The following is a 230,686-nucleotide window of genomic DNA, read 5'->3' on the forward strand; positions in this document are numbered from 1 at the left end:
TCCCAAATTACGCCATATTTAATGACTTCAGCAAGTCCACCGAGCAATTCCTGGTCATCAAGTGTCTGCAACACCTCAATGTCTATATACACTGCTCTTGGCTGATAAAAAGCACCTACGAGATTTTTCCCCTCCGGAAGATCTACACCAGTCTTGCCGCCAACAGAGCTATCCACCTGGGAAAGCAGGGTTGTAGGAATCTGAATAAAAGGAATCCCTCGCATGTAGGCCGAGGCGAGAAATCCTGCGATATCACCGGTCACACCACCGCCCAACGCGATAATCGCATCATGCCGATCATATCCTGCCCGAGCAAGCTGACTGGCAAGATCAGTCACGGTAGCCATGGTCTTGTTCTCCTCTCCAGCAACAAAGGTGAACATCCTGGCGCTGATACCGGCGCTATCGAGAATATTCAGCAAGCGCTCGCCATAGAGCTTTGCTACATTGCTGTCACTGACCACTGCATACCTGTTGCCGATTCTACTTTTTGACAGTTCAGCACCAACTCTATCGAGACATCCCGGTTCTATATGGATGGGGTAACTCCGATCTCCGAGCCCCACACGCAACTCAGCCATACAATTTTCCTCATATTCCCTGGCACCCAACTACCACGGTAACCAGATATAAAAACAGACGACGGATGGACTAAAAAAAAAGAGATTCAGTCTACACCCATGAATAATGGTAGCCATTAGTTATTACATCAATCTTCTTTTACCAATACAACAACAAGAGCCTGAGGTTAAAGATGATCAGCGACAAAACCTTACCCTTTTTGACAGCAAAAAAAAAGGAGATACCACCCGGCTGGGCAGCATCTCCTTTATACTACAAGATGAAGTACTAATTACATAGCGTCGCCAGAGGCTGCACCCTGCATCTTCACTTCAACTTTCTCGGTCAGACCCTCGTAGTAAGCGCGGAGGTGTACGAGAACTTCGTCACGACCAAAGTGGTCAACGATCTCAGCACCATCAGAAAGAGCTTTACGGAGTTTGGTACCAGAAAGAATAACGCGGGACTCTTTGTCATGGTTACAGGTACGGAGAGAAGCCATACCATCACACTTGTGACAGTAGAAGGTCCAGTCGATCTTCATTGGCTTACACAGCAGATCTTTGGCAGCATCACCGGTGGTCGGGATGCGATCAAATATTTCCTGAGCCTCGAACAGACCGTAGAAGTCACCAACACCTGCGTGGTCACGACCGATCAGCATGTTGTTAACACCGTAGTTCTGACGGAAGGTAGCATGGAGCAGACCTTCGCGAGGACCGGCGTAACGCATATCCAGTGGGTAACCAGCAGAGATTACGTTCTCTTTAACAAAGTAGTTCTCGATCAGGATGTCGATAGCCTTAACACGAACAGGTGCAGGGATATCGCCTGGCTTGAGGTTACCGATCAGGGAGTGAATCAGAACACCGTCACATACCTCAACAGCGATCTTGCAGAGGTACTCATGGGAACGATGCATTGGGTTACGGAGCTGCAGAGAAGCAACGTTAGCCCAACCACGCTCTTCGAACATTGCACGGGTCTCAGCTGGGGTCAGGTATACGCCTGGGTACTCTGCAGGATACTCGCCCTGGGAGAGAACTTTAACAGGACCAGCAAGGTTGAATTCTTTCTGAGCCATTACCATGATAACGCCAGGATGATCTTCAGGTGCGATCTCCCAGAACTTACCATCTACAGACTCTTCGCCTTCACCCATGAATACTTTCTCACATTCCCACTTCTTGTCAGCTTCTGTCATCTCGAACTTCTCGTTGACAGTCATGGTAGCGAAAACTTCACCATCTTTAACGAGTGCGATCTCAGAACCTTCAGCGATGTCGGCAGCATCAGCAGCGCTTACATCAAGAGTAATCGGTACAGGCCAGAAGGTGCCATCAGCCATCTGAAAGCTCTCACATACGCCCTTCCAATCAGCTTTAGTCATGAAACCATCCAGAGGGGAAAAACCACCAATACCCATCATGATCAGGTCGCCTTTGGCACGATCAGAAATCTCTACCTGCTTCAGGCCAGCAGCTTTTGCTTTCTCTGCTTCGAGTTCTGCGCCTTCGAGGAGGCAGCATACAAGACCTTTTCCGCCGTGTGGTGCAACTAATTTAGACATAGAGTTCCTCTTTTATAAAGTTTTTAGATATATAAAAAACTATTGTGCCCCAACCTTTGAGACACAATGAACTGAACTACTATTCTTCGTATAACCTCAATGAACTGAACTGCTATTCATTTATAAGGGATTATTTATAATTTGGTCAGCGTAAAAGTCAAGCGAAAAGCGAGTGTTGGATCTTCACGCTACTCGACAGGCACAACCAGTTGACTCGACGTTACAAATTTTGCTCGGCGATCAGCGGCTTCAGAGCAGTTCCATACTCATCAAACCACTACGGGGGAAAACATAAACCATGTTTTTTAACATGAAGACGGATAAATAGAAGTCGCAAAGAGGGCTCCCCCGACATTTTACACTTCAACCATGGTAATTATTCTATTTCAAAAAAAGAAATTTCAATTTCTAACAATTATCAAAATCTGTTTGCAAGGCAGGAAAGTAATGGTAAGCATCTCAGGTTGCCCTGAACATTCTCAGCCTGAGCGCGTTGGTTACCACAGAAACAGAACTCATAGCCATGGCAGCCCCTGCAATCATAGGGTTGAGAGCCGGTCCCCCAAATATATAGAGTAATCCTGCAGCAATCGGAATCCCTGTGACATTGAAGGCAAATGCCCAAAACAGGTTCTGCCTGATGTTGTTCATCACAGCCCTGGAAAGTAATAGGGCTGTTCTCACTCCTTGCAAATCTCCCTTCATCAGCACGATATCACCTGATTCAATGGCGATATCTATGCCTGTTCCCATGGCTATCCCGACATCGGCCTGGGCCAGTGCAGGCGCATCATTGATGCCATCGCCTACCATGGCGACTTTCATGCCCCGCTTTTGCAGATCCTGTACAGCTATAGATTTCTGGTCCGGTAATACTCCTGCTATAACTTCATCAATGCCGACTTTACCGGCAATATTCTTTGCGGTTTTCAACTGATCACCAGTTAGCATGACGACACGTTTATTCAACGCCCGTAGCGCTTCGACAGTTTTTGCACTTTCAGTTTTCAACTGATCTGCGACTGCCACAACTCCGGCGAATTTTTCATTTATACTGATATATAGTACTGTTGCACCAGATTCCTCCAGCGAATGAATTTCCGTATCAAAACTCTCTACACGGGTAAGCCGCTCCCTTAAGAATTCCTTATTACCAATCAGGACCTTGTGTGATTCCTCATCAATTACAACTTCAGCACTAATACCTCGACCCTGGAATGGGGTAAAGGAGGCAGGTTGAACCAAATCAATACCGGTATCTCCTGCTTTTCTTACGATAGCAGCAGCTAAGGGGTGCTCTGACATCTGCTCGGCTGAAGCTACAAGGCGAATAAGTGTGCCCGCCGGCATTCCTGACACAGGTAATATCTCTGATACTTCAGGCTTTCCTTCTGTTAAAGTGCCTGTCTTATCAAAAACAACAGTATCAATTTTTTCTGCTCTCTCCAGGGCAGCGCCGCTTTTTACCAGTACCCCAAGTTGAGCCCCCCTGCCCATTCCGACCATGAGTGAGGTCGGAGTCGCAAGCCCCATGGCACATGGGCAGGCAATTACCAGTACGGCAATAAAAAAACGTAACGCTTGAGAGAAGTCGACACCGCCTATGAAATACCAGCTAAGCCCGGTTATAAGCGCAAATATCATAACCACTGGCACGAAATAGAGGCTTATCCTATCCGCCATGCTGGCGATGGGGGCTTTCGTCCCCTGGGCATCCCGTACCAGACGAACGATTCTGGCAAGCATAGTGCCCTCTCCGGTTTCTTCACATCGCAACTGCAAGACACCTGTGGTATTTAACGTACCTCCGAAAACCTTGCTATCGAGGGCTTTAGTTACTGGCATGGGCTCACCTGTGAGCATCGATTCATCGACCTTGCTCTTACCAACCACTACAGTGCCATCAACCGGAATTCTCTCACCAGGTTTAACGAGGAGTACATCCCCGGGCTCGATCTCTTCAGCGGCTATTGTCCTGTATTTGCCATCAATAATCAGGGTGGCATTTTCTGGAGTCAGCTCAAGAAGTTGACGAATCGCATCGGAAGTGTGCGACTTGGATCTGTTTTCAAGATATTTACCTAAAGATACCAGAGTCAGTAAAATACCAGCTGATTCAAAATAGAGATCCATCGCCCGGGCCACGGCATCTATGCCTAGGCAAATCTCTATAAAATTCCAGATTGAATATATTAGAGCTGCACCGGTGCCAACTGCGATAAGCGAATCCATATTCGGAACTTTACGTAAAAGAGCGGGAATACCTGTGAAATAGAAATTTCTGCCCAGCCAAACGATTGGCATAACCAGCAGCAGCTGAATAAGTGCGAAATTTACAGGTGATACCTGGGGAGCAATGATGGACGGCAGCCGCAACCCGACCATTTCTCCCATGGAGATACAGAGTAAAGGAATTGCAAAAGCGAACATCATAATCAGCCGTCTTTTCATTTGGCTGAGTTGAGCTATCATCTCTTTGCGCTTTGTCTCATCAGACAATGAACCTGAGCTGACGATTTCAGCAGAAAAGCCTAATTTCTCAATAGCTTCCCGGATTGAGCGCACCTTAACCTTATTGCGATCCAATTCAACCTTTGCCGTTTCTGTTGCGAGATTTACGGCAATTGACGTTACTCCTGGGATTTGGCCCACAACTTTTTCAATTCTGCTTGAGCAAGCTGCGCAGTGCATGCCACCAATCTGCAGCAGGAGATTATCAGCTGTTTCCAGTGGAGCATCAGCCAATTGAAACCCAAGGGAAGCCACCCGCTCTTTCACATCATCGAACGCAAGTTCACTTTCATTCCAGCGCAGATCCAGTGTCTCTTCTGCGAGGTTTACTACAGCGCTATCAACTCCAGGCAAGCCACCGACTACACGCTCTATTCGACTTGAGCATGCCGCACAATGCATTCCCTGCACCGGCACCTTGATATGTCTCAACTGCATGCCTGAACTCATCTCACTCATAAAACCACCTGAATAACTATTCTCTTGATTTCTAAATTTCCAATCATTATGCTTCCCTTACCATCCTACATTGTAGGAATTAAAACATAATTCAATTTATCGAGGTGAACAATGTCTACCGTTAAAATTAAGGGAATGAGTTGTAACCACTGCGTCAACTCTGTTCGAGAAGCTCTGGCTAAAATTCCTGATATCAAGGATATAACCATTGACCTTGAAGCAGGCGAAGCAAAATATGCAGGAGAAGTCGATCCAGAGAGCGTAAAGCAAGCTATTGCCGCTATTGGCTTTGAGGTTGTTGATTAATTCACCTATCGTGGCCAGGACTCTCTGAAGCCGGCAAAGTAGATCCCGGCTTCAGAAGCCACTCTGTCATTTGAACTTGAGCAACAACCTTTCAACCGAAAACATGCTCCAGTAATCCAATATTGCTATTAATTTTTTTTACATCCCCACCCCGCCACTGACATATATCGTCACCAGACCTCTTGAATTTTTATCTTCTCCGCATCGTACAAAAACACCGTTTTCTTTTTAACTCCGGTGTTTTGTCCATAATCATGCGGGATTCACTGATATTCTATCCAGGTATGGAATTTGCTCATTAAGAATAAATTCCATTTCAACCCTAACAGTGATGCCATGAAGATATTAGATTTTTTCATTGTCCCAAATCGGAAGTCTCAACATGAAGATGGATACACACTCATTGAAGTGCTCATGACCATTGCCATCTTCACTGTCCTTGTATCAATTGCCGTCCCAAGCTTTCTCCATTGGATGCCAGGCATCCGGTTGAAAGATGCATCCACCGCATTGCTCTCAGACATGTATCGTGCCAAGGCTGAGGCCATAAAAAGAAACCAGAACGTAGTCGTTCAGTTCTCAACCGTTAATTGCTCCCCTTCAGTTCCAGGCGGCCAGGGAAACTATCTGATATTTATTGATGAAAATGACAACAGCACCCTTGACGCTTCCGAAACCACCCTGCTCCAGAGATTCATGCCTGACGAGGTAGCGCTTTGTTCTGAAGATGAGACTTTTGGCGGTAACACCGGTTTTACCTCCCGAGGCTTTCCAATTGCTCTGAACACGGGTGATATTGTCCTGAAAAATACAGATGATCGGTCACATAAGGTCTCCCTTAATGCTGCCGGTAATATTTCACTTAATTAATCAGCCGGTAAAATGAGTACTCTAAAATCAATCAATAGATATCAGTCAACTGCACAGGATGGTTTCACTCTGGTCGAGCTGTTGATAGCTATGGTCGTATCTTCATTTGTGATCGCTGCAATCTATTCAGCCTACCAGGTTCAACAGCGCCAGTATACCAATCAGACTCAGGTTGTTGAGATGCAGCAAAATCTCCGCGCCGCAATGCTCTTCATGGCTTCCGAAATCCGAATGGCAGGTTACGACCCACAGGGAACTGCCGGCGCAGGTTTTATCGAAGCAAGAACCAACAGAGTTCAGTTCACCAAAGACACAGTGAACAATTCCGGCACAACTATGAGAGGCGATGGTGCACTCACTGGAACAATGGAAAACGTCTATTTCGGTTTCATACCTGCAGATGATACAGATAGTAACGGTATCATAGCGGATGGTGGTGCAGCGAAACTGGTTCTGAGTCAGGATAACGGTACCAACTATGAGGCAATTGCCGATAACATCTCAGCTATCGAGTTCAGCTATACCATGGTCGATGGTACGATCTCCACGGCCCCAACAGATTTGTCAAAAATTGCCTCAGTTACTGTTTCTATTCTCGCCCGCGCCAAAAATCCCGATCTTAAGTTCACTAACAACATCAGCTACACCACGGGCAGCGGAAATTCATGGGGCCCGTACAATGATAACTTTCGCCGCCGTCTCTTAATTTCCAATATCACATGTAGAAATATGGGATTGTAACAATGCTTTTTTTTCTCTCTGACACCAAGTCAACAATGGATCAGGAGGGTTTTACACTCATCGAAACCCTGGTTGCAATGGCTGTGCTGGTCATTGGCATATTTTCGCTCTATTCACTGCAAACAACCTCCGTGATTTACAACGCCAAAGCCAGCGGCATAACCACCTCATCCAACTGGGCTTCGGACCGCATTGAGCAACTCATAGCTCTGGATTATGAGCATAACGATCTGCTTGACGGCAACAACAACGGAGTGGGCGGTTTGAATGACCGTGGGACCGCAGCAGATGGGACTGCAGCTTCACCAGATGGTTATTACACCATCTCCTGGAACGTTGCCGATTATCTCACCCCAAACCCAAATGATTCTTCAGCTTCAACTCTCAAAACTATTAGGGTCATTGTCGAGCGAAACGAGTTTGGCAATAACCAGTCTGTTGTTTTCAACTACTACAAGCAGAAGATCTTCTGATTCCATGAAAATTTCTATCTATTCCAAACAACTTCTCAATCGTTCATCAGACGGCTACATCCTCATTGCTGCGCTCATGATCTTACTGGTGCTGACTCTCATCGGCATTGCCGGCAACCGCAATACCACAACTGAATTGCAGGTAGCTGCCAATGATAAGGTCCATAGACAGACCTTTTATACCGCTGATGGCGGCACAGAATACGCCTCAGAACTTCTGGAACAAAATATCGGTTGTATCGGTTTTACCAGCAATGGCACTTCAACCAATTGGCTCGATGATTCCAGTGGGCCTCTCGTCGTTGATAACTATATAGCTGTTGAAAACAGTTCGTTAAACTTCTGGCAAAACTCTATCGGCACCTGGTCTGACACGGGCTCTGATTACCCGAGTGATGACGACAGGGACCTCTTCTTCCCACCTGACTACTCCGAAGGAGAGCCACACACAAATATCACCATAGAGGGTCGTTCTGATCTCACCGCCGGCAGCTCCATTATTATGGCGGCCGGCTATCTCGGTCTGGGCCGCAGCATGAGCTCAGGCGGGGTCACCCTCGAGTACGAAATCTACGCAAAACATATAGGCCAAAACAACAGTGAGAGCCTTATCCGGGTCGAGTGGCGGCATGTTGTTGGCCGTGAAGATCCATTCTGCACATACGATTGATATTATTGCATATAATTATATATAACGTTTTTATCTCGGAGGATTCAGTATGAATCACTTATTCAGGAGAAAAGCTGCAGCATGTCATCTTCTATTGCTTGCTTCAATCACCTTTACGCCTCTATCTCTGAACGCTTCGGTCTGTGGTGATGGTCTTGGAATGCCACCTTTTCTTTCTTCAGGAGCGAAGCCAAACCTGATGCTTGCCATTGACAACTCGGGAAGCATGCTGGATCTGGCCTATGTCAATAACGTTGGTGAATGCTATGACAATGGTTTCGATGCAACACAGACCTACACCGGCCTTTATGAACCGAACACATGGTATGAATATGTACCGGGCCAGCCTCATTGGGTAAGTGGTACTTCATACACGGGAAACGACATAGTTTATTCTGACGGCGCGTTTTTTATTGCTAATTTAGTACATAAAGACCCAGATACCGGCCTACCACTTCCCTCAACAGGCATTTCTATCAGTGAAGACGGTTCAGTGTACTGGCTGCCATTGCACTCAATAGCAGATTGGGAAAATGGCACATCATATGACAATGGCAGCTTCGTTCGCTACGAGGATCAACTCTATTACACCACCAATGGTGGCACAGCCAACGGCACAACGATTGCTGACGATACTGGCGTAACCTGGGAACCCAGAGATCACACCTGGTTGCCACAGACACCTTACCTGGCGAATGATATCGTTTCCTATAATGGCAAACTTTATCGCGCCACCAGTGGAGGAACTTCATCTGCTACTTCTCTCCATGACGACAGTGGCCTTACTTGGGACAGACTGAGCGAAGGCCATTTTGAAGAGACAAATTTTGCCAGCATAAATGAGGCAACCACACATTTCAGTACATCTGCCGGGAATGCCTATAGCAATGAGCATCTACTTGTTCATATTACTGAAGTGGAGGATGACGAAACATCTACATTACATCAATCAGGGGTCACCGCTTTTACTGCCACCGGTAATTTTCTCAATTGGGCATCTTCCTCTAAATTTGATATCCAGAAAAAAATTCTTACTGGCGGCAAGTTCGATCAAGATGAAGAGTTTCTTGTTAGTGAAGGCCGGGGCTGCTCATCTAGAGGTTTTCTTAAAGAAATACCAGTGACCGGCCCGACAGGTACCAACTCTGTCATTACTTTTTCAATCTCTGGATTTAACGACGACAGCTGGATCGATACCACAGACGATACGACCAGAATTGCAATTCTGGGAATCTCTACAGAGGGGTTTATAGGTTCTGAACGGCAGCAGGCATGTAAGAACGCCGTGGATGAAATCAGTAAGGGAGCAGATGCCTCACAGGGCCAAACAAGTCAATATATTGACACATGTCTGGCTTATGATTCCCAAAACGGCATACTTGCTGCCTCAAATGCAGCATACAACCACTCGATCCACGCTTGCTGGTCCGCAGTAAAAAAAAGTTACACAGCTCCAAGTGACTTTGGCAACCTCAGCGAAATTTATAATGCCTGTGACGGCATTTATGCAAATGGTGTAACTCCACCAACAATCAGCCATTCAGACAGCGGCTATATGTGCTACGGCGTTTATAACGAATCGACAATTGATACCGCACGCAAAGGGTACGTCGGCCGCTGCTATGAACCGGAAATTGGTGAGGGTTGTTCAAAAAAAGCATGCACCTCAAGCGATGACAACGTTGATGGCAATCCTGCTATAAAATGCTTTGAAAACGTACTCTATGAATGTACAGGCAACTACCAGGCGAATAAAGACGCCTGCAACAAAGAATGGGCCGTCATCTGGGTCGACGATTCCGGGAATTCCTGTACACCAACCTCATCACAACCTGCTCAATGGACTGACGACTTTAACCCTAACTCTGCCGATGAGTGCGTTCAGGAAGCAATGTGGGATTACTGTCAATCCATTACTTTACCAGAGGTTATCGACCCGTCTGATGAAATTTTCAACAGCGGAGAAACATGGGGATTACCTGGTTCACTGGTTGACTCTGGCGTTATAGCTATGTTCGGAACTGATAGCCCGCTCATCGTTATGAAGGGTTATTTCAAGAAGACAGAAAAGCCAGAAGGGCTTTTGCATGAGGTCGCTGGAGATCTGCGTCTTGGCGCTATGGCCTTTGCTGATAATGGTGCCTTAACTGAATGTGAAATTGCCAATAATGCAATCTCCACAGACCCGAATAAACTCACCGACCCGATTATCAAATATTGTCCAGCGGAAAACAGAGACGGTGCAGAAATAATTGCCCGGATAAACGACGGGGACACTATATCCATCTCGACAGGCAACAAACACGTTGAGGATCTATCCACTGCCATTAACAATATCAAAGCTACTGCCTGGACGCCATTGGCTGAAGGCATTTACAATGCTTTGGGATATTACGGTCAGAACGATTCCTTTCGCCTGGATGCCAGAGATTTTCTTCTTGAGACTGAAGATTCAGCCTGGGAAGATCCTGTGCAGTATTGGTGTCAGGAAAACTATGTCCTGTTTATAACCGAGGGCGCTTCAACAGCTGATATCCATAACGATGTTGCTGGCCTTGTAAATACAATGCCAGCAACCTTTGCCAATGCAGGTTACTCTGTAGCAAACGATGGCGAGTGCACAAGTGGGCAGCTCTATGGTTCGACCTATCTTGACGATGTCGTTTATTACGGCAAGAATGCGCCGGTCACCTCTCTCTACACCACCCCGGCCGAGAGCCCGGGGCAATTAGCCAGCGACGACGGCATACTGTATGACAAGCGTAATGTTACCTCATACTTCGTTGTGGCCGGTGTACCTCGTGATGATGATTCGAAAAATGATTGTAATCCTGCAGTGCTTATGCAGAAAGCTGCCGATAATGCAGGTACGACCCTGTACACCGGGGAAGACCCTGGAATGCTTGAGTCGAACTTAAGGACAGCGCTATCAGACATTCTCTTCCGCGCCTCGGCAGGTTCTGCCGCATCGGTTATCTCCAGTTCCCGAAGTGGTGAAGGTGGCGTTTACCAGGCTATTTTCTGGCCGAAAATTGATCGTGGCATCGGTAAAGAACCTCTTGTCTGGGTTGGTGATGTTCACGCATTCTTTATCGATTCCAAAGGTAATCTCTGGGATGACTACAGTGGCAACTCCACGACTCAGGGAGAGTTGTGGACTGAGGATACCAATGGTAACGGAAAAATCGACACCGGTGAGGACAGTAATAACAATGGTGTCCTCGATGGTGACAGAAGGGTTGTGACATATTTTGATGAGACATCACACTCGACTAAAATATGTTTTAACCGGGATGTTATAGACACAGGTGTCTGCAGTCAATCCGACTATTTTCAGACCAATGACACTTCCATCGACCTCCGCGACTTTAAACATTATCTCTGGTCCGCCAAAGACCGCCTTGCCGCTATTCCAGATAGCAACATCCTAGAAAATCGTGAATTTCTGCCGGATGGCACCTGGGACTTCACCGGTGGATACCCATACCGTTATGTCTTCACCTGGAACGATATCAACAATGATGGCATCGTCGACAATTATGAAGTCCTATCGTTTGACAGAGATACCATCAAAAGAGCGGAATCAGATTGGCTTGAATGGTATACAACACATAAAGGTCGCGGATCACTGCAAAGCGACTTCGGTGTAACTTCTGTTGAAGAATTGCAGGATGTTGTCGCCTGGATTCGTGGCTATGACGAGTATGTCGAACTTGCCGATGGTACCTACGAGACAAAATATCGCTGCCGCCAATATCCGGACTGTGATTACACTACGCTCAATCGCGAAACATGGCGTCTTGGTGATGTCATTCATTCAACACCTACTCTGGTTGGAAGACCGTCGGAGGGATACCACTACATCTACAATGATCCGGATTATGCCGACTTTTATAAGAAGTACAATAATCGTCGCCATATGATCTATTTCGGCGCCAATGATGGTATGCTCCACGCGGTTAACGGCGGGTTCTACGATTCAGGTTTAAACAGGTTCCTGCCCTGTCGACCCGATAGCGATCAGCGAAATTCATCTGGAGAATGTATCGCCACAACAGCATACGGCTCCAACTCTACCACTGCGTACCCTGAATTAGGCGATGAGATGTGGGCCTATGTGCCGTACAACCTGCAACCTCACCTGCAATGCCTGACTTCTCCGGAATATGAACATAAGTATTACGTGGATGCGCCTCCGAGAATTTTCGATGTTCGAATATTCCCTGATGATGACATACATCCTAATGGCTGGGGTACCATTCTCGTTGGCCATATGCGTTTCGGGGGTGCACCTCAGATAGCTGATAACTCTACGGTCATCAATGAGAACCGTGAGTTCGTTTCTGCCTATTTTGTCCTGGATATCACAGACCCTGAACGTCAACCGACTCTTCTCGGTGAGATGACCATGACCACTGAAAAATTAGCAGATGGCACTGACAAATACGCGCGACTCGGTTATACAACCGCAATGCCTTCTATTGTGGTAATGCGTGACGACAGCGGCAATTCAGAGTGGTTCCTTGTTCTGGGAAATGGCCCGACAACAATCAAAGGGCAGAATGATCAGCAGGGTAAAATTGCCATCTATCCGCTCAACGCGCTTACAGGCGTTAACTGGAAGACAGGCAACGGCACTGTAGTCCCATCCAGCATAAAGCCTTTCAGGATTCCAAACGCTCTGCCCTCTTCTTCAGCCACTATTCCTTATGCCGGAAGATTTATGATTGATGCAGACAGTAGCGGGGGGATCGAAAGTTTTGTAGGAGATATTGTCACAGTCGACTACGACCTGAGTTCGAACGGTTCTACAGGTAAAGGTATAGCCTACAAATCTGATGCGGCCTACTTCGGCACCACCGATGGATCTGACTTCACCGGTACCAAACCGACATGGGACGGCGGAGGCAGGCTCTTCAGGCTTGTTACCAAAAGCTTTGATACTGTAACTGGCAAACAGGCATACACCTACCCGGATCAGTGGGAAATTAAAAAACTTATAGATACTGAGGCTCCTATAACCGCTGCCCCAAATATCGGTTTTGACCCTGAAAACTTCTGGATCTACTTTGGTACCGGTCGGTTCTATTCCCCTGAAGACAAATCTGATGCGACGACCCAACGTTTTTTTGGCATACGGGAGCCAAGGGATCAAAACTGCGATATGACCTGGGGAGAGGTTAACTGGTTAAATAATGGCTCTGCGATTGCCCCTAATCCCGCCGCCATCCAGGGAGACCAGGGGCTTTACCGCTCTGACCTCATGAAAGTTCTCCTGAGTGGGACCGGAGGGTTTTATGGTAAGAGCAGCTTGATCTACTGTGAAAATGAAGACGGCACAACATGCATTCCGCCGGGACTGAGTAAGACATACAGCCTTAACGGCAGTTCTAAAACATACTATTCCTATGGAGAAATGGAGCAATACATCAGAGGCGAGAGGTGTGGGGGCACTAATAACGATTCGATCGGTATCGACGGTTGGTATCGCGAGTTGACAGAGCCACGCGAGCGTTCACTGGGTATGCCTACCCTTCTCGGTGGTCTTACTACTTTTACAACCTATCAGCCCTTTGCAGATATTTGCCAGGCTGAAGGTGTAAGTTCCCTGTATGGTGTCTATTATCTCACAGGTACAGCATGGTATGAAAATGTCTTTGGTACCGATAGCGATCAAGAGAGCAACGATGTCGTTCGCGATAAACTCGACCTCGGTCGTGGTCAGGCAATGACCCCCAGTTTGCATGTCGGCTCAGGTGGTGATGACGCCAACGCCTATATTCAGACCAGTACAGGTGAAATTATTCAGGTCGGACAACAGAACCTGCCATTGAATAATTTCAAGAGTGGCCGATCAACATGGACTGACCAGTAAAAGAGCAATCTCATACATTTCCAAACCCCAATGTGCTTGGTGCACATTGGGGTTTTCTTTTTTCAAAAAAAACCTTTCACCATCTTACAACGCTCAGCCTGGTTATTAAGCTATTTAACAGCCCGGGCCTGCAATTGACAATTTCCGTCATCTTATTCATGCTGAATTTCTGTCCAGCCCTCTATTCACTCATACACTCACAATACCTAATCCATTACAATCACCAACTCAAATAACTCTTTTACAGGTCAGGCACGTTCATTGCTGGCTCAATATATCAGCTTTCCAACTTCTGCTTGAGGGAGCTTACCATGATCCGGCAACTCACTTATCACACATTCCCAGTACGACCAGATCCCTCAAACTGATGTCGTGAAATAAAATCGGACACATTTCTTAAGCTGTTTTTTTTAACTCCAGCTCTTTCTCGAAATCATTTGGCCTAAGATAGCCCAAATAAAAGTGGCATCTTTTGCTGTTATAAAACATCTCGATATAATCAATCACGTCCTGCTTGACCTCCTCTCTGAACTTATAGGATGATCCAATACTCGCTCAGTTATCAGACTCGCAAAGAAACTCTCTTCAACTGAATTATCCCAACAAAATCGATAACAACAGCAAGACACTTCATTTGGATCCGACTCGAATGATCAAAACGAACAAGGGGAAAGGGATAAGCTTGATCTGGATAAAATACAGGTGCAATTATCAAGGTGGGACAGGATGAACCTGCCCCTAAAGAACTTCAAGAGTGGCAGGACAAACTGGAAAATGCATTAAATCATTCTTAAGCTTTCAGCAACCTATCACTATTCATTATCCGGGCGGGTTGCTGAACTGAATTTCCCGCATACTCTGTTGAACCTGGTGACCCCCTGCTTTTCTACGTTCGTATTTAGTTATTGTAACGAGTTTTGCTCTTTAAATTTTGCCTCTTGATAATCGTGAAAGATTCAAGCTAAAATCCATACTCCTTGATCTTGCTTAACAAAGAGGGGTAACTCATTTCCAGCAACTCTGCGGCCTTTCGCTTATTTCCTCCTGTTTTTTCGAGTACCCTTCGAATATAAATCATTTCAACTTCCTTTTTGGCACTCTTTAGAGAAAAGCTCTCACCATGAGCTGTTGTCACTGACACCTCCTGGCTTCCCGGCCGTAAAGCATCTGGCAATTCCGCTTCAGTAATTGAATTCGTTTCTGCAAGTATTACGGCTCGCTCTATCACATTCTCCAGCTCCCTGACGTTGCCAGGCCAATCATGATGTAAGAGTAATGAGCCTGCTCCGGCAGACATTCCCTCTATTTCGCGACCGATATAATTACTCTTCTTGCGGATAAGATGGTCGCAGAGCTTATGAATATCGCTCTTCCTCTCCCGTAGTGGAGGAAGCTCCAGTCGTATAACATTCAGCCTATAATAGAGATCTTCTCTAAACCTGTTATCAGCAATCTCCTTTTCAAGATTTCTGGAAGTTGCGGCGATGATTCGGACATCTACAGACAAGGGATGATTTGCCCCGATCGGTCTAATTTCACCTTCTTGCAAAACACGCAAAAGTTTTACCTGCATTGCGTATGGGAGTTCTGCAATTTCATCAAGAAATAAAGAACTGCCGTCAGCTTCAAGAATGAGACCGTTCTTCTTGCTCTCTGCACCGGTAAAGGCACCTTTTTCATAACCGAACAACTCTGCCTCAAGAAGATTCTCAGGAATGCTTCCGCAGTTGATGGCAAAAAATTCATTACGGCTACGATTTGAATACTTATGGATCCCCCTGGCGAGCAATTCCTTACCTGTGCCTGATTCTCCCGTAATAAGAACGGTAGCATCATGCCCAGCAACTTTCTTTGCCAGATTGAATAGCTCTCGCATAACCTCTGAATCCCCAACCATACCGAAAAACCCATCCTCAGCCCTTATCGATGTCAACTCCTCCCGCAGTTGCAGATTTTCCCTTTTAAGCTGCTCCCGCTCTTCCGCTTTTTTGAGCGTTAGCAAAACTTCATCAACCTTGAAAGGCTTGGAGATGTAATCGTAGGCACCCTTTTTCATAGCTTCAAGAGCGAGTTCTACCGTACCGTAGGCCGACATCATGATCACGGTTGTGTCTTTCAGGAATTTGCGACCTTGCTGTAAAAATTCCATACCCGACAGCACCGGCATACGAATATCACAAAGGGCAAAGTCAAAATGCTCCTGCTGAACTTTTTCCAGTGCTTCTCGTCCATCCTGAGCCTGAAAGATCTGGTAGCCACTTCTCGAGAGCAGGGACTGCAGCATATGCCGCATGTTCTCTTCATCATCAATTATCAAAAGTTTATATCCCATGCCGCTCCCGTTCGTATTAGACATCCCGTGTTACCATTGTAATATCATCTTCAGGAACATATGCCGGCTCATATGCAGGAAAGGTTATCACAAATTCTGCACCAGCTCCTCTTTGACTGGCAACCCTTATAGTTCCGCCAAATGAAAGGATTATTCTGTTTGCAACCGCCATCCCCAGTCCGGTTCCCTGGCCAGGCTCTTTCGTGGTAAAGAACGGTTCGAATATTAGTTCAAGGTTTTCTTCATCGATACCGATGCCACTATCCCTGATGGTAAGAAGTATATCTTTCCGGGTATCTTTCTCCCTAAAAACCGGGTGAATTGTCACTTCAATTATTCTATGCTCTTCATTTTTCTCCGCAATCGCATCAATACTATTGAGGAGAAAGTTCATCAACAGCTGCTGGATTTTATCCCTGTCTGCCCATATGGTGCATTTTTCTCCTGGAAATTCTGTTTTTACTGAAATGCAGTTCCTGGTGATAGGAAGTTGGAGCAGATCTAGAGATTTCTTTATGGACTCAGCTAAATCGACAGGCTCCTGATTACTGGCACTACTACGTGCCATCTCCAGTAACTGCTTTAAAAGAGTATCAATGCGGAGCAGCTCATCAAGCCCTCTCTTTATGAATTGCCTTCTTTCACCATCGCTCACATCATCTCTTTCAATCAGTTCAAGATACCCCTGAACAATTGCCACGGGGTTGCCAATCTCATGGGCGAGACCGGCAGACAATCGCCCCAGTGAAGCAAGTTTTTCAGCATGAACAATTTCGTCCCGGGCGTCCCTGAGCCTGGCATTTGCTTCTTTGAGAGAACCAACTGACCCACGCAACTGATCACGGTCTTTTTCGATTTTCCTCACCATATTCTGCATTGCTCTGGACAACTGACCAAACTCATTCGGAGAGTACTCCGAAAATAAACCAACCCCCTCCGACAGGTGATAGTTGTCTGCCTGCAGCATGAGCTTATCCACGGGGTCGAGAAGTACCTTTCTCATGCGGAAAAACACCAAAGTCGCTAGAATTATCGCATTGAGCAATATGTAGACACAGATCATCGCCTGCTTTGATATCATGGCGTCTACTATCGACCTAGTACTGAGTAATATGCCGATACCCCCTTGTACTCTATCCTGGCTCTGAAATGGCACCGCTACAGCGATAAACATCGGCTGAATCACAAATACCGAACTCGTTTTCTCAATTCTTTCTACTACTGTTTTTTCATTCTTCACAGCCAACTGAACTGCTGACCGCAACGACTCATCGTACATAGTAGACTGTAAATTGCCCGTTTGTGACATTTCCTCCCTAAGCACCTCAACGACAATCTGCTTTACCGATACATCCAAAACATTCCTAACCACTCTACTTAGCTTAATATCGTAATCGTTCGGCAGAACATTCCCGGCATGTACTTCGAGCCTAGATGCCTGTTCCAGAATTTTGACGGTTGTCTCTATTTTCTGCTGAACCTGACTTTTATACCACAATGCTGAGACAACGATATTTGTCAGGAGCATGGCAATCAGAAGCGCAGTGAAGACTGATACCGCAATATGGCTTTTAAGATTTCTGGGATACATGGTTGTATTTTACACTTTTAAAGGCTTATGAAGTCTTTTCCTGCAAATTCGAAAAGAATCACTTTTTTACTATTCATTTCGGCCTACCATACCCTGACCGTACCATAAAGCAACATACAGGCCGATAACCTCACCAAAGTTTTACCTGAGCTCTCTAAAATTTTCTCTCTCAACAGCCCTCAATATGAAGCTGGACAGAGTAGTGCCTGTAATATGTAGGAGCCGGATCATTTTGGCAATATACACCACGCCCCCCTTGATCACCTTCATCATTCTCCCGTTATTCCCCCCGCCATTTTTAGACATTAAATTTCTTATTCCCCCTAATCTCCGGCTTGAAAAGGTGAGGCGACAGGCGTGAAGTGTTAGACGTGAACGATTGACACGTGACCAATCCCCGCATTAATTCTGCGATCGGCTTTTAGAGAAGTGCTTTTCTAGCTTTGAGTTCTTACCCCTTATCACCTTTCTCCTTACGCCTCTCTCCTTGAAGCTGAGCTTTAGTGATAGCCAGTCTAAATAGAAAATGTCATTACCATGCACGGCCCTCTTCCTCCTTAAATAATAGCCCAGAGGCTATTTAAGAATAAAGAGTACACTAGGACATACCCTATCATTTCAGTACCCTCACGCCAGCACTGCTGACAACGTCACAGCACATTGATATTATGTTGTTTTTTCTTTACCATCACACACAACTGGAGTACATTCCTTGTGTATTCAACATGTTCTGTAATATTGTAAGATTATCATATTACATTTTCAGACATGTAGAATCACGCGAGGCAGCAGTTATATTATTAACGAAGACCAAAGTGCGATATGATCACTATTATTTCTACCCTGACAATAACCAAAAAACTGCATATATTCGTCCTGCTAACCCTGCTTCTCCCTGTCAATGTTTACGCTGCCCAATGCAGTGATTACTTCGCAATTCCTCCTTTTCTTATCTCTTCAGTCAAACCCAATGTCGTATTCATGTTGGATAGTTCTGGCAGCATGAAAGAACCCCAATATCCTGGTGGCTATAGCAAAGACTGCACAGGCAATTGCATTGGCGACGACTTTGACCCTGCTAAAGAATACTTCGGCCTTTTTAGAAATGACCAAACTTACAGCTACGATTCAACAATACCCGTAGACACGACTGAACTAACCGGGGCTACAGCCAACTACGATGTCATTGTCGATACCTCGAGCACAGGTGCCTTTTATCAAGAAAACTGCGCCATCACACAGGGTGTTGAATGCTGGTCCGGCAACTTCCTGAACTGGTTGACCACAAGAAAAATTGACGTCGCACGTAAAGTCCTGACTGGTGGCAAAGTTGAAAACAGGGCAGGTTTTGATTATATGGGAACCATTCCCTCCTCGTTCGACAGTACCACCTTCAAAATCGTCGGACACAATGAACCGTCCGACCATAGTATTTTTAAATATTCAGCCAGCTCTGAGAATTACTCCCCCTACCCGAACTCCACCATTTTTCAAACCATGAGTCCGGCACATGCCGGTGAGATAAAAGCAAGCTACGACCCCTATGCCAAACTCGTTGCTGGCAGCAGGCTGATCCTCAACTCCGCCGGGGAGGTAATCGGTGAATATGGGCTCATCGAGGATCTCCATGACGTGCCTGTCACCGTCAATTTCCAGGCCAATTACCTAAGCCCGCCAGTCATTATAGCCAAAACCCCAAGCGACAACGGCAGCGATCCATCAATCGTGCAAATTATCCTTAACAATCCCGCCCAGCCTGATTCCAGCGAGAACACCTCATCCTTTAAAATACGTATCCAGGAATGGGGTCAGGGGGAACATATCAAAGGGGAGAAGGTAGCCTACCTTGCAATACGTAAGGGAGCACATCTTCTGTCAGGAGATAGGGGCCCCCTCCGACTCGTAGCCGGTTCTCAGCAGATCAACCACATTGACAGCTGGCAGAAGATCGAGACAAGCGGCTTCACCAACCAACCTGTTGTGTTCACCTCCATAGTCACGGCAGAAACAAGCAATCCTGTTACCACACGGGTACAGAACGTTTTGCCCGAAGGATTCGAAACGCTCCTTCAAACCAATGCACTCAACCAGAAGCATAATCAGGCTGAGATGGTTCACTTTCTTGCTATTGAGGATGGCACCTTCCACGCAGGTGATGCCACATTCATGATCAGCTCTATCGGCAATATAAGTGGAACAAATCATAGCCTCTGGCTCGGCAGCCAGAGCCCGGAGCTGTTTATCGCGGATATGCAGACGTCCAACGACAACAGCACCGCAAGCCTGCGCTACCAGCTAAATCCTGACGATTCAATCGATCTACACGTCGAGAATGCAGACGGCTCAATCACTCATAGTTCTGAAACTTCAGGATTTATCGCAATCGATCAATCACATCAGGAGTATAATATTGCAGTCATCGTTGACGAAGAGCCTCAGGGGTTAATCCAGAAACTCGCCGACAACAGTAGTGATGAAGCTAAAATCAGGGCAGGATTGAGCTTCTTTCGCTACCACAAAGACGAAAATATTTATGAAGGGGAATGGGCACACGGCGGCACACTGAATCTGGCAATCCCTAAAAATCCTTTCGTTAAACACACCAATGACACTGGCGGTTTCAGATACATCAACACCCCTGTAACTTCACCGGCTGAGGATCTTGTCGATGCCATCGAGCATTATCCGCTGGTATGGGGAACAACTCCTCTTGCAGAAAACCTCTTTTCCTTGGGGCAGTACTTTGCGCAAGAGCAGAGTCCCTACTACATTGATAAACCCGCCATTGCCAATGACATCATCTACGAGGCAATTGATAGTTGGGACCCATACGCCTATGAACAGGGTGACGGTAGCTACAATATAGTCCGATGCGCAAAATCCTACGTAATAATACTCACCGACGGCCATCCCTCAAAAGATGACTATATCCCACCAATGTTCCTAGACTCTTTCGGCAATACTCAGCCCATAATAGACAGCGACGGGGACAATAACATTGGAGACGGCAGCGATGCAGCTGATGAATCCAACATTTACCAGGATAACCTTGACGATATCGCCTATTTTCTGCGCTGGGACGATTCCTCAGGCCAGAAGGAAAACCGCGACCTACGGTTTGATGCCGACCTTGATGGAGATCAGTATATCACCACGTATTCTGTAACTTTCGGCAGCAACACGCCTCCCCAGATTCTGCAGGACGCTGCCGCTAACGGCGGCGGCCAGTCATACTCCGCAAGTAGCGGCGATGAGCTCGCCAATGTTCTGACCAAAGCCGTCAGCGATATCCTGGCACGCACTTCAGCCGGTACCGCAGTCTCGGTGCTGAGCGAGCGTGCCGCATCCGGGGCTTTGATATCACAGGCGCTATTCTTTCCGGAAAAACAGTTTGCAGACAACTCCAGTCTGCACAATGTCCAATGGCTCAGTAATCTTAGCGGCTACTGGCATTACCGTTCTGATAGTGTTTCCAGCATACGTGAAAATACAACTGATACTATTCATCTCGACCCCATAACCAATGACACGTATTTCGCGCTGGATATCATCGATGACATGGCAATCGAGTTCGTACTTTCTAATGACGGAACACTTGTAATAGAGCGTTACAACCCAATTTCCACCATGGGCAACGACTATGGAGACAAAGACCCGAACTCAGCTCCCGGCAACACCCCGGGTCCATACGATGTGCTTACTGCGGTAGATCAGGTTCAACGCATTTTCGACACCGGTGAAATCCTCAGCCTTGAAACCATCGAACCTGACTTGAGCGATATTCTGGGTGGAGGACGACTGATATTCGGTGTTGACCGAAATGGTACACAGACCGAATTTCTTCAGAGCAACAGAGCTGACTTTGCGGAAATGTTCAAACTCGGTACTGAAAGCACCCCGTCATGCCTTGGCGATCCGTTAGCACCTGAGACAGTTGACAACCTTATATCATACATACGAGGTGCCAGTGACAATTTCACCGTAAATGGTGCTGCCACGCAATGCCGTTCCAGACGTTTTCGAGGTGACTCATCACTTACGGCAACCAGTGACGAAATATGGAAGCTCGGGGACATCATTAATTCCACTCCGAGAATCGTCGATTACCCGGATTACTCGGTGCTCTACACAGGTGCCAATGATGGAATGCTCCATGCCTTTAAAATTGGAAAACTGCGTAAAGATATGGTCCAGGCTAATCAGGCCATTGCCCTCTGTAATAACAACGATGATGGCTTCGGATGTCTGAATGACGAAATTGGTGAAGAATTATGGAGCTTCATTCCCCAGAATGTCATGCCCTATCTTCAGTTTCTTGCAGACCCTGATTACGAACATATTTATACCGTTGATCAATCTCCATATGTGATCACCACTGCCGATAAGAAAATACTCATCGGCGGGATGCGATTCGGCGGTGCTGTCGGCTGCACTGATGGCACAGGCTGGTGCGGAGACACCACCGGTACCATAGGTAACGACAACGATAGTAATCCGTATCAGGCTATTCCGCCCGAAGCTACCATAATTGAAATGCAGGATCCTAATGGTCAGTTCATCACAGTTCCAGCTGGCGGAACAAATATCTATTCTCCTGCTTTACCTGGCAATCTTGGCCTTTCTTCATATTTCGCCATCGATATCACGGATGCCAATGATCCGAAGTTCCTCTGGGAGTTCACAGACCCGAAACTTGGATACAGCTACTCCGGCCCAGCTTATATAAAAAGAGGTTCCAAACACTACGTACTTTTTCTCTCCGGTCCCCTCAATTCCAATGGCCGCGCCACTGACGGTCAGGAACTTTCTGTTTTTATTCTTCAATTAAAAGATGACTTCAGCTTTGATCAACTCCATACCATAACCGCTACGGATAACCCAAACTTTCAACACCTGAACAAAGCTTTCGGCGGACGCCTGTTCACTAACGGAGTGGATTATAACGGTGACGACAATACCGACGCGGTCTTTTTCGGTGTAAACTGGATCACGTCCGGAGATTGGAAAGGAAACGTCTTCCTAGTCGCACCTGATGATGGCGACCCTTCTCAGTGGGATATCCAGCAGGTACTCAACCAGGCAATCGCCCCCATCACCGCCGCCATCGGCTACGGCTACTGTAACAAGAAAAACTATATATACTTCGGAACCGGCCGCTGGTTCTACAGGGACGACATGGCTGGTGGTCAAAACGATACCAACAGCCTTCTGGGCGTACAGATAGACAATTGCCTTCAGGATTATATAGACGGTGTCAATAATCCCAACTGCTTATTCAACAATTCACATAGCACCCAAAGCGGCTCAGATGTCTGCGGTGATAGACTCTCCGGTGCGCTGACCTGGAATTACAATGAACTTGATACTGCAGATGGCATCTACAACAGGGAGCGTACCATTACCGACCCTACTATTATTGATGATTTCGTCATATTCACCACAATGAAACCCTACGCCAACTCCTGCTATTTCGGCGGTGTCACACGCCTTTATGGCTTCAACTGTGAAACGGGGCACGACATGTGGCACGATTGCACCTCCACACCAGTGAGTCCGCCAGCTGCATCAGCCCTGCTGCAGCCAAGTGGCGGCAACATTATAAATATTGAACTCACTGAAGAAAATTTCATCGATGGTGACGATGACCCGGATACCCTCAAGGTTAGAACAGACACCCACGAAGGAACACCTCCGGAAGATGCTACCGAAACAAACAAGGATTCTGGGTATAAAGGAGAACTATTGCTATGGATAGAACGTTAAAAAAAAAGGTAGCGATACGTGGCAATAAGGGTTTCACCCTGATCGAATTACTGACCGTCATTGCTATGATCGGCATAATTGCCGTCATCGCCATACACAAGTTCAACCGTATATCCGAAGCCGCCTCAATCTCTGAGGATATGCATAAAATCTCAGTCTATTTCAAGGAAAAACGGTTGAAAGCTTTTACCGAAAAGACTGAACTACAGATCAGTATCAACAGCGCCGGTGATGAACTGAAATCAGAGCTCATTGACTCAGCCGGAAATGTCACAGCCCTGGATGGAAAACTATTCCTCGGCAACCCGATCCGACCAGCCAACGAAGTGTACAAAATAAATACCAGAGGGCTGGTTTACGATGCCGAAAATATTTATCTCGCCACCAGCACCACAATCACTCTTGAAACATGTCTGGCCATAAACGATACCCGCATCGTTATCGGCAAGGCCGGAAAAGATGGAGGTGGAAATGATATCTGCAACCCGCTCTGAAAACGGCTTCACCTTACTCGAATCAGTAATAGCCTTATTTTTACTTACCATAATGATGCTCTGGACCATGCAATGCATGATCACCGCATATTCCGTTTCGAGCAGAAACCAACTGCGGGACGAAGCGGTTCGGATCGTCAACGAGCGATTGGCCGATGCCCGTAACATCCCATTCAGTAATACTGCGCTGCAGGAAACAGAAGTAACCCTCAACAGGCAAATACGTAACTACAGCCACGCCTACGCTGTGAAGGAAGTATACCAGACCATTGTCAATGGTACCGCAAGCTCCTTGACAGTAAAAGCCACCTGGACCCATAAAGGCACACAGTACAGTCATAGCGCAACTACCATTATAGGCGATATATGAAAATCAACCACAGGGCTTTCACCATTGTCGAGCTGCTCATTTCCATGCTGGTTATGAGCTTAGTGATGGCAATCACCTATCCACCCTTTATCAAACTGCTTACGTCAACGAAAGTCGAAGCTTCCACGGCCGAAAGCCATATGGACAAAATTACCTCGCTGGAGTTGATGCGACTCGACCTTGAACACGCCTTTTTCGGGATAGGCACAAATGAAACCAATACTCCCCTTATCTGGGACAATACCAATAAAGTACTCACCATTCATTCAACCCTGAACAATTCAAACTCCGAGACTCTAGGCTGGCTTATTTTCGATTGCGATGCAAACACGACTCAACTGAGCAGTGTGGTTGTCGAAGATCAGCGCTCAAGTTCCAACACCTGCATGATGATTCTTGACGATGAGAGAAAATATGAAAAACTGACCCGGCTGTCAGCATCCTGTTCCGGAGCAGGTGATCCCGGATGTTGCCCTGGGAAGGGGATATACATGGGAATGCAGGTCAAAAACAGTACCGATTTAACATGCAGTTCTCTCAGGTCTACTGCTATCAGTTATAAAATGAGTACTTCTTCAACACCAGACTATTGCGCAAATCACACCAGCAGCATGCTTCGTGCAGTCAACAGCGGCAGCGGCGACCCGCTCTTAAACTGTGTGGCCGATTTCACTGTACGATTCGATCTGGATACTAACGGTAATGGCCAGATTGATCAGGCTTTCACGGATACTGCTCCGACCAGCACATCGGATATTCTCGATCGTGTGAAAAATATCCATGTATACATGCTGGCCCAGATCGGTAAAAAAGATAAAAACCTCCATTCCCAAAATGATTATTCCGACGGACTGGTAACCCTTTCGGCCGGAAGCATTACAGATTACGAGCAGTATAGATGGAAGCTTATCCGTATCAGCGGCAAACCAATGAACTGGTAGGAGACACTATGCATTGTATAAAAGATGATCGCGGATTTGCGCTGATCTCAATATTACTGATCGGATTTATCTCCATGGTGCTTATTTCAACACTGTTCTACACTTTAGTTGGTCATACTAAAATGTCAGGCAAAGACAAACGTTACTTGGCAGAGTTGGAGGTCGCAAAAGGCGCCAGTCATTATATCATGGCGGAAATGAGAAACGATAACCTCACCTGCAACAACTCCGATTGCAGCTCTGGTAATAATCAAATCGATATCGATAATAACGTCTGTACTGCCTTGGCAAAGCAAAATTGTGACGGCATAACCGCTACTCTTCTCTCCCGCACTGAGTTCCGTGAAGACCCAAACGCGGATCTAGAATTTGTATACTCTGCAAGGGTTACCTCGACCTCAGCCCCCAACCCGGAAAAGGCGGAAGTGGAATTTGTCTACCGGGTCTGGTAAGCGGTCGGATGACGTGGTCAAGTAAAAATAGACACTTAGCTCAGGCTACCTTTTACAACCCCATCATTTTTTTTTAAAATCATTTTGCCAAAGATAGCCAAGATACGAATGCCGCCTCCTGCTGTCATAAAACATCTCAAGGAATCGACGATATCTATTTTGGCTGTTTATCTGGTCGCGTAGGGGGAACCAAATCCTCTTTCTTTCTTCAAACTCCTGAGGAAACTTTCAGCAACACTGTTGACGCTCCCAGCAATTGCCTTTATTATTCATGCTGTTTGTCATCTGGTTCTCTTTGACACTGACTGCCACGATCTGAATAAAAAATAAGGTCTGGTGATAGCCTGCGACGCCAGATCGCCATTCGCAATGCATTAATAACAAGGTCTTTTATCATGCGACTTTTCAGTGACCAGCCCACAAGCTTCTGGGAATATAAGTCCATTTAAACGGTGAGATACAGTCAGCGCTCTGTAGTCCAAATGTATGCGGTATCAGAGCGATAAGCAGTGTCAGCTTGTGATACAACAAAATTGCGATCAAACACATTTGGTGCAACAGGAAGCTTATATGCGCTGTCTGTTGTAGCTTGGAATTTCTTTTTCTGCTTTGTCGCCACATTTACTAATTACATCAGGCTAGCAGCTTTGACACGAACACATGATATTCGCCGTGCCCCATATTCTCCCCTGACTTCTTTATGTATCTTTTTTTATCTTGGGAATCTGACACTCACGTTTTTTTGCTCGCTCGGTCTCATCTCTGGAAATCCAAGAGTACAACCCACTACGACTTACGTTCATTACTTGGCATAAGCAGGGAAATTGAAAATAGCTTCTTCTCGGTATCAATAAACTGATACCTCACCCCTGTTGTTTTAACTACTTGAACTCAGAGCTGCCTTTTTTTATATGTCCCGTTCCATCTTGAACTGCTTGTTATCTCTATTTTTAGGCGTTTTAATTCAGCTTCCCTGGCAGCCATGCTCCCAAGTAGGGTTGATTCATCTTCAGACTGCTCCGATTCCTTCTTCCAACGACCAGGCAGATTTGCATTTACTTCAAGATTTCATGCGGCTTCAGCTATGAAATAGCCCTGATCTGTGACAAATATCACAGTTGCTTCGTGGAATTCGTTTGTGCGGTTACGGGGTTTTCAGTTGGTTATGAGTTACCTCCTCAAGAAGTGTTATTTCACTCTTAAGAAAGTGTCCATCGAAATCCTACTACATCATTTCTCACTCACATTGACACAGGATGAAAATATAGCAGTTCACATGGGTAAAGAATATCTATAACGAGAAATCAATTCTGTTGTGTTCATTGCTCGTCAACAATGCTCTTTTTTATTGTTATGTTTTTTTGATTGTGTTTTGTTAACGAAAAAATAATTCATAGAATGAATTTAAAACATTTTAGATTATAACCCACGACCGAACACTCCTTTTTGTGGTTAGGCCCTACCCGGGATATTCGATTGAGCGATTCAAACCTCCAAGCACATTTGCAATCAATTATGATCCTGTACTATGTACAATTATTATGCAAAACCCCTTATTTCAATGGGCCATAACCATTTCACTGTTAGCACTGCCAATGAAATACAATACGCTCGCTATAAATTTCATGACAATAGGTCATGACCTAATATACCTAACGATAAACGACAATGATCTGTGACAAATAACAACACAACATACAACAATAATGACATTTTTTGTCACTTAAAGTATTCTTTGTCACTTGAAAAGACTTTTAATATGATGTAGATACACGATTATCAGTACACTTACATAATTCTAGATCATTTAATTTTAACAGGCACACTACCTGCATATCAGAGCTTATTGAAGTGCGTTTAATACGCATATCCCTAATCTCATAACAACCCAAAATAAGGAGAGAGGTAAACGTTATGATGAGACTTATCGGAAGCCAGTTAAAGAGAGCAAAAGGCGAGAAAGGATTCACCCTGATCGAGCTCATGATCGTTGTTGCCATTATCGGTATTCTGGCGGCAATTGCTATTCCTCAGTTCGCACAGTATCGGGTGCGCGCCCAAAATAAAGCTGCCCAGAGTGATGTGAGAAACCTCGGTACTGAGTTGCACGCTTTTTATTCCGATTTCCAGGAATACCCTAACTAATAAACCCAAGCGTAAGGCGGCATCTAACCGTTAGGACTGAGCTCTCTTATTCACAGTGATTTTTTCAGGAGAAAAAAAAATGAAAAAAACCATTCTAGCCTTAACCGGCTTAGCTATTTTCAGCTTCATGATCGCTTCCAGTGCCAATGCATCTTCCGTATCTGGCTCTGATGGTGCAGCAGTAACAATTACCGCCACCAGTGTTACAGGTGCAACCAGCCTTGTGTTTCAACCATCTGCCAAGGTGAATATGAATGGCGCCACAGCTGCTACAGCTTTTGGCATCAACGCTTGGCATACTGGTTCCGCAGGCAAGGAAAAAGGCCAGAGATACGCAATGGCATCCGATAGCAGCCAAATCTTCTGGCAGGATATTTCATCCACAGGTACTCCAGGCGCCGTAGCCGGGACCAATGCATCAGCCTACAGTAACTGGAACACCATGTAAGTTGTAATTCTTATTTTTTTTTGTTAGCAATAGGCTCTTCCTGTACTTTTACATGAAGAGCCTATTGCTTTTCTGCATTGCATAGAACACATGAGATTGCTTATGCGCAAACCATAACCCAAAACAGTTCCAATTTTTTTAAGCTTATGTCGCCTACACTATCTTGCCAGAATATTTGCAAATCTTACCCAACTGGGATTCTCGGTCGCAAGAGTAAACACGCACTAAAAGGAGTGAGTTTTGACGTTAGTGAGAACGAGGTTTTCGGCATCATCGGTTTAAATGGTGCAGGCAAATCATCTATCATTAAAATACTAATGGGGCTCACTCAGGCCGATGAAGGTATCGCGCTGTTGAACGGTCAAGCTTCCAAAAACACAACTGGAAAACGTTCTCTGGGTTACCTCCCAGAGAATCCCTGCCTTTACCCTAATCTCACCCTTAAAGAGCACTTAAACTTCGCCTGCCAGGTTGGTGAAATCAAAGCCTCCGAGAGAGGCGAGAGGATTAAACGAGCAATCAGTCAAGTAGACCTTCACAATGTTGAAAACACCCCTATAAGGCAATTTTCGAAAGGTATGACGCAGCGTGCAGCCCTTGCTTATGCCCTTATTCATACCCCTTCGATACTTATCCTTGATGAGCCAATGTCTGGATTGGACCCCCTTGGTAGACAACTCATCATAAAAATAATCGAGGAGTGTAAAAATAGAGGTACAACCATCTTATTTTGCTCTCACATACTCACTGATGTCGAAAGGATCTGTGATCGAATAGGAATTATGCACCAAGGCAAACTTATGTCAACCACTACCCCCCTACAACTAAGCGAGTTTAAGACAGACAACTCAACGGGTATTGCCAGAACTCCACTTGAAATGTATTTCCTTAAAACAATTGGTAGAGGGGAATTGTGATTAAAATATGGTCTATAGCTATTATAACCTTTAAAGAAGGTCTTCGCCAAAGATTGCTCTATGGCGTAATTGTTGCCTCCCTGCTTCTCATATTTGTATCGGTCTTCATAAGCGGTCTATTCATGAGAGACATCCTGAAGGTTCTTCTAGATTTGTGCCTGTCAGCGATTAGCGTAGGCGGCCTGCTTGTCCCGTTTTTTCTGGCTATAAACCTGCTTGCAGGTGATATAGATAAGCGCACCATCTACACTCTGCTTTCCCGCAACATATCTCGCCCACAGTACATTCTGGGTAAATACCTTGGGCTGGCCATGATCACCGCAACTGTTATGGCAACACTACTTGTGGCTACACTTATTGCACAACACATTGCGACATTTATTTATCCAGATTATTTCTTTACCAAATATACGATCAGACCGGTGCTCATCTCTACTGCGATGTCCTACCTCGGCATCATGGTCTTTACTAGCACCGTTATACTTTGGTGCACTATTACAACCAGCTCATTTTTAGCAACGCTTTTAACATTGAGTACCTATCTCATAGGGCACACAGCAGAGGATATGGTACGCTTTATGATCATGAGAAATACGGCAGAGTCATTCACCCCTGCTATTGAGTATACTGTAAAAGCAGCACTATATATCTTTCCGAACCTAGCATCTTTTGACTTGAAACTGCTATCCGCACACAGCCTGGCTCTACCTTTTGATGAGATCAGCCTCCTCGTTCTCTATGCATCAGCGTATATTTCTATCATGCTTATTCTGGCTATCAGATTTTTTCAACGTCGCGATCTACCATGAATTTTATACGCTGTATTGCCTTAATTGCCCCATTTGCTGTTCTGAGCATTTTTAGTAGCAATCTGCTTTATGACATCCACACTGAAGACAGATATGTTGGCATCAGTCGCTTCTCCCAATTACCACCCACCATCACCAAAGCATCTGTATTAGAATTCCATGGCATTTCTGCAGATTACATGATGCTTAATCTGCTAACATTTCTTGGTGAGAAAATACTCAATCAGGAAAGCGTTGACGACAATGAGTGGCCCGGTATCTATAGTGGTCTACAACAGATTACTCATTTAGATGAACGATTTTTAGACCCATATGTTTTAGCCGCGATGACCCTACCTTGGGAGGCAGGGATGATAGAGGAAACCAATTCACTCTTGAAAAAAGCCTCCGACCTCGACCTAGATGATTATAGGCCGGACTTTTTTCTATGGTATAATTATTTCCATTTCCTTAAAGATCCTAAAACAGCAGGTATATACCTCAAGAAGGCCGCCGGTAAACCTAACGCCCCATCTTATTTCTCCCAGCTCGCCGCGCGAATGGATCTGTACAGCGGTGACTTGCAAGCAGGAATCATCTATCTCCAGGAGGCCTTAAAAGACGCACAAGACCCGTCCATTCGTAGATACCTTGAAACGCGAATAGACGCTATGCAAAGAATCGCCTTCTTGGAGACAAAGATTCAGCAATTTCGTAAAATTCACAACCGCCAACCTCTTAACCTTAACGATCTAATACGAACTGGCATAATTAAATCGATTCCCACAGATCCATTTGGAGGAGATTTCTATATTATGGAAAATGGGAGAGTGTATTCAACTTCTAAACTTGTATTCGTACGCGACTAGAAGTCTTGTCACTTAATCGACTACTTTTCTACTTAGCTCCTCATTAATGCGTAAAAAATTGGCTCGATACATTTCGTTTTGAGGGTTTATGCGCATTGCGTTTTCAAAAGCCTCTACAGCTTCGGCTTTACGACTTTGCTCCATTAAAAGTATTCCAAAATTGTTATATGTATCCGCGATATACTTAGAGGCCCCGAGCACTTTCAAGTATTGTTGTTCTGCTTCTTCCATTTTTCCCTCCCGAAAAAGCGAGTTACCATAATCATAGTACAGAGGTAGTTGCAATTTTTTGCGTTTAGATGCTTGCTCGAAATGCCATAGAGCCTTATTCATATTATTCTCGTGCTTATATAACAACGCAAGATTTGCATGAACTACCATTGATTCTGAATCTATTTCAAGGGCTTTGAGATAATATTTTTTTGCCTCAATGAGATTCCCTGATCTAGTATTAGCCTCTCCCAGATCTAGCAGAAGCTGCTTGTCTTCCGCATTTATGGACTCTGCCTTTTTCAATTCAGCTAATGCATCTTCTACGTTGTTCATTCTAAGAAGACTATTCCCATAGTACTTAAGTGCCTGGAATTGATTACCATCAATAGCAAGAACCTGAACAAATTCATCAGCGGCATCATCAAACAGACCTTCTTCGATGAGCAAGATCCCTAACTCAATCCTTGCAACTACAAAATTCCTTTTTAGGCGGATTGCTTCTCTATAGTAAAATTCAGCTTTCTCTGTATCACCCTTCTTTTTCCAAGCCCTTGCGAATCCACGAAATGTATTGGCTTCTTTGTCATTTAGATTAATGGCAATTTCATATTTGGATATTGCTTCATCTAACCTACCTGCTTCGGAGTAATAGTATCCAACATTTGCATGAACTCTCCATTTTTCAGGGCTTTTTGTTGCAGCATCTTCCCATAGCGACACATTGCTTTGCCAAATCTTATTTCTCTCATATGTCCAAACCCCAGAAATTATTAACAAGAAGATTATAATTAAAATAGTCTTACTTTTAGCAACGAACCGTGATATCACGCCAACCAAAGCAATAGAACAGATCATTGATGGCAAATATGTTCTGTGCTCGAAGACTAGTTCAAGGCAGATTACAGTAGACTCTATAACAAGGTTACCCAAAAACCAAATTATGGCGAATGAGAGTAATCTCTCTTTGCGGGCAGTGAAGACGGTTAGACACAATAATGCCAATATACCGACAAGACCCATCAATGTAGAAGCAGGCTCAAACAAAGAGGTTGAAATACTGACATGGTGATCAAGGTTTAATCTATCAGGGTGAGGATAGATAAGAAGCGACAAGTATATGAAAACCACCCTAAACTGAGTAATCAAGCGCTCTACTGAGGTAAAATCTCTTCCAGGACAATCATTAAAGAAAAGTTTAAGAGGATTACCACCAGCATAAAATATAATTATTGTTCCAAAACAAATCACTGCGACCAAAAGCGGGACCGATTTTTTCTTGATCCACTCTAACTTGCCATCCTGGAAAAAGTACCATTCATATAAGAAAATAAATACCGGTAGCATTACAGCATTCTCTTTAGAACCGACGGCAAGTGCTCCACTAACCAGCGATCCCAAAAAGCAAACGATAGCATTTCGTTTTTTGTCTTCAGTCGAACTCAATTGCTTCTTACGACCTGAAGCATATAGCAAAATAGAAAGAATGAAAAACATTGCTGCCATGCTGTTCATTCTTTGGACAATATAGGTCACAGACTGCGTGCCAAGTGGATGGGCCAGCCAAAGCAGAGCCCCGAATAAGGCTATAATCTGCGGGTTCCGGTATAAAGAGTTATTAGCAGGTAACCTTAGTGTAAGGTATCCAAACAAGTATAGGAAATAGCCTCCAAGACAATGTATTCCTATATTCACAAGGTGATAACCTTGTACACGATATTCACCGAAAAAATAGTTGAGAGCAAAACTTAAGTTAGAAATAGGTCGCCCTTTAAGCAATCCTTCTGTTAGCGCTTTCTTAACATCAGGCAGATCAAAAGAATTTAACTGGAGTGCTGGAACTGCAATATTATCGATATCATCGAATTGGAATGGAACACTTAATGAGTTAGAATAAATACCAAAACTGATCGAAAATATAATGAAGAACACAGTACTGTTTGACAGAGTGAAAGCTTTACAGCCGCCATAAGTTTTCATTTTATCATGCTTTTCAAAAACCATTTTAAAAGACAAATCCTGATCATTATTAATTAAAAAAGACTTAATAAACCTGTCGTCATCGGCTAAGCACTTAACAGAAGAAAATGTTTCACGTGGTCTACAAAACGTACTAAAATGGCTTCTAATACAGTTTAAACACCTCAGAGTAAACTACTCTAACTGGACGACAATTATAAGATATTAACATCCTTTATCTTTCTGAACTCTTCCTCTCTTCTCTACACTTACTCAGCCACCCAGATTCACAAATCCCCTACAACTAGGGTTATTGAGCCGAACATTGATTAACCATGAAGTGGTCCCGGTTCGTTGGACAGGATGGTGGCATGATTAAGGTGGAATCTCTGTTGTAGGTCATGCCGCCATTGGAAGATGAGTTGTGACACTGCGACCATCATAATACACTTCCATTGGACGTTTCCCATCAAAAAACGAATGTGGTCTCTGGTAGTTATAAAAACGAAAATAATCTTTTAGGCCCTCCCTCAACTCTGAACCCGTTTCAAATCCTTGCAAATATACGCACTCCCATTTCACAGAGCGCCAGAGTCGTTCTATGAAAACGTTATCCATCCAACGCCCTTTGCCGTCCATAGAGATGCTGACACCAGCTGTTTTAGAGCATTGGTAAAATCAAAACTGGTAAATTGAACGCCCTGGTCAGTGTTGAAGATTTCGGGCACTCCATAAAGGTTGATGGCATCCTCCAGGGCAGCAACACAAAAGTCACAATCCATGGTGTTTGAAAGCCGCCAGGCCAGTACATCCCGACTATGCCAATCCATAATAGCCACGAGATAAAGATGACCTCGCGGCATTGGAATATACGTGATGTCAGCACACCACACTTGATTCGGCCTATCAATATCCATACCTCGCAACAGGCATGGATATTTCTTGTGAGATGGGTGAGCCGTGCTGGTTCGTGGTTTTTGATATAGAGCAACAAGACCCATTTGGCGCATAAGCTGTTCAACCTGCGTCGTCCAACGGAGTAACCGAGATTACGCAGGTGGCGTCTCATTTGCCGTGTCCCGTAAAAAGGTGTTTCAAGGAACTGGGAATCTATTTCTCGGATCAATTCCAGATTTGCTGCATTTTCCCCTTTGGGCTTGTAGTAGAATGTAGACCGTTTGAGACCGAGCAATTCACATTGCCGACAGATGCTCAGGTGACCTTGCTCCTTTACGTCCAACAACCGCCTTCGTTCAGTGGTCAGCGACGAGCGAAGGCTCGTTGTAAAAAATCATTTTCAACCGCGAGTTGGCCGATCTTGGCATGAAGATCTTTGATCTCTGAGTCATGGTCAACCTGCTTCTCCTTTTTCTTGCGTGAGAACGAGTCGACTATCCCTTCCTGAGCCTGTTTTTTCCACTTGGTGATCATGTTTGCATAAACACGGTAATTCATGGGCAGTTCGGCTAGTGTAGATTCCCCGGTCAATGCTTCAAGGGCGACTTTGGCTTTAAATTCTGCAGAAAATTTCCTTCTTTTGGTCACGAATGAAGTCCTCTCTATTATTTTGACTCCACCTTAACGACCTGTCCAGTTTTCCGCACCCACTTCTCTGTGTAAGAGTGTGCCATGGCTCGGATCTCCTTGTTGTTGTTACGTTTTTCGCACATTCATTATAACACAAGAAGCTATCCGAGCCTTTTTTTATCCGTAATTACGTCATTATTTATGAGACAGCAGTGAGCGCACCCACTTCTAATCATCCGTATCTTTTCTTTCCTGGTAACCACCGACATCCTTTACGATCAAAAATGCCATCAAAAATGCCGAGCATGAAAGCTTTACTTTGCAACAACCGATCCTCCCCCTTTACAAAAGTTGCCAACCACCGTACGAAGGTACCAGGGATGGTTTCCAGCCAAAGTCGATTACCGTAGTGTTTTTTCGCTATAAGGATTCGATTTCTTACATCGTAATACCTCTTCCAGGGCGGAAGACTGAGAGAATAGATCTTTCTTCCTAAGATGTTTATACAAGTCCTTACCGGCAAAGGATGCCCTATTATTGATTCTTTAACCAGAAATAGTTCGCGCTCTTGCTGTCTCGCTCTGGCACAATATTCAGCGTCATCTCCGCTAATAAAAAAACTTCGATCAGGAAGCCCAATTTCGCGCACTAGGGATGTGTGGATGAAAAACCCAAGAAAAGGAATGTTTTTGACCGATATTATGGATGGTAACTGATTGTGAAGTAGGATAGTATTGCTATTTTTATCTCTATTTTGAATTTCGGTAGGCCAACAGAGAGTTTGGTGTGGCGGAATTTCATCCACAGCGACGGAACCGTATATTGCTAACGTATCTTCGGCTTGCTGAACAAGATGTTCAAGGGCAAATTGGTCTGCAACAGCATCATCATCAAGAAGCCACAACCAACCTGGTTGCTCATAACTTAGTATTTTGACACCTTCATGGAAACCTCCTGCACCTCCAATATTTTGAGGGAGCCTGACATAACGAATAATATCTAGGTCGATGAAACCTTGATGAATGAGCGCTTTATAGGTTCCATCCGTAGAGCAATTATCAACAATGAGTATGCAATGAAGTGGAATGGATTGGTGAAGCAGGGCTTCCAGACATCGAACAAGAAGATCCTTTCGATTGTAGGTGACAACTATAGCAGTAATTGGCTCAGACACTATATTCTCTCTTGAGCTTTTTTACCAGACCAAGGGCTGCGGCCACTGCCTGATCCATATTGTAATAACGATATTGAGCGAGCCTGCCAATAAAACTGACCCTCTTCTCTTTATTGGCTAGCCGTTCATACTTTTTATAGAGAATATTGTTTTCTGGACGAGGGATCGGATAGTATGGATCGCCATTAGCTTGAGGATACTCACGGCAGATGGAGGTCCCACTACAAATTTGTCCAGTAAGATGTTTGAACTCAGTTATACGTGTATAATCATGTTCATTCGGATAGTTGATAACACCGACCGGTTGATATTGATCTAGCCCAGAAAAGTGATCATGCTCAAAACGTAAAGATCGATATGGGAGTTTGCCATAACAGTAATCGTAAAAGCGATCAATAGGACCGGTATATATGATATGTTTCGCTCGAATCTTTTCTTTTATATTGAAAAAATCAACACCAGGTTCAAATCGGATGTTTTTATGATCTAATAGGTTTTCAAAAAGTCTTGAATATCCTTCAAGAGGCATGACCTGGTATTTGTCGGTGAAATAACGGTCTTCACTATTAGCTCTTACCGGAATACGTGATGTAACTGAAGCACATAGCTGGGATGGATCCAAACCCCACTGTTTTATTGTATAGTTTTTAAAAAACTTGTTGTAGAGGTCACGCCCCACAGTGCCCACAATGACATCTTCACTATTTTTGAATTCTTTCTTTTCCTCACGCACCGTGGCAAAATATTCTTCCACCCCATCTTCGTCCAGATCAAGTTTGTAAAGTTTATTTACTGTAATCCTGTTAATGGGAATTGGATACAATACATTCTGTATAGAAGTTCTTACCCTATGTTCATACGGTCTCCACTTAGTAAAGTTTGAGAGATAATCATATACTTCTCTTACTTTTGTGTGGAAAATATGTGGACCGTATGGATGTATTAGTACGCCATTTGTGTCATACTCGTCATATGCATTTCCTGCGGCATGGGACAATCGATCTACGATAATAACTTTGTATCCAGCGAATGCCAGGCACTCAGCTACAACGCTTCCTGAAAAGCCTGCACCAGCAATAAGAAAATCGGGCCTCATAAACATGCTTTTTAAATTTATTTAGGAGTATTTTTCAGATAGATCATCGTTATCTATCCTGTCATGAATTAACAATGAAAGCTAGATTCAAGTAATCAGTGCAACACTCTTACCTATAAAAAAGCTTCCAGAGGAGTTAGTCCCCCAAGTACCTTTCTCAGCGTTAGGTTTAACAATAAATTCCTATCCTCTATTTCCTGCTCTGACAGAACCGAAATATCAAACCCTTTAGGCCAGAAACGTCGAATCCTGCCATTTGTATTTTCGTTGGTGCCTCGCTGCCAACTGGCATGTGGTTTCGCAAAATAGATATCAGCATTTGTTGCCGCTGCAACCTCGGCATGAGCAGCGAATTCCGAACCGTTGTCTAAAGTAACTGTCCTCACCAAGGGGACTTTATTCAGCAAGCCTGTCATCGCAGAAGCGACTTGCTCCTTGGTTTTTCTGGCAATACGTTTAACAAGGGTAAACCTACTCATCCTGTCAACGAGCGTTACCAGATACCCATTGAGGGCATGTACCGTGTCACCTTCCCAGTCGCCAACACGGTTGCACTCATCCACTATTGTCGGCCTTTCAGATATATCCCTACGATTCGGGATCAACGAGGCTCCTGCCAGGTTTATTCTCTTTCCTCCTTTCCAACGTCTCTTGCCGAACCTCGGCAGCCGCCTGAACAAAGTACCACCACGAGCCTTATCCTCTTTGATCCTCGTATATAATGTGCTGTGACATAAGGCCTGTTCAGGAGGCAGTTCTATTTGCATTCTGTAGCTAATCGTTTCAGGTGACCATCCCAACGACAAGGATTCACTGATGATGTGGTTTGTCTCAGTAGATCTCTTGTGCTTTTTCTGAGCTTCAGTTCTTCTTGCTTTACTCAGATTTTGTGCAATGTCAGGATCATATCCGGTGGAGCCGGAATTTCGTTTAAGCTCCCTGCTGATTGTGCTGAAGCTGACTCCAACTACTTCAGCAATGGCTCTAATGCTCACCCTGGCTTTACGTAACCCTGAAATCCGGTATCTTTGTTCCTGAGTGAGTTGTCGATAGGGTTTATATTGTTTCATACAGTGCAGGCCTTGGTTAAGTGTAGGAGCTGACACCATACCGTAACACACGCACTTTTCCATCTTCAGTCTGTCGCACTTATTGTACTAATCCAGCTCTCGTATAATACCGCCCTACTCATGAAGCATAAAATTCAACAGGTCATGAATGAGTGCGGCAATTCACAACCGCTCTCAGCTACCCCTGCACAACTTGATGATGCCTATTGGGGTGCAAAAAAACGCGATGGCCGCAGAGGGCGTGGAGCCCACGGGTAAAATCCCTCTTGTTGCTGCTGTTTCCAATAATGAGCACGGTCACCCCATACATATGCACTTTAGCCAGGTTGCCTCATTTTCTAAAGAAGCAATTATTGACTGGGCATCCAAGCACCTTTGTAATGATTGCAATACTGTTACAGATGGCCTGATTGGCTTTGAAGGCCTTGAGTATTCAGGATTTCCTCACAAAATAGTCATCACAGGTGGTGGCCCTGAAAGCGTTCAAATTGCCGATTTCAATTGAGTAAATACTATTATCAGTAACGTAAAGTTCATTACATGGAACATTCCACTTTATCAGTAAAAAGCATCTTGGACGCTACCTCGCCAAGTTTTGTTATCGTTTCAATCCAAGGTTTGACCTGAGACAGTTGATACCCAGATTTACTTACGTTGCTTTAAGAACTCTACCTATGCCACAAAAGCTCTTGAAAGTGGCTGAGCATTGTTGGTAATCAGATTGAATTTTGTTTAAAACGTTTAACATGGTGGCCTGATGGTGTTGGAAAAAGGGTAGTTACTACAATACCTTAAAATGGTAGTCACTTCCTCAAGATTAAGTTAATCCATCTTTGGTTTATGTATAATAGTTCACAGAATAAGATTATAGCACTACGTATAAAATGCGATTTTATATTATATAAAATACTTTGAGAATAAAGTCTGCTTTTTCGACCGTTTTTTGCGAGTAGGGTAAACCTGTGTTTTCTGGTTTGGTATGCTTTCATAATGTCAAGACTTTCCTCATCAAGAAATGGAAATAGAGTCTTGAAAAGCAATTTGCGCTCTTCTTGTAATTTAATTATGTCTGTATTGGATATTCCATTAACTCGGAAATATAGCAAGGCAGTGTCAACATGTTCAAAACTTATATTTTTTTTATATAACCTTATTACAAATTCGTAATCAGCGAGAATTCTATACCTTTCATTATAGATCCCGTAGTTTTCATAAATTTTCCTAGGTACAAGCATGGTCTCATGCCTTAGCGGCATCCCTCTAGTATAAATTCCGTCGTTAAGCCAGGGTTTTATTTCATAAGTAGCCTTACCGGTCTCTCCTATCGCTAATGCATTTGCATGGATTATTGAACAAGAAGTGGTTTTGCTCGCGGCGGCAATTAGTAGCGAAACGGTCTCTTTATGATACCAATCATCGGAGTTAAGCAATAATACATACTCACCCTTGGAAAGTTTTATACCTTTATTCATAGCATTGTAGATGCCTGTATCTTGCTCAGAAATAAATTGGTCGACATGCTCCATATTGTTATTTATTATCTCTACAGTGCCGTCATTTGATTCACCATCAATTATTATGTATTCGATATTAGGATAGGTTTGCTCTGCAACTGATTTAATGCATTGCTCTATGGTATTTGCTCTGTTATAAACAACAGTAATAATTGAAACAAGTGGAAGTTTATATTTTTTTTTGTTCATCATGGATCACGAAATATTATTAACCTAAACTAATACCTTGTTAACAAATCAGGGCGCTTTTGATATTTCATTATAAAGTTGAATGTAATCCGTGCAGCGTTTTTTTGGGGAATGTATTCTCAAAGCGTCAGATCGTACTTGCTTTGACATATTAACTTGATCTTGGTTGAGAGTCCATAAGATTCCTTTTGCAAGATCCTCTGAGGAAAATGGCTCAGCCAAGTACCCAGTCCTTTTGTGTGTAATCATGTCAGGCATACCACCTATATTAAAACCAACGCATGGAATACCGCATGCCATAGCTTCCTTTACAACATTTGGCAGATTGTCAGCTAGCGTAGGTAATACTAAAATATCTGCAGAATTGTATCCGGCACAAATGGAAACATTATCTCTGAGTCTTCCGAGAAAGTTAACCGGATAACCGGCAATTGAGTGTTTTTTTGGTCCGTAGGACCCCATAACTAAAAGCTCAATATCATGTTTATTTTCTTTTGATTGGATAAGCTTAAGGGCATCAATCAGATAGGAAAAACCTTTTCTTTTGTCATGGGTGGAGTTGATTCCACTAAATAGTATGAGCTTTTTGTTTAGCGGAAGACTGAATAGGTTCCTTGCCTCTTTACGTTTTATACTTTTAAAATGGTTAAAATTAATAGGGTTAGCAATGTTTTTGATTCTATAATTGTTGAACAACACACTTTCCTTAGCACACTTGGCAAGCCATTTACTTGGAGTCACAATGGTCAATGTTTTGTTACTCCAGCATCGCTTTTTGTGCAACATAACATATTTCTCTAGATCCAATCCATGCTGATTAGGATTTGCCGGAATTTTGTTATTATGATAGGTATATCTATTGATTTGATCTGGCAATACATAATGTGAAACTCCAGAGAAGGCCCACATGTCTGGTAGTTTCCATACGACAGGGGCATGTATTTTGGATATCTCAGCGATGCTTATTGTGTTGTTATTTATCCAGTGAAGTTGAACGATATCCGGTTTAAGCTTGTTGATCTGTTTGTGTGTTCCTGTGGGGAAAATATTTAGGGAGCGAAAACCAACATCTGGAGACTTGTCTAGCTTTAGAATCCATTTAGTCAAGTATGAATATAAATAGATAAGCAACCTATTGAAAATAGGCAGCCTAATCACTCTTGGGTCATTGGTATTTTTTCGATACACAAGGAGGTAGCTATTAATATTATTGTCTACCATGGTTCTGTGAAGCCTAAAAGCACCGATAGCACCACCTTCAAACGAATCTGAAAAACAAACATGAAGAATTTTTAATGACATGATAATGTTATAGAGTTGTGAGTGGGAAGATCAGGATAAATGTTGAAAGTATAACTCATTACATAAATACAACTTGGTTAAAATAATTTATTAATTATTCTTTTTATTAATAAATTAAGAAGTTCTTTCAAAGAAATATTATTCTTACTGTTGTGGTGATATTTGTACATTTTCAATTCATTCCTTTGAGTATCTAATTGTTTTTCTAGAAGTTCTACATTCTTCTGTAATCTCAAATTGTCATATAGGCTGTTTTTTGTGTGATCCAGTAGATTCCTAAGGGAATAGGTATCATCATATATAGCTTCAATACAACTAGTCGGCATGTTTTGAGTTAAGGCAAATTGAGCAAGCCTGTAATCATACCCAGCTGCGGCAAATTCTTTTTCTCCAATTAATTGAAGGTAATCCCAGAGCACTCTCCACTGTTGATAACTTAGTGAACTTGATTCCCATCCATTAGGACTTTCTTGGTTGATCCGGCCCGATAATATTTTGTCACTTTTATCGCCAAAAAGAAAGGTTGAAGAATTGTTGTAACTGAGCATATTATTATCATAATCAACCGCAATAAAAGAAGATAACCTTTTAAACTCTTTCTTCGGATTTAATAATAGGTCTTCGTATTTAATGGAAAGTAATTGATTGGATTTTGGGGCTTTATTTAAAAGAAATAGTCCATCAAGTAGATCGTGCCTAAAGTCTGAAAGTCTAAACCATGATTCTTGTGTCCAAGTGGTATATATTGAGTGCAAAATGGATAATGGATTTCTTCTTAGTAAAATTATCTTCGATTTAGGAAAAATCTCTAAAAGTTCATTAATTATAAAATAATATCTAGGGGTTTTGTCTAAGAATATTCTCTTATCATTATTGATTAAATTCTGACCATAAATTTCCAGACATAATTGTTTAATTTTTTGAACATATAGCTTTCTACCCTTTGGGATAGAATTGAGAAATTCTCTCACTGCAATATACTCACTTTTTTTATCATATTCAGAGAATATACCCTTGTCCTTCAGTGTATAGGCAAGGCTCAACATAAACCAAGGTTCAGACAATGTTAATATCTCAGGATGTGAACCAAGTATTTTCTGAACAAATGTTGAACCACTTCTGGGTTGAGATATTAGAAATATTAAATTCTGTTCTTGCATTTTTTGGGTAGCGCTAGTCTAAGTTAGAATATAAATTATTAAGAACATTTCCTTTTAGTTTTTCCTTAAAATGAGAATGATGATCCTAATTTTATGTTTGATATATTTAGGAAATATTGGCTGTATTGTTGACGGAGGCTATTCGCTGCAAAACATATAATACTCAGGTGCTTAATTCATTATCCAAGAACCATTTGTAGGTATTTTCTAGCCCTTTCTGCAGATCAATTTGTGGTGTGAATCTTAATATCCGATTAGCTTTCGAATAGCTTGCGTAATTTCTTTCTACTTCTCCTGCTCTTGCATTAAGAAACTTTATATTATATTCCTTTCTATTGGCTATTCCATTGATAGTTTTCGCTAATTTAACTATTGTTGTTTCCTTACCAGAACCAAGATGAAAGATGTCATTTTGATAAAAATTATTTTCTATTGCAGCCTGTATGCCGTCACAGAGGTCACTGACATGAAGATAATCACGAGAAGATGAACCATCGCCATATACAATTAATGGTTTATTCGAATGAGCACGTTTTATATATTCAGTAACCACACCTTTTTTATGACCGCTGTATGGCCCGTAAATGTTTGCAAATCTGAGACATACGCTTGTTAGACCATACGAAGCCGCATAGGCATTACAATATGCCTCACCGCATAACTTACTAACACCGTATGGTGAGATTGGTTTAGGCAATGATGTTTCATTAACTGGTGGAGAAGTTGATCCCATTAGAGCTCCTCCCGTGGATGCGAATATGAATTTTTTAACTTTTGCATTTCTAGAGGCCTCCAGAGCCGACAATGTTCCAGCAGCATTAATCTCAAAGTTAGTTACAGGGTCACTTACAGATTCAACGACTGATCCGAAAGCAGCAAGGTGAACGACAACCTCTACGCCTAATGCAACTTTTCCTAACTTTTCTGTGTTCCTGATATCGCCCTCTATTAGACTTACTCCTTTTGGAATGTAGTTAGAATTGCCCCTGCACAGATTATCATAAACAATTACCTCATGTTTATTTATAAGTTTTCGTATAAGGTTTGCTCCGATAAATCCAGCTCCTCCTGTAATTAATACCTTCATAATGTTTTCTCAGTTTTGAAGTTTCGAGTTCTTTTGACATTCTTTATTCCAATAAGAAACACATGGAATTTTATCAATATTACAGCGTGAAGAATATCTTTTAGCTATATCCACTATTTCTTCAAGAAGGCCATCGGCCAAAGTTACTGGTTTCAGTCCATGACTTAGAAATTGATCATTTTTAACGTATAAATTATTCTCGTCATCTTCATTACGTGGGTTTGGAATGTATTGTATTTTTGCATTACTTAACGAAGCCACCACATTTGCTAGATCCCTAATTCTATGGGTCTCAGTCATTTGATTATAGATTTTTACCCGCTCTCCCAGCATCGGTGGATTCTCTAGTGCGATCTTTATGCACCTTACTGTATCTTGAATATTTATAAATGCCCTTGTCTGGCCACCTGTACCATGGATAGTGAGAGGGTAACCAATGGCGGCTTGCATTAAAAAACGATTTAGTACAGTGCCATAATCTCCGTCATAATCAAAACGGTTGATCAATGACTCATGAATTCGTGTCTCCTCTGTTTGCGTGCCCCAAACTATTCCTTGATGTAAATCTGTTATTCTTATTTGATCATTTTTATTGTAGTATCCAAAAATTAATTGATCTTGGGTCTTGGTTAGATGATAGACACTTCCTGGGTTGGCCGGGTAAAGAATTTCTTGTTCATAAAGATTGCCGTTTTCGGCTTCCAGCTTAACATTTAAGTAGCCTTCAGGTATTTTCATACCTACGGTTCCATAACCATACACTCCCATTGTGCCAAGATGAACGACGTGAATATCTAAGTTTGCTTCAACAATAGCTGCTAGAAGGTTATGGGTAGCGTTAATATTGTTTGAAATGGTATAGCGTTTATGCCAACTACTCTTCATGGAATAAGGAGCAGCTCTTTGTTCGGCAAAGTGGATTACTGCATCTGGCTTATATTGGATGATGGCAGTTAGCAACCTGTGGTAATGCCTGGATACATCAATATTTAAAAATCTTAATTCCCTGCCAGTTAGTTTGTGCCAGGTCTCAATACGCTCTCCCATGGGTCGGATCGGGGTCAAGCTTGAAGCCTCCAGCTCATTGTCGATGTTTCTGCGCGATAAGTTGTCGATTATTAGTATCTCATGACCTGCAGCGCTGAGATGTAGACTGGTAGGCCAACCGCAAAATCCATCGCCTCCTAATATGATAACTTTCATCTTTCATCCTCAATAAATAAATTAGCTTGTGACTTACCATTCGTTTTATTGTTAAAGAGTACATTGATTGTCTGGCATAGGCCTAAGGCAACATGACGCAGTTTGAGATTCGTAGCTATTCAGCATGGTTATACTATGTCAGCTAAGAAATTTACGTCTGAATAACACTCAGTAGAAGCACATAGAATTTCAAATAACTCTAAGTCAATATAAATGACTTATAAAGATAAGAAAGTAAAGACTTTTTCTCATAAGTATTTAAAGGAAGACACTTGAACAAATCTTGCATCTCTAATCTTCTAGAGTTATTAATTTCTTTTAAATCTCTGATACAATTAATAAGTGGTGCGGATAGATTATCCGTCCTGTCAAGGGTTGAGATAACTCGTCTAGTGTATAATCTACTCTCAATAGAATACGACATTTTCATAGAATCGTATTTTTCCAATATATTTCTTATGCAATTCTCTGCGAGTTCATTAAGTAACTCCAAACCTTCAGTGTTAACGTTTCGGTTTATAAACTGTGATGTCCTTATAGCTCCGTCTGCCAAAGCGAGCATGCCCTCTGTGCATTCAATTACCTTTCTAACATTATTGCCATACTTCCCGTGATATTTTTTTAAGTGAACTAAAACATCAAAACCATACGCTCCTTCTTTATTTTTATTTATTCCTTTGCTCGACTGATGCCTTCTGTAGTAACAGTACTTTTTATTACAACTATGGAAGCTAAAACCAGCTCCAAGAACTCCGAGCCAAAAGTCATAATCTTCGCATCCGTGATATTCTTCAGCAAATCCTCCGATTTCAAAGAATGCTTCTCGCGGGATAAGGAAAGAGTGTGGAGGGGCGATATTAAGCCGACAAAGATGAAGGTGAAGATTTAATGCAGGGAGGTTCCAACTACCTGTAAACATCGGTTTACCACTACAGTGCAACGAAGTAAAGAGGCGGGTTGGGCTAACGGATATAGCCCGATCTTCCAATTTTTCAAGGTGCTCAAATTTAATTGATAAGTAATCATTAGGAATGAGATCATCAGCATCAAGGAACAAAAGGTATTTCCCCTTACTATTAAATGCACCATTGTTTCTCGCAGAAGATACTCCAGCATTTGCTTGATAAATATAACCAACAGTTCTGTTGTATTTATTTATAATCGCTTCAGTTTCATCCGTTGAACCGTCATTTACAACAATTATTTCACAGTTGACATTTCGCTGGCTTAATACACTACGAAGGCAACTTTCTATATAATGGCTATAATTATAGGTTGGTATTATTACTGAGATATCATACTTTTTTTTTGCCATATTGTCACTGTTGAGAAAAAAGAATTGAGAAGTGGGTTTGTTTTCCTTTCTAAAAATCTAGTAATTTATTATTGTCCATCTTCCTAATATTTGAGGAATACTTCCTGCAGAAAACGCCCCAGTCACTGTCAATTTTGTATAGTTCATATATTTTGCAAGAATTTCACCAAACCCGTCTCCTTGAATTGCAATTGATAGCCAATAAACACCTGGGCCTAGTGTAAATTTTCCGAGGTCTACAGTTATGTCTATCTTATTTCCGTTATTCGTGATGGATATGTCGCTAAATTGTGAAACACATTGTGAAACTATACGCATGTCAAGTGAAAAAAAATTAAATGAAATGCAAGGGCTTTTATATTTACTATCGACAGTAAGGTTGCAGTGTATTTTTAAATTACTACCATATACTATTGATTGAGTGAGCGTATTATCATCAGATAGGAAATGTGCGAAGTTAACTCTGGCCTTACCAGTATCTATGAATTGATAATAATCATCTTTGATCATGGAGTTGGAATACAACTCTATTCCTTTGGAAACATCTCTCCCTATATATTTCACTCCTTCATGGTCGATAAATAGAACTTGATCGCAGATTCGAGATATTTGCGGCATGGAGTGAGATACAAAAATAACCGCAGTAGAGGGTAGCATTTTGTATATAGCGTTAAAGCATTTTGCTTGAAATGATATATCACCCACTGCCAACACTTCATCAAGTATGAGGACATCCGGCCTTAAGTGGATCGCGATAGAAAAGCCTAACCTAACATGCATACCAGAGCTATAATTGCGCACCGGGCTGTCCATAAAGTCTTCAAGCTCAGAAAATTCGACAATTGAATTGTATTTTTCTTTTATTTGACTTTTGCTAAAGCCCAATATAGCTCCAGCAGCATAGACATTTTCTCGACCACTGAGAACGGGGCTGAATCCAGCTCCAAGAGCGATAAGGGCTCCTACCTGTCCCTTTATTGTTATTACTCCACCGTCAGGGCGGATCAATCCGTTAAGCAAGCGGAGCAGTGTCGATTTGCCGGCCCCATTAGGTCCAATTAGACCTAAGCACTCACCTCGTTTTAGTGTAAAACTTATATCATTCAGGGCCCAAAATTCTCCTTTACGTAATTTTCTAGCTAGTTGGTTATTAAGGCCACAAAATTCTCTTGCTAGATCTATAAGCCCATACCAAAGAGACGTTTTAAGGTTTCGGCAAAATTTTTTTGATAACCGATCAACGTAAATCAGTGTTTCTTTCATGTCGTTAGGAGCTTATTCTTTCAATGATAATTGGCATAGAAATTCGATAAAGGTACCAAGAGAGCAAAAGGAGTATAGAGATACACACAATGATGACAAGAAATATTGTGATATTTTGCGGAAAAACACCTGTCAAAAAGTCTCTTGCTGTAGTTATAAGGCAAGTTAATGGGTTTAAAATAAAAAGTTTTTTTGCCCACCCATCTGCAGGTATTGGATAAACTACTGGTGAAATGTACATTAGAAATTGCATAACTACCGGAACTCCCTTTCCAACATCTTTATAGAGCATCCCTATAGGAGTTAGTATGAGACCAAATCCGGTACCTGCTAAAATAAGTGAGCAAATAGCAAAAGGGTAAAATACAATGGTATATTCAATGGAAATTCCAACAATTAACAATCCACCTAATATTATAATAGATTTGATGGTGGCATTGAAGAGTGTTTTATAAATCCCAGCAAGGATAAGGGATTCTTTGGGAAAGTTGATTTTAGCTAACATTGATCTCGCGGCATTGGCTTGCATCAATGGAGCGTTGACAGATTCCATAAAAATGGCCCAGAGAGTGGTGCCAGTAAGGATATAAACCGGATAAGGAATTGAAGTATCTTGAATATTCGTTATTCCTGCCTGCTTAATGAATAACCACACTGCAGTATTAGCCAACGGGAAAAGAAATGCCCATAGAATTCCAAGCATTGCTTGGCGATATTGGGATTTAATATCTCTAACTGCTAATTGCATTCCGAGTTCATGCCCGGCAAGCAGATCCTGAAACATAACCCCTATGAGTTTTCCTGGTTTCCGTAGTTTTGTGCTCGCCTTGTAGGTAATCGTCTTTATTTCAGTCATTGAATTATACTAATGGTGGTGTTTTGCGAGGAGTTAATTTTAGGATGGCTTCATTCGTCCACTTGGGAGAGAAAAAAGTGGTTCCAGTTCATTAGAATGGATCGTGGCATGCATAAGGTGGGGTCTTACTTTTCTACTCATGCCACGACTGCAAATTAAGATGTGCTACCAAGCCCATCATAATACTCTTCCATTGGACGCTTCCCATTAAAAAATGAATGTGGCCTCCGGTGTTTATGTAAGTAAAAAAAACCTTGAGTCATTTTCTGAGTTCTGAGCAGGTCACAACTTCCTGCAAATATAGACATTCCCACTTCACAGAGCGCCAGAGGCGGGCAATAAAAATATTATCCACCCAACGTCCCTTCCCATCCATCTAAAATCGGATGCCAATTGATCTTAGTACGCTAATAAATTCAAAGCTGGTGAATTGACCTCCGTGATCAGTATTAAAAATCTCTGGAACACCGCACCGATTAATGGCATCTCCCAAGACAGCAACACAAAAATCATTGCTCATGGTGTTTTAAAGACGCCACGCCAGGAACGGCCGAGCTATGCCAATCCATAATGGCCACGCGGTACAAATGGCCTCGTGGCAGGTGGATGCAGGTTATTTCGGCACACCACACCTGATTGGGCCTCTTGGTTTGCATGCCTCTCAGCAGGCAGGGGTGTTTCTTGTGGGCCAGGTACCCGGTGCTGGTTCGTGGCTTTTGACAAAATGCTACCGGACCAATATTGCACATAAGTCGCCGTACTCTGTGCCTTCCAACAGAATTAACGAGATTTCGTACATGGAGCCTCATCTGCCTCGTCCCGAAGATAGGCGTTTCCAGAAATTGTGCATCTAGTAACTTAATTAACTTCTGGTTCTCAGGCCTTTCTCCTTTCGGTTAATAGTAAAATGTTGAACGCTTGAGCCCGAATAATTCGCATTGCCTTGTTATTGGCAACTTACAATGTTTTCATAGGACCAACATCTCCCTTCGTTCTGTGGTCAGCGACAAGCGAAGGCTCTTTGTAAAAAATCGTTCTCTATCGTGAGTTGCGCAATCTTGGCATGGAGGCCCTTATTCCCAGATGCGTGATCGGTTTGGCGCTCTTTCTTCATACAGGAGAACGAATCGACCATTCCCTCCTGAGCCTGCGTTTTTCCATTAAGTGATCATATTTGCGTGAACCCCGTACCTGATAGAGAGTTCAGCGAGCGTGTAATCCCCCTCCGTAATAGCTTCGAGGGCAACCGTTGCTTTTAACTCCGCAGAATATTTCCTTCTCTTGGTCATGTGCGAAGTCTTTTTTAATGTTTTGCCTCCACCTTAACGACCTGTCCGGATTTCGGCACCCAATTCTTCCTGTTGCCACAAGACAAATTGAGGCCTGTTTTCAAGGACTGTGCATATTTTTTGATATTCTTCTTGGTTGAGGATTAATGTTCTAATTTTTCGATCAATATATCTTTCCGCCTTTTGTGTCAGATCTTGAAGATTGCTTTGATCAATGTCCCCAATTAGAAGCAAGTCTATAATTCCTGTATCCCTTCCAATTGCATAGTCATCTACTAGTATTGCTTTTTCTAGCTTCCCAAGACGCTTGATTATGGATTCAAGAATTTTATCCATCCCCAATGCTTTTTTCACCATCGAGTGGAGTTCTAAAAAAACAGGATGCTGCTGGTTTGCAGAAAATAAAACTTGACGCCCATTTTTTCTGCTAATCAAAAGGTCTGCATCTCTAAGTTGGTCCAGTTCTTCCTTGATATGACTGGGGGATGCATTAAACTCACCTGCAAGTTCACGCAGGTAAGCGCTCCCTTCAGGATTGAGGAATAGTCGCATCAAGATTCGAATGCGTATTTTTGAAGTGATGAGGCCAGAGAAAAGAGATGACATAGCTTTAATATTCTATTTTATTGTTCTGTTTTTTAGAGCAATATTCATTGATTCCAGCTGATTGTCAAGAGGGATAGCGTAACTCGACTAAAAAAAATTGACACTCAGTAAAGGAAGACGTGAGAAGTGGTCCCGTTTCGTTGGACATGATTGGGGCATGATTAAGGTGGAGCCTTACTTTAGTGTTGCAAGATCAACTTTAAACGGCTTAAACAATTTTTTTACACCTTTTTAGGCAAGAGTGTTGCACTTATTACTTGAATCTAGCTTTCAAGGTTATTAAAGCGACTCATTGCCTACTCTTTTCGAATCAGTTTTGTAGCCAACATCGTTGGATGTTATAGCAATGAATCATTCACACGGTAAAGCCTATGAACTCTGACCTTGGCCCTAAGGCCAAGGGTTTCTACATCCGTCTAAAAACTCTGGCCAATCTATGAAACTAACCTTTTTATGCAAACGCCACTACATGAACCATGATGTAATTCTTGATAAATATGGTCGGCTTTACCAGATTCCCTATGAGCTTTCTCTGCTCAAACACGATGTATTTGGCTATTGCCTGAATTACAGGCGTTTAACCAATAACAGTATGCCTCAAAGGGCAACAGGCCTTAAAAATGATTTGCTACGCTGGGAATCCTTATATGCAGGCTTATTCGGGATTAGAGTCCCCTTATATATCAACCGACTCATTTCTGAATTTCAACAGCAGAGGCCGGATGCAATCATTGCCAGCTCTGATGTATTGCATGCGATACTGGCGCATAACATATCACGTCGTACCAAGGTGCCCTTCTTTTTAGATCTGTATGACAATTATGAAAGTTTTGGAATGTGCAAAATACCTGGATTGCGTTGGGCTTATCGTAGAGCGTTGCGTGCTTGCGACGGGATTTTTACTGTAAGTTCTACACTCCATGATTTTATTAGCACCATATCACCCAATACCCCTGTACACACAATTGAGAGCACTATCTCAGCAGGATGTTTCCAGCCTGATAATAAACTCCTATGCCGTCAGAGACTGGGGTTGCCTTTGAATGCAAAACTCATAGGGACCGCCGGAGCCTTATCAACCAATCGGGGAACAGAATATTTGTATGACGCCTTTAAGGTTCTGAGGCAACAGGCAAATGATGTATACTTGGTCCTAGCCGGTCCTACAGGCGACAATCCACCACCCCGAGATCCTAATATTTTATATTTGGGAGAACTACCCCATGAGTCGATTCCATCATTTTTCAATGCACTGGATGTAGCCGTCATCTGCATGAAAAATGACAATTTCGGCAAGTATGCTTTTCCGCAAAAAGCATATGAGATCCTCTCATGTGAGGTTCCAGTTGTATGTGCCAGAATTGGGGCAATCTCGGCGCTTTTAAAGGAACACCCCCAATGCCTTTACGAACCAGATAGCTCTAGGAGTTTAGCTGAAAAAATAACCCTGCAACTATCAAATCCGTTCATTCCCGAGATTCTAATACCAACATGGGCTCAACAGGCAGAAAAGATAGCAAATACGATACAAGCTTCAATTGAACGCTAATTTGCTCCCTGTTAAGCACGGTTAAAAATTTCTTCATACTTGTCTTTGACAATAGACCAGTCAAAATTTTGAATACACCTCTCTGTGGCTGCTTTAATAGTTTTGGCCATCTGGTCGGGGTTCTCAAAGGCGTTCAAAATTTTTTCGGCAATATCAGATGCAGATCTTTCCTTAACTATTAGCCCGGTTATCCCATTTTCGACTATATCTCTAATACCTCCATTGTCGGTCGTTATTAACAAACAACCACACATACTTGCTTCCACTACTGTAAGGCCAAGCCCCTCTGAAAGTGACGGAGTTATAAAAATAGAATGGTCACAATAGATGGAAGGCAGCTTTTTGTTCTCAATTGCCCCAAGAAAAACGACATTTTTCTGAAGCTTCAAGCTAACAGTGAGATCTTTTAAATTTTCCTCATCCTCTCCCGAACCGACAATAGTCAGTGTGCACTCAGGCTTTTTATGAACAATTTTTGTCATCGCCTGAATGAGATATCCAATCCCTTTCTTTTCTGTCAACCTTCCTACATAAAGTAATTTTGGATCAAACTTACATCCCTTGTCGCATCTGAACAGATCTTTATCTACTCCCATAGGAACAACTGTTACCTCGGTCGCCAAAGTAGTCTTCCGTGAGACTTCTATCGCTAGGGCACTACTTACAGCTATAGTAGCCTTTGAATTGTTGATGACCCACCTTCTCAATTTATCGAATAAAGGACCTGTAAGACCAAACACATCTGTACCATGCGCGGTTACGACAGAGCTAGATTTACCAATCTTGGAAGCTATTACTCCTATAATACCGTTAGGAATCAGCCAATGTGAATGAATAATCCTAGGAGATACTTGTCTGCTAAGCTTTAAAGCAGCGAAAAAAGAACCTAACAAAAGAAAAGGGACCAGAAGCCAATACATCTTATTCTGCTTGAGCGTTGGCAGTATTCCAGTCGATCCGGCAAGTTTCTCAAGTCTGGCAAAAAAGTATCGGAACCTATGGACATGAACCCCATCAATGCATTGATAACGCTTAGCTTGGGGGTACATAGGAGTGGTTACATGCACCTCATAGTCTTCAGTCAACCGCCGACATAATTCGAAGACAAAGGGCGGATCGGTATCATGTTCCCATCGTGGGAAAGTGGTAGTAATTACAACGATTGTCGGTTTCATTAATGGGAAGAGGAATTAAGAATGGCTGCTAAATCAGCAAAGAATATGTACCAGTGCGTTATTTTACCCGGTCATAGCGCATCTGGGTTATCTGCTCAGACACCAGGCCAATCATGAAAATGATCACAGAAGTGCTGAAAAGAAGTGCGGACATGTTAGTGAATCGGGATTGGGTTACATAGGTGTAGAGATAATACCCCAACCCTGTTGAAAATAGAGCACAACTGAGTGGCAAAAAGAGCCTCATCGGTGAGAAAAGTGTTGCGATCTTGAATATAATAAGAAGAAAACGGATACCATCCTCAATCAAGCGTATCTTGCTCTTGCCCACCCTCTTTTTACTTACGATTGGTACGTACTTTAGACTGCGTCCCATTCTCAGGTATGCCATCGTCAAGGTCGTCGGATAAGAGAAGGTGTTTGGCAACAGGTAGATGAAATCTGCTACAACTCTTCTCCTGACCAAACGAAAGCCTGATGTGAGATCTTCGATTCTGAACTTGGTTACATATGACGCAATCTTGTTATAAAACGTATTCGCCAAATCTCTATGCAGCGAGGTTTTCGATTTCTTGCTTCTGGCACCGACAACAAGATCATATCGCTCTTTATGTTCAAGCAGCAGTTTAATATCTTCGGGATTATGCTGACCGTCAGCATCCATCATCACTATCCATTCGCCTTTGGCAACACGTAATCCACTCTTTATTGCCGCACCATTACCTATGTTATATGGGTGTGGCCAAACATTGGCTCCCGCATCCATTGCTTCCTGCACGGTCTTATCGGTCGAACCATCGTCAACAACCAGTATTTCAAAATCCGGGTACAATTCTCTTACCCTGCGTACTGTTCTCCCTATGCTCTTTTCCTCATTGTAGGCAGGCATAAGGACGGTTACTTCTACTCCACTAGCTTTATCCACGGAAACAACTCTCTTTGTAGTTCTTCAACTATTCAATTAGTTCTAACTAGAAAAACTCACTAGCCTCTGTCAGCCCGACGGATTACCTCGCAGAGTTCATCAGCAATAGTGTCGATCTCAGTTTCATCCTGGCCCTCGACCATTACCCGGATTAAAGGTTCGGTGCCGGATGGACGCACCAGAATGCGACCGCTTTTTCCCAGTTTTTGCTCAAGCTTTTTCAAAGTTTGGGGGAAATCCGGAATGGTATCAACCGGAATCTTTGAAGACATCCGGACATTTTTCAGGGTTTGGGGAAAACACTCCATGACGTTGGCCAGCTCTGAGAGCGTCTTTTTGCGCTTTTTCATGATCGCCAGCAGCTGCAGGCCCGCCAGGATGCCATCACCGGTGGTGATATGATCGAGGAAAACCAGATGACCGGATTGCTCACCACCGAAAGAGTATCCCTTCTTCCTCATACACTCGACCACATATCTGTCACCCACGTCTGTACGCACAAGATTACCGCCCATACGCTCCATGGCGACTTCAAGGCCCATATTAGACATGCTGGTAGCAACCAGGGTCTTCTTCTTCAGCTTACGCTGCTTCATCAGCTCCTGGGCGCATATAGCCATGATGTGATCCCCGTCCACGATTTCGCCATGCTCGTCGCAGACTATCAACCTGTCACCGTCGCCGTCAAAGGCCAGGCCGATATCGGCACCGAGATCCTTTACCTTCCTGGCCATCAACTGCGGATGAAGCGCACCACAGTCCTTGTTGATGTTGGTGCCATCCGGGTCTACACCCAACTTGGTCACCTTGGCCCCGAGTTCACTGAAGACGTATGGCGCCACACCATAGGTCGCCCCGTTGGCGCAATCGATGACTATATGAAAACCATCAAGAGTATACTTTTTAGGAAAGGCGTTCTTTAGAAAGACAATATATCTGCCCTTGGCATCATCGATCCGGCTGGCCTTGCCAACCTCGTCCGCCACCGGCCTCAGCGCTGCCATTTTCTGTGAAAAGATCAAATCCTCGATATCGAGCTCAACCTGATCGGGCAGTTTGAAACCGTCACTGGAGAAGATCTTGATCCCGTTATCCTGAAACGGGTTATGGGATGCGGAAATGACCACACCTGCATTGGCACGCATGGAGGTGGTGATAAAAGATATACCCGGGGTTGGCAGCGGGCCCACCAATAAGGCATCCACTCCCATGGAACAAATACCTGCAGTAAGGGCATTCTCCAGCATATAACAGGAGAGCCTGGTGTCTTTACCAATGATAATCCGGTTACCTTTGGCTTTATCTTTTACTATGAAGGCAATCGCCCGACCAACCTGCATGGCGATTTCAATGGTCATGGGATAAATATTGGCAACTCCGCGTATACCGTCAGTTCCGAATAGTTTTCTCATTACTCTTTTACCAGGATTTTCTTTCTATCTGCGGTAATATGTAAAACGCCATCTATTTTTTTATAATAGCTACCGTTTTCTTCACCCTCAATAATCTCTTCTTCAAGCATTTCCGCGGCGTCACTGTCATCTGAGGCACTACCTTTCTCTGCTTCGATTACCTCTTCAGTCTCTTCTTCGCCTTCTATAGAACCCTCAGGGTCTGTAATCTCGTCTTCCTTTTTAATCAAAGTAACTGATTCGGGCCTAACTGAAAGGACCTGAATTGGCAGTTGGACATCCTGTCTTGGCACAGCTATCACAGGTAACTCACCGTCATCAGCAGAATCCCCTACAGCCGTTACCGAAAAGAGCTGTTGCAAATCGGCATTTTTCCTCATCAACAATACCGGAACATTAGCCAGTATTTCCACCTGCTTTGGCTCAACTTCCCGTAGCTCACCCCCAACATAGCCTATTACAGCAACTTTGCTGATTCGTTTCTGGACCATTCGGGGTTTAATAGTGATATCAGCCGTGACCGACGTCTCACCGATAAGATCAACTATCGCAGGATCGAGATCGAGAGGAACCTGCACCTGCCTTGAGGCAGACATACCACTTACATCAATTATATCTGTGAGCAAGGCATCTGCATGGGAAAGAACGGTTTCAGGCCCGGTAATGGTAATATTATCGGGATTCATCTGCATTTGCACCAGGTCATAGCCTGCCGCCACATCCCCGGTGGTTACCGGCATGATCTTAAAGGACTTCTGAATAAGCTTATCGAGTGAGAGAATTACTGTAGAAGGCTGAATCCTTAAAACCGTCACCCCCCTGGGAACCCGGATGGCTTTATTATCATTTTCGATGACATTGGTTCCGGGAGTCGCATTAGAGAGGTTTATCTGCCTGGTAACGGACTGATTTTCCATATCTTTCAAAACAGATCTCGGTCCACTTACGGTTACTTCTATCTCCTTTTTAAACTGATTGGAGATAACCAGGTCCCGTGGCATATTGATTATTTCAATCGGAACCTGGATATTTTTATCAACGATATCCTCTCCCCCGACGAAATACCACAACACGGTCGCCAGCATCAATGACGCGAACTTCAGCACCCAGTCCCTGGTACCGATCCGCTGCAGGCGTCGCAGTGAAAAAAGATCTCTTATGAATTGGATAAAACTTTTCAAAACCACGTTTTCCATGAATTAATATTCCCTTCCTTGGGAATAAAGATCGCTCTCAAGCTGTTGCTCAGACTGATTTCATCGCTAACCGTCGTCAATGCTCCGTGACGGACCACTGAGATTTCCTGAGTCTCCTCGGAAACAACCAGCACCACGGCATCAGTCTCCTCCGATATACCTATGGCAGCCCTGTGCCGTGTACCATATTTCTTATTGATGTAAGGATTTTGGGTAAGTGGCAGGATGCAGCCCGCAGATTGCACTTTACCTTTATGAATAATCACGCCGCCATCATGCAAAGGTGAGACAGGCATAAAGATCGATATCAGCAACTCCTTGCTCAGCTTTGCATTCAGATCAAAGCCCGATTCGACATAATCCTGAAGCCCTGTCTCCCTTTCAATGACGATCAGTGCACCTATCCGTCGTTTTGAAAGGTAAAACACAGAGCGGATAATTTCATCCAGATCCTTATCGGCCACATCCATTGTCTTTTGAAACGGGGACTTGCCCACCTGGGTGAGAGCTCGACGGATATCTTGCTGAAACACGATGATAACGATTAACAGGATGGAACTGAGAAAGGTCTGCATCAGCCACATCAACGCGGAAAGATCGAAAATCTTTGCCAGAAAATAGACGATGGTGAGAATGCCAAGCCCGAGCACCATCTGCACCGAACGGGTGCCGCGTATGATTGAAATGAGCTGGTGAATAATAAAGGCAACGACTAGAATATCGAGAAGATCTTGCCAGCGGAAATAACTAGGAACTTCAATCATTGAACGTTAGTCTTCGTATTATCGTGAAATTATCGGTTTGAGAGTGCCCAACATCAGTGATGCAATGGAAATCACACACTAAAGATTTACTTATACCATATTGTTAATCTACAGGGTAACAACTTATTTTGCCAAACATATTGCAGCCGTCTCGAAACTTTTCGACAATTCTTCTCACAATTCTCAATTATACAAATCCAAGCACTCTCCACTGCATCTTTTATACAGGATTGCCTGTCAGATTAAATACATTATTTCTCCTGCCTTCCCCTCCTGTGTCTGGTAACAAATTATTTACAATTATTTTGATTTTGATGTATTTTCATACTTGAAAAATGCCTAAACTCCAGGCATATCTTGTCACCTGCAACGAATGGTGATACTCTCTTCTGACCTTGCAGCAACTTCGGTTATCTTGAGCAGGTCGGAAAGGTAACCTCACAGTATTATTAATTTAAAACAACGAAAACATCATCTATGTCTGATCGTTTTGGCAGTATTCCTATAGAACCGGAACCAACTGGGCTCACTCCTTCGTCACGAGCGTCGAAAAAGCCGCGTCAGCGAAAAAAACTTTCGGCCCCGGCTGAAAAACTCAAAAAGCCAGGTGCGCGAAAAGAGGAGCCCAAACGTAAGCTGCCAAAATTGTTGGTAACCACTATCGTGGCTATCTGCATTTTCTGCAGCTACCTTGCTGCTGGCTTCTGGGGTGTTCCTAAATATATTCGCGGCTCCGCAGCAGTTAAATTCCACCAAAAAACCGGAATGCTCATAGACTTTGAGCAGGTTGCATTCAATCCACTTTCATTTGTCCTCGACCTTTCAGGAATAGATGTGATTGATGGGGGTATACACACTGCAGGCGATGACAACAAACCTCTCTTGACCGTATCTTCCTTTTCTGCAACTCTTGTCCCTCTGCAATTACTTCGAGGAGAACTTGTCACCACCAGTCTTGCCATAGATAATCTGGATTTACATCTTGTTCGCCACATCGATGGAAATTATAATATTTCTCCACCGAAAGCCAATAATGAATTAGAAACTACTGAGGAAATTCTAGATTTCTCTGATCTGCCTTTTCGCTTTTCTCTAAATAATATATCCGTACAACATTCTCGTATTTTATTTGAAGATAAGCCGAAAAAAGGTTCCCATGTAATTGAAAATATCGACCTCACTCTTCCGAATCTTTCTAATTTTTCTTTTGCTGCCAAAGAATATATCCGGCCGAGTTTTCACGCAGTTGTTAACGGTAGCCCGATAGAGATGACCGGACAGGCAATTATCAGTGGTGATGACACCTCTGAAATGCATACCAATCTCGAATGTAATTTCGCAGATATCGACTTGCCGCTTTATCTCGGCTATTTACCGATAGAGCTACCTTTCGACATCGCACAAGGCAGAGCCGACGCATCACTCAACCTCACATTTTCCCCAACAGCAAAAGATAACAAGCTGCTGGTCAACTTCTCAATTCAGGCAGAAGACACCTCTATAATCAGCAAAGATCAGAGCTATAGCCTTGTCATTCCATCCAGTAAGCTTGAAGGTGGTATTCAACCAATTACAGGGGACACCCACCTGAAAAACGTTGTTTTGCGCCAACCTGAGCTTCGTTTGAAGAGTTCTGTTACCATTGAGGACGCGGTTGCAGCTATCAGCGCAGTAAGTAATGTGAAACAAGACGCCCCTGCCACCTACCCCGCTACACAAAGCAAACTCGATATAGACCTGTTGCTCGCCGACAGTGGCAGCCTGTTATTTTTAGATAATAACAATAAGCCGCTGGCAAAATCCTGGACGGGCGTTCAAGTCAGCCTGAAAGATTATTCCAACACCGCCCCAATCACAGAAACAAATACAGCTTCTTCTTTTCGCTTAATGGCCGAAGGAAGTGATAAGAAAAGCTCTTTCAAATGGCAGGGCAAACTTAATCATGCCAATTTCCCTGATGGTCAGCTCCACCTCACCGGTGTTCATGCCCCCTGGATCTTGAATATGCTCGGCCTGAATACAATTGGCGCACACCAAGGCACCGCTGACACCCAGGCTCATATCAGTTTCAGCAAGGGACTGGAAGAAAAGGACAAACCTCGCCTGCAAATAGCGGACGCCTCTCTTACCCTGCGCGATTTTAGCGCAAAACAAGGTAAGACTGTCTGGTACTCAAGCCCTGATACCCAAATTACGGGCTTTAGTAAAGATGGTAGCCGTATTTCCCTTGGCTCCATAGTCACTCAAGACGGCTCCGTGCATATCAATACCAGGAAGCTGCCGGCTATTATTTCATCTCTCGACAGGAAAGAAACTGCAACATCGCTGGATGCGCTGGACTTCAGCGGCTCCATAGTTGTCGAAAACGGCAGCTCCAGCCAACCGCAGCTCCAATTCAGCGACGCCAGGCTGCAGACCATACGACTCTCTCAAGACGCTGGTGGCGAAACCCGGGATAACAGCAATTTTACCGCCAAACTGAAAGGCGGCGGTCATATCCAGGCTAAAGGTCACGTTCAACTACAACCATTTTCAGCCAGGTACACTACTCAATTCGGCGATCTGCCCAGCACAAGTATTCTACCCTGGTTTGGCAATGGCAGCTTTGTGAACAATATTAATGCGATGGTGAGTGGTGCAGGCGAATTGCAGTTGCCCAAAACTCATTTCAATGGCCAGCTCAGCCTTGACCGGGGTTCACTCGGAACCAAAGATTCCAGGAAATTCAGCTGGGATAAAGCGCAATTTGAAAAGTTCCAATACCATGCCTCACCTCTTAAGATCTCCGCGGCAGAGCTTTTTGTCGACGGTCCCGAATTTTCTCTTACCCAGAGTTATGGTGACAAGCAATCTCTGGCACGACTTCATTCCTATATACAGTCAGATATAGCCAAACCACTCTACAAAGCTGCCGGCAAACAAAAGGACGCTCTCCAGATAGGAAAAATCAGGGTGGCAGATGCAAAAGTCAGCTACGCCGACACCAGACTCTCTCCAGTCTGGAAGGGCGAGTTTTCTGCCGTCAACGGTACAATTCAGGCCATCAACAGTGGCCGCAATGGTAAACCTTCCCTTTTCAGCTTTTCTGGCAAGCTCGATTCCATCCCATTTAAACATGAAGGGGCACTTGCACTCTTTGCTTCTGCCATGAACGGTGACAGCACCTTCTCTATCGCTGATTTACCACTCCCATCGTTTCATGAGCAAATTTCCAACCAGATCGACATTGATACCAGCAGCGGCCTGGTCAATGTAACTGAGACAACAACCTGGAAAAACGGTACCATGGAGCAGAAAAGCGAGATGATCTTCCGTGATGTTGAACCTCTTTCGGAGATTGCCGATTCCGCCCTTACCCTGGCTTTGATTTCCAACGATGAAAACCAGTTCACCCTTACTGCGGAAAACTCACAGCCAGACAGCTCCAAACCACTCAACCTGTATTCAGATGCTGTATTCTCGTTAAAGAGGATGATGGTGAAGGCGTCTGTCTCGCCTCTGCTTCTTGCTTCAGGTAACTTCTCGGACCTTGTCGGCAACGAACATGCCGATTTTCTACCAGGGGAAATAATTCTCTCCGGGCAGGGGCGCGAATCCCTTACACGCTTCAGTAACCTTCTTGCCTCTCACCCCTACATTGGTATCACTGTGACCGGAGTTGCAGACCCGAATGTTGACGGCAAAGAACTCAAAGAAGCCCTGGAAAAATTAGAAAGTCAGAGGGTAGCCGAAGAAAATCGCAAACGCAGTGAACAGCTCGACAGGGAAACGGAAGAGTACCTGAGAAAAGCAGCCGAAGCCCGAATTGCTGCCGGGAACACTGGTCAGGTGATTGAAGAGGACCTGCCTGTGCATCTGTTTTCCAAATACGCGCCTATTGAGCCTGAGCCAATAGTCATTGACGAGTCAATGTTGAGACAACTCGCAGACCAGAGAGCCAAGGTCATAGCAACCTTTTTCGTGGAAAACCTTGCCCTTGATGAAAGCAGAATAAAGATAAACAATCAGTCTCAGATATCGCAGAACGAGATTTTACCTGGTAATAGAGTACAATTCTCCATTGAACCGTATACCCAACAAAAAAGCAGGCAATAATTCTACATTAAAAAAAACCACTCACTACAAAGACAATGCCGAAAGAGAACTTCGAATTACTGGTAAAGCAAACGAGGACGCACAGAAGGTTTAAGCAAGACCAGGCAATTACAACAAACCAGTTGGAATCGCTCATCAAGTTAGCCCGACTTTCGGGGTCTGCCAGAAATTGCCAGCCATGGCAATACGCTCTGGTAAACGACCCCGCACTGTGTGACAAGATATTCCCTCACCTCGGCTGGGCTGGGTACTTAAGCGAGTGGAAAGGACCGGCATCAGGAGAACGGCCTGCGGCATATATCCTATGCCTGCTCAACCAGAACTGGCTGAAAGGCACAGACAAGGAAGCCCACTTCGACCTTGGTATAGCGTCTCAGAACATGCTGCTCGGCGCAACAAGCCAACAACTTTCCGGCTGCAGAATCGGCGCATTTTCACCCAAACTTGCTGACCTTTTCACCCTGCCCGATCATCTCAAGCTGGAGTTGGTTATCGCCCTCGGTGCCCCTGCCGAAAATGTTGTTCTCGAAGAGATGGCTTCACCTGATCAGGTGAAGTATTGGCGCGATGAAAATCAGGTACACCATGTTCCCAAGCGTCCAATTTCTGAAATTATCGTTAATGTAGACCTGAGATAACTCCTACAGGAGTGAGTACGCAGTCACGACAGGGTGTGCCATGAATTTCCTTGATTCTCATTTTGAAAAAGTTCTGGAACTTTTGGCCGCCCTGTCCATATGCACTTTCCTGGTCAGCATAATTCTTATCCCCATTCTCGTCGCCCGCCTGCCCAGAGAGTATTTTCATCGGGATTACTCCCACAAACACACCCTCGCCCAACGTTTCACACTATGGCAGGCGCTTAGGCGACTGCTGCGTAATTTCATCGGATTACTGCTACTGTTGGCCGGTATTGTAATGCTTTTCCTGCCGGGACAGGGGCTCATTACCATTATCATTGGCATTGCCCTGATGGACTTTCCGTATAAAAAACAGCTTATCTATACGTTAACCCGCGCAAAAGCGGTGCAAAAAAGCTTGAACTGGCTGCGGAAAAAGGCCAGGAAAGAACCATTTATCTGGTAATGTCTATCTCAAGTCAGTAACCGGGACGTTGCTGACAAGGGGCGTTCCGTCTTGCTTTGACAGAGGCCTAAATGGTTTGTACAAGGGATCTCCCACCAGCACCATCTGCCACGAGATAAAAGGGAGGGAGACAAGGTAGGTCTCTCCGAGATTCATGTAGCCCTCTGTAAGTATTTTAAAAAACAGTTCAGGGAGTGGAAAGGCCTGTATATACGGCTCTGCCACCGGTCCTAAAGTCGCGGCCACACCACGCGTCAACATCTGCAAACACCACACATTGCGCTCTGTTCTCCTCAGCGTTGTGCACTCGCCTGAAGCCATATGGTAGCCGACCGCACCGCGAGACCAGGTAAAACTGTCTACATAGTTACTTAAAGAGTACCAACCGCAATATAATGCTGCGTCAGGGGCAGTCCCTGGAGCAAACAACTCTTCATTAGTATCCAGAGTAACCGGCATCCGCTTTTCGACTATCTTTGCTGCTTCGTGGAGAGAATTGTCCCACCTGCCATAGGCTTTTCGATTTTTCTGTTTTGGCAGACTTGCCCACCTTGCATCAAAATATGCACGTCCCTCCAACCCGGTCTGCTCGACTGCGAGTACATCATCGATGATACGCAGTACAGTCCTCTTATCAGGCCCGTCCAACCTGGCGACCAACAGTACATCATCTGTGGTGTATTGCAGTTCCTTGCTGTTGAATCCTACATAATATGGATTCTTGATCCAGCTGGAAAGCTTATAACTTTCAACTTTGGCAAGCATGAGTTCTGAATCGACTGACGCTCTTTTATCTGCACCCGTCAGGCGCTTGACTCTTTCCCTGAGCTGCTTTTTGTGCTCCTTTGATGCGGTTTTCTGCAGCTCTCTCAGTTCCTTGACAAGTGCCTTGCTCTTTTCATCAATAGCAGGTTGTTGAACCTTAAGGGGAACTCCGTAAATAAGGACTATGCCATATATGTCCGAACGACCTTTGAGGCTGGCTATTTTTTCAATTACAGGTTTTCGCAGTTTCTGTTCATACTCACCCCTTTTCATCGACTCGCCAACACCAAGCGATACGGCAAGCAAGTTATACCGGGGAATATTGCGCATTTTTATATAGTATTCAGCTATTTCCTCTGAACCGGCCATCCTTTCATTGAATACCACCAGCAGCTCCCCGGCCGAAACTGCATGGCCTGCACCGGGAGACGCCAGCAAAAATATATGGATTAGAATTCCGTAAAATATTTTCTTTTCGAAAAACATTGTCCCTACTCGCCGAAATTGTAATTGATCTTCGAACCAGGTACCACAGCCAACAAAATAATAGCTCCTATTCAATGTTATCTGAGCTATACTATCAAATATCCATCCACCGAGCAGTAAACATTTGTCGTCCTGTTTTTTATCTAAGTAATTACATGTGGTTGTTACATCGTGAATTACTCATTCCAACCAGAAGACATGCTCCTGAATAGACTCAAAGATTTGCTTCACCAGGCCTCGGAAATGGTGCTGCTCATAGAAGGGTTACAAGCTGTCAGATATATGAACGAGAGTGCGCGAGTATATTTTGGTGGGATGCAAGCCTTCAGCCAGGCCCGACCTGTCTCAGCATCGGAGCCAGCCTCCGCAATCAACCAGGCCCTTTACCAATACAGGAAAAGCAGGTACCAGCAATGTCAGATTCGGGTTGAACACAACGAAAGTTTTCTGGAATTCCATTTCGCTCCAATTTGTTATCCTGTAATTCTTCGTAGCAGCAGTGCAATCATGAGCACTGCAGGCGTACAGAAAAACTCTTTCCACTGGCTCATTGTCAAGGATGTCAACCAGCCTGTCTCTGACATCCTCCGAAGGGCCCTAAGTCTTCCAAATCTCCACTGCCAACATGACGACGCGCACAAACCGTGTGCACCAATCTCTGGCATTGGTAATCACACACATAAAATGGTTGGTTTAACTCCTCAAATGATTGAACTCCACGACCTCATCCTGCAGGTTGCACCCACCGATACAACAGTTCTCATCACTGGCGAATCCGGCACTGGTAAAGAGATTGTTGCCGACCTGCTTCAGGAGCTCAGCAGCAGAGAGAAGAAACCCTACCTGAAAATTAATTGTAACGCCTTCAACGATTCTATTCTTGAAAGTGAATTATTCGGTCACGAGAAAGGTGCTTTCACAGGCGCTGAAAGCCGAAAAAAAGGAAAATTTGAAATTGTTGACGATGGCACAATCTTTCTTGATGAGATAGGTGACATCAGCCCAAGAATGCAATCTTCACTGCTGCGCGTTCTCCAGGATGGCGAAATTATCAGGGTAGGAGGCAACCACCCGATCAAGATAAATATCCGTATTATCGCTGCCACCAACACCGACCTGGCTACTGCGATTCAGCGTGAAAAGTTTCGGCTTGATCTCTTCTACCGCTTGAATATCATTCATATCCCGGTCCCGCCTCTGCGGGAAAGAAAAGATGACATCAGGGAACTGACTTTTCACTTTATCAGAAAATTTGAAACAGTTTTCAATAAACAGCTGGACTCCATTTCGGAATCGGCGCTGAGCTCGCTCATGAACCACGATTGGCCAGGAAATGTGCGAGAGCTGGAAAATCTTATTCAACGCGCAGTACTCATCGCCAAGACGAATGAAATCGTTGAAAAGGAACTCGTTTTTACACCCTACCCGCGCGCTCCGGCCAGGAGCCCCCCTCGCCCATTGCCACGCCTCTCAAACAAGTCCCTGAAATCGATGCTGTCTGAGTTCGAGCGAGATATCATTTTACAGGCGCTCAGGGAAAGCAGAGGCAACGTAGCCGCAGCAGCAGAATCTTTACAACTTGGCAAAACCTCTCTTTATGAGAAGATGAAACGTTTTGGCATTTCTTCAAAAGATATCTTCTGCCCTGTCAACTCTTCGCTTCCCTCGCAAACTTCCGGCAAAACCGGTTAGCCATTATCATCTTACGCCTTTTTATCAGCGTACCCTCTCGCGAGCCAGACCAGAAACAATACCGGGATCCCCATACAGGCAGTAATCAGAAAGAATGTCTCATAACCAAAAGCTTCGGCAATTGTTCCGGAATAACCACCGATAGCCTTTGGGAACAGCAACATTACTGATGAAAATATCGCATATTGCATGGCAGTGAAGGAGACACTGGTCAGCGATGACAGAAATGCCACAAAGGCGGTGGTAGCGATACCACCACTCAGATTATCGGCCATAATCACCACCGTGAGCAGCGTAAGATCTGCACCGGCCTTGGCAAGAGTCATAAACAGCAGATTGGTTGCGGCTGACAGTAAGGCACCAAGAAAGAGGATCTTTATGACTCCGTACCTGACTGTGAGTACCCCACCCAGAATACCGCCCGCAATGGTCATAAACAACCCGAAAGTCTTAGAAATATTGGCTATGTCGATGGTAGAAAAGCCGAGTTCGAGGTAAAAGACATTGGCAACGACCCCCATCACGACATCTGAAATCCGGTAACAGCCAATAAGCATGAGTAGCAACACTGCTGCCTTCACTTCATAACGGTTAAAGAAGTCAAGCACCGGTCGCACATAGACATTGCGGACTATTCCCCACTCAACCAGCTTAAACGATACCATCACCCTGCAGATCAGGCCGGCAACTGTCACTGAAGAAAGAAATCGCAGTACCTCGACGACAAAACCAATCATCAGGCCGGTAACGGGAAAGTAGTCGAGTACGATATCCTTGAGAGCAGCACTTAATGAACCACTGTAAAAAAAAGACAGGGCAAAAGTGGCTGTCGCGACTCCAAAAAGAAGCACTATCCGCAAATATTGTCCGGTTGAATACTCACTGTATTTTCTGCTCTTACTTTGGCTGGGTTCTGAAATACAAAGAGTCGTGATAACCCCCGTCAACATTATCAGCCCCATAATCAGATAGGTGTTTTTCCAGGCCGAATAGAGGTAGATCCCTTTGCTGCTGCCAAGCCATCCGGCAAGATAGAGAGAACCGGCCCCGGATACCAGCATGCCTATCCGGTATCCGGCAATATAGGTTGATGCCAGCAACGCCTGCATGGATTCGACGCTACTCTCAATCCTGTACGCATCTATCACGATGTCCTGGGTTGCTGCTGAGAACCCCAGCATCACCGCTGCCAATGCCATAACGGTCAAACCTGAAGAATGTGCCACGGGGTTGGTCAGTCCCATCCACATGATGGCCGCCGCGACCAACACCTGGGAAAAAAGCAACCATCCTCGTCTACGCCCCAGCAAGCGTGTAAGAACCGGTAGCGGCAGCAGATCGACAAGCGGTGCCCAGATAAATTTAAAGGAATAACCAAGAGCCGCCCAACTGAAAAACGTAACACTGGCCTTACTTACGCCCGCCTGGGTGAGCCAGGCAGAAAGTGACGAAAAAATAAGGTACAAAGGTAATCCGGAAGAAAAACCTAGAAACAGCATAGTAACTACTTTAGGGTGGGTACACGCTACAAAGGTTTCGCGCCAGCTTAGATTTTCACCATTTCCCAGGCTCATTCTTGTCTTTTCCTTGTATTACGATTATGGTGACAATTTTCTCTGCAAGGACAATTAAGTAGCAAGCCCAAAGTGGTAAATCGGGAACTGAATCATCAGCTGTAAGCTATCATGATTTCACGAAATCGACACTGCTGTTCTTGCATCTGAATATCGGTGCAATATAATAATTGATGCGGGTTAATCCGGATTACTTAATAAACGATTTCAGAACTGTCCAGAGGCAGTTCCACTTAATATGACTATTCGAATCTACAATACACTCACCGGCAAGAAAGAGCCCCTTGAAACAATTGAACCAAATCACGTAAAGCTCTACGTTTGCGGCATCACGTCCTATGACTACTGCCATATAGGTCATGCTCGCTCTTCACTTGCCTTTGACATGATTGTCAAATATCTGCGGTCCCGTGACTACAAAGTTACCTACATTCGTAACTTTACAGATATTGATGACAAGATTATCAAAAGAGCAAACGAGCAGAATACTACCTCCGAAGAGTTGGCGAACCGTTTTATCGACGAGTTCTATGTTGATATGGATCAACTCGGCATCGACAGGCCCACCATGGAGCCCAAGGCAACCGAGCATATCCAGGAGATGGTTGAACTGATATCTGAGTTGATAGACAAGGGCATCGCCTACCAGGCTGGCAACGACGTTTATTTCGCCGTTGAAAAATTTGCGGAATATGGAAAGCTCTCCCACCGCAACCTCGAAGATATGCAGGCCGGCGCCCGTATTTCTATCAATGAGCTCAAACACAACCCCATGGACTTCGTGCTCTGGAAAGGTTCTAAGCCGGGTGAGCCAAAATGGGAAAGCCCCTGGGGGGATGGACGACCGGGTTGGCACATCGAATGCTCTGCCATGAGCAGAAAGTATCTCGGCGAGACGTTCGACATCCATGGTGGTGGTAAAGACCTTATCTTTCCACATCATGAAAATGAACTCGCCCAAAGTGAAGCTGCAAACTGCTGTGCTTTTGTCAAAACCTGGATTCACCATGGGTTTGTAACTATTCGTGATGAAAAGATGTCAAAGTCGCTGAATAACTTTTTGACAATTCGCGACCTGCTGGCCCATTATCATCCGGAAATACTCCGTTTCTTTGTCTTCTCTACCCATTATCGCAACCCTCTGGATTTTTCAGAGACAGCGATGCAGGATGCAACCGCAGGGCTTGAGCGTCTTTATACCTGTGTCCGCATGATTGACGAGCTTGAAGGAGAAGGCAGCACAGAGACAGAGCCGATTGCCAGTGATAAAGATATCAATAAGCTGCAATCCATGGAAAAACGTTTCCAGCAGGCCATGGACAACGACTTCAATACTGCACAGGGACAATCTATCCTGTTTGACTCGGTTAAAATCCTGAACCGCATTGCGGCAGCCCTTCCTGACACTCCAGCAGCCTCTGATCTCACGCTACTGAGGGAGAGCCGCGAAGTAATGAAAAAGCTTGCCGGAATTATGGGTCTTCTCACAGAAGACGCTGCGAGCTTTATCAACAACCAGAAACAAAAAATGCTCGCTGGTATCGATATCGACGAAGCAACTATTCTCCAGCTCATCAAAGAGCGTTATACTGCTAGGAAAGAGAAAAACTGGAGCCGCAGTGACGAAATACGAGATGAGTTGCTGGCACACAATATTGAACTTAAAGACGGACCTGAAGGTACCACCTGGACCGTTCGCCGTAACTAATCTTGCAGTTCACCCTTCTCCCTGCAAATTACGGGGAGGAGGGGCTGCCACTACCCGTACCTCCCCACTTTTGCCCATTGCGCCTCCATAACCTTTTCCCTCAGGGGGGATAATATGATCAGACAACCCATTGTCGCAGGTCGTTTTTACCCTGGAAGCCGCTCTCAGCTCTCCGGAATGGTTGATGATCTTCTTCTTTCGGCCCCGGACCGGGAAAAATATACTGCCATAGCTGCAGTATCTCCCCATGCAGGCTATATTTATTCCGGTTCTGTTGCCGCCGAGACTCTTAAGGCTATCGAAATACCAGAGACCGTTATCATACTGGGCCTGAACCACCATGGTACCGGAGATCGTGCAGCACTCTCCAGATCGGTCTGGGACATGCCCATGGGACGCGTCCCTGTAGATGATCAACTCGCCGATCTACTGGTCGGGCCAGGCAGTCCGATAACAAACGATGAAGCAGCGCATGGTCCTGAGCATTCTGTTGAAGTGCAGATTCCCTTTCTGCAGGCACTGCAACCCAATCTTAAAATAGTCCCGATAGTGCTCTCCCACTTTTCATACGAACTCTGTACCCGTGTGGCAGAAACTCTGGTAGAGGCCATTCAGGCAGTAGATAAAAAAGTGCTCATTGTAGCCTCCAGCGATATGAGCCACTACGAATCAAGACAACAGGCAAGTGCCAAGGATAAACTCGCCTTACAGCAGATTGAGGATTTGAACCCTCTGGGGTTATATAATACTGTTCATAGCAACAATATTACAATGTGCGGCATTATCCCTGTGACAGTTGCCCTCATTGCTTCGAAAAAGCTTGGAGCTACAGGAGCAAAGGTGCTCCGCTATACCGACTCAGGTGCGGTATCAGGTGATACGGAAAGTGTCGTCGGTTACGCCGGGATTGTAATTTCTTAAGAGAAAGTGAAGTTTTTATCAGCTTTTTCCTTGACACCAAAACCGTTTTTTTCTATAAATCACCGGACCTGAGCACGGCACTATTCACTACTGGGGGATGGTCTAATGGCAAGACAGCGGACTCTGACTCCGCTTATCAAGGTTCGAATCCTTGTCCCCCAGCCAGCTTGATCTAAATGATCAGCTTGTTGAGTTAATAAATGTGAGTGTGATACCATTTCTGTAAAGGAAAGGATCAGGTGTAAAAACGAAATCCCTTGGGGGATGGTCTAATGGCAAGACAGCGGACTCTGACTCCGCTTATCGGGGTTCGACTCCCTGTCCCCCAGCCAGAATATAAAAGCACCTACCGAGAAATCGGTAGGTGCTTTTTTTGTTTGCACCTCTGACGCAGTGGCTATAGAGATGTCGAAATCAATATTTCCGTGCTTCTTCAAACAACTATGAAGAACATGAAATATACAAAAAATGCCTTAAAGTAATGACCAGGTACCACATCGTATGGTAAAAGATCGGTAGTACGTAATTCGAAGCTCCCACCACCAATGCTTCACTTCTACGACGTTTCCCAAGACTACATAGAGTCACTTCTGTTTGGTCATGACTTGAATAGTCTGTCAATTTTTCTATTATTTAAACAAATACGAAGTTATGCGACCCAAAGATCATGATGTATTAATCCTCGATGGTGCCTGCGGGACCAATTTACAGGAGATGGATATTCCTGATTCCGCATGGGATGGCCGGGAAGGATGCAATGAAATCCTCAACCTCACTTCACCTGAGACAATAACCTCCCTGCATCGCGGTTTTGTTGATGCCGGTGCCATGGTGCTGGAAACCAACACTTTTGGCGCCAATCGGATTGTTCTTGAAGAATATGGACTGGAAGACCAGGTAGAGGCGATCAATATAGCCGGAGTTGAAAATGCCCGAAAAGCAATTAACGGCAAACCAAACACCTACATTGGCGGCTCGGTGGGACCGGGTACCAAACTCCCTTCTCTCGGCCATATCAGTGTAGATGTTATGGCTGCGGCTTACAGGGAGCAGTTTCAGGCACTGGTGCGGGCAGGCGTGGACCTGTTGATTATAGAGACATGCCAGGATCTGCTACAGATTAAAACTGCAATGACCACCTGTTTTGAAGTTCTGGAAGAGGCCGGCAAAGATTTGCCGGTTATGGCCTCAGTGACCATCGAACGCTCCGGCACCATGCTGGTCGGCTCCGATATTGCCACCGCGGCGGTAACCTTCGAGCCTTTTCCAATCTTCTCTTTCGGCTTGAACTGTGCCACCGGTCCAACAGATATGGAGTCTCATATCCGCTACCTCTCCCAGAACTGGCCTAAACGAATTTCCTGTGTTCCCAATCAGGGCATGCCCGAAGTAGTCAATGGCAAAACATGTTACCCCATGTCACCTGAAGAGTACGGAAGAGAGATGACACGATTTATCAACGAATATGGCGTAAGCGTGGTCGGCGGCTGCTGCGGGACAACACCCGACCATACCCGACAGCTTGTGAAATCACTTTCCGGAGTTAAACCTGCAACCAGAGAGGTGATATCATGAAGCCATCCGTTTCAAGCCTTTACCAGGCTGTAGAGCTGCAACAGGAAATACCGCCGCTGCTCATCGGGGAGCGAGCCAACTCCAATGGCTCAAAAAAGTTCCGCGAATTGTTGCTCGAAGACGATTATCAGGCTTGCCTGAAAATTGCCCTGGACCAGGAACCCAAAGGCGCCCACATCATTGATCTCTGTACCGCCTATGCAGGTCGTGATGAACTCAAGGATCTGACCACACTGGTACAAATGTGCGCCAAATCCCTGAAAGCGCCTCTGATGATCGACTCAACAACACCGGAATGCATTGAGGCATGCCTGAAGCTCTATCCGGGACGCGCCATAATCAACTCAATCAATCTCGAAGATGGCGGAATTAATATTCGCAGGGTGTGTAAGGCAGCAAAGAAATACGGCGCTGCAGTGGTTGCGCTGACGATCGATGAAAACGGTATGGCCATGACCGCCGATGAAAAAGTTGCAATCGCCAAAGCCATACATGCTATCGCTGTGGATGAGTGTGGACTGCGCCCATCGGACATTCTCTTTGACTGTCTTACCTTTACGGTCGGCTCCGGTGATGAAAAGCTCCGTGATGCTGCCATTCAGACCATAGACGGTATTCGCAGAATCAAAGAAGAGCTACCCGGTTGCCTGACAGTGCTTGGGCTCAGCAATATCTCATTCGGTCTCCCGCCGAAAGCCAGGCGGGTCTTGAACAGCGTTTTTCTCCATGAAGCAGTCAATGGAGGCCTGGATGCGGCAATCGTCGATGCGGCCAAGATCATACCGCTGGCCCGAATTTCTGAAGAAGATAAGCTGGTCTGCCTTGATCTTTTATACGACAGAAACAGGGACGAGGAAAAAAATCCACTAATGCGGCTCATCGATTATTTCAGCGACAAAGCCGATAGTGATGATGATGACTCCACGACCGAGACCCTTATTCCAGAAGAACAATTATTTAAACAACTTGTCAATGGCGACAAGGATGGACTTGAAGATCTTCTTTCCATTCTGAGGGAGCGGCACGCGCCTCTCGAGATTATCAATCAGATACTCGTTCCTGCCATGCGCCATGTCGGTGAACTGTTCGGTAAAGGAGAAATCCTGCTGCCTTTTGTCCTGCAATCCGCAGAGGTAATGAAAGCGTCTGTCACCAGACTTGAGCCCTTTATGGAGAAAAACGATGGCAGCAACGCCACCAGAGTTCTCCTGGCTACAGTCCAGGGAGATGTGCACGATATCGGCAAGAACCTGGTCGACATCATCCTCTCCAATAACGGTTATAAAGTCTATAATATCGGTATCAAAGTACCGGTTGAGACGATAATCCAAAAAGCCATAGAGTACGACGTAGACGTTATCGGGCTGAGTGGTCTACTGGTTAAATCCGCCATCGCCATGCAGGAATCGATGTCACAATACCGTGATGCCGGTCTCGATATCCCAATCCTTCTAGGCGGAGCCGCCCTGACGCCGAAGTTTGTCGCAGAGTCCTGCGCACCGAACTACCCGGGACCCGTGGTCTACTGTGCCGATGCATTTGCCGGCTTGAAAGCGGTCAGAGAACATGAGGAAGGCTCGCTTGTCTCCACAGTGCATAATGAAGTCACAGCAATACAGGCTCTGAAGCCTGGCATAAAAGATTCAAGCATCGACAAAACCAACCCGGTTCCCATCGCTCCTTTTACCGGCCAGAAATATGTGGTGGATGTGGACCCCGAAAAACTCTTCCCTTACATCAATAAACAGGCACTTTTTCGTGGTCGCTGGGGATATAGACGTAGAAAAATGTCTGCCGAAGAGTATCAGCAACTCATTGAAACCAAAGCTCAACCGATTTATGAAGAATTACAACATCGGACACTGGCAGAAAAGCTGATCAGCCCCAAGGTAACGTATGGCTATTTCCCCTGTTACTCTGAAGGGAATTCCCTCTTTGTCGAAGCCGACAACACCTTGCACCACTTTAGCTTTCCCCGTCAGGCAGAAGCGCCACATCTCTGCATTGCAGATTATTTTAAGACCAGGGAAGAAGGTGGTGATATAGCCGGGTTCTTTTTGGTCACCATCGGCGACAGAATGGGACTTGAAACCGCAAAACTGTATCAGGACAATGCCTATCATGATTACCTGATGCTCCATGGTTTCAGCGTCGAAATAACTGATGCCCTGGCAGAATACTGGCACACCATTATGCGAAAGGACCTTGGAATCGGTCAAGGTGAAATACCGTCCCGCGGATTAACCTGCCAGGATTATCAGGGTTCACGCTATGCCTTCGGCTACCCATCCTGCCCGGATCTGGATGTCCATAAGCCGCTTTTCGACTTTTTAAAGCCTGAGGCAATCGGAGTATCTTTGACTGAAAATATGCAGATGGTGCCGGAGCAGACAACCTCTGCCATCGTTGTGCATCATCCCCAGGCCAAATACTTCGCCGTATAATCTGATTAAATTTTGTGAAAGTCCGATCTTCTTCCTGGTGGATCGGACTTTTTCAAACCTGCTATCCGGATAATTGATACTCTGAATTAAACGTATAGAATATCGGAATAATCGAAAATCCTGCTCGATACATCTGCGTAGAATGGGGGTATATTTATGGTCCCGTCTGTGGTGATCATATGAACCCCATTCCCCGAGGGAAAAGTTTGACCCTCTTGATTGAACAATGATTACTCATTACTTGATATTGCAGGCCTAATGCTATTCTTCCAGGCTGTGCCTGGAAATATCTCCTCCATTCCTAATGCAGTTGTAGCTCTCTTACCCCAATCTCCCTATCAATTTTTCTTTATAGTCCCCTAGGGAACCTGTCGGACTATTGCGAGCATTATCCTTCCTCGGAAAACGATGAGTTGGCTGGAAAGGGTTTAGCCCGACAAGACTCCTGGATCTTCAACATGACGAGTGGAGGCAAGAGCTGTGGCTGATTGGCAGGTATATATCTATAGCCAGGAGCATCTGCCAATAATATCAGTCTGTAATTGGCGGCGGACATCAAAGACTTTTCAGGGATTATCGCTGAAACTACATATTCGCGTTGTAAAACCAGCAAGTACTTTAGATACTAAACAACAACCTATTGGCTAAAATTCATTTCTGCAACAGTTGAAAATCGTCCTTTCATAAGACGCGAACATGAATAAACCCATCCCTAAAAACGCTGCGATCAAAATTCAACAACTTAAGAAGAGAATAGAAATTCTTGATCGAAAATACCGGGGCAATGCCAGAAAAAATCTGGAAAAATATCGTCGTGTAATAGAGGCCACCTCCGAGGGATTTGTTGAACTAGACCTGAAATTCAGGATTATCGATCATAATGCTAAGATGATCGAATTATCAGGACTACGTCGCGAAGACCTGCTGCTTAGCCCTTTTGAAAAGCTCTATGACAAAAAGACGGTTCATGTCCATTTTGCCAGTAATGACCACTTAAATTTCGAGGCGCACCTTCAAAGCAGATCAGGCAGGAATTTTCCCGTTTTATTCAAGAGAAGCTGTCTTCGTGATAAACACGGCCGCCCAGACGGCTATCTTGTCTTACTTACTGAGCTCACCGAACTGAAAAACGCCCAGGAAGACCTGAAACTTGCTGAAACACGATACAGGGATATCTACCAAAATGCGGTGCAGGGGATGTATCAATGCACATTGGGAGGGACAATCTATAGCATTAATCCTTCATTCTCCAAAATTTTCGGTTATGAGCATCCGGCCCATCTGTTGCGTGAGGTTGTCAATATTTCATCTCTTTACAAGAATCAGAATGATCGACAGGATTATTTAACCACTTTAGAAAGAGATCGAACGATCACCAACTATGAAATTGAGATGGTTGGCAAAAATGGCCAATCAATCTGGGTATTGGTGAACGCAAGATTGACCAAAGAAGCAGATGGAACGTCCCTGATAGAAGGCATACTCATAGATAACACCCAGAAACGCATGGCCGAAGATAAACTACGGCGGAGCAGAGAGCGATTTCGATACCTGGCCGACCACGATAACCTTACAGGTCTTTTCAACACCCGCTATCTCTACAGGGCACTTGAAAAACTGATCATCGATAGCAACGAGAGAAAGGAACCTTTCTCACTTGTGTTCCTTGATATGGACAACTTCAAACACGTGGTTGATACATATGGCCACCTGAATGGCAGCCAGGCACTGAAGGAGGTCGCGGAAACCCTGCGTGAGGGTCTGGCGGAACACTTTTTTGGCGTTGCCTATGGTGGAGACGAGTTTGTGTTGGTACTCCCCCAGTCAAACAAAGAGCAAGCCCTTGAACATGTTCGGAAAATCAGGAAAATGATGAAAGACACCATCTACCTGAGCAGTAAACAGCTACAGCTGCGGATGTCCGCCAGTTTCGGTGTGGCAACCTACCCCGATGACGCGGCTGATGTCCAGGAGCTGCTGGCACTTGCCGACAAAGCGATGTTCCATGTAAAGTCGAGCGGTAAAGACGCAGTGGGAACTTCTGACGCAGTTGAGTAATCTGAACTCCTGCAATTAAATAGCTCTACTGATTAAACGGCCCTCTCCCAGGCAAATGGCATTGAAAGTACATAGCCTGGACCTGTCAAAACGACAGTCCACACGAATCTGTATTTAAACAAATCCTGGCAAAATTAGGCTGATTGCCGTAAAACTTACCGGGACACAAGGGATGGCCTGGCCGGTTATTCCTTAGATGATCGCGCCTCTGCCGCTCTCACATGACGAATTGGCCTTCTTCATCCGGCAGAGGCGCCACTTTTCAATACTACAGATCGAGGGATGGAGAACATGTCTTCACAGCGACCAGCAGGGAAGAGTAATGAAAATCAGACGGTATCAGACGAGACAATTCTTAAAATAGCCAAGGAAATCTCAATCAAGTTCATCGAAGTCGGTCGCGTCGTTCCTTCGACATTCGACGAAAGCTTTCGCAATATCTACAACTCCATAGAATCTACAGTCAGGAAGAAGTAAGCATGGCAGATCTTGATCCACAACTCAATTACGCACCGGAGGACATCCGGCATATACATATAATGGGCGTTTGCGGCACTGGCATGGCCGCCCTTGCCGGAATGTTGCAACAAAGCGGATATACAGTTACCGGCAGTGACAGCCATGTCTATCCTCCCATGTCGGATTTTCTCAAAAAATTGCAGATCCCAGTCTGTGACGGGTATTCAGCTCAAAATCTCGACTCAAACCCCGACCTGGTAATCGTTGGCAATGTTATTACCCGGGTAAACGAGGAAGCACAAAGACTTGGTGAATTGCCAATCCCTTATCTTTCTTTTCCGCAGGCACTATCCCATTTTTACATTAATAACCGCACCTCGCTGGTTATATCCGGTACACATGGCAAAACCACCACCTGCTCGCTACTTGCCACAGCACTGCACCGGGCTGAGCTTGACCCGACATTTATGATCGGTGGGATAATTCGTGAATTTGGTGGCAACTTCAGGATTGGCGAGGGCGACTATTTTGTTGCTGAAGGAGACGAGTATGACACCGCCTTCTTCAACAAGGTATCTAAATTTCTTCATTATCAGCCTAAAATAGCTGTCATTACCTCCATCGAATTTGATCATGCAGATATCTTCAACGATCTTGACGCCATCAAGGATTCCTTCCGGCAATTTGTCAGCCTGCTACCCGAAGACGGTCTGCTGATTGCCAACTGGGATGATGAAAATGTTCGGGATGTTGTGGCTGGAGCAAAATGCCAGGTGCAGAAATACGGCCTTGATGAAAGCTATCACTGGTCATTGGCAGATGTAACTGTAAAAGACGGCCTGACCCATTTTGCCGCCTTGCACCAGGGCAAACCATATGGAGAACTTGCAGTTAAATTGCCCGGTCGCCATAATGCGCTCAACAGCCTGGCGGTAACTGCCATTCTCCATCATCTCGGGGTTGATGCCAAAACGATTTGTGCAGGGCTCAGCTCATTCGGCGGGGTCAAACGGCGTCAGGAAGTTCGCGGGATCGAGGCCGGCGTGACAGTGATTGACGATTTTGCCCACCACCCCACTGCTGTAAAGGAAACTCTTGCAGCTCTTCGGCTCGCCTATCCCGAGCAACGACTTGTCGTGGTTTTCGAGCCCCGGACAAACACTTCAAGAAGAGCCATTTTTCAGACAGATTATGTGCAGGCGTTTGATGCAGCCGATGCGATCTGTATCAGAGAGCCAGTGCCGCTGACCAATATCAACGAGGGCGAACATTTCTCCTCCGCACAGCTGGCAGATGATCTCTGCAAGCAACGAGGCCTGGTAGCCACCTCCTTTACCGATACCGAGGCGATACTTGAATATCTCGATAATCAGGTGGAGTCCGGAGATGTGGTAGCGATACTGTCAAATGGTGGCTTTGACAACATCCACATAAAATTGCTGGATATTTTGAAAAACAAAAACCTGTAATTCAGCCTGAAAATAATAAAGGGGAGTGCGTACCACAGTACACCTCCCCTTTATTCACTTTTGACGGATCAAGCAATTTATTCGCTCAGTCGATCAACTCCCCCAACCTGTCACGCAGCTCTTCCACCAGTTGTGCATAGTCCGTATCTTCATTCAGGGCTTTACCCTGAACTTCAACTTCCTTTGCCAACTCTACACAATCGTCCAGCCCAAGGTTTAAAAATGCACCTTTAATGGTATGGGCTGAGCTGCCTAAAAGTGCAAGATCGCCTGCGGCAAGAGCCTGCTGCAATTTTTCCATGTGCGACCCCAGAGTTTTTACGAACTCAGGAAGCATCTGATCAATCTGCTCCCTGGGAAGCTGAAACTTACCTGAGAGGTGATTGCGAATCTGATCTAATCGCTGCTGTCTGGAAATTGAAATAGGTCCCATATGACTATCGGCTCAATCTGACTGGTCGATGGACATTTGCTAATGAGGGAGTAAAAACTCATGCAGATGCTCAACCAGCCTCTCTCGTAAAATGGGTTTCATCAAATAGGCCTGACACCGTCCAAGCGTAAAAGCATTCATGATGCTCTGCGGATCATCCAGAGCGGTGGTCATGAAAACCTTGGCAGACTCTTCTTCGACAATGTTCTGTTCATGCTCAATACGCCTCAGCCAATTAAGCACTTCATGTCCGTCCATGCCTGGCATCATAATATCCAGGCAAACAAGATCATATCTCTCGTTTTTCTTATACTTCTCGGTAAGCATATGCAACGCTGCATGCCCATCCGCCACTGCATCACACACTGCATACGGTGCTAAGTATTCAGACAACAAGGTACGACTTATGTAATCGTCTTCTACAATTAACGCTTTCATTTTTGTTGACACCACAATCGACCCCTTCTACGACATCACTATTGCATTTACGCGTCGCACTGCGTATAAGATATACCAATGATTTACACATATTCAAACAAAAAGCTCACTCAGAGTAGCGATTCCCTATCCGAGGTATGCCGCCTTTACTAATCCAACAAGTCGAAGAGTTTTGCAGGGAAAATTTCAATTTTCAACCTGACGACAAGATTATTGTCGCTATTTCGGGCGGTATTGATTCCACCGCTCTACTTCACCTGCTTCATGAATCACGTTTTCAGCTTCGCCTCATGGCTGTCTATGTCGACCATGGTCTTCGCCCGCATGAAACAGATGCTGAAATAGAGTTCGTACAGCAATGTGCAGAGCACCTTGCCATCCCCTTCATAGCCAGGCGGGTAAATGTCGGAGCTCTCCAGAAAGAGCGTAAATGCTCACCAGAAGAAGCCGCCAGAATTGCCCGTTACAACGAACTTGAATTATTGCGACAGCAATACACTGCCGACTATATAGCCGTAGCCCACACTGCCGACGACCAGGCTGAGGAAATACTCATTCGTCTTATCCGCGGTACAGGCCTCAAGGGACTATCCGGCATGACTCCTGTAAACGGACATATTATTCGACCTCTGCTTGCCCGGACCAAGAGTTCACTGGCTGCCTATCTCAAAGAAACAAACTTTGGCTTTTGCCATGACTCATCCAATGATGAGCGAACCTTTCTACGTAACAAGGTTCGACTGGATCTGCTGCCACTTCTTGAAAAAGATTTCAACCCCTCCATCCGCAATACCCTGTTACAGACTGCAGAGATCCTCCAACAGGATGAAGCCCTGTTGGCACAAATCAGTGATGAGCATTTTCAACAACTCGCTGTCTTGAATCGGGACGGGGCTGACAATCTGCAACATCTTGATCTGAGCCTGTCAGGGTCGAGAGCAGAGCACCCGGCTATCCTCAGGAGAATACTCGAATTAAGTTGCTGGAAGATCGGCAACAGGCCTACTTTTCGTACCATTGCCCAACTTCAGGCCCTTATCGATAAAGGGGTTAACGGCTCACAGCTTCACCTGTCCCATGGACTTCGGGTACATCTTGTCGATGATGCCATCCGTTTTTTCTACCCGTCAGGAAAAAAGAGTTACAGGGGGAATGGCATGTCGACACCGGCAACCTTTGAGCATACGTTTGACGGCCCCTCTTGTCTGCATCTGCCCGAACTGGGCCTGGAAATATCGCTTGAGATACTCGACAGACAAAACTGCTATCTCAGCCAACCCGCTACCCTGTTTGCCGATGCGGATGAGCTGACCTTTCCGCTAACTCTACGCTCAGCGCATCCCGGCGAAAGATTCCGCCCTCTCGGCAGTCCCGGTAAGAAAAAAGTTACCCGGATTCTCAGCGATATGAAAATCCGGGCAGAAAAACGTGCTAACTATCCTGTGCTGACCTGCGGTGATCACCTGATTGCCATTGTCGGAGCGAAACTCTCAGATGAATATAAGCTTACTCCCGCAACTCAGAAGGTTTTGGCAATCAGCTACCACACAAAACCATGATTACGCTTTTTTACGCAGAATACGCTTGTCGCCAACTCTGATGGTGAGCTTGATACGATCAAGATATTCAAGAATCGGGATGGAGAACTTACGGGTCAAGCCGGTAAGATTTTTAAAGCCGGGGGCATCAATCTCGCCTTCTTTTTTCATAACTTCGGTGACTTGTGCCACCAACTTGTCAATCAACCCTTTATCATAATAGAGGGTCTCACTGATTTTAACCAGCTTCCCTTCCCGCAGCAGTACATCGAGTACCTGCTTGACCATCTTTTCTGAATACTCAGAGAATTTCTCCATAGTGTCGCGCACCGTGGGAGTTGAAAGACCACTGGTCACATACCAGGCGAGCAACTCTTGCTGAAGCTCTTCCTCATCCGCCTTCAGTGCTACTTCGTGCCCGGCCAGATGCAGCATAGACTCTTCCTGTACCACTTCGTTTTTACGAAGCAGTTCATTCAAACAGTACGTAAACACCTTCTGGTCAATTGATTTACCTAGTGACAGACGCAACTCTTCCCGCACCAAGCCGACCTGCAAGGGGTGGGAAGCGTGATATTTTTTGAGTGACTCCAGGATTTCGAGTTTGGTTTTCTCCGCAATCTCCACATCCACATAGCGCTGACTGGCCGAGTCGACCACCACCATTTTTTTAGTGGAGATCGGGTCATTCAGGGCTTTTTTCAAGTGCTTGCCAAAAAGCCCCAGACGGATTGCCAGATCATCAAAAGTAAGTCCGTGCGCGCCACTCTCTTTCAAAAACATCAGGGTACGATCTTCAAGGCTCCCTTCCATCAGGATCTGAAACACTTCCTGATTGTAGGTTCGATCCGACTCTGTGAGACGTTTTCTTTTCCGCGGCGAGACATTACCGATTATCTCACCACCACCAATTGTTGCCACAGGTGAGTAGCTTCTCACTACGAAGTGATCACCACTCCACACAGCAATAGGTTTTTCCAGCAGAATCTGCACCCCAACCTCCTGGCCCGGCTCTAACTCATCACGATCAAGCAACGAAATACGACCTAAAATCTCGGCAGTCCCAAGGTGTACGCGAACCCTGCTACGATGCTTCAACGCTTTTTCATTAGATCCAAGATACAGAAATCTGCAATCGAGCATGTAGTTTTCCTGCAAGGAGCCTGGCGTGGCGATCACCATACCGCGCTCCACCGTGGCCGTATCGACACCCTGCAGATTAATGGCGGTCCGGTGACCGGCCTCGACGGTTTCCACCGCCGCTGAATGCACCTGGATACCACGCACCTTCGCGACCTGATCTGTCGGATAAATGCGCAGATCTTCACCTACACTCACCCGGCCGGAGATGGATGTACCGGTGACTACGGCACCAAACCCTTTCATGGCAAAAATTCTATCCACCGGCAAACGAAACGGACCGAAGACTTCCTTGAACTGGTGCTGACGAACAAACTCATCCAGGGTGTTCAGTACAATGTCTATGCCTTCCCCGGTTATAGAGGAAACGGGTATAATTGGGGCTTCCTCTAAAAAGGAGTCCTCGCAGAACTCCCTGATCTCCTCTTCAACCATTTCCAGCCAGTCTTCATCCACCATATCCTTCTTGGTGAGGATGATCATGCCCTGCTTTACACCGAGAAGACGGCAAATTTCGAAATGCTCAACGGTTTGCGGCATGATGCCTTCATCCGCAGCAATAATGAATGCTACAAGGTCCATACCGGTCGCCCCGGCGACCATATTTTTCACAAATTTCTCATGCCCCGGAACGTCGACAATACCAAGCCTGTGACCGCATGGCAGATCGAGGTGAGCAAAACCAAGCTCAATTGTGATTCCTCTTTTCTTCTCCTCTTTAAGACGATCTGTCTCAATTCCAGTCAGGGCACGAATAAGGCTGGTTTTGCCATGATCGACATGGCCGGCTGTTCCAAGTACAATTTCACGCATGGGGCAGTATCAGGGGCTTTTATTGTTATTTTACGGGTTAAAGAAATGGGTTTCCGTTTTTTTCCTGGCCAATAGTGGATTGACTGCCACCATAGCCATGTCCCGGCCACACAACAGTGTCTTCAGGCAGTACCAGTAACCGCTTGCGAATGGATTCGATAAGTTCCTTATGAGAACCGCCAGGGAAGTCTGTTCTGCCAAGTCCCCCGACAAACAAGGTGTCACCAGTAATAAGATTATCACCGTTCAGTAAACACATTCCACCTGGAGTATGCCCGGGCGTGTGAATGACCTGCATCTCCTCATCACCGATGGTAATCATATCTCCGTCTTCAACTTCAACATCAGCAGGAGGCGAGGCTTCGAGCCCTAACATAGAGAAATAACCTGCCACTTCGGCTTTACCGAAAAACTCCGAATCCGCTTTGTGCATCACAATTTCAGCACCTGTTGCTTCTTTCAGGGCTCTGTTGCCACAAACATGATCGGGGTGGCCATGGGTAGCAATAATATATTGCAGAGACAACCCAGTCGCTTTGAGCTCGGCAAGAATCTGATCAACATCACCACCCGGGTCTATGACTGCAGCTTTTTTCGTTGCCGGGCAAGCAGCGATATAACAGCATACCCCCATCGAACCAACAATAATTTGCTGTATTTGAAGCACGCTCACTAACCTCTTAATAGTAATTTATAGCTTCGGGGGTATTATGACCACACTGCTCATAACAACCCCGTTTCAATACTGACCTCAGGAACCGCAGTCGCAACCGCAACCAGCCATAGGTAAAATGACAGGTGCTGCCACCGGTGGTAAACGTAGCTCAACGGCATCAACAACCTTGCCGAATGCTACAATCGCAGGGCTATCACCTTCAGAAGAGAGGTATGGTGTACCATCATCACCTGCCATAACCACTTTGGGATCCATTGGGACCCTGCCAAGAAATGGCAGCTCAAATTCGCGGGCAATTTCCTCGCCACCACCTGATTTGAAAATATCCACGGTCTCATTACAGTGAGGACAGACAAAACCGGACATATTTTCCACCACACCGGCAACATCAAGATTTACCACTTTACAGAAATTAATAGATTTACGAACATCTGCAAGAGCTACTTTCTGAGGGGTGGTTACAACCACAGCTTTCAGATTTGGAATAGTCTGGGCAACTGAAAGTGGCTCATCGCCGGTTCCTGGAGGTGCATCAATAACAAGATAGTCCAGCTCACCCCAATCCATATCAGAGATAAATTGTCTGATCGCCTGGATTTTGATGGGACCCCGCCAGATGATTGCCTCATCTCTGTCCTTCATCATGTACTCTAATGAAACCACCTTGAGGTTGTCGTTATAATTGAGCGGTGGCACCAGATCGTTCTTTGATTTCGGAGGTTGAAGGTTTCCTTTGAGATCGAGCATCCGCACCACATCCGGACCGTGCAGATCCACATCCATCAAGCCAACCTTGTGACCTCGGTTCGCTAAAGCCAGGGCAAGGTTGACCGAAACGGTGGATTTACCCACCCCGCCCTTACCACTCATAACCAGTATCTTATTCTTGATCTTACCAAGTGATGTGGTGATGGCATTCTCCTGCTGGGCCATTGCCGCCTGCTGTGATTCTTTACTACTGCCACAACCTGCGGTGCTGCTGGAACAGGAACTACTTCCACATGAATCTGACATTATACGACCTCCAGGTATTCCAGGCCAACGTGAACATGCTTAAAAATACTCTATGCTGTTCTGGTGGGTTCTACATGGAAATCACGTTGTAGCCCCTCTTGCAAAACAACCGGAATAGCTCAATGTTCAAACAGGTCTGGAGAAATAAATGATATGTGTTTCAGGGCCATAGCCCATGTTCTACAGGGCCGGTTTGCACGGCCCACTCTACAGTAATGCTGTTGTCCGGAAATGCAAATGAAATCCTCCTGATCCGGGATCTATTTTTCGACACTCCTAACATTTCTCAATCAAGCCCGGGACCTTTTCTGCGCTTTTTGTTGCGCAATTCTGGCTGAGTCCGTATTATGAGAGATTGACTTTAACCTAAATAATCTTGAAATTTTTCCTTTATTTCAAAAATCTGGCAGGAATAGCTATGCTAAGCTGGTTTAAAAAGAAATTCACTAAACAAGAAGCTAAAAAACCAAGTGAGGATCAGAAAATCCCGGTCGCGCCACGCGAAATGGGAGAAACTACTCCTCAATTGGACGAAGATACCATAACCCAGGTTGAAGAATCAGTCTCTACTGCCGAACCCGTAGAGGTAGAGGAACCTATCGATAGTTCTGCTGATTCCGATACAGATCTCGTTGAACGCAAAATCACATCGCAAGATGAGCTGGAGATATCAGACAACCAGACTATTGAACTTAAAGATTCTATTGAACAGCCTACAGAGCCTGAAAGCAGCGAAATCGCAGCTTCAGAAACTCCTGCAGAAGCTGAGATTGTGGACCAACCTGATGAGCTCCCAGTTAGCACAGAACAGGCTCAGGAAGTTGAGCGTGATCTGCCAGAGCCCGAGACTGAGGTCAAATCACCGCTTGAAGTACTCGGAGAACCTGCAACCAAGCCAAAAGAGAAAGGCTTCTTCTCAAAACTTTCTGATCGTCTCACCAGGACCCGCGAGAACTTCACCTATCAACTTGATTCCCTCTTTCTTGGCAAGAAGCTGATCGATGCTGATCTTCTCGATGACCTCGAGGAACTACTCATCACCGCAGACCTTGGTGTTTCAACTACCCAGGAGATTCTTGATTATGCCAGAAAAAAGGTGAAAAGAGACGCTCTCTCGGACCCTGCAGCCCTTAAAGATATCATCAAAGAGAAATTAAAGTCATTTATCGTCGATTATCAATCTGATGCCGCACTGGTTATGCCGGACAAGGGGCCTTTTGTCATTATGGTAGTTGGGGTCAACGGTGTAGGCAAAACCACCACCATTGGTAAAATCGCTCACAAATTCAAGCAATCCAAGCAGTCAGTACTGCTCGTCGCAGCCGATACCTTCCGTGCTGCAGCCAGCTCTCAGTTAAAAATATGGGGAGAGCGGAACAACGTACCTGTTATCGCCCAGCACGAAGGTGCGGATCCTTCATCTGTAGTATATGACGGTATCGCTCACGCGACGGCCAAGGGATATGATGTCGTTCTGGTTGATACCGCCGGCAGATTGCATACCCAGACTAACCTGATGGAAGAGCTTAAGAAAATCAAAAGGGTCATGGCTAAGCAGCTCAAAGGTGCGCCACACGAAGTTATGCTGGTAGTTGATGCCACCACCGGCCAGAACGGTATCTCCCAGGCAAAGCTTTTCGACGCCGCAGTAGATCTGACAGGGATAACACTGACTAAACTGGACGGTACCGCTAAAGGCGGTATTGTGGCTAATATCTGTAAAGAACTAAAAACTCCTATCCGTTTTATCGGTGTTGGCGAACAACTTGAGGATCTCAGGGATTTTGATCCTGATGAATTCATCGAGGCCCTCTTCGCCGGCAAGGAAGTTTCATAAAGCTAAGGAAAACCAACAATGCAATATCAACGTCGGCAGCAACCTGGATGCGGTGGCTGCCTGCTCATTATACTGCTCATAGTCTTCGTCACAGGGGGAGCTCCTGCACTCATCAACTTTATGGGCGCCCTGTTTTTCTCAGGCATAGCTGGTGTCTTAATTTTTCTCGCTCTTTTCTGGGGCTTTTCATTCTGGGTAAAAAGAAAGGTTGCCACCTACGAGCAATCCCAGACCGAGAGCCATAACCGCTTCGTCTGGCTGCTTGTTCATATTCTGGTACACATCGCCCGCATAGACGGCCAGATTACTCGCGATGAAGTTCAGACCATTCAAAGATTCTTCCAGCATAATCTGCGCTATAACCAGACGAAGATGCTCTGGCTGAAAGAGCTAATTAAACAGGCGACAGCCTCTGAAGTCTCTCTGCAGGCACTGTTGCATGAATTTAAGAGCAACTTCGCCTATGAGCCCCGGCTTATACTGCTGGAGCTTGTCTATCAAGTGCTCTACACCAAATCTACTGTACCTGAGAGTGAACTCAAAATCGCCCGGGACATTGCAGCATTTCTTGATATTTCAGTATATGACCAGCGTACCATAGAGGCTAAATATAAGTATCGAAGCCACCAGCAAACTGCCAGAACCATAGACAGAGCTGCCCAATACTATGCCGTTCTGGGTCTTGAACCTGAGGCATCTGAGGATGAAATCAAAAAAGCCTACAGAAAACTCAGTATGAAATATCACCCTGATAAGGTCCGCCACCTTGGTGATGAATTCAGAAATGTTGCGGAAGAGAAAATGAAAGAGATCAATGCCGCCTATGATTTCTTTAAAAAGCAGTAAAGTGGTCACAGGCAAAGGTAGCACCCCGTGATAAAACGATGTGAAAAACCCGGTACTTCCCTTACAGGTGCTACCGGTTTTTTTTTAGAATTTCACTGTAAGGAGAATACGAAATGTCCATTTCTTTGAAAATGAAAGGATTTGCCGAAAAATCCTCGTGGATCAGAAAGATGTTTGAAGAAGGCGCACGACTCAAAGCTGAATTCGGTGCTGAAAACGTTTTCGATTTCAGTCTGGGAAATCCTGATGCTCCACCACCCGCAGAGTTTTACGACGTTATTCAGCGAAGAGCAGCGGACACCAGCCCCGGCGTTCACTCTTATATGCCCAACAACGGCTATCCCTTTGTACGGGAAGCTATCGCTGCCAAGATGAGTAAAGAGCAGCAGGTCACCATTGACCCTGCCGATATGCTTATGACCTGCGGTGCCGCTGGTGGCTTGAACGTGGTTATGAAGGCCCTGCTGAACCCCGGCGAAGAGGTGATCATCCTGGCACCATTTTTTGTCGAATACCATTTCTATGTCGACAATCATGGTGGGGTTACCAAAATCGTTGAAACCGATGAGGAATTCAACCTTGACCTGAAGGCGATCGAAGAAGCTATTACCGAAAAGACCAAAGCGATTATCATCAACTCGCCAAATAATCCCACCGGCCAGGTTTATTCGCAGGAAGCACTTAAAGAACTCGGTCTGCTGCTGGATCAAGCCGGCAAAAAATTCGGCACCACCATTTATATGCTTTCTGATGAGCCATATCGCAAAATCATTTTCGATGGTCTCAGCGTACCTTCCATTTTTGCCGCCTACCGCAACAGCATAATCGTTTCCAGCTACTCTAAAGACCTGTCACTGCCGGGTGAACGAATCGGCTACCTCGCCGTCCACCCTGAGGCAGAAGAAAAAGCATTGCTGGTAGGTGCCCTGAACCTTGCGAATAGAATCCTCGGCTTCGTCAACGCCCCGGCCCTGATGCAACGGGTTGTAGCTGAACTCCAGGAGGCGTCAGTCGATAACTCCATCTACTCAAGAAGACGCGACTTGTTCTGCAAGATACTCGATGATGCCGGCTTCGAGTACCTCCCGCCAAAAGGCGCCTTCTATATATTCCCCAAGACTCCGATTGAGGACGACGCAAAATTTTGTGCGATCCTGCAGGAGGAGAAGATTCTGGCAGTTCCTGGAAGAGGTTTCGGTAAACCAGGCTTTATGCGTCTCGCATTCTGCGTTCCGGATGAGGTGATTGCCAATTCAGCCGAAGCATTCAAGCGAGCCATGGCTAAAGCTCAATCTCTGTAATTCGTAAATAGAGTTACCTGAAAAAAAAGAGAACACCCCAATGGCTGATGCCATTGGGGTGTTTTGGGTAACAGACATAATCCTTGCAGTTTTTACTGAATATCGTCTAAAAACCGCAGATACTCCCTATTCGCCAGCAACAACTCTCTGCCGGCCTCAATTGCTCCATCAACCTGTTTACCCGTTAAAGAAAAGGTTGTCGGTATCTGATTGAGAAAAAAGCGCTGTTCCTCATCCGTAACCTGATTAAAATCCAGCTCGACAAAGTAGTGTTCCACCTCCCGAGTCTCGTCCGAAAGCTCTTGCGCCCAATCCTGCAGCGCAGTGTTCAACAAATCCATAGTTGCTGCATTATAGCGGTGTAACTGAATATCTGTAACAGCACCCATAAATTGCTCAACTCCAGGAGGACTTTTGCTCTGTTCTAATTCGTACTGGGGTCTGGTAGAGGCATTGACCGATATAACAAGAAGTTTTGAGGCAACTGGAGCCCCTCTTATTTCGCCGAACAACTCGCGGATTCCTCCGGCAGCATCGACGGTTTCATACAGCGCCAGCAGACCAAGGTTATCAGTTATTCCACCATCCACCAAATGTATGTAGGGACGTTGCTTTTTATCAGCATAGCTTGACAGGCCGTCAAGTAAATGCCTGGTCTGATGACTCTGCCCTGTGTGATCAGCAACTGCCTGGATGAAGGGTGATGGTGGCGGACAATCCTGATAATTTTTCAGAACTACCGGATTAAAAAGTACAGGAACCGCACTTGAAGCTGTTACGGCTCTGGCAACCGGATAGGAACTGATATCAGAGCAAAGCAGCGAAAAATAGTTTTGGGTGAACGCAAATCGAATGCCAGCGCCGAGGTCCGAGGAATTTATGATGATAAAGGGGCCGTCAGCACGATTTAAATCCGCAAAGGTCGCTCCATCAAAAAGCACCTTTTCGTAATAACTAATCGCTGTCTCAGTACGACCATGCTCGGAGAACCAGCTCCTTGGACTTAAAATCCTTGATAGGAGTTCGGAAGCAACATCTCTGCGTAAAAATCGTTTCTCGTAATCGGAAAAAATCCGATCCCCATGGAGACCGAAGTAGGCCGCGGTAAAGCTGCCGCCTGAAACAGATGTTATCACATCCACCTCATCCAGTAAGCGGCCTGCCCTGCCCTCTATCATCAGGTCAGTGTCACGTAATGCCTCCAGGACACCATAGGACATTGCTGCAGCCCGGCTGCCACCTCCTGAAAAAGCCAGAATGACAGCGAAATCATCCTGCGTCGAATTATTCCCTATCCGTCCAAAACCATACGACTCTTTCTCCCCGTATGTCGGCAACCCGGCAATATTACTTATTTTACCTTGAGTTGCGCATCCGGAGAGAAACAATAGAACAACCAGCAGCCAATAGTGCATGAGCTGATACCTGTTGAGTCCATTGATGGCAAGGTTCGATATCACAAAAGTGATTATTTTTTCTTACCACCTGATTTTTCTTTAAAAATCAGCTGAATGGGAACCTTGTCCAAGCCAAGTCCGTCACGAAACTTGTTGGAAAGATATCGCTGGTACGAGAAATGCACACCTTTGGCGCTATTGCTCATAACGACAAATTTTGGCGGTCTGGTGCCAACCTGTGAGGTGTAGAAGAATTTGAGGCGCTTATTTTTGTAAATAGGCGGCGTATGTGCTTCCGTGGCTTCCTGCAATAACTTGTTCAAAGCAGCGGTTGGGAATTTTGCCTTGTATTGACGGTACACAGCACCAATCACCGGAAAGAGACGCTTCACGCCAAAGCCGGTCATGGCGGATACCTTCAAAAGCGGGGCAAATCCCACGAAAGGTAATTGTCTGCCGATCTCTGCCAAGAGGTGATCCTGACGCTTCTTGTCATCCTTGATCAGATCCCATTTATTAACGAGAATAATGAGACCCCGGCCATGATCGAGCGCATAACCGATAACCTTGGTATCCTGCTCGGTGATTCCTTCATCGGCATCAATCAGGATAACCGCTACGTCACATTTTTCCAGTGAAGCCAGCGATTTGAGAATACTGAATTTCTCAAGCTTATCCTTGGTCTTGCCTTTCCTGCGGATTCCTGCGGTATCGATCAGCAAATAGCTGAATTTACCGTGGGTAAGTATGGTATCGACAGAATCACGGGTGGTACCGGAAATCTCTGAAACCACCATTCGCTCCTCACCGACAATCCGATTGATCATCGATGATTTGCCTACGTTGGGGCGACCAAAAAACGCGACCTTGATAGTATCATCCGGTAGTTCCGGCCCACTATCACCTTCGTCGATGGTCTTAACCAGACCATCCATCAGGTCGTTAAAACCATAGGCATGCTCTGCAGATAACGGCCAGATCGTCTCTATACCCAACTCATAGAATTGGGAGAGAATCTCCATTTCCTGCTTGGGAGTATCGATCTTATTGACTACGTGGTAGATCGGCTTGTCGATTCTACGCAGCAGTTCAACAACTTCGTAATCCGCAGGGGTAAGTCCTTGTTTACCATCCATGAGAAAGATTATGATATCAGCTTCCTCAATGGCAGCCAGCGCTTGCTCGCGGATATGGTTTACCAGCAAGTCTTCGGGGTTGTCATCGATACCACCGGTATCGACTAGAATAAATGTTCGATCTCCCCAGACTACCCGTTCATAATGGCGGTCACGGGTAACACCCGGTGTGGGATCGACGATTGCATTGCGAGATTTGGTAACCCTGTTGAACATGGTCGATTTACCCACATTCGGGCGACCTATCAGGGCTATGATTGGACATGTTGGATTTGCCATAATTTATATTCCTTTGTTGAAGCAAAGGGTGGTTGTAACCGATAGTAAGAAACTTTGCATCCTTTTCCCGCAAAATCAGGCAAAACAGGCCAGAATCAACGACAGGCCACGACTCTTGCCATTTTCTTTTCTGCCATACAACCAGTTAAGGCTTTTGTTTTTTAATTACCCGTGAAATCAGTCGTGGTATTGAAATAATTTCTAAGAATCCAGCCATAAACATGCGACACTAAAACATCAATAAGGAATAATCACTGTTCAGAGAGAATATCACGTGCCTTCTTGAGCACCCCGGCAAGAACTGTACACACTGGTGTATCAGAAACAGCCATCTGCTCAGCAACCAGTATTGTCAGAGATCGTACTGCAGGCTCAATATAATCCTTAAAAAACAGCTTGCCACGCACATTACTTAAGAATGCAAATGCACCTATAATCTGAAGGTTGCGCTGTATAGCAAGTAATAAATATTGCCGATAAAATTCATCTTTGCTAATTCCACTCATTCCACTGAGCTGGAGATGGTAATAGTCAAACAATTCTCTCTGGAACCAATTCGGCAGGTCAACATAGGGATCGATCAACAATGATGCAAGATCATAACCCAACGGCCCGAACCTACCTCCCTGGTAATCGATTATGCGCGCATCACCGTTGGTTATCATCACATTTCTTGACTGGAAATCCCGGTGCAACAAATAGTCTATCGGAATTCCTGAGACGTGTTCTGCAAGCATCCCAAATTCATCAATAAGACCATCGGGCACTTCCTGTTTCAATAAGCCCTGCCAGAACGCACGAAGAAAATAACCTGACTCCCGCTCGAGCATAAGCTCACGGTCATATCTTGGAGTATCCCAACACCAATCCTGGCAAAAGCCGCGAACGCCCTCACACTGCAGGGTAAGAAGCTGCTCTATGGTTTTCCGGTAGTACTCACGGGCAGTAGCCGCATCCTGATCGTTGTTGAGATCCAACCGCATTATCAGGCTTTGGAGATGGACATCCCCAAGATCTTCATAAACCAGCAGGTAATACCGGGGATCAAAGCCACATATTTCCGGCACGGAAACCCCTACCTGCTGCAGATGAGAACCAATCTTCCAACTCGAAACCGCCTCGGCACATTCTTTCTCACCAGCATCTTTTGCCGGTGCAACAGCGACATATCGATGTCCTGCACCAGATTCGACTCTCCAGAACCTGCGGATCGAGCCGTCACTGCTCATCGCCTTGACACGGACTTCAGCCTTACTGGTTCCCTGCTTTTCTAAAAGCAGTTTTTCGATAGCGTCGTGCATTTTATCAGAATATTTCAATATCGAACCTGCCTCTGGTCATCCCTTTCACTCATCTTCGATGCTGCTGCCAACTTATAAGCCATCCGGACTAATCGATATAAGCTCATTGTCGGCGATGTGTCCAATGGGTAACTCCACCCCGTCCCAGACAACTGTACGAGACAGCTTCACATCCTGAATCTTCGCTGCACCAAGTGCACACCAGTCAGCGAGCTTATTTTCTCCAACGACAGTCAGCTTGTCACTCACCAGAAAAGCATTGTCATCCTGATATTCAAAGTCCTGCCAGCGGGGGATCTTGCCGGTCAGTAATCCTTCATGCAGTTCCAGATAATCGTCAGGGGTGCCCATATCAGTCCAGAAACAGTCATCGGCGCGGAATACGCCAAGCTGCACCCGTTGTTCAAGCAGTTTCCGATAATGACCGATTATGCAACTGTTCGCACCATCAGGCAGCGATTCGAGAATAGACGGATCCAACACCTGCAGACCGGTAAACGCCAGTTTTTTACCCGCTGCATCGGCTGCAAAGCTTTTAACACAACCACCTGCGACAGTAACCTTATTGAACCTGCTGCAATTATGCATGGCCATGGTCACTGAACAATCATTCCCAGCGTGTTCCTTCATCACCTGACGATAGTCGATAGTGTGATAGATATCACCATTGGTAACCAGAAGGGGCTCATCAGCCATATGTTTCAGTGCGTAGCGCAAGCCACCGCCAGTTCCGAGAATGGTCTCTTCCGATTGAACCACAACCCCTTCAAAACCGGCCAACGCAGACTCAATCTGATTTCGCAGATGATGGCAATTAACAATAATGCGGGAAAAACCAAACCGCTGCAATCGCCTGATTGTGAGCAACAGCAACGGTTGGTTCAGAATTGGGAAGAGTGGTTTGGGCTTTACCCTGGTATGGGGTAGTAGCCGGGTGCCAAAACCGGCTGCGAGGATCATTGCCTGCACGGGGACCTCCAATTCAGCGTAAAATCAGCCCAATAAGTTGAACAACACATCTAGAACAGCAGCGTGCCGTCAGGCTGTTCCGTCACTCCAACAACTATGATGCCTGCATCGTTCGCAGCGCGAACCATTGCCTCACGATCAAACAACAGTGCCTGGCCAGCTTCTACAGCCAACACAGACCCCTTAACACTATGTAATGACTCAATGGTCTGAATACCGGTCGCCGGCAAATCAAAACGAAAATCCTGATCCGGCTTTTTGACTTTGACAACGACAGCTTTTTCTTTTGCCAACGCACCACCACGTTTAATTGCCGCGTCGGTGCCTTCGATAGCCTCAACAGCAACCACTGTGAGATCGCGAACCACTACACATTGACCGATATCAAGCCTGCCAATCGCCCTGGCATGCTGCCAGCCAAATTCGATGTCCCGGCGCTGCTGTTTGGAGGGCTTTTTTCTGGTCAGTACTCCGTGAGGAAACAGCAAATGTTCAAGATACATGGTCGATTCACGGACCTTGATACCATCCTTTTCAAGAACAGCAGCTATCGCGCGCAAGATGGCATCATCCTGCTTGGAATCAATCTTGTTCCAGAGGGTAAGAGCCTTCAGGTCCGGCATGATATCCCGAAATATCTGGGTCTTGGTGATTGTTCCAAGAAATACCGTTTCAGCGACACCATGGGACTTGAACCAGGAAATCAACTTGCCCAGCTGTCCAAGTTTTATCCAACAGACATCATCCGCTGCATCCGCTACCCGCTGGTCCGTCTCATTTTTATGGGCAATAACCATCACCCGGCGACCTGCCTTCCGGGCCGCCTCGATAAAAAGCAGAGGAAACTGTCCTCCACCGGCGATTATACCAATAGTATTTGGATCGATTGCCATATTACCCATCAATTTTCAGTACGTCGTACAACACCACGCTTAGAACTCTCGAAAAATTCGATAAGCTGGGCAACTTCATCGCAATCGGTAATTTCTATTTTTGCCTGTTCCAGCGCATCTTTTAGTAACAGATCCGGTGATCTGAAGATGATTCTGAAGGCTGTATCCAGCTTGCTGATTGTTTCTTTGCTAAAACCGTTTCTCTTGAGACCTATTTTATTCAAGCCGGAGATTCTGGTTCTGTTTCTGGTGCCGGCAATAATCACAAATGGTGCGACATCCAGGCTGATACCTGATACACCGCCAATGTAACTGAATGAACCGATACGGCAGAACTGGTGTATCGCAACAAGGCCACCGATAGAGGCGCGATCTCCCACTTCAACATGACCTGCCAGGGTGGCCACGTTGGCAAGAATGATATTGTTGCCAAGTTTACAGTCATGGGCGATATGCGTATATGCCATGAGCAAGTTGGAGTTGCCGATAATGGTTTTTCCCGGGCCTTGCGGTGTTCCTCTATGAATAGAAGCATACTCACGAATCTGGTTATCGTCTCCGACAATCAGTTCGGTGGGTTCCCCTTTGTAGCTGAGATCCTGCGGAGCACCTCCCACCTTGGCGAAAGAGCTTATAAGGTTCCTCTTCCCTATAGTTGTGGGGCCCGAGATAACGGCGTGGGGCTCTACCGTGGTTCCTTCATCTATGCAGACTCCGGCTTCAATTACGGCATAAGGGCCCACAACTACAGAACTATCGAGTTCAGCTTTGGGGTCAACAACTGCTGTTGGATGGATATTCATAATGTACCAAGTTTAAAATGTTTTGTTTTTTCAACAACAAACATGAATTTTTCTGCTGCCAATAAATCACATCAAAGTCCGAAGGTCTACAATTTCTTAATATAACACTGATCGTACCGATGGCCATCTACCCACGCAGATCATGACTTTTCGGCAATAGGGTAAATGGCCATCAATCTCTTTTCAGTGCTACCTGGAGACTAAGAGTAGGACGCCATCATTTCGGCTTCGGCAACCAAAGCGTCATCTACATACGCCTTGGCTTCCATAACCATGATGTTTCTTTTCTTTTTCAGAAGTTTTACTTTATATATCAACTGATCTCCTGGAACTACCGGCTTTCTGAAACGTGCTTTGTCTATTCCGGCAAAAAAGATCAGCTTGTTGCCTATGGCATCCTGATCGGCATAAAAAGTCATAATACAGCCAACCTGGGCAAGACCTTCAAGGATGAGTACACCCGGCATAACCGGCTTACCTGGGAAATGTCCCTGGAAGAACTGTTCGTTGATGGTCACGTTTTTCAGCGCTGTGACTTCCTCACCAACTTTCATATCCAGAACCCTGTCCACCAGAAGAAACGGATACCTGTGAGGTACCAGATCCATAATGCCTACAATATCTATATTTTCCGGAGCGGGGATCTCGCTCATACTCTCTCTCCTTTATCTAATTTCATTTCTCATTTTTTGATATGTCTTCCTGTAAAGCGGCAACTGCTTTTTTCAGCTTCCGCACATCGCTGTTCAGTTCAGGAAGTTTATTATAAACCATTATCGATTTTGCCCAGGATTTAATGGGCAATGCCGGCCAGCCACCTACTTTGGCGCCTTTAGGCAGTGAGTGATGAACTCCACCGCCAGCCGCAACCATTACCTGGTCATCCAGGTGAATATGCCCGTTTACACCTACTTGACCTGCCAGTACCACATTCCTCCCTAGAGAACATGAACCGGCTAGTCCTACTTGCGAAATTATCAGAGAATTTGGACCAATAACCACATTATGACCAACCTGCACCAGGTTATCGATCTTCACTCCCGACTGAATCCAGGTTTCGCCAAAAGCTGCCCGGTCTATACAGGTATTAGCACCGATCTCGACATCATCATCAATACGGACAATACCAACCTGGGGACGTTTTACATGATTGCCCATGGCGTCCGTTGCATAGCCATAGCCATCACTGCCGATCACAGTACCGGAATGAATAATTACCCGGTTACCGAGAATACACCCATGGGCTATGGTAACATTCGCCTTCAATATAGTGTCATCACCAATCGCAACATCATCACCGATCACTGTGCCGGCCTCAATAGTCACCCGTTCGCCAAGCCTGACCCTCTTGCCAAGTACAACCATTGGCCCGATACTCACCTCTTCAGGTACTTCGCACTCATCATCCACAAAGGCTTTCGGATGGATGCCTTTGGCCACAAATGGTTCAGCCAGAATATGATTATGGATTATGGCGGAGGCCAGATACGGGTCTTCAACCCGTATGGTTGGCATCTCAAGGCTTTGCTCCACATCCAACGGCACTATTGAAGCCGTCGCCTTACTGCCCTCAAGCCGGGCAAGTTCAGTGGCCTTGACCAGAAAGGTCAGATCGCCCTGCTCTGCCGCTTCCAGAGAGGCCAGATTGGAAATAGTAACCTCACCATCACCAACCAACTCTCCACCAACCAGCTCTGCCACTTGTGCCAACGGTATATTTTTCTTAATCATATTCACCTTCAGGTTGCCTGGGTATTCTTCATTTGAAGTATGGATAATCTCGTCGCCAAGATTTTTTTATGTAGATACGAAGCTCAGTCTAGTACAGAAAGTATTTCTGGCGCATCTCATCGTACTGAGTCAGTTCCTGTCGCCACTCTGCTTCGATCTCCAACAAGGCTTTATCCGTTTCCAGTGCTCTTCTCACAGCCTGACTGCCGATAATCAAATCCATTGGCAATCGTGTAAACTCATACTCATACGGTGGTTCTTTGTAAGAGAAACTTTCAGGATAAAGCCCAAACGAGGCCTGTAACAGGGCCAGACTTGTTCTATAAGGCAGAAAAGCAGAAGGATCTGTAATGTGTATCTGAAAACCGCTGCATACCTGCCTGGCGAACTTACCAGAAGTTGGTTCAAAAGCGAGTTCCCTGAGATAGCAGCCAGGCAGCGGAATATCCTTAACTGCATCCAGCATTTCACCACATTTCCAGAACGGTGCGCCAACGAGTTCAAAGGGGAGCGTCGTGCCACGCCCTTCCGAAACATTGGTACCCTCCCAGATTACCTGACCTGGATAAACCAACGCGGTCTCCGGCGTCGGCATATTCGGTGATGGAAATACCCATGGGAAGCCTGTGTCACGGAAGAACATATCCCGCTTCCAACCGTCCATGGCGATCACTTCCAGATCAGCGCCTAAGGAAAACTCCTGGTTCATCATCAGGGCCAGTTCGCCAAAAGTGAGGCCATGCCGCATGGGGATGGGATACAACCCCACGAATGATGCCCATTCGGGCTCAAGGATATTGCCCTCGACAGCTTTCCCGCCAACCGGATTCGGTCTATCGAGCACCACAACCTTTTTACCCAGTTTAGCCGCCCATTCAAGGCAATAGGCCATGGTATACATGAAAGTGTAGACCCTGGTTCCCACATCAACGATATCGATGAGCAGCACATCTATTTGCGCGTACTGCTCTTCGTTCGGTTCCCGGCTGTCGCCATAAAGGCTATACACCATCAGACCCGTCGCAGGGTCCACCTGATGACCTGACTCGATCATGTTATCCTGCTTCTCAGCAAAAAAACCGTGCTGGGGCGAGAACAGGCAGGTCATCTGCCCCGGGAAGGCCTTTTGTAGATGAAATCTACTGTGAACCAGATCCGATGCGGTGGACGCCTGATTGGATAACAGTCCGATTCTCGCCTTCTTCAGCCATTCAGGCGGACTTTCGATAATTTTTTCTAGACCTATCTGCACCATTGGGGAAAAATTCCAGCTCCGATTATTTTAAGATATGAATAACTCAGTGTAAAAAAGCAGTATAATAATTGCGCTTGCTTCAAATGTCAAAACGTTGTGAGGTTTACAGCCAATACGCAATACAGATCTCGAGGTGAAAATCGCCTCTTCAAACGACAAGAGGCGAAGTGTACTCACCCCGCCTCTTGTCATATTTGGCCCGAAAGGCCATTTATCCGAGACCGCTTACTCCACGGTCACACTCTTTGCGAGGTTTCTCGGCTGATCTACATCGCAACCCCGCCGATTGGCAATCTCATAACTCAGCAACTGGGCCGGTATGGTGTAGAGCAGCGGGTTCATCTCCTCATGGACTTCTGGCATATAAATCACATCATCGGTGATGTTTTTCAGATGGTCATCACCTTCTGTGCCGATCAGGATCAGACGCCCCTGCCGCGCCTTGATCTCTTCGACATTTGAGATGCTCTTTTGATATACGGCATCTTTGGGAACAAGGGCCAGAATCGGCATATCCTTGTCGATCAGCGCTATTGGCCCATGCTTAAGCTCTCCTGATGCATACCCTTCGGCATGAATGTATGATAACTCTTTGAGTTTCAATGCACCTTCAAGCGCGATCGGATAACTCAAGCCCCGGCCTACAAAGAGAAAGTCACGTGCGTCATAAAAGGTCTCGATAAGCTCTGCGATCTGGTTCTGCATTTTTTTGAGATCACGGCCAATCACCGCAGCCACGTCGATGAGAGCCCTGCCGAGTTCGAGGCTTTTCTCGAGACTGACGGTACCTTTCAGCTGACCCAGTTGCAGAGTAAGCAGGAATAATGCCGCCAGCTGGGCAGTGAAAGCCTTGGTGGAAGCAACACCAATCTCAGGGCCTGCATGGGTATACACAGTGCCGTCCGCCTCACGCGTCATGGTGGAGCCAACAACATTGCAGATGGTGATAACCTTTGAACCAAGTTGTTTGGCTATCCTGATGCCGGCCAGGGTGTCTGCCGTCTCACCCGACTGGGAGATAGAGATAGTCATCACACGTTCATCGATAACCAGATCCCTGTACCTGAATTCGCTGGCAATATCCACATCGACAGGGATACGGGCATATTTCTCTATCCAGTATTTGGCAACCAGTGCAGCGTGCCAGGAAGTTCCGCAGGCAACCAGAAAGATCCTGTCGATCTTGGTCACATCCTCACTGGTCAGGTTCACCTCAGGGATAAATACTTCGCCGGTTTCAGGGTTAATCCTGCCGCTCAGGGTGTTGGTGATAGCCTGCGGTTGCTCATATATCTCTTTCAACATGAAATGCTTGTATCCGGCTTTTTCCGCCATAGCCGCATTCCACTCGATGATCTTAACCTCTTTCTCTACTTCAGCGCCGGTTTCCAGTGAACTGACTGCATAGCTGGAGGCGGTGATTACTGCCATTTCCATATCTTCCAGAAAGACTACCTTATTGGTATACGGCAGCAGCGCAGGGATATCCGAGGCCATCAGCATACCATTGTCTTCACTCACGCCAAGTACCAGCGGGCTCTGATTTCTGGCGGCAATCAAGGTGCCTGGTTGCTTGGCCCAGAGAACACCGAGCGCAAAGGAACCGTCCACAAGCTTCAAGGCAGCCTTTACAGCTTCGACTAAATCATCTTTTAAATGTTCTTCTATGAGGTGAGCAAGAACTTCTGTGTCTGTCTCGGAGCTGAAAACATGCCCCTTGCTCTTCAGGTCTTCGCGCAGGGAATGATAGTTTTCAATTATTCCGTTATGAACCACGACGAGGTCACCACTGCAATCACTATGCGGATGGGCGTTCTCCTCTGTTGGTGCTCCATGGGTCGCCCAACGGGTATGTCCGAGCCCTATATGCGCCTTGGCAATAATTGCATCATCAATCCGATTCTCGAGATTTACCAGCTTTCCTTCAGCGCGGTGTTTAATCAGTTTGCCGTCTTGAAGATAGACAACGCCTGCTGAGTCATAGCCTCTGTACTCCAGCCGCCTTAACCCCTCAAGGATAACTGGAACTACACGCTTAGGCCCTGTATATCCAACAATTCCGCACATACTATCTCCTTGTGATCTATTCTAAGGTCTTGTTTCGATACCGATTTTTCGAATTTCAGCCTGACAGGCTGATACAATAGACTACCATGATCTTTTTATGCAAGGCACGGTTTTTCTTTCCAGCAGGACTAAAACGCGCTAATGTGTTAATTTTATCTACGTCGTTCCGACGAATACAATTTACCCGCTAAGACAATTCAAACGAAGGATTCCCATCCCCATGACTGACAGACAGCGTCTAAAAGAGATATTACTGGAAAAATCATACCGTAAAGGAACTTTTACCCTCACCTCCGGCAAAACATCAGATTTTTATATTGATGGCAAGCAGACCACGCTCAGTGCCGAAGGTGCCTACCTGTGCGGTAAGCTGTTAATGGAACTCGTCTACAACAGCGGCGAAAACATAGAAGCAATTGGCGGCATGACCCTTGGTGCAGATCCGCTTGTAACCGCCGCATCTGTAGTGAGTTTTCTGGAAGAAAAGCCAATTCCCGCTTTTATCGTAAGAAAAGAAGCTAAAGGACACGGTACCGGCAATTACATCGAGGGTCTCAATAATATGCCAGAAGGCTGTACTGTAGCCCTGGTGGAAGATGTGGTAACCACAGGCGGCACCCTTATAAAAGTAATTGAGCGTGTTGAAGCTCAGGGCTTTAAAGTAGGGTTGGTCGCGACAGTCGTTGAACGCCAGGAAGGTGGCGTTGAAGTGCTGGAAAAAGCAGGATATCGCCTCGAATCCATTTTCACTAAAGAGGAGCTGCTGAGCTAAAGCCAAATGAAATGCCGTAAGTGTTCAGCAAAACTGGAAGTACACCGTATGTGCCGCAGAGTGCGGATGCGGTGTACAGGCTGCAAAACAGAATACCAAATCCATGAAGTAGCCAGCGATCTCGATGAAGAGACAGAAGAGCTGCTGGCCCGCTACACCTCGATCGTCTACGATTGAGCCCCCGCCCGGCAAGTCATCTGCCACTTTAAGCCCCTTTGGGGTCTTCCCAGGCAGATGACTTCAAACCTTTTCAATTTTCGCATACGCACTTTTTTTATCTCCCCGGGTATGTGGTCTCAAAGGCATTTTCTCTTCCTGCAATTCACCTCTATTTATTTGATATAAAAAACGATTGCGTTAAGACAGACAACAGACCATAATGGTTGTCAGGATTCAACTTTTCTTTATCTGTAAACAGTCTGCAACATCAAAGGCAATTCATTGTAATCGCTTGCAAAAACGGCAACACATTTCTGCAGGCAGAATATCAAGGTTATAGATAGAAGTGAAAAAGAGTCAGCCTAATACAGCACATCAGGCCACCAAAGAGACAATGAAGGCCTACGTGAACGAGGATGGTCACACAACTTTAGTTTGCCCTGAATGCAATGCAGTCAAATCAGTATCTGCAGAGCAGTACAGAGGATGGCTTCATAACCTTAAAGTCCGCTGCAACTGCTCCCATGTCTTTGTGGTCAACCTCGATTTTCGACAAACATTCAGACGGGAGACGAATCTCTTTGGCTCATACAGCCTCCTTCCTCCTGCCTCAGGCAATGGAGAAGCCCAAATCAAAAATCTCTCCCTTAATGGTTCCAGTTTCCTTATTTCCAATGGAATGAGAGGCCTTGAGGTCGGTAGCCGGGGTCGCCTCGATTTCACATTGGACGACAAAAAGAAAACCAGGCTCATCCGGGAATTTGTCGTCCAGCATCTCGAGGGCAACGCTGTAGGCTGCAGATTCAGAAAAGACCAGGCCTTTGAAAAAGAGCTTGGCTTCTATCTTCGATTTGGCCCGTAACCCTGTAGCCCCTTGCCCATCATCCGCTCTGCCTCCTGCAGGAACGGGGCGAGCGTCTCTGATTGGATAGCACTCACCAGCACACCTTCGCGCTCACACTCCGTCCGTATCATCTCCGGGTTCTCAACCCGATCCAACTTGTTGAACACTTTGAGGATTGGAATAGAATTCAGCTCCAGTTCACTAAGCAGGCTCTCAACGACCCTGACGTGCTCATGATAATTGGGGTTGGATACATCAATAACGTGTACCAGCAGATCTGCTTCCTGCAACTCCTCCAGGGTAGCCATAAATGCCTGAATCAGATCCTCGGGAAGATTGCGGATAAAGCCCACAGTGTCAGTAATGATCACCTCCATGTCGGTGGGAAAGCGCAATCTACGACTGGTGGGATCGAGAGTGGCAAAGAGTTTATTCTCGGCCAGGATATCTGAGTTGGTAAGGGTATTTAATAAGGTCGATTTGCCAGCGTTGGTATAACCAACCAGGGAAATGACCGGCAGGTCCTTTTTTCTCCTCTGGGAGCGACGGCGATACCGTTCCCTGCTGACATTTTTCAACTCTTTAGCCAGCCTCGCCAACCTGTCATTGATACGTCTGCGGTCGATTTCCAGCTTTGTTTCGCCCGGACCTCTGGCACCAATACCGCCTGTCAGCCTGGAAAGCGCATCATCTCTGGAGGATAGCCGGGGCATCATATATTTCAGTTGTGCCATTTCCACCTGGAGCTTTCCCTCTCTGCTCATCGCTCTGTGGGCGAATATATCAAGAATGAGCTGGGTTCGATCGATTACCCTGAGATCCGTGAAATCTGTTATTGATCGTATCTGGGACGGATTCAACTCCTGGTTGAATATGAGCAGATTGGCGTCCAGCTGCAGAGCGAGGATCATAATGTCGGCGAGCTTGCCCCTGCCGAGAATTGTCCTGGGATTGACTACACGCCTTCTCTGCAGTACCGTCTCCAGTACTTCGACATCGTCAGTTCTGGCCAATTCCACCAGTTCATTCATCGACTCCTGAGCCTGCATCTTGGATTCGGTACTGACGCTGACCAGTATTGCTCTGTCCTTGCCGGTTTCAACCTTGCGTACCTTATGGGCGCGGGAGAATTCAGCTTCGAGAGCAGCAACCAGATTTTCAAAACTTTCTGTCTGGGCCGCAGGGTGTACCGGAGGCAGAAAAATCCAGTTTCTGCCGTCTTCCCGCTTGTTAGGCACCAAATGTACGGAATACAAACGCTCAGGCAACCCATCATCGGTAATCTTTAATACAGAGAGCAGATCGAGCCTGAGGAACAGCAAATCCATCAAGTCCTCGTCACTTATGTCCTCACCAGCCAAATGGGTATGGACAAGACGGACACCACGCAACCGGCCACCTGAGCTTCTCAGATGGGAGAGCTGCGGAATCAGGATGGATGAAAAACTACCGACAATTACTGTCTCAATTTTACCCGATCGATGAATGAGAATACCAACCTGACGGTTGAGTTCCTGTGAGATCTGGCACAAAGTACGTGCCATTTCTGAAGAGATTATCACCTCTCTCGGGACGCGCTTACTGCCAAGGCGTTCAAGAACCTTAAGCTGGTTCTTCTTCAGACCTTCTATATTACCTGTAACGATACCTATGACTATTCTCCTGCGTAATCAGAGTGAATTGGTGCTTTTTCCGTTCCTTCGGGGGCCGGCACCGAGACTTTTGCCTTAGTGCTTCTCTCGCACACCATGCCGGCCTTGTAGGTTTTCCAGATCGGGTCGGAATAGGAATCATGACAATCCACACACAACCCGACCCGTAGTATTTTATCCAGCTCTGCTTTATTAAACGGTCGAACGTTATGGCGGGAACCATGCTGTAACTGTTCACCATCTATGGTCACCCAGGCATCAAACGGCACCGTGCGCCCACTGGCTGTCATTACACCCTGCTCAACGCCTGAAAATTCGAGTTTGCCGTCCTTCTCATATATTTTTCCTTCCCCCAGCCCGACTGTCTTGGGGGATGAATGGCAATCAACGCAATTGCGACCTTTTTCCTGGGTAGTATGGGGATTAATAGCAGCCATGGTGAACCTGTTGAACCCGCCCGCGTCGTCGCCGTCTTCATCAACCAGAGTGACTATATCCTGGCAACCCGGAGTGACTATCACGACCTCATCTTCCCATATTCCAAGCATGGGCTTCTCGTAGCGTATATACGACCGGCCTTCTTCCCACATGCCGGACGTCTCTTCTAGCGTCAGCTTATCGAGATGTTTCTTACGCTGATCCTGCTTTACGTGGCAACCATAACACTGCGGTACCCAGGTTGAGTGACACGACTCGCAGGTGACCCTCTTATGTGGCTCAAAATCACATACACCGGGTTTAGGGCCATTGAGCGGCCGAATGCGATCATCAATTTTACCCTGCAGGGCAACTTTACCATCGGCATCAACCAGATTATTCAGTTTATCCCCCTTTCGGGTGGTACCTGGCGAGTCAGAATGGCAGACGATACAGGAAATCTCCAGCTGGTCCTCGTAATGTGCGTAGCTGGTGCCATCCCCCATAATCTCATTTCTGGTATGACAATCGATACACTGCATTCCTTTGCGGTGATGGACATCGTCGGCAATTTCAAGGTAAAAGCGGGCACCCGGCAGCTGCTTACTGCTCATGCCACCTTTCTCAAACGGAGCGCCATACCCTTCTGACTCGAAAATGCCAATATATGATAAGCCGATGCGCCCGGATCGATTATGACAGCGAATACAGTTAGTCTGATCTACGGCGGCGGTAATGAGCGGGTGGGGTTTCTTCTCTTTATCTTTCTTTTCCCTCACCACATCATCGCCCTGGAGGCTTTGAACCGTCTCTACGGTTTCGGCTGGTTTCTGAAAATGACAGGCTGTACAGCCCCCGCCCTTTTCGTTAAAGAAATCAGGGGCACCCGGGAGATCATTTTTTTGCTTCCATAAATGGCAGGTGGCACACAGCTTTCTGTAATAGTCGAGTGCGAGAGAGGTCTCACCGCTCTCCAGTAATTGCTCCACTGTCAGATCGGTATCCTGGGAATCTGATTCGCCCCAGTAATAGAGCAGAGTACCGAGAATACCTCGATTTGTCGCCATAAGTGAGTTTTTCACCTTATGAGCATCTGTAGGATGGCAGCCCTCAACAGAACATGTTTTTTCTATGGTCCTGAGGTCACCCGGGTTTATCACCATGCCAGCGTGGGCTTTTTCTTTGGTGATAGCAAGCGGGTCGCCAAGATGACACGGTGCACAACCTATCATTTTGGCATCGTGAAAAGTATCGAGTTTGACATCCTCATGGCAGGAAAGGCACATATCCACCGAACCTGCGGCAGTTAAATAGAGCTGGTCAGGCCGTTTCAACCCAACCTCCTGTATCACAAAAAACGCCAACACTCCAAGAAGCAGAATAAGTGCAACGACCGGACCCCGCACTCCTTTACTTAATATTTTTTTGGTATGATTTGCTGGCATCGTTGCGATTACTCTAGCCTCGATATCTTTGAGTGGTCGGGTACCTTCTACCGCATCCGAAGGCCTTGGTGGTCACCTTGAGTCCCATGGGCGCCTGCTTACGTTTATACTCATTAATGCGCACCCGATGAATAATATCGTGCACCACAGCCTCAGCATAACCAAGATCGATAATTTCCGTGATGCCCTTCCCCTCTTCCAGGTAAAGCTCGAGAATAGCGTCGAGTATCTCGTATGGCGGCAAATCATCCTGATCGAGTTGATCAGGCTTCAGCTCTGCGGAGGGCGGCTTTTCGATTATACGCTCCGGTATGATCTCCCGCGCAATGTTCACAAAACGCGACAGCTCATATACAAGCTGCTTGGGAACGTCAGAAATTACCGCAAGCCCACCGCTCATATCTCCATACAGGGTACAGTATCCAACCGCCATTTCACTCTTGTTGCCAGTGGTCAGCAACAGATGCCCGAACTTGTTTGACAGAGCCATCAATAAATTGCCGCGGATCCGCGCCTGAAGATTCTGCTCGGTAAGATCGTGTTCAAAATCGGCAAATAATGGCGACAGACTTTCTTTAAACTGATCAAACAGCGGGGCAATGGGTATAATTTCAAAGCTGCAGTCAAGATTTGCTGCAAGCTGCCGGGCATCTTCAAGTGACTCACGGGAGCTGTAGGGCGATGGCATCGCTACACCAAGCACGTTTTCTTTCCCCAGGGCTGCAACTGCAAGCGCCGCAGTCAAGGCAGAGTCTATTCCCCCTGAAAGTCCAATCACAGCTGATTTGAATCCACACTTGGTAACGTAATCCCGCACTCCCAGCACCAACGCATCGTATACTGTGCTGATGGTCGGCGGATCGACCTGGGCGTGCATATCTCCACGCCAGTTATCAGTATCAACAATCACCATATCCTCGGCAAAGCCAAGCGACTGGGCAACCACCTCACCTTTTTGGTCCATGGCCAGACTGCGGCCATCGAATATCAGGGAATCCTGCCCGCCGACCTGGTTACAGTAGAGGAAGGGCGTCTCATAATCATTGCAGTAACGCTTAAAGATTGAGCGACGGGTGTCCTCTTTGTCTCGCTGGAAAGGAGAGGCGCTGATGTTGATCATCCCGCTCAGCTTAACCCCTTGTTCATTCGCCTTGTTATGGATTTCGGCCAACGGATCAACTGTATAATCATGCACTTCATGATGCCAGACATCTTCACAGACGGAAACACCGAAAAAGTGACCATCCAACTCATACAGTTCAGACGGGGAACCGGGCTCGAAATATCGTGTTTCGTCAAAAACGTCGTAGGATGGAAGAAGCTGCTTGTGTGCCTTGAAAACAACCTCGCCGTTTCGAACAACAACTGCGGAGTTATAAAGCGGTTTACCCCCCCCTCCAATCCTTTGTTCTATGCAACCAAACATAACGTCGATCGCCGGCAAAGAATTAATGAGAGCCACTTTAGCCTTTTCATGATCGCGGACAAAGGACTGACGTTCCAGCAGATCCTGCGGGGGATAGCCTGAAATTGCCAATTCAGGAAAAACAACCAGTTTACAGCCTTTGATGTATGCCTCCCCGGCATAATCAATCATTTTCTGGCAGTTGGCGGGGAAGTCCCCAAGGACCGGATTTATTTGAACAAGAGCAATTTTCACCTTTTACTCCAAACTCCATCATTATCTGCCATACAGGAGAACAAAATCCACTTCATTTTCACTCTACTATGAAAAGAAGAGAACCCGTCACGCCCGACCTTGCAGTTGCATCTCAATCTTTACAGGTTTTGAACTATTTTTTCCGCTGATATTTTTGTACAGCCCGGTTGTGATCTCTGAGATTTGTCGAAAATTGATGAGTTCCGTCATTTTTCGAAACAAAATACAGATACTTGGTTTCAGCCGGATTCAAAACAGCATGCAGCGCGTCTTTCCCCGGGTTGGCTATGGGGCCAACCGGCAATGCTGGTATAACATAAGTATTATAGGGCGTGGTTGCCCTCAGTTGCGATCTGGTGATGGGACCGTTGGCACCCTCTACACCATACACAACCGTCGGATCAGACTGCAGACGCATGCCTTTTTGGAGTCGGTTATGAAAAACCCCGGCAATCAGTGGTCTCTCGGATGGCGCCCCGGTCTCTTTCTCCACTATGGAAGCGAGGGTGACCGTATCGGCCATATCAGGTGCGGAAGCGAGATCTTTTGTCAACTCGCCCCAGATTGTATGAAAACGTTTGACCTGCATTTCGATGAGCTTACGGGGGCCATGTTTACTGCGGGTCAGATAGTAGGTATCCGGGTAGAGGTATCCTTCCAGAGAAGGCATCTCACCGAGCCCCAGTTCCTCTATAAAAGAAGGATCTCGCGAGAGCTTGATATATTCATTGGCCTCACACCACCCCTGACCGGCAAAGATTTCAGCAATTTCTTCAATTTTCAAACCTTCCGGGATGGTAACGCTGTGCTGGAGAGGAACAGCTTGAACCAGAAGGTCAATCACTTCGAGGGGATTTTTCCCGGTGGCAATGGCAAACTCTCCTGCCCTGAGTTTGCCTGAGACGCCAAGGATCCTGGTAAAGATCAGGAACCGGATATCGTCCTTGATCAGACCTGATTCTCCGAGAATGGCACTGATTCCGCGTACGGAAGTTCCGGGTGGAATATCGATGATAACCGAATCTGTCTTGATATCGGTGTTGCGGCCCATCGCATAACTGCCAAGCCAAACAACTATGCCAATGGTGATAAGAGATAGAAAAAGGGTCGTCCAGAGGACGACCCTTTTAAATAATCGGAATGTTGTTTTCGGGCTACGTTCTGTAATTTCGTTCACTGCTTATCGTAACTGGAATCCGTTGCTTTAAATTACTTCTTACCGGTGGAAGCCTTCTTGGTACTGGGAGTGGCCTTGGTTTTGGCTTTGGCTTTTGCTTTTGCTTTTGCTTTAGTTTTGCCAAAAGCAATCTTCACCACCTCATCCATATCCTTTACAGGGAAAAAGTCCATCTTGTCGCGAATATCCTGAGGAATATCTGCAAGATCCTTTTTATTCTGCTCAGGTATAATCACCTTGTCGATACCAGCTCTCAGAGCAGCCAGGGCCTTTTCTTTCAGACCACCGATTGGCAGAACCCTGCCCCGTAGAGTCACCTCACCGGTCATGGCGAGTTTACCGACAACCTTCTCCTTGACAATCGCAGAATAGAGCGCTGTTGCCATGGTAATACCGGCAGATGGCCCGTCTTTCGGAATAGCTCCTGCAGGAACGTGAACATGAAGATCAATCTTATCGAAGTAATCCTCAGCAACTTTCAGATCTTCTGAGCGGCTTCTGCAATACGTGAGCGCTGCCTGGGCAGACTCTTTCATCACATCGCCAAGCTGGCCTGTAAGGGTAAGTTTTCCTTTACCGGGCATCAGGTTCACTTCGATCTGCAGGATTTCCCCGCCAACTTCTGTCCAGGCCAGACCGGTAACAAGACCGGGCTGCTCCAATCTCTCGATCTCAGACTCCGGAATGGTCTTTGGTGGTCCAAGGTACTTATCGATGTTATTCTTGCTCACGGTGTACGGTCCGCGTCCACCTTCAGCAACCTTACGGGCAACTTTTCGACAGACTTTACCGATTTCCCGCTCAAGATTTCGCAGGCCCGCCTCATAGGTGTAGTGAGTGATTACCTGCTGCAAAGTCTCATCAGTCATTCGCATGTGTGAGGGCTTCAGACCATTTTCCTTGAGCTGTCGCGGCAACAGATACTTGCGGGCGATAACTGTCTTTTCCTCAAGGGTGTATCCGGAAAGTCTAATCACCTCCATCCTGTCCAGGAGTGGCCCGGGGATGGTATCTGACATATTTGCCGTGGTGATAAACATCACCTTGGACAGGTCCAGCGGCAAATTGAGGTAATGATCGGAGAATTCTGAGTTCTGTTCAGGATCAAGTACCTCGAGCAGGGCCGACGATGGATCGCCCCGGTAATCTGAGCCGATCTTGTCGATCTCATCCATCATGAAAATCGGGTTGTTCGAAGCGACAGTCTTCAAGCCCTGTACGATACGTCCAGGCATTGCACCGATATAGGTACGTCGATGACCTCGAATCTCAGCCTCGTCACGCATACCACCGAGGGAGATACGATGAAACTTACGTCCCATTGCTCGTGCTATCGACTGACCGAGAGATGTTTTACCAACACCCGGAGGGCCTACAAAGCAGAGAATCGGGCCCTTGGTGGATTCGTTGAGTTTGCGAACAGCAAGGTACTCAAGAATACGTTCCTTGACCTTTTCCAGGCCATAGTGATCCTCATCAAGAACCAGCTTGGCCTCGACCAGATCAAGCCGGTCCGTGGTCGATTTATGCCAGGGAATATCGAGAATCCAGTCTATATACGTGCGGATGATGGTCGCCTCTGAAGAATCAGGGTGCATCATCTCCATACGACTCAGCTGCTTCTGCGCCTCTTTCTTCACGTCCTTAGGCATCTTGGTTTTCTTGAGTTTTTCCTCAAGTTCCTCGATCTCCTGGGCACGCTCGTCGGTATCACCAAGCTCTTTCTGGAGTGCATGAAGCTGTTCCCTGAGGAAATATTCCCGCTGGGATTTGCTCATTTCCTCTTTGGCGTCATTCTGAATCTTGGCCTGGACAGTAGAAACCTCAAGCTCTTTAGAAAGCAGCTGATTTACCAGCTTGAGACGCTTTACCGGGTCAACCTCCTCAAGAATCGCCTGTGATTCGACTATTTTCAGGCGCAGGTTTGAACCTACCAGATCAGCAAGACGACCTGGGTCCTCTATATTGTTGATGATCATCATCAGGTCTGCAGAGAGAATGCCGCGTAGAGACATAATTTTCTCAGTCTGCTCTCTGACCGTGCGCATCATCGCTTCGACTTCAACCGAAATTTCTTCAGCCTCTACATCCTCTATGACTTCAACTGCAACTTCATAGGACGGATCCGTACGGGTGTATTCCTTAATGCGTGCTTTCGACATCGCCTGTACCAGAACCTTCAAACGGCCATCCGGCATTTTCAGGGTCCGCATAACCATACACACCATACCTACGTCATACAGGTCATCTTCCTTAGGATCATCCTTTGTGGCATCCTTCTGGGTAACAAGCATGAGGAGCTTGTTTGAATTCAAGGCTTCATTCACAGCCTCCACAGATCCTGGACGACCCACAAATAGAGGAATGATCATGTAGTTGAAAACCACCACATCCCGCACTGCCATCATCGGCAGCACTTCGGGGATTTCCATGTCCTCATTACTTGAAAAATCATCCATGCTAATGCTCAAAGAATCATTAAATTCCACACATACCTCCTGACAGCACTGCCGAACCTCGGGTCTGAACAGGCCAGTTCACTTTTTATGAAAAAGGCAGGGTAACCCTGCCTTTTTCACTCCTGATTCAAAATATATTTTACATAATATAAATATGCTATCTCAAAACAGCCGAAAAAACTAAACATCTGAAATACATTGTCAAGACATGATTCTGAAATCATTTTACTGTTTTGCATTTTTACTTGAACTCAGGCCCGATTTTTATGATAGTTTGATCTTAGCCGACCGACCTTTCACTAATTTTGCCGTAACCAATCGATTATTCAATCATCTATACAATCACAGTTTACCGTTAATTTTAACTCGGAGAAACGGACACATGCTCAACGCAGAATCACTTTTTGACCTCTCTGATTTCACATACGCCGATGTATTTATTCAAAACGACTATGCCTGGGTTGCACTCAACAATCTCAAAAGTTACATGGACTCAATACACTACCCGGAACTCAACAAAACTCTGGTTCCCGATGGTAAGCCTCTGGCTGAAACTATAATTCTACATGAAGGGAAATGCATTAGCGCAGATGAAATAGAGATAGTGTATGGAGATACCACCAAAGGCGGTCTGAAAGCAACCAGAAATAACGAAATTCTTGAAGGGGCCTCAGTTATTATGGCCGGTGCCATTCTTACAGGGGAGCGTATTGCCATTGGTAAAGGCGTACTTATCGAGTCCGGTGCAATGGTTAAGTCCCCCACAGTTTTAGACGACTGCTGCGAGGTGCGTCAAGGCGCTTATGTTCGCGGTTACTGCCTTGCCGGCAAGCGTTGTGTATTAGGCCATACCACCGAGATCAAACATTCCATTTTCCTGAATGACGCCAAAGCGGGCCACTTTGCTTATATAGGTGATTCCATTCTCGGAAATAACGCCAACCTCGGTGCGGGTACAAAATTTGCCAATCTGAAAATGATCAAAGGAAATGTTATCATACGCTGTAATGGAGACAGAATAGACACCGGTCGCCGAAAATTCGGCGCAATACTTGGAGATGAATGCCAAACTGGATGCAACTCCGTTACCAACCCGGGTACTGTATTTGGTAAACAATGCATGCTCTTGCCCAACACAACCTCCCCGGCAGGATTTCACAAAGCCAAATCACTTATCCGCAAGTAGTTTCATCGGTATTTCAAAATATACCGATTTCTGAATCTGCCACACCCCCGCTCACGTCTGCACCCTGCGCAACTGAATAATAGCCTTTCACCAGGTTATTATTCAGTTGCTGTTTATAGGTATATCACTGACGGGTCATTCTTTTTACCTTGACGAAAATCTGTTGAACAACGTACATTAATCAGTAATTCCGCATATCCAGTAAATAATCCCTCCCCGAGCCAGTCAGCAGGTCCGGATTTTCCAATTCGCAACAAGGAGTAGTATTCGCATGTTAACTGATAAAAAAATTGGACTTATTGGCGGCGGCAATATGGCAGAAGCTCTCATCAGCGGGCTCGTTATGTCAAATGCCGCCCTTCCTGAAAACATCATCTGCTCCGATATCAGGCAGGAACCACTTGACGAGCTCAAGAAAAAGTATGGTGTCTGCACCACCACCGACAACCTCGAGGTGGCAAGAAGAGCCGAAATACTCATTTACGCCACCAAACCGCAAATCCTTGCCACTGTACTCAAGGAAACTTCCGAAGTTCTCGATAAGAGCAAACTTATCATCTCCATCGCCGCAGGCGTTCCGCTGGCAGCAATCGAAGCTGGCCTGCAGAAAGAGCTTCGGTTGATCCGGGTCATGCCCAACATCTGTGCCTTTGTTAAAGAAAGCGCCACAGCAATCGCAGCCGGCAAGTTTGTCGAGGATGGAGATATTGAATTGGCCAAGGCTATTTTCGATTCGGTGGGCATCAGTGTCTTCATCAAGGAGAACATACTGATGGATGCCTTCACCGGCCTGAGCGGTTCCGGACCTGCCTATGTCTTTCTCATTATCGAAGCAATGGCCGACGCCGGAGTCAAAATGGGACTTTCCCGCAAAGAATCTCTGCTGCTCTCCACCCAGACAGTTATGGGTTCAGCGAAACTGCTGCTGGAGTCCAATGAGCATCCGGGACAGCTGAAAGATCGTGTAACCTCACCGGGCGGTACCTCAATAGCAGGTATCCATACCCTGGAAAAGGGTGGTCTCAGGACTACAATCATGGATGCCGTCGAAGCGGCAACCAACAGGTCCAAAGAGCTGGGTGAAATGATGATTCAAAGCTTTATTGAATCAAACGGCAAATAATTTCACGTACAATTCTCCAAATTCAGCAAAAGGCCTGCAGATAGTACACACTGCAGGCCTTTTGTTGGTATACGGTCATTTTATTTCTCAGACGGAAATAGTCCTCATCCCTTCCCTGGTAATAAGTGACCGCATCCCTTCTGAGTCACTTTCGACCATTCCCATGCTGTTCATGATTTTGATAAGCTGACAGGTATCCTTGACACTCATGTTCAACCGCTTGGCAATGATACCCGACTCAACAACTTGTGGATGCTCGTTCCTGAGATTCTCCACCAGAATATTCAACACCTGCTGTTTGTTTGCTAAAACTGACATAAGCCTCACGCTATAAAACAAATAGTTATTCAAAGATGCGGCGAAACCAGCCCCACCGCACCGTCACCACTAATCACCCGTATCTGATCTGTTCGCTAACCCGAATTTCTCATCAGTACCGGCGGGCTCAGATCCAAAGTTTTCGGCTGTAAATCGTGTTAAACTGTTTTTACAGCCAAAACACTGAAGAATTTGGCACCGCATGGTCTGACTTCTAGTGAGCATTCTGTCGAAATTATTATCCTTTTCGCTATTCCCAAAGAATTGAAAACGTATTGTCTTCTTCTATTTCAACAAAATGCTCATGAGCAAGTCGGGTTAAACCGCAAAGGGTTTATACAGCGCACCGGGGAACGAGTCGCTCACCTCCTTGAGATATTCTTGCCAATCAATTCCGAACCGATAGTATGCCATTGAGGCAATTTTCTTGGTCAGAATCGTGTTTCTATATGTTTGAAGCTCTTCCGAACTGAAAATTCTGAGTATCGAATCCCGTCCGAGAATTTCGATAAGACCTTTCGGGATGTAGTGCATGAGTACCTGCCAGACCAGTTCCTCGTCTGCCACAATTTCCTCAATCCGCTCGAAAAGTTCTTCCTGAAAAGCGAAAATCCGTTCACTGGTTCTCTCACTCAGGTCAAAAAGCGGTACCATCGGATCCTTGTCGTAATGCTCAAGCAGCATTTTCGCCTCTATCGAAGCATACCGTTCGACCAGTTCGATCATGTCCCGAATCAGCGCCCACCGGTTATCCACGTTGTCAAGAAGCTGCTCTTCATACGAATCCTGAAACAGGAAGGCCGTGAGAACCTCGGAGACAGAACTGCTGTACACCCCGCCCTTGTTGGCAGAAGAATCCTTGATCTGCTGAATATCGGTGGTGAGGGCAATATAGCGCCGAGCTACATCGTCAAAGAAAACGTTCGCTCCTTCCACGATAAACTTCAACTCCCTGAACAACTCCAGGAACTGTTTGACGTTGCCATGATTGATGGTGTCTTTGAAGCCACCACAGGGAATGAAAACTGTGATATCTGCTTCTTCGATGTACTTCCTGTTTGCCGGATTCGAGAGGAAAGTCCGGTGGAACAGTGCTCCATCCTCAACCAGTGTGCCATCGGGCAAAGTGACATTTGTGCTTCCCAGCGGCACCATAAAGCCCTTCTTGCTCAGCTTTTCAGTGGGGAAACCCAGAGAGTTGACTCGGGGATCGCTGTTTCGCATAAAACCGATCTTCATCAACTCTTTCTTGTCGAGCCCTTCAGGATCAAACAGGATGGAACCACCATCTATGATCAGACACACTTTACCTTTGTAACACTGGATCTCGTTGGCACCGAGGTCTCCATCCGGCCCACCGGTGATCATCAGATTGAGATTTTCCTCCTGTTCACCATAATGGCTGATCAGGCTGCGGAAACTGCTCATCACCGAAGTAGTGGTCATACCGCTCAGCACGATCTTGCCGCCTATCCGCTGATAAATCTCGTCCATATCGTTGGTGACCATTACAGATTCACCATCAATCTGCAGATCGACACCTTCTTCGCCCCGATTAAAGAGGCCAAACAACTCGCCGCTGGCCAGAACTCCATAGGTATCATGGGGGATTCCTATGGACTTGCCAGTGGTAATCGTTCGCCAATAGGGATAGCCGCGCTCTTTGGCTCTCACAGCCACCGCATCCATGAGCGGCGCTGTACCCTCATCCGGCCCGAAGAAGATCAAATCCGGTTTACCGTAGTAATCGACTATGGAATCATCGAGTAGCATCAGGTCCATGATGCCCTCGGTGTAATCATAGAGAGCCTCCAGGCCGTAACCGGCATACTCAGGGTGAGGAACAACAACACCCTTTGAACCGCTCTCGCATATATCCTTATGCTTGAGTCGCTGAGCTTTCGGACCAAGGGCATAATTGAGCAGCACCGCGTTATCGAGCTCTGAATCGTAATTCGCCCTGGAAACCCGTATGAGTCGAAGACCGCCTCGGGCGATATCACCAGCTCGCAGGTGGGTACCGCTGGCATAATGGCCATTGACGTAAAAAATGCCAAAAACAAACTGATTGAAGACCAACGGATCGAGAATGGAGTTGTCGAAACGGAAACAGAAAGAGCGTTTCTCCTCCTTGTAAAAGTTGGTTTTCAAGGTGCAACTGACGATTTTGAACATGAACTTGAAAATGTCATATCCAAGACTGAAATCGATGAATCTGGACGAAATAATTTTATCGTATTCAAGCCACTTCGCCTCAATCTCACCGTCCTTGAGCCGCTCCACTGCTCCTGGCTTGAATTTGCGTTCGAAAAGCGCATAGAGGAATTTGACCAGATCCAGGTTTTTGTTCACCATCTCGGTAATCAGCCGATCACCATAAATTGACTTATTTGAGCTCTGCAGCCTTTTGGCGAAAGCATCCTGGTGGTCTTTACTGGTCAGGCTCTCGAGAATCTCCCTGTCAGTGGCGTTTTCACTCTCCTTATATATGAATAGATGAGTGAAATCGATGGCATTGCCACCAAAAAGCATCTCCTGATAGCTCAAATCTCCCGCAATATAGGCATCTTTAATATCACTTACTGAAAACGAGAGAAAACAGCGAAGATCGGCAAGCAGAGCGTTCTCCATGGTCCGGGTAAGCTCACCCTGAATATAGAGCGCACAGACCGATGAAGGGGTGCTTGATTTACTCAGGTACGGCTCCCAATAAGCTCGAACCAGGGTGAGGCCGTGGTCTTCAAGCAGCCTACGCAAAAGCGGCAACTGAGGCTTTTCAAAATCGCTGTTATACATTAAACGGGTTTCGCCGGTCTCAGGCAGGTTAAACACCTCAATATGGGGAACTACAGCTTTCTCACATTTTTTGAGAAAGCTTTCGTAACGTTTTCTGGTCGGCTCCGGAGTTATGGCATAATCCCCGGCAAGAGAAAACAGAAACCTTGAGCCGGTATACTGTTCCTTGGGAAAGTCGGCCACCGTTTCAGGCCGAATAATATATGTGAAATATTTAGATTCAGGAGAGTAATAATATTCCCTGCGGTGCCCTGAAATCTGGTCTTCAAGCACCTCCTCCATCGAATCACGGGTCTCATCGGTGGCAATGCGAATCTTGCCAACGCTTTCCCCGTACGAGAGATCGAAATCGATATTGGCAACACGACCATAGAGAGTGACACTGCCCTCAACGATCTTGATACTTGTTGCGATTGATTTAAGCAGGTGGACAAGAGAGTCTTTCTGGATATGCTCGAAGAAGTAACGCGGCAATCCAAGATCCTCTAAAAATATACCTGCCGCGATATTAATGCAGTTTGCAGTAATCAACCCCTCCGTGGAGAGGTCAATTACTGCCTCATAAAGCAGCCGGGGATCGAGTCCGACCCCTTCTGCTTTTCTGATAATATCTGCTCCTTGAGCGACTGGTCCTGAAGTGTTGATAATCGTGTTCATGGTACCCTCCGGTAGAGTACTCTAAAAGTATCGTTATCCCGACACTGTTCAGTAAAAATGCAGCTTATTATTGATCAGCGACATTTTGATTACAGGCCAAATGTATCTTTACAAACCTGACCGATAAGGCCGAGGTTTTCACAAACGGTGATACCATTTTCGCGCATGGCCTCGATCTTCGCCTGGCCGGTACCGCTGCCACCGCTGATAATCGCGCCTGCATGGCCCATCCTGCGCCCCGGAGGAGCTGTCAAGCCCGCAATAAAACCGACAACTGGCTTGGTAACATGCTCATTAATAAAAGCTGCAGCTTCCTCTTCTGCATTACCGCCAATCTCGCCGACCATCACAATTCCCCTGGTTTCAGGATCGGCCTCAAAAGCTGACAGCACATCAATAAAATTGGTACCGTTTACCGGGTCGCCACCGATACCTATGCAGGTGGTCTGGCCAATACCGAGCTTGGTAAGCTGATCGACGACTTCATAAGTGAGTGTTCCTGAACGGGAAACAACCCCAACCGGACCGCCAGGCTTATGAATTGAACCCGGCATAATACCGATCTTGCACTCACCTGGAGTAATAATTCCGGGACAGTTCGGACCAATCAGCCTGCACGCTTTGCCTGCCATGAAGTTTTTCACTTTCAGCATGTCCATTACCGGCACACCTTCGGTGATCGCAATTATAAGCTCAACTCCACCATCAACCGCCTCCATGATGGCATCGGCACAAAAAGCTGGTGGCACAAAGATCATAGAGGTGTTGGCACCGGTTTGCACTACTGCTTCACGAACCGTATTGAAAACCGGAACACCATCCATCTCCTGGCCGCCTTTACCCGGTGTCACTCCGGCAACAACCCGGGTGCCATAGGCAATGCACTGACGGGTGTGAAACTGCCCTTCCCTGCCGGTAATACCCTGCACCAGCAGCTTTGTTTCCTTATTTACGAATATAGACACAACCTAACTCCCTGGTTCGATTTCGTTTATTTAACCGCAGCAGCAATTTTCTCAGCAGCATCTTTCAGGTCAACAGCGGTCAGCAGATTCAAGCCGGATTCGGCAAGAATTCTTCTTCCCTCCTCGACATTGGTGCCTTCCATCCGCACTACGACCGGAATGTTCAGCCCTACGCTTTTAGCTGCCTGCACAACACCTTCGGCAAAGACGTCGCAACGGAGAATGCCGCCGAAAATATTGATCAATACCGCTTTTACTTTCTCATCACGCAGGATGATACGCAGACCGTTCTCAACCATCTCCGCAGTAGCACCACCACCAACATCCATAAAGTTGGCGGGCTCGGCACCTGCTTTTTTGATGATGTCCATGGTCGCCATGGCAAGGCCGGCACCGTTAACGATATTGCCGACATTTCCGTCGAGGTTGATGTAGTTGAGGTTAAACTCAGATGCTTCTACTTCCAGGGGATCTTCTTCGTCTGTGTCACGGTAGCTGAGGATATCCTTGTGTCTGAACAAGGCATTGGAGTCTATGTCGACCTTGGCATCGAGGGCCAGCACCTCGTCACCGCCGGTGATGATAAGCGGATTGATCTCGACCAGGGAGCAATCTTTTTCCACGAAGAGCGTGAACAGATTACGAACCAGACCGGCAAAACTTTTCTGGACCTCTTTAGGAAGATCAAGCCCGAAAATGAGTTCGCGAAGATGATATCCCTGCAGGCCGAGAAGAGGATCGACAGCCACTTTGATGATTTTCTCAGGAGAGCGCTCAGCCACCTCTTCGATATCCATACCGCCTTCTCGGCAGGTCATGATCACAACTCTGGCAGAATCGCGATCTACCAGCAGGCTGAGGTAGAGTTCTTCCCTGATATCCTGCCCCGCTTCAACAAGCAGTTTCTGAACCAGACGGCCTTCGGGTCCGGTCTGGGGAGTAACCAGATTCATTCCCAGGATTGCCTCGGCATGCTCCCGGGCTTCCTCCTGTGACTTGGCAAGCTTTACTCCACCGCCTTTACCGCGTCCGCCAGCGTGGATCTGAGCCTTGACTACAACCGGATAACCGCCCAGACCACCTGCGATTTCAACAGCCTGGTCTACAGTAACTGCTGCCTTTCCTTCCGGTACAGGAACATCATATTGCCGAAAGAGTTCTTTTGCCTGATACTCGTGAATTTTCATAATTCCCTAAATACAGTGGATATAAAAAAAGCCGGGTGCAGAACCTGTTGTATGTCCCTTTCACCCGGCCTGAAATACCTCGTTACTCTTTAGTACAACTTGTTTGCCAGACCAAGTTCGTAGCCGATGCCCAAAGCGGTTTTGTTCATTTCAACAAAATCTTTCGGCACCCGGTCGGCAATTGCCTTCATGACAGAATCCGGCTTCACCAGATCTGCAAGACCTATCAGAGCGCCAAGCACACAGATGTTGAAAACAATCGGCTTACCGATCTGCTCCATAACACTTTCGTACATGGGCAATTCAACCTGTCTGGCATCCACATTCTTCGTCGTTTCCACAAATCGTGTATCGGTCAAAAGAGTGCCGCCAGGTCGTATCTCCGGTGCATAGCTGGTATACGCCTTCTGAGTAAGGCAGACCAGAATGTTGGGTTGTGAAACAACAGGAAAGTTGATTTCATGCTCAGAGATGATAACATCACTTCGTGTCGTCCCGCCTCGCGCAGCAGCGCCATAACTCTGGGACTGGGTGGCGTTCATACCCTCATGGATTACCGCCGCTTCTGCCAGAATAATGGCTGCGGTAATCACGCCCTGGCCTCCGGAGCCTGAAAAGACAAGTCGTGTACGTTTCATTTGGACGCCCCCTTCATTGCAACTTCGATAATCTTGTCATACTCTTGGCAGTATTCCGGTCTCTCCTTCTGCACGAAAATACCACGTCCCAGCAATTCAGGGTTCTCCTCGAGAGTCTTTGAGCCGACCGGTGCGGTGATGTTCTTGTAGTTTTCCATCATCGCGGCGGCATCTCCACCCTTATTTTTACGGCCAAAATGGGTCGGACACTGGGAGAGAATCTCAACTACAGAAAAGCCCTTATGCTGAATCGCCTTTTTGAGCAGTTCTGTGGATTCCTTGGCGTGATACACGGTTGAGCGCGCTACAAAGGTTGCTCCTGCGGCGGCTGCCAGATCAACCACATTGAAATCATTATCAATTGTAGTATATGGGGCGGTAGTTGCCTTAATGCCACAACCGGAGAGTGGAGAGAACTGACCTCCTGTCATACCGTAAATACGGTTATTCATGACTATGGCGGTCATATCGATGTTTCTTCTGGCGGCATGTATGAAGTGATTACCACCAATTGCCAGTGCATCGCCATCGCCCATGGGCACCAAAAGGGTGAGTTCAGGCTTGGAAAGTTTCACACCTGTGGCAAATGCCAGGGCTCGACCGTGGATTGTATGCAACGAGTGAAAGTCAACATATCCGGAAATTCTGGCTGAGCAGCCGATTCCGGACGTCATGACGATATCGTTTTTGTCCAGTTCCAGCTGCTCCACTGCGCGGAGCAGAGAGTTCAGCACGATGCCGTGTCCGCATCCCGGACACCACATATGAGGGAAAAATCTTTGTCTGATATAATCTTGAACAGCCATTGTTAAATCCCCCTCCCCTGGATGACCCGAAGAAGTCTCTTGATGTCAGAAGGTGTGATGAGTTTGCCGTCGATACGGTTTGCCAGAAATACTTTTTCCGGATTGTCTACAGAAGCTTTTACCTGTGCCATTACCTGACCAAGGTTCATTTCAACAACAACAACGGACTTCGCCCTTGAACATTTTTCGCGAACCAGATCATGTGGAAATGGCCAGATTGACTGAAGCTCTAACACGCCGATCTTCTCACCTTTTTCGCGCCTGTTCTTGGCAAGATGAATAGCAGATCGTGCTGAAGATCCGTAAGAAACCAGAATGTATTCCGCATCATCGAGAAAGTACTCTTTATAGCGGGTAATCTTCTCGATATTTATATCGATCTTGTCCACCAGGTGTCGCAGGAGTTCATTGACTACCTGGGGACTGGCTGATGGAAAGCCCCACATATCGTGGTAGAGACCGGTTACATTGTAACGATGCTCGCCACCAAAATCAGACATCGGCAACCGCCCATCTTCACGAGGCAGATATGGTCGGTAATCAACACCTTTAGGCACGGAGGTACGAAGGCGCTCGACAAGTTCGATCTCACCAGCTGCCGGAATTTCCAGCTTTTCACGCATGTGGCCAATCGCTTCATCAAGCAGGAGAATTACCGGTGTACGGTAGGTTTCCGCCAGGTTGAAGGCATCGATTGTCATTTCAAACACATCCTGATGATTGGATGCGGTAAGAGCAATGATGGCATGATCACCATGGGTACCCCAACGAGCCTGATTGATATCACCCTGACTCACATGGGTTGGGTTACCGGTGGATGGGCCGCCACGCTGCACATTGGCGATAACGCAGGGAATCTCTGCCATGCAGGCGTAACCGATGGCTTCCTGCTTGAGAGAGAAACCCGGGCCGCTGGTCGCGGTCATTACTTTATGGCCAGTCAGTGAGGCACCGATAATAGCGCACATGGAAGCTATTTCATCTTCCATCTGAATAAACTTGCCACCCGCCTGAGGCAGTCTCTGGGATAGTACTTCAGCGATTTCTGTGGACGGAGTAATGGGATACCCCGCGTAGAAGTCGACACCAGCGTACAACGCCCCTTCCACACAGGCTTCGTTACCCTGAACAAATTTGATCTTATTTTCCATTTTCCCCTTCCTGACTTGTCAGCACAGTAATTGCGAGATCCGGACATCGCAGTTCACATAGTTTGCACACAATGCAATCCTCAGGCCGAGCAACCGTCGCCTTCTCCTTTTTGTCAAGTTCAAGAACATTTTTGGGACAGAGCGCAATACAAATAGAGCACCCTTTGCACCAGTCCCGGTTGATTATGATTTCCTGAAGTTTTTGCCTCGCCATAACCTTTTTTTTAACGGATTTTTCCGTCCCTCGTTGGTGATGCATTTGGACTATTCATTATGAAGAGTTAAAATGTTAATTTTATCCCTCCTGTTAGTACCATTTTGATGTATTTTGCACTTCATATGAAACGAAAAACCGAAACCCGGTTTCCTCCGCTTCCTGGCTTTTTAACACCGTGCATTTGCACACTAACAGCAAGACCCCCAAAGGAGTCCTCGAACTGCTGCAAAACAATGCATTGTATACATTTTCTGCACACCGGACAATTAGCTCTATGGAATGCCTATGTCAATAGTTTTTTATGCATCCTCTCAGAAAGATTTTTCTTTTGATATCAATGCCTCTTTTTCACCCGATAACTCTTGACGTTTCACCATTCCTACAGACGCTTTCAACCTGACATATTCCTCCATCTCCCTGCAAATATTCGTGCACTTTTTTTGTACACAATCTGTGTGTCTTTTTTTTGAAGGTATGCTATAGCTTAGAGAATTCGCCCATATTTACAACAAATTGGGGGGGGCGGCAAACTCTGTCATAAACAGCATCTATGACATTCAGACATAACCTTGGATATGAGCCTGGTTCTGTCTCTGAAGGATCTTTGGTCAACTCTTTTATTATCATTTGTACTCAGCAGGTGGAGAATGGGAGCAGTTCATAAAAATTCAGAGGAAGAAGTCTACGCAAAGATTAAAAACGCAATTCGTAAGCGTTATATCAAGCAAGGCAGTCAGCTCGTGGAGATCACACTGGCCCAGCAACTCGGCGTCAGTAGAACTCCAGTCAGAAGTGCCATCAAACGCCTGGAATCTGAAGGTGTAGTAAAATCGATTCCCAACCGGGGCGCTTTTGTGATCACCCCCACGAGCCAGGAAATAGAGGAAACGTATCAGGTACGCATGGAGCTGGAGCAAATGGCTGCACGCCTTACGGCAGTCTCCATATCCAGCAAGCAGGTAAATGAACTGCTGGATCTGGTCGAGCGTGAGAAAAACATATTCGACTGGACCAACCTCGACGAATATGACGTATTAAATGCCAGCCTGCATCTGAAAATAGCCGAATTTTCAGGCAACAATGTATTGTATTACTATGTCAAGGAACTGCTTGACCGCACCAGAATCTACCTGATTCTCTTCGATCCGTTCTTTAAGTTGGAATACAGCCCCACAGTTGATGCACATCTGGGAATTGTGGAAGCTCTCTCCAGACACGATGTGGAGTTATCTTCTTCATTGGTTCGGGACCATCTTCAAAGCTCAGTAGATGGTCTGGAAAAAGCTGAAGTTATGCCTGAAGATTATCTATCGCTTTGATTATCAAAGTAATCACACATTGGCGATAATTCGTTACAAATCAGGCAAATATCGTAGAAAACTGAGTGTCATGACAATTGCGCACGCTGACACCACGGTTTTCTCAGTAGAGCTTTGCCTGTAACTGGTACATCTTCCATACTTCAAGCCTGCGATTCTTGCCCGCCCATCCTTACATGGGCCAGCGCTGCAAGGAACTCGCTGCCGATATCCACATGGGTTTCGTCCCTCCTGGGCGGTGCCCCCCTGTTTTCGACATGTCAGTGATGAATGCAACCAAAACGAATGCGTCCTCCTTATTGTGATTTGAGGTTGCATCATTTTTAGTAGCCGTTTAAAACACTAAACGAGTAACCTCAGGAAATATCCGCCGAATAGATGTTGTTCTTTTCAGGCTCTGTTTTCATTATCTTCTTCACCGCTCCTCCCGACAGACATCTATGCTGATAGAACTCTTTTTAGTGGGGAACTGCAGGAGACAGGAACTACACTCTTTCCCGGTATTGCCACTGCAAAACGTTATCGCAGGCAATTTTAGGGAAAATTACAATACCATTAGACTTACACTATTTAATATGTGATTATTTCCACAATAATAGCATGTTGTACCATATACCGATTTGTATTCAGTTGCCTTTCACTGCCGATTACGAGTTGGCATATTATGAAAACCTCTTGACAGCAGCCCCCTACAGATGCAGGATATTCTGCTGATTACAACAATCGCCGTACAGTAAATACAATTCTAGCCAACCCCAGCATAATAATCGCTTTACACAAAGGTTATTCCTATGTCGCATCCTAACGCTGACGCCCCTATCATTCCCGAAGTACATGTTCCTGATAACCCGGTCTGGCCCGCACTCGGCGAGACCGCAACCAAAACTCTCAAGGCAGATATCAAAAAGATGCTGCAAGAGCAGAACGCGGTACTGGTCGCCCACTACTACACCGATGGTGAAATTCAGGATCTCGCAGAAGAAACTGGCGGTTGCGTAGCTGATTCACTTGAAATGGCCCGCTTTGGAACAGAACATGCTGCCGAGACCCTGGTCGTGGCCGGCGTTCGCTTTATGGGAGAAACCTCGAAAATTCTCAATAATGAAAAGCGGGTCATAATGCCCGATCTGGCAGCCACCTGTTCACTCGACGAAGGGTGCCCCAAGGAAATGTTCTCCCAATTCTGCGACGCACATCCGGAACATACCGTGGTGGTTTACGCCAACACCAGTGCGGAAGTGAAAGCTCGCTCTGACTGGGTGGTTACTTCCGGTATTGCCCTGCCAATTATCAAGCATCTGGCAGAGAAAGGTGAAAAAATCCTCTGGGGACCAGATAAACATCTCGGTCGCTACGTTCAGCGCCTTACCGGAGCAGAGATGATTTTCTGGCCAGGCTCCTGTGTCGTACACGAGGAGTTTCGCTCAGTAGCTCTTGAACGATTAAGAAAACTTCATCCTGATGCAGCCATTCTTGTTCACCCTGAGTCACCGGAACAGGTTGTAGACCAGGCTGATGTGGTAGGATCAACCACCGCCCTGATCGATGCTGTCAAGACTATGGACCATCAGGAGTTCATAGTCGCCACAGATGCCGGAATTTTTAACAAGATGCGCCAGGTAGCACCAGACAAGGTCTTGCTTGAAGCACCAACGATGGGTGAAGGAGCAACCTGCCAGAGTTGCGCACGATGCCCCTGGATGGGTATGAATTCCTTGCAGAATCTTGCCGAGGTGCTAAAAAATGGCAGCAACGAAGTTGAAGTTTCGGCCAACCTTGCTGCAAAAGCCAGGCTGCCGATTCAGCGCATGCTCGATTTTGCCAAAACAATGCGAAAATAAGCTGCTCCTGTCCTTACCGAACTTCGAACAACCAGATCGTCTCTATACGAACAGCCCAAATACTCAAAAGTTACCTGATTCACATTCGAATCAGGTAACTTTGGTTAGTATGCTTTCAATCGCAGGACTGCTGCAAAATGCATTCATTAACTCCCATCAGAAGTATTGGTCGAAATCACCCATTACCTGCCGAATAGCCATTCAGTGTAATCCTCTCTAAGGCTGCTCCAGCAATAACACTCAGTATTTTTCCTGCCTCGCTCACTGCCTAGTCTTCCACAGCGTGTTATCGCGTCCTCAAGTTTGTCTACCAGTTCCCCCTCGCTATACAAAAATGAAGAGTCAAAAAGTTCCGGATAGGAAAGACGATTCGGCAATAACGGCCTGCATCCCGCCCGAACCGCCTCAAGCACAGAGATACCAAAAAACTCGTGAATCGAAGTAGAAATCACGATATCGCCCTGATGAAGCAACTCGGCATAGCGGTCTTTTGAGTCGGCATAGCCAAAATGAATTATTTCATTGGCGAATACATCTTTCGCCCAGGAAAAACACTCAGGCTGACTTTTAAATGATTGCCCCAGGACTATCAGCTTAAACTTGAGCCCTCGTTGTTTTATCTTCCAGAGCGCCGTAAAAAAATCATCCGGATTCTTATCGTGCTCCCAGCGGTGGTTCCAAACGATGACTGGCGCGGCTCCATTATCGTTTGGAATGTCGCTGTTTGGCACCTTATCAATCGCAGAAAAATCTATCCCCGGATAGAGAACCACACTCTTTTCCGCTATCGCCTGATGATGATCAAGAAGAGATGGCTCTGACGTCTTTTTTAAGAGCTTCCCGCTTGAGTCCAAAAAAGAATTAAGATTGTAATGAGAGTTAAATGCCAGACGATCAGAGACCAGAGCCGTGTTAAAATTAATCGAAGTGAACTGATGTATGGATGGATCTTTAACCTGGCTTGGGTATGCGAATTGATTTTCATGGAAATAGGTACAAAACCTCACCTGCGGATTCCAGCCCGGTAACCGTGAAAGCATTGCCCGCAATACAGCTACATCAACAAAGGTGGAGCAGAGAACCGTATCGAACCATCGCAGGTTCTCCGCCAGCCTCGCCACCTGTGATGCAAACCAGGGGGCAGAAACCCTCATGCGCATTTTCCACTTTCGGGCAGGGAGTGTGAAAAACACTGCCTGGCATTTCACGCTGCTGAGCAAGCCATCTAGAAATGCCTGGTGAGATCCGCCATAGTACGGTTCAATCACCAGTACACGTTTTTGCATTGTCATATTGAATTGGATTGCTCTCGCAACCTTCCTTTTTCTTAGCCGGTGGCGGAAGATATACGAATTATGTGTATGGCTTTTCGGATATATCATCTTATGATCATCTAGAAAAAGCGCTGCTGTGAGTCTTCCCGGCACAAAGGATAACCAGGGCCCAATGGTATCATAAAGAACCCGGCTCTTCACCCTGCTTTTCCATTGAACAGGCTGAGTTTCCAATGTAAGGTGGATCAATCCTCATACCTGTTCAGCAGGAAACTGAAAACCGCACCGGAGACACATGCATGTGGAAGTCTAAAGACGTTTATTATATATCAGGAAATACCGGAATTTTAGCTAAAGACTTGGGCACTGCCCTGCTCTGCCAGTTCCCCGAAACAAGTTTCAACGAAGAACTCATTCCTTTCATTCGTACCGAGTCTCAAGCCAGGAAAGCTCTCGATAAAATACTCAAGCAGTCGGCTGGCAGATACCCGATAGTTTTCTCAACCCTTTTCAGCAAAAATCTCAACAGGGTATTCGATGTCCCTGAGGTTGAGTTTATAAACATCTTTGATCACTTTCTCGGCCAATTAGAAGAATCCCTCGAAGCCAAAGCTATCCGGGAGGCCGGAACCGCCAGGGCCATGGATGATACAGCGATGAACAGGCGCGTTAACGCCATCCATTACTCAATTGCCCACGACGATGGTACCGGTACCAAAGATTATGATGATGCCGACCTGATCATTGTTGGCGTCTCCCGCTCAGGCAAAACACCGGTATCGGTTTTTCTAGCTACCCAAATGGGATTGAAGACAGCAAACTATCCACTGGTAGACGATAACCTGCAAACCTGCCGCCTTCCTCCTGAGATCATCCGCAACAAGAGTCGTGTTGTCGGCCTTTCAACCACTCCGGAAATGCTCCATGCATTCCGTGAAAAACGATACCAGGGAAGCACCTACGCCAAGGTTGCCACCTGCAACACCGAGTTGAAACAGTCTGACCAGATCTTCCTTAAGTACCACATACCAGTCGTTTTCTCGGATGGACGGTCCATCGAAGAGACCGCAACCCAGGTTGCCCAGGAGTTGCGCAATTTACAGGAAGTAAAGAAGTAGAGGTAATATAGACTACGATCACCTACAGCAAATTGCCCGTAGGTGATATACTACAGGTGCTGGATAAATTTCTTTCTTGATTCCGCTACCAGCCATGCACTGTAATGCACTCAGGAAGCACGGTGGGAAATTTCGTTCAAAAGATTTCGCAAATAATTATCCTAGATTCACCTGCGTTCTCATCACAACACATGAACACTCAAACCTTCAAGATCTATCCTTCATGACAATCAACTTTGCGCCCTGCTTCTGCTGCAGCGACCGCCCATTCAACCTCTGCTGTGAACCCATCCTGCAGGATCATGCCAAAGCCACAGTCCCAGAGGTTTTGATGCGATCGCGTTACACCGCGTATGTTCTGAAAAACGAAACCTACCTGCTGGCGACATGGGCGCCATCCACCAGACCTGGTCCACTTCTCTTGGAGGAGAGTACAACCAAATGGCTTGGGTTGGAGATCATTGCCAGCACTGAGGTTGTGCCTGAGAGCGATACTGGGGAGGTGGAATTCAAAGCCAGGTTCATTGAAGGTGATCAGCTATGCACTATGCACGAGAAGAGTCGTTTTATTCGACATTCCGGCCTCTGGTATTATCTTGATGGTACCTGCGATATTGACAAACAAAAAGTCGCCCGCAATGGTCATTGCCCCTGCGGGTCGGGTAAAAAATTCAAGCGTTGCTGCCTGCAGATAACCTCGTAATCTACAGGCAACAACTTTGTATCATCTGCACCAGTGCACCAGCCAATTTACTGCATAAGCTCCAGCACCTTGTTCAGTAGCAAATCTGCGGTTCTGTCCTTTGAGGCAAAGGGCAATTTCTCCGAACTTTCATGAGTTATCAGGAGCAGTTGATTGCTGTCCGCCTCAAACCCCGTTGAATCTGAGTTGATATTATTCACCGCAATCATATCCAGGTTCTTGGCGTCGAGCTTTCTTTTCCCTTCTTCTTCCAGCCTGGTACTTTCTGCTGCGAATCCGATGAGAAGTTGTCCTTTTTTCTTTCGTTTGCCAAGCTCCAGGAGAATATCCGGGTTTCTCTCCAATTCCAGACTTTCCCCGATCTTTTCCTTTTTGACCTTTTCGCCGTAAACTGACTTTGCCCTGTAATCAGCCACTGCTGCTGATTTAATAACAATATCAGTAGTATATGCATACTTCATGACCGCATCATGCATTTCCCGGGCAGTTTGCACATTAACCCGCTGAACACCTACAGGAGTTGACAGATTAGCCGGACCTGCCACCAATATTACCTCAGCCCCACGTCGAAAGGCGGCTTTTGCCAGGGAAAATCCCATCTTTCCGGAGGAGCGGTTACTTAAAAACCGGGCAGGATCGATAGGCTCGCGAGTGGGCCCGGCCGTTACCAGAATTTTCTTGCCGGCAAGATCATGCACTGTCAACGCTCGCTGAAAGATTTCATCCACGTCTTCCCACTCTGGAAGACGCCCCTGCCCCTCTTCTTTACAGGCCATCATGCCAACACCAGGCTCAATCACTTGATATCCGTAACCGGCCAGTTTAGCAATATTTTCACGTGTTGCCGGATGCTCGAACATCCTGGTGTTCATAGCCGGGCAGATGTATATCGGCGCGCGGGTGGCAAGAACCGTGGTTGAGAGGAGGTCGCTGCTCATGCCGTGGGCCAGCCTGGCAATAGTCTCTGCACTGGCAGGAGCAATAATGACAAGATCAGCTTCCCGGCCAAGGTTGATATGGGCCATCCACTCATCGCTCTCATTATCAAACATTCCCGTATGTGTTTGAGTTCCGGAGAGGCTGCTGAAAGTCAGGGGAGTGACAAACTTCTGGGCAGCACTGGTCATCACCACGCTCACCTGGGCCTCCGCCTTGGCTAAAGTACTGACCCAGCCAGCGACCTTGAACGCTGCAATACTTCCCGTAACTCCAACAACTATATTTTTTCCGGCATATGCCCTGCTCATATTCGCTCCGTGTTTACCCTCAAACTTGACAGATAGTTAAAAAAAGAAAAGCACGCCTTTTAACCAAAAGACATGCTCCTCTATGATCAGTAAACCTACACCCAAGCCTACTCCCGGGCAACTCCAAAAAATCTAAGAAGCATCAGGAACAGATTGATAAAGTCAAGATAAAGTGCAAGGGCGCCCATGATAGCACCTTTACGAACCGCACTTTCTCCAGCCTCTAGAATACCCCCTTCACCCATTTTTTTGATCTTCTGCACATCATACGCTGTGAGGCCGACAAACACGATGACTCCGATCATGGAAATGGCCCAGTAAAGGCTGGAGCTCTGCAAAAAGATGTTCACTATGCTGGCAATGATGATTCCGAAAACACCCATCATCATGAATGATCCCATTCCGGTGAGGTCACGCTTGGTAACCAGCCCGTAAATTGCCATGGCCCCGAACATACCAGCGGTGATGAAAAAGGTTCCGGCAATGGAAGAACTGGTGTACATCAGGAAAATCATCGACAAAGTGACACCGTTTAAGGCGGAATATCCGACAAACAGCGCAGTGGCAGTCGAAGCCTTCAGCTTCTCAATTCTGGCTGAAAGATAGAAAACCAGGCCGAGTTCACCGATAATCAGTAGAAAGAAAAGAGGGCCGCGTACCAGAGTTGCCGCCAAACCACTATAGGCGGTGATATAGGCGACTATACCTGTCAGCCCGAGACCAACAGCCATCCAGTTAAAAACTTTGGCCAGAAAAATTGACGACGCCTCTGCCCGAGTCTGGGCAATGGCGGCCTGACTACCTTGTCCGTACATGTTTCACTCCTTTATATGATAAGTGCTTTAAATGCAGATAAACTTTCACTTACGTATAGTAATTCTTCCTGCTGATTGTGCAAGGAAAAGAGAAGGCCGGACAAATCCTGTATTACGAGGAAGTTATCGTCCGTTTTGGCGGGCTACAGTAAGCAGTGTCCGGGCTATGATTTTAATATCCGTCCAGAGCGAATAATTCAGGATGTACCAGTCGTCCATATTGACTCTCTCCCTGTAATCTTCCACTTCAGACCGTTTGCCCACCTGCCATGGCCCGGTTATGCCGGGTTTCATAGAGCAATAGCGGCCTGCACTCTCCTTATAGAAATCATACAGTTCTCTGCCGACAATGGGCCTGGCCCCCACTACACTCATTTCACCTTTCAATACATTGATAAACTGAGGGAATTCATCAAGACTCAATTTCCGCAAAAGTTTACCAAGCCTGGTAATGCGCGGATCATTTTTCAACTTGAAGGTTTTGTTCCACTCTTCACGTAATTTTTCATCGGTTGCCAGGATTTCCTCAAGCTGTTCCTCAGCTCCCGCCCGCATCGTCCTGAACTTCAGACATTTAAATTTTCGACCGGTCATGGTTATCCGTTCATGCCCATAAAATATTGGCCCGCCATCAATCAGTTTAATCATGAGGGCTATTGACAGGGTCAGGGGCAGTGTAACAGTAAGGACAATCATAGAGAATAAAACATCGAAACTTCGTTTCCACTCAGTATGTGGATTAAAGTTGAGGATGATCAGATCACCGAGGGACTGCAATTCAGCATGATGGAGGCCATAGAGATAGAGATCAGGAATCAGGTAGATCTTAGCACCGAGAGACCGGCACTCCCGCAAAATCTGAAAGATCATCTGCTCTGCGCGCATGGGCAAAGCGATGTAAACATAATCTATGTCATTACTATCCAGATAATCCTGAATATTGTCCACTGCGCCAAGCACCGGGATATCCATTACTTCATCAACATCTTCTTTGTAAACATTATCGAAAAATCCCAGCACATCTATTCCCGCCCAGGGCATTGCCTCAATTTCCTTAACAAGAGTTACACCTAACTCCCCAGCTCCCACCACCACCGCCCTTCTGACATTTTTTCCTTTCTTACGTATCGCTCTCAAACATTTTCTGGCTGTTGCATGCAGGATGAATATCAAAAATGGTGTTGTCAGCGACCAGATCGTGAACACAACACGGGAATAGGCGTGAGATATTTTAAAGATGAAAAAATAGAAAAGCAGCACTCCGGTTATTATGATCCATGCCTTTATTATGGCAATAAATTCCAGATAAAATTTACCACCACGCCAGGAACGGTACAGCTGCACCGATTGAAAGGCGATAAAGCTCAGCATAAAAGTGATAATCATCAGCCTGGTGTAGTAGACACTCCATGGAACCCTGTACCAGTGAACAAGCATTGCCAGGTATCCAACGCAGAGGAGACAGTCAATTATATGCAGGATTCTGGCAATATACGTACTCTGCTCTCTGAGATTGGTAGCAACCATAATATCCTGTGATTTGAATACATTTTTTACCGGTGGCCCTGCACGTGGGTCATACCTGTCTCTGTTTACTCCACCAGGATTTATGCAAACTGAGTTCTGGGACTACTGCGGCTGGTAACTTCTCAAAGTTTTTGCCGGCTTTATAACCAAGATATTTCATTGCGGTCCGAACAGAAAAATCTGCTATCAACCCAAAACGCCTTCTTTGCATAATTTCTGCAAAGCCTGACTTGAAGTAGGCGCCCCCTTTTCTCTCGGCTCTGCCGAAATCCTTGAATAAAGATGCCTCAACAGTGTGAAGTACACCGATATCAAAATACCGTTTAAACTCTTGGGAAATTTTGTAATTATGGCTGTGGTAGACAACAGCTTCGCTCACATATTGTGCGATATAACCCTTTTGCAATAACCTGCCTGCTGCAAATGTGTCTTCTCCAAAAATGAGACTGTCTTTGAAATAGCCAATTTCTGCCAGCGCAGATGCCCTGAAGGCAGCAAAGGAATTTGAGGTGAAAATTGTCCCCAACCCTGCAGTTTTTCGATCCTGATATCTGCGTACCATACTTTGGTCCAGATAATTGAAATGTCGCAGGTGGGCAGCGGCAAATGATGCATCCTGGCGCGGCAATTGGCGCCCATATGTCATAGCCAGCTGCTCCTGGTCAGCAAATGGTGCCACGAGATTTTCAACCGCTTTATCGTCTTTGGGTATTGCATCCTGGGTCATAAACAGCAGCAGTTCGCCTCTGGCTTTCTGTGCCATCATGGTTCTGGTGCCACCATGATCAAAATCTTCCCGGGCTATTATGGTCAGATCCACACCAAAATCGTTACAGATAGCCACCGACCCGTCTGTTGATGAAGAATCCACCACCAGAATCTCCTCAGCCTGTAAGGTCTGGCTGGCAAGGGACTCAAAAAGACTTCTCAGGTACTTCTCGCCATTACATACTGGGATAATAATAGATAGATTCATCGGATCAACTACTCCCCGGCTAGATGTGGGCTCGTCTCCAGCCATCACACTCCGGCCCAACGCACCAGTAGATATTTACACATCGCCCAAACCATATATGGCGAAGGATGCTTCCTGTAAAGAATCACCTCACTCTGTGCTGCAATCTTTCGTAACAGCCAGGAAACTTCGCTGCGTTTTTTCTGCCACCCCCTTGCATGATAGGCTATCAGGTGCGGATCAAAGAGAAGACTCCAGCCTCTTTCCCTCAACCGGAGTGATAACTCTATATCTTCCTTATAAAGAAAAAAATCAGGATCGAATACCAGACCATTATCAGCTTCTAAAGCCGTTCTTCGACAGGCAAACACCGCACCGCAAACCGCAGGCAGATATTGTCTGGATCTTTTTACATCAGCCACCCGCCGTCCCTGATCCCGATCATACCAGCGGCCATACCAGCTTCGAAAAACACCTGTCGAATCTATATACTGAGAAGGCCTTCGCCTATTGGCATCAAATCCAACCAGCATACCCGATACCACGGCCGACGAAAGATCAGCAGCCATACCTTTCTGAAGTTTTCTGCAGTAATCATAGGGTAATACAACATCAGGGTTGAGAAAGATCACGATCTCAGACTGAGACGTAAGCGCCTTATACCCCATGTTATTCGCACGTGCATATCCGATATTATCAATCTTGATCAGGCGAAAGGGATACCGCTTCTGAAGCCTGTTCAGATATCGTGTATCGGTCGACCCGCTATCGACAATCACCTGCTCTAAAGAAACCTCAACCTGTTGCCGCAATGCTTCAAGACATAACGGCAGCATGACTTGCGAATTATGACTGACGATTACTACAGATACTTCGGGTTTCTTCTTATGCGCCATATCTCACCAATACTCGTGACTGGATCGTGAGAAATTCACGACACTTTTGTGCTACAGAAACCATTTGCTATATGTGTGGAGTAGCCTGTTTCCCTTGCCCTGGGCGGAACGCCTTGAGATTATCGATTGCACAGCCTCCCGCTCACTTGCGATCAACGCTCCGCCAAAATCCTCAACAGATAGAAGATTCCTCAAGTACAGTTGTTCTCTCTTGCGTTTCATATCAGTCAACTGCAAAAGCGCTCCTGCCACACCTTTTAGATAGGCCTTTAATTGCCTTTTCTTTATAACAAAGCACAACCACATAATTTGATAGAATAGAATTGCAGGTAAAAAGCGCCAAAGCAGTGAAATCGGATAATTTTTTACCAGGACGTTGATATTATTCCTGGTCGAAAGACGGATAGTAAACGGATTAATCTTAGAGCCGCTGGAAGCGCTACCGATATGGTAGACGACCGCCTGGGAGAGGAATCGGCACTTTAAACCTGCACGGGCTGCTCGCATATTGAGATCAACATCTTCGAGGTAAGCGAAAAAATCTTCGTCGAATAGCCCAACTTTATCGAAAAAACGACGGCTATACAGTGCGGCCCCGGCACATGCACCAAAGACATCTCTATCTTCGGCGAATTGGCCCCTATCCTCCTCCAGGGTGCCAACCTTATAACCCGCCCCCCCGCGAAGCACAGCATCACCTGCCCCGTCCAGGACCTGTCGCTGGTGATAGCTCATCATTTTCAGGCTGAAAAAATCATATCCAGGATATTGCTGAATAGCTCGCCCGAGGACTTCGATACAGTCCCTGGCGATCTCAGTATCATTATTTAAAAGGAGATACCAATCAGTCTCCCCTGCCTTGATACCAGCATTTACTGCAGCACTGAACCCCTGGTTTTGCTCAAAACGTATCAGCCGCACCCAGGGATGATACTCTCTCAAAAAACCCTCTGTATCATCGCACGAACCGTTATCAACCACAGTTACACTAAAAGCATTACAGGACTGTTCTTTGAGTGAACGAAGGCAGCCTGCCAGATAATTCCTGCCATTCCAGCTGGGAATGATAACTTCGATAATAGGTTTTTCGCGCATGTATTCCTCTATCCTCAAGCGAGCAGTTTGTCAGTTGACTCTGGCCGCTCTTCTTTTACTGCCAATGATCCTGCGGACATGATAAACCGGCTTATTCTGGGCTTCGTGATAGGTTCGGGCCTGTAATTCGGCCAGAAGCCCCATGGTGATAAATTGAAAACCGATGAAAATCAGCATAACTGCAAGGAGCAGCAACGGACGATCTCCCAGGGGAATACCAAACAGCTGCCGTTGTATTGTCATAATCGTTGCTATTATAAATCCTATTCCGCCGGTCATCACTCCCATAAGACCGAACACCTGGATCGGTCTGGTGGCATAGCACAGCAGGAATTTAACTGTGAGCAAGTCGAGAACCACACGCAGGGTCCGTGATATTCCATACTTGGTAGCACCAAACCTTCTTGGTCTGTGATTAACCTTAACTTCAGTGATATCAATCCCCATACCACTTGCAATTGCGGGAATAAACCTGTGCATTTCCCCATAGAGTTTGACGCACTTGATCACTTCCCTGCGAAATGCCTTCAGGGTACAGCCATAATCGTGCAAACTGACTCCAGTCGTAATTGAAATCAGCTTATTGGCTATCATCGAAGGCAGTTTTCTATTGATGAAGGCATCCTTGCGATCATGACGCCAGCCTGTTACCACATCATAGCCCTCTCGTATTTTGTCGAGCATCATCGGGATATCTTTCGGATCATTCTGCAGGTCACCGTCCAGGGTAATGATCACATCTCCAAGCGCGTAATCAAATCCGGCTGCCATTGCCGCAGTCTGACCGAAATTTTTCCTGAAGGTTACAACTGTCACGGTATCGTCTACAGCCTGTATCTCTTCCAGCAACTCGATACTCCTGTCCGTACTGCCATCATCGATGAAGAGAATCTCATGTTCCTCAGGGAGCTTATTCAGTACCTGCTTTAACTCATTATAGAGCAACGGTATGTTCTCTTCCTCATTAAGAATAGGAATCACGACGGAAAGTAGCACAGCCTCTCCTTATAGGTACAAGGGGCACATTCCTCTGTGCAGAAAACACCTTTTATTTGCTTGCGTATTGACCATTTTCTGTGAAAAAACTCTCTTTTACCCGAACAAACCGACAAGGGCTTTGAGACCATGGCAAAACAGACGGAGCACCTAATAAAAGTCAGGCATTATTTTATTTTTACCTGTACGAATGACAACAATCAAATATCAGACCAAAAGTTTGCACGTGCTCAGTTTGCAGTTTCCGGCTCAATCTCACAATGGACAGTCAACCGAATCTGTTGTTTTTTCTATTAACTGTTCGGAATATAGTGCGTTTTTCAACGGACTAACCAATTTTCCAGGCTTTTTCTTATCACCGCCTGCAAAGGTGAAGTAAAAAATCATTCCCACAATTCCAAGCAGGAACATCTTAAATCTCAGCAGCAATCCCATAACCAGTGATTCTGCGGGAGGCACTCCGGCGATCATAAAAAAGATCACAAATACAGATTCGAAGTAACCGAGATTACCGAGAATAGTGACAGGCAAATGTGCAAAAAACAGCGCCGCGGGAACCAGTATAGCTACGAGTAATAACTCCACATGAACCCCGAATGCCTTGAATGAAAAATAGACATTGAGTATGGCAATCACATAGAACATCAGGGTTAAAGTGATGAGCTTGAATAGAAATGTCTTGTCCTTTGACATTGTCTGCCATGCGAGGTGCAGACGATGACGAACTTTATCTGTTTTGGCAGCAACAAACCGGATAACGTCTTCGAGTCGTGTCGCCATCCTGGCCACCCTGGCCATCTTCAGTCCATTCAGCCAGAGAATGATATTGCTTGTGAGCACGTTACCGACCCGCAACATCCTATCTGTTATCGATGGTACGAAAATAAGTACTGAAATCACTACCAGGCCGGCAAACCCACTCAAGGATGTAACAAATACAGTTGGATTCTGATAAAGCGCAGGTCGTAATAATGGCATCATCAATACCAGCAGCAGGAGAAAAATAAGTCCGGAAAATCGCTCTATAAAAACTGAAATTGCCGAATAGACCTGATCATTAATCTCATTGCCTCCGTAATAGGCCCGTACGACATCACCACCGACGGTGGAAGGAAGAATATTTGAAAAAAAATAGCCAATGCAATAAATCTGCAACAGCCTGGCAAATGAAACGCGTTTATCACCATGCACCAGAATCAAGCGCCACTTCAGGCAGGATGCTGTCAAAACAGCAGGCCCCATCAGTAAGGACAATAGAAAATAGCCCCAGTGGATCTGCCTCAACACGTCTACTAACTCACTTCCCCGAACAAAGGAAAAGAGAAGCACGAAGAAGAGAATACTAAAGGCAAATTTTATCAGGATCGTTCCACGAACTCGCACTCTGAACAGCCTATGTACTCCTGCTTGATTGCACAAAGGGATAGCGAAAACAACGTCTGCAATTCAAAACAATCACCACATATTTTAACTAATTTATTTCCTGCATTTCATTACACTACCAATTCCGGCAGCCACTGATAGTCTTTGTTAAGAGACTTAACCGGCACCAGCGTACGGCACAACCAAGTTATCGTTATCGGACCAATATCTTACGCAACCGGCTATGCACACCTACGACAAAACGTTCATGGCGAACCATAAACCAGAACATCATGCCGGAAAAATAGTGCAGATAGATAAAAATTATCATGCAACGGGGACCAGGCCCTCCCCTGAAGCTTCCCAGTGGAATTAATTTTGACAAAATGAAGGTTTTACACACCCTAAGACTTTCGTTACCTGTCAAATCATAGTTATTATTTAATATCCGTTTCATATTATTCACATATCCTGTCATAGATGTGACGCATAAACAGCCTCACCCGTAGAAGTGGATTGTATTTCAAATGAAATAGCGGATAATCCCAGAGAGTTCTGCTTCTCCTAGCTTTACCTGTGAGTTCCGGCGTGTGCTTACCGTGGAAATCGTCCAGATGATACTTATGTCTGATCTTAGCTATCTCACAACTCTTGGGAAAAGCTAGCTTACTGACCATGAGATAATTCAGCCAGGGTTTGTAATCACTCATATTATAACCGAGGATAGCTGAAGCGGCACCATACCTGGGTGCGGCATCGATGAGACCTCGCTGGAGCGGCGCAAAATACTTATCCTGCTTTTGCTCTGCCCTGCCGATATCGTCATCTTCTTGCCTGAACTCCAGTTCATAGCCATTCTCAGTGAGTTTATAACCGTTAAGGGTCGGATGAGGTGCTCTGCATGCTTCCTCAAAAAGATCCCGTGCGTACAATACAGTTGACCCTGCTATATCAAATTTAAATTTATCGTAGATAACCCCTTCGAGCATATTATTTTGATCACTCGGAAACTCAATACCACGTGTCGCACCCAGCAAGAATCCAAACAATCGGGGTTTATCACTTCGATGGCAGACAGCTTCATAGAGGAAACGCTGAATAGTACCAAGCCAGCCGATATCGACCAATGCGATATTGTTATGTTCAAAAAATCCTACATCTTCAAAATACCGTAGCATTGCCTGACCGCTACTTCGCGTCTGTCCTTTAACTTCAGCCTGAAATTCCGCATCTTCGAGCATTTTAAAAAATCTTTGCTCAATCTCAGGGTCATATCCGCTGTGTTGAAAGCTGAGGCAATCATCTGGTTGTAAATTGTATTTTTCCAGATGTGGAAGAAAACCTTCTCCTTTCAGCTTAAAAATTCGGCAAATATCATTGAAGTCTCTGTTGCCTTTGGGGAGAAAAGCGATTCTGGCATTGGTTTTAGTAAGCCCCTGATTCGAACAACTGGCGCTTGCCAAAGCCATCCTGCTCACATAGAGATACTCTATCTCGGGCAAACCTCCCTGTGGATAAAGTGAGGGAATTGCCTTCTCCCAAAACTTTTTAAACGTATACCCCTCCCGCGAGAGGAAAAAGATTTTTGTTATCGACTGTTCGAGACATCGCTCAGCAATGTGCTGCAGAAAACCACCAATAATCGGTGCCAGAAAACTATAACCTTCACGATATAGAGCTGGTTGCTCTCTGTTTTCCCCTTCATGGGGCAGCATGAGCTGTTGAAGTGCCCGGCCTCTCCAAAACGGCATTCCCTTGCTGTAGTTGATGTATCGCTTAACAATCGATTTTCTACGTCGCTCAGCGGCATCCTTGAGCACCATAGCTTCTATGCCAAATTCTGTAGGCCGCAATCCATCCGAGATAGGATTATCACCGACATGAAGCCATCCGGTCCTGTCTAATTCAAATTTGTCTGCAATATATTGATAGGCTTTACCAGAGGCCTTAGCCAGAAAAGTATCGGCAGAGGATATGACCTCTTCAACAGAATCAAGAAACCCTGCTCTCCTGACAAGAGTTTTGAGATGGTCAGAAGGGAGATAAATATCCGAAACTACCAACACCCTTTTGCCCTCTGCAGCAAGCTCACGAAGCCAGTTCACTATCTCCATTCTCGGGATAATCATCTGCTGCTCCATACCTAACTCGAACCGGGTAACGCGCGCCAGCAGGTCATCTGTCTGGCTTTCACCAGTAACAATTTGCAACAACTCAGACATAAACTTCGGATAGCAGGCTTCCTGGTCATCAAAACATTTGCCGGTTTCTTGCCGGTGTCTGCTTTCTATCATGTCACGAAGTTGTTGAACTTCCCTGGCGGTTATTCTTATGCCCAACGAGAGGGCGAGCTCAGATATATACCTGGCAACCGGCTTCTTCACCAGATCAGGGTCATGGAGCCGACGAATGACCAGGGTGTCAAAAAGGTCAAAAGAGACAACCTTCAAGTGAGGCTGCCTTTTGTGGCCATCTTTCAATAAGGCTGAAAGTGAATAATATTCGTTGAAACCCATTCGGTCACGAGTGAGTTGAAGGTTATTATTTAACCACTTTATCCTTGAGCAAAATGAACTTTTTTCTGCAACCAGATACTCAAACTATTGCACAACGCCTTAGCTGCGGGCCTCACACCTCTGTTTACACGATCGGGCTGTAAAACGGTTTTGACCTGCTGCAATTCCTGCTCTAACTCCATCAACCTGCCAGCTCCTGCCTCTGCGTATTTTCTCTCTTCTCGTGGTAACCTGGCCAGCATATATTTCAAGATCACCTGTTTGTCCTGCTCTCTGCCTGTAATGGCAGCTTCCCCCAGGGTGTTATTTGAATGAATACGATAATAGAGCAGGCGTTCGTTATGGAGATAACTCACACCTTTTGGGTATGCCATCATCATTCTAAAGATGAAATCATAATCGTGCAGGTACCTTAACGAGGTAAATAATCCGACCTCCTGCTGCGCTTTTGTGGTCATGAAGAGGTTTGATGTAGTGACCAGGAGATTCCCTTTAAGAAACGAGGCGTAGAGATCATTGCTATCGAAAAAGGTTTGTCGATTCTTTCTGTGCCAGATGTTCCAGCCGAAATCAAATTCTGTAAACTCTATACTCGTATCAGAAATAGGAATAACGTCAGTGAAAATACATGCTGCATCACTCTCTTTTTGATGAGCCAATAATTTTTCCAGCCTGTTTTGAGCATATACATCGTCCGAATTCAAAATGGAGATATACTCGCCTTTCGCCAACCCCATGCCGCGGTTAAGCGTATTATAGGCATCTCTGTTTTCCTGAAAGAGATATGTGAGACGTTTATCGTCATAACTTTGTACGATCTCCCCTGTTCGATCTGTTGAACCATCATCAATGACAATTAATTCCAGGTCGGCAAAAGTTTGCTGCAGAACGCTTTCCACCGCTGCACCAATATACCTCTCATGGTTATATGCAGGAATGACCACTGAAATAAGAGGTTTCACCATTTGCTCGAAATCCCTCTCCTGGTGTTGAATTTACAGGGGCGTCCGACAGCGATTTCCGGTAGAATGCCTGAAGGTCTTTATCCCTGATCGTGTGCAAATGCGAAGTTATCCTGTTGGAAAAAAAGGCTGGAATACTCTCAAAGTATGTCACAAAGAAAAGTGATTTTGAAGGGGAGGTACGAAAAAAAGCTCTGTAGTTTATGGCTCTTCAGCGCTGTTTGTCAGCTAAGTTAAACATGTATTTCATAAAACAACGGGTAATTACAGCAAATCTCAGACTTCCGTTAATATAAGTTGGATTTTCAGGCCATTCACTATGAATTGAAAATTTTTGTTTCACACTTTTCAGCTTACAGCATATTACAACCCGACTGTTTTTCTCTTTCTTATATATATCAGGGTATTTCAGCACTTTGCCCTCATCTTTACACTAAAAACTATCTGGGTTTTCCATGCATTCAGGAGAATTAAACAAATCCCAAAAGATCCCTCATTCACCAAACGGGTTGGAGTCCCACAGTTTAGTCGCATCCTAGCATCAAGTTGCTACTGAAAATTTGTATCAATAGTATGAATTTCAGAGAAATATCTTTACCTGCACTGCTTTTATGGGTTAGGATTTATCCAGTCTACTGGTTCAGAATTGCCACACTGACCCGTTCAGGCAGTAACAATAACTCAATCTATAATTCGACTCACCATAGACTTACAGCTCGAACAAAGCGAACATATGCAACATTTTCCAATGACACCCAAAGAGATGGTCATCAGCCCATGGCGTAACCGCTATCTGCTGAAAAAGGCCATTCAACGGGAAATAAACGGGCGATACAGAGGCTCCATTTTAGGAATACTCTGGTCATTCTTTACGCCCTTGCTCATGCTCAGCGTCTATACTTTTGTGTTCAGCGTGGTATTCAAGGCAAGATGGAGCGGCGGATCTGGTTCAAAAACAGAATTCGCCCTGATACTTTTTTCAGGACTTATGGTGTTCAACCTCTTTGCAGAGTGCGTGAACCGAGCGCCCACGATGATTTTGGGACATAGCGATTATGTAAAACGGGTGATTTATCCGCTTGAGATCCTGCCGTTGGTAACCATGGGTTCAGCAATATTTCAGACTACCATCAGCTTAGGTGTATGGTTATTGGCCTACGTTGTCCTTTTTGGTATCCCCCAAGTGACGGTATTTTTACTACCCCTGGTACTAATGCCACTGATCTTTCTCACATTAGGAATATGCTGGTGGCTGGCGGCCCTGGGAGTATATTTACGCGATGTATCACAAATCATAGGTATCATCACAACAGCAATGCTGTTTTTATCTCCGATTTTCTATTCAGCATCACGGTTGCCGGAAAACTATCAAAAGATTCTGAAACTGAACCCGCTGACCCTGATAATTGAACACACACGTGGCATCCTGCTTTGGGGGAGATTACCAGACTCAATCACTCTGATCATCCAATATATCCTGACCATTTCAATCTGCTACATGGGATTTGCCTGGTTCCAGAAAACTCGAAAAGGGTTCGCCGATGTCCTGTGAAGTCCCAATTCTGATCAAAGATCTATCAAAATGCTATCAGATCTATGACAGACCTCATCATAGGCTATTGCAGATGATTCACCGCGGGCATCGTCAGTACTACCACGAATTCTGGGCATTAAAAAACTTATCGATGAACGTTGAGAGAGGAGAAACAGTTGGAATAATTGGTCGAAATGGTGCAGGTAAGTCAACGCTGTTGAAAATGATATGCGGTACTCTAAACCCGACTAAAGGTACCATTAAGACAAATGGTAGAATAGCAGCAATTCTCGAACTTGGTACGGGCTTTAATCCTGAATTCACAGGCAGGGAAAATGTCTACCTTAAAGCTTCGATCCTTGGGTTAAAAAACAAAGAGATTGATGATCGTTTCGGCTCCATCGCAGATTTCGCAGAGATAGGCGACTTTATCGATCAACCTGTACGCACTTACTCTAGCGGAATGCTGGTCCGCCTGGCATTTGCAGTCTCAGTAAACGTTGACCCAGAAATTCTCATTGTCGATGAGGCTCTCTCTGTAGGAGATGAACGTTTCCAGAGAAAATGCTTTTCGAGAATTGAGTCGATACGAAACAGCGGTGCAACCATCCTCTTCGTATCACACTCCGGCTCCACGGTAATCCAACTCTGCGACCGAGCCATTCTTCTGGAAGACGGTGCAAAGCTTGCTGAGGGCATGCCTAAAAAAATATACGGCTATTACCAAAAATTGCTGTATGCCCCTGATGACAAAAAAGACTTTGTTAAATTAAGCATAGTAGCCGATGAGCCATTACCAGCAGTTATAGAATCTGACCAGAAGGGGACAGAAGTAAATACACAAGCCCCAGATCGACAACAACAAGATGCTGAAAACTTCAACCCGGATCTGGTCCCTACCAGTACTATCGAATATGAGTCTTGCGGTGCTGTGATTTACAACCCGCAAATACTCACTTTAAGTGGCAAGATCGTTAACAATCTTGTTCGTTCAAAACGTTATATTTACAACTACGCTGTCGATTTTACAGAAGATGTTCAAAACGTACGTTTTGGCATGTTAATAAAAACCAAAACAGGTGTAGAACTCGGTGGCGCGACCTCTGCCTGTTCACTCCATGAAATGGTGGAGTTCATTCCTGCTGGAACGAAATATTCGGTGCAGTTCAATTTCCGCTGCGCACTTAATGAAGGTACGTATTTTCTCAACGCGGGAGTTATAGGCGAAATTTCAGGTGTTGAAACTGTTTTACACCGTTTGCTTGACCTGGCAATGTTCAAGGTTCAGCCTGAACCGAAACGCCTGACAACTGCCATTATCGACTTTGATTGCAAACCTGATTTTTCGATTCTTAAAAACTAACGCCACATGAATAAGATAAATCATCTAGACAACCAACAACTACAGGATGAATTAACATCATTACGTGCATTTAAGGAACAGGTGCGAGGTTCCAGGTCATGGAGGTTCACTTCACCATTGCGGCACCTAGCTAGGAAGCTTACTCGTTTAGGTTCCATACCTGATATCACCTCCCGACTGCAGGACATAACAACTCAATCTAACCTCCAGAGGTCCTTTGATCCGCTTTTTTATAAACGCGCTTATCCTGAATCATCAAAAGATCCTCGCAAACATTACCTAACGTACGGTCTGTCTTCAGGAAAACCGGGCACAGCCCCGGTGCTAATAACAGAAAAGCAGATAACTCTGCTCGATTCAACCAAGCAGACTGTCCTCCTGGTTGTGCATGACTCAGATCATTCAGGCACTCCGGTTCTTACCTATAATATTGCCAGGCATCTGCGAACTCAGTTCAACGTAATCCTACTTCCGCTTCATGGAGGTAAGCTGATACCTGCATTCTCCATGTCCGCAGATGTATGCATTGAGCCATTCCCCGATGGTTACAATGAAAATGTTGCCTCAGCTGTTCTCGATGATTTCCTGGCCAGAGGCTTAATCGATTTTGCTATTGTAAACAGTATCGTTTCAAGATCAGTTCTTCGCATACTCGCCGAGCATTACATCCCGTCTGTATGTCTGATCCACGAATTTCCAACATATATCCGGCCTAAAAATGCATCATTGCAGGTACAGCTATGGGCCACCAGAACAATTTACTCTGCGAGACTGGTTTACGAAAACACTGCTGAGCAGTGTCCTGAATTGAAAGAGTCAAACGCACTTATCATCCCTCAGGGAAAGTGTTCTCCGCCTGAAAATGACACACATTCAGGATCGCTATCTGATCCTCTAGCTACTATTGAGGATGCACTTGACCTTCTAAAGTCTTACCAATTACCTGATGGTGCCATACTCATCATTGGCGTAGGTACCGTTGAGTTTCGCAAAGGGGTCGACCTATTTATAGATTGCGCCAGTCGACTACTTCATGCTTGTACTGATCTTCCCCTGCTTTTTGCATGGATTGGGCCCGGCTATGATCCTGAATCAGACCTGAATTATTCAACCTTTCTAAAAGATCAGATACATAGACTCGGCTTGACCGATAAATTCGTTTTTACCGGACATATCCAACAAATAGGTAAAATTTACGAAATGGCAGATGTGCTCTTTTTAAGCTCTCGTCTCGACCCATTACCTAACACCGCTATAGAAGCTATGAGTTCAGGTGTGCCTGTTGTATGTTTTCAGAACGCCTCTGGAATAGCCGATGTTCTCACCGACTTTAACATGGATCGCGAATGTGTCGTTCCTTATCTTAGAACCGATCTGGCAGCTCAAAAAATTGCCGCGCTATGCAACAAAACCGCACTTAGGGCTTATGTAGGGAACACTCTTAAAAAGCAGGCCTCCAGCACTTTTGATATGGGTAAGTACTCAGGGCAACTTGCAGATATTGCGCTTAACTGCACCCAAACAGTCAATAAAGAAAAGGAAGAGTGTCTTCGTCTCATCAACAGTGACCTTATTGATCTCTCTTTTTTACCCCCCCCTACTTTGGGTCCGCTTACTCAGCAACAGGCCGCCCGCTTATTCGTGCGCTCATGGCGAAGCGGTGTGCAGCGCAGAAAACCTTTTCCAGGCTTCCATCCCGGGATCTATGCCGAACTAAATGATGTCGATTTATCCAGCTCAAACCCCCTCATTCACTTTATTGATGCAGGCAGACCAAAAGGCCGTTGGCTATCCCGGCTGATTAGTCCCTCAAAAAATAGCTGTTTTGAAAATCCTGAACTGAATAGCCAGCTAAAGATAGGCCTCCATATCCATTGCTATTACCCTGAATTACTTTCGGGCTTGATTGAGCAAATTAGCAGGCAACCACTCAAGCAATTCGACCTGCTTGTAAGTACGACGACTGACGATGGCTTCCGCCTAGCTAAAAAGGTGACTGACTCCTGGCAATCAGGCAAAGCAATCTGCCGTAAAGTCCCTAATAAAGGTCGTGATATCGGTCCATTTTTAACTGAGTTCGGCGACAGAATCGTCAACGATTACGATATAATTGGCCATTTCCATACAAAAAAAAGCCTTGCTGTTGCTGATAATGGGGTAGTTCAGTTCTGGGTTGATTATCTGCTAGAACATCTGATTGGCGCAAATCATCATATGATACCGACAATCCTTGATGCTTTTGCGAGAAGCCCAAAGCTTGGACTCGTCTTCCCCGAAGATCCATACATTGTCGGGTGGTCAGCCAATCATCCCACAGCCAGACAATTAGCCGAAGAACTGGGAATTGAAGATATAGGTTACAAATTCTTTAACTTCCCGGTCGGCAACATGTTTTGGGCTCGCCCGGAGGCTTTGTCATCACTATTTCTGCGCAACTTTCAATGGGATGATTACCCGGAGGAGCCATTAGCTAACGATGGCTCCCTCCTTCACGCCCTTGAGAGGATGATCCCATTAATAGTACAAAAGCACGGATTTCGACACGCCTTGACCTATATACCAGGAATGACGAGGTAATATAATACGACAACTGCACTGCTCTGTATAAACTATAGGAATAGAATGCAGCTATTTTCAAAAATACGCGACCAGTTCATCAAACCCAAAGAGCACTTGGACATCACCATTGTTGGCAGCTGCCTATCAAATTTTGTTGTTTCGAGCTATCTCGAAAATCATCTTCCACCGAACCTGTCAATTCGCCGCCTAACAAGTGCCTTACAATTGCGTACTGATATTATTCTTGAGTTACTGGAACACAAAGGCATGGACATCGACCTCGTTGAACATTATCTCAAAGCCGGAAAGTGGGGAAAAAGTGCTACCCAACACAAATATGCCCAATGGTTCTCTTCATTCGTCCTTGAAAAATGTCTAGAGTCAAGAAACATCCATGACGATTGTCCTGATCTGCTGATCATGGATTCTCTTTGTGATATTCGCCATAGTCTTTATGCCCATCGCAGTAAAGGCTGGAAAGCATTTTTTGGTAATATTCAATTCAGTGACGCCTCAGTAGAAAAAAACTTTACAAATGAATTCTGCCACATCGGCCTGCTTCCTGCTGATGAGCAACTCAAAAAACTAATCAGGCTAGTAATGCACTTCAAAAAAAGAAACTCAAGCCTAAGAGTTGTTTATATGCATTTCCCTTTAAATCCTAATTATGTAGATCAGAAGTGGATAGCCCGCAGCTCTCATTTCGAGATGTTACTCAATGTCTTTTTGGAAAGAGATAAGCATAAGGATATTCTCTCAATTTCTGTTCCTGAAAAGTTGAATATCCCAGTGACTGACCCTGAACATCCAAATTACAGCCCCCAGATATGGAATCATTTTTACCCGGAAACATATAATTTTTTCGCGGAGCATATCTCACACTTTATACTTAATAGAAAACCTATGTTCAAGCCATCAGGCACAAATTAACACTGTGATCCCAGACTACAATCGGTTTCGTTTATATCGCATACTTTTTCTTATGTATGCATAGGCTTAACATTATTATCCCAAAATATCTCAACCGGAAAACAGGCTATTCTCATGAAAAAATGTCTCTTAATCCTTGGTATGCATCGTAGTGGAACTTCTGCTTTTACCGGTACACTTAATAACCTTGGGGTTAATCTCGGAAAAAATCTGATGCCTTCGAAACCTGACAATCCCAAAGGTTTTTTTGAGAATCGCATAGTCCACGATATAAACAATGACATTTTTACCCTCTTGAATTCTCATTGGAGCGATATTTTCCCCCTTTCCGAAAAATGGTGGGAATCACCTATCATCAGACCTTTTCATCGTAGAATTTCATCATTTATTAATAACGAATTCAATGACAACGCCATATTTGCACTGAAAGATCCCCGGCTATGCCGTTTGGCACCAATCTGGATTCAGGTTCTAAAAGAAAATAATATCGAACCGTTTTTTGTATTAATCGCACGCAACCCGGCAGAAGTTGCTGCTTCTTTGAAAGAACGGAACGATATGGCGCCTGAGGTTGCAATGCATTTATGGTTCAGACATGTACTTGAAGCCGAATTCCAGACGAGAGATCATCATAGAGGATTTGTATCTTTCGAAAAACTTATAGAACAACCTAACACTTCTGTTCTCGGTACCATTAAACAACTCAGACTAGAATCAGATATCGATACCACTCCACTTGTTCAGGCCGAAACCAATTTTATAGATAAAAGCATGCGTCACCATGTCATCACTAATTCTGATGATTCCACCTTCAAACTTGCTGCAACTTGCTATAAGATCTTACAATCTCTATCTGAAAACATCTTGGCACCAATAACCATCCATGAAAAGTTCGACGAAATTCGAAACGAATACCAAAATCTATTCGATATTTTTCTCAGTGAAGAGATGTGCGATTTAGCAAAAATGCGATCCATAATAACTACTTGTGGTGAAGAAATTTCACATCTCAAACAGCGACACAAGGAAGAACTGAAGCTCGTTCAGGATAAAGCAGACCAGGAACTTGAAGTTCTTCATGAACAATATGAAGGCAAGATGAAAGGTGCTCTATTCACGTTGAAGTGTCAAAATGAATTCGCTGCTACAGAATCTCAGAAACTAATCAATAAATTGAAAACTGAAAACGAACTGCTCAAAGCACATCTCAGTCACTCACAAACAACTGTTGAGCAGATGCAGGAAACCCTGGGTTGGCAATTAGCAGATAAAACAAGGGCAGTAGCCCATAAACTTTTACCCCCTGATTCTCTGCGAAGACGCGCTGGTCGGGTATCAGTGCGCAGCGCAAAAGTTCTGATACAAGAGGGGCCAAAATCTTTGCTGCAAAAAAGTGGCAATAAAATAATCGGTTCAAAGTTATCATTTCAAGATACTCTACTTGAATCGTTAAATATAAACCCTGATTCCGAAAATTCATTACATTTTAAGGAGAATGATAACGTACAAGCCAGCATTATTATTCCAGTCTACAATAACTGGTCATACACCTGGAAATGTCTTCTCTCAATTTACCACCGTACCGAAGGGAATTACGAGATTATCATTGTTGATAACGGCTCAACAGATGAGACACCGAAAAGATTGGCTAAATGTACCGGGATTACGGTAATAACCAACTCAACCAACGAGGTATTTGTTACCGGATGCAATCAGGGCGCTGAGGCGGCTAATGGTGAATACCTAATTTTCTTAAATAATGATACAGAAGTGACTATTGGTTGGCTACAGGCACTGCTGGCCCCCTTTAGTGACCCGAAAACTGGAATCGTTGGCGGACGCTTACTGTATCCGGACGGTAGCTTACAAGAAGCTGGAAATATTGTATGGAGTGACGGTAATGGCTGGAATTATGGCCATGGAGACGATCCTTACCTACCTCAATACTCCTATCGTAAAGAAGTCGATTACTGTTCAGGTGCCTGCCTTGCTATTCCACAAAATCTTTGGCAAAAACTTGGCGGATTGGATATTCGTTATCGTCCTGCATACTATGAAGACACCGATCTTTGTTTTAGTGCCAGGAAATATGGCTATAAAGTAATTTACCAGCCAGAGGCGCAGGTAATTCATCACGGAGGGGCCTCCGCAGGTACTAATACAAGTCAAGGTTACAAAAAGTACCAGGAGATCAACAAAGCGAAGTTCCAGCACAAGTGGAAGCACACCTTAACAAGAGATCATTATTCCGATCCCAGTATGCTGTACCTGGCAAGAGAGCGTGGAGCAGAGAAGAGAATTTTAATTATTGACCATTATGCACCGACCTTCGATAAAGACTCAGGTTCTCTCAGAATGTTCAGCCTGATTCAAATCTTTCAAGAACTGGGCTTTAAGGTGCTTTTCTGGCCTGACAATCGGGAGTATGACAAGAGATATACCCTTGAACTTCAGAGGTTGGGAGTAGAAGTGTTTTTTGGTGATACCACCTTCGAGCAATTCATTATCGAATATGGCAAATACCTGGACGTCGTCCTCCTTTCAAGACCATATATCGCTAAGAATTACATCCATCTAGTTAAAACCAACTCGAATGCCATCACCATCTTCGATACTGTTGACCTTCATTATCTTAGGGAAGAGAGGAAGGCAAAGCTTATAGTAGAACAATGGAAAAACCTGGAATTCTATTTGGCAAATGAAACTGATGCAACTCTTGTTGTTAGCCCAACTGAAAAAGAGATACTTAGCCAGGAAGAATTTATCGATAAAGTGCACATTGTCAGCAACGTTCATCAACTTCAAGATTGCAACAATAACTTCATAGACCGCACCGGATTGATGTTCATAGGTGGTTTTAATCATCCACCAAACGAAGATGGAATACTGTGGTTCGTGAATGCTGTTTTACCATTAATCAAGAGAAAACTTCCAGGCATTCACTTAACAATCGTTGGCAGCAATCCATCTCAGGAATTACAAAATCTCCAAAATCAGACCATTGATGTAACTGGTTATGTAGAGGATGTGAGTACATATTTTGAAGATGCTCGGGTCTTCGTGTGCCCTTTGAGGTATGGAGCAGGAGTCAAGGGAAAATTGGGGCAAAGTATTAGCTATGGGTTACCTGTAGTAACAACATCTGTTGGCGCTGAAGGCATGGGACTGTCACATGGAGTCAATGCCTTGATAGCAGACCAAGCAGAAGATTTCGCACAAAACGTAATCGAACTTTATACAGACGCGAACACATGGCAAAAGATATCAAATAATAGCAGGAAGGTTATAGAGGAAAATTTCTCTATACCTGTGATAAAAAATTCACTAATTAATATTTTCGACCAAAATAAAAGTGACAACAAACCAAGGTATATTTTATTACATTGTCATCTTTTTAAAAATGCAGGAACAACATTTGATTGGAGTCTTCACAGATTTTTTGGCGCGAAGTTTTACGAACATCATGATGATGAACAGATGAAACGTGGACGCAAGTATCTCGGACCATTCCTCAAAGAGAATAAGGGTATATCTGCGCTTACCAGTCATCATGTTACATTTCCGTTACCAACCGAAGAAAGTCTTCATTTGATACCTGCGATTATATTTCGCCATCCCATAGACAGGATTGGCTCCGTCTACTCATTTGAGAGACAGCAATTTTCAAACACTCCAGGTGCTAAGAAAGCAAAAGAGTTGTCTTTCAAAGACTATGTAGGATGGAGGTTATTAAAAAATACAGGCGCAACGATACGAAATTACCAAACAAGGTATTTTATTGAAGAAGACTCAGCAGATTTAACACAGTATCATTTCGAGGTCGCTCTCGATGAAATAGAAAAGATACCTTTGATTGGTGTTGTTGAACGCTATGATGAAACCATGGTTGTGTTTGAACATTATCTTGATCATTTTTTCCCACATATAGATTTATCCTACATAAGGCAGAATGTTTCAAACAGCAGAGATAACGTCATAACAAAGCGTATAGCAACGATAAAAACAAGCCTTGGGCCGCAGTTATTTGAAAAAGTTATTGAAAGTAATGGTTATGATTTGAAAATACATGATATCGCCAACCGGAAACTCGATTGTCAAATTAGTCAAATTACCAATTTTGAAAAGAAATTATCAGACTTCAAAGATCGATGCCGGATGCTGCAACTTTCTGCAAACTCATCTGTTGATAAAAATTAGATTACTCATTGATTATTTATCTGAAAGACAGCTGGATTAGTACAATAAGTGCAACACACTGAATATGGAAAAGTGAGTGAGTTGAAGGTATGGTGTCAGCTCCTACACTTAACCAACGCCAGGATTGCATGAAACAACATAAACACCACCGACAACCAACTCTTGAACAAAGATACCAGATTTCAAGACTTCGTAAAGCAGGTATGAGTCTCAGAGCTATAGCCGATGAGGTTGGAATCAGTTGCAGCACAGTAATCAGAGAACTTAGCAAGAACTCTACTGCTGATGGCTATAACGCTGATGCTGCGCAAATATCAACCAATAAAAGACGATCAGAAAGCCATAAACACAACAAACGATCTCCTGAAACTGATCGTATTATTTCTGAATCTTTATCGCTTGGCTTGTCTCCTGAAGCAATCAGTCAGAGGACGAAAGTTGAATTGTCGCCTGAATCGGTCCTATGCCATGGCACTATCTACACAAGTATTTATAACAATAAAGCGCGTGGAGGGAGGTTATTCAGTCGACTGCCAAGGCATGTTAAAAAACGTTGGAAAGGCGGTAAGAGAAGACACATGGCGGGAGCTTCGTTGATACCTCAACAACAAGATATTTCAAAAAGACATACAATTTTGGACAAACGCAGTCGTATAGGTGACTGGGAAGACGACACTGGCCTCGGCAAGAAGGGTTTACCTGGTGACACTCCTTGATCGAATCAACAGGTTCACATTTGTTCTACGAGTTTCTAAGAAAACTAAAAATTAGGCGGCCTCAGCAATGGCAGCGTTGTTGAGCAGAGTGCAGGAGGTCCGCACAATAACCCTTGACCACTGTTCGGAATGTGCATTCATTCAACCGCTTCCGTAGCGGCGGGGGCGGGAACTATTTTTCCAAAAAAAAGCGAGTTGGTAGCGTGGACCTAATAAAAACTCAAATAGCAGGATTAGGCGCTTCTGGCCCAAGGGATTTGATATCTCAACTCCGTCTGAGCAGGAAATAGAGGATAGGATTTTACTGTTAAACCTAACACCGAGAAAGGTACTTGGAGGGCGAACTCCCCTGGAAACCTTCTCAGGTAACAGTGTTGCACTTATTACTTAAATCCAGCCCATTCGCTGATTTGTTAAAATCAGCCTGACAAGCAAGGTAAAGCAAGAGTTTCACCACAACTTGCATTGTGGAATTAACTATGAGACAGCAGTGAGAGAATATATTAGGGACTCTATTCCTGCTGGGTATGATATTCATGCCTGGCAAATTTCGCCCGTCGAAATACTCTAATCTAGCCAGAAAATATTATCTTACCAGATGACCTTCATCCTTATTAAAAAGGGAGAGGTTATTATTCTTCAAAAAAACTAGGTCATCATAAGCGTTATTGTATCCATAGACTCTATGATATTTCTCAAAGGGTATTTGACCAGCAGCTTGCCGATACAGTTTATCCGTATATATTTCTCTAGACCTATTCACGTATTTCAAACCTTTCCAGCGATCAACAACAAAATTCCCTTCTATTGAAATACACACTAACAGTACAATCACTTTTGTCATATTTAACACGACTGCTTTCCTATCAGAACTCAATGCAGCTACAATCCAAACTAACCCTATACCCGCTAACTGATAAGCTATAAAGTATCGATGAGGAACACTATTCCATCTAGCACCTGATTCCGGCAGATATCTATTCCAACAACAAGCCAAGTAAAATAGTGAAGAAAAAACTATCAAACACAATGGAAAAACATCATATCTCCACATTTTTCTTATTACATACAATACAACATAATACAAGTAAACAACAAGAAGGCAAATACCAACTATAGAGGATAATTTCAATGTATTTGCATTATATTTCATGATCGGAATAAATGAAGAAGTAACACTGATAAGGGTGGTTGTAATGAAATTCTCAATATTTTGGGAAAAACCTTCAATCGCTTGTATTATTGATATTCTATTTCGTGATTGATAATATGAAATATTCTTCAATAACGAAATAGCCACCATTAAAACTAGACCTTGTATCAGCCACAATGCTAGCATAAACCTTTCCCTATGAGATAGGTAAAATATCACTGTCAAAAACAAGGTGGAACATATAGCCAATATAGCAATATCCTTATTAAGGACAATGAATATTGTTGCATAGGCAGCGAAAACAGACAGCAAATAGCCCACGTCATTTTGCCCATAATAGCGATTAATCACCTTACTAAAAATCAGGAAATATATAATAGCAAGAAAGTAATGAATATTCGCAGTGGCCAATATTGACCACGTAAACTGTGATGAAGTTGCGAAGCTGAGAGACAGAAGTAGGACCACAATTGTCCAGCACAAACTGACTTTTTTTTGCGACTTTATGAAATTATACATCAAGACAATAGAAATAATAATTCTGAATATAATGCCGCAAATCAACTCGTATTTAAAATTCAAATCTAAAAATTTAGCATTGACAAATAGCAAAACTACTCGTAAGGGATTTGGATGCAAAGGCCCCCATAACATCCCAATTTCATAATCCCCCGCATACAAGGGTTCCAAATGCAATCTAATATAACGCCAAGAATCACCAATCGGATAGGGGTGATCTACAAAAGACACATATAACAGCAAGTGCAAATGTAAAATCACTAGTATTAAGCATGCGAGTAATATTTTATAATTGTAATTTTTCATTAATTTTTCTTAGCGATTATATGTATATAATTATCAAAATCACATATAATAAAAATATATAAAAACAGATTTATTACCCCGTAAACATACTATAATTATGTTTAATTACTCGCGCGGGGACGCCGACAGCAATACTATTTGAAGGTATACTTTTTGATACGACACTACCAGCTCCTACAACACAGTTGTCACCTATTATTACTCCTGGAAGCACGGTAGTATTACCTCCTAACCAAACATTTTTTCCTACAATTATGTCACCACCAGTTGGTATCTTAAAATTGGCAACATCATGCCCTGAGGCAAAAAAACATACATTCGGTCCTAGATAAACATCATTACCGATTTTAATCATATTTCCACTCTTATAAGCAGGAAAAAATTGACCACCTCGATTTATTGACACATTACTGCCTATCTCAACTAACCATGGGAATTTAATAAATATATTGTAGTCAAAAACGACCTTTTCACCGCATTTTTTGACCATATGCTTATAAATCACATTCCGAATAAATGGTGGCATAAAGTCCAAGACAAACTGAAACCAAAACAAAATATATGTAAACATTTGGTTAACAAACCGCATACGAGATTGATCTTTATAAATACAATCTTTGAATGATTCCATCATAAGCACCTAATGCATTCTTTTCATGACAAATTCTAGACATTAAACATTATTATACCAACAATAATAATAGATATTGCTATGCGTTGTTTCATTGATATAACTTCTTTAAGGAAATAATTTGATAACAACAGAACCAGTACATGAGTCAAAGCCGTGCTCATATACACAAACGACAAGGGAAGATTGATCAATGAAAAGTAACTAAAAAAAGGTACTAGCAAAAACAGTATAAGAGCGCCTATTAAAAAGATACTGGAAGACTTAACGTGGTACATCCTGAATAACAATTGAGCCATCGATGTAGAAATTATAGCTAGAGTCAAGAATAAATATGATGAGACACTTGATATGTGCATATATTTTCACCTAATCATACAGAACTTCCATCTTTTTTCCAACTCCTATAAGCAAAACTACACCTAGCGTTATCAAACCAGTACCCATAATTTCATTAAACCCTATCTGATCCCCATAATAAACAGAAACCACTAGTATTACTGGAAAAAATACACTTGATAAAGGGTAGGAATAGGAAAGTTGATAACGTTTATGTATAGCCGACCACAAAAATAGGCGAGCAATATTTATTATTAATACTGAAAATACAATAGTTATTTTTCCCGGAATTACAGAATACCTGAAACTAGTCGCTTCCTTTAGCAATATTGCGCTAATAACACTTAATATCACTGCAATAATCACCAAAATTAAAGCAAGAATATTTTTCCCCATTCCACGCTACCGCCACATCGAAGTATCTATTCCATACTTGCATTCCAATCCTTTATTACTCACCATGAAAATCTCATCTAATCTAGATTTAAGATTTTGATTTAACATTACATTATACCCTTTGCTCCTAGCGGGATTTACTATCTCATTTATATGGGGTGAAGAATATGAACCATCCACCCCAATCCTTTTGTACAAATTGGATATTTCTTCCTTGTCACCAACCATTTTTTCAAAAACTATAAATATCATATTATCCTTACCAAATACTTGTTCCCAAATGGGTAAATATTTAACATAATGTCCTCTTTCTGTGTACGCATAGGGATTTACTGATATATTTAATTTTCTCCAATGCTTCGAACGTGCCTCCTCACATTTTATTGCATTTTCAAAACTTAAAGATTCAAGGCCATTATTTACGGTAAATTGGTAATTAGATATTGCCCTCTCAATAGGATCTCTTAGTGACACGATTATCAAGCAATTAGGGATAACAGCTTTAATGGCCCTAGCGGCCGCAACCTTTTCAATATACGATGTACTTTTTTCACCAAGCAACTGATATTTATTAGAACTCATAAAATATCGCTTATAATAAGCGCTATACCCATTAATAATATTTGCTTGATCTATAAAATATTTCGGTTCAGGCTTAACCGGTTTGGCCATAAACACTTCAGGGTGAGAATCAAGGATCTTATATAAATACGTTGTGCCAGATCGTTGCGCCCCAATTATAACAAAATGCCTATGCATTTATGGACTCTTTGACATGATAACTAGCTCCTCTGCTAGTTTGATTAATCAATCTTATCAAATACTCTCCTAACATTCCAATAACTAAAAGAGTAATACCATTAAAAAATGATAACAACACCACTACGGTTGCCCACCCTGCAACAGACGTACCTAAAAACATTGCTTTTAATAAGTAAAAACCTGCAAGGAGAAAGCATATAAATGAAAATGCAAATCCAAGTCCAGTTACAAAACGAAGTGGATAAGAGGAATAATTAAACAAAATCCTCATAAGCAGTTTTATTATTTTAACTGCATTATAACCGCTTTTACCATTACCCCTAGGGTGGTGTTCCACTTCTGTGTTTCCAGGGTTAGCTGAGAACATTATTGTCAATCCAGGAATATATGGATATGCAGTATGGTATTCACATATCCTTTCAACGACATCTCTCCTGATAACTCTAAAGTTTGTTATGGTAACATTACTTGGCTTATTAAATAATTTTTGATTCAGGTAATTAACGAACCTTGTACCAATTTTTCGATGTAAAGCATGCATTTTTTTATTGAATTTTCCAAAGACCACATCATGGCAATTATCGTCATGAATTTTATTTATTAATTTAGATATTTCACTTGGTGGATTTTGTAAATCATCATCCATTGTAATCAAGTAATCCCCATTCGACTCTTTAAATCCACAAAAATTCGCTGTATGTTGACCGTAATTTTTTAGTAAATCAAATACCTTAACCCTTTCATCCATTAATGCTTTTTGCTTTAGCACATTCCAACTACCATCGGTACTCCCATCATTGACTAGAATAATTTCGAAATCCAAAAGATTAGAGTCAAAAAATAGAATTGTTTCATCTATTGTTTTACCAACGATTTTTTCACTATTATATACCGGTATCACAACACTATATTTCATGACTTTATAAATGGATTTAATTAATATTAGAAATATATACTTATTTTGCCCAATGAATTCTTAATTTACTCCATTGATTATACTTGCAGGGACCTTCGGTAATCTACGTATCAACTTTCTAATATTTTTATGTAGCGACAATATGATTTTTTCCTGTTGCCACTCTTTAATTCCCACCCAAAGAGGCAACCGGAGAACCTTACTTGAGTAATAATCTGTTAGGACAAGTTTTCCTCCACATCTTCCTAACTTTCTTCCAGCTGGACTAGAGTGCAGGGGTACATAATGAAATACCACCCCTATCCCTTCTTTCCTTAATTCAGATATCAATTTCTGCCTGTTAATAATTGGAGCAAGAAGAATGTAATACATATGTGCATTATGCTCGCATTCTCGAGGAACAATAGGTCTTCGTAGCAACCCATCTTTTTCCATACTTTTTAGCCCTTCATGATACAGATTCCAGCTAGCCAATCTATTCTTAGTTATAGATTCAGCTTCTTCCAACTGCGCCCATAAAAACGCGGCAATAAGTTCACCAGGCAAAAAAGACGAGCCACAATCCTGCCAAGTGTACTTATCAACATCACCTCTGAAAAACTGACTTCTATTTGTTCCTTTCTCTCGGATTATCTCAGCACGGGCAATCATGCTTTGATCATTTACCAACAGTGCCCCCCCCTCACCCGAGATGACATTTTTCGTTTCGTGAAAACTGAACGCCCCGAGATCCCCAAAGGTTCCCAGTGCTCTGCCTTTATACTTGGCCATCACGCCTTGAGCCGCATCTTCGATAACTTTCAAATTATACCGGTCTGCTATCTCTAGAATGGTGTCCATCTCACAAGCGACGCCCGCATAATGTACCGGCACTATCGCCTTTGTCCTTGGTGTGATAGCATCTTCGATTAGCCGTTCATCGATATTTAGCGTATCTTCACGTATATCGACAAACACAGGTACTGCCCGGCGTAGTACGAAGGCATTCGCTGTTGATACAAAAGTATATGAAGGCATTATCACTTCGTCTCCCTCATCTAATTCCAATAACAACGCAGCCATCTCTAGAGCTGCTGTACATGAGTGAGTTAGTAATGCCTTTCTAGTTCCTGTTAATCTTTCCAACCAGGAATGACATTTTTCTGTGAAGGGCCCATCTCCCGCAAGCTTTCCATTAAAATGACATTCGGCTATATAAAATAGCTCCTTCCCTGTCATGTAAGGCCAATTAAAAGGGATTGCGTTATCAGACATAAGAGCTATTCCTTTAAGTAGTCAATACTTCAAACGTATATCTCCTTATTACCCCAGCCCATGCTGTCCTAACTGTCACCAATTCGAAGCAGTTATTGGCGGTACTTTCCTGCATTTCCCTATGATATTTTCTTGAAATTGCGTTATCCAATTGCTAAAAGACGCCAATGTCACCTAGACCGTTTTGAGTTAGGCAAAAAACGTAATTACTCATAATTCTTATCTGAGCAATTGATTTCATAACTCTTTACAGTGAAGAGAACTGATCCTGTAGGCATAGAAGCACTCGATTGCAACTAACCTCACTCAACAGGAATAAATTAGATACAAACCATTATGTAATTCGTTCATCACCTTGGGGTTGGGGTCGATAGCTGATGCCAGTTCAATCGGCTAAAATTTTATACCTGAGATTCAGCGACTCCAAATTTGCCTAACAAAATTCTTGCACAGAAAATCTATATTTGGAAGTATTTTCAATACAAAATGTCATAATCAGATGAAGATAGCAGATATACAGCTACTTTGTGATTTCTCAATCATGGTTGCCATGATAAACATCTAACACAATCATGGATTTAATCTTACAATGCGATATTACAACTCAAGTTCAATACGCCAAACTCTAAGGAGGGCGTATTCACTACCCTCCCCCTCTTTGCTCTTGCCCTTTGAAATTACCACACTATACTAGCCATTCATCTGCAACGAGCACGGAAAACGCACCTAGTGCGCTGTTAGATCTAACAAAATGGTAGGCGGATAGCCAACCCAGCATCAACCAAAAAGGGAAGAATGAGTATCTCACTTAAACATCGTATCGAATATGGCACACTCCGCTCGATAATCTTCATCATCAACCTTCTTCCCGTGCCAGTTATTCTTGGTTTTTCTGGTCTGCTTGGCCGACTTGCCTGGATTATTTACCCCTTTCGTCTCGACGTAGCCTACAAAAACCTCTCAACGATTCTCCCTGGTCAACCAAAGAAAGACAGGATGGGGATATTACGAAGGACATACATCCAGTTCGCTCAGACCTTTGGCCTGATATTCATTCTCCACAGAAAAAAGATGATGGAGCAGATTGCCAACGCTGAAATCAGTGGTCTTGATAAGGTTGAGAAGGCCCTTGCACAGGGTAAAGGTGCAATACTGACCACCTACCACGGTTGTTGGTTCGAAGCATATTTCGCCTGGTTTAATAAAACGAATTTGCCAACTACTCTGATTTATCAAAAGCAGAGTAACCCCCTTTCGGACCAATACTTTGTTAGGCAGCGTACCAGATATGGCAACGCTTTGCATCATCTAGATAGTGCTTCAGGCATGAAAGCCTACGAAGAAGCCCTGGCCAAAAATCATTTGCTGATTGTCAGTCTCGATCAGCGCTACAGCGCCAAGGGTACAGACGTCCTCTTCTTCGACACTCCGCTCAAGTGCGCTAAAGGTACTGCTGTTCTGCATATGCGGACCAAGGCCCCGGTACTGACAAGCGTCTACTATATGAAGAATGGTAAGCTTCACATCGATTTCGACTCTGTTGATTTGCCCGATTATACGGAGATAAGTGAAGACGCTATCCAGGATCTCACCACCCGTGCCATCAGCAAGTATGAAATGCACATCCGCAATTACCCTGAACAATGGTTCAGCCTTTTTCACAAACTCTGGACGAAAAAGGGTTATGACAAGGTCAGTAGAAATTTTCGGGATCTCATTTTTTCTTAACCCTAAAACTATATCAAGGCAACATTTCACTCCACCTTGATTTTACGGTACAATACCGTGATGCGACACTGGGATATATCGCATATCATACTCCTTTCTGCAAAATACAGCTTTGGGATTCTGCTGAAGTGGTGTAATACTAAGCGATTTTCCAATCGCTGTTTGGCCGTAGCTGAAGCAATTGCCGGTCATTAAAAAGCGAGAATTCTTAATATAATTCACATAACACATGTCTAATAAAGAAATTCTCAAGAAACTGTATCAAGTAATACGTCCCTATCGAGTTCAGCTGGCAGTGGCAATGGTCACCATGATCTTCTTTGCCTCTTCCACAGCCGGGCAAGCGTATATCCTGAAACCAGTAATCGACCAGATTTTTGTCGAAAAGGACCTCTCTGCTCTCGCAATGTTGCCTTTCGGTATAATCGGCATCTTTCTCCTGAAATCGATTACCTATTATATTTACACATTCCTGCTGGAGAGAGTTGGTCAGTCTGTCATTCGCGACATGCGAATTCGAGTCTTTCACCATATCCACCAGCAGCCTGTCTCTTTTTATAACGACTACTCGACCGGTACTCTGATTTCGCGAGTCATATCTGATGTCTCTCTCATGCAGCAGGCTGTATCCAATGCCCTCGTGAGCTGTATCAGGGATACCTTTTCTGTAATATTTCTCATCGGCTTAGTCTTCTTCCTGAACTGGCGCCTCTCCCTGGTCATCTTTATTATCCTGCCTATTGCCGCAACGGCCATAGTGAAGTTTGGTAAAATTTTCAGAAAACTCAGTCGACGTTCCCAGGAAGAGACAGCAAAGGTTTCAGACAGACTTTATGAATCCATTACCGGCAACCGAATTGTAAAGGCCTTTACCCGCGAAGATTACGAAGATCAGCGCTTTGGCAACCAGATTAACACCCTTTTCAACATCACCATTAAGGATGCAAAGTATCGTACTATGCAGCATCCGATCATGGAACTGATTGGCGGTCTGGCCATCTCTCTCATTATCTGGTTTGGTGGTAAGGAAGTCATCCAGGGGACCGCAACACCTGGTACCTTTTTTGCCTTTATCACTGCACTTATTGCCGCCTATGAGCCGATTAAAGGTATCAGCAATATCAATCCTGCTATTCAAAGAGGACTTGCTGCCTCAACCAGGGTTTTTGAGTTGCTGGATATAGAACCTGCCATTAAAGACAAACCGGGCGCTCAAGAGCTGAAACCGTTTACCAATTCCATCGATTTTAAAGATGTCAACTTCAGCTACGAAGATGGTACCCAGGTTATCCAGGGGTTGAACCTCACGGTACCCAAAGGTGAGGCCCTGGCTATTGTTGGTTCAAGCGGTGGCGGCAAGACCACTCTTACCAACCTGATCCCACGCTTTTTAGATATAAACGAAGGGCAGATCCAGATAGATGGCGTAAATATACAGGATGTAACCTTATCATCCCTGCGCCGGCAAATAGCCATGGTTACCCAGCAGACCATTCTCTTTAATGACACTGTCCGCAACAATATTGCCTATGGTGATCTTGATGCTTCCGAGGAAGATATTCGCCGGGCAGCGTCTGCCGCCCATGCCCTTGACTTTATAAATAAACTACCAAATGGTCTTGATACTCTCATTGGAGAAGGCGGTGCCCGTCTCTCCGGTGGAGAACGTCAGCGTCTTTCTATCGCACGTGCAATTCTAAAGAATGCTCCTATACTCATTCTCGACGAAGCAACCTCCGCCCTTGACACCGAATCTGAGCGAGAGGTTCAAAAGGCTCTAGAAAACCTGATGAAGGATAAGACCACATTTGTCATTGCACATCGTTTATCTACTATAATAAACTGTGATAGAATCATAGTTGTAAAGGGTGGTAAAATAGTTGAGCAGGGATCACATAACCAACTTCTGGAGCTGAACGGCGAATACGAAACCCTATACAATATGCAATACACCTAGCCCCAATCTCCCACGAGATTGTAATCTCAACAGGGGCTGGCAAACAACCTTTGTCACAATAAACACGTTTCCTTCTGTGATATTTGCTGGATGATCCAGTTTTATCGCAGAAGGCATGCTGCAGTCAGCCGACCGCTATGACAAGAATGAAGCAATTCAGGAATGTTACTAGTATCGCCGGACAATACTCAGTCGTTGCGGCCTGTTTCGCAATACCGCTCTCAACTTCGGCCATGGGGCTGTTTGCCGGCCTGGCCCTGATCTTCTGGCTTCTTTCCGGTTGCATAACAACTCTGCCAAGAGATCTCATCCGCAACCCGGTAATACTAACCGCCACCGCGTTGTTCTTTTTACTGGCCGTTAGTACACTCTACTCTTCAGCATCGCTATCAACCAGTCTGGACGCCTTGATGAAATACAGGGAGTTGCTCTACCTCCCTGTGGTATTCGCTCTGCTGAACCAGCAAAGCCGATACGCAATATTAGCGAAAAACGCATTCATCGCAGGCTGCATCATACTTCTCTTCATTTCGTATGGAATGTATTTGTCGCTCATCCCCACACATAAATTCGGATATTCCCTGCTCTTTCACATTACCCACAGCTTTTTCATGGCAATCCTGGGGTTCTTTGCCCTGCACAATGCCTTCGACTCAAAACGCTACCGTATAGTATGGCTTATCGTATTCGCTTTAACGGCGTTCAATATAATTCAGGTAGCACCGGGAAGAACCGGCATGGTAACCTTTATCGCGCTGACCTTTCTGACTTTCGTCCAACGCATTTCTTCCCATCATCTGGTTCTGGCAACACTTGCGACTTTGGTCTTTTTTTCCACGGCATTTCTTTATTCGGACAATTTCTCATCCAGAACACAGATCGCTGTGGCAGAAATTCAGAATTACACACCACAAAAATCACGAACCTCGATAGGTCAACGCTTTGACTGGTGGTTTAACAGTTTGGAAATGATTAAAACATCACCGCTATTCGGTCATGGTGTAGGATCTTTCGCCGTAGAACAGGCGAAACTCATTAAAGGCAAGCGTACCACCCCAACAGAAAACCCCCATAACGAATATCTTCTCCTTGGCAGCCAAATCGGTACAGTTGGTGTCGCTCTCTATATTATGCTGCTATCTTCCCTGCTCTATGGCGCCCGCAATCTTCCTGCACGACAGAAATACCTTCTTCAGGGTGTAGTTCTTGCCATGGCAATTGGATGCCTGATGAACTCGTTCCTATATGACTCACACCAGGGACACTTTTTTGCTCTTCTCTCTGGATTATTTCTGGCACAGACTTCCAGCAAAGTCCCCATTGAGAACACTCATCATCCTTGAGAACATCTGTTTTTACCTTAATACCTGTTATTTACATTCTCTATTCGATCAGTCGTTTTTAAAAGGAAAGAACAGTTTGACGCATGTACCCTCCCCTTCACCACTGCTCATGGTGATAGTGCCACCGTGCTCCTCAACAATTTTTGCAGAAAGCGCGAGTCCGAGTCCGGTCCCATCACTTTTTGTTGTAAAATAGGGATCAAAGACTTTTGACAGGTTTTCTTCAGCTACCCCGATACCACTATCTTCTATTTCACAACCAACCCCGGCAGCCTCAGTCGCCATGGTAATCGTCAACTCACCACCATCGGGCATAGCCTGGATCGCGTTCAGAAGCAGATTTAAAAATACCTGATTGATTTTGTCTTCATCCAGCTTGATCAAATCACCAGATTCGGGCAAGTCGGTGGTAAGCTTTATGGACATTGCTTCCGCATCAACAGCGACCAGGCTAATAGCCTTGTTAAGAACATCTGATAACCTGACTGCAGTGAACTGTAATTGACCAGGTCGTGCGTAGTCGAGTAGTTCACCAATGCTGCGATTCAACCGTTCGACTTCCTGCACCAGAATGTCTGCGGTCTCCTTGCCCCTCTCATCTTCAGGTACTTTCCCCTTCAATAACAGCGCAAGACCTTTGATAGAACTCAACGGGTTTCGGAGTTCGTGGGCAACGCCTGCCGCCATCTTGCCAAGGGCTGCGAGCCGCTCAGTTCTGCGCAACTCACCTTCCAGCTTCCGCAACTCACTGATATCCTGCAGGAGCAGCACATCACCGGAAAATTCACCCTGGGAATCAGCAACTGTAAGCGCGGTCAGAAGGAGAGCTCTCTTTTGCCCATCTGCAAATTGGATTTCCCGCTCAGCTGATCTCGCCCCAAGGTGTGAATCTTCGCCAGAGTGTTCAAGAAAATTCTGGTAAAGTTCCTCTGGCAGAACCTGCTCAATTTTTCTATTCAACAAGCTCTCTGCTTTGATGCCGGAGATACGCTCTGCAGCCTCATTAACAATCTGCACATCACCGTCCGAATTTGTGGCAATCAGGCCTATCGGCAATGATCCTACGAGCATATCATTAAAAGCCCGAACTCTTTGCAGTCTGTTTTGAGTCCCCCTGAATCCTTGCAGGGTAAGCAGTGAAAGCCAACCACCAACACCGACAAGCAACAGCACAACCGAAAGAATGACGATCTGCCAAAGCTGGCGGGCAACAGCGTTATCAAAAGTTTCCAGATCGAGCTCAACGACTATGGCAAATCCCTTATTCACCGCACCGGGCAACGCCGGAGTTCTGTCAGCGTCATTCCCTCCTCTATGCATATGGGCCGGCATACGCATGTTTTGTGGGTTCCCTGGAAAAGCTCCCCGTAATCTCGGAGTGAATACCCTGGCAATTTGGAATCCCTGTTTGGAACCTTCACGGTGCATACGAAAAACATAGTCGCCGCCTATACTTTTCTGCACAAATTCCTCTAGATCCGTGTCATATTTGCGACCAACACGCTTGGAATCCGTTGCGGCCAATACTACACCACTGGAGTCGAGCAGCTCGACAAAATGAATGTCACTCTGCTCCTGAAGTTGGTTGATTACCTCCTGGACATGATCCACCCAATCAACTGCTGATTGGGTGGACATATCCCTCCTGCCCTGCCAGCCTGCACGCATTGAAACGCGCACACCGGTATCGAGAAAACGTATAACCGACAAGCCCTTCTGCACCAGGGCTTCGGTCATGAGCTCTTTTTCGCGATTATAATTAGTCACCGCGAAAGCACCGATAATAAAGGTCAGCAAGGTACAGGCAGCAGCCAGTATCCAGGGGCTGACGCTGGCAAGATGTCTTTTCATCATCAAAAACTCCGACTACTCATCTGAATAGTTCAATATTTTCTGCAGAATAACTTTTGAAATCATATAGGTCGGTACTACTCCTTCATCCCCCATAGGGCCTGAAGCAAGAGTCTGCCCACTAACAAGTGGGTTATCTGACGCATAGTAGGCATACCTGGTTTTCATGTCACCGGTAATATGCCCTTGAATTATCGCAGCACTTATTGCCCTTTGATAATGCCCGCCCTCCATCTCAAGCCCTATGGCTTTCCAGCTTGAGGCATGAAACCTTTCTAGGACATCACGGTTCTGCAGGGAGGTACCGAGGACAGTCACCATTGGCCCTGAAAATACACTTACCCCATTTTCAAAATCACCTATCTCCAGATCGTTGTTCACTATGTAATTGTGCGGGGTACCTTCCATAACATGAGCGGTCGCCAACATTATGTCGCCCTTTTTTCCCGGCAGAATTCCGGCTTTCCCCATAATGGAGATAGACTCAACATTAAAAGTGATCATCTGGTCATCAAGGTGGCACGGACAAAGCAACTCATCCATAACCTCGAAAGCCTGGGTACCAAAAGCGTAGTCCATCACCACCACCACAGGCTTTTGTTCCTTAATCAGGTGCACATTCACCTTCAGGCATGGATGCATTGCAGATTCATCAATGAGCGAGGTGTCTATTATGTGTACGTCGATGTTAGAACCAGAATGATCTTCATGGACATAGAAACCATGATTTTCAGCATAACTCTCGACCTCTTCCTCCCGGTCTCTCAGCAACTTTACCGTCTGATACAAATCAGAGGGCAATTCCTTGCCTTCTTCCTTCAGCGCACCAGGACCATAAACCACGTTTCGTATTGAATGCATATTGGCGCTGATCACGTGCAAGGGCCTGTCCTTAAAACCAAGTTCAAACAGACGCTCCTTCAATGATTGTGCCCAGATAGTGGCATATTTATGCTGACCGATAACCTCTCGCAAAGACGGGGTAAAATATACTGAAAGTTCGCTATTCTGATGATTCTCTTCGTCAATTACCCTCTTTCCGATGGTGTATATAATTTTAAAGAGGCCGTTATTGCTTTGATATCTATCTTTATTGCGATTCAGATACTCATAGGTATCCCGTGTTTCTTTATAAGTTCGGCCTAAAATAATAGAGAGATTCCAGATTGCCTGGTCAAGTTCACCACCTGTCATTTTTCGGTTTTCGAGCACAATCTTCTCAAGCTCTTTCCATTCCGAAGTAGTGCCTTCGAGTCGGTTGCATGCCTGGTGGTATATCTTATGCGCTTCGATATTTAGGAATGTAATGTGAGTCAGGATGTCATATATTTCACTCAACCCCCTGGTTATGACAAAGCACATCTCAGTGTCAGAAACTGCATAGGATACTCGCCTTCTCTTTAAGGGCACTATCCTGGTAAAAGCTGTATCGTGAAAATCTTCCTGGGCAGTTAAGATGAGCTTCGTACATTGCTCAATCCCACAGGGCATACGATCAATTACATATTCAAGCCCCTTCAGTTCAACAATTCGTGGATCCGTCATCGAGCCATAAATTTCCGGGCTCAACATTTTCAAGGCTTCGGCCAGCTTTTCTCCAGCTTTGCCTGATGGGGTATATGAGCCTTGAAGAATCAGTGAATCTGCAATGGTTTTAAAGGTACGGATAGCGGTACGTGCTATATGTGATTTTGAAGGTTCCTGCATTGGCATCACCTGTTTACTAAGCGAGTTGACCTATTCAGCGGCTGCCATTCCAATAATGGAACTAAAAGAATAGTTCCCACGGCAACCTCCTTAATTCTTTCTGGAATTGATCATACCAGTTCAGTTACTATTTTCTGAACTATTTTTCCTGGAAAAGGAGTGCATTGGGCGCAAAAAAAACAGGAAACGAACGAGACAGAACACGGATTGCCAACGATACAACCTGAAACACGCTTGCAATCGCAGTCTATGGGAAGAGAAGCGGTGATGATGAAAAGATAAGCCGAGACAGAACCGGGGGCTGAACCTGTCGCAGCCCCCACCACCCATCTAGAGAAATCGCTGAAGAGCTTCAATCAGTTCTTGCCTGCCCTGGCCCGTTTTTGAAGAAAAAAGAACTCGTTGGGAAGGAGTAATGCCGTGACCCGCATCAAGCATTTTGGCGTTCTTGACCCGGTCATTGCCAGATACCTTATCAATTTTGGTGTATACAGGCAAAAACGGAATGTTTTTCTGGCTGAGCCAGGTGAGTAACTGGGTATCCTGCTGCTTCGGAGCATGACGGATATCCAGGATGACAACCACGCAATGTAATGTCTTGCGAGTTTCCAGATAGCGGGTAATCAATCCTTGCCAGGCATTCTGCATGTCTTTTGAGACTCTGGCAAAACCATAACCAGGGAGATCGACCAGATGGTACTGGTTATCGACCAGAAAGTAGTTCAAACCCTGCGTTTTTCCGGGTCGCCCACTCACCTTGACCATCGATTTACGGCCAATAAGCGTATTCATCAGGCTGGACTTGCCAACATTAGAACGCCCTGCAAATGCTATCTCCGGCAATTCTTCAGGGGGCAGCTGTTTGTCACTATGGACACTCAGTAAAAATTTAATGTCATGAAAAGTCATTTTTTCCCCTTATAAAAAATAAGAACCTGTACCGTTATCAGGATGTTCTATTATACGGCCAGGTTCATATTTTGAGCAAATTTACAGGATAAATCAAGCTGGTCGACGTATCGGCAACCAGAGTAACCAGATTCTACTGAACCGGGTTACACCAGTCATTATTTTTCCTGCTTAGATTACTTTGTTGAGCGGATATTCAATAATACCCTCTGCGCCCTTTTTAATGAGCGCTGGAATCAAGTCGCGAACAACATCCTCGCTCACCACGGTCTCCACAGAAAACCAATCAGTATTATAGAGATTTGCAATGGTCGGCGCATTAAGACTCGGCAGGATTTTGACGATCTCCTCAAGCTTCTCTTGGGCCACATTCATCTTCACACCCACAATACGATCAGCGTTAAGCGCTCCCTTAAGGAGAGTGAAAATGTTTTCGATTTTCTCGCGCTTCCAGGTATCATTCCAGGCTTCCTTGTTGGCAATGAACTGAGTGTTTGACTCCATCAGCTCATAGATGATGCGCAGGCCGTGGGCACGAATGGTGCTCTCGGTCTCGGTCACTTCGACAACTGCGTCAACAAGGCCGGAAACGACTTTTGCTTCAGTAGCACCCCAACTGAACTCGATCTCTACGTTGATTCCCTTCTCTTCAAAAAAGCGGCGGGTAACATTGACCAACTCAGTGGAAACTTTCTTGCCTTCCAGGTCCTCGAGGCTTTTAATGTCGGAATCACCGGCAACCGCGATTACCCAGCGGGTCGGTTTTCTGCTCACCTTGGAGTATACGAGGTCACCAACCAATACATACTCGGACTCATTCTCCATGGTCCAATCCTTACCGGTGATACCTGCGTCAAGCATACCGCTTTCAACATAGCGCGACATTTCCTGCGGGCGGCAGATAGAACACGCTACCTCGTCGTCATCAATTTTCGGAAAATAGTTTCTGGCTGCCGGCTTGATCAACCAGCCAGCTTTCTCAAAAAGTTCAATGGTCGCATTCTCGAGACTGCCTTTAGGAAGTCCCAGCTTTAACTGTGTCATCTTGTACGATCTCCAATTTCTACAGAAGTTAGGTTGTCTTCTGTTTATTTCTTGCCGTATACCGCTTCAGGGTCAAAAACTTTTTCCCCTTCTACTACCAAAGTATCTCCGTCGACTTTTCTGTGAAAGCATGATCGGTGACCAGTATGGCAAGCCGCCCCCCCAAGCTGTTCAACGAGAAAAATCACGGTATCTTCATCGCAGTCAACCAGAATATCATGGATAACCTGCACATGGCCGGATGATTCGCCTTTGAGCCAAAGTTTATTTCTGGAGCGGCTCCAGTAATGAGCCTTGCCGGTCTCCAGTGTTTTCTGCCAGGAAAGCTCGTTGATGTATGCGAGCATCAAAACCTCCCGGGTCTCATGATCCTGCACAATGGCTGGCAACAGACCATCTGCAGATTTTTCAAAGTTCAACATAACGTTCTCATCCTTTTGAAAATCAATCTGACTTTACAGACAGGGGCAGCGGACAAACAGTTCTCTACAAGAACCTGTTTAGAGCCTCTTTTTGAGTATAAGGCGATGGGCGGAAACTCCGCTTTTAGAACAGGCGATGCAATATAACCTGTCAGGATCAGGAAATCTGTCACATTACGTGGCTACAATCTCTTTGTCAAGCAATAGAAGATGTTTTTTGTAACCCAACTATAAATATTGCATAACATACCCTCAAGCTGATAATATAAGCGGTTCGTTACTAAAGTTAACAAATCGACCTTTAGAAAACAAAACACACTACATGTCAACTGTTTAAGTTGCATTAAGGAGTTAGCAGAGAAATGAAAATTGATACAAATGATATCGTCACCCTGGCATTTATCGGAAAACTCGAAAACGGTACTGAGTTTATGAAAGTCAGTGAAGATAAACCCATACAAGTTACCATAGGTAACAGCGAACTGCCTCCAACGGTTGAAAATGCCCTGGTAGGACTCGAAGTTGGCCAGTCTCGCACTGTACGGGTTACCTCGGAAGAAGGTTTTGGACCACGGATGAAAAACCTGTTACAAACGATCAACAACAAAGAATTCATCCAGCGCATCAACCCGAAACCAGGCATGGTAATCTCGTTAAAAGTTGATCGGGATGGAGAGGAACATCAGGTTCCAGCTACTGTGATGGAAGTCAATGAAGGTTCTGTGGTTGTTGACTACAATCACCCACTTGCAGGCCACAACCTGACCTATGAGGTTTCGATCCTCAACATCCAGAAACCTGCCTGATCACAAACACCACAATTGAAATAGAAAGGCCCATACTTTCTGAAGTGTGGGCCTTTCTATTCTACAGCGCAACAAATCTCAAAAATTACCGGTCACATAGGCTGGGCATCCGGCTCTTCAATCGTCTGCTGTGGATCTCGTAAGGTTGCGGTCCTAATCGGCGACAGTTTCTTTGGAGTAGGGGCTTTAACCGTGGTTTTCACCATTGGAACTTCCTCCTCGCTTCTCACCGTGACAAGTTCTCCGGCCCCCGTAACCTGATTCACAGACCCCTCTGCTGCGTTCTCCGCAATAGCCTCTTTATTGGCATCAGGCCTCTGCTCATCAAGCAAGGCACCTACGACATAAGCCCCATCCAATGACCTCGCGCCTAACATAGCTCCTCGGAGGTCTGCTTTCGCCAGGTCTGCGCCAACCATGACTGCCCCCTCAAGCAAAGTATCTCGTAAATCTGCACCAGCAAGATTCACCAAATGCATTTTGGCATTACGTAAATCTGCACCTTGCAAATCAGCCCCCCTGAGATCCAGTTTGTTCAAATTCAGGCCGCTGAGGTTGCAATCAGGACAGCTATTTGTCTTTTCCAGCCTCAGCAAGTTAGTATTTTTAACAACCGCATCCTCTTGATTGTTTGCACTGACACTATCGACACAAACGGCCATGGCACAGGCGACACCAACGAAGATACAACAGAATACCCCTGTCAACCTGGTCATAGTCCCTCACTTATGATTATATTTCTTTTTAAGGGTAAAGGCCCTTTTCTCATTTCTAGTTACACCTGAAACTCAGCTTCACCAGGTAATCCGTGAGGAGCTGGAGTTAACAGCATAAAGCTTAAGAAGTATTCCGAACAGCTCGACACAGAATATTGATTCCGGGAGGGAGCACTTGCCAATCTGCCACGCCTCAGTCCGCTCCCCTCACCTTTTCACGCTGAAGATCAGCAGGGATTAGATTCTCTTTAGTCTGTTTTCGTTCTTTCAGACAAGGTGGAGTTTTGCTTGAAAACGCATCACCATGATCGCCCCTGTTTTTCTATTTTGACCTTGTTTACTGTGCCATTTCAAACAACATCTTTCAAGAAAAGAGACGTTCACTACCACAAACACGCATTTCATTACAACCACTCAAGTCATCAAAGTAAAAATATCCGACGTAAGCAGTCGCACACAACCAGATCTGCAATCAGGCTACCCTCTTGTTCTTCGCCACTCCCAGGGAGGGGTCGGCTCCTTGTCGCGCCAGAGCCCTTTTCTTTTCGCTCTGGCTTGCCGTTCCAGGCGATTCCATTCCCTACAGACTGATTCTCTGCAATAATAATCGTATACCCATGCAGCGCCCTGCCGAACCAGTTCCCTATTGACGCAGACAGAATCACTATAGGCAATCGCCAAAATCCTGTTATAGCTATCCCGTCCCTTTACCTCAATCGTGATGTCATTTGCCAGCAAATTCGTAGTTCTTTTTTTAGCTGTTCCGGCATGCGGCTGATCATATTCAGGACAATCAATCCCCCACAAACGTATTTCCTTTCTACCACCTGCCGTCCGAACCACAATTGAGTCGCCATCTATTACTTTTATAACTTCACCTTGCAATATTTCTGATGCAAATAGACATGAGGAAGCCGGTAGAAAAAAACCGATTACAATAATAAGAGTCTGGAATATTGCTTTCATAAATACGTACCCTTCCACCGTCTCAAAATTTATTCTGAACTATTTGCTTACCTCAAGGAGGATAAACCCCTTGTTCCTATATCAGGCAACAGCAAAAAACATTGGAACTGAGATCGCATCCAGAGCAGCCCTGTTTTCTCAATATAGCAAAATCTCTATTGTTATTTGCCCTTTTAATGTGATATTGTTGAATTAGTTCAGGGTGTCAAAATCAGTCACAGAGGAAAATACATATCATATTTACCTCAACTTGTCAGTTATGATCAACGAGCATTTTCCCGTCGTAACACCCCTAAAGTGACCATTAAACGTCAACTTGAAAATACTTATACATGTCTGCGCTTATACTTTCAGAATCTGAAGAGGACACTCGAAATTTCCTACTCAGCCTCCCAATATTTGACAGTCTGGATGTCGATGAATTAACTATCCTGGCTCAACATATGAGTTATGTCCATCTTAAAAGAGGTGAATATCTTTTCTTAGAAGGTGATAAAGGCAGCTTTATGGGTTTTGTCGTACAAGGACTTCTTGAGGTAGTAAAGAAATCCGAAACCGGCCAGAGTGTTGTCATTGCCAGGCTGGCCAAAGGAAACTCCATTGGTGAAATGGGCCTCATAGATAAGTCACCGCGCTCGGCAACTGTTATCGCCAGACAACCCACTTTAATGGTGACGCTCACCGACAAAGGGTTTGATATGCTCACTGATCGCTCACCAATACTGGCTGTAAAGGTAATCCAGAAAATAGCCAGGCTCTTGAGCCTTTACATGCGGCGCACCTCCAGCCGACTTGCTGACTTAATGCAACCAGTGGTGTAAAAGAGATCGACAGCCCCTTTCTCGATCAATCCGATGTAACTTTGCAATAATTACTCTCTATACCTATCGGCGCTCTGACCGCCATCGATCATTCGTATCTTGTAGCGCAGATCCAGTCTGAATTTTCTGCTACTGTTGAGGTCAGGGAAAGCTCTTGATTAATACTCGAGGCGCTGAGAAGTTACCGCTATCAACGCCTCCTACTAGACTGTTCAGATCCGATAAGCAGCATAGACTTCCTGAAAGAAATAAGGTCAGCCCCCCCCCCCCAGCTTATAATTCTGCCACGTATCCCAGCCACCCGGAGGTAACTGGGGTGTAAGCGTCTCACCATCCCCATCTTTTTCCCACCAAAGAAAGTGTTTCAATATGCCACCAATTCAAAGGAGGCATACCACATCAACATAATCCAAGGGCAAACCGGCAGAAGTAAAAGCTGCGTTCTGGCAAAAGTACATTTAGATCTTCAACGGTAGCGTATTGAGTCAGGCGAAGTATTGTATTGCGGAAACCATTCCCTTGCCTTATACAACATTCTGCTAGTGGATAAGGAAACTCAAGAAGGATGATGGGCAGCAGGAACAGGCACGTTTATACCCGTCCTTTGACCGTGCAGTCTGCCCAGTTGCGAAAACACAGCCAAACACTTGCCGGATTGACGATCCATATAGGTCAAAATAAATTTCGAGCAGAAATTGCTGAACATTTCTCAGTTGTTGCTCTCAAGAAAATTTTGTCGGTTCTGCAGCAGTTATGATTTTCAAACCAGACGAGAGTTGAGTGTATACTGCCCTTGATGCAACTGACATGCGGAAATCGATCGACGGATTGTCTATTCTTGTGGAAGATCATTTTGGCCTGGATCTGTTCCCAGAGAGTTTGTTCGCGTTCTGTAACCGGAGACGAGATCTGGTGAAAATCCTTTACTGTAATGATAGCGGCTTTTGCATTTGGATGAAGGGGCTGGGGGAGGATATCTTTCGATGGCCTAACTCCGAAGAGGAGGTTATGGAAGTGAGAACGCTCATTGAGTAACTCCAGGGTTCTCACCTCGCGGAGCTAGAGAAACTAAGAGATCGGCATGAGGCGGAAATGCGTTTGCTCCAGGATCAGGTTCGCACCAAGCTTGAGCGGTAGGATTGGCAATGGCTTCCTTCAGATCCTTCATTGGCTTTCCTTCACCGGTTTCTTCTCATCGGGCAGATCCGGACAGTTTCTCAGGACACCCTTGCCTTTACCTAAACATTCCATCCTTCAGGGGTTATGAGCTGTTGCCCTGGACTATGACCAGCAAAAAGATTCTGCGCCCAAAATCATTATGAACGCAAGAGGGCATCTGGACTTAAAATTACTTTCACATGCCAAAGCAAGCGCAGTACATATTCACCATAATCCAAACCTCGGCGAACTTCTCTCCAAACTCCCCAGCGGAGAAGAAATCCCCCCTGACCTCTATCAGGCAATTGCCGAAATTCTTGCCTCTGTCTATCAGATGAGCGAAAGGTTAAAGGATAAATGAACAGCCCTGGCCATTGTTCTTAATTACAGCACGCTTAAGCTCTTTGAGCTATCGTCACCACGTCTCACCCTCCCCCTGGTAATTGCCTGTTTTCAAATGTGCTATAGCATTTCCTGTGATACTATCTGTATTACAAGAGCTGAAAACAGATTCCATATACCTGTACCGAAAACATTGCAGGATCTCTATTCCACCTTTCTTCCCGGAGGTTGATAATGGGCGAGACTACCAACAAACTTTTTTCTCCATTCTCACTGCATTCCTTCACCATCAGAAATAGAATCGGTGTTGCTCCCATGACCAGAATGTCTGGAGACAATCGCTCCATCCCTCGGCAAGATGTGCTGGATTTTCTCGTACGTCGTGCCGTAAACGGAGCCGGCATTGTCTACACCGAAGCAATTGTCACCGATTACGAAAGCGCTCAGGGCTACCCGGGCCAGGCACGGATCACCAATCGGGAGCAGATAGATGTCTGGAAAAGCGTAGCAGACAAGATACGGGATGCCGGAGCTATCTCGATAATGCAGATATTTCATTGCGGCCGAATAGCCTGGCCGGAAGTCAATCCGGCTTGCAGGATCATAGCGCCGAGCGCCATTACCCCAAAGACAGAGAACCCGCTGACAAATGCGCCATACCCGCTCCCCGAAGAGATGAGCGAGTTTGAGATTGAGCACGTTATTCAGGGTTTTCAGGAGACGGCGAGAGGAGCTATGGCGGCTGGATTCGATGGCGTTGAGATACACGGTGCCCACGGTTATCTCATTAGCCAGTTCCTCTCGAATTATTCCAACAAACGCACTGATAAATATGGTGGCAGCCTGGAGAATCGCTTCAGGTTTGCCCATGAAATTATTCAATCAGTCAGAAAGGTCATACCCACCACTAAAATTCTCTCTTTCAGGTTATCTAACTGGGGCATAGTTGATATGGATGTGTCACTTTTTCAGAACAGTGGAGAATGGCTTGACCTTATCTCAATGCTATCGGAGCAATCTATTGATGCCCTCTCTATATCGACATATGATTTTAAGGAAAATGCATTTGAAACAAACGCCACCATGGCAGAACTCACAAAAAAAACGTCAAATCTTCCCCTCTTGATCTGCGGCAAGGTGTTTGACCGAGCCACGGCTGAAACAGCACTGCAGCATGCTGATGTGGCGCTCTTTGCCAAGTCGATGCTGCTCAATCCAAACCTGGTTGAAGACCTTCGTTCGAATGCACAATTACCCTGTTACAGCTCGGAACAGGCAAACGTAGCCTACACTGAAGCAATCCTGCCATGATCCTGAAAAAATGCTATTTTTCCCTATGATATTGACAACTCATCGACATATCGAATAAATAGGCGAAATTTTTAATGACTCCAAAGAAAAGTGGTATCACGACAACAAATCATTCATGTTTTTTGGGATGTTAATGATATGTTTTAAGTAGAAAAGAGATATTTATTCCCGGCCCCGGCCGGAAAAAGATTTATTCTGGCTTGGATCATTGTTATTGGCCAGAACGTATCAGACACAGCAGTTTATAGCATCGAACGACCTGGAATCCCAGCGAAGAGGGTGCCATAATGACAACCGTCTCAAATCACTCTGTAACTCTCCTGTTCCTGGCAACTCTGCTCTTTATGTTTCTCATGGCAGGGGTTGTCGTCCTCTGGTATGCCGCCAGGATGAATCTGAATGAAGGGCTCTGTTTGATCCGCACCAGCCTCAATGTCCTGAACAATCAGGATGGAGGTGTCCCCAGTCGCTGTAGACGTGAATTCAAACGTGTCGATATCGATGGATTGAGAGCTGACATTTCCGACGGTCTTGCCTCGTATAGCGGTCTGGTAACCAATATCTCTGCCCACGGACTATGCCTGCAAGATATACCCGACAGGTTGTCAAGTTCACGTTCACTGCTTTCAGTGGTCGTCAGAGGTCAGGTCGAGAATTACAGGATAGTTGCCAGACCACGCTGGGTGGTGATTCAGGAAAATAAAGGAAAAACTCTTGGGGTTGAGATAGCAAGCTCCCCTACCAGCTGGAACGAATTCGTTTTTTCCCACTGATCTCTCCCCCAGGGATAGTGAAACAAAAAAAGGGTTACAGCCTTATTGACTGTAACCCTTTTATCGTACTGGCGGGGCCGACGAGACTCGAACTCGCGACCTCCGGCGTGACAGGCCGGCATTCTAACCAACTGAACTACGACCCCAGTAATGACGCTTGACGCTCTGTCAAATTTTTGGTGGGCGGAACAGGGCTTGAACCTGTGACCCTCGGCTTGTAAGGCCGATGCTCTCCCAACTGAGCTACCCGCCCCGCGTCAGCGTGAGGGACTATTTACCAACTTCCCCCTAACCCGTCAAGCAAATAAAGTGCGATTTAATTTAAATCCCACAATTAATTATAGCCGCCGTGAATACAATGTAAAGGCAGACAAAACATGAATCGCTTTAACTCATCCCTATCCCATTGTGGTACCGATAAATACTCATAATATCAAAGGGCATGCTCTGTTCGAACCAGATCGAAAAACACAAAAAATAAAGCCCCTGCCGGGTAAACTGCTACCTTTACCCCTGATTACATTCTGACAACTTACTCAATTAATTAGAGACCGGAATGATTTTGACAGGACTGCCTATTATTTGAATGTGACGAGAAGAATAAAAGACAAGAAACAAAAAAAGGGTTACAGCCATAGTGACTGTAACCCTTGAATTGTACTGGCGGGGCCGACGAGACTCGAACTCGCGACCTCCGGCGTGACAGGCCGGCATTCTAACCAACTGAACTACGACCCCAGTAATGACGCTTGACGCTCTGTCAAATTTTTGGTGGGCGGAACAGGGCTTGAACCTGTGACCCTCGGCTTGTAAGGCCGATGCTCTCCCAACTGAGCTACCCGCCCTGCGTTAGCGTGAGGGAGTATTTACCAATTTCCCCCTAACGCGTCAAGCAAAAAAGGTTCTAATGTGCTGAATTATGTTCCAATGCTTCGCCATTACTCGCTAACTCATTTGAAGTAAGCGTCTTTAGAACAGTCTCCCCTTCTTTCAATACAATTGCATGTTCCAGTACCTCATCCATATGTTCCACGAGCGTAATGTTGAGGCTTTTACGGATTTTTGTCGGTACATCAGCGAGATCACGCTCATTATCCTTCGGAATCAGAACATGAGTGATATTACCCCGTTTGGCAGCAAGTAATTTTTCGGTCAAACCGCCGATGGGTAAAATTCGACCTCGCAGGGTAATTTCCCCGGTCATTGCAAGTTCATGCCGCACAGGTGCCCTGAGTAATGCAGAGACCAAGGTAGTGGCAATGGTAATACCGGCAGACGGTCCATCTTTGGGAATTGCACCCTCCGGTACATGAACGTGTATATCGAGCTTCTGGTAGAAGTTTGATTCAAGCCCAAGCAGATCGGCACGTGAGCGGACGTAGGAAAGTGCTGCCTGTGCTGATTCCTGCATTACATCGCCAAGCTTACCGGTAATGGTCAACTTGCCGGAACCAGGCATCAGGGTAGCCTCGATGGTGAGCAACTCACCGCCGACTTCAGTCCAGGCAAGGCCGGTGGTAAGGCCAATTTCATCCTGCTCTTCAGCCAGGCCATATCTGTATTTAGGAGTTCCCAGGAACTTTACAGCTGACTGGGCACTGACCCGATACTTCTTGTCCTTTTCGTTCTTCTTCAGTCGATCACGGGCTATTTTTCTGCATAGTGAAGCGATGTTTCGCTCAAGATTACGTACACCGGCCTCCCTTGTATATCGCCTGATGACTTCGAGAATTGCCCCATCCGTCATCATGATATCGCCTATGGCAAAGCCATTTGCCTCAAGCTGTTTGGGAACCAGGTACCCTTCTGCAATCTTCAGCTTCTCCTGCTCGGTATAGCCGCGAATCTGGATGATCTCCATCCTGTCTTGAAGTGGAACCGGAATACCGTGCAGGTTATTAGCGGTAGTTATAAAAAATACTTCAGACAGGTCATAATCAATATCGAGATAATGATCGTTAAAGGCAGTGTTCTGCTCTGGATCAAGTACTTCAAGCAGCGCAGAAGATGGATCGCCACGGAAGTCCATGGACATTTTATCCACCTCATCGAGACAAAATACCGGGTTGGCAACATTCGCTTTCTGCATAGACTGAATAATCTTACCCGGCATAGCACCGATGTAGGTACGCCTGTGGCCGCGAATCTCTGCCTCATCCCTTACACCACCGAGTGACAGACGGGCAAATTTTCTGCCCATTGCCCTGGCAATCGAACGGCTGATTGAGGTCTTACCGACACCTGGAGGACCGACCAGACAAAGAATAGGACCCTTGATCTTTTTTACCTGGGTCTGGACAGCCAGGTACTCAAGAATTCGCTCCTTGGTCTTCTCCAGTCCGTAATGATCTTCGTCGAGAATCCGCTCGGCTTTGGCAATATCGAGCTGAGATTTGGATTTCTTCTGCCAGGGGAGGTTCACAATGCAATCGATGTAATTGCGGACAACTGTTGTCTCGGCAGACATCGGCGGCATATTTTTGAGTTTTTTCAGCTCCTTGAGCGCCTTATCCCGGGCAACCTGCGGCATCTTCTTTTTGCCTATCTGCTCCTCAAGCTCACCCATCTCATCCAGGCCCTCTTCATTCTGGCCCATCTCGGTCTGGATCTCACGAACCTTCTCGCTCAGGTAATAATTTCGCTGGGTTTTGCCCATACGCATCTTTACCTTGGCGTTTATAGTCTTTTCCAGCTCGGCGAGCTCGATCTCCCGGTGAATTACCTCAAGAACCTTCTCTATTCTGGTAATTAAATCATCACATTCGAGAATCTCCTGCTTCTCATTTGCCTTTAACGGTAAATGCGAGGAAATGATATCCAGCATCTTCACCGGATCCTCGATAGTACTGACTGATTTCACCACCTCTTTGGCGATTTTCTTATTGGTAGAGGCAAACTCTTCGAAAAATTTACGAAGCTCTCGCTCATAGGCAATGAGTTCGCCTGTCTTTTCAATCTGGTCAGCCAGTTCCTGCACTTCAGCCTGCAGGAAATTCTCATTGGGAACATAAGAGATAACTTTAGCTCTCTTTTTCCCCTCGACCAGTGCCTTAATGGTACCGTCAGGTAAGCGCAGCAACTGCATAACTGAGGCGAGCGTACCATACTCGTAAATGCCGTCCTCTTCAGGATCATCTACGGCGGAGTCTTTCTGGGTAACAAGCAGAATTTCAGTACGCTTTTCCATCGCATCCTCTAAAGCGAGGATCGATTTTTTTCGTCCCACTACCAGTGGCGCTACCATGTGCGGAAAGATAACAATATCCCGCAGCGGCATAAGCGGATAGAGCTTAGTCACTTGTTCTCCTTTATGTCATAGCCGCGCCCGGCAAATGATGCCGGGCGTAAAATCAGGCTGTTTTCAACGAATCTTCGGGTGCATTCTGATACAGAACAACAGGATACTCACCATCAACGATTACCTGCTCAGAAATTACACATTCCTGAACGTTTTCTTTAGATGGCAAGTCGTACATAACATCCAGCATAGCCTCTTCCATTACAGAACGCAAACCACGTGCCCCTGATTTACGTTCGAGAGCCTTGCGCGCAATCGCCAGCAACGCCCCTTCTGTAAATCTCAGCTGAATACCTTCGAACTCGAAAAGCTTCTGGTATTGTTTGGTGAGAGCGTTCTTCGGCTCACGGAGGATACGCACCAGATCTTCTTCATGAAGTTCTTTCATGGTGGCAATAACAGGCAGACGCCCTACCAGCTCAGGAATAAGACCGAACTTTAGCAGATCCTCCGGCTGAACTGACGCCAGCAATTCGCCCAGGTCCTTCTTGTTCTCAGACATGACCTTGGCACCGAAGCCGATCGACTTTCTGCCTTCACGACGCTTCACTACCATATCGAGGCCAACAAACGCACCACCAACAATAAAGAGGATATTGGTGGTATCAATTTTCACCAACTCCTGCTGAGGGTGCTTGCGACCACCTTTGGGCGGAATCGAAGCAACGGTGCCCTCGATGATCTTCAGCAGTGCCTGTTGCACGCCCTCACCGGAAACGTCACGGGTAAGCGATGGACTGTCGGACTTCCTGGCAATCTTATCGATCTCATCGATATAAATGATCCCCCGCTCTGCCCGCTCGATATCGTAATCTGCAGACTGTAACAGGTTCACAAGGATATTTTCCACATCATCCCCAACATACCCGGCCTCTGTCAAAGTAGTGGCATCGGCCATGCAGAAAGGAACGTTAAGAATCTTGGCGAGAGTCTGGGCTACCAGGGTCTTGCCGGACCCGGTCGGGCCAATCAGGATGATGTTGGATTTTTGAAGTTCGACGGAATCGTCAGTTACTGGAGCGTCAATGCGCTTATAGTGGTTGTGCACAGCGACGGAGAGCACTTTCTTGGCGTAATCCTGTCCTATCACATAATCATTGAGATAGTCATGAATTTCCTTGGGCTTCAGCGAAGCGGCCATGGCTTCCTCACCAGGCTCCTCACCTCCATCACCCTCTTCATTGACGATCTCATTGCACAGTTCAATGCACTCATCACAGATGTAGACATCCGGACCAGCTATAAGCTTTTCAACTTCTTCCTGGCTTTTTCCGCAAAACGAGCAGTTACATTCAGGCTCGTTATTGTCAATATCGGCCATATTATTCTTCCTTATCTAAAACATCACGATTTACGATAACTTTATCAATTATACCATACTCCCTAGCTTCCACGGCACTCATAAAGTTATCCCGCTCTGTATCGAGAGAAATTTTCTCGACATCATGTCCGGTATGGTGGGCAAGAATCTTATTCAAATCTTCACGCATCCGGAGAATTTCCCTGGCGTGAATATCAATATCAGTAGCCTGCCCCTGAAAACCACCCATCGGCTGGTGAATCATAATGCGTGAATTGGGAAGCGAGTAACGCTTGCCAGCAGCACCGGCAGCAAGTAGCAAGGCACCCATCGAGGCCGCCTGGCCAAGACAGAGGGTTGCGATGTCACATTTAACATATTGCATGGTGTCATAAATCGCCATGCCTGAAGTTACGGAACCACCGGGAGAATTGATATAAAAAGTTACATCTTTCTCGGGATCCTCAGCCTCCAAGAACAGTAGCTGAGCAATAATAACATTGGCCACGTCGTCATTGACTGCTGAACCAAGAAAGACGATGCGTTCTTTCAGCAGACGGGAGTAGATGTCATATGCTCGTTCTCCTCGAGGACTCTGCTCAACTACCATAGGGACTAGATTCATATCGTCACACTCCTAAAATGGGACGACTGCAACGGGCACACGCCGGTTGCAGTCGTCTATGATTATTTATAAGATCCGACGGTGATACTTATAAGTTCACTATGCAGATCAAATATATATCCATTCCCGACATAATGCCAGGAGGCTGTTAACATTCTTTAGCTTATTCAGCCTTTTCCTCGCCCTCTGATTCAGCTGGAACTGGCTTTTCTGCAACCATTTCTGCGTTGTCGCGGAGGAAATGAAGAATCTTTTCGTTCAGCAGTTCATTCATGAATGGGAGAAGATCGTCACGGCTCTGGAAAAATTCCTTAACCTTTGCAACCGGCATGTTGTACTGATCACCGATACGCTGGAAACCGCGCTCGAGATCTTCATCTTCAACTTTGATAGACTCGGTCTCACCAATTTTCTTGAGAATGAAATCGCCACGAACACGCTTGGTGGCAACCTCTGAATTCTGCTCAGCCAGTTTCTCCTTGGAGAGACCTGCTGCCTCAAGACTTACCCCAGCCTGCTCAAGCTGCTGCTCAGTCTGCTTGATCATCTGCTCAATCTCGAAAGCAACCAATCTGTTCGGTACCTCGAAGTCATGGCTTTCGAGCAGTTTTTGCATGATTCTGTCGGTTACTACACCATCGTTTGCTTCTTCACGCTCTTTAATTTTGCGCTCGCTGATTGAAGCCTTCAGTGCATCCAGTGTCTCAAAGTTCTCGCTTACATCTTTAGCGAACTCATCGTTGAGCTCTGCGAGGACACGTTCTTTCACATCTTTAACGTTGATCTTGAACTCAACGGTCTTGCCTTTGAGAACCGGGTTTGGATGAGACTCGGGGAAATCCACCTCGTGGGTCGCCTCTTCACCCTTCTTCATGCCGATTAGCTTGGCCTCGAATTCTTCTCCCATCCGGCCTGAACCGACATCGACAGAGTAGTCTTCGTTTTTAACCTGCTTCATGGCTTCGCCGTCATGGTAGCCCTGGAAGTCTACCACAACAACATCACCTTTTTCGATCGCACGATCTTCAACAGAACGCAGAACAGCCATCTCTTTCTGCAGAGATTCGAGTTCAAGCTGCACTTCTTCATCTGTTACGAGAGCTTCAGGCTTCTCAATCTCGAGACCTTTGTACTCACCAAGCTCAAACTCAGGGCGGACATCGACGTTGGCGGAATAGGTGAAAGAACCGTCTTCGTTGTAATTTACACTGGTGATCTCAGGATGGGTAACAGCGTCGACATTCTCTTTTTCAATCACATCGAAGTAGGTTTCCTGAACAAGCTTTTCGCCAATCTCACCTTCAACCTGTGGTTTGTAATTCTTGATGACGATGGAGCGAGGTACCTTGCCGCGTCTGAAACCCTTCATCTTGGAATCTTTTTTCAGCTTGTCATACTCCGCGTTCAGTCTCGGCTGAACGTCGCTCTCCGGGATAGTTACTGTTACTTTTTTGGTCAGAGTACCGACACTTTCAATGTTTACTTCCATCTGAGTTTTCCTTTTTTTGAGTTCCCTATAGTCCATCAGCCACAGCATGCGTACGCGCCCGATCATTTCACCGGAGTTGAACTACGCCGCACGTTGATTCTATGACTGTCTGGATTTTTGTTGTGCCGGGGTGAAATGTAGAACGTTCATCGTGTCAGATCAGTGGTGCGAGAGGGGGGAGTCGAACCCCCACACCGTAAGGCGCCAGATCCTAAGTCTGGTGCGTCTACCAATTCCGCCACCCTCGCAAGTCCTGATCGTACTCCAACAATTTCGGCACGAACATATATTTCTAACCACTTTCCCCCAAACAATAAATCTCCTGAAGAGATAAGAGGAAATTAATTAACTTTAACCAAGTTCTTGTAATTCACATCACAGCCCCAGTCAAGACTCTAAAGCAGTCTTAACGAGCCCAAGTGCGAAAAAGATGCTATAAATACCATTTCGTGCGATCAGTTTCCAGAGTTTTTTCAAGTTGAGGTAACGATTACATGTTTGAATAGGCGATTTTCACACAGTGTGTTTGATTTATTTGTAAAAACGCTTAACATTGGCATAAGTCAGTTCTTCAGGACATTTCATTAGATCATCACCATAATATTATAGAGGTGCTTATGTTGCGCAAAACTTCCCTACTGGCCTGTACCGCCCTTCTCCTTTCCCTGCCACTCACAGCAAACGCTATTCAGAACACCGGAAAAAGCAACAAGCTTGAGTGGAAAGTGGTTGAGAATGTTCAGTTAGCAGGTAAACCGCTTGATTTCGCCCAGTCACTTGACGGAAAGCTAACGTACGTGCTGGATGATAAACATAATGTGGTGATTTACGACTACAAAGGCGATGAGCTAGGTACCATCCCGGCCGGAGAGGGAGTGACAGGCATTGACATTTCCGCAACCGGCGACTGGCTCTACCTTGTGGACACCTCCGCCAACACATTCACCAGAGTGAGCTTAAACTTTGTTCAGGAAATTGACATTACAGATTCCCCGTTTAAGGGTAATGCCGATGCGCCAGTTACCATGGTCATCTTCACAGACTTTGAATGCCCATACTGCAAGAAGCTCGAACCTGTATTGAACAAAGTTTTTGAGGCCAACAAAGACAATATTAAGCTTGTTTTTAAGAACATGCCACTCAGCTTCCACAAAATGGCTGAGCCAGCACACCGCGCTGTTATGGCGGCTGATCTGCAGGGTAAATTCTGGGAGTTTCACGACAAACTGTTTGCCGCACCGAAACTCTCTAATCAGCTCATTACCGATATCGCCGGTGGCCTTGGTCTCGACATGGAGAAGTTCGAAAAAGATATGAACTCTGGCCAGGTTCGCCAGAAAATTCAAAAAGACCTCAGTGACGCCAAACGTGCCGAGGTAACAGGAACACCAACCGTATTTATCAATGGACGTAGAGTTTCCGACAGATCGGTGCAGGCTTTCCAGAACATGATCAACGAAGAGCTTGTCGCCAAATAGCAAGCTTACATAAACAGTAACTTGATGAGTAAACAACAATTTAGCCAGGTTCTGGAGTTTGACGACAATCAGATAGCCATGAACCTCTTTGGAGATCTCAACAGGAATCTCCATATCATTGAGAACAGTTCCGGCGTGAAAATCAGCGCCCGTGGCAATAACCTGAACATCAGTGGCTTCCAGCACGATGTGGAAATAGCATCGGAACTGCTTTCTCAGCTCTATGAACTGATAGGCAAAGGGTATCCTGTCTACAGCTCAGATTTCGCTTTCGGTCTGCGTATTCTGGAATCCACTCCGAAGGCCAGGCTCGATAAGATATTTTTAGACAAGGTGTATGTCACCACCCAGAATCGGGTGATTTCTCCTAAAACAAAAAACCAAAAGATCTACATAGATGCCATTCGGGATAATGACATTGTCTTCGGCATTGGCCCCGCCGGTACCGGGAAGACCTACCTGGCTGTAGCCATGGCTGCCTCAGCTCTCGTCACCGGCCAGGTACGCTCGATCATTCTCACCAGACCGGCAGTGGAAGCTGGTGAAAAGCTAGGATTTCTGCCTGGCGACCTGGCACAGAAAGTCAACCCGTATCTGCGTCCGCTTCATGACGCGCTCAACGATATGGTCGGTGCAGAAAAGTGCCAGGACCTCGTTGAGCGAGGTGTTATCGAGATAGCACCTCTGGCTTTCATGCGCGGCCGAACCCTAAGTAATGCTTTTATTATTCTAGATGAAGCCCAGAACACGACCCGTGAACAGATGAAAATGTTTCTTACCAGGGTAGGTTTTGATTCCTGCGCTGTTATTACCGGTGACATTACCCAGGTTGACCTGCCGGTCAAACAGCACTCTGGCCTGGTGGAAGCGAAAAAACTTCTCAAAAACATTGAAGGGATCAGGTTTTGCACTTTCTCTAAGGCCGACGTGGTCCGTCACCCGCTGGTGCAGAAAATAATTCAAGCCTACGAAACGGATGAAGATTGATTTATCTTTCCTTATTCCGGTAAGATTGAAGGGATGAGAACCGTACTTGAGGTTCTCTTCCCTTTTTAATTTCAGAATTCATCATATAATCCCGACATCCTATCATGCCCGTAGATATCTCTACCCAGTACACACTGCCATCGTTCCCTGTTAATATTGAGAAACTGAAACGCAGGACTCAATGGTTCATGAACCAATTGGAGGTCAACGGACATTCCGTTTCCATACTGCTCATAGACGATGAAGAAATGAGCAGATTCAACAATCAGTATCGTGGTAAAGAAGGACCTACCAACGTTCTCTCTTTTCCTTTATTCGAAGCCACCGAGGAATCTCCCTTCTCAGAATTGCCCATTGATGAGCTGGGAGATATCATTATCTCCCTCGACACTGCCCTTCGTGAAGCTCATGAACTAGACCAGCCTTTTCCTTTCCGCCTGAACTGGCTTATCGTTCACGGATTGCTTCACCTGCTGGGTATGGATCATGAACGAAGCGAGCAGGAAGCTCTTGAGATGTATGATAAAGAGCAGGAGTTACTTTCCCGATTTGAACACTACAGGAGAAATCAAATGACGCATCTTGCAATTAACGTCGATCACATTGCAACAATTCGCCAGGCACGGGGAACCACCGAACCAGACCCGGTAACAGCCGCCGCAATGTGTGAGCTCGCCGGCGCTGAAGGTATCGTTATCCACCTGCGCGAAGATCGTCGCCACATCCAGGATCGCGATGTACATATTCTTCGCAAAACCATTAAAACCAAGATGAACCTTGAAATGGGCGCCACTAAAGAGATGATCGGTATCGCCCTGGAAGTAATTCCTGATCTTGTCACTCTGGTACCGGAAAAACGTCAGGAACTGACTACCGAGGGTGGTCTTGATGTAATAGGTCAGAAAAAGAAAATTGCTAAAGCAATAGAGAAGCTTGGCCAGGCAGGAATACCCGTCTCTCTTTTCGTCGACCCCGACCTTGAACAGATCCGTACCAGTCATGAAATTGGTGCGACCTTCGTGGAGATACATACCGGCAGATATTGCGATGCCGAGACCGAAGCTGAACAGGAGCAGGAGTTCCAACTCATTGCAGATTCCGCCAATGAAGCCTACCAGTTAGGTTTGCGAGTCAATGCAGGTCACGGGCTGGATTACCGTAACACGGCAAGGATTGCCGAACTGGATACCATCGAGGAACTTTCCATCGGTCACTCGATTATTAGCCGCGCAGCCTATGTTGGCATTGATCAGGCCGTTCGGGAAATGCTTGCCATTATTCAGCAAGCCAAAAACTCATTGTAGGAACTATTTTCAAGTTATTGAATCGTAAGCTCAACGAGATGCTTCAGACACTCTTTCAGTTCAACTTATTGACAACAGCATCAGCGTCGGTCAATATTTGGTAAAACGTTACTAATAGCGCGATTGCGATTGACAAGCTTCCAAAAATTATGTTATTAGAAACGACCTTGCCTGGGTGGTGGAACTGGTAGACACCCGAGACTTAAAATCTCGTGGGCCTTGCGCCCGTGCGAGTTCGATTCTCGCCCTAGGCACCAGGAACTCAGAAGCCGTAGAACTTGATTTTCAAGCTCTACGGCTTTTTTATTTTCAGCCATTACCAGACAATTTTCTCAAAATTGATCATCCGTTCATTTCAGATCACCAAACGTGCCTGTTCAGCTTTGGCTATTCAGCGACATTGCAGAAACCCATCGTCCGTCATACTCCAATCCCTATAAAACACTTCGAAGGGATTCGATGACTCCAGACAATTCACCTGAATTCTTCGTAAAGATGCTGATATTCAAGGTTGTATTCATTTTTTGCATATCATGTAACTTGTTGGTTTTAAAATTAATCTCTCAAAAACAACACAAACCCAACACAAACAACGTATTTATACCTATTTACAGGACATATCCTAACATTTAAGATGTGCTGTACCGCTGCTCAAACCAGGATCAAGTAACTCGAATGGAATATTTTCTTGCTTGAAGAAAAGAAGATGCAGACTAAAAAATCGAAAAAAGCAAAAGGTACAACTAAGGGCCGCCGAAATCGTGCTGCTGTAAGAGGGGAGAAATTCAACTTCACCCCCAACATGCGCTTTGTTGTCGTACGCAATCAGCGCAATCCATGGCTGGATGAGCTTTACGAGACGCCACCGAATCTGGCAAGTCTTCCTGTTTTCAATTGATCAATCCCTGGATACTGTAAATTTAGAAACGACAAAGCCCCTTCCCGGAAACCGGAAAGGGGCTTGTTGTATTTCTGGAGCCAGCAAGGAGAATCGAACTCCTGACCTACGCTTTACGAGAGCGCCGCTCTACCAACTGAGCTATGCTGGCACATTGAGAAGCCTATATATCAGGTAATCATTGAAAGTTCAACTATTATACAATATAAAATGGCCTTATCAGAGGAGCTTTCTTACCTTGATATTTTCGAATGTAATTCCATCAACTTAACAATAAACAGGTAGCAATTGTAATGATATTTTTCTGCAAAAATCACGTCCACCCCTGCCTGCTATGCCTTGGGATAGTCGTACTTGTTGCAATTTCCGGCTGCGTGGAAGAAAAAAAACATCCGGAATCTACCTGTCTAGCATGTCATGAAGCAATGGCCGACTCTTCGCATCAGATGTCATGCACTGTCTGCCATCAGGGAAATGCCGAATCATCTGAAATTGCCGAGGCGCATGTCAACCTTATTGCCCAGCCTGCTCATCCGGACAATATCTCGACAATATGCGCAGAATGCCACCGGGAGCAAGCCGATTCCCTGCCCCAGTCACTTCATTATACCCAAAAAAATCTCGTGAACCTTGTCAGGAAAGGTTTCGGGGCGAAAGAGGATATCCCCAATCTTTTAGAGATCCCTGTTATTGAAAACCCAGAAACACCGCTTGAACTCTCCGAGGATCTTCTTCGCAGGCGCTGTCTGCGATGCCACCTTTTTTCTTCTGGTGATGAGTACAGCGCCACAAAACACGGCACCGGCTGCGCTGCATGTCATCTCAACTATCAAGATGGAGAGCTCTCCTCTCATGCCTTCAGTGCCACTCCCCAGGATACTGCCTGCCTCTCCTGTCATTATGGAAACCGGGTTGGTTTCGACTACTATGGCCGATTCGAGCATGACTTCAATCACGAATACCGCACCCCGTACAGCGCCGCTGATTTTACAGACAGGCCATACGGGGTGGATTACCATGATCTTGCTGCCGACGTTCACCAACGACGTGGAATGCTCTGTGTAGACTGCCATGGTGCTGAACTGATGACGAGCTACGGTAGTGACCTCCCCAACACCATGAGCAAGCCTGAAGCAAAAACATGCAGCTCCTGCCATGAAAAGACTTTGCTCGAAATGGAGCTGCCTTCCGGGGTCACCCCAACGCCTGATGGCTACTCCTTCACTTCCAAAAGCGGTTCTTCCCATGCGCTACCGGTGATGAAAAACCGGGCCCATGAGATATACCAGGCAGTCTCCTGCCAGGTGTGTCACGCACAATGGAGTTTTAATGACACTGGCACCAACTTGCTGCGCTCCGATCTTGACGACTACTATAGCTGGGACCGGCTCACAGTCCAGGGCAGTAAAGAGGTGGAAACCCTGCTCGAACATAACCTTGACTATGATAAAGATGAATTACCACCTGAAATGTCGGATAAAATAACAGGCGATATGAGGCTCGGCATATGGTATAAAGGTTTTGTAATGCGCCGCTGGGAGGAACCGCTACTCGGTCGAGCGGATGACGGCACAATTCAGGTTGTCCGTCCAAAACTTGATATTTCTCTCTCCTGGATAGATGAAGACGAGGAGGTTCATTTTGACAGCATCCCGTCTCTTGCTCCAAATCAGGGAAAGGTTCCTTACACACCTCATACCACTGGGCCTGCCGGCATCTACTACGAACAACGACTCAGGGATTTTCTCCGTTCCGAAGAAGCTTCCCAGGACAGCAAATAAACTTGGACTGCTTTTGCCTTTGCGAAGCGTTTACCGCTTATATTCATCGTTTTAAGCTGACAAAAAAATTATGCCTCACACTCTGACCTTTAGACAAACGACGATTAGGGTAGTTCGCAAGCCGCTCGCCAACCGTTTTTCGTACAGTGCAATTGTATTTCTGACAGTCCTGCTTTTACTCGGTGGCTGTTCCAAGAGCAATTACCCGGTCAGCAGCCCCGGCGCGAACACCAACTCCGGCAACGAACCTACCCAGCGTCCCTATACCATAAAAAACATTACCTACTACCCAATACCCCACGCTCATGGTTTTACTGAACGGGGGGTAGCTTCCTGGTATGGCAAAAAATTCCACGGCAGAACTACCTCCAACGGCGAGCGTTACGATATGTATGCCATGACTGCGGCTCACAAGACCTTACCGATGGGGACTATGTTGCTCGTCAAAAATCTGGAGAATGGCAAAGAAACTATCGTGCGGGTAAATGACAGGGGACCTTTTGTCCGTGGCAGGATCATCGACCTCAGCTATACTGCAGCCAACAAGTTGGATATCGTGCAGCACGGACTTGCCAAAGTACAGATTGTAGCCCTTGCGGACACCACTCAACTTGCCGCCTCAGCTTCTGGCAAAAAGCCACTGCCAGACCTGTACCACGGCGAGTTTTATGTGCAGATCGGCTCATTCAGCCGACGGGACAACGCCTTGAGGTTAATGAAGAGATTTACGGACGCAGGTCATAGCGCCTTGATTAAAACGCATCAGGGCCTGGACAGGATTTACTACAGAGTTCACGTTTACGCCGGCAACGAGCTGTCCATAGCAAAAAGAGCCGAAGCCGCGCTTATCCAGCACGGCTACAACGGTGCTTTCCTGGTCGCCAGATAACATCTATTCAGCAACCAGATAGCACTATGTTGTGAAAAAACGTATTCCGTTAATTACACAGCAAGATCGGTGGAAATCACCTGTTTCACCAGGGCCTCGAGTTTATCAATATTTTTCCTGCCCGGTTCACGCTCGACCCCTGAGTTCACATCAACTGCAAATGGTCGCACCGCACGGATAGCATCGCTGATATTTTCTGGGGTGAGTCCTCCAGCCAGGATAACCGGGAGTTTAAGATCAAGCGACTCGATCATTGCCCAGTCAAAAGTCTTGCCTGTCCCTCCTTCCTGCCCCTCGACAAAGGTATCGAGCAGGAACCCTTTCACGATATCCTGATAAGGTGCAAAATCCTCAGCTTTGCTGGAAGAACCCACCCGTATCGCCTTAATCAGCATGCAGGGATTCGCATTCTGGGCAAGCTTGGCGCAATACTCCGCATCTTCGCTGCCATGCAACTGCACATGGGTTAATCCGCAATAATCGATTATCTCCTCAATCTCTACAGGGTCTTTGTCTACAAAAACCCCGACTATATGGATAAAGGGGGGCAGATCAGCCACAATCTCCTTGGCATCTTCCGGTGAGATGTAACGGGGGCTGCTCTCGGCAAAAATAAAACCGATTGCATCCACTCCCAGATTGATTGCTGCTATTGCGTCATCGGCATTGGTAATGCCACAGACCTTTATCCTCGTTCTACTGTGCATTATTGATCCTATCATTCGGAAGGAGAACAATTATTTTCGTAATTCTTGCAGTAATGTGCCCGAACTGCCTGCCCGCATCAGCGATTCACCGATAAGGGCTGCGGCTATTCCTGCTTCTTCTAGTGCCTCTATGTCTTCTCTGGTTTTCAATCCTGACTCACTGACGACTGGAATGTCGGCAGGTACCAGCTTCTTCAACCTGAGGGTGGTGCCCAGATCCATGGAAAAATCATTCAGATTTCTGTTGTTCACACCCAATAGCGAACATCCTGCTGCCAAGGCTTTATCCAGCTCGGCCTCATCGTGTACCTCCACCAGACTGTCCATACCATACTCAAGAGCCTGGGCCTGATAGTCCCGCAGCTGCGACTCATCGAGAATCGCTGCTATAAGCAGGATAGCATCGGCCCCATGGCGGTGTGCCTCTTCTATCTGCAACGGATCAATGATGAAATCTTTTCGTATCACCGGCAGGTTCACCGCCTGGCGAATCTGCATCAAATATTTGAGACTCCCCTGAAAAAAGTCGACATCAGTCAGGACAGATATTGCCTGAGCGCCAAGTAGCTGATAATTCTCGGCGATTTTTACAGGATTAAAATTATGGCTGATGACTCCTTTGGAGGGAGACGCTTTTTTCACTTCAGCGATAATAGACACTCCAGGGTAATCGACCAGAGCTCTGACAAACCCTCTGGGAGGTGATATTTCTGAATCTACAAAGTCAGCTGGCAATGAGATACCATTTTTTTTCAGTATCTCTACTTCTTCCCGCTTTCTCTCAACTATTTTATCTAAAATCATTTTCGTCAATCCAAGGCTATGCTTATTCGAACTTGTTCAACTGATTTACAGCTACTATTTCGTACAGTATGCAACAAGCCCGTCCAGTTTGGCCAGCGCCTTTCCACTGTCTATCAGTTCCTCTGCCATGGTTACTCCATCCTTGAGGTCGGTAACCTTGCCAGCCACCAGCAAGGCTCCTGCGGCATTCAGTAATACCATGTCACGCTTCGGTCCCTTTTCCCCGGCCAGAATATCCCGGACCTGTGTAGCAGATTCCTCTGCGCTTTCGCCACCTTGCAATTCGACCATAGTCGCCCGCCTCAAACCGAGATCTTCTGGCTCTACAGTATAGTTTTCCACTTTGCCGTCCCTGCCATCAGCTACGTAGGTAGTACCGGTTGTGGTCATCTCATCCAGGTTACCTTCACCCCAGACAACCAGGGTCCTCTTCATCCCGAGTCGCACCAGGACCTCAGCCAGGATTGTGGTGAGTTCTTTATCAAAGACACCTGTCAACTGGACATTCGCACCTGCCGGATTCGTCATTGGCCCCAGAATATTAAAGATAGTGCGGATACCGATTTCACGGCGGGGACCGATAGCATGCTTCATTGCCCCATGCAGCATTGGCGCAAACAAAAAGCCTATGCCAACCTGTTTTACGCAGTCAGCAACCTGATCCGCTTTCATGGTCAGGTCGACCCCAAGCGCCTCAAGGACATCAGCACTACCACATTTTGAGGACACGGCACGGTTGCCATGCTTGGCCACAGGAACATCGGCCGCAGCAACAACAAAGGAGGTAGTGGTCGAGACATTGAAAGTACCTGCACCATCACCACCTGTACCGACTATATCCATGAGCAATTCGCCATCTTCAGTCTGAACACCGGTATCGACAAAAGTCGCTTTATCGCGCATAACCCGCACGGCACCGACGATCTCATCGATAGTCTCACCCTTCATCCGCAAGGCTGTAATGAATGAACCCACCTGGGCGGAGGTTGCCTCTCCGCTCATGATAATATTCATCACATCCCGCATTTCTGCCTCACTGAGATCTCCCCGCTTCACTACCCGGTCTATAGCCGCTTTGATATCCATCTTTTCCCTGCTCCCAATGCTTACTGTGCCGTCGAGACCAACGGCCTCTCCTGCATCCCTTTATTGTTTTGCTGATTACATCAATTCCGGATAGTCTGGATCCATGAAATTTTTAAGCAATTGTATACCCGCCGGCGTCATAATCGATTCCGGATGAAACTGCACACCCTCAAGGGGCAGCTTTTTGTGTCGAATCCCCATCAACTCGCCTTCATCTGTCCGACACGTTATTTCAAAGCATTCAGGCAAAGTCTCTTCCTCAACGATCAATGAATGGTAACGCATGCCGTCAAATGGATTCGGCAACCCACGGAAAACACCTCTACCGTCGTGATGCATCGGGCTGGTTTTTCCATGCATAATTCGGGCAGCACGGATGGTTCTGCCACCGAACGCCTCACCCATGGACTGATGTCCGAGACATACCCCCAATACCGGGAGATTGCCGGCAAAATACTTTATTGCCTCAATCGAAATACCAGCCTCCTGCGGAGTGCAGGGGCCTGGAGAGATCAATAACCGCCGGGGCTTTAACTGTTCGATCTCCTTTATACTGATCTTGTCGTTGCGATAGACCCGAATTTCTTCATTCCTCCCTTCAGCCCTGACATTCCCTGCGATGGTCTGGACGATGTTATAGGTGAAGGAGTCGTAATTATCTATAATGACTAGCATGATCTAGAATCCTTTCTCAGCAAGCTCGAGTGCCCGGCGTAATCCCATTGATTTATTGATAGTTTCTTCATACTCTTTATCAGGATCGGAATCGGCAACGATCCCGGCACCCGCCTGGACCCAGAGATTCTCACCGCTCATCACAAATGTCCTGATAGTAATACAGAAGTCCATATTGCCCGAAAAACCGAAATACCCCACCGCACCGGCATAAGGTCCGCGTCTTTCAGGCTCCAGCTCGTCAATAATCTCCATTGCCCTGATTTTGGGAGCGCCGCTTACTGTCCCGGCAGGAAAGCAGGCGGACATGACATCGAATTGATCTTTGTCCTGAGCGATAATGCCATGCACACCCGAAACGATGTGCATTACGTGGCTATATCTCTCGATTACCAGCAAATCACGCACCTCGACCTGACCGCCCTCGGCTACACGACCGACATCGTTTCTGCCCAGATCTACAAGCATAAGATGCTCGGCACGTTCCTTCGGATCAGCGAGCAGCTCTTTTGCCAGGGCGAGATCTTCCGCCTCTGTCACACCACGTCTACGTGTACCGGCAATCGGTCGAAGTTCGATGTGGTTGCCATCTTTTCGTACCAGAATCTCGGGTGATGAACCTATCTGGATCAAATCTCCGAGTTTCAAAAAGAAGAGATATGGGCTGGGATTGATTTGTCTGAGAGCCCTGTAAAGTAACATTGGCGGCAACGCAGTGGTGGTATGAAACCGCTGAGACAACACCACTTGGATAATATCGCCCGCCCTGATGTACTCTTTAGCCCGCTCAACCATCTGCTGAAAATCAGCTTGACTCATATTTGAGGTAAAGCTGTGCGATGTGGCAAACTCTTTATCAGACTGTTGCAGATAGTTTTCAGGAACAGGCCCCCGCAAGCGATCAACTACAGCATCAATGGCCGATCTGGCATCCCGGTAAAGCTTTTGACTGTCACCCTGGTCATTCTTCACCCAACAGACTACAGTTACTTTCTGCTTGAGGCTGTCATAAACCAGCACGATTCTCGGGATCATGAAGGACGAATCCGGCAAATCAACAGGGCTATTCACATCTGGCAGTTCTTCCATGAACCGCACCATGTCATAGCCTAAGAAACCTACAGCCCCACCACAGAAGCGGGGCAGGTTTTCATACTCTGCAGCCTCTAGATCTTCGATGAGGTTACGTAGCGCGTCTAGAGGATTGCCGGTAATTACCTTTTTTTCAGGGGGCGTTACACTGAAATCTGTAATTTCAATGTTCTCGTCTTTTGAGACGAAAGTCGTCAGCGGATCAAAACCGATGAAAGAATACCTGCCCCACTTTTCACCACCTTCCATACTCTCAAATAGAAAGATACGTTCGTGGGCTTCGGAAACTTTGGCAAACAGGGTGAGAGGAGTATCGAGGTCCGCAACGATCTCGGTATAGACCGGCACAAGCTGAGAAGACTCCAGCATTGTGGAAAATCTCTTTACGTCAGGAAAATATTCTCTAGGTTGCATGGAAATGCTATGTGATAGGAAACTTCACAGAAATGGAAAAAATACTAACTCGTGAAGATCATAACATACCAGTTATTAATCGAATTTGTCCAGCTTCTTAACAATGTAAACGAAAAAAGCCGTAGAATCTTATGATCCTACGGCTTTACAATTTCACACCAACCTGCCGGACTAAGCCGGTAATAGAGAGCTACAGGCGGAATTACGCAAGCGGCTCCATCTTGTTGACGCGCTTGGTAAGACGGGAAATTTTACGGGATGCAGTCTTCTTATGAATGGTACCCCTGGAAGCAGTCTTGGCAATTACGGAGACAGCGTCCTGAAGTGCTGACTTTGCATCTTCTTCAGCACCGGCGACGATTGCCTCGTTCACTTTGCGAACCTGGGTCTTCATCCGGGTCTTGTTCACTTTATTGCGCAGACGACGCACCTGAGCCTGACGATTTCTCTTTTCAGCTGATTTATGATTAGCCACGAATTAATTCCTCCTGTTATTGACTCTCATATATTCCGACCGGTTTTATCCGGTTTAGTCTGATATGAGCAGACAGAGCCACTTTCCGTGGTCACCTGTCCACCATGATCTATTTTCACAAAGAGAGAGTTTATAATATGGTTTCCTGTTTTAGTCAACAAGTAACAAAAAATAATACCATGTTATCCACGATTCTGTCCAAATGATATTTGACACTCCCTCTTCTATAAGATACTCTGTGATTCGGCCTAAAACTGGCTAAGTTACTCAATCAATTTAGACACATATCAATTTGCAAGAGCGTTAAGAATTAAGAAAATGGGATTTCCGAAAGTCATTTTTCGTATTGTTGAAAACCGAAGCTGCCCTCTTTACGAGTATGGTGATGCATTTAAGCTTACCGGAATCTCGATCCCGTTGAACAAGAATTCGGACAACACTCTAGTTACCACCGCTATTGTCAACTTTCCAAAAGATAAGAACATCTGCAAAATTTTGAATGGTGATTTATCAAAATTAATCATTCAGTATGAGCGAGGCGATAAAGTTCCTATCTGTCTGCTTAGTTGCAGCGGCTGCACAGGTTCCGTAAAAGTTGAACACTCCATTGAAGATGCCGCCCCCATAAACGGTGGTGACCAGCAACTCTCCAATGAGGTTGGCTCATTATTGCACGTCCTCAGTGATTTTGAATTTTTCAGATATATCGATGAGTCCAATCACGAAGTGGTCGTCAGCTTTTTCAAATTGATCAAGTTCTGCAAAAACGATTTCGTGATCAGAAAGGGTGACCCCGGAGGCAATTTCTATATCATTGTCTCAGGATCGGTAAACGTCTTGAATGACTCAGGCATCATCATCTCCAAACTCGGCAAGGGGGATGTTTTTGGCGAGATGAGTCTCATCTGCAACGAGTTGGTCAGTGCAAGCATTCAGGTCACCGAAGACACGTCTATCCTCCATATCGATCATCACAATTTCAGAAAAATCATCGATCGCTTTCCGGCCATACAGCTCTTTTTCTCCAAGCTCATGGCTGAACGACTGAAGGCTTCCAATTCGATACGAGCAAAAGATCTTTCGTCCGGAATTATCGGCAACTTAACTGAAATTCCACCCGAGGCGCTCTTCCAGACCCTGAACGTCAATAATAAAACAGGCATTCTCACCATATCGGAACTTACCGATGGCTCTGCCTACTTCTCTTTCAGGCAGGGCTCTCTCATCAAAGCCAAATACGGTAAATTCGTGGGGGATGTGGCCTTCTATCAGGTACTGAAAGAGAGCACCGGCAGGTTTCGTTTCACCCCGGGAATTCCGCCTGAGGATTTCGAAGTACCCGAAATCGGTTTTTTCATGAAACTGCTTATGGAAGGGATGCGAATGCTTGACGAAAGTAAGCTGAAGCGGGCCAACTAGAGTTCACCCGCTTCAGGACCTGCCAAAACATGTACTACTCAAGGGTACCCATGTAGTTAAAGGTCGGCAGCTTCGGTTTCCTGGCGTTGCCGCTCATCCTCTCCGCAAGATCCTGAAGATCTTTCTTGCCGGAAAGGCCGCCTGTCAGATCCACAACCGCAAAGTCAATCCCCATTGACTTCAGATCATACAGATAGGGCAGCAAAGAAAACGGTCTGGCTGGTCTGGTCTGGGTAAAACCATCCTTTTTGCTGATTACAAACCCTTCCTGCTTGGGACTGATAACAGGCTTGTTGTACTGGAAAAACGATGCAGCGAGTCTGGCTGTAAACAATGGCGGAGCACCATAGACAGTCATGCCAAGTCGCATTGTTCGTCTGCCACCAGTCTTTCTCGAAGCGGGAACACCCATTTGCTTATAACCCTGCACGGCGTTCTGAATGCTTTCACGGTCTGCCTCCATCGCCAACTGCACAGACTCAAAACCAGCTTCCGCCGCAAACAACAATGCCTGGTTGTTGAGCAGGTTCAAACTGTGATCGGCAGTAAGGAAAACTTTTTCACCGTCAAAAAGATCTATCTGGCTGACATGGCTGACCTGAAAACAACGGAACCCGGAACGAATAAGCATCGAGATATGCTTTTTCATTCTGCTGAGTTCCCTGTCAAGCATAATGGGCGGCAATGCCCAGGTCACACTTTTGGACTGTTTACCGAGCAAACGTTTAAGCTGGCCTGCATCGCGAACGCTGTTTTTATCCAGGGTTATAATATACTTATCCGGCCGCAAGACCATGCTGGCAAGAATCGGCTTGGCCGAGTCGAGCTTAAGCCACCAATCCATGGGAAGCTTAACCTTAACAGTCTCACCATGATTCTGCCGCTTCCCCTTTTGCTGCTGTTTCTTCCTCGGTGGCTGCTTCAGGGGTTCTTTACTGGCAAATGCAGGGTCGTGCGCGGTATCGTAAACTCTCTCCTTGACCGAAATCAGGTGGGGTAAGAGTTTTTTTCGTGCCCTGCCAATTTCGTGAGCAGCATCAGCTACCGCAAGCTTTGTCCCGTAGCCACCACCTTTGCCGACATCAACCTTATAAAGGTCGATATGTTTCCAGCTCTTATCAAAAGCTTTCTCCGGGAGAAGCAGATCAGCATTTTCACCGGCGGCAACATAATCAACCTCTGCCCCGCGAAGAAACAACTTTCTCAGACTGAAAGCCAAGCGCTCGCCTGAAGGCTCAAGATGCAGGCGCACCCTGTCTCCGACGGCCAGCCCCTCTTTCAATTCAACCCGAAGCATCCCCTGTCTGGCAGCGCCCCTGGCGCGACCCAGGTGAAGCCCCATATTACCGGAGTGGTGCGGGGTAATCGCCTCTGCAGGCTGAGGTGTGAAAAAGTAGCCGGAACTCACTTTGCGGCTCATCGCCTGATCTACCAGAATTTTGGCCTCACCCAAAGCTTCTTTGTACGAGCTTTCCGGTGCATCCATCACCTTGCGGTAAGCACGTACCACCTTTTCCACATACAGAGCGGAACGCAGGCGACCCTCGATTTTCACAGAGGCAACACCCAATTCCCGGAGATCTTTTACAACCTCAAGTCCGTCGAGATCATTCATCGAAAAGAGATAACTCCCCTTTCCCCGATGACTATCCGGTCGGCTACCGCCTCTCGCCCCGGAACGCTGGCCGGAGTTAGTTCCGTAGGAACGCCGGCAGGGCTGTACACATCTGCCACGCAGCCCGCTTTTGCCCCCCAGATATGAGGAAAACAAGCAGTACCCGGAATAGGAAAAACACATGGCACCATGCACAAAAACCTCAAGCTCCACATCGGTGCGCCTGGCTATGGCTTCTATTTCGGCCAGGGTCAACTCTCGTGCCAGCACCACCCTGCTACAGCCCATACGGGCCAGTAACTCAACACTCTGCAGGTTATGTGCTGCCATCAGAGTGGAAGCATGAATCTGTAATTCGGGGAAATAACGACGAACGAGATTAATAATACCCAGATCCTGGACAATCAGCCCATCAGGGGCCAGATACTCGAGAACTCCAAGAGTTTCAATAACCTCAGTGAGTTCTTTCTCAAGAATCATACTGTTTGCGGCCACGTAGATTTTCTTGTCGTGGCGGCGACAGTGGGCAATCATTGCACCTATCTCTTCCAGGCTGAGATCCCGGGCGAGATTTCTGGCATTGATACCAGGTGCACCGACATAAACTGCATCCGCCCCGGCTTCCAGGGCGGCATAAAAATTCTCTACATTCCCGGCAGGGGCCAGTAATTCCATACTACTCTACAACTCTTAAGCTAAATTAACTTTCAACTACGACCGCATTACTATCGGAATTTTCTTCAAGCAAAACCTGAATTCGTTCCTTTGGTAAAATTGTGGTCTGCATACCGACAAAATCAGGCTGAATGGGCAACTCCCTGCCACCGCGATCGACCAGAGCGGCCAGCTGTATGCAGGTTGGTCTTCCATAATCCATCACGGCATCCATCGCAGCGCGAATTGTTCTGCCAGTGAAGATAACATCATCAACCAGAATAAGATGTGAATTGTCCACATCAAATGGTATGTCGGTGGTTCGTACTACAGGGTTTTGCGACATCAAACTCCAGTCATCCCGGTACAGGTTTATATCGAGACTACCGTAGTGCACTTCTGCAATATCCTCACCCACCAGCTCCTTGAGTGTGGCAAATAGCCGCTGCGCCAGAAAAACGCCGCAGGTATGAATTCCGACTATTGCCAGGCTACTAGCCGCCTGGTTTCGCTCTAAAATCTGCAGGGCGATCCTCTTGATTGCAAGATCTATATCCTGCGAGTTCATTATGGTACGTTGTACTTTACTCACGCTTTCACCCGTTTCCAGAAAAATTCCACCCCTCGCTCAGCCACCCGGTTAATCGCCTCGGGAAAAGCCTCACATTCCAAGGCAAACACCTTGGAAGCAATTGTGTCTGCATCGTCATCATAGTCGAGGTCAACGGTCTTCTGGAGAATGATCGGCCCTTCATCATACTTGTCATCGGCGAAATGCACAGTGCAACCACTCACTGTACAGCCCCGATCCCTTACGGCCTGGTGCACGTGATGACCATAAAACCCATCACCACAAAAGGAAGGAATCAGTGATGGATGAATATTAATCACATTTTTAGCAAGATGCTCAGGCGGGGAATACAGCTTCAGGTAACCAGCAAGGCAGATAATATCCACAGAATAATCCTGTAGTATATCATTGATCGCTGCATTGTCCGTGGCGTGGAAAGCCGGATACCCATAGTTCCGTGCCTTTTCAAGCCCCAGGGCACCATCAACATTTGAGATAACCACCTGAATATCACCCTTCAGGGTACCAGCCTGAATACGCTCATGAAAGTTATCCAGAGTTCTGCCACTGCCAGATAACAGGACCGCCATTTTTAACATAATTTACTCTCCGGCAAAATATTCGTTGGAATCCACATCAACCTTTTCCAGCCAGGCTGAAATCACAGTGTCATATTTCGCTGTAAGGGCAAATACCTTGCGAGCAAGCTTAAAGCGGGTTTTGAGTGTTGTATTGCCGGTTTCCCTGATCTCTTTGATTACCTGTGGGTAATCGGCAGGATCAACGATGACGGTTACATCGTGAAAATTCTTTGCTGAAGAACGCAGCATGGTCGGTCCACCGATATCGATGTTCTCGATAGCGTCGGCCAGAGAGCAATCGGGGTCCGCTACAGTTTTTTCAAAAGCATAGAGGTTCACCGCAATCAAGTCGATATTCTGAATGTTGTGCTGGGCACACTGACTCCGATGACTCTCGTTCGCCCTCTGGTTAAGTATACCGCCATGAACTTTGGGGTGCAGGGTTTTCACCCGGCCATCGAGCATTTCCGGAAAACCGGTAAATTCCGAAACATCCTTGACCGTTATACCAGCCTCACGGATCTTTTTGGCGGTACCACCGGTTGAAAGTATCTCAACGCCCAGATCAGCGAGTTCCTGGGCAAACCCCTCAATACCTGATTTGTCGGTCAAGCTGATCAGCGCGCGCTCAATTTTAGCCATTCTCTCCTCCAATCAATCTTTACGAATAAATGCTTTTATTTTTCTTCGATCACGCTTATCGGGCTTGGCAGTAGGATGCACATGACCTGCATTCATCATTCGCCGCATATCCCTTTGATTTTCACGCTCCCGAATACTTTCTTCCGTCTCTTCATACAACAGTCTCGCCTCACTGGCCGGTCTTCTCATACTGGCTACGGCGAGTACTTCTATGTGAAATTCATCTTGGCCTTTACTTATTACCAGCTTATCTCCCTCCTGCACATTTCTGGCCGCCTTCACTCTGGTATTGTTCAAATGTACCTTACCGCCATTGACAGCCTTAGCCGCTAAAGACCGCGTCTTGAAAAAACGTGCAGCCCATAGCCATTTGTCTATACGTACATGAGGAACCTGACCTGATGAAGTTTCCATACTCTGACCTGATCAATTTCTTTGGCCCGAATTGTGCCTGGAAGGTAACAACTAAATTTTCTGAATTGGACTGTACAGGTTACACCGATTTCACCTGAAACGCTTGAAAAATTGTTGCGATAGATTTTCTCACCGAAAAGAGTATTGTCTGCCATTCGAAAAAAGGGTAAGTAAGTTTCTTACAGGAATCACCGTTACCTGTCCGTTTTGCTCGGATCAGACACGCCTCATTTCCCGATTCAATTACATCAGGAATTAAGGGCATGTCTTTCCGGCTTTAAATTTTATAACCTAAGGTACGAGAGGGTTATGCACATCCAAGCTGTCGGCATAAATAATATTCATACTCCCGTTAAAGTGCTCCAGAAAGGTGGTGGCCTGCAACATACTATCGCCACTATCAGCATGCAGGCCAAGCTACCCAGCTCAAAACGGGAGAGCTGTGTCGAGACGTTCACGAGCATCCTCAACCAGTCCCTTGATGAACTGAGCTGGGAAAGCTTCGGAGAGATCCTGCGGGAAGTCCAGAGCGCCCTGGGTTCACAAAGCGCCCGACTGGAAATGACTTTCCCTTATTTTATCGAGAAAAAAGCACCCGTCACCGAGACTCGCAGCCTCATGGAGTACAGCTGCACTTTTTCTGGCGGAATAGGTGAAGCTGAAGGGCTGACCCTGAGTGTCGCCGTACCTGTTACCACGTTATGTCCGTGTTCCAAGGAAATCAGCCAGCACGGAGCACACAACCAGCGGGCCGAGGTTAAACTCAATGTGGAGATGAAGAAGTTCGTCTGGATAGAAGACCTGATTAGCCTCGTTGAACAATCAGCTTCCTGTGAACTCTATGCTCTCTTAAAAAGACCGGACGAAAAGTATGTAACGGAAAGAGCTTTCAACAATCCGATGTTCGTTGAAGACGTAGTTCGCAAGGTGGCTGAATCTGCAATGGCCCACCCTGAAATAGATCGGTTTTCCGCCAGTGTTGAGAGTTTTGAGTCCATCCATAAGCATAGTGCCTACGCCTATGTGGATAGTGACGAAATCCGCTAGCTCCTGAAAATGGTTCGGAATAACTGCTGTTAAACTCTGAATTGCTGAGATTGCCTGCCTACCTTGTTCAATTACGAGTAGACAATCTCAGTCCCGACTTTTTTGCTGCAACTATCGATAAAACTGCTAAGGGACTCAGCCTGGTACGCCGTGAGACCAACAAACTCAAAAAAACAATTGGGCGGCACAGGCAAAGCTTTACGTTTTTCCCGGTCTGAAACGAGGCGCTCCACCCGCCGACACTCAAGCCCCTGTATAGCGGTACCATTGTTACAATTGAGCAGTTCAACATCATCCAGCCTGATAACCCTGTCCGTCATCCCCACCAGGCTTCTGCAGGCGATGCCTCCGGAACTGATATCGATTATCTCAGCCAGGTTCTCCGCGCTACAAAGCAAGGCATCATGCAGCACCTTGAAGCGTCTGTACTTCCGTCGTTCCATGGGCTGAATCTTGGCTTTTTTCGCTTTCACCTTTGTGTGTGTAGTCATCTCCCAGCCTCTGTATTATGGAAAACAGCAAGACCAAAACCTAACACACGTTAAGAGTAATACGTTTCGTTGAATTACACAATAGCGGGTTTATATGAGTGGAGTGGCAGTACAGACTCTTCAGAGGAAAGCGAGAAATTACAGTATATTAAACAAGCAAAACACATTATTTGCGGAACCACCAGAGGATCAGGGAGATAACAACACTTATGACGATACAGGTTGTTATCGGCATAAAGAAACGAAAATTGTCGCGATTGACGACAATATCGCCAGGGAGACGTCCAAAAGGAATCTTCTGAAGCCATGGCCAGAGAAGACCGATTATTATGACGATAACGCCTATTGTGATGAGGTTCTTATTCACAGTGTCCACTTGCGAAGAGTACAATCCATCTACCAGTTATACCTCACGCCATTATCCCGGTTGATCAGTAAAAATCAACAAAGACTACCTGCTGTATTAAATCATATGGGGGATTCGACAGACACGCGAAATATTCAGGTCATATTTCAGAACACGTCATAATCGTCATTTCAGCAGCATGCAACCGGCCAAACGGATCCTATCAACCCGAACAAAGGCCTACCAAACCAGTAATATGCTGCAATCTCAATAGCACTATAGTTGTCACAGATAAAACAAACCGGATACTATCAATAAATCAAAGGAGAATGTACCCGGTGCATATCGTTACGCGGCACAGGCAATACTATCGCGATACTGCTCAAAAGCCCTGGCAAGCCTCTGCATACCTTCTTTAATGGATACAGGTTCTGTACAGGAAAAATTCAGTCGGAATGTAGACTTCCCTTTCCCGGAGGTATAAAATGCCGCCCCAGGCACAAAAACCACTTTTTCTTTTACCGCGAACTCAAAGAGTTCCATTGCGTCATAACCTGCTGGCAGTTGCCCCCACAGAAACATTCCACCCTCAGGTTCCCAAAGCTTAACTTCCCCCGGCAAACATTCATGTGCCGCAGCCACCATCGCCTTACACTGCTGGCCATAGGCTTTGATGATTATTTCAAGATGGGAATCGAGATCGTTATCTTGCAAATATTTTGCCAGAATGTACTGATTGATACTTGCCGTATGTAAATCTGCAGCCTGCTTGGCAATAAGCAATTTTTCATACAGTGGTTCGGGTGCCACCAGCCAGCCAACCCTGAAACCCGGCGCTACTGTCTTGGAAAATGAACCCAGGAGCACAGTATGCTCAGGGCAATAGTGATAAAACGATTTCTGGGCCACTCCGCTAAAACGCAACTCCCCATAGGGGTCATCCTCTACCAGAACAATCCCCTTATCCTTTACAACTTCGGCCACTTTCTCCTTCGTTGCATTGGTATATGTGACCCCTGAAGGGTTTTGGAAATTGGGCACGGTGTAAAGCAATTTCGCCTTACTTTTACCTGCGGCCGTAACCAGGGCCTCAGTGTCGAGACCATCTTTACAGACCGGAACAGGCTCAAATCGAGGTTCATACATGGACAGAGACTGAATCGCTCCAAGATATCCGGGCTCTTCGATCAATACGGTATCACCCTCATCGATCATGACCTTGCCAACCAGGTCAAGAGCCTGCTGGGAGCCGGTTGTAATCAGGATTGAATCCACCGGGATTTCGATCCCTTTTTTCAGCCGGTACCTGTCTGCGATAATCTTCTTGAGCTCGGCAATCCCTTCTGAATTATTGTACTGAAGGGCATCTGCACCATATTCGGCAAATACTGCACTCGTCGCCGCCTCGATGCCACGTACCGGAAAGTATTTCCTATTAGGCAATCCACCGGCAAATGAAATAATTTCGGGATCAAGTGACACTTTTAAGATTTCCCGTATAAACGACCGAGGTACAGTAGCCATTCTTTGTGCAAACATCTCTTCCATTGTAATTTCCTTTCGGTGGGTACTACCAATTGTAAATGCGGCAGAGTACTTGAACTATGCCGGAAACGGCAAAGAGGAATGAAGTATATTCAGCAGAAAGACCAACGCAGGTGACAATGATATCACCTGTTCCACTTGCCCGGTTCCCTGAACCAGAGCCGGAATTATACTGTACCAAGACGAAAAAGTATACGAATATGAAACATTGAGAAGCTTTACTGCGATCACGAACCCTGAAACATACGGTTAATAATCAATACCGGGTTGTGGCTCAATGTCCTTACGATAGGCATGTTTTATCTCACGTACCTCGCTCACAGTATCAGCCCTTGCCACAATTTCCGGGTGAGCATCACGACCGGTCAGAATCAGGTGCAATTCAGGTGGTCGATTATCAAGAATTTCCAAAACTTGTTCAAGATCAACCAGTTTGAGGTCAAGGGCGTTGTTGATCTCATCAAGTATAATGACCTGATATTTCCCGGATCGTATTTTTTCATTAACAAGGAGCAATGCCTGCTGTGCATTTTCACGGTGCTCAGAGTGTGGATATGGATTGCCCTGTATGCCACAAAAGCCTTTACCGGTAGCATAGAGTTCAACCAGTCCGCCCAGGAGTTTAACACCATCCCACTCCCCGGAATAGATATCCCCTTTCATGAACTGGATAATAGAAACATGCAGTCCGTGTCCGGCGGAGCGCAACGCCATTCCCATGGCGCTGGTGGTTTTGCCTTTACCTTGCCCCGTAAGTACCACCAGCAGCCCTTGTTTTTTTTTGGGCACCAACTTGGTGATCTCCATACTCTTTTCCTCCCGGGCAGGGCAGCAGAGAAAACCTATCTTCCCCCTTACTGGCCGAATCCCTGAAATTTTTTCCTGAAATCTGATGATTCCTTCTCACCATCCAGCATCCTTTTCAGAATGTTAAATTCATTACTGGCAACACGTAGTTCACCACGCAGGTTATCCTGCTCAGCAAGGCCTGCTGTCTCCATTTTTTTCTCAATTTCGTTTACTTTCTGTTGCGCGCGGTAAAGATCACGGGCAATCGCTTTAATGGACATGTATTACTTTTCTCCTAGGAAAAATTGCTGAACTTCTATAGTTTCTTAACATATAGTAACATCATTCTGGCTAAACCGGCTAACTCAAGCCATCTCGGCAATGATGACCACACAGAATTGATTGTTTTCCTAACCTCGCATACCGCTCAATCCTCTAAAAGAGAAAGGTAATATTAAAATGAGCTGCATTCAAAGACAATCCTCCAAAACAGGAAACTGACAATATGAAACGTATACTCACATCATTTATTCTATCGACCCTCCTCCTGTATCCCGCGTTCGTCACCCAGGCCGCAGAAAATGACGCAAATCGGTCTATAACGGTTACCGGAAACAGCTCTGCAACTCTTCCCGCAGAAACGGCAACTATCCACGGGCAGGTAAAAGTAGTGAGTGATTCCACTGAGAATAGCTACTTGAAAGTAGTCGAGATTCTGGTCGAATTATCCACGAAAGTTCAGGAGCTTGGCCTGAAAAAAACAGATATCATCGCAGGGGCGATTGGCCAAAGGGAAGAATATGAATACAGTGCGAACATTCGCAAGCCTAAGGGATTCTCTGCCACAAGCAATATTTTGTTAAAAGTGAGTAACGTAAAGGATGCATATAAAATCCATAACGAACTCTCACATTTTCAGAATCTTACCATACTCACAACAGAATTTGGTCTGAAGGACCATGCCAAGGCTAAAGGGGACACTCTCGAGCAAGCCTTGGCCAACAGCAAAAGAAAGGCAGAGCTTATGGCAAACTCCATTGGCGCACAGCTTGGTCCTGCCCTTACCATAGAAGAGACAACTGCCAATCCATACCCAATGGGTCGGTCAGAAATGATGCTGCAGCACTCTCCGGCACCTTCCAGCCCGGTATCGATAACCACCACAGGATCAGTCACCATAGAAAGCAGTGTGCGAGTGAAATTCCAGCTTCAGTAGTTAGACTCAACACTATTGATAATCTCCTGCATACAGAGGGATTGCACAGCTAATTGCCAGGCAATCCCTCTGAAATGTTTACAGCAGGAAAATCAGCATGTCACCACACGAAGCTTGCCGCCCGCTTTCCAGCTTTCAATATTTTCAACTGTCTGATCCACAATCCGTTGCCGGGCCTCCTTGCTGGCCCAGGCTATATGGGGAGTGATAATCAGGTTTGGAAGTTCTGCTTCAAGCAGTGGATTCGAATTCTTAGGCGGCTCAACGCTCAACACATCCATGGCTGCACCGGCTATTTCTCTGTTCTTTAAAGCCTCCACCAGAGCAACTTCATCTACAATACCGCCACGGGCAGCATTGACCACCAAGGCAGTGGACTTCATGCTTGCAAATTCCTGTTCGCCTATCAGCCCGCGGGTAGCATCATTTAAAGGGCAATGCAGAGTAAGAATGTCGAGCTGAGGCAAAAGTTCTGAAAGTGAGGGCCGCGTGCTATCATCTGAACCAGGACGGGCAGCGACCACGACCTCCATCCCAAAGGCTTCCGCGATTTTAGCCACCCCCTTGCCGAGAGTACCGTAACCTACTATTCCGAGGGTCTTGCCACGTAGTTCCGTAATGGGGTAGTCGAGAAAACAAAACTGTCTGGCAGACTGCCATCTTCCCTGCCGCACGGCCTGTTGATATTGCAGCAGGTTTGTCTGCAGGGCAAGGATAGAGGCGAACACATGCTGTACAACTGAGTCAGTACCGTACGCCTGGCAATTACAAACGGTTATTCCCCGCTCGGCGGCGGCCTTCAGGTCAATCACATCCGTACCTGTTGCAACCAGGCAGATGAGCTTGATGTCAGGGTTAGCTGCCATCTCGTCATGGCCTATTCTGGCTTTGTTGGTGATTACTATCTCTGCACCCGACAATCTTTCATTTACTTCCTCGGGGGTGCTGAATAAATAAATTTCCAATTCATCGCATGCCGACTTCAACATTTCGAGATCACAATTATCTATCCCTTCAGCATCTAAAAACACTGATTTCATAACACTTCTCCAGTCTCAACTCCAATATTCAATGCAAATTACTGTAGAGCCCGTCAGCTGATGGCAGAACAGCATTTCATCTCTCCTCAATTACACGAAAACCAGCATATTGTTCAGTAAACAATCGCTTGCCCTTCTCAAGAAATTCACGGTAACTCCAAATTTCTTCAGAAAGCAGATGCTGGTAATGCGGTTTAACAATATATGCCATCACCTCTATCAGCTCGTCATCATTTTTTTGCTTCACTTGTATGGTCTGGCGTGTGTACATCTCTCCTTCAAAGATATCCAGTCGCTCCATGGCAACATGGTCTACCTCATCATAGACCACACCTTCGACCGTACCGGCATAATCTGCCACCATTCCAGGATAATGCTCATTTCGAACACAAAATCGCTGAAAACCATCAGCTGTCGCACTAAAAGAGGGAAATCGTCTTCCGGAAACTTCATCCATGATATCTTGTGACATCAATGAACCATAAGTAAATAATTTCATTGCAATACTCTCCCAAGCTCTTCTGATCCTCACTGCCTCTCATGTACTTTGATTCAAACCAAACATTGCATTTACTATTTTTTTCTACTAATATCTGCGGCTTCAACAATCATCATCCACCATATCAGACTAATTTCAACGTAACTTTTTACGCTGTTTATACATATGTTTTTTCGAAAAAAGGCACAATTACGCATTTCCTTCTTGGGGAAACGAACAGCCCTGATATCCGCGCTGCTATTGACTTTCGTGACCCAGCAAGGCTGCTCGACTCACAGCAGCCCCCTGTCAGACGCAGAACTTGAGAGCGGCAGCCTGTTAGACGATGAAATTGCTCTTTCAGATACCCTGCAAGCAGGAGATGTGGAAGCAGCTCAGAAAGCGCTGAACGATTTTCTCAGCCAATGGGAAGGTACACCATACAGACTTGGTGGAAACTCACATAAATCAATCGATTGCTCAGCCCTGTCTTCTCGGACTTACAAAGAACTTTTTGATATTGACCTGCCCCGTACCGCAAGGGACCAAGCTGGTCAGGGGACAACAATTCCACAGTCAGAACTACAGCCCGGTGATTTGATATTTTTCAAAACCGGTAGATACCAGAACCATGTTGGCGTCTACATGGGCAACAATATTTTCATGCATGCATCAAGCACAAATGGAGTGACTGTCTCAGAAATCAATTCACCGTATTGGCAAAAACGTTTTTGGAAAGCAACAAGCCACCATAAAAGTTAGCCCCCTGATTTGTTTAAACGTATTGACCACCCCTTGCCTCTCACCAGCTGGCAGGCAAAGGGTGTACGATTGCTCGTCTCCCCTTGCCTCAATAGTTCAGTCAAATCACCCGATTTTAGTTTTCATATCGACCAGATCTATACCGGCCTTAAGCATTCTGAACAGTTCACGATAATGCAAGCGATTACGGGTTTTCACATAGCTATACACAGCTTTTCGAACCTCACCTTCACTGATTGAAGGATAACGTTTCAGCACTCCCGCTATCTCACTGCTTGGCCAATCCATATCCCACTGAACATGTTCTTCCATACAGCGATCATGGTCGTCTATGGCTTCATTGATCAGCGAGTCCCTGAGTCGTTCCGCCTCATGAAATTTCTTTTTACTTTTCAGATCAGAACCTTTTCGCTCTGCCAAAAAGTCATAAATATCCTCTAACGGTTCCAGCCGCATTACCTTGGCAAGATACTTAACCTGGCGTTTTCGTGCCCCGGCCTTCAAGCCTCTGCAGTTGCGTATTTCCTCTTTAAGCTCGTCAGTGCAGGGAAGCTTTTTCAATTCATTATCGGAAAACTCAGCGAGTTCCATCGCCACCTGCTCCGTTTGCTTAAACTGCCTCTTTTTCTCAGACCTGCTTATGTTTTCTTCCATAAATGATTAGTCTTGCAGAGCATCAGGCCCAAAAGCCGTGCCATGCATTATGTTAACTTTTAAAATTTATAATTCAGTTAATTTCACGATTGATGACTCGTAGTCTTCCGGCTTCTCCAGCCCCAGCAGGGTACAGAGAGTTGCTGCGATATTGGCAAGACCCGGACCCTCTACTCCGGCGAGTTCGAATTCATTGTTACCATTATAATCTTTTACTATAAACGGCACAGGGTTTTTGGTATGAGCCACCATTGGAGCCCGTTCGCCATTTTTCTCTGTCCACATGCAGTCTGCATTCCCATGATCTGCTGTGATTACTGCTATGCCGCCAGCCTTTGCGATCACTTTCAGCAATCTCCCTAGACACATGTCAACCGCTTCAACAGCTATGCGGATAGCCTCCGGCACGCCGGTGTGACCCACCATATCACAATTGGCGTAATTGAGCCTGATGAACTTTTTCTCACCGAGCTGAACCTGCTCAATCACCTTGTCTGTTATCTCAGCGGCCTTCATCCATGGGCGCTGATCAAACGGCACCAGGTCTGACAGTATTTCTTCGTATTTTTCAAGTGTTGGATCAACGTAACCTGACCTGTTCCCATTCCAGAAATAGGTCACATGACCAAACTTCTGGGTTTCAGATATCGCATAGGAGGAGACACCGTTGGCACAAAGATATGCGCCAATGGTTTTATCAATGGCTGGCGGTTCAACAAGATAGTTCTTAGGAATTTTGGCATCACCATCATACTGCATCATGCCCGCATAGAAAACATCCGGGCTCCGCTTTCTGTCAAAATCTGTAAAGTCTGCCTCTTCGAAAGCTCGCGAGATCTCGATGCCGCGATCACCCCGGAAATTAAAAAAGACAACCCCGTCACCATCCTCTATGGTGCCGACCGGTACATCATTTTCCGTAACGACAAAAGATTGCATATACTGGTCTGTTATATCAGGATCTTCGTCATAGTACGTCTGAACAGCTTCCCTGGCACTGGTAAAATGACGCCCCTCTCCAAGTACATGAGCTTTCCAGCCATATTCCACAATATCCCAATTCGCCTCATAGCGGTCCATGGTAGTTATCATCCTGCCGCCACCTGAAGCAATCCTGTAATCTTTGCCGCCCGCCGAAAGTTCGGTAAGCTTTTCTTCCAATGGCACAATATAACTCAGGGCACTCTTTGCCCCCACATCGCGCCCGTCGAGCAAAGGGTGAACCCGGACCCTGTCCACACCTGCGGCCAGGCAACCATCCAGTAACGAATACAGTTGTTCGATATGACTGTGAACATTGCCATCTGAGAGCAACCCTATAAAATGGAGGGTTCCACCCTTCTCTGCCCGGGCCAGCAGACTCTTCCAGGCGTTGCCGCGAAAAGCCTCGCCAGACTCCAGTGCGTCATTGACCAGCTTGGCCCCTTGTGCAAAAACACGACCAGCGCCCAGGGCGTTATGCCCTACTTCGGAGTTCCCCATGTCTCCGTCACTTGGCAAACCCACCGCTTTACCATGGGCTTTCAAGGATACCATCATCTTTTCCTGAAACAACCGGTCAAGAACCGGGGTATGTGCAGTGTAGACTCCGTCACGTTCATCCCTGGAGCCAATACCCACACCATCCAGAATTATCATTACCACTGGCCCTGGGAATTTTGTATATCCTTTCAATTGTTCTAATTTAAGGGCTTCCATCATATCTCCTTTTCATTCTGGTTGGTTTACAAGAGAAGCAGAATATCAAGCGAAGGTGCGAACCAGGTCATCATGACCAAGTCCCGTTATTATTGAAATGAAAACACATTTTGTGGCGTCACAGATACCACGAATATAAAGTATGACGCAACACAGGATACAGCCTGTTGCCTCAATCTGTTGGTAATTCCCGCCATCCACCAGTTCAAACCTCACATATTAACTGTTCGACATCCACCCAGCTCTGATTCTTAAACCTGTGACTTTAGCTATTTGTGGATGTAGCCGTCAAATTAAGCGAACATTTCCGAGAGATCCTGCCAACAAATGTTAGTTTGGCTCCGTATAAGTTAGTATTGTTCTTGATGCCAGCTGTTTTTAGGTTTATCAATGTTTCTAATTCTGCTATTGTCAGCATCATGTATCGCTTATCAAGCGAATGCTGCAAAAATGTAACATCCACAGAGAAAACTCGGTTTCCGCCACCGCTGAATTCAAGAGAGTAACAGCACTTACAGATTTATATGTTAAACACTATTACAGCATCACCAAGCCTGGCAATACGGGTATCCGCCGAAAAATTATGGATGTTCAATTCATTGCTTCAGGCAGGAATACACGTTCAGTCGGAATCAGAGACCTCAATAGGCGTTTTTTTAAAACAGTTACCAGGATTCAGTGAAGATTATATTACTGAACAGATACAGACAATTTTCCTGAATGGCACAGCCACTGACGATCTGGCAACACCGTTGGTCGGCGAGGCTCCTGTACTTGCAATATCCGCGGCGATGCCGGGACTTGCCGGCGCGATTTTCAGAAAAAACAGCCTCCACGCTGCTTTGAGAACCACAAAGGGACCTGAGAACACCACGTTCAACAAACAGCAGATTACCGTTTGTCTTAAGCTTTTCAATACTATAGCAAGAGATCGCGGCGAAGAGATGCTACGCCTTGGCGTTTTGATTGACAGCTCCGCTATACAACAATTTTTCTCAACCCGCTCTTCCACTCTGCAGCACATTACCAGTATCACACTGAATAACGAATCGATAACAGAACCTGAAATGCTCTCTTTACTGGAGCAATATGACAGGTTGAATATACAGGTAGTATGACGTCATGACATCCAAACCACAAACCCGGGATATGCTGGGGCGCACAACCCTTACTCCCGTACCGGAGGCCAGATCGATACTGCTCGACCAGCTGCAAAAGATCTCCCCGGAAACAGAAACTATTCGTATAGAAGATGGCCTGGACCGGGTCCTTGCACAATCTATATTCTCCGCAGAGAACCTTCCACCTCACCCGCGTTCAGTCATGGACGGTTTTGCTGTCTGTGCCGCAGACACTTTTGGCGCAAGCGAATCTATGCCTTGCTATCTGCAAATCACCGGCAACGTCGCCATGGGGGAAATGCCAGTAGGTGAAGTACAGCGTGGCTGCTGCTTCAAGATCGCCACCGGCGGCTTTCTGCCCAAAGGCGCTGATGCGGTGATCATGCACGAGCACACGGTTCCCGTCGATGAGACCATGATTGAAATCGTAAAAGGCGGTGGACCTGGCACAGCTATCATCGGCGTTGGCGATGACATTCGCGAAGGTGAAGAGGCCCTGAAGCCCGGCCACTTGCTCAGACCACAGGATCTTGGCCTATTGGCTGCACTCGGCATAACCCAAATCAAGGCGTATCGCCAGGTACGGGTAGGCATTGTCTCAACCGGCGATGAAATAGTCCCCCACTCCGAACAACCGGGTCCCGGCAAGATTCGAAACATCAACAGTGTGGCTCTCGTTGGCCTCATTTCAAGGGCCGGAGCTATTCCGACAGATTACGGTATTGTCTCAGATCAGCGTGAGGTGTTCTTTCCTGTTCTTGAAAACGCTTTAAAAGAAAACGACATCGTGCTCTTTTCCGGCGGTAGCTCTGTCGGTGTACGCGACCTTGGGGAACAGGCTGTAGAATCTCTCGGGCCTCCGGGAATATTGGTACACGGAGTTAAGCTTAAACCCGGAAAACCCGTTCTCATAGGCTTGAGCGGCACAAAACCTGTTTTTGGGCTTCCCGGCCATCCGGTGTCCGCACTGGTTTGTTTTGATTTATTCGTTGCACCAACTATCAAACAACTTTCTGGTGAAGTTACCGGACCGAAACCGACAGCAACGGTGACAGCAAAACTTTCCAGAAATCTCAACTCTGCTGCAGGTCGACTCGACCTGGTTCGTGTGCGGCTGATACAAGAGAAGGGATCATGTATAGCAGAACCGGTCATGGGTAAATCCGGGGCCATATCAACCCTGTCACGCGCGCATGGCTATTTTTTGATTGATGAAGACAGCCAGGGAGTCACCCAGGATTCTCCGGTCGAGGTATATATCTACTCATGAGCACACGAAATATTTACGTTAAGAACACTCCCCTGCAGGAAGCCCGCGATAAATGGTTCAAGGCTCTGCAAGACAAAGGATTCTTTTCCAGAAATCGTTCCGAGATCATTGCTGTCGATGATTGCCTCGGCAAAGTCACAGCGGAACCTGTATTTGCGAGACGCTCTTCCCCCGCACACAACGCAGCGGCAATGGACGGAATCGCAGTACACTTTGCAGATCTGGCCTCCGCCAGTGAAGCATCGCCAGTTCAACTCTCACCTGAAAAATTCCAACAGGTGAACACCGGCAATGCCATACCGGAAGGTTGTAATGCAGTGGTAATGATTGAGGATGTACATATCCTCGACAACGGCTCAGCAGAACTTCACATGCCGGCCACTCCCTGGCAGCATGTCCGAACCATCGGTGAGGATATCGTTGCCACCGAACTGATTCTGCCAGAGGGACACCACATCAGGCCGATTGATCAGGGAGCTATGCTTGCCACCGGCATCACTGAAGTAGCTGTCCAACGCAGCCCAAAAGCCACAGTGATTCCAACTGGTAGTGAATTGATTCAACCCAACCAGGAACCAAAGCCAGGGGAAATCATTGAATTCAATTCCCGCATTCTTGCCGGTTACCTGCAGGATTGGGGTGTCGATGCCAGCCGGTCCCAGCCAGTGGCTGATAATCCGGAGGCATTGCGTGCCGCATTGACTCAAGCCGCCGCAGAAAATGACTTTGTGGTCATGAACGCAGGTGCTTCCGCAGGTACCAAGGATTTCAGCTCGACAATTCTCGCCGAGATTGGTGATGTCATTGTCCACGGTGTTGCCATCAAGCCCGGGAAACCTGTTATTCTGGCTCTTATTGGTGATACACCGGTTATTGGCCTTCCTGGTTATCCTGTATCCGCTGTTCTTACCATGCGGATTTTCATCAGACACCTGGTGAGCACCCTGCTCGGGAGGGAACTTGATGACCACGGTACGATTGAAGCTGTCATGTCCAGGCCCGTCCACTCTGCCATGGGAGTAGATGAGTTTGTCCGTATAACCCTGGGCAAGGTCGGCGATACCCTGATGGCAACCCCTGCAGGCAAAGGTGGCGGAGCGGTAATGTCATTGGTTCGTGCAGATGGACTGCTTACTATCCCCGTCGGTAACGAGGGCGTCGGTGCCGGTGAAAAGGTGCAGATTGAGCTGGTTCGTCCCCAGGCTGAAGTAGACGCCACTCTGGTCTTCATCGGCAGCCACGATAATATTCTTGACCTGCTTGCCAACCAACTGCATCAGCAGCGGCCCTACACCAGGATTTCCTCAGCCCATGTCGGTTCCATGGGTGGAATAATGGCCATTCGTCGTAACGAGGCCCATCTTGCCGGCTGCCACCTGCTCGATGAAGCTACCGATGAATACAACATTCCATTTATAAAACGACTTCTTCCCCGGATTCCACTGCAGCTTATTAATCTCTGCTATCGCGAACAGGGGCTGATTGTACCGAAAGGCAATCCGAAAAACATTCAATGCTTCCAGGATATGGTTGATGACGATCTTACCTTCATTAACCGTCAGGGAGGAGCGGGAACGCGCCTGCTGACCGATAAAATCTTAAAAGAATCGGGGATCTCTCCGGAGCAACTCAACGGTTACTACCATGAAGAATACACCCATATGAGCGTTGCCGCTGCTGTCGCCAGCACCAGTGTCGATGCAGGCATGGGCATTAGAGCTGCGGCCGTTGCCCTGGGCCTCGATTTCGTACCGGTTGCCGAGGAGCGGTACGATCTTATCGTTCCACAAAAATTCCTCGCCGACCCGAAAGTAATAAAAGTACTCGACCTCATTCGCAATGGGGAAGAATTTCATAATAAGATACTTGCCCTTGGAGGTTATAACCTGCGTGATACCGGCAAGGTTCTCTATGAACAGGGTGAATGATCCCCCTGTGCGAATTTAGCCTTTTCAGGCTATCTCAGGTAGAGACATCAGCACCCTGAAGTAAACGAATGAAACTATTTATAATCAAAAGACATACACCTGGACAGGGTAAATCTAGAACCCATTATTAGGAGGTTGTTTATGAAAGACAGAATTTTTAGGGTAAACCTCACCGACATGACCACTTCGGTCGAGGATGTACCGGAATCCTGGGCAGGACATGGCGGACGAGGCCTTACCTCAACCATAGTTGCTGCAGAAGTTGATCCGACCTGCCACCCGCTGGGACCCAAAAACAAACTTGTTTTCGCTCCGGGTCTGCTCTCGGGTACAGTTGCGGCCAACTCCGGCCGTCTCTCTGTCGGTGGCAAGAGCCCTCTGACAGGAACTATCAAAGAGGCTAACGGTGGTGGTACCGCCGCCCAGTTAATGGCTCGCTGCGGTGTCAAAGCACTGATCCTCGAAGGACAACCTGCGGATGACAAATGGTTCAGCCTCGCCGTTACCCCTGAGGGAGTAACTATTGAGGAAGAAACCGAACTCGTAGGCAAAGGTAATTTTGCGGTTCTGGAGACACTCTCCACTCGTCTCGAGAACAATCCGGCCATTATCACTATCGGCCCTGCCGGTGAAATGAAGATGGCTGCTGCGAATATTTCCATCAAAGATCCGGATGGCGGTATTCGCTCCAACGGTCGTGGTGGCCTTGGCGCGGTAATGGGTTCCAAACGCGTGAAATTCATCTCTGTAACCCCTGGCGATGCCAAGCTTGAAATTGCTGACCCGGAAGCCTTTAAAGCAGCAAACAGAACTTTTGCCAAAGCACTGGTTGATCACCCGGTCAGCCAGGCACTTGGCCAGTATGGCACCAACGTTCTGGTTAATATCATCAACGAGTCTGGCGGCCTGCCGACCAAAAACTTTACCCAGGGCCAGTTCGAGGGACATGAAAAGATCTCCGGCGAAACCATGCACGACACCATCAAGGAGCGTGGCGGCCGCGTGAAGCACAACTGTCACCCTGGTTGTGTTATTCAGTGTTCCCAGGTGTACCACGACGCAGACGGCAAAAAGCTCACCTCGGGTTTTGAGTATGAGTCTATCTGGGCTATGGGCGCAGACTGCTGTGTTGACAACCTTGATCATATCGCAATGGCTGATAAGCTGATGGATGATATCGGTATTGACTCCATCGAAACATCAGTGGCATTCGGTGTTGCCATGGAAGCCGGCATCCTCGAATTTGGTGACGGTGAAGGCGTTTGTCGTATGCTGAAAGAAGATGTCGCTACCGGCACAGGATTAGGTAGAGTAATTGGTAACGGTGCCGGTTCTGTTGGCCGTACCTATGGTGTTACCCGTGTTCCGGTTGTCAAGAACCAGGCTATCCCTGCATACGATCCACGCGCCATTAAGGGTATCGGTATCACCTATGCTACCTCCACCCAGGGCGCAGATCATACCATGGGCTACACCATCGCCACCAACATCCTCAATGTCGGCGGCGCGGTAGATCCACTTACCAAGGAAGGCCAGGTTGAACTTTCCAGAAACCTGCAGATCGCCACTGCGGCCATCGATTCCACCGGAATGTGTCTGTTCATCGCTTTTGCAGCGCTGGATAACGAGGAGTGTCTGCCTGCTCTTATCGACCTGCTCAACGCCCGCTTCGGTATCAGCCTTACTGCTGATGACGTAGTAAATCTTGGTAAATACATCCTGAAGACTGAAAGAGAATTCAACGAGAAAGCCGGTTTTACAAACCTGGATGATCGTTTGCCTGAATTTTTCTACAATGAGCCTCTGTCACCGCATAACGTTGTATTTGATTTCAGCGGCGAGGAAATTGACACCTTCTGGGACTTCTAATGAAAATCAAGGTCAAACTCTTTGCCTACTTTCGGGACAACAGGTTCATGGAAGAGTTCAGAGACTACCCAAAAGGTACCACTGTCGGCAATGTGGTTGACGGTCTCGACATAGACAGAGAGGAAGTTGGTGTGCTCATGACAAACTTCAGGCACACCAGCTTCGAAGCTGAACTGAAAGAAGACGACATCCTCGCCATCTTTCCAGTAGTTGGTGGTGGCTGAAGCTGTCATTCATCACAATTTATTTGTATTGTCACGTATTATCACAAGCCGGGTCGCTTTTCTGACCCGGCTTTTTCTTTTTTCATTTCCTCAACACCCTTCTATAAAAGATTTTGATTTCCGAACACACTCAAAGTGAATAACCTTTTCATTTTGTTTACTTTTCAGTTGATACACGAATCTACTGTGTGTTAGAGTGCCGTAAATTAGTTATTATTCCCATCTTCGGCCTATTGAGGACAATCCGCATGGATTCCACCAGAGCGTTGATACTTGAGTGCAGGTCCAGCTCTCCGGATGATGATACATTCATTTCAAGGGTCAACGGACTTGTCGCGCAATATGGCAATTCTGTCTATCCCGCCCTTTTCGAAACTCTGACCACTCTCGACCTTTCGCAGGCAACTGCAAGAGACTACTGGCAACTCATTGTAGCCCATCGTCGTCATCTGATGGATGCTCTTGGCAGAGAGGTTGATCTGCTCACTGCCACGAGCGATTTTCTGCAAACCTCTACCAAACTTCTCAACGACCCGAGACTGGTCGATGTTTCCACTTATGAAAATGTTGTCACCGACTCAATACACGACAAGCTTACCGGCCTTTACAATCGTCCCTATTTCGACGAAACCTACGAGCAACAGGTATCGCTGGCAAAAAGATATGACACAGAACTTGCCGTACTTTTCCTCGATGTGGATGATTTCAAGGAAGTCAACGACAGTTTCGGTCACCTGGCCGGAGATTTCGCACTGCAGAAAGTGGCCAAAATTATTCAGGATGAGAAACGTGACAGTGATATAGCTTCAAGATATGGAGGCGAAGAGTTTGTTCTTCTCATGCCCCATACCCAAAGTGATAGCGCATCTATCCTTGCCGAACGTATCCGGAAAAAAATCGAGCTCACAGAATTTGAATTTGACGGTAAACATTTCAGCCTCACCATCAGCGGTGGTCTCGCGTCTTACCCTACAGACGCCACTGACCCCAGGGATTTACTGACCATGGCTGACAAAGCTGTATACCGGGCCAAGGGAGCAGGGAAAAACAACATATCTCTTTTCAAACAGGACAAACGCAAGTATCTCCGCGTTGGGATGGAACGCGAAGTCCTGCTGAAGAGTTTTGACTTCGTTAACGAACCGTACACTACCTTCAGCAGTAAAAATATCGGAATAGGCGGCATGTTACTTTCCGGCTCCACGCCGCTCCCGGTTGGCAGTATTCAGAAGATGAGCGTCCCGGTTAATGGTGGAGAACCTTTAATGCTGATAGGTAAAGTGGTTCGCATCTCAGAACCACACCCATCATTATTTGAAATCGGGATGAGTTTCTCCCTGAAAGAAATGACCAAGCTGGCCAACTCAGAAATAGCCATATTCCTTCGGAAAAATAGTGTCGAGGAAGTGCCCAAAACCCTTGAACCGGCCTACTCATAGCTGCATCGGCCTTATTTTTTACAGTTCCGGAGCTTATACTTCTTAAGCCAGACACGGTGCCATCGTTTTCAGGCCAGATAAAATTTCTGCTGTCCTTCCAGGGCACAAGTGGTAAGCTAATTACAGATGTTGCTTAAAATAAACCATTTGTTTGTTTTGTAACTTGCATGGCATCATGAAAACTTTACACGTCAATGTCAGGGGTCGGGTGCAGGGCGTATTCTATCGAGATTATTCTAAACGCCAGGCAGATTTACTGAATATCAGAGGCTGGATACGCAACATGCCTGACGGCTCCGTAGAAGCAGTCATCTCCGGCAATGATTCAGACGTGGATCAAATGATCGAATGGTTTCAAATGGGCTCCCCACTCTCCCACGTCACCTCCGTTCATGCCGAAGAGGTGTTCTACACTGAAGATCTGAACAACTTTGAAATCCGTTATTACAGGTAAAGTGTGCTACTCGACATTTCCCATTTCAATCTCTGGGTCAGAACCGAAACATCCGATGGTAAACGGATAGATTCCCAGCTTCTGCACGACATCAATCTGCAGATAGCGAAAAATCAGACCCTAGCCTTAGTAGGGGAATCTGGTTCCGGAAAATCCGTTACAGCTCTGTCTGTTTTACGCCTGCTCGAAGAAAGTTCCACCATCCGCACTCAAGGATCAATTCTCTTTGAGAATTCGAATATCCTCAAGCTTCCGCCGCCGGAAATACGATCCATACGAGGCAATAAGGTTGCCATGATTTTCCAGGAACCGATGACCTCGCTCAACCCGGTTTACACCATTGGCAATCAGATGATTGAACCGCTCCAGCTCCATAGGGGTATGAACCAGATAGATGCGGAGCGGGAGGCAATTCAGCTACTCGGCAGGACAGGCATAACTGACCCGGAGACCCGGATGAGAAGCTACCCTCATCAGCTCTCCGGGGGGCAGCGACAACGGATTATGATCGCCATGGCTCTTGCCTGCCGACCACAACTGCTCATTGCCGATGAACCTACTACTGCGCTCGATGTAACGGTTCAGGCCCAAATTCTGGCTCTCATCAAGGATCTGCAGAGGGAATTTGAGATGTCAGTGCTGCTCATAACTCACGATCTCTCGCTGGTAGAAAAAGTCGCTGATACACTGGCGATAATGAAAGATGGCAGGATAGTCGAGTCAGGCAAATGCAGCCGGATTCTCACTCAGCCCGAGCATCCATACACCAGGCACCTTCTCTCATCGGTACCATCGGACCAGCCAGGGCCAAAACCCATTAGTCCCCCAATCCTTGAAACCCGCGATTTAAGCTGTACATTCAGCATCAACGTTGGTTGGGTTAATCTCTTTAAACGTAAAAAACGTATCATCCGTGCAGTAGACAAAATCACCTTCACCCTGCATAAAGGAACCACCTGCGGTATAGTCGGAGAGTCCGGTTCCGGCAAAACGACCTTAGCCATGGCTATCCTGAAACTTGTCAAAAGCACCGGCATAATAGATTTTGATGCAGTTGATCTGCAACAGCTGTCAAACAGGGAGATGCGAACGAAGCGTAGCGACATTCAGATAGTCTTTCAAGACCCGTATTCCTCCCTCTCCCCCCGCCTGACCGTATATCAGATACTTGAGGAGGGTCTTGTTATACATTTCCCCGAAAGCGATCGGGAAGATCGAATCAACAGGGTTTACGAGGCGCTCGAAGAAGTTGGTCTCGAACCGGAAATGGCCCATCGGTATCCCCATGAATTTTCTGGTGGCCAACGCCAGCGTATCGCCATTGCCCGGGTAGTCATATTAAAACCACGGCTACTCATTCTGGATGAACCCACCTCTGCTCTTGACGTCACCATCCAGGCCCAGATCATAGAGCTACTGAAAACCCTGCAGTCGAGATACAATATGAGTTACATTTTCATATCCCACGATTTGCGGGTTATCCGGTCGATCTCAGATTATATTGTGGTTATGCAGAACGGGCAAATGGTCGAATCGGGGCCGGCTCATAAGGTTTTTACCGCACCGGAAAAAGAATATACCAAAACACTTTTCTCGGCAGCCCTGGAAGCTCCTGCTCCTGCTCCTGCTGCCAGCTAAAGTCCACCAGAAGCCAGTCAGGCAAGCTACACCTGACTGGCCTGTACAGAATCACTCTGCAGCCTATTCGGCCTCGCCATCCACCTTCCTGGTGCAGCGATCTCCACGAATATCATCCTTGAAGAGGGAGTAGCCCCTCTCCATGGCGCAGAAATCTCCACACATTGTACAGGTTTTCTCGTTTTCCGGCGTTCTGCTTCTACGGATCTCTTCTGCCTGCTCCGGGAACATCAACAGCTTGAAATGCTCTTCCCAATCTGAATCCCGCCGGGCCTTGGCAACTCGTTTTTCCTGTTCCCTTCGTTCTGGGTATTTTGCAATATCTCCAATGCGTGCAGCGAGCCGAGTGGCCCTGATGCCCTCGCGCACATCCTGCTCATTCGGTAAGGCCAGATGTTCGGCAGGAGTTATATAGCAGATCAGGTCGGCACCATGTCGAGCCGAATTAGCCGCACCAATGGCTGCGGTAATATGATCATACCCTGCGCCCGAATCAGCAGGCAGCGGACCAAGTACATAGTATGGTGCACCTCCGCTCATCGCTTTTTCGAGCATAATGTTGCCCTCTATTTCGTCTAGCGGTACATGGCCAGGACCTTCAACCATCATTTGACAGCCCATCTCCCGCCCCAGTTCTGCCAGTTCACAGTTTATGATCATCTCGGCCATCTGAGCACGGTCATGGCTATCGTGGATTGCTCCTGCTCTGATACCGTTGCCCAGTGACAATACCGCATCATATTTCTTCATCAATGCGCAAACTCTGTCAAACTGTTCGTATAACGGGTTTTCTTTCTGGTGATATTCCATCCAGGAGACCATAAACGTACCTCCCTTCGATACCAACCCACCATATCTGAACCCCTGTTTTCGGAGTCGTTCGATAGAGAATCGATTGATACCACAGTGGATAGCCATAAAGGAGATACCGTCCTGCAACTGACGCTCTATCAGTTCAAAAAGGAACTCACTGTCGAGTTTATTCGGGTTACGATATTTTTTAGCAGCTTCTGCAAATGCCTGGTAGAGAGGCACGTTGCCGACCGGCAGGTTGCACTCGGCAAGCACTGCTCTTCGAATTGCATCAAGATCGCCGCCGGTTGAAAGCTCCATAAGGGTATCAGCTTTTTCTTCCTCCGCTGCTTTTGCCTTTTTTATCTCGAGATCAACAGAGGCGATATCAGATGAAGTCCCTATAGAGGCGTTGACCTTGGTACGTAAGCCCTTGCCTATGGCAACTACCTTCTGCTCCGGTCGATTCGGATTGCATGGCATGACAATGTGGCCATATGCCAGGCCTTGGCGAATTGCCGCTTCATCCACGCCCTCATCTTGTGCAGCCTGCTTCATCTGCGGGGTTACAATACCTTCCCGCGCTAGTTCCAACTGGGTTTTCATATCCGCTCCTTAACGTTATTCATTGCGGTATACATCGCTCGCGGGCATAAAAAAAGTCCGTGCAATGGCATACGCCACTACACGGACTTTTCTTGAGCAATAAAGTCGTTATCTCATCCAGGCAGGTCTTCTGACTCGCGAATCATCCTCCGGCTGCGCCTTCCCGCCCCACCTCTCACAAAGAGTGGTATGACAGTGGCATTGTGCAGCCATCGTCCCCGCATACAGCGCCGGCCCAACGTTACGGATTCTCACCGTATTCCCTTTTCACTCCCCTTGCTGAAAAAATTGAAGAGGAAGCACCTGAATAAGCCGATACGTTATGATTTATCAATAAGCTAGAACAATTACATAAACTTGTAAAGGATACTCTATCATTTAGGGTTGAGGATTGAGATGACGGGACTCTTACGATGAGTTACTATCTTTAGGTTAGATGGCTTTGCGTAGCTGTCTCTTTAGCTGGTCCGCCATGACAGAATTTCAAAAACGTGCGCTGCAAAAATAGCAGCACCAATGAGATAAATTACACTTAGAATATGTTTCCCCAGGATTTTCTCAGCTCTGTTCCTCACTCACCGGGTGTTTACCTGATGCTCGACAGCAAATCTGCTGTGCTCTACGTCGGCAAGGCAAAGGATCTGTTCAAACGTCTCGCATCATATGCCAGACATAATGGTTCTGATTACAATAAGACCACCATTATGCTCAAGTTCGTTTCCTCGGTCGACACCATCATTACCAGAACAGAGAAAGAAGCTCTGATCCTTGAAGCCTCACTGATAAAAAAGCATAAACCCAAATACAACATCATTCTCAGGGACGATAAAAATTACCCTTTTATCAAAGTTACTGCTGACGAGGAGTGGCCACGCGTCATGATGGCCCGTAGGAGGAGAAAAGATAAAGCCCGATATTTTGGCCCGTACAGCTCTTCATCCGATATGTGGTCAACTTTGAAGCTGATATCTTCACTCTTTCCGTTGAGAAAATGTAAAGGTGGCACCTTGAGGCCCAGAAAACGACCTTGCCTCAATCACCAAATGGGCAAATGTCTTGCCCCTTGCGCGGGCTACGCAGATGCCAGGCATTACCAGCAAAACGTTGAAAACGTTATCATGCTGCTTGAGGGACGTAATAAAGATCTGATCAAAAAGCTGACCGAAAAAATGGAGTTTGCTGCAGAAGCACTGAATTTTGAAGAGGCAGCATCATTACGCGACCAGCTTAAAGCTTTGAACCGAACCCTGGAAAAACAAGTCGTAGCCAGCCAACAGAAAAATAATCGAGACGTCTTTGGATTCACCAGGAAAGGTGCCGCTGTAGCTGTCGCCATCCTCTTTATCAGGGACGGACTGATAAGTGGTAGCCGGAACTTCTTTCTTGAAGAACCCTACGGAGAAGATAGTCGAATTCTCGCCCAGGTAGTCAATCTCTTTTACGATCAGGATTCATATCTGCCCAAAGAGATCCTTCTGCCCTTTGAACCCGATGATCTTCAGCTTATCAATGAAAAACTGACAGATCTGAGAGGGACAAATATTCAGATGTCTGTTCCACAACGCGGTGACAGAGTTAAGCTGCTCAATATGGCTCAGGCTAACAGTGATCAAGTATTTGCCACTAAAGAGAAAAAGGAAAAATCCTGGGAGAGCCTTGCCCGAACGATTCAACAAAAACTTCAGCTGCAACGTTCGCCCGAACGCGTAGAATGCCTGGATATTTCAAATACCAGTGGAAAACTTGCCGTAGGTTCGCTGGTCTGCTATGAACAGGGAGAGCCGTCCAAACCCAATTTTCGACACTATTCAATCAAGACCATTGACGGACCGAACGACTACGGCATGATGCGAGAAGTCCTGCAACGCAGGCTCAGTCGAGGAATTGAGGAAGAGAATCTGCCGGATCTTTTTGTTGTGGATGGTGGTAAAGGTCAGCTGAGTATGGCCCTTGCTGTTGCTGACGAACTTGGCATACGTGACCAACTCGATTGGATTGGTATCGCCAAAGAACGCGAAGACGAAGGCGAAAAGCTCTATAAACCCGGCAGGAAGAATCCAATAATACTGCCAGCCCATAACCCTGTTTTGCTCTACATGATGCGAATCCGAGATGAATCTCATCGCTTTGGAGTCACTTTTCACCGCAGGATCAGGAATAAGACGAGTTTTCTTTCAGAGCTTGACCAGATACCCGGTATTGGTCACGAGAGGAAAAAATCACTTCTCAAGAACTTTGGGAGCTTAAAACGGATACGCGAAGCCACACCTGAAGATCTGACCCAGGTCGACGGAATCGGCAACGACCTCGCCAGACAGATATACGATCATCTCAATAAGTAGATGATCGTTATCCTATCATTTTATTTATCGTGCTAATTTCAGAGCATCAAGCTGGGTTTGATTATTTACATAATCATACACCCTGAGACTATTCGATGTTGCTGGTCCTAAAGGGGTTGACCAGATCTCGTAGGTCACGCCTTCTTTTAAAATAATGCTACCACCGGAACTCACTCTGCCGGTAAAGTTCTGTCCGTATGGTAAAGTAGTCGATGTTCGAATAGTTATGCGTTCTCCGCAATGGGTAATAGTGGCGGAAACCGATTGTGACCCATAATTTTTAAGATCGAGCACCCCTTGCCACTGTCCTGCTAAACTTGGGCCTATCAGACCATCCTCGCATTCTGACTGGCTTGAAGTACCTCCTCCCCCGCCACCATCATCACTGCTACTGCTACCGCCCGCACCGATCGCCAGAGCTCCGAGACCTATAGCTGCGGCTCCACCAAGAACTATCCACTTGGTTTTGCCACTGCCACTCTTACTTTCCTTAGGCTCGGCCGGTTGATATCTTTTAGCCGACTTATCAGTAACCTCATTTTCTACATCAACCTTACCATTTTTATCGTCCGCAATTGCAGTCGCAGGCAAAGGCTTTACCAGACAAGTTATTAAAAAAATACAGGAAAACGCAATATAGAGAATAGTGTTCACCACCTCGTGAATTCTTTGTCGAGAAATTTTGAACATGCACTCCCTCCTTTTCGCCCACGAATAGCGTTCAACACACAAAGTTTCTTCCCGGAACAGCCTTCATCTCACACAAGAAATAATACACCATCCACGTGTTAGATCTGAAATGGTTTCTGTGAAATTCGTCGAGATTTATCTGAATTTTCAGGTATTGCAGAAAGAACTGACGATCATCTACATAGGTAACTGTTGATGGGAACAGCAAAAGAGATGTAAAGAATCCTGGAAATAAAAAAAATGGAAAAAATCACCTATTTTTCGCTTACTCCAGTACACCACGCGGAAAAATCTTCATCACTGATACCCTCTTCACGATAACAACCTGGGTGATAGTAGGGATCTCCCTGGTAAAGCATCTCTCCCCACAACTTCTGGAATATTTTTTGTTCTCTCTGCCACGCCACCTGCATTTTTTGCTCTAATTGAAGCAGCGGCTGGTAATCCCATAATGCCCTGCAATATGGTGTATATATGTTAATAAGACCTTTGGAACGCAGGATAAAAGACAAGTCCATGCCCATGAAAAGGTACGGGAAGCTGGCAGCTGAAAAACCTCCTGCCCTTTCAAACACTTCTTTTCTCACCAGGCACATCTCAAACGGGACTGCAGTGACTTCCTGGGCGAGGTTCAATCCATTCAGATGAATCGAACAGTTTAGAAGAAACCACCAGTAATAAAGTACAGATTCCGAACGTACGTCAGGTACCCGTGAAATATCAAGCATGGATTCAGCAGACTCGAGCCTGCCGGTGACCAACCCGATTTCTTCGTTTTGTCCGTACTCCAACAGCTGCTGAATCCAGTTCGTATCTTTCGGAGCAACATTGCTTGATAAAAATATCAGATATTTGCCGGATGCTTGTTTAGCTGCGCGATTGAGTAGCTCAGCTTTTCCCGGGGAATCATGATTGGGGAGATATGTACACCGATCTGATTCAGCCTCGATCTTCAGATATTGTTCTCCTAATCTTGAGTTACATGCTCCAGAAGTAAAGAGTAGCTCGGCATTATCATAGCCATCGGTAATTTGATCTAGAGTTGCCAGTCGATCTTCTGGATGCTGAACTCCATCTTCAGGATATAAAATGATAGAGACCGATGGAGTAGCCACAAGCTTTCTGCGCGGTTGGTAATAAAAGTTCCAGTCAGCATGCTCTACCTTCGCTTCAATGCCTGAACGCAAAAAAGCCCTTTGCACTGCCAACTTTCCGGCCTCTGCCGCATATGGTTTTTGGCAGTGATTAATATTTGTCGATGTATCAGAAACCCGCCAGTGATAGACAACCTCAGGAATGTGCACCACAAGCTTTGCCTGTTCAGTAACTTTTAAGGCAAGGTCAAAATCCTGTGCTCCATCCATTGCCTTGTCACAGCCACCACACAGTTCAAAAAGACCACGCTGAATCACCAGAAAATGGGTTATATAATTATGCCCTAAAAGCAACTCCCTGTTATAGCCGGGCTTATAAAAAGCAGATAGGTGATCACCTGACTCATTCACAAGGTTTTCATCCGTATAGAGAACATCTCCGCCCGTATTGGATATCGCCTTGACAACGTGATAAAGACAATCTCTTCTCAATTCGTCATCATTATCTAAGAAACCAATATAATCTCCTGATGCCATACTCGCTGCAGTATTGGTCGTCTCTGCGATCCCTCTGTTTTTCAGGTGACAGACCACAGTTATCCTTCCATCCAAACGTGCCCAATCCACCAGGGTCTGCTGAACGTGTTCTTCTGTACTGCGGTCGTCACAAATACACAGTTGCCAGTGCGGGTACGCCTGATAAAGGACAGAACGGATGCAGAGGTTGAGCTGTTCCTGAGTGGGATTATAGACAGGCAGGATAATACTAATAAGAGGCTTACATTCAAGATCTGCCACACGCTGATCGGTATACTTGAACTCGAAAACACCTTTTTTCAAGTAGTGTTCCAATAGACTTTTGTGCTGCTCCTGCCTGCGACAGATAGCGGCCCTGTAAAATTCAGGGTCAAAAAACGGTGAGGGACGTCTGTAATCAAGTTTTTCTTTTTTCTGATAATGCTGAAAAGGCTCAGACAGAGATTTTTTACAATCGGGGTTCTGCTCCTGGTAATAGCGTGAGTCAAATACAGGAAGAGGGCTTTTTCCATCCGGTAACCCGCGGACAATGTAATGCTGCCAAAGAAGTTTCTTCTGTTTCGGCAAAAACGGATGTCGATCATGGTAACAATCTGCGTCAAAGTAATCCGGAGGACTGTTTCTCTTTTGATCTTCCTGCTCAAGAAAGTAGGAAATTGGATTGAACCCTTTACTTCTTAGATAGAAATACTTTCGTTCGAACTTTCGCTCCAAAAATAGAGGAGAAGGAAGAAAATCACGTTTCCACCCGATCTTCAGATAGTGGGTCAAGGGGTTGATATTCCCCTTGATAGCTCTCCCATACCGTTCAATATAGAAATTGCTATCAAAGTAGTTGTTGGGATTTTTGCCTTCCCTCCATCCAGTTTCGAGATAGTCGACGAGAGGGTTGACCTGTTCTTCGGCGCCGTCTAAATACTTTCTACAATAGCAATGACTGTCAAAAAAAAGACTTGGCCTTCTTCTTTCACGCCAACCATGGTCAAAATAGTGCCACATCAGATCCCATCGCCGAGCTTTGAGATCAGGATTGCTGGCCAGATAATACCTGCTGTCGAAAAGCCTTGAAAACAAGAGTTTTCGATACGAGGTGTTAGAACATGTGAAAACGTAATGCCGTATCCGTCTTAGTATCATTTTCATAATACTCCCTCCGCAACCCACTCCGGCATCAACTTCTGACTCCTCATCCAGTGTAAGCACACAAGCAGTGCCTCTTGCTGATAAACTGTATTTATAGGCTTATATCATCAGTGTTTCATTCTGGTTATGTGACCTACTTAAACTTCTCAATAATAGCAGACACACCAAACGAATGCACCATTTGGATGATAGGTTGCTTCAATTAGGCATATCCCCAGTAGCTTCATATTTAACTCGGATATGACAGTTCCTGGTCAATAGGCTCTTGTTTCAAGTATGATTTTTTCAAAAAAACCGGCACACACCAAACTTGGTGTGCTTTTTATGAGGATATTTTGTGAGCATGAAGACCAACCATCAGGCTTAAGGGACTTGCAAGCAATGGGAGTTTCAACTCTTTGGTCAAAATGCTCAGCAGACAGAGGTGATCTTGCAACAATAAAGTGGAACCCTAGTTAAGCCGTTTTGTCCCTATCCCACCACTCCTGCTCAAAAAGAGCTGGTGCTTTGTAACCGTTCGTCGAGTGCTTCCTCTGACGATTAAAATAGACCTCTATATAGTTGAACAGTGAATGCTCGGCTTCCAATTTGTCGCGAAATTTCACATGATGAGTCAGCTGTGTCTTCAAAGAGGCAAAGAAGGATTCAGCGACTGCATTATCCCAACAATTTCCCTTGCGACTCATGCTTTGAATATATCCATTCTGTGTTAGTACAGCTCTGAAACTGGAACTTGCATACTGAATGCCACGATCACTATGGATCATCAAACCTGGTGCAGGCCTGCGCCTCATTATTGCTTTTTTAAGTGCATATATTGCAGATTTACTCTCCAGGGATTCGCTCAGATCCCAGCCAACAATCGCGCGAGAAAATAGATCAATAAACACTGTGAGATAATGCCATTTTGCACCGACCTTGATGTAGGTGATATCGCTCACCCAGGTGGTGTTCGGTGCTGAAACTGAGAAATTACGATCAAGCAGATTCGGCGCTACAGGTTGCTTATGTTTTGAATCGGTTGTTACTACGAATTTCTTTGTTGTTTTGCACCTCAACCCCATTTCTTTCATTAATCGCGCAACGCGAGGCCGACTAACGCTGGAAAATTCACGCTCATCTCGCAAGTCAGCGGTAACAAGCGGGCTGCCGACCATGCCTTTATGAACGCTAAAGATCTCCTTCACGCGCTCTTTAATCCGTATATTTTCTCGTTTTCGCTTGGAGATAGGAGCTTTCTCCCAACGATAGAAACCACTCGGGGTAACTTCTAAAGCCTGGCACATCTTCTTCACCGGAAATGCTGAGCGGTTCTTTTCAATAAATCTATATTTCATTTCGGTGCTCTGCTGAAGATGGCCACAGCTTTTTTTAGGATATCTCGTTCCATCTCGGCATCCTTGAGCTTTTTCTCCAGGTCCCTGATTTTCTTTTCCTGCTCAGTCAGAGCCTCACGACCGTTCCCAGGGAAAGCTAGTTCTTCTTTGGCTCGAAACTCACGCCTCCACTTGTAGAGAAGGTCTTTAGAGATACCGAGACTGTCGGCTACATCTTGCACTGACCTGCCGGGATCATCGGTCAGCTGAACTGCATTGCGCTTGAAATCTGGATCGTATCTTCTTCTTTGAACACTCATATCTTCCTCCTGCCAATCTCTTTAATATTGGCTTATCTGAGTGTCCACTCTTTTATAGCAGGATCATTTCATCTTTATGTTGTTACTCCCCACTCTTTAGAGCTGAGCGTTAGTGTATATTTTTATTAGTACAAAGCTAAGGGAAACAATACACCAGGATACTGAAAGTACCAAAAAAGGCCTGAAAGAAATTCAATTCTTTCAGGCCTTTTGGGGTCAATGGGTAACAGAACAATCGTATCAGATCGATAGATCTATAAATCTACATACCTTACTCGTCAAAATCGATCTTCAGGATCTTGTCGCCAGGCTGCAATGCCGCCCCGTTCTTGGCGGTAATGACGGTAACGATACCGTCGATTTCGCTGACCAGAGGAGTCTGCATCTTCATCGCCTCCATGATGGCGACCTTGTCTCCACGTTTCACCTGATCACCCTCAGCGACAGTAACCTCAACAAGGTTGCCGGCAAATCCAGCGCGCACATCACCCGCCATGGCCAGATCCATGATCTCCTCTTTGCTGAGCTGTATGCGGGCTGCAGCTTCGCTACCGTTTCGCTCAGGCTGGAAGGTATACACCATAGGATGATGGTCAACGTTCATATAGACCGCAGTCTCCCCGGTATCCACCGTTGGGGATGGACCAATCTCAACGATGTGCTCTTTACCTACCAGGTCAGTAAAGTAAAGGGTGTCACCAACTTCAAAACCACCCTGACGGTAAAAGATAGATGGCGGCAGCACATAGGCCATGCCGTACTCTTCTTCAAACTTGAAAAAATCCACCGCGTCGACGGGATGCTGCAGATAGAGTACCAGCTGCCGATCAGTGGGTTCTTTGCCAATTTTTTCATGCAGAGCCGCCTTCTCCTCGGCAAGATCGATGTCGGCAATTGTATCCACACCACCTTCACTGGCGAGCTGCTCTTTCCAATCTTCACCAAGGACCTTCTCGTAAATCCACTCTGCCGGCTGGTAGAAAGGAAACGGACCATACTTGCCGAGCAGCAGGTTCTTCAGGTCGCCGGATGGATTGCCGTAACGCTCTCCGCCAAGCACGTTGGATACCGCAGTGGTCCAGAGAATCTGGGAACCCGGAGTAACCGACCAGAAATTGCCGAGATCTTTTTGAACTCTGGGCAGCTCCTTATGCAGTATCTCAGGCATCTCTTTCAGGAATCCACCCTTCACAGCCTGCTCGAGGCTTGAGCCCATGGCACCACCAGGCAGTTTATGGATCTGCACTGTCGGCTGAAAACCTTTGATCTGAGATTCAAACTGCTGATAATGCTGACGCTCGTCACGGATGATATCAGAGGTGGCAATCACCGCCTCTTCATCAATACCTACAGGATCAAAGCCATGCTCTTTCAACACCTGAATAACTGTCAGTACCGGTGGCGGGCCGTAAAAACCGGTAAAAGCTGCGTCGGCCGCATCGATAATGGTCACACCTTTAATCACCGCCTCGGCAATTCGTCCCACATCATTACCATCGGTATTGTGACCGTGATAATGCAGAACCAGATCAGGAAAACGCTGTTTGATCGCATCCACCAGCTCTCCGATCCTTCTTGGGGTGCCAAGACCACCATGATTCTTGATACAGAGCACTGCCTCCGGCCCGGTAACATCCAGTATTTCCTGTACTTTATTCAGGTAAAATGCATTGGTATGCTCATCACCGGTCGAAAAACACAAACACGGCTCACTGATTTTACCTGCAAGAGCAACCTCTTCCAGCACTGCCTGCATATTGGGTACGTGG

The 230,686-nt window shown here is 45.9% G+C and carries 182 protein-coding genes, 9 tRNA genes, 4 pseudogenes and 1 riboswitch (2 of these 196 cut by a window edge); of the genes and pseudogenes, 79 read left to right on the forward strand and 116 right to left on the reverse strand.

Translation table 11 applies throughout. The features are described 5' to 3' along the window. The 3 genes from aroB to ACN5NT_RS06520 form a co-directional block, all read right to left on the reverse strand. Nucleotides 1-581: the 5' portion of a 3-dehydroquinate synthase gene (gene aroB / locus ACN5NT_RS06510; RefSeq protein WP_419174890.1), read on the reverse strand. Its footprint begins 493 nt before the window's first position; only the first 581 of its 1,074 coding nucleotides appear in the window; the start codon lies at nucleotides 579-581; its stop codon lies off the left edge, out of view. 272 nt (nucleotides 582-853) lie between these two features. Then, nucleotides 854-2,131, reverse strand: coding sequence for a sulfate adenylyltransferase (gene sat, locus ACN5NT_RS06515; RefSeq protein ID WP_136796612.1), 1,278 nt, complete (start codon nucleotides 2,129-2,131; stop codon nucleotides 854-856). Between the two features lie 459 nt (nucleotides 2,132-2,590). After that, a complete protein-coding gene (locus ACN5NT_RS06520; RefSeq protein WP_419174891.1) occupies nucleotides 2,591-5,101 on the reverse strand; it encodes a heavy metal translocating P-type ATPase in 2,511 nt (836 codons plus the stop codon). A 111-nt stretch (nucleotides 5,102-5,212) separates the two neighbouring features. Here ACN5NT_RS06520 and ACN5NT_RS06525 point away from each other — a divergent pair, with 111 nt between their 5' ends. The 6 genes from ACN5NT_RS06525 (at nucleotide 5,213) to ACN5NT_RS06550 (ending at nucleotide 14,036) form a co-directional block, all read left to right on the forward strand. Then, on the forward strand, nucleotides 5,213-5,407 hold the full coding sequence (locus ACN5NT_RS06525; RefSeq protein WP_419174892.1) for a heavy-metal-associated domain-containing protein: 195 nt from the start codon (nucleotides 5,213-5,215) through the stop codon (nucleotides 5,405-5,407). A gap of 336 nt (nucleotides 5,408-5,743) precedes the next feature. Continuing rightward, the gene (locus ACN5NT_RS06530) at nucleotides 5,744-6,277 is read left to right on the forward strand and encodes a GspH/FimT family pseudopilin (protein ID WP_419174893.1); all 534 of its coding nucleotides are present in this window, start codon (nucleotides 5,744-5,746) and stop codon (nucleotides 6,275-6,277) included. Nucleotides 6,278-6,289: 12 nt separating this feature from the next. Then, nucleotides 6,290-7,018, forward strand: coding sequence for a prepilin-type N-terminal cleavage/methylation domain-containing protein (locus ACN5NT_RS06535; RefSeq protein WP_419174894.1), 729 nt, complete (start codon nucleotides 6,290-6,292; stop codon nucleotides 7,016-7,018). 2 nt (nucleotides 7,019-7,020) lie between these two features. Continuing rightward, the gene (locus ACN5NT_RS06540; RefSeq protein WP_419174895.1) at nucleotides 7,021-7,491 is read left to right on the forward strand and encodes a type IV pilus modification PilV family protein; all 471 of its coding nucleotides are present in this window, start codon (nucleotides 7,021-7,023) and stop codon (nucleotides 7,489-7,491) included. A 4-nt stretch (nucleotides 7,492-7,495) separates the two neighbouring features. Then, nucleotides 7,496-8,161: a pilus assembly PilX family protein gene (locus ACN5NT_RS06545; protein ID WP_167495717.1), complete on the forward strand. Its 666-nt coding sequence runs from the start codon at nucleotides 7,496-7,498 to the stop codon at nucleotides 8,159-8,161. A gap of 49 nt (nucleotides 8,162-8,210) precedes the next feature. Next, a complete protein-coding gene (locus ACN5NT_RS06550) occupies nucleotides 8,211-14,036 on the forward strand; it encodes a hypothetical protein (RefSeq protein WP_419174896.1) in 5,826 nt (1,941 codons plus the stop codon). A 396-nt stretch (nucleotides 14,037-14,432) separates the two neighbouring features. Here the strand turns inward: ACN5NT_RS06550 and ACN5NT_RS06555 are convergent. The 3 genes and pseudogenes from ACN5NT_RS06555 to ACN5NT_RS06565 form a co-directional block, all read right to left on the reverse strand. Then, nucleotides 14,433-14,641 (reverse strand): annotated as a pseudogene (locus ACN5NT_RS06555) (IS3 family transposase); the annotation flags it as partial. Between the two features lie 356 nt (nucleotides 14,642-14,997). After that, on the reverse strand, nucleotides 14,998-16,392 hold the full coding sequence (locus ACN5NT_RS06560; protein ID WP_419174897.1) for a sigma-54-dependent transcriptional regulator: 1,395 nt from the start codon (nucleotides 16,390-16,392) through the stop codon (nucleotides 14,998-15,000). Further along, entirely contained in the window at nucleotides 16,385-17,959 is a 1,575-nt protein-coding gene (locus ACN5NT_RS06565) for a sensor histidine kinase (RefSeq protein ID WP_419174898.1), read from the reverse strand. The genes ACN5NT_RS06560 and ACN5NT_RS06565 overlap by 8 nt, the downstream gene beginning before the upstream one ends. A 1,002-nt stretch (nucleotides 17,960-18,961) precedes the next feature. On the opposite strand from ACN5NT_RS06565, the gene ACN5NT_RS06570 reads away from it, so the two are divergent. The 5 genes from ACN5NT_RS06570 to ACN5NT_RS06590 are packed head-to-tail and all read left to right on the forward strand — an operon-like array spanning nucleotide 18,962 to nucleotide 25,979. Next, nucleotides 18,962-23,722 (forward strand): pilus assembly protein, encoded by a 4,761-nt coding sequence (locus ACN5NT_RS06570; protein WP_419174899.1) that lies wholly within the window; start codon nucleotides 18,962-18,964, stop codon nucleotides 23,720-23,722. Next, the gene (locus ACN5NT_RS06575) at nucleotides 23,707-24,216 is read left to right on the forward strand and encodes a type II secretion system protein (protein ID WP_419174900.1); all 510 of its coding nucleotides are present in this window, start codon (nucleotides 23,707-23,709) and stop codon (nucleotides 24,214-24,216) included. Before ACN5NT_RS06570 ends, ACN5NT_RS06575 begins: the two co-directional genes overlap by 16 nt. Continuing rightward, the gene (locus ACN5NT_RS06580) at nucleotides 24,194-24,586 is read left to right on the forward strand and encodes a PulJ/GspJ family protein (protein WP_419174901.1); all 393 of its coding nucleotides are present in this window, start codon (nucleotides 24,194-24,196) and stop codon (nucleotides 24,584-24,586) included. Before ACN5NT_RS06575 ends, ACN5NT_RS06580 begins: the two co-directional genes overlap by 23 nt. Further along, a complete protein-coding gene (locus tag ACN5NT_RS06585; protein WP_136796600.1) occupies nucleotides 24,583-25,527 on the forward strand; it encodes a prepilin-type N-terminal cleavage/methylation domain-containing protein in 945 nt (314 codons plus the stop codon). The genes ACN5NT_RS06580 and ACN5NT_RS06585 overlap by 4 nt, the downstream gene beginning before the upstream one ends. Nucleotides 25,528-25,535: 8 nt before the next feature. Then, nucleotides 25,536-25,979 carry a hypothetical protein gene (locus ACN5NT_RS06590; protein ID WP_419174902.1) on the forward strand — a complete coding sequence of 148 codons (444 nt, stop codon included), beginning with the start codon at nucleotides 25,536-25,538 and terminating at the stop codon, nucleotides 25,977-25,979. Between the two features lie 265 nt (nucleotides 25,980-26,244). Here ACN5NT_RS06590 and ACN5NT_RS06595 read toward each other — a convergent pair whose 3' ends face one another. After that, nucleotides 26,245-26,424: a DDE-type integrase/transposase/recombinase gene (locus ACN5NT_RS06595; protein ID WP_419174903.1), complete on the reverse strand. Its 180-nt coding sequence runs from the start codon at nucleotides 26,422-26,424 to the stop codon at nucleotides 26,245-26,247. Between the two features lie 1,472 nt (nucleotides 26,425-27,896). Between ACN5NT_RS06595 and ACN5NT_RS06600 the strand changes: the two genes are divergently transcribed. The 5 genes from ACN5NT_RS06600 (at nucleotide 27,897) to ACN5NT_RS06620 (ending at nucleotide 31,146) form a co-directional block, all read left to right on the forward strand. Beyond that, on the forward strand, nucleotides 27,897-28,124 hold the full coding sequence (locus ACN5NT_RS06600; protein WP_419175034.1) for a type IV pilin protein: 228 nt from the start codon (nucleotides 27,897-27,899) through the stop codon (nucleotides 28,122-28,124). Nucleotides 28,125-28,203: 79 nt separating this feature from the next. Next, nucleotides 28,204-28,572 carry a hypothetical protein gene (locus tag ACN5NT_RS06605; RefSeq protein WP_419174904.1) on the forward strand — a complete coding sequence of 123 codons (369 nt, stop codon included), beginning with the start codon at nucleotides 28,204-28,206 and terminating at the stop codon, nucleotides 28,570-28,572. 233 nt (nucleotides 28,573-28,805) lie between these two features. Continuing rightward, nucleotides 28,806-29,489 (forward strand): ABC transporter ATP-binding protein, encoded by a 684-nt coding sequence (locus tag ACN5NT_RS06610; protein ID WP_419174905.1) that lies wholly within the window; start codon nucleotides 28,806-28,808, stop codon nucleotides 29,487-29,489. Beyond that, on the forward strand, nucleotides 29,486-30,298 hold the full coding sequence (locus ACN5NT_RS06615) for an ABC transporter permease (RefSeq protein ID WP_419174906.1): 813 nt from the start codon (nucleotides 29,486-29,488) through the stop codon (nucleotides 30,296-30,298). Before ACN5NT_RS06610 ends, ACN5NT_RS06615 begins: the two co-directional genes overlap by 4 nt. Beyond that, nucleotides 30,295-31,146, forward strand: coding sequence for a hypothetical protein (locus ACN5NT_RS06620; RefSeq protein WP_419174907.1), 852 nt, complete (start codon nucleotides 30,295-30,297; stop codon nucleotides 31,144-31,146). The genes ACN5NT_RS06615 and ACN5NT_RS06620 overlap by 4 nt, the downstream gene beginning before the upstream one ends. Before the next feature lie 12 nt (nucleotides 31,147-31,158). On the opposite strand, the gene ACN5NT_RS06625 is transcribed toward ACN5NT_RS06620, so the two are convergent. The 5 genes and pseudogenes from ACN5NT_RS06625 to ACN5NT_RS06645 form a co-directional block, all read right to left on the reverse strand. Continuing rightward, on the reverse strand, nucleotides 31,159-33,360 hold the full coding sequence (locus tag ACN5NT_RS06625; protein ID WP_419174908.1) for a DUF6056 family protein: 2,202 nt from the start codon (nucleotides 33,358-33,360) through the stop codon (nucleotides 31,159-31,161). A gap of 354 nt (nucleotides 33,361-33,714) precedes the next feature. Next, nucleotides 33,715-34,860 (reverse strand): annotated as a pseudogene (locus ACN5NT_RS06630) (IS3 family transposase). 214 nt (nucleotides 34,861-35,074) lie between these two features. After that, a complete protein-coding gene (locus tag ACN5NT_RS06635; RefSeq protein WP_419174909.1) occupies nucleotides 35,075-36,016 on the reverse strand; it encodes a glycosyltransferase family 2 protein in 942 nt (313 codons plus the stop codon). Continuing rightward, the gene (gene glf / locus ACN5NT_RS06640; RefSeq protein WP_419174910.1) at nucleotides 36,009-37,112 is read right to left on the reverse strand and encodes a UDP-galactopyranose mutase; all 1,104 of its coding nucleotides are present in this window, start codon (nucleotides 37,110-37,112) and stop codon (nucleotides 36,009-36,011) included. Before glf ends, ACN5NT_RS06635 begins: the two co-directional genes overlap by 8 nt. 113 nt (nucleotides 37,113-37,225) lie before the next feature. Beyond that, the gene (locus ACN5NT_RS06645; protein WP_419174911.1) at nucleotides 37,226-38,182 is read right to left on the reverse strand and encodes an IS30 family transposase; all 957 of its coding nucleotides are present in this window, start codon (nucleotides 38,180-38,182) and stop codon (nucleotides 37,226-37,228) included. Nucleotides 38,183-38,330: 148 nt separating this feature from the next. Here ACN5NT_RS06645 and ACN5NT_RS06650 point away from each other — a divergent pair, with 148 nt between their 5' ends. Further along, nucleotides 38,331-38,687, forward strand: coding sequence for a transposase (locus ACN5NT_RS06650; RefSeq protein ID WP_419174912.1), 357 nt, complete (start codon nucleotides 38,331-38,333; stop codon nucleotides 38,685-38,687). Between the two features lie 298 nt (nucleotides 38,688-38,985). Here ACN5NT_RS06650 and ACN5NT_RS06655 read toward each other — a convergent pair whose 3' ends face one another. The 10 genes from ACN5NT_RS06655 to ACN5NT_RS06700 all read right to left on the reverse strand — a co-directional run bounded on the left by ACN5NT_RS06655 (nucleotide 38,986) and on the right by ACN5NT_RS06700 (nucleotide 49,966). Further along, nucleotides 38,986-39,888, reverse strand: coding sequence for a glycosyltransferase family 2 protein (locus ACN5NT_RS06655; RefSeq protein ID WP_419174913.1), 903 nt, complete (start codon nucleotides 39,886-39,888; stop codon nucleotides 38,986-38,988). 45 nt (nucleotides 39,889-39,933) lie between these two features. After that, on the reverse strand, nucleotides 39,934-41,187 hold the full coding sequence (locus tag ACN5NT_RS06660; RefSeq protein ID WP_419174914.1) for a glycosyltransferase: 1,254 nt from the start codon (nucleotides 41,185-41,187) through the stop codon (nucleotides 39,934-39,936). A gap of 77 nt (nucleotides 41,188-41,264) precedes the next feature. Further along, nucleotides 41,265-42,347 carry a sulfotransferase family protein gene (locus tag ACN5NT_RS06665; protein ID WP_419174915.1) on the reverse strand — a complete coding sequence of 361 codons (1,083 nt, stop codon included), beginning with the start codon at nucleotides 42,345-42,347 and terminating at the stop codon, nucleotides 41,265-41,267. Between the two features lie 163 nt (nucleotides 42,348-42,510). Beyond that, nucleotides 42,511-43,434, reverse strand: coding sequence for an NAD-dependent epimerase/dehydratase family protein (locus ACN5NT_RS06670; protein WP_419174916.1), 924 nt, complete (start codon nucleotides 43,432-43,434; stop codon nucleotides 42,511-42,513). Nucleotides 43,435-43,443: 9 nt separating this feature from the next. Continuing rightward, a complete protein-coding gene (locus ACN5NT_RS06675; protein ID WP_419174917.1) occupies nucleotides 43,444-44,637 on the reverse strand; it encodes an NAD-dependent epimerase/dehydratase family protein in 1,194 nt (397 codons plus the stop codon). A gap of 199 nt (nucleotides 44,638-44,836) precedes the next feature. After that, nucleotides 44,837-45,952: a glycosyltransferase family 2 protein gene (locus ACN5NT_RS06680; protein ID WP_419174918.1), complete on the reverse strand. Its 1,116-nt coding sequence runs from the start codon at nucleotides 45,950-45,952 to the stop codon at nucleotides 44,837-44,839. A 57-nt stretch (nucleotides 45,953-46,009) separates the two neighbouring features. Beyond that, nucleotides 46,010-47,215: a polysaccharide ABC transporter ATP-binding protein gene (locus tag ACN5NT_RS06685; RefSeq protein ID WP_419174919.1), complete on the reverse strand. Its 1,206-nt coding sequence runs from the start codon at nucleotides 47,213-47,215 to the stop codon at nucleotides 46,010-46,012. A gap of 4 nt (nucleotides 47,216-47,219) precedes the next feature. Beyond that, nucleotides 47,220-48,071: an ABC transporter permease gene (locus ACN5NT_RS06690; RefSeq protein WP_419174920.1), complete on the reverse strand. Its 852-nt coding sequence runs from the start codon at nucleotides 48,069-48,071 to the stop codon at nucleotides 47,220-47,222. 509 nt (nucleotides 48,072-48,580) lie between these two features. Next, nucleotides 48,581-48,934: a hypothetical protein gene (locus ACN5NT_RS06695; protein ID WP_419175035.1), complete on the reverse strand. Its 354-nt coding sequence runs from the start codon at nucleotides 48,932-48,934 to the stop codon at nucleotides 48,581-48,583. Nucleotides 48,935-49,393: 459 nt separating this feature from the next. Then, nucleotides 49,394-49,966 carry a winged helix-turn-helix domain-containing protein gene (locus ACN5NT_RS06700; protein ID WP_419174921.1) on the reverse strand — a complete coding sequence of 191 codons (573 nt, stop codon included), beginning with the start codon at nucleotides 49,964-49,966 and terminating at the stop codon, nucleotides 49,394-49,396. A gap of 469 nt (nucleotides 49,967-50,435) precedes the next feature. Between ACN5NT_RS06700 and ACN5NT_RS06705 the strand changes: the two genes are divergently transcribed. Beyond that, on the forward strand, nucleotides 50,436-51,515 hold the full coding sequence (locus tag ACN5NT_RS06705) for a glycosyltransferase family 4 protein (RefSeq protein ID WP_419174922.1): 1,080 nt from the start codon (nucleotides 50,436-50,438) through the stop codon (nucleotides 51,513-51,515). A gap of 11 nt (nucleotides 51,516-51,526) precedes the next feature. On the opposite strand, the gene ACN5NT_RS06710 is transcribed toward ACN5NT_RS06705, so the two are convergent. The 5 genes from ACN5NT_RS06710 to cdaA are packed head-to-tail and all read right to left on the reverse strand — an operon-like array spanning nucleotide 51,527 to nucleotide 56,987. Continuing rightward, nucleotides 51,527-52,690 (reverse strand): glycosyltransferase family 4 protein, encoded by a 1,164-nt coding sequence (locus ACN5NT_RS06710; protein ID WP_419174923.1) that lies wholly within the window; start codon nucleotides 52,688-52,690, stop codon nucleotides 51,527-51,529. A 58-nt stretch (nucleotides 52,691-52,748) separates the two neighbouring features. Next, on the reverse strand, nucleotides 52,749-53,615 hold the full coding sequence (locus ACN5NT_RS06715) for a glycosyltransferase family 2 protein (protein ID WP_419174924.1): 867 nt from the start codon (nucleotides 53,613-53,615) through the stop codon (nucleotides 52,749-52,751). A 59-nt stretch (nucleotides 53,616-53,674) separates the two neighbouring features. Continuing rightward, a complete protein-coding gene (gene glmM, locus ACN5NT_RS06720) occupies nucleotides 53,675-55,027 on the reverse strand; it encodes a phosphoglucosamine mutase (protein WP_419174925.1) in 1,353 nt (450 codons plus the stop codon). Further along, nucleotides 55,027-56,223 carry a YbbR-like domain-containing protein gene (locus ACN5NT_RS06725; RefSeq protein WP_419174926.1) on the reverse strand — a complete coding sequence of 399 codons (1,197 nt, stop codon included), beginning with the start codon at nucleotides 56,221-56,223 and terminating at the stop codon, nucleotides 55,027-55,029. Before ACN5NT_RS06725 ends, glmM begins: the two co-directional genes overlap by 1 nt. Next, nucleotides 56,205-56,987, reverse strand: a complete 783-nt coding sequence (cdaA, locus tag ACN5NT_RS06730) for a diadenylate cyclase CdaA (RefSeq protein ID WP_136798250.1) — start codon at nucleotides 56,985-56,987, stop codon at nucleotides 56,205-56,207. The genes ACN5NT_RS06725 and cdaA overlap by 19 nt, the downstream gene beginning before the upstream one ends. Nucleotides 56,988-57,464: 477 nt before the next feature. Here cdaA and ACN5NT_RS06735 point away from each other — a divergent pair, with 477 nt between their 5' ends. The 3 genes from ACN5NT_RS06735 to ACN5NT_RS06745 are packed head-to-tail and all read left to right on the forward strand — an operon-like array spanning nucleotide 57,465 to nucleotide 62,168. Further along, the gene (locus ACN5NT_RS06735) at nucleotides 57,465-61,082 is read left to right on the forward strand and encodes a DUF748 domain-containing protein (protein ID WP_419174927.1); all 3,618 of its coding nucleotides are present in this window, start codon (nucleotides 57,465-57,467) and stop codon (nucleotides 61,080-61,082) included. Between the two features lie 35 nt (nucleotides 61,083-61,117). After that, complete coding sequence (locus ACN5NT_RS06740) at nucleotides 61,118-61,720, forward strand: nitroreductase family protein (protein WP_419174928.1); 603 nt, start codon at nucleotides 61,118-61,120, stop codon at nucleotides 61,718-61,720. Nucleotides 61,721-61,760: 40 nt separating this feature from the next. Further along, nucleotides 61,761-62,168 carry a PGPGW domain-containing protein gene (locus ACN5NT_RS06745; protein WP_419174929.1) on the forward strand — a complete coding sequence of 136 codons (408 nt, stop codon included), beginning with the start codon at nucleotides 61,761-61,763 and terminating at the stop codon, nucleotides 62,166-62,168. 3 nt (nucleotides 62,169-62,171) lie between these two features. Here ACN5NT_RS06745 and ACN5NT_RS06750 read toward each other — a convergent pair whose 3' ends face one another. Continuing rightward, the gene (locus ACN5NT_RS06750) at nucleotides 62,172-63,419 is read right to left on the reverse strand and encodes a TIGR03790 family protein (protein ID WP_419174930.1); all 1,248 of its coding nucleotides are present in this window, start codon (nucleotides 63,417-63,419) and stop codon (nucleotides 62,172-62,174) included. Nucleotides 63,420-64,103: 684 nt separating this feature from the next. Here ACN5NT_RS06750 and ACN5NT_RS06755 point away from each other — a divergent pair. Further along, nucleotides 64,104-65,111, forward strand: coding sequence for a sigma-54 interaction domain-containing protein (locus ACN5NT_RS06755; protein ID WP_419175036.1), 1,008 nt, complete (start codon nucleotides 64,104-64,106; stop codon nucleotides 65,109-65,111). 11 nt (nucleotides 65,112-65,122) lie between these two features. Here the strand turns inward: ACN5NT_RS06755 and ACN5NT_RS06760 are convergent, their stop codons facing one another. After that, nucleotides 65,123-66,685 (reverse strand): AmpG family muropeptide MFS transporter, encoded by a 1,563-nt coding sequence (locus ACN5NT_RS06760; protein ID WP_419174931.1) that lies wholly within the window; start codon nucleotides 66,683-66,685, stop codon nucleotides 65,123-65,125. Nucleotides 66,686-66,923: 238 nt separating this feature from the next. Between ACN5NT_RS06760 and cysS the strand changes: the two genes are divergently transcribed. From cysS to mpl, 9 genes are all read left to right on the forward strand, one after another. Beyond that, on the forward strand, nucleotides 66,924-68,393 hold the full coding sequence (gene cysS, locus ACN5NT_RS06765) for a cysteine--tRNA ligase (RefSeq protein ID WP_419174932.1): 1,470 nt from the start codon (nucleotides 66,924-66,926) through the stop codon (nucleotides 68,391-68,393). Nucleotides 68,394-68,507: 114 nt separating this feature from the next. Continuing rightward, nucleotides 68,508-69,314 carry an AmmeMemoRadiSam system protein B gene (gene amrB / locus ACN5NT_RS06770; protein WP_419174933.1) on the forward strand — a complete coding sequence of 269 codons (807 nt, stop codon included), beginning with the start codon at nucleotides 68,508-68,510 and terminating at the stop codon, nucleotides 69,312-69,314. A gap of 91 nt (nucleotides 69,315-69,405) precedes the next feature. Continuing rightward, a tRNA-Gln gene (locus ACN5NT_RS06775) sits at nucleotides 69,406-69,479 on the forward strand. 93 nt (nucleotides 69,480-69,572) lie between these two features. After that, nucleotides 69,573-69,646 (forward strand) — tRNA-Gln (locus tag ACN5NT_RS06780). A 319-nt stretch (nucleotides 69,647-69,965) separates the two neighbouring features. Beyond that, a complete protein-coding gene (locus tag ACN5NT_RS06785; protein WP_419174934.1) occupies nucleotides 69,966-70,889 on the forward strand; it encodes a homocysteine S-methyltransferase family protein in 924 nt (307 codons plus the stop codon). Beyond that, on the forward strand, nucleotides 70,886-73,333 hold the full coding sequence (locus ACN5NT_RS06790; protein WP_419174935.1) for a dihydropteroate synthase: 2,448 nt from the start codon (nucleotides 70,886-70,888) through the stop codon (nucleotides 73,331-73,333). The genes ACN5NT_RS06785 and ACN5NT_RS06790 overlap by 4 nt, the downstream gene beginning before the upstream one ends. A 696-nt stretch (nucleotides 73,334-74,029) precedes the next feature. Continuing rightward, complete coding sequence (locus ACN5NT_RS06795) at nucleotides 74,030-75,391, forward strand: sensor domain-containing diguanylate cyclase (RefSeq protein WP_419174936.1); 1,362 nt, start codon at nucleotides 74,030-74,032, stop codon at nucleotides 75,389-75,391. Nucleotides 75,392-75,682: 291 nt separating this feature from the next. Beyond that, nucleotides 75,683-75,868 carry a hypothetical protein gene (locus tag ACN5NT_RS06800; protein ID WP_136798262.1) on the forward strand — a complete coding sequence of 62 codons (186 nt, stop codon included), beginning with the start codon at nucleotides 75,683-75,685 and terminating at the stop codon, nucleotides 75,866-75,868. Between the two features lie 2 nt (nucleotides 75,869-75,870). Then, the gene (gene mpl, locus ACN5NT_RS06805) at nucleotides 75,871-77,319 is read left to right on the forward strand and encodes a UDP-N-acetylmuramate:L-alanyl-gamma-D-glutamyl-meso-diaminopimelate ligase (RefSeq protein WP_419174937.1); all 1,449 of its coding nucleotides are present in this window, start codon (nucleotides 75,871-75,873) and stop codon (nucleotides 77,317-77,319) included. 85 nt (nucleotides 77,320-77,404) lie between these two features. Here the strand turns inward: mpl and ACN5NT_RS06810 are convergent, their stop codons facing one another. Then, complete coding sequence (locus ACN5NT_RS06810; protein ID WP_136798264.1) at nucleotides 77,405-77,752, reverse strand: Hpt domain-containing protein; 348 nt, start codon at nucleotides 77,750-77,752, stop codon at nucleotides 77,405-77,407. A 39-nt stretch (nucleotides 77,753-77,791) separates the two neighbouring features. Further along, nucleotides 77,792-78,190, reverse strand: coding sequence for a response regulator (locus ACN5NT_RS06815; protein ID WP_136798265.1), 399 nt, complete (start codon nucleotides 78,188-78,190; stop codon nucleotides 77,792-77,794). Between the two features lie 137 nt (nucleotides 78,191-78,327). Here ACN5NT_RS06815 and tilS point away from each other — a divergent pair, with 137 nt between their 5' ends. Next, nucleotides 78,328-79,749 (forward strand): tRNA lysidine(34) synthetase TilS, encoded by a 1,422-nt coding sequence (gene tilS, locus ACN5NT_RS06820; RefSeq protein WP_419174938.1) that lies wholly within the window; start codon nucleotides 78,328-78,330, stop codon nucleotides 79,747-79,749. Here the strand turns inward: tilS and selB are convergent, their stop codons facing one another. The 3 genes from selB to ACN5NT_RS06835 all read right to left on the reverse strand — a co-directional run bounded on the left by selB (nucleotide 79,750) and on the right by ACN5NT_RS06835 (nucleotide 83,371). Next, nucleotides 79,750-81,681: a selenocysteine-specific translation elongation factor gene (gene selB, locus ACN5NT_RS06825; RefSeq protein WP_419174939.1), complete on the reverse strand. Its 1,932-nt coding sequence runs from the start codon at nucleotides 81,679-81,681 to the stop codon at nucleotides 79,750-79,752. Nucleotides 81,682-81,718: 37 nt separating this feature from the next. Further along, the gene (locus tag ACN5NT_RS06830; RefSeq protein WP_275942935.1) at nucleotides 81,719-82,348 is read right to left on the reverse strand and encodes an MBL fold metallo-hydrolase; all 630 of its coding nucleotides are present in this window, start codon (nucleotides 82,346-82,348) and stop codon (nucleotides 81,719-81,721) included. An 84-nt stretch (nucleotides 82,349-82,432) separates the two neighbouring features. Next, complete coding sequence (locus ACN5NT_RS06835) at nucleotides 82,433-83,371, reverse strand: Mrp/NBP35 family ATP-binding protein (protein WP_136798268.1); 939 nt, start codon at nucleotides 83,369-83,371, stop codon at nucleotides 82,433-82,435. Nucleotides 83,372-83,789: 418 nt separating this feature from the next. Between ACN5NT_RS06835 and ftsY the strand changes: the two genes are divergently transcribed. From ftsY to ACN5NT_RS06850, 3 genes are all read left to right on the forward strand, one after another. Continuing rightward, entirely contained in the window at nucleotides 83,790-85,208 is a 1,419-nt protein-coding gene (gene ftsY, locus ACN5NT_RS06840) for a signal recognition particle-docking protein FtsY (RefSeq protein ID WP_419174940.1), read from the forward strand. 18 nt (nucleotides 85,209-85,226) lie between these two features. Next, nucleotides 85,227-86,054 (forward strand): DnaJ domain-containing protein, encoded by an 828-nt coding sequence (locus ACN5NT_RS06845; protein ID WP_419174941.1) that lies wholly within the window; start codon nucleotides 85,227-85,229, stop codon nucleotides 86,052-86,054. A 113-nt stretch (nucleotides 86,055-86,167) separates the two neighbouring features. Beyond that, nucleotides 86,168-87,355, forward strand: coding sequence for a pyridoxal phosphate-dependent aminotransferase (locus ACN5NT_RS06850; protein ID WP_419174942.1), 1,188 nt, complete (start codon nucleotides 86,168-86,170; stop codon nucleotides 87,353-87,355). A 92-nt stretch (nucleotides 87,356-87,447) separates the two neighbouring features. Here the strand turns inward: ACN5NT_RS06850 and ACN5NT_RS06855 are convergent, their stop codons facing one another. From ACN5NT_RS06855 to glmS, 10 genes are all read right to left on the reverse strand, one after another. Continuing rightward, nucleotides 87,448-88,770, reverse strand: coding sequence for a patatin-like phospholipase family protein (locus ACN5NT_RS06855; protein ID WP_419174943.1), 1,323 nt, complete (start codon nucleotides 88,768-88,770; stop codon nucleotides 87,448-87,450). A 53-nt stretch (nucleotides 88,771-88,823) separates the two neighbouring features. After that, a complete protein-coding gene (der, locus tag ACN5NT_RS06860) occupies nucleotides 88,824-90,167 on the reverse strand; it encodes a ribosome biogenesis GTPase Der (protein WP_419174944.1) in 1,344 nt (447 codons plus the stop codon). A gap of 251 nt (nucleotides 90,168-90,418) precedes the next feature. After that, nucleotides 90,419-91,486 (reverse strand): aminoglycoside phosphotransferase family protein, encoded by a 1,068-nt coding sequence (locus ACN5NT_RS06865; RefSeq protein ID WP_419174945.1) that lies wholly within the window; start codon nucleotides 91,484-91,486, stop codon nucleotides 90,419-90,421. A 54-nt stretch (nucleotides 91,487-91,540) separates the two neighbouring features. Next, a complete protein-coding gene (locus tag ACN5NT_RS06870) occupies nucleotides 91,541-92,428 on the reverse strand; it encodes a nucleotidyltransferase family protein (protein WP_419175037.1) in 888 nt (295 codons plus the stop codon). Nucleotides 92,429-92,487: 59 nt separating this feature from the next. Then, nucleotides 92,488-93,330 carry an LpxI family protein gene (locus ACN5NT_RS06875; protein ID WP_136798275.1) on the reverse strand — a complete coding sequence of 281 codons (843 nt, stop codon included), beginning with the start codon at nucleotides 93,328-93,330 and terminating at the stop codon, nucleotides 92,488-92,490. 8 nt (nucleotides 93,331-93,338) lie between these two features. After that, complete coding sequence (gene lpxA, locus ACN5NT_RS06880) at nucleotides 93,339-94,133, reverse strand: acyl-ACP--UDP-N-acetylglucosamine O-acyltransferase (RefSeq protein ID WP_419174946.1); 795 nt, start codon at nucleotides 94,131-94,133, stop codon at nucleotides 93,339-93,341. Between the two features lie 200 nt (nucleotides 94,134-94,333). Then, nucleotides 94,334-94,786 carry a 3-hydroxyacyl-ACP dehydratase FabZ gene (fabZ, locus tag ACN5NT_RS06885; protein WP_136798277.1) on the reverse strand — a complete coding sequence of 151 codons (453 nt, stop codon included), beginning with the start codon at nucleotides 94,784-94,786 and terminating at the stop codon, nucleotides 94,334-94,336. 22 nt (nucleotides 94,787-94,808) lie between these two features. Further along, nucleotides 94,809-95,864 (reverse strand): UDP-3-O-(3-hydroxymyristoyl)glucosamine N-acyltransferase, encoded by a 1,056-nt coding sequence (lpxD, locus tag ACN5NT_RS06890; RefSeq protein ID WP_419174947.1) that lies wholly within the window; start codon nucleotides 95,862-95,864, stop codon nucleotides 94,809-94,811. An 88-nt stretch (nucleotides 95,865-95,952) separates the two neighbouring features. Then, the gene (locus ACN5NT_RS06895) at nucleotides 95,953-97,119 is read right to left on the reverse strand and encodes an exo-beta-N-acetylmuramidase NamZ domain-containing protein (RefSeq protein WP_419174948.1); all 1,167 of its coding nucleotides are present in this window, start codon (nucleotides 97,117-97,119) and stop codon (nucleotides 95,953-95,955) included. A gap of 225 nt (nucleotides 97,120-97,344) precedes the next feature. After that, entirely contained in the window at nucleotides 97,345-99,186 is a 1,842-nt protein-coding gene (gene glmS, locus ACN5NT_RS06900) for a glutamine--fructose-6-phosphate transaminase (isomerizing) (protein ID WP_419174949.1), read from the reverse strand. Between the two features lie 220 nt (nucleotides 99,187-99,406). Here glmS and pyrE point away from each other — a divergent pair, with 220 nt between their 5' ends. From pyrE to ACN5NT_RS06915, 3 genes are all read left to right on the forward strand, one after another. Next, nucleotides 99,407-99,958, forward strand: a complete 552-nt coding sequence (pyrE, locus tag ACN5NT_RS06905; RefSeq protein ID WP_136798281.1) for an orotate phosphoribosyltransferase — start codon at nucleotides 99,407-99,409, stop codon at nucleotides 99,956-99,958. A gap of 6 nt (nucleotides 99,959-99,964) precedes the next feature. Further along, the gene (locus ACN5NT_RS06910) at nucleotides 99,965-100,135 is read left to right on the forward strand and encodes a dual CXXC motif small (seleno)protein (RefSeq protein ID WP_167495809.1); all 171 of its coding nucleotides are present in this window, start codon (nucleotides 99,965-99,967) and stop codon (nucleotides 100,133-100,135) included. A gap of 328 nt (nucleotides 100,136-100,463) precedes the next feature. Continuing rightward, complete coding sequence (locus ACN5NT_RS06915; RefSeq protein ID WP_136798282.1) at nucleotides 100,464-100,979, forward strand: hypothetical protein; 516 nt, start codon at nucleotides 100,464-100,466, stop codon at nucleotides 100,977-100,979. Here ACN5NT_RS06915 and hflX read toward each other — a convergent pair. From hflX to lon (ACN5NT_RS06940), 5 genes are all read right to left on the reverse strand, one after another. Next, entirely contained in the window at nucleotides 100,958-102,505 is a 1,548-nt protein-coding gene (gene hflX, locus ACN5NT_RS06920; RefSeq protein WP_419174950.1) for a GTPase HflX, read from the reverse strand. The two genes, ACN5NT_RS06915 and hflX, sit on opposite strands and share 22 nt — an antisense overlap. 110 nt (nucleotides 102,506-102,615) lie before the next feature. Continuing rightward, nucleotides 102,616-104,364, reverse strand: a complete 1,749-nt coding sequence (locus ACN5NT_RS06925) for a hypothetical protein (RefSeq protein ID WP_419174951.1) — start codon at nucleotides 104,362-104,364, stop codon at nucleotides 102,616-102,618. 124 nt (nucleotides 104,365-104,488) lie between these two features. Continuing rightward, nucleotides 104,489-106,135, reverse strand: coding sequence for an NAD+ synthase (locus ACN5NT_RS06930; protein ID WP_419174952.1), 1,647 nt, complete (start codon nucleotides 106,133-106,135; stop codon nucleotides 104,489-104,491). Nucleotides 106,136-106,268: 133 nt separating this feature from the next. Next, entirely contained in the window at nucleotides 106,269-107,312 is a 1,044-nt protein-coding gene (gene mltG / locus ACN5NT_RS06935; protein ID WP_228721348.1) for an endolytic transglycosylase MltG, read from the reverse strand. A 32-nt stretch (nucleotides 107,313-107,344) separates the two neighbouring features. After that, a complete protein-coding gene (gene lon / locus ACN5NT_RS06940) occupies nucleotides 107,345-109,771 on the reverse strand; it encodes an endopeptidase La (protein WP_419175038.1) in 2,427 nt (808 codons plus the stop codon). A 382-nt stretch (nucleotides 109,772-110,153) separates the two neighbouring features. Here lon (ACN5NT_RS06940) and ACN5NT_RS06945 point away from each other — a divergent pair, with 382 nt between their 5' ends. Further along, nucleotides 110,154-110,957, forward strand: coding sequence for a hypothetical protein (locus tag ACN5NT_RS06945; protein ID WP_419174953.1), 804 nt, complete (start codon nucleotides 110,154-110,156; stop codon nucleotides 110,955-110,957). Between the two features lie 271 nt (nucleotides 110,958-111,228). Further along, complete coding sequence (proC, locus tag ACN5NT_RS06950) at nucleotides 111,229-112,080, forward strand: pyrroline-5-carboxylate reductase (protein ID WP_136798286.1); 852 nt, start codon at nucleotides 111,229-111,231, stop codon at nucleotides 112,078-112,080. A gap of 87 nt (nucleotides 112,081-112,167) precedes the next feature. Here proC and ACN5NT_RS06955 read toward each other — a convergent pair whose 3' ends face one another. The 8 genes from ACN5NT_RS06955 to ACN5NT_RS06990 form a co-directional block, all read right to left on the reverse strand. Then, on the reverse strand, nucleotides 112,168-112,398 hold the full coding sequence (locus ACN5NT_RS06955; RefSeq protein WP_136798287.1) for a hypothetical protein: 231 nt from the start codon (nucleotides 112,396-112,398) through the stop codon (nucleotides 112,168-112,170). A 318-nt stretch (nucleotides 112,399-112,716) separates the two neighbouring features. After that, a complete protein-coding gene (locus tag ACN5NT_RS06960) occupies nucleotides 112,717-115,851 on the reverse strand; it encodes an NAD-glutamate dehydrogenase domain-containing protein (RefSeq protein WP_419174954.1) in 3,135 nt (1,044 codons plus the stop codon). An 89-nt stretch (nucleotides 115,852-115,940) separates the two neighbouring features. Beyond that, nucleotides 115,941-116,816, reverse strand: coding sequence for a succinate--CoA ligase subunit alpha (gene sucD / locus ACN5NT_RS06965; protein ID WP_136798289.1), 876 nt, complete (start codon nucleotides 116,814-116,816; stop codon nucleotides 115,941-115,943). A 26-nt stretch (nucleotides 116,817-116,842) separates the two neighbouring features. Then, a complete protein-coding gene (gene sucC, locus ACN5NT_RS06970; RefSeq protein WP_419174955.1) occupies nucleotides 116,843-118,003 on the reverse strand; it encodes an ADP-forming succinate--CoA ligase subunit beta in 1,161 nt (386 codons plus the stop codon). Nucleotides 118,004-118,092: 89 nt separating this feature from the next. Next, complete coding sequence (locus ACN5NT_RS06975; protein ID WP_136798291.1) at nucleotides 118,093-118,641, reverse strand: 2-oxoacid:acceptor oxidoreductase family protein; 549 nt, start codon at nucleotides 118,639-118,641, stop codon at nucleotides 118,093-118,095. Beyond that, a complete protein-coding gene (locus ACN5NT_RS06980; protein WP_419174956.1) occupies nucleotides 118,638-119,447 on the reverse strand; it encodes a 2-oxoacid:ferredoxin oxidoreductase subunit beta in 810 nt (269 codons plus the stop codon). Before ACN5NT_RS06980 ends, ACN5NT_RS06975 begins: the two co-directional genes overlap by 4 nt. A gap of 2 nt (nucleotides 119,448-119,449) precedes the next feature. Then, a complete protein-coding gene (locus ACN5NT_RS06985) occupies nucleotides 119,450-120,598 on the reverse strand; it encodes a 2-oxoacid:acceptor oxidoreductase subunit alpha (RefSeq protein WP_136798293.1) in 1,149 nt (382 codons plus the stop codon). Further along, nucleotides 120,588-120,857, reverse strand: a complete 270-nt coding sequence (locus tag ACN5NT_RS06990; RefSeq protein WP_419174957.1) for a 4Fe-4S dicluster domain-containing protein — start codon at nucleotides 120,855-120,857, stop codon at nucleotides 120,588-120,590. The genes ACN5NT_RS06985 and ACN5NT_RS06990 overlap by 11 nt, the downstream gene beginning before the upstream one ends. Before the next feature lie 605 nt (nucleotides 120,858-121,462). Between ACN5NT_RS06990 and ACN5NT_RS06995 the strand changes: the two genes are divergently transcribed. Together ACN5NT_RS06995 and nadA are read left to right on the forward strand one after the other, a co-directional pair. After that, nucleotides 121,463-122,134, forward strand: coding sequence for a GntR family transcriptional regulator (locus ACN5NT_RS06995; protein ID WP_167495810.1), 672 nt, complete (start codon nucleotides 121,463-121,465; stop codon nucleotides 122,132-122,134). Between the two features lie 791 nt (nucleotides 122,135-122,925). Then, nucleotides 122,926-123,975, forward strand: coding sequence for a quinolinate synthase NadA (gene nadA, locus ACN5NT_RS07000; protein ID WP_419174958.1), 1,050 nt, complete (start codon nucleotides 122,926-122,928; stop codon nucleotides 123,973-123,975). Between the two features lie 182 nt (nucleotides 123,976-124,157). On the opposite strand, the gene ACN5NT_RS07005 is transcribed toward nadA, so the two are convergent. Beyond that, nucleotides 124,158-125,267 (reverse strand): tRNA-queuosine alpha-mannosyltransferase domain-containing protein, encoded by a 1,110-nt coding sequence (locus ACN5NT_RS07005; protein WP_228721349.1) that lies wholly within the window; start codon nucleotides 125,265-125,267, stop codon nucleotides 124,158-124,160. A 281-nt stretch (nucleotides 125,268-125,548) separates the two neighbouring features. Between ACN5NT_RS07005 and ACN5NT_RS07010 the strand changes: the two genes are divergently transcribed. After that, the gene (locus ACN5NT_RS07010) at nucleotides 125,549-126,367 is read left to right on the forward strand and encodes a pyruvate, water dikinase regulatory protein (RefSeq protein ID WP_136798296.1); all 819 of its coding nucleotides are present in this window, start codon (nucleotides 125,549-125,551) and stop codon (nucleotides 126,365-126,367) included. Nucleotides 126,368-126,590: 223 nt separating this feature from the next. After that, nucleotides 126,591-127,070, forward strand: coding sequence for a YchJ family protein (locus tag ACN5NT_RS07015; RefSeq protein WP_419174959.1), 480 nt, complete (start codon nucleotides 126,591-126,593; stop codon nucleotides 127,068-127,070). Between the two features lie 47 nt (nucleotides 127,071-127,117). Here the strand turns inward: ACN5NT_RS07015 and coaBC are convergent, their stop codons facing one another. From coaBC to ACN5NT_RS07065, 10 genes are all read right to left on the reverse strand, one after another. After that, nucleotides 127,118-128,317 (reverse strand): bifunctional phosphopantothenoylcysteine decarboxylase/phosphopantothenate--cysteine ligase CoaBC, encoded by a 1,200-nt coding sequence (gene coaBC, locus ACN5NT_RS07020; protein WP_419174960.1) that lies wholly within the window; start codon nucleotides 128,315-128,317, stop codon nucleotides 127,118-127,120. 107 nt (nucleotides 128,318-128,424) lie between these two features. Further along, a complete protein-coding gene (locus tag ACN5NT_RS07025; protein WP_136798299.1) occupies nucleotides 128,425-129,132 on the reverse strand; it encodes a Bax inhibitor-1/YccA family protein in 708 nt (235 codons plus the stop codon). Nucleotides 129,133-129,255: 123 nt separating this feature from the next. Further along, nucleotides 129,256-130,659: a sugar transferase gene (locus ACN5NT_RS07030; protein ID WP_419174961.1), complete on the reverse strand. Its 1,404-nt coding sequence runs from the start codon at nucleotides 130,657-130,659 to the stop codon at nucleotides 129,256-129,258. A gap of 49 nt (nucleotides 130,660-130,708) precedes the next feature. Continuing rightward, on the reverse strand, nucleotides 130,709-131,680 hold the full coding sequence (locus ACN5NT_RS07035; RefSeq protein WP_419174962.1) for a glycosyltransferase family 2 protein: 972 nt from the start codon (nucleotides 131,678-131,680) through the stop codon (nucleotides 130,709-130,711). Further along, entirely contained in the window at nucleotides 131,680-132,510 is an 831-nt protein-coding gene (locus ACN5NT_RS07040; RefSeq protein WP_419174963.1) for a glycosyltransferase family 2 protein, read from the reverse strand. The genes ACN5NT_RS07035 and ACN5NT_RS07040 overlap by 1 nt, the downstream gene beginning before the upstream one ends. 51 nt (nucleotides 132,511-132,561) lie before the next feature. Continuing rightward, nucleotides 132,562-133,605, reverse strand: coding sequence for a glycosyltransferase family 2 protein (locus ACN5NT_RS07045; protein ID WP_419174964.1), 1,044 nt, complete (start codon nucleotides 133,603-133,605; stop codon nucleotides 132,562-132,564). 30 nt (nucleotides 133,606-133,635) lie between these two features. Next, nucleotides 133,636-134,601, reverse strand: a complete 966-nt coding sequence (locus ACN5NT_RS07050; protein WP_136798304.1) for a glycosyltransferase family 2 protein — start codon at nucleotides 134,599-134,601, stop codon at nucleotides 133,636-133,638. Nucleotides 134,602-134,856: 255 nt separating this feature from the next. After that, nucleotides 134,857-135,984 (reverse strand): lysylphosphatidylglycerol synthase transmembrane domain-containing protein, encoded by a 1,128-nt coding sequence (locus tag ACN5NT_RS07055; protein ID WP_419174965.1) that lies wholly within the window; start codon nucleotides 135,982-135,984, stop codon nucleotides 134,857-134,859. A gap of 437 nt (nucleotides 135,985-136,421) precedes the next feature. Continuing rightward, on the reverse strand, nucleotides 136,422-138,479 hold the full coding sequence (locus tag ACN5NT_RS07060) for an HAD family hydrolase (protein WP_419174966.1): 2,058 nt from the start codon (nucleotides 138,477-138,479) through the stop codon (nucleotides 136,422-136,424). Between the two features lie 38 nt (nucleotides 138,480-138,517). Beyond that, nucleotides 138,518-139,444, reverse strand: a complete 927-nt coding sequence (locus tag ACN5NT_RS07065; RefSeq protein ID WP_419174967.1) for a glycosyltransferase family 2 protein — start codon at nucleotides 139,442-139,444, stop codon at nucleotides 138,518-138,520. A gap of 730 nt (nucleotides 139,445-140,174) precedes the next feature. Here ACN5NT_RS07065 and ACN5NT_RS07070 point away from each other — a divergent pair. The 6 genes from ACN5NT_RS07070 (at nucleotide 140,175) to ACN5NT_RS07095 (ending at nucleotide 150,740) form a co-directional block, all read left to right on the forward strand. After that, nucleotides 140,175-140,993, forward strand: a complete 819-nt coding sequence (locus ACN5NT_RS07070; RefSeq protein WP_419174968.1) for an ABC transporter permease — start codon at nucleotides 140,175-140,177, stop codon at nucleotides 140,991-140,993. Next, a complete protein-coding gene (locus ACN5NT_RS07075) occupies nucleotides 140,983-142,338 on the forward strand; it encodes an ABC transporter ATP-binding protein (RefSeq protein WP_419174969.1) in 1,356 nt (451 codons plus the stop codon). Before ACN5NT_RS07070 ends, ACN5NT_RS07075 begins: the two co-directional genes overlap by 11 nt. A 507-nt stretch (nucleotides 142,339-142,845) precedes the next feature. Beyond that, nucleotides 142,846-144,915 carry a rhamnan synthesis F family protein gene (locus ACN5NT_RS07080; protein WP_419174970.1) on the forward strand — a complete coding sequence of 690 codons (2,070 nt, stop codon included), beginning with the start codon at nucleotides 142,846-142,848 and terminating at the stop codon, nucleotides 144,913-144,915. 45 nt (nucleotides 144,916-144,960) lie between these two features. Next, nucleotides 144,961-145,827 carry a hypothetical protein gene (locus ACN5NT_RS07085; RefSeq protein WP_419174971.1) on the forward strand — a complete coding sequence of 289 codons (867 nt, stop codon included), beginning with the start codon at nucleotides 144,961-144,963 and terminating at the stop codon, nucleotides 145,825-145,827. A gap of 114 nt (nucleotides 145,828-145,941) precedes the next feature. After that, on the forward strand, nucleotides 145,942-150,024 hold the full coding sequence (locus ACN5NT_RS07090; protein WP_419174972.1) for a glycosyltransferase: 4,083 nt from the start codon (nucleotides 145,942-145,944) through the stop codon (nucleotides 150,022-150,024). Nucleotides 150,025-150,152: 128 nt separating this feature from the next. Further along, on the forward strand, nucleotides 150,153-150,740 hold the full coding sequence (locus tag ACN5NT_RS07095) for an IS30 family transposase (RefSeq protein WP_167495813.1): 588 nt from the start codon (nucleotides 150,153-150,155) through the stop codon (nucleotides 150,738-150,740). Nucleotides 150,741-151,326: 586 nt separating this feature from the next. Here ACN5NT_RS07095 and ACN5NT_RS07100 read toward each other — a convergent pair. The 6 genes from ACN5NT_RS07100 to rffA form a co-directional block, all read right to left on the reverse strand. Then, nucleotides 151,327-152,718 carry a hypothetical protein gene (locus ACN5NT_RS07100; protein WP_136799867.1) on the reverse strand — a complete coding sequence of 464 codons (1,392 nt, stop codon included), beginning with the start codon at nucleotides 152,716-152,718 and terminating at the stop codon, nucleotides 151,327-151,329. Nucleotides 152,719-152,791: 73 nt separating this feature from the next. Further along, the gene (locus tag ACN5NT_RS07105; RefSeq protein WP_419174973.1) at nucleotides 152,792-153,349 is read right to left on the reverse strand and encodes a DapH/DapD/GlmU-related protein; all 558 of its coding nucleotides are present in this window, start codon (nucleotides 153,347-153,349) and stop codon (nucleotides 152,792-152,794) included. 369 nt (nucleotides 153,350-153,718) lie between these two features. Then, nucleotides 153,719-154,084, reverse strand: a complete 366-nt coding sequence (locus tag ACN5NT_RS07110) for a hypothetical protein (RefSeq protein WP_136799865.1) — start codon at nucleotides 154,082-154,084, stop codon at nucleotides 153,719-153,721. A 6-nt stretch (nucleotides 154,085-154,090) separates the two neighbouring features. After that, complete coding sequence (locus tag ACN5NT_RS07115; RefSeq protein WP_419174974.1) at nucleotides 154,091-154,843, reverse strand: sulfotransferase family protein; 753 nt, start codon at nucleotides 154,841-154,843, stop codon at nucleotides 154,091-154,093. After that, nucleotides 154,836-155,762, reverse strand: a complete 927-nt coding sequence (locus ACN5NT_RS07120; protein ID WP_136799863.1) for a glycosyltransferase — start codon at nucleotides 155,760-155,762, stop codon at nucleotides 154,836-154,838. The genes ACN5NT_RS07115 and ACN5NT_RS07120 overlap by 8 nt, the downstream gene beginning before the upstream one ends. 60 nt (nucleotides 155,763-155,822) lie before the next feature. After that, nucleotides 155,823-157,016: a dTDP-4-amino-4,6-dideoxygalactose transaminase gene (gene rffA, locus ACN5NT_RS07125; RefSeq protein WP_136799862.1), complete on the reverse strand. Its 1,194-nt coding sequence runs from the start codon at nucleotides 157,014-157,016 to the stop codon at nucleotides 155,823-155,825. A 795-nt stretch (nucleotides 157,017-157,811) separates the two neighbouring features. Here rffA and ACN5NT_RS07130 point away from each other — a divergent pair. From ACN5NT_RS07130 to ACN5NT_RS07140, 3 genes are all read left to right on the forward strand, one after another. Further along, complete coding sequence (locus ACN5NT_RS07130; protein ID WP_419174975.1) at nucleotides 157,812-158,744, forward strand: lysophospholipid acyltransferase family protein; 933 nt, start codon at nucleotides 157,812-157,814, stop codon at nucleotides 158,742-158,744. 229 nt (nucleotides 158,745-158,973) lie between these two features. Further along, nucleotides 158,974-160,701: a lipid A export permease/ATP-binding protein MsbA gene (gene msbA, locus ACN5NT_RS07135; protein ID WP_419174976.1), complete on the forward strand. Its 1,728-nt coding sequence runs from the start codon at nucleotides 158,974-158,976 to the stop codon at nucleotides 160,699-160,701. A 137-nt stretch (nucleotides 160,702-160,838) separates the two neighbouring features. Next, nucleotides 160,839-162,044: an O-antigen ligase family protein gene (locus tag ACN5NT_RS07140; protein ID WP_136799859.1), complete on the forward strand. Its 1,206-nt coding sequence runs from the start codon at nucleotides 160,839-160,841 to the stop codon at nucleotides 162,042-162,044. 48 nt (nucleotides 162,045-162,092) lie between these two features. On the opposite strand, the gene ACN5NT_RS07145 is transcribed toward ACN5NT_RS07140, so the two are convergent. From ACN5NT_RS07145 to hisI, 5 genes are all read right to left on the reverse strand, one after another. Next, complete coding sequence (locus tag ACN5NT_RS07145; protein ID WP_419174977.1) at nucleotides 162,093-163,898, reverse strand: two-component system sensor histidine kinase NtrB; 1,806 nt, start codon at nucleotides 163,896-163,898, stop codon at nucleotides 162,093-162,095. 12 nt (nucleotides 163,899-163,910) lie between these two features. Next, nucleotides 163,911-165,602, reverse strand: a complete 1,692-nt coding sequence (locus ACN5NT_RS07150; RefSeq protein ID WP_136799857.1) for a DUF6909 family protein — start codon at nucleotides 165,600-165,602, stop codon at nucleotides 163,911-163,913. A 330-nt stretch (nucleotides 165,603-165,932) separates the two neighbouring features. Next, nucleotides 165,933-166,511, reverse strand: coding sequence for a ribosome biogenesis GTP-binding protein YihA/YsxC (gene yihA, locus ACN5NT_RS07155; protein ID WP_136799856.1), 579 nt, complete (start codon nucleotides 166,509-166,511; stop codon nucleotides 165,933-165,935). Between the two features lie 171 nt (nucleotides 166,512-166,682). After that, nucleotides 166,683-167,555 carry an ATP phosphoribosyltransferase gene (gene hisG, locus ACN5NT_RS07160; protein ID WP_419174978.1) on the reverse strand — a complete coding sequence of 291 codons (873 nt, stop codon included), beginning with the start codon at nucleotides 167,553-167,555 and terminating at the stop codon, nucleotides 166,683-166,685. A 44-nt stretch (nucleotides 167,556-167,599) separates the two neighbouring features. After that, a complete protein-coding gene (gene hisI, locus ACN5NT_RS07165; RefSeq protein WP_267314025.1) occupies nucleotides 167,600-168,004 on the reverse strand; it encodes a phosphoribosyl-AMP cyclohydrolase in 405 nt (134 codons plus the stop codon). Nucleotides 168,005-168,339: 335 nt separating this feature from the next. Between hisI and ACN5NT_RS07170 the strand changes: the two genes are divergently transcribed. Then, nucleotides 168,340-168,783 (forward strand): FKBP-type peptidyl-prolyl cis-trans isomerase, encoded by a 444-nt coding sequence (locus ACN5NT_RS07170; RefSeq protein ID WP_136799853.1) that lies wholly within the window; start codon nucleotides 168,340-168,342, stop codon nucleotides 168,781-168,783. A 92-nt stretch (nucleotides 168,784-168,875) separates the two neighbouring features. Here the strand turns inward: ACN5NT_RS07170 and ACN5NT_RS07175 are convergent, their stop codons facing one another. Both ACN5NT_RS07175 and ACN5NT_RS07180 read right to left on the reverse strand, forming a co-directional pair. Then, nucleotides 168,876-169,499, reverse strand: a complete 624-nt coding sequence (locus tag ACN5NT_RS07175; RefSeq protein WP_419174979.1) for a pentapeptide repeat-containing protein — start codon at nucleotides 169,497-169,499, stop codon at nucleotides 168,876-168,878. Between the two features lie 477 nt (nucleotides 169,500-169,976). Continuing rightward, on the reverse strand, nucleotides 169,977-170,465 hold the full coding sequence (locus tag ACN5NT_RS07180; protein ID WP_136799851.1) for a thermonuclease family protein: 489 nt from the start codon (nucleotides 170,463-170,465) through the stop codon (nucleotides 169,977-169,979). A gap of 332 nt (nucleotides 170,466-170,797) precedes the next feature. On the opposite strand from ACN5NT_RS07180, the gene ACN5NT_RS07185 reads away from it, so the two are divergent. The 5 genes from ACN5NT_RS07185 (at nucleotide 170,798) to ACN5NT_RS07205 (ending at nucleotide 174,870) form a co-directional block, all read left to right on the forward strand. Further along, nucleotides 170,798-171,286, forward strand: coding sequence for a cyclic nucleotide-binding domain-containing protein (locus ACN5NT_RS07185; protein WP_419174980.1), 489 nt, complete (start codon nucleotides 170,798-170,800; stop codon nucleotides 171,284-171,286). A 780-nt stretch (nucleotides 171,287-172,066) separates the two neighbouring features. After that, on the forward strand, nucleotides 172,067-172,321 hold the full coding sequence (gene tnpB, locus ACN5NT_RS07190; protein WP_419174981.1) for an IS66 family insertion sequence element accessory protein TnpB: 255 nt from the start codon (nucleotides 172,067-172,069) through the stop codon (nucleotides 172,319-172,321). Between the two features lie 241 nt (nucleotides 172,322-172,562). Further along, nucleotides 172,563-172,805, forward strand: a complete 243-nt coding sequence (locus ACN5NT_RS07195; RefSeq protein WP_419175039.1) for an EscU/YscU/HrcU family type III secretion system export apparatus switch protein — start codon at nucleotides 172,563-172,565, stop codon at nucleotides 172,803-172,805. A 215-nt stretch (nucleotides 172,806-173,020) separates the two neighbouring features. After that, nucleotides 173,021-174,097, forward strand: a complete 1,077-nt coding sequence (locus tag ACN5NT_RS07200; RefSeq protein ID WP_419174982.1) for an NADH-dependent flavin oxidoreductase — start codon at nucleotides 173,021-173,023, stop codon at nucleotides 174,095-174,097. Between the two features lie 287 nt (nucleotides 174,098-174,384). Continuing rightward, nucleotides 174,385-174,870 carry a hypothetical protein gene (locus ACN5NT_RS07205; protein WP_136799847.1) on the forward strand — a complete coding sequence of 162 codons (486 nt, stop codon included), beginning with the start codon at nucleotides 174,385-174,387 and terminating at the stop codon, nucleotides 174,868-174,870. A gap of 69 nt (nucleotides 174,871-174,939) precedes the next feature. Here ACN5NT_RS07205 and ACN5NT_RS07210 read toward each other — a convergent pair. From ACN5NT_RS07210 to ACN5NT_RS07250, 9 genes are all read right to left on the reverse strand, one after another. Next, nucleotides 174,940-175,016, reverse strand: a tRNA-Asp gene (locus ACN5NT_RS07210). Nucleotides 175,017-175,047: 31 nt separating this feature from the next. Beyond that, nucleotides 175,048-175,123 (reverse strand) — tRNA-Val (locus ACN5NT_RS07215). A 408-nt stretch (nucleotides 175,124-175,531) separates the two neighbouring features. Next, nucleotides 175,532-175,608 (reverse strand) — tRNA-Asp (locus ACN5NT_RS07220). 31 nt (nucleotides 175,609-175,639) lie between these two features. Beyond that, nucleotides 175,640-175,715, reverse strand: a tRNA-Val gene (locus tag ACN5NT_RS07225). Between the two features lie 59 nt (nucleotides 175,716-175,774). Further along, entirely contained in the window at nucleotides 175,775-178,147 is a 2,373-nt protein-coding gene (gene lon, locus ACN5NT_RS07230) for an endopeptidase La (protein ID WP_419175040.1), read from the reverse strand. Nucleotides 178,148-178,220: 73 nt separating this feature from the next. Continuing rightward, complete coding sequence (gene clpX / locus ACN5NT_RS07235) at nucleotides 178,221-179,489, reverse strand: ATP-dependent Clp protease ATP-binding subunit ClpX (protein ID WP_136799703.1); 1,269 nt, start codon at nucleotides 179,487-179,489, stop codon at nucleotides 178,221-178,223. Between the two features lies 1 nt (nucleotide 179,490). Further along, complete coding sequence (clpP, locus tag ACN5NT_RS07240) at nucleotides 179,491-180,093, reverse strand: ATP-dependent Clp endopeptidase proteolytic subunit ClpP (protein WP_136799702.1); 603 nt, start codon at nucleotides 180,091-180,093, stop codon at nucleotides 179,491-179,493. Nucleotides 180,094-180,256: 163 nt separating this feature from the next. Continuing rightward, the gene (gene tig / locus ACN5NT_RS07245) at nucleotides 180,257-181,582 is read right to left on the reverse strand and encodes a trigger factor (protein ID WP_136799701.1); all 1,326 of its coding nucleotides are present in this window, start codon (nucleotides 181,580-181,582) and stop codon (nucleotides 180,257-180,259) included. A 163-nt stretch (nucleotides 181,583-181,745) separates the two neighbouring features. Further along, nucleotides 181,746-181,830 (reverse strand) — tRNA-Leu (locus ACN5NT_RS07250). 369 nt (nucleotides 181,831-182,199) lie between these two features. Here ACN5NT_RS07250 and ACN5NT_RS07255 point away from each other — a divergent pair. The 5 genes from ACN5NT_RS07255 to ACN5NT_RS07275 all read left to right on the forward strand — a co-directional run bounded on the left by ACN5NT_RS07255 (nucleotide 182,200) and on the right by ACN5NT_RS07275 (nucleotide 186,249). Next, nucleotides 182,200-183,060, forward strand: coding sequence for a thioredoxin domain-containing protein (locus ACN5NT_RS07255; protein ID WP_136799700.1), 861 nt, complete (start codon nucleotides 182,200-182,202; stop codon nucleotides 183,058-183,060). A gap of 24 nt (nucleotides 183,061-183,084) precedes the next feature. Then, nucleotides 183,085-184,047 carry a PhoH family protein gene (locus tag ACN5NT_RS07260; protein ID WP_136799699.1) on the forward strand — a complete coding sequence of 321 codons (963 nt, stop codon included), beginning with the start codon at nucleotides 183,085-183,087 and terminating at the stop codon, nucleotides 184,045-184,047. A 104-nt stretch (nucleotides 184,048-184,151) separates the two neighbouring features. Further along, entirely contained in the window at nucleotides 184,152-185,351 is a 1,200-nt protein-coding gene (locus ACN5NT_RS07265; RefSeq protein WP_136799698.1) for a pyridoxine 5'-phosphate synthase, read from the forward strand. A gap of 169 nt (nucleotides 185,352-185,520) precedes the next feature. After that, nucleotides 185,521-185,608 (forward strand) — tRNA-Leu (locus ACN5NT_RS07270). Nucleotides 185,609-186,039: 431 nt separating this feature from the next. Further along, on the forward strand, nucleotides 186,040-186,249 hold the full coding sequence (locus ACN5NT_RS07275; protein ID WP_136799225.1) for a hypothetical protein: 210 nt from the start codon (nucleotides 186,040-186,042) through the stop codon (nucleotides 186,247-186,249). A gap of 75 nt (nucleotides 186,250-186,324) precedes the next feature. On the opposite strand, the gene ACN5NT_RS07280 is transcribed toward ACN5NT_RS07275, so the two are convergent. Beyond that, a tRNA-Thr gene (locus tag ACN5NT_RS07280) sits at nucleotides 186,325-186,400 on the reverse strand. 142 nt (nucleotides 186,401-186,542) lie between these two features. Here ACN5NT_RS07280 and ACN5NT_RS07285 point away from each other — a divergent pair. Both ACN5NT_RS07285 and ACN5NT_RS07290 read left to right on the forward strand, forming a co-directional pair. After that, the gene (locus ACN5NT_RS07285; protein WP_419174983.1) at nucleotides 186,543-188,030 is read left to right on the forward strand and encodes a hypothetical protein; all 1,488 of its coding nucleotides are present in this window, start codon (nucleotides 186,543-186,545) and stop codon (nucleotides 188,028-188,030) included. Nucleotides 188,031-188,100: 70 nt separating this feature from the next. Then, nucleotides 188,101-188,919, forward strand: coding sequence for a septal ring lytic transglycosylase RlpA family protein (locus tag ACN5NT_RS07290; protein WP_419174984.1), 819 nt, complete (start codon nucleotides 188,101-188,103; stop codon nucleotides 188,917-188,919). Between the two features lie 53 nt (nucleotides 188,920-188,972). On the opposite strand, the gene ACN5NT_RS07295 is transcribed toward ACN5NT_RS07290, so the two are convergent. The 6 genes from ACN5NT_RS07295 to rpsT form a co-directional block, all read right to left on the reverse strand. Continuing rightward, nucleotides 188,973-189,626 (reverse strand): phosphoribosylanthranilate isomerase, encoded by a 654-nt coding sequence (locus tag ACN5NT_RS07295; RefSeq protein WP_419174985.1) that lies wholly within the window; start codon nucleotides 189,624-189,626, stop codon nucleotides 188,973-188,975. A gap of 30 nt (nucleotides 189,627-189,656) precedes the next feature. Continuing rightward, nucleotides 189,657-190,430 carry an indole-3-glycerol phosphate synthase TrpC gene (gene trpC, locus ACN5NT_RS07300; RefSeq protein WP_136799221.1) on the reverse strand — a complete coding sequence of 258 codons (774 nt, stop codon included), beginning with the start codon at nucleotides 190,428-190,430 and terminating at the stop codon, nucleotides 189,657-189,659. 54 nt (nucleotides 190,431-190,484) lie between these two features. Further along, nucleotides 190,485-191,516: an anthranilate phosphoribosyltransferase gene (trpD, locus tag ACN5NT_RS07305; protein ID WP_136799220.1), complete on the reverse strand. Its 1,032-nt coding sequence runs from the start codon at nucleotides 191,514-191,516 to the stop codon at nucleotides 190,485-190,487. 75 nt (nucleotides 191,517-191,591) lie between these two features. Continuing rightward, nucleotides 191,592-192,191, reverse strand: a complete 600-nt coding sequence (locus ACN5NT_RS07310; RefSeq protein WP_136799219.1) for an anthranilate synthase component II — start codon at nucleotides 192,189-192,191, stop codon at nucleotides 191,592-191,594. A gap of 3 nt (nucleotides 192,192-192,194) precedes the next feature. Continuing rightward, nucleotides 192,195-193,652, reverse strand: a complete 1,458-nt coding sequence (gene trpE, locus ACN5NT_RS07315) for an anthranilate synthase component I (protein ID WP_167495870.1) — start codon at nucleotides 193,650-193,652, stop codon at nucleotides 192,195-192,197. A gap of 247 nt (nucleotides 193,653-193,899) precedes the next feature. After that, nucleotides 193,900-194,172, reverse strand: coding sequence for a 30S ribosomal protein S20 (gene rpsT, locus ACN5NT_RS07320; RefSeq protein ID WP_136799217.1), 273 nt, complete (start codon nucleotides 194,170-194,172; stop codon nucleotides 193,900-193,902). A gap of 318 nt (nucleotides 194,173-194,490) precedes the next feature. Here rpsT and ACN5NT_RS07325 point away from each other — a divergent pair, with 318 nt between their 5' ends. Next, nucleotides 194,491-195,591 (forward strand): cyclic nucleotide-binding domain-containing protein, encoded by a 1,101-nt coding sequence (locus ACN5NT_RS07325; protein WP_136799216.1) that lies wholly within the window; start codon nucleotides 194,491-194,493, stop codon nucleotides 195,589-195,591. 34 nt (nucleotides 195,592-195,625) lie between these two features. Here the strand turns inward: ACN5NT_RS07325 and ACN5NT_RS07330 are convergent, their stop codons facing one another. The 5 genes and pseudogenes from ACN5NT_RS07330 to ACN5NT_RS07350 all read right to left on the reverse strand — a co-directional run bounded on the left by ACN5NT_RS07330 (nucleotide 195,626) and on the right by ACN5NT_RS07350 (nucleotide 200,068). Then, the gene (locus ACN5NT_RS07330; protein WP_136799215.1) at nucleotides 195,626-197,881 is read right to left on the reverse strand and encodes a peptidase U32 family protein; all 2,256 of its coding nucleotides are present in this window, start codon (nucleotides 197,879-197,881) and stop codon (nucleotides 195,626-195,628) included. 25 nt (nucleotides 197,882-197,906) lie between these two features. Beyond that, a complete protein-coding gene (gene pyrR / locus ACN5NT_RS07335; protein WP_267313994.1) occupies nucleotides 197,907-198,452 on the reverse strand; it encodes a bifunctional pyr operon transcriptional regulator/uracil phosphoribosyltransferase PyrR in 546 nt (181 codons plus the stop codon). Beyond that, nucleotides 198,449-199,030, reverse strand: coding sequence for a formyltransferase family protein (locus ACN5NT_RS07340; RefSeq protein ID WP_136799214.1), 582 nt, complete (start codon nucleotides 199,028-199,030; stop codon nucleotides 198,449-198,451). The genes pyrR and ACN5NT_RS07340 overlap by 4 nt, the downstream gene beginning before the upstream one ends. 48 nt (nucleotides 199,031-199,078) lie before the next feature. Then, a pseudogene (locus tag ACN5NT_RS07345) lies at nucleotides 199,079-199,654 on the reverse strand (IMP cyclohydrolase); the annotation flags it as partial. 12 nt (nucleotides 199,655-199,666) lie between these two features. Further along, nucleotides 199,667-200,068, reverse strand: a complete 402-nt coding sequence (locus tag ACN5NT_RS07350; protein ID WP_136799212.1) for an RNA-binding S4 domain-containing protein — start codon at nucleotides 200,066-200,068, stop codon at nucleotides 199,667-199,669. Between the two features lie 309 nt (nucleotides 200,069-200,377). On the opposite strand from ACN5NT_RS07350, the gene folE2 reads away from it, so the two are divergent. Beyond that, complete coding sequence (gene folE2, locus ACN5NT_RS07355) at nucleotides 200,378-201,115, forward strand: GTP cyclohydrolase FolE2 (RefSeq protein WP_136799211.1); 738 nt, start codon at nucleotides 200,378-200,380, stop codon at nucleotides 201,113-201,115. A 71-nt stretch (nucleotides 201,116-201,186) separates the two neighbouring features. Here folE2 and ACN5NT_RS07360 read toward each other — a convergent pair whose 3' ends face one another. The 5 genes from ACN5NT_RS07360 to ACN5NT_RS07380 form a co-directional block, all read right to left on the reverse strand. Beyond that, on the reverse strand, nucleotides 201,187-201,606 hold the full coding sequence (locus ACN5NT_RS07360) for a hypothetical protein (RefSeq protein WP_136799210.1): 420 nt from the start codon (nucleotides 201,604-201,606) through the stop codon (nucleotides 201,187-201,189). A 166-nt stretch (nucleotides 201,607-201,772) separates the two neighbouring features. Further along, nucleotides 201,773-201,973, reverse strand: a complete 201-nt coding sequence (locus ACN5NT_RS07365) for a DUF2905 domain-containing protein (protein ID WP_217907594.1) — start codon at nucleotides 201,971-201,973, stop codon at nucleotides 201,773-201,775. A 327-nt stretch (nucleotides 201,974-202,300) separates the two neighbouring features. Next, complete coding sequence (locus ACN5NT_RS07370) at nucleotides 202,301-203,500, reverse strand: PLP-dependent aminotransferase family protein (RefSeq protein ID WP_136799208.1); 1,200 nt, start codon at nucleotides 203,498-203,500, stop codon at nucleotides 202,301-202,303. Between the two features lie 246 nt (nucleotides 203,501-203,746). After that, entirely contained in the window at nucleotides 203,747-204,304 is a 558-nt protein-coding gene (locus ACN5NT_RS07375) for a cob(I)yrinic acid a,c-diamide adenosyltransferase (protein WP_136799207.1), read from the reverse strand. A 47-nt stretch (nucleotides 204,305-204,351) separates the two neighbouring features. Then, nucleotides 204,352-204,567 carry a hypothetical protein gene (locus tag ACN5NT_RS07380; RefSeq protein WP_136799206.1) on the reverse strand — a complete coding sequence of 72 codons (216 nt, stop codon included), beginning with the start codon at nucleotides 204,565-204,567 and terminating at the stop codon, nucleotides 204,352-204,354. 224 nt (nucleotides 204,568-204,791) lie between these two features. Between ACN5NT_RS07380 and ACN5NT_RS07385 the strand changes: the two genes are divergently transcribed. Continuing rightward, on the forward strand, nucleotides 204,792-205,502 hold the full coding sequence (locus tag ACN5NT_RS07385; protein ID WP_136799205.1) for an SIMPL domain-containing protein: 711 nt from the start codon (nucleotides 204,792-204,794) through the stop codon (nucleotides 205,500-205,502). A 92-nt stretch (nucleotides 205,503-205,594) separates the two neighbouring features. Here ACN5NT_RS07385 and ACN5NT_RS07390 read toward each other — a convergent pair whose 3' ends face one another. Then, entirely contained in the window at nucleotides 205,595-206,542 is a 948-nt protein-coding gene (locus ACN5NT_RS07390) for a 2-hydroxyacid dehydrogenase (RefSeq protein WP_136799204.1), read from the reverse strand. Between the two features lie 76 nt (nucleotides 206,543-206,618). Next, on the reverse strand, nucleotides 206,619-207,041 hold the full coding sequence (locus ACN5NT_RS07395; RefSeq protein ID WP_419174986.1) for a gamma-glutamylcyclotransferase family protein: 423 nt from the start codon (nucleotides 207,039-207,041) through the stop codon (nucleotides 206,619-206,621). 165 nt (nucleotides 207,042-207,206) lie between these two features. Here ACN5NT_RS07395 and ACN5NT_RS07400 point away from each other — a divergent pair, with 165 nt between their 5' ends. Further along, a complete protein-coding gene (locus ACN5NT_RS07400; protein WP_217907595.1) occupies nucleotides 207,207-207,782 on the forward strand; it encodes a C40 family peptidase in 576 nt (191 codons plus the stop codon). A 105-nt stretch (nucleotides 207,783-207,887) separates the two neighbouring features. Here ACN5NT_RS07400 and yjgA read toward each other — a convergent pair whose 3' ends face one another. Both yjgA and gpmI read right to left on the reverse strand, forming a co-directional pair. Beyond that, nucleotides 207,888-208,436, reverse strand: a complete 549-nt coding sequence (gene yjgA / locus ACN5NT_RS07405; protein ID WP_136799202.1) for a ribosome biogenesis factor YjgA — start codon at nucleotides 208,434-208,436, stop codon at nucleotides 207,888-207,890. A 66-nt stretch (nucleotides 208,437-208,502) separates the two neighbouring features. Continuing rightward, nucleotides 208,503-210,134 carry a 2,3-bisphosphoglycerate-independent phosphoglycerate mutase gene (gene gpmI / locus ACN5NT_RS07410; protein ID WP_419175041.1) on the reverse strand — a complete coding sequence of 544 codons (1,632 nt, stop codon included), beginning with the start codon at nucleotides 210,132-210,134 and terminating at the stop codon, nucleotides 208,503-208,505. 524 nt (nucleotides 210,135-210,658) lie between these two features. Between gpmI and ACN5NT_RS07415 the strand changes: the two genes are divergently transcribed. The 8 genes from ACN5NT_RS07415 to ACN5NT_RS07450 all read left to right on the forward strand — a co-directional run bounded on the left by ACN5NT_RS07415 (nucleotide 210,659) and on the right by ACN5NT_RS07450 (nucleotide 220,077). Then, nucleotides 210,659-211,252, forward strand: coding sequence for a hypothetical protein (locus tag ACN5NT_RS07415; protein WP_136799200.1), 594 nt, complete (start codon nucleotides 210,659-210,661; stop codon nucleotides 211,250-211,252). A 4-nt stretch (nucleotides 211,253-211,256) separates the two neighbouring features. After that, nucleotides 211,257-212,525 (forward strand): gephyrin-like molybdotransferase Glp, encoded by a 1,269-nt coding sequence (gene glp / locus ACN5NT_RS07420; protein ID WP_419174987.1) that lies wholly within the window; start codon nucleotides 211,257-211,259, stop codon nucleotides 212,523-212,525. Continuing rightward, nucleotides 212,522-214,453 carry a molybdopterin biosynthesis protein gene (locus ACN5NT_RS07425; protein ID WP_419174988.1) on the forward strand — a complete coding sequence of 644 codons (1,932 nt, stop codon included), beginning with the start codon at nucleotides 212,522-212,524 and terminating at the stop codon, nucleotides 214,451-214,453. Before glp ends, ACN5NT_RS07425 begins: the two co-directional genes overlap by 4 nt. 141 nt (nucleotides 214,454-214,594) lie before the next feature. Further along, nucleotides 214,595-216,322: an aldehyde ferredoxin oxidoreductase family protein gene (locus ACN5NT_RS07430; RefSeq protein ID WP_419174989.1), complete on the forward strand. Its 1,728-nt coding sequence runs from the start codon at nucleotides 214,595-214,597 to the stop codon at nucleotides 216,320-216,322. Next, nucleotides 216,322-216,546 carry a MoaD/ThiS family protein gene (locus ACN5NT_RS07435; RefSeq protein WP_136799196.1) on the forward strand — a complete coding sequence of 75 codons (225 nt, stop codon included), beginning with the start codon at nucleotides 216,322-216,324 and terminating at the stop codon, nucleotides 216,544-216,546. The genes ACN5NT_RS07430 and ACN5NT_RS07435 overlap by 1 nt, the downstream gene beginning before the upstream one ends. Before the next feature lie 248 nt (nucleotides 216,547-216,794). Further along, nucleotides 216,795-217,985, forward strand: a complete 1,191-nt coding sequence (locus ACN5NT_RS07440; protein WP_136799195.1) for a GGDEF domain-containing protein — start codon at nucleotides 216,795-216,797, stop codon at nucleotides 217,983-217,985. 175 nt (nucleotides 217,986-218,160) lie between these two features. After that, nucleotides 218,161-218,439 (forward strand): acylphosphatase, encoded by a 279-nt coding sequence (locus tag ACN5NT_RS07445; protein ID WP_136799194.1) that lies wholly within the window; start codon nucleotides 218,161-218,163, stop codon nucleotides 218,437-218,439. 3 nt (nucleotides 218,440-218,442) lie between these two features. After that, entirely contained in the window at nucleotides 218,443-220,077 is a 1,635-nt protein-coding gene (locus ACN5NT_RS07450; RefSeq protein WP_419174990.1) for an ABC transporter ATP-binding protein, read from the forward strand. 63 nt (nucleotides 220,078-220,140) lie between these two features. On the opposite strand, the gene thiC is transcribed toward ACN5NT_RS07450, so the two are convergent. Further along, nucleotides 220,141-221,475 (reverse strand): phosphomethylpyrimidine synthase ThiC, encoded by a 1,335-nt coding sequence (gene thiC / locus ACN5NT_RS07455; protein ID WP_136799192.1) that lies wholly within the window; start codon nucleotides 221,473-221,475, stop codon nucleotides 220,141-220,143. Between the two features lie 102 nt (nucleotides 221,476-221,577). Next, a riboswitch (cobalamin riboswitch) is annotated at nucleotides 221,578-221,797 on the reverse strand. Nucleotides 221,798-222,014: 217 nt separating this feature from the next. Between thiC and uvrC the strand changes: the two genes are divergently transcribed. Beyond that, entirely contained in the window at nucleotides 222,015-223,817 is a 1,803-nt protein-coding gene (gene uvrC / locus ACN5NT_RS07460) for an excinuclease ABC subunit UvrC (protein WP_419174991.1), read from the forward strand. Between the two features lie 24 nt (nucleotides 223,818-223,841). Here the strand turns inward: uvrC and ACN5NT_RS07465 are convergent, their stop codons facing one another. The 4 genes and pseudogenes from ACN5NT_RS07465 to ACN5NT_RS07480 all read right to left on the reverse strand — a co-directional run. After that, a complete protein-coding gene (locus tag ACN5NT_RS07465; RefSeq protein WP_419174992.1) occupies nucleotides 223,842-224,507 on the reverse strand; it encodes a hypothetical protein in 666 nt (221 codons plus the stop codon). A gap of 254 nt (nucleotides 224,508-224,761) precedes the next feature. Further along, nucleotides 224,762-227,281, reverse strand: coding sequence for a glycosyltransferase (locus ACN5NT_RS07470; RefSeq protein ID WP_419174993.1), 2,520 nt, complete (start codon nucleotides 227,279-227,281; stop codon nucleotides 224,762-224,764). Nucleotides 227,282-227,736: 455 nt separating this feature from the next. Next, nucleotides 227,737-228,917: pseudogene (locus ACN5NT_RS07475) on the reverse strand (IS3 family transposase). 271 nt (nucleotides 228,918-229,188) lie between these two features. Continuing rightward, nucleotides 229,189-230,686, reverse strand: partial view of a biotin/lipoyl-containing protein gene (locus tag ACN5NT_RS07480; RefSeq protein ID WP_136796289.1) — the 3' portion only. It continues 410 nt past the right edge of the window; only the last 1,498 of its 1,908 coding nucleotides appear in the window; its start codon lies beyond the right edge, outside the window; its stop codon occupies nucleotides 229,189-229,191.

This window comes from Desulfosediminicola sp., from assembly GCF_048381775.1.
Lineage (GTDB): Bacteria > Desulfobacterota > Desulfobulbia > Desulfobulbales > Desulfocapsaceae > Desulfopila > Desulfopila ganghwensis.

Excerpts from the sequence above, each read along its gene's own strand:
- fabZ (WP_136798277.1), bottom strand. The coding sequence starts at position 94,786 with ATGAGCGAGATCCCCGCTCCGGAAAATATAGATATTGTAGGCATTATG.
- ACN5NT_RS06800 (WP_136798262.1), top strand. The coding sequence starts at position 75,683 with ATGTCTTCACAGCGACCAGCAGGGAAGAGTAATGAAAATCAGACGGTA.
- sucC (WP_419174955.1), bottom strand. The coding sequence starts at position 118,003 with ATGAAAATTCACGAGTATCAGGCAAAAGAACTCTTTCGGCAATATGAT.
- ACN5NT_RS07295 (WP_419174985.1), bottom strand. The coding sequence starts at position 189,626 with ATGCACAGTAGAACGAGGATAAAGGTCTGTGGCATTACCAATGCCGAT.
- ACN5NT_RS07310 (WP_136799219.1), bottom strand. The coding sequence starts at position 192,191 with ATGCTAGTCATTATAGATAATTACGACTCCTTCACCTATAACATCGTC.
- ACN5NT_RS06575 (WP_419174900.1), top strand. The coding sequence starts at position 23,707 with ATGGATAGAACGTTAAAAAAAAAGGTAGCGATACGTGGCAATAAGGGT.
- ACN5NT_RS07400 (WP_217907595.1), top strand. The coding sequence starts at position 207,207 with ATGTTTTTTCGAAAAAAGGCACAATTACGCATTTCCTTCTTGGGGAAA.
- ACN5NT_RS07100 (WP_136799867.1), bottom strand. The coding sequence starts at position 152,718 with ATGAAAAATTACAATTATAAAATATTACTCGCATGCTTAATACTAGTG.
- ACN5NT_RS07070 (WP_419174968.1), top strand. The coding sequence starts at position 140,175 with ATGCAACATTTTCCAATGACACCCAAAGAGATGGTCATCAGCCCATGG.
- ACN5NT_RS06655 (WP_419174913.1), bottom strand. The coding sequence starts at position 39,888 with ATGATGAACAAAAAAAAATATAAACTTCCACTTGTTTCAATTATTACT.
- rffA (WP_136799862.1), bottom strand. The coding sequence starts at position 157,016 with ATGTCTGATAACGCAATCCCTTTTAATTGGCCTTACATGACAGGGAAG.
- ACN5NT_RS07395 (WP_419174986.1), bottom strand. The coding sequence starts at position 207,041 with ATGAAATTATTTACTTATGGTTCATTGATGTCACAAGATATCATGGAT.
- ACN5NT_RS07340 (WP_136799214.1), bottom strand. The coding sequence starts at position 199,030 with ATGTTAAAAATGGCGGTCCTGTTATCTGGCAGTGGCAGAACTCTGGAT.
- ACN5NT_RS07200 (WP_419174982.1), top strand. The coding sequence starts at position 173,021 with ATGGGCGAGACTACCAACAAACTTTTTTCTCCATTCTCACTGCATTCC.
- ACN5NT_RS06540 (WP_419174895.1), top strand. The coding sequence starts at position 7,021 with ATGCTTTTTTTTCTCTCTGACACCAAGTCAACAATGGATCAGGAGGGT.
- ACN5NT_RS06520 (WP_419174891.1), bottom strand. The coding sequence starts at position 5,101 with ATGAGTGAGATGAGTTCAGGCATGCAGTTGAGACATATCAAGGTGCCG.
- ACN5NT_RS06595 (WP_419174903.1), bottom strand. The coding sequence starts at position 26,424 with ATGGACTTATATTCCCAGAAGCTTGTGGGCTGGTCACTGAAAAGTCGC.
- thiC (WP_136799192.1), bottom strand. The coding sequence starts at position 221,475 with ATGAAAACCCAGTTGGAACTAGCGCGGGAAGGTATTGTAACCCCGCAG.
- ACN5NT_RS06995 (WP_167495810.1), top strand. The coding sequence starts at position 121,463 with ATGGGAGCAGTTCATAAAAATTCAGAGGAAGAAGTCTACGCAAAGATT.
- ACN5NT_RS06980 (WP_419174956.1), bottom strand. The coding sequence starts at position 119,447 with ATGGCTGTTCAAGATTATATCAGACAAAGATTTTTCCCTCATATGTGG.
- sat (WP_136796612.1), bottom strand. The coding sequence starts at position 2,131 with ATGTCTAAATTAGTTGCACCACACGGCGGAAAAGGTCTTGTATGCTGC.
- ACN5NT_RS06910 (WP_167495809.1), top strand. The coding sequence starts at position 99,965 with ATGAAATGCCGTAAGTGTTCAGCAAAACTGGAAGTACACCGTATGTGC.
- ACN5NT_RS06945 (WP_419174953.1), top strand. The coding sequence starts at position 110,154 with ATGCTCAACGCAGAATCACTTTTTGACCTCTCTGATTTCACATACGCC.
- ACN5NT_RS07080 (WP_419174970.1), top strand. The coding sequence starts at position 142,846 with ATGTCCGCAGATGTATGCATTGAGCCATTCCCCGATGGTTACAATGAA.
- ACN5NT_RS07040 (WP_419174963.1), bottom strand. The coding sequence starts at position 132,510 with ATGGCGCATAAGAAGAAACCCGAAGTATCTGTAGTAATCGTCAGTCAT.
- ACN5NT_RS07285 (WP_419174983.1), top strand. The coding sequence starts at position 186,543 with ATGATATTTTTCTGCAAAAATCACGTCCACCCCTGCCTGCTATGCCTT.
- pyrE (WP_136798281.1), top strand. The coding sequence starts at position 99,407 with ATGACTGACAGACAGCGTCTAAAAGAGATATTACTGGAAAAATCATAC.
- ACN5NT_RS06560 (WP_419174897.1), bottom strand. The coding sequence starts at position 16,392 with ATGTCTAATACGAACGGGAGCGGCATGGGATATAAACTTTTGATAATT.
- ACN5NT_RS06600 (WP_419175034.1), top strand. The coding sequence starts at position 27,897 with ATGAGACTTATCGGAAGCCAGTTAAAGAGAGCAAAAGGCGAGAAAGGA.
- ACN5NT_RS07260 (WP_136799699.1), top strand. The coding sequence starts at position 183,085 with ATGAGTAAACAACAATTTAGCCAGGTTCTGGAGTTTGACGACAATCAG.
- ACN5NT_RS06735 (WP_419174927.1), top strand. The coding sequence starts at position 57,465 with ATGTCTGATCGTTTTGGCAGTATTCCTATAGAACCGGAACCAACTGGG.
- ACN5NT_RS06585 (WP_136796600.1), top strand. The coding sequence starts at position 24,583 with ATGAAAATCAACCACAGGGCTTTCACCATTGTCGAGCTGCTCATTTCC.
- ACN5NT_RS06990 (WP_419174957.1), bottom strand. The coding sequence starts at position 120,857 with ATGCATCACCAACGAGGGACGGAAAAATCCGTTAAAAAAAAGGTTATG.
- ACN5NT_RS07110 (WP_136799865.1), bottom strand. The coding sequence starts at position 154,084 with ATGGGGAAAAATATTCTTGCTTTAATTTTGGTGATTATTGCAGTGATA.
- ACN5NT_RS07115 (WP_419174974.1), bottom strand. The coding sequence starts at position 154,843 with ATGCATAGGCATTTTGTTATAATTGGGGCGCAACGATCTGGCACAACG.
- ACN5NT_RS07075 (WP_419174969.1), top strand. The coding sequence starts at position 140,983 with ATGTCCTGTGAAGTCCCAATTCTGATCAAAGATCTATCAAAATGCTAT.
- ACN5NT_RS07360 (WP_136799210.1), bottom strand. The coding sequence starts at position 201,606 with ATGACTACACACACAAAGGTGAAAGCGAAAAAAGCCAAGATTCAGCCC.
- trpD (WP_136799220.1), bottom strand. The coding sequence starts at position 191,516 with ATGGATATCAAAGCGGCTATAGACCGGGTAGTGAAGCGGGGAGATCTC.
- clpX (WP_136799703.1), bottom strand. The coding sequence starts at position 179,489 with ATGGCCGATATTGACAATAACGAGCCTGAATGTAACTGCTCGTTTTGC.
- ACN5NT_RS06810 (WP_136798264.1), bottom strand. The coding sequence starts at position 77,752 with ATGGGACCTATTTCAATTTCCAGACAGCAGCGATTAGATCAGATTCGC.
- ACN5NT_RS06790 (WP_419174935.1), top strand. The coding sequence starts at position 70,886 with ATGAAGCCATCCGTTTCAAGCCTTTACCAGGCTGTAGAGCTGCAACAG.
- ACN5NT_RS06835 (WP_136798268.1), bottom strand. The coding sequence starts at position 83,371 with ATGTCAGATTCATGTGGAAGTAGTTCCTGTTCCAGCAGCACCGCAGGT.
- ACN5NT_RS07150 (WP_136799857.1), bottom strand. The coding sequence starts at position 165,602 with ATGCAGGAACCTTCAAAATCACATATAGCACGTACCGCTATCCGTACC.
- ACN5NT_RS07005 (WP_228721349.1), bottom strand. The coding sequence starts at position 125,267 with ATGACAATGCAAAAACGTGTACTGGTGATTGAACCGTACTATGGCGGA.
- ACN5NT_RS07140 (WP_136799859.1), top strand. The coding sequence starts at position 160,839 with ATGACAAGAATGAAGCAATTCAGGAATGTTACTAGTATCGCCGGACAA.
- uvrC (WP_419174991.1), top strand. The coding sequence starts at position 222,015 with ATGTTTCCCCAGGATTTTCTCAGCTCTGTTCCTCACTCACCGGGTGTT.
- lon (WP_419175038.1), bottom strand. The coding sequence starts at position 109,771 with ATGGATGATTTTTCAAGTAATGAGGACATGGAAATCCCCGAAGTGCTG.
- glmS (WP_419174949.1), bottom strand. The coding sequence starts at position 99,186 with ATGTGCGGAATTGTTGGATATACAGGGCCTAAGCGTGTAGTTCCAGTT.
- cdaA (WP_136798250.1), bottom strand. The coding sequence starts at position 56,987 with ATGATTGAAGTTCCTAGTTATTTCCGCTGGCAAGATCTTCTCGATATT.
- lon (WP_419175040.1), bottom strand. The coding sequence starts at position 178,147 with ATGCCGCTGCGGGATATTGTTATCTTTCCGCACATGGTAGCGCCACTG.
- ACN5NT_RS06975 (WP_136798291.1), bottom strand. The coding sequence starts at position 118,641 with ATGAAACGTACACGACTTGTCTTTTCAGGCTCCGGAGGCCAGGGCGTG.
- ACN5NT_RS06535 (WP_419174894.1), top strand. The coding sequence starts at position 6,290 with ATGAGTACTCTAAAATCAATCAATAGATATCAGTCAACTGCACAGGAT.
- ACN5NT_RS06795 (WP_419174936.1), top strand. The coding sequence starts at position 74,030 with ATGAATAAACCCATCCCTAAAAACGCTGCGATCAAAATTCAACAACTT.
- yjgA (WP_136799202.1), bottom strand. The coding sequence starts at position 208,436 with ATGGAAGAAAACATAAGCAGGTCTGAGAAAAAGAGGCAGTTTAAGCAA.
- ACN5NT_RS06815 (WP_136798265.1), bottom strand. The coding sequence starts at position 78,190 with ATGAAAGCGTTAATTGTAGAAGACGATTACATAAGTCGTACCTTGTTG.
- ACN5NT_RS06960 (WP_419174954.1), bottom strand. The coding sequence starts at position 115,851 with ATGAACACGATTATCAACACTTCAGGACCAGTCGCTCAAGGAGCAGAT.
- coaBC (WP_419174960.1), bottom strand. The coding sequence starts at position 128,317 with ATGAGCAGGGCATATGCCGGAAAAAATATAGTTGTTGGAGTTACGGGA.
- ACN5NT_RS07330 (WP_136799215.1), bottom strand. The coding sequence starts at position 197,881 with ATGGAATTACTGGCCCCTGCCGGGAATGTAGAGAATTTTTATGCCGCC.
- ACN5NT_RS07120 (WP_136799863.1), bottom strand. The coding sequence starts at position 155,762 with ATGAAATATAGTGTTGTGATACCGGTATATAATAGTGAAAAAATCGTT.
- ACN5NT_RS07025 (WP_136798299.1), bottom strand. The coding sequence starts at position 129,132 with ATGTACGGACAAGGTAGTCAGGCCGCCATTGCCCAGACTCGGGCAGAG.
- ACN5NT_RS06845 (WP_419174941.1), top strand. The coding sequence starts at position 85,227 with ATGCAATATCAACGTCGGCAGCAACCTGGATGCGGTGGCTGCCTGCTC.
- ACN5NT_RS07090 (WP_419174972.1), top strand. The coding sequence starts at position 145,942 with ATGAAAAAATGTCTCTTAATCCTTGGTATGCATCGTAGTGGAACTTCT.
- ACN5NT_RS07415 (WP_136799200.1), top strand. The coding sequence starts at position 210,659 with ATGTTAAACACTATTACAGCATCACCAAGCCTGGCAATACGGGTATCC.
- ACN5NT_RS06650 (WP_419174912.1), top strand. The coding sequence starts at position 38,331 with ATGAGTGCGGCAATTCACAACCGCTCTCAGCTACCCCTGCACAACTTG.
- ACN5NT_RS07430 (WP_419174989.1), top strand. The coding sequence starts at position 214,595 with ATGAAAGACAGAATTTTTAGGGTAAACCTCACCGACATGACCACTTCG.
- ACN5NT_RS06855 (WP_419174943.1), bottom strand. The coding sequence starts at position 88,770 with ATGCACTATTGGCTGCTGGTTGTTCTATTGTTTCTCTCCGGATGCGCA.
- ACN5NT_RS07425 (WP_419174988.1), top strand. The coding sequence starts at position 212,522 with ATGAGCACACGAAATATTTACGTTAAGAACACTCCCCTGCAGGAAGCC.
- ACN5NT_RS06645 (WP_419174911.1), bottom strand. The coding sequence starts at position 38,182 with ATGAAACAATATAAACCCTATCGACAACTCACTCAGGAACAAAGATAC.
- selB (WP_419174939.1), bottom strand. The coding sequence starts at position 81,681 with ATGCGTGAAATTGTACTTGGAACAGCCGGCCATGTCGATCATGGCAAA.
- ACN5NT_RS07045 (WP_419174964.1), bottom strand. The coding sequence starts at position 133,605 with ATGCGCGAAAAACCTATTATCGAAGTTATCATTCCCAGCTGGAATGGC.
- lpxD (WP_419174947.1), bottom strand. The coding sequence starts at position 95,864 with ATGATTAAGAAAAATATACCGTTGGCACAAGTGGCAGAGCTGGTTGGT.
- ACN5NT_RS06785 (WP_419174934.1), top strand. The coding sequence starts at position 69,966 with ATGCGACCCAAAGATCATGATGTATTAATCCTCGATGGTGCCTGCGGG.
- ACN5NT_RS07470 (WP_419174993.1), bottom strand. The coding sequence starts at position 227,281 with ATGAAAATGATACTAAGACGGATACGGCATTACGTTTTCACATGTTCT.
- ACN5NT_RS07435 (WP_136799196.1), top strand. The coding sequence starts at position 216,322 with ATGAAAATCAAGGTCAAACTCTTTGCCTACTTTCGGGACAACAGGTTC.
- ACN5NT_RS07065 (WP_419174967.1), bottom strand. The coding sequence starts at position 139,444 with ATGGTGAAACCTCTTATTTCAGTGGTCATTCCTGCATATAACCATGAG.
- ACN5NT_RS06685 (WP_419174919.1), bottom strand. The coding sequence starts at position 47,215 with ATGAAAGAAACACTGATTTACGTTGATCGGTTATCAAAAAAATTTTGC.
- ACN5NT_RS06670 (WP_419174916.1), bottom strand. The coding sequence starts at position 43,434 with ATGAAGGTATTAATTACAGGAGGAGCTGGATTTATCGGAGCAAACCTT.
- ACN5NT_RS06755 (WP_419175036.1), top strand. The coding sequence starts at position 64,104 with ATGGTTGGTTTAACTCCTCAAATGATTGAACTCCACGACCTCATCCTG.
- ACN5NT_RS07370 (WP_136799208.1), bottom strand. The coding sequence starts at position 203,500 with ATGGAAGAGATGTTTGCACAAAGAATGGCTACTGTACCTCGGTCGTTT.
- ACN5NT_RS06850 (WP_419174942.1), top strand. The coding sequence starts at position 86,168 with ATGTCCATTTCTTTGAAAATGAAAGGATTTGCCGAAAAATCCTCGTGG.
- ACN5NT_RS07145 (WP_419174977.1), bottom strand. The coding sequence starts at position 163,898 with ATGATGAAAAGACATCTTGCCAGCGTCAGCCCCTGGATACTGGCTGCT.
- trpE (WP_167495870.1), bottom strand. The coding sequence starts at position 193,652 with ATGCTGGAGTCTTCTCAGCTTGTGCCGGTCTATACCGAGATCGTTGCG.
- amrB (WP_419174933.1), top strand. The coding sequence starts at position 68,508 with ATGATCAGACAACCCATTGTCGCAGGTCGTTTTTACCCTGGAAGCCGC.
- ACN5NT_RS07205 (WP_136799847.1), top strand. The coding sequence starts at position 174,385 with ATGACAACCGTCTCAAATCACTCTGTAACTCTCCTGTTCCTGGCAACT.
- gpmI (WP_419175041.1), bottom strand. The coding sequence starts at position 210,134 with ATGGAAGCCCTTAAATTAGAACAATTGAAAGGATATACAAAATTCCCA.
- ACN5NT_RS07325 (WP_136799216.1), top strand. The coding sequence starts at position 194,491 with ATGGGATTTCCGAAAGTCATTTTTCGTATTGTTGAAAACCGAAGCTGC.
- folE2 (WP_136799211.1), top strand. The coding sequence starts at position 200,378 with ATGCACATCCAAGCTGTCGGCATAAATAATATTCATACTCCCGTTAAA.
- glmM (WP_419174925.1), bottom strand. The coding sequence starts at position 55,027 with ATGAGAAAACTATTCGGAACTGACGGTATACGCGGAGTTGCCAATATT.
- ACN5NT_RS07445 (WP_136799194.1), top strand. The coding sequence starts at position 218,161 with ATGAAAACTTTACACGTCAATGTCAGGGGTCGGGTGCAGGGCGTATTC.
- ACN5NT_RS07175 (WP_419174979.1), bottom strand. The coding sequence starts at position 169,499 with ATGACCAGGTTGACAGGGGTATTCTGTTGTATCTTCGTTGGTGTCGCC.
- ACN5NT_RS06725 (WP_419174926.1), bottom strand. The coding sequence starts at position 56,223 with ATGGAAAACGTGGTTTTGAAAAGTTTTATCCAATTCATAAGAGATCTT.
- ACN5NT_RS07035 (WP_419174962.1), bottom strand. The coding sequence starts at position 131,680 with ATGGCTGGAGACGAGCCCACATCTAGCCGGGGAGTAGTTGATCCGATG.
- ACN5NT_RS07010 (WP_136798296.1), top strand. The coding sequence starts at position 125,549 with ATGTGGAAGTCTAAAGACGTTTATTATATATCAGGAAATACCGGAATT.
- ACN5NT_RS07130 (WP_419174975.1), top strand. The coding sequence starts at position 157,812 with ATGAGTATCTCACTTAAACATCGTATCGAATATGGCACACTCCGCTCG.
- ACN5NT_RS06580 (WP_419174901.1), top strand. The coding sequence starts at position 24,194 with ATGATATCTGCAACCCGCTCTGAAAACGGCTTCACCTTACTCGAATCA.
- ACN5NT_RS06740 (WP_419174928.1), top strand. The coding sequence starts at position 61,118 with ATGCCGAAAGAGAACTTCGAATTACTGGTAAAGCAAACGAGGACGCAC.
- ACN5NT_RS07060 (WP_419174966.1), bottom strand. The coding sequence starts at position 138,479 with ATGGGTTTCAACGAATATTATTCACTTTCAGCCTTATTGAAAGATGGC.
- clpP (WP_136799702.1), bottom strand. The coding sequence starts at position 180,093 with ATGAATCTAGTCCCTATGGTAGTTGAGCAGAGTCCTCGAGGAGAACGA.
- ACN5NT_RS07095 (WP_167495813.1), top strand. The coding sequence starts at position 150,153 with ATGAAACAACATAAACACCACCGACAACCAACTCTTGAACAAAGATAC.
- ACN5NT_RS07265 (WP_136799698.1), top strand. The coding sequence starts at position 184,152 with ATGCCCGTAGATATCTCTACCCAGTACACACTGCCATCGTTCCCTGTT.
- ACN5NT_RS07290 (WP_419174984.1), top strand. The coding sequence starts at position 188,101 with ATGCCTCACACTCTGACCTTTAGACAAACGACGATTAGGGTAGTTCGC.
- glf (WP_419174910.1), bottom strand. The coding sequence starts at position 37,112 with ATGAGGCCCGATTTTCTTATTGCTGGTGCAGGCTTTTCAGGAAGCGTT.
- ACN5NT_RS07185 (WP_419174980.1), top strand. The coding sequence starts at position 170,798 with ATGTCTGCGCTTATACTTTCAGAATCTGAAGAGGACACTCGAAATTTC.
- ftsY (WP_419174940.1), top strand. The coding sequence starts at position 83,790 with ATGCTAAGCTGGTTTAAAAAGAAATTCACTAAACAAGAAGCTAAAAAA.
- ACN5NT_RS07030 (WP_419174961.1), bottom strand. The coding sequence starts at position 130,659 with ATGGTTGCTACCAATCTCAGAGAGCAGAGTACGTATATTGCCAGAATC.
- ACN5NT_RS07385 (WP_136799205.1), top strand. The coding sequence starts at position 204,792 with ATGAAACGTATACTCACATCATTTATTCTATCGACCCTCCTCCTGTAT.
- nadA (WP_419174958.1), top strand. The coding sequence starts at position 122,926 with ATGTCGCATCCTAACGCTGACGCCCCTATCATTCCCGAAGTACATGTT.
- ACN5NT_RS07105 (WP_419174973.1), bottom strand. The coding sequence starts at position 153,349 with ATGGAATCATTCAAAGATTGTATTTATAAAGATCAATCTCGTATGCGG.
- ACN5NT_RS06750 (WP_419174930.1), bottom strand. The coding sequence starts at position 63,419 with ATGTTTTTCGAAAAGAAAATATTTTACGGAATTCTAATCCATATATTT.
- ACN5NT_RS06705 (WP_419174922.1), top strand. The coding sequence starts at position 50,436 with ATGAACCATGATGTAATTCTTGATAAATATGGTCGGCTTTACCAGATT.
- hflX (WP_419174950.1), bottom strand. The coding sequence starts at position 102,505 with ATGGCACGTACTTTGTGCCAGATCTCACAGGAACTCAACCGTCAGGTT.
- ACN5NT_RS07350 (WP_136799212.1), bottom strand. The coding sequence starts at position 200,068 with ATGGAAACTTCATCAGGTCAGGTTCCTCATGTACGTATAGACAAATGG.
- trpC (WP_136799221.1), bottom strand. The coding sequence starts at position 190,430 with ATGATTTTAGATAAAATAGTTGAGAGAAAGCGGGAAGAAGTAGAGATA.
- ACN5NT_RS06675 (WP_419174917.1), bottom strand. The coding sequence starts at position 44,637 with ATGAAAGTTATCATATTAGGAGGCGATGGATTTTGCGGTTGGCCTACC.
- ACN5NT_RS06895 (WP_419174948.1), bottom strand. The coding sequence starts at position 97,119 with ATGGTGCAGATAGGTCTAGAAAAAATTATCGAAAGTCCGCCTGAATGG.
- der (WP_419174944.1), bottom strand. The coding sequence starts at position 90,167 with ATGGCAAATCCAACATGTCCAATCATAGCCCTGATAGGTCGCCCGAAT.
- ACN5NT_RS06550 (WP_419174896.1), top strand. The coding sequence starts at position 8,211 with ATGAATCACTTATTCAGGAGAAAAGCTGCAGCATGTCATCTTCTATTG.
- ACN5NT_RS06525 (WP_419174892.1), top strand. The coding sequence starts at position 5,213 with ATGTCTACCGTTAAAATTAAGGGAATGAGTTGTAACCACTGCGTCAAC.
- ACN5NT_RS06745 (WP_419174929.1), top strand. The coding sequence starts at position 61,761 with ATGAATTTCCTTGATTCTCATTTTGAAAAAGTTCTGGAACTTTTGGCC.
- hisG (WP_419174978.1), bottom strand. The coding sequence starts at position 167,555 with ATGACACAGTTAAAGCTGGGACTTCCTAAAGGCAGTCTCGAGAATGCG.
- ACN5NT_RS07015 (WP_419174959.1), top strand. The coding sequence starts at position 126,591 with ATGACAATCAACTTTGCGCCCTGCTTCTGCTGCAGCGACCGCCCATTC.
- ACN5NT_RS06605 (WP_419174904.1), top strand. The coding sequence starts at position 28,204 with ATGAAAAAAACCATTCTAGCCTTAACCGGCTTAGCTATTTTCAGCTTC.
- ACN5NT_RS06680 (WP_419174918.1), bottom strand. The coding sequence starts at position 45,952 with ATGGCAAAAAAAAAGTATGATATCTCAGTAATAATACCAACCTATAAT.
- ACN5NT_RS07375 (WP_136799207.1), bottom strand. The coding sequence starts at position 204,304 with ATGGAGATCACCAAGTTGGTGCCCAAAAAAAAACAAGGGCTGCTGGTG.
- ACN5NT_RS06620 (WP_419174907.1), top strand. The coding sequence starts at position 30,295 with ATGAATTTTATACGCTGTATTGCCTTAATTGCCCCATTTGCTGTTCTG.
- ACN5NT_RS07085 (WP_419174971.1), top strand. The coding sequence starts at position 144,961 with ATGCAGCTATTTTCAAAAATACGCGACCAGTTCATCAAACCCAAAGAG.
- ACN5NT_RS06985 (WP_136798293.1), bottom strand. The coding sequence starts at position 120,598 with ATGGAAAATAAGATCAAATTTGTTCAGGGTAACGAAGCCTGTGTGGAA.
- ACN5NT_RS07170 (WP_136799853.1), top strand. The coding sequence starts at position 168,340 with ATGAAAATTGATACAAATGATATCGTCACCCTGGCATTTATCGGAAAA.
- tilS (WP_419174938.1), top strand. The coding sequence starts at position 78,328 with ATGCCGCCTTTACTAATCCAACAAGTCGAAGAGTTTTGCAGGGAAAAT.
- proC (WP_136798286.1), top strand. The coding sequence starts at position 111,229 with ATGTTAACTGATAAAAAAATTGGACTTATTGGCGGCGGCAATATGGCA.
- ACN5NT_RS07180 (WP_136799851.1), bottom strand. The coding sequence starts at position 170,465 with ATGAAAGCAATATTCCAGACTCTTATTATTGTAATCGGTTTTTTTCTA.
- ACN5NT_RS06545 (WP_167495717.1), top strand. The coding sequence starts at position 7,496 with ATGAAAATTTCTATCTATTCCAAACAACTTCTCAATCGTTCATCAGAC.
- ACN5NT_RS06760 (WP_419174931.1), bottom strand. The coding sequence starts at position 66,685 with ATGAGCCTGGGAAATGGTGAAAATCTAAGCTGGCGCGAAACCTTTGTA.
- ACN5NT_RS06665 (WP_419174915.1), bottom strand. The coding sequence starts at position 42,347 with ATGCAAGAACAGAATTTAATATTTCTAATATCTCAACCCAGAAGTGGT.
- glp (WP_419174987.1), top strand. The coding sequence starts at position 211,257 with ATGACATCCAAACCACAAACCCGGGATATGCTGGGGCGCACAACCCTT.
- yihA (WP_136799856.1), bottom strand. The coding sequence starts at position 166,511 with ATGACTTTTCATGACATTAAATTTTTACTGAGTGTCCATAGTGACAAA.
- ACN5NT_RS07390 (WP_136799204.1), bottom strand. The coding sequence starts at position 206,542 with ATGAAATCAGTGTTTTTAGATGCTGAAGGGATAGATAATTGTGATCTC.
- ACN5NT_RS06690 (WP_419174920.1), bottom strand. The coding sequence starts at position 48,071 with ATGACTGAAATAAAGACGATTACCTACAAGGCGAGCACAAAACTACGG.
- cysS (WP_419174932.1), top strand. The coding sequence starts at position 66,924 with ATGACTATTCGAATCTACAATACACTCACCGGCAAGAAAGAGCCCCTT.
- ACN5NT_RS06875 (WP_136798275.1), bottom strand. The coding sequence starts at position 93,330 with ATGGCAATCGATCCAAATACTATTGGTATAATCGCCGGTGGAGGACAG.
- tig (WP_136799701.1), bottom strand. The coding sequence starts at position 181,582 with ATGGAAGTAAACATTGAAAGTGTCGGTACTCTGACCAAAAAAGTAACA.
- mpl (WP_419174937.1), top strand. The coding sequence starts at position 75,871 with ATGGCAGATCTTGATCCACAACTCAATTACGCACCGGAGGACATCCGG.
- ACN5NT_RS06565 (WP_419174898.1), bottom strand. The coding sequence starts at position 17,959 with ATGTATCCCAGAAATCTTAAAAGCCATATTGCGGTATCAGTCTTCACT.
- ACN5NT_RS06590 (WP_419174902.1), top strand. The coding sequence starts at position 25,536 with ATGCATTGTATAAAAGATGATCGCGGATTTGCGCTGATCTCAATATTA.
- ACN5NT_RS06955 (WP_136798287.1), bottom strand. The coding sequence starts at position 112,398 with ATGTCAGTTTTAGCAAACAAACAGCAGGTGTTGAATATTCTGGTGGAG.
- ACN5NT_RS06570 (WP_419174899.1), top strand. The coding sequence starts at position 18,962 with ATGAAAGAACCCCAATATCCTGGTGGCTATAGCAAAGACTGCACAGGC.
- ACN5NT_RS06710 (WP_419174923.1), bottom strand. The coding sequence starts at position 52,690 with ATGAAACCGACAATCGTTGTAATTACTACCACTTTCCCACGATGGGAA.
- ACN5NT_RS06700 (WP_419174921.1), bottom strand. The coding sequence starts at position 49,966 with ATGTCATCTCTTTTCTCTGGCCTCATCACTTCAAAAATACGCATTCGA.
- ACN5NT_RS06625 (WP_419174908.1), bottom strand. The coding sequence starts at position 33,360 with ATGGTTTTTGAAAAGCATGATAAAATGAAAACTTATGGCGGCTGTAAA.
- lpxA (WP_419174946.1), bottom strand. The coding sequence starts at position 94,133 with ATGAATATCCATCCAACAGCAGTTGTTGACCCCAAAGCTGAACTCGAT.
- ACN5NT_RS07255 (WP_136799700.1), top strand. The coding sequence starts at position 182,200 with ATGTTGCGCAAAACTTCCCTACTGGCCTGTACCGCCCTTCTCCTTTCC.
- ACN5NT_RS07380 (WP_136799206.1), bottom strand. The coding sequence starts at position 204,567 with ATGTCCATTAAAGCGATTGCCCGTGATCTTTACCGCGCGCAACAGAAA.
- ACN5NT_RS06870 (WP_419175037.1), bottom strand. The coding sequence starts at position 92,428 with ATGATCCTCGCAGCCGGTTTTGGCACCCGGCTACTACCCCATACCAGG.
- ACN5NT_RS07465 (WP_419174992.1), bottom strand. The coding sequence starts at position 224,507 with ATGTTCAAAATTTCTCGACAAAGAATTCACGAGGTGGTGAACACTATT.
- ACN5NT_RS06530 (WP_419174893.1), top strand. The coding sequence starts at position 5,744 with ATGAAGATATTAGATTTTTTCATTGTCCCAAATCGGAAGTCTCAACAT.
- msbA (WP_419174976.1), top strand. The coding sequence starts at position 158,974 with ATGTCTAATAAAGAAATTCTCAAGAAACTGTATCAAGTAATACGTCCC.
- ACN5NT_RS06660 (WP_419174914.1), bottom strand. The coding sequence starts at position 41,187 with ATGTCATTAAAAATTCTTCATGTTTGTTTTTCAGATTCGTTTGAAGGT.
- ACN5NT_RS07440 (WP_136799195.1), top strand. The coding sequence starts at position 216,795 with ATGGATTCCACCAGAGCGTTGATACTTGAGTGCAGGTCCAGCTCTCCG.